Below are 230686 nucleotides of genomic sequence, written 5' to 3' on the forward strand. Positions count from 1 at the left end.
GAAGGCTCAGGAGGCGCTGTGCCGAAAACCTGGATGGACACGCTGTTCCTGCCGGCTCGCTGGCCGGGAACGTTCCCGTTCCCGCACCAGGCCGCATTCGTACTCGACAACCCGCTGCGACGGCGCATCGACAACCCTGCCGACACCGTCGACGCGCTCGAACTGACGGGCGCGGAACGTGTGCTGGAGGTGGGCCCGGGCTCGGGTTTCTTCAGTGTCGAGATCGCGCGGCGGCTTCACGCCGGACGCCTGGAGCTGTTCGACATCCAGCCCCAGATGCTGGAGAAGTCACGACGCAAACTCGACCGCGCCGGGTACGTCGACGTGGGCTTTCATACCGGCCAGGCCGGCGACGGACTTCCGTTCCCTCCCAGCAGCTTTGACGCCGCCTTCCTGGCCAGCGTGATCGGTGAGGTGCCGGACAAGTCGCAATGCGTGCGGTCGTTACACAGCGTGCTCAAACCCGGCGGCCTGCTGGTGTTCCGCGAAACCTTCGCCGATCCCGACCGCTTCGGCGCCGACCAACTGCGCGAGCTTGCCGAGCCGGCCGGATTCGAGTTCGTCGACACCGCGGGCTCGCCCTGGCGCGACATCATCCGGTTCCGCAAGCCGGACTGACCGAATCTGCTTGTTGCTAAGGCACTTTGGCGACCATGTTGGTCATCACGATCTCGGACACGGATTCGGTGAACCCGCAGAAGGTGACCTCCAGCAGTACCACCGACAGCACCCGGTAGTCACGACCGCAATTGCCCGGTCGCATCTGCAGCGACTCGGCGTCGGACTGCCAGTTCTCCACCAACAGCCAGCCCATCGAGCTGGTCGCGCACTGCCCGACCGTGTCCACCAACGCCCCGAAAGCGCGCCGCGCCGCCGCGTTGTCGAGGTAACTCGCCGCTCCTTCGGAGATCAGCCGACCGCCGGGCGGATCCTGGAAGGTGGTCTTGTGGAACGCCTTGACCTCGGGGCCGAAGGTCGCGGTTTCGGCGAAGACGAAGCGGCACTCCGACGGTGCGGTGGCCGCCAGGCTCCCGACATCCACCGGGTAGCTGCCGTCCATCGACGGGATGATGGTCAGATTCTCACCCGAGCCGGTGATCGCGCGCATCCGTGACTGGTCCAGCAGCACGGTGCCGGCGTCGAGCACGCCGACCGGGACGGCGCCGAACGGCAACGCCGCTTCGCCGTCCACCACCCGGGTGCAGGCCGCCGTCAGCAACACCGCCAGACACAGCAGCAGTCTTGCCATCGGCCACCTCTCCGGGTCGAACCTACCCGCGCAGAGCCGGGGTAAACACCCCTGGTGGGCGGTGCCCGATGTGATGTCGAATACGGTTGCCCGGTGAGTGTTTTCGCAACCGGCACCGGGGTCGGGTCGTGGCCCGGCACCGCGCCGCGACCCGCCGCCGAGGTGGTCGTCGGTGAGTTGGCCGACGCGATGGCCCATCTGGTCGAGTTGCCGGCCAGGGGAGTGGGCGCCGACCTGCTGGGACGGGCCGGTGCGTTGCTGGTCGACGTGGCCATCGATACGGTGCCGCGCGGCTACCGGATCGCCGCGCGGCCGGGCGCGGTGACGCGCCGGGCGGTCAGCCTGCTCGACGAGGACCTGGACGCGCTGGAAGAAGCCTGGGAGACGGCGGGCTTGCGCGGTAGTGGCCGGGTGATCAAGCTGCAGGCTCCCGGGCCGATCACGCTGGCCGCGGGGCTGGAATTGAGCAACGGCCACCGCGCGATCACCGACCCGGGCGCGCTGCGCGACCTGGCCGCCTCGCTGGCCGAGGGCGTCGCCGCCCAGCGGGCGACATTGGCGCGCCGCCTGGACACCCCGGTGGTGGTGCAGTTCGACGAGCCCACGCTGCCGGCCGCGTTGGGTGGTGGGCTGACCGGCGTGACGGCGCTGAGCCCGGTGCGCCCGCTGGACCAGGCGGTGGCAGCCGCAGTGCTGCAAACCTGTATCGAGACGGTGGACGCGCCCGTGCTGCTGCATTGCTGCGCCCCCGAAATTCCGTGGAATCTGTTGCAGCGCAGCGATATCAGCGCGATTTCGGTGGACGCCGCGACGCTGCGGGCCGACGACCTGGAACGTATCGCCGAATTCGTGGAATCGGACCGCGCCGTGGTATTGGGCGTGGTTCCCGCCGCCGCACCCGAGCGCCGGTTGTCGGCCGAGGAGGTAGCACTTTCGGTGGTCGCGGTGACCGACCGGCTCGGCTTCGCGCGCACCGCCCTGCGCGGGCGCGTGGGCGTCAGTCCGGCGTGCGGGCTGGCGGGGGCGACGCCGCAATGGGCCCGCACCGCGATCGGGTTGGCCCGTAAGGCCGCTGAAGCGTTCGCTTCGGATCCCGACGCCATCTGAATGCGGCGCGGTTCGGCGTTTCAGTCGAATGGAAGGCGCCAGCGAAGGCCCGGAAAGCGGGCGAAACCGCGGTCGGTGGTAACCCAGGTTGCGCCGTTCTCGATCGCCAACGCGGCGTGGTAGGCATCGGCGATCGTGTTGCCTCTCGCCCCGGTCGCGGCGCAGAGGGCATCGAAGATGTCCCAATGCCGCGGCCCCGGTCGCAGCACCACGGCGGACGGCGCGGACCGCAGCCGTCCGCACGCCTCAAGCGCCTGTCCGGTGGAACTGGGCTGCCGAAATATTCGATGGTTGGTGATCAACCGCATGACTCCCGACAGCACCAGCTCGCTGATCCCCACCGGTTCGTCGCCGTTCAACAGATCTTCCAGCGACCCGCGGTAGCGAGAGTGCTCGATGCTGTCTTCGCGGATCGCGTAGAGGCAGACGTTGACGTCAAGGAGCAGCATTGTCACCGAGGATGTCGGCGAGGGCGTCCTTGTCCTCGAGGCTGACGCCGGGACGCAAGCCGCCGGTTCCATGGGTCGCCAGCTGAAATGCTGCGCGCTGCGATGTGTCCGTGTCACGGCGCAGCATCGCGCGCAACGCATCCTCCACCACGGCGCTCAGGGATCGCGACGTTCGGGCGGCCAACACCTTTGCCTCGGCCAGCAGGCTGTCGTCGATATTGACCGTCGTCCGCATGGTGCACCATAACATCATGGGTCTGCATCATGATGCAGCCCTGTTACTGAGCCGCGGCAATCGCGCGGCTTCGTCGAAGACGGGGCTGTCGGCCACTTCGGATAGCCTGCCTGGGTGACTTCGCCCGACGTGTTGCGCGAGTGGCAAGACCTGGCCGAGGAAGTGCGCGAACACCAGTTCCGCTACTACGTGCGCGACGCCCCGATCATCACCGACGCAGAGTTCGACCAGTTACTGCGCCGGCTGGAGGCACTCGAGGCCGACCATCCCGAACTGCGCACGCCCGATTCGCCTACCCAGCTGGTCGGCGGCGCCGGGTTCGCGACCGAATTCGAGCCAGCCGACCATCTGGAACGGATGCTCAGCCTGGACAACGCGTTCAGCAGCGAGGAGCTGGCCGCCTGGGCAGCCCGCATCCACGCCGAGGTCGGCGACGCCGCCACCTATCTGTGCGAACTCAAGATCGACGGCGTCGCGCTGTCGCTGGTCTACCGCAACGGCCGGCTGAGCCGGGCGGCGACCCGTGGCGACGGACGCACCGGTGAGGACGTCACCAACAATGCCCGCACTATCGACGACATACCGGCGCGGCTCACCGGCACCGACGAGTATCCGGTGCCCGACGTCCTCGAGGTGCGCGGCGAGGTCTTCTTCCTATTGGCCGACTTCCAGGCGCTCAACGCCAGCCTGGTCGAAGAGGGCAAGGCGCCGTTCGCCAACCCGCGCAACAGCGCGGCGGGCTCACTGCGCCAAAAAGACCCGGCGGTGACCGCCCGGCGCAAGCTTCGGATGATCTGCCACGGCGTGGGCCACACCGAAGGTTTCCGCCCGGCCACCCAGCACGGCGCCTACCTCGCGCTGCAGGCCTGGGGGTTGCCGGTGTCCCAGCACACCACCGTGGTCGACAACCTGGACGGCGTGCAGGAGCGCATTGACTACTGGGGTGAACATCGCCACGAGGTGTCCCACGAAATCGACGGCGTGGTGGTCAAAGTCGACGAAGTGGCGCTGCAGCGCCGACTGGGCTCCACGTCGCGGGCCCCCCGCTGGGCCATCGCCTACAAGTACCCGCCCGAGGAAGCCCAGACCCGGCTGCTCGACATCCGCGTCAACGTCGGGCGCACCGGACGGGTCACCCCGTTCGCGTTCATGGAGCCGGTCAAGGTTGCCGGGTCCACGGTCGCGCAGGCCACCCTGCACAACGCATCGGAGGTCAAGCGCAAAGGTGTGCTCATCGGCGATACCGTGGTGATCCGCAAGGCCGGCGACGTGATACCGGAAGTGCTGGGGCCCGTCGTCGACCTGCGCGACGGTTCCGAACGCGAATTCGTCATGCCCACCAACGTGTCCCGAGTGCGGAACCTTGCTGGCGCCGGAGAAGGAGGGCGACGCCGACATTCGCTGCCCCAACAGCCAGCGCTGCCCGGCGCAGTTGCGGGAACGGATCTTTCACGTCGCCAGCCGCAACGCCCTGGACATCGAGGGCCTGGGTTACGAGGCCGGCGTGGCGTTGCTTGCGGCGCAGGTGGTCACCAGCGAGGGCGATCTGTTCGACCTCACCGAAGACGACCTGCTGCGCACCGACCTGTTCCGCACCAAGGCCGGCGGTCTGTCGGCCAACGGCAGACGGCTGCTGGCCAACCTCGACAAGGCCAAGGCCGCACCGCTGTGGCGGGTGCTGGTCGCGCTGTCCATCCGCCATGTCGGTCCCACGGCCGCCCGCGCGCTCGCCGCCGAGTTCGGCGACCTGCAGGCAATCCAGGACGCCTCCACCGAAGAACTGGCGGCGGTGGAGGGCGTCGGGCCCACCATCGCGGCCGCGGTCACCGAATGGTTCACCGTCGACTGGCACCGCGACATCGTCGACAAGTGGCGCGCGGCCGGCATGCGGATGGCCGACGAGCGTGACGACAGCGTGCCGCGCACCCTGGCCGGGCTGACGATCGTGGTCACCGGCTCACTGGGCGGCTTCTCCCGCGACGAGGCCAAGGAGGCCATCGTGGCGCGCGGCGGGAAAGCCGCCGGGTCGGTGTCGAAGAAGACCTCCTACGTGGTGGCCGGCGACTCCCCGGGATCGAAGTACGACAAGGCCGTCGAACTCGGGGTGCCGATCCTCGACGAGGACGGCTTCCGAAAGTTGTTGCAGGACGGCCCCGCTCAGGACGCCACCGCGGGCCCGTCGGATACCGGAGCCGACGAGTAGTCGCGAGCGCAGCGGAGTCAGCTCGGCCGCCGGGGCATTCGCCGGTGTGACGAACCGGCAAGAAGCCCTATGGTGGGCGCTATGACTCAGACCGTCGGCCCGCCCATGGCTGCGTCGCCGTGGTCGCCGCGCGAGGCGCAGCTGCTGGCGGTAACGATGGAACTGTTGCAGGAGCACGGCTACGACGGGTTGACGGTCGACGCCGTCGCCAGCGCCGCCCGCGCGAGCAAGGCCACGGTGTATCGACGCTGGCCGTCCAAAGCGGAGTTGGTGCTGGCCGCGTTCACCGAAGGAATTCGTCAAGTCGCCGTGCCGCCCAACACCGGTTCGCTGCGCAGCGATCTGATCAAGATCGGCGAGAGCTGCTGTGAGCACGCCTGCACCCAGGCCGGTGCGATGCGCGCGGTGCTGGCCGAAGTGTCCCGGCAGCCCGCGCTCAACGACGCCATGCAGCACCAATTCATCGATCAGCGGGAAGCTTTGATGAAGCACGTGCTGCGCGAGGCCGTCGAGCGGGGCGAGATCGCGGAGTCGGCAATCACCGCCGAACTCTGGGACCTGCTGCCCGGATATCTGATCTTCCGGTCCGTCGTCGAAGGCCGACCGCCCACCCGGCGAACCGTGCAGGCGCTGGTCGACGGTTTCATCCTGCCCGGCCTCACCCGATCCGCGGGGTAGCGTGCCGGGCTCGTCGCAAAAGAGTACGTCGGCGTCTATTGTGCAGTACTGCCCAGTACCGTAGGGTCTTAGCCAACGACCATCACGCGGCGGCGTCCCGGGCGGGTGGTTTCGCCCGATTCGTCGAAAGGTCAACGGGTGAAAGGCTTTTCACCATCAGGAGTCGTCAGGCGGGGGTGGATGGTAATCGTCGCCGTGATCGTTGCGGGCACCGCCGGGTTCGCCATCTACCGGTTGCACGGGATCTTCGGCGCGCACCACAACAAGGCAGCCGAGAACGGCATCTCCAGCCAGATCGTCCCGTTCAACCCCAAGACCGTCGTGCTCGAGGTGTTCGGTGCGCCCGGTGCGGTGGCCACCATCGGCTACCTCGACGTCAACGCCCAGCCGCAACAGGTCGCCAATGCGCCGCTGCCCTGGTCGTTCACCATCACCACCACCGAACCCGCGGTGCTGGGAAACGTTGTGGCACAGGGTAACGGCGCCTACCTGGGTTGCCGCATCACGGTGGACGGCAAGGTCAAGGACGAACGCACCGTACACACCCACGACGCCTACACTTTCTGCCTGGACAAATCCGGATGAGTGAGCAGATGAGTGAGCAGCAGCCCGGTTCGGGCGATCAGAAGCCGCCCCGCCTACCGCACACCATCCGCCGCCTGTCGGTGCCGATCCTGCTGCTGTGGATCGCGCTCGCCGCGGTCACCAACGCGGCGTTCCCGCAACTCGAAGAGGTCGGTAAGACCCACAACGTGGCGCTGAGCTCACCGGACATGGCGTCGTTTCAGGCCACCAGACGGATCGGCCAGGCGTTCAAGGAATTCGACACCGACAGCACCGCCATGGTCGTGCTGGAAGGCGACAAACCCCTGGGCGCCGAAGCCCACCACTACTACGACACGTTGATCCGCAAGATCGAACAGGACCGCAGGCACGTCCAACACGTCCAGGACTTCTGGGGCGACACCCTGACCGCGGCCGGATCGCAGAGCAGCGACGGCAAGGCCGCGTACGTGCAACTGAATCTGGCCGGCAACCAGGGCTCCGCGCTGGCCAACGAATCCGTCGGCGCAGTGCGCGACATCATCGAACACAACCCGCCGCCGGCCGGCATCAAGGCCTACGTCACCGGCGCGGCGCCGATCATCTCCGACCAATTCGACGTGGGCAGCAAGGGAACCGCCAAAGTCACCTCGATCACCGTCGGCGTGATCGCGCTGATGCTGCTGTTCGTCTACCGATCGTTTTTGACCATGCTGCTGGTGCTCGTCACGGTGCTGATCGAAATGGCCGCCGCCCGCGGCATCGTCGCAGTTCTCGGCAACGCCGGAATCATCGGGCTCTCGACCTACGCGACCAACCTGCTGACCCTGCTCGTGATCGCCGCGGGTACGGACTACGCAATCTTCGTCGTTGGCCGCTACCAGGAAGCCCGGACGGCCGGGGAAGACCGAGAAGCCGCCTACTACACCATGTTTCGGGGCACTGCGCATATCGTGCTGGGGTCCGGGCTGACCGTGGCCGGCGCGGTTTTCTGCCTGAGCTTCACCCGGCTTCCGTACTTCCAGAGCCTCGGCATCCCCGCCGCGATCGGTATCCTCGTCGCGCTGGCGGCCGCGCTCACCCTGTCGCCGGCGGTGCTCACGCTGGGCGCCGCCGCGGGCATGTTCGAACCGAAACGCGAGATGCGGACCCGCGGCTGGCGGCGCATCGGCACCGCAATCGTGCGCTGGCCCGGCCCCGTGCTGACCGTGGCCGGTGCGCTGGCCCTCGTCGGCCTGCTCACCCTGCCCGGCTACCGGACCAGCTACGACACCCGGCCCTACATGCCGGCCAGCGCACCGGCCAACGTCGGCTACGCCGCCGCCGAACGGCATTTCTCGCGGGCCCGGCTGGAGCCCGAGCTGCTGATGATGGAGACCGACCGCGACATGCGCAACCCGGCCGACATGCTGGTGCTGGACCGGGTGGCCAGGGCGGTGTTCCACCTGCCCGGTATCGCCCAGGTCCAGACCATCACCCGGCCGTTGGGCACCCCGCTCACCCACACCTCGCTGGCGTTTCAGATCAGCGCACAGAGTGCGAACCAGATCGAAAACCTGCAGTACCAACGGGATCGGGCCGACGACATGCTGCGGCAGGCCGGTGAGCTGTCCAGGGGGATCGACATCCTGCGCCGGCAGTTCACCCTGCAGCAGGAGTTGGCGACCATCACCCACAGCGAGGCGCAGAGCTTCCGCGACACGGTTGCCACCATGAACGACCTGCGCGACAAGATCGCGAATTTCGACGACTTCTTCCGGCCGCTGCGCAGCTACTTCTATTGGGAGAAGCACTGTTTCGACATCCCGGCCTGCGCTGCGATCCGATCGGTGCTCGACGCGCTGGACGGCATCGACCAGCTCACCTCGAAGTTCGAAGACCTCACCGCGACGCTGGGCAAACTCGATGCACTGCAACCCAAACTGGTGGCGTTGATACCCGAGCAGATCGCCAGCCAGCAGACCAACCACGACCTGACGATGACGAATTACGCCACCCTGTCCGGAATCTACGCGCAGACCGCCGCCGCCATCGAAAACGCGACAGCACTCGGCCGCGCGTTCGACGAATCCAAGAACGACGACACGTTCTACCTGCCGCCCGAAGTCTTCACCAACCCCGAGTTCAACCGCGGACTCAAGCTGTTCCTCTCACCCGACGGCAAAGCGGTCCGCATGATCGTCACCCACGACGGCGATCCGGCTACCCCGGAAGGCATTTCACACATCGAGCCGATCAGGAGAGCCGCCCACGAAGCGGTCAAAGGCACCCCGCTGGCCGACGCCCGGTTCTACCTGGGCGGCACCGCGTCCACCTACGCCGACGTGCAGGACGCCGCCAAATACGACCTGATGATCGCCGGAATCGCCGCCCTGAGCCTGATCCTGCTGATCATGATGCTGCTGACCCGTAGCCTGGTCGCGGCGCTGGTGATCGTCGGCACGGTGGGACTGTCACTGGGCGCGTCGTTCGGGTTGTCGGTGCTGGTGTGGCAGTACATGTTCGGCATCAAGCTGTACTGGGTGGTGCTCGCTCTGGCCATCATCCTGCTGCTGGCGGTGGGGTCGGACTACAACCTGCTGCTGATATCGCGGTTCCGGGAGGAGATCGGCGCCGGCCTGAAGACGGGGATCATCCGCGCGATGGCCGGCACCGGCTCGGTCGTCACGTCCGCCGGCCTGGTCTTCGCGATCACCATGTGCGCGTTTCTGTTCAGCGGGTTTCAGGTGCTCGGTCAGATCGGCACCACGATCGGGCTCGGGCTGCTGTTCGACACACTGATCGTGCGAGCGTTCATGACACCGTCGATCGCGACGTTGCTGGGGCGTTGGTTCTGGTGGCCGCAACGGGTGCGCCCGCGACCGGCGAGCTCCATGCTGCGACCCTACGGGCCGCGTCCGGCGGTGCGGCAGCTGCTGCTCTGGGAAGACGACGACCCGCTGATCACACCCCAATCACGTTCGCACGCTTAGATTTTGGTGCTGACCGAGCCGACGGTGAGCAGCCGCTGGGTAGCCGCCGCGGTGAGGGGGCGGGAGAACAGGAATCCCTGCGCCCGGAAGCATCCTTCGTCCAGCAGGGCTCGGGCCGCGCCCCGGGTTTCGACGCCTTCGGCGACCACGTTGAGATTCAGCGCTTCGGCCAACCCCACCACCGCCCGCACGATCGCCACGTCGTCACCGCTGGTCTGAAGGTCCCGGACGAAACCGCGATCGATCTTCAAGGTGTTCACCGGCAGCGTCCGCAACAGGCCCATCCCGCTGAAGCCGGTGCCGAAATCGTCGATGGCTATGTCGATTCCCATCTCGGTGAGCCCGTTCAGCACGGTCCTGGTGCTGACCAGGTCCCGGATCAGCATGCTCTCGGTGATCTCCAAGCCGATGGCCTTGGCGTCGAGACCGAACGCGTCCATCGCGCGGCTCACCGCGCCGAGCAGGTCGTGCGCGACCAACTGCGCGGGGGAGACATTGACGCGCAGCATGGTGCCGGCTCCCACCCCATGTGCCCGCCAGCGCGCCAGGTCCGCGCACGCCGCGTTGAGCACCCACTCGCCGAGTTGGCCGGCCAGATTCAGGGATTCGGCGACGGGTATGAACTTGTCCGGCAGCAGCAGCCCGCGACTCGGGTGCGGCCAGCGCACCAGCGCTTCGACGGCCAGCACGTTTCCGGTCACCATGTCGATCTCGGGCAGGTAGACCACGGTGAGGGCGCCGGTCTCGATCGCGTGCTGCAGATGCAACTCCAGTTCGGCGCGGAACTCACGGCGGCTGAGCATCTCGCCGGAGAAGACGCCGATCCGATCCGTCCCGGCCTCCTTGGCCGACAGCAATGCCTCGTCGGCGTGGCGCAGCACGTCGAGACAGGAGTCCACCCCCGGTACACCGGTGGCGACGCCGACGCTCACCGTGCGGTGGAGGACCTCACCGTCGATGTGCACATTGTCGGTGAGCCGTGCACTGAGGCTCTCCGCAAGAGCACGCGCCGCGGTGGCGTCCATCGCCGCCGCGGGTACCACCACGAACTCGTCGCCGCCGGTCCGCGCGATCAGGCCCCGACCGCCCAGCGCCGCCCGGGCGCCCGCCGCGAAATCCCGGATGAACTGGTCCCCGACGGCGTGGCCGAGGTAGTCGTTGATGGCCTTGAGCCGGTCGACGTTGAAGAACAGCACCGGCACCGGGCCCGGCTGTCCGGCGGCGAGGCGGGCGTCGAGATGTGCCAACAGGGTGCGCCGGTTGGGCAGCGCGGTCAGGTCATCGTGCGCGGCCTGGTAAGTCAGCCGGTTCTCGACGGTCATCCGCGCCTGGACCTGGGCGAACATGGTGGCGACGACCTGCAGCGCGTTGATCTCGTCGTCGGCCCACGCCCGGTCGCCGAACTTCACGAAACCGAGCAACCCGGTGGTGACGTCACCGGCGAGCAACGGCGTCGCAGCCATCGAGATTTCCGGCACGCCACCGGCCGCCCCGATGGTCTGCCGGTACTGCTCGGGTAGGGAGTCCGGACGCAGGATCACCGCAGCCCTTGCGTTTTCGGTCAGAGCAAACACGGGATCGGCGTCGGCGAAGTAAATCGTGTGCAACGGGTCGGGGTCGGGCACGTCCTGCCGGGGCGGCCATTCGGCCACCAACACCGTGGCGCCGATGTCGTGGTCGTTGTGTCGCAGGAAGCTGACGTCGACGTCGAGGAAATCCACCAGATCGGCAAGGACTTGGGTGCTGATCGCGGCCACGTTGGCGGTGGTGGCGCCCAGGAGTCTGGTGGCCACCAAGGTGACGATGGCGTTCAGATTCAGGGGAGTGGAGCTGTCCATCTAGCCGGTTCCTTGCCGATGTCCGGCGCAGCGAAAATCGGCGACAGCAAAGTGTCCTCCCGGCCCGGACGGGACCCTAAATATAGCCGAACTGTGGAGCCCGAATGACCAGCGGTCAGCGCAGCATCGTGGCAACGATGCCGGCCAGGTAACCCAGCCGGGCCACCTCCGAGGGCCGAAACTCCGGACCCGGACGGCCCAGCACCACCGCGGTGTGCGGGTCACCCAGCGGCGCGGCGGCCATGGTGGTGTCCATGGCCCGCCACGACGGCGGCACCCAGTCACCGCCGCCGTCGAGGGCCGCCGCGCGTTCCAGCGGCAGCCACGGCGCCGACACGGCGCGGCTTTCCGGCGCCCCGGCACTTCCGGCCAACCGCTCCAGCTCGTCGCCGGAGCTGCGCACCACCGTGCACCAGCTGACCCGCAGGATCTTGGGCGCCTGGTCGGCCAGCACCTGCAGTTTCGACGCGCGATCGCCGGCAGCGGCCACCAGATCGAGCAGCTCCAGCTCGCGGTGCGCTTCCAGCAGGCCGGTGTGCGGACGGACGCTGTCCACCCGGACCCCGGGCAGCGCCTCGGCCGCGGTGATCAGCGTGTCCGGCATGGCGCCGGGAGGCAACTCGATCACCAGGTCGTCGATCGCATACCCCGCGGCGCGCTCCACCACGTCCAGCGACAGGATGTCGGCGCCCACCGAGCCCAGCGCCACAGCGAGCGACCCCAGGCTGCCTGGCCGGTCGATCAGCTCGATGCGCAACAGGTATGAGGGCACGGCCAACACTTTTACACAGCGACGCGCGCGTGGCATATCGGCCGGACGCACCGGACGGTCGGGCGGTCCCAGCGTCAGCCGTCCCCCTCGGTCCCGACTAGGCTTTTCGCTCGTGTCCCAGATCTCCCGCGACGAGGTGGCCCACCTGGCCCGGCTGGCCCGGCTGGCGTTGACCGACAACGAGCTGGACAGCTTCGCCGGCCAACTCGACGCCATCATCAACCACGTCAGCCAGATCCAGGCCGTCGACGTCACCGGCGTCGAGGCCACCGACAACCCGCTCAAGGACGTCAACGTCACCCGGCCGGACCAGCCCCAGCCGTCCTTGACCCAGCCCGAGGCGCTTGCCGCCGCACCCGAAGCCGTCGACGGACGCTTCGCCGTCCCGCAGATCCTCGGGGAGAGCCAGTGACGGACATCATCCGGCTCGACGCGGCCACCCTGGCCGCCAAGATCGCGGCCAAAGAATTGTCGTCGACCGAGATCACCCAGGCCTGCCTGGACCAGATCGCCGCGACCGACGAACGCTACGGCGCGTTCCTGCACGTCGCCGCCGATGCCGCGCTGGCGGCCGCGGCCGCCGTCGACAAGCAGCTGGCCGCCGGCGAGCAGCTGCCCTCCGCGCTGGCCGGTGTGCCGCTGGCCCTCAAAGACGTGTTCACCACTGTCGACATGCCCACCACCTGTGCCTCCAAGATCCTGGAAGGCTGGCGCTCGCCGTACGACGCCACCCTGACCGCGCGGCTGCGGGCGGCCGGGATCCCGATCCTGGGCAAGACCAACATGGATGAGTTCGCGATGGGCTCGTCCACCGAGAACTCCGCCTACGGCGTGACCCGCAATCCCTGGGACCTCGACCGCGTCCCCGGCGGCTCCGGTGGCGGCAGCGCGGCGGCGCTGGCCGCGTTCCAGGCGCCGCTGGCCATCGGCTCGGACACCGGCGGTTCCATCCGCCAGCCGGCCGCGCTGACCGCGACCGTCGGCGTCAAACCCACCTACGGAACCGTGTCCCGGTACGGGCTGATCGCGTGCGCGTCGTCGCTGGACCAGGGCGGGCCGTGCGCGCGCACCGTCTTGGACACCGCGCTGCTGCACCAGGTGATCGCCGGACACGACCCGCGCGACTCCACTTCCATCGACGCGCCGGTGCCCGACGTCGTCGGCGCCGCCCGGGCCGGCGCAGGCGGTGACCTCAGCGGGGTGCGCGTCGGGGTGGTGCGTCAGTTGCACAGCGGCGAGGGCTACCAGCCCGGTGTGCTGGCCTCGTTCGAGGCCGCCGTCGAGCAGCTCACGGCGCTGGGCGCCGAAGTCAGCGAAGTCGACTGTCCGCACTTCGATTACGCGCTGCCCGCCTACTACCTGATCCTGCCCTCGGAGGTGTCGAGCAACCTGGCCCGCTTCGACGCGATGCGTTACGGGCTGCGGGTCGGCGACGACGGCACCCACAGCGCCGAGGAGGTCATGGCACTCACCCGGGCCGCCGGCTTCGGGCCAGAAGTCAAGCGCCGCATCATGATCGGCACCTACGCGCTGTCGGCGGGGTACTACGACGCCTACTACAACCAGGCCCAGAAGGTGCGCACCCTGATCGCCCGGGACCTCGACGAGGCGTACCGCTCCGTCGACGTACTGGTCTCACCGGCGACCCCGACCACCGCGTTCCGGCTCGGCGAGAAGGTCGACGACCCGCTGGCGATGTACCTGTTCGACCTGTGCACGCTGCCGCTGAACCTGGCTGGCCACTGCGGGATGTCGGTGCCTTCCGGCCTGTCCCCGGACGACGGCCTGCCGGTGGGGCTGCAGATCATGGCGCCCGCCCTGGCCGACGACCGGCTCTACCGGGTCGGCGCCGCCTACGAGGCCGCCCGCGGGGCACTGCCCACCGCTGTCTAGGTGGTGCGAGTGTCTAGGTGGCGCGAGCAGCCGTAAAAGCTCCCCAAACAGGCTCGCTATTTGGGATTTTGCGGCTGCTCGCGCCATAAACCGGGCTACGGGGCAAGATAATGGGCATGCGCATCGGAGTACTCACGGGCGGCGGCGACTGTCCCGGCCTCAACGCGGTCATACGGGCGGTTGTGCGCACCTGCGACGCGCGGTACGGCTCCTCGGTGGTCGGGTTCCAGGACGGTTGGCGCGGGCTGCTGGAAAACCGGCGCATGCAGCTGAAGAACGATGACCGCAACGACCGGCTGCTGGCCAAGGGCGGCACCATGCTGGGCACCGCCCGGGTGCACCCCGACAAGCTGCGGGCCGGCCTGGACCAGATCAAGGAAACCCTGGACGACAACGGCATCGACGTGCTCATCCCGATCGGCGGCGAAGGCACCCTGACCGCCGCGCACTGGCTGTCCCAGGAGAACGTCCCGGTAATCGGGGTGCCCAAGACCATCGACAACGACATCGATTGCACCGACGTCACTTTCGGCCACGACACCGCGTTGACGGTGGCCACCGACGCAATCGACCGGCTGCACAGCACCGCCGAATCCCACCAGCGGGTGATGCTGGTCGAGGTGATGGGCCGGCACGCCGGTTGGATCGCGCTCAACGCCGGCCTGGCGTCCGGCGCCCACATGACCCTGATACCCGAACAGCCCTTCGACGTCGAGGAGGTGTGCCGGCTGGTGAAACGGCGCTTCCAGCGCGGGGATTCACACTTCATCTGCGTGGTCGCCGAGGGCGCCAAACCGGTCGAAGGCTCAATTGCGTTGCGCGAGGGCGGACTTGACGAGTTCGGCCACGAGAAGTTCACCGGCGTCGCGGCGCAACTCGGGCTCGAGGTGGAGAAGCGGATCAACAAGGACGTGCGGGTGACGGTGCTGGGTCACGTGCAGCGCGGCGGCTCGCCGACAGCGTACGACCGGGTGCTGGCCACCCGCTTCGGGGTCAACGCCGCCGACGCGGCCCACGCGGGGGAGTACGGGCAGATGGTGTCGCTGCGCGGGCAGGACATCGGGCGGGTGGCGCTGGGCGACGCCGTCCGGCAACTCAAGCTGGTGCCCGAGAGCCGCTACGACGACGCCGCGGCCTTCTTCGGCTGACACCGGGCGGCACCCATTAGGATCGGTCTCCATGACCGTTGCTGGTGCCGAACTGCTGGATTACGACGAGGTCATCGAACGTTTCGACCCGGTGCTCGGGCTCGAGGTGCACGTCGAGCTGTCCACCGCCACCAAGATGTTCTGTGGCTGCGCCACGGCGTTCGGTGCCGAGCCCAACACCCAGGTGTGCCCGGTGTGCCTGGGCCTGCCGGGTTCGCTGCCGGTGCTCAACCAGGTCGCGGTGGAGTCGGCGATCCGGATCGGTCTGGCGCTGAACTGCGAGATCGTGCCGTGGTGCCGGTTCGCCCGGAAAAACTACTTCTACCCCGACATGCCGAAGAACTACCAGATCTCCCAGTACGACGAGCCGATCGCCATCAACGGCTACCTGGACGCGCCGCTGGAAGACGGCACCACCTGGCGGGTGGAGATCGAGCGGGCGCACATGGAGGAGGACACCGGCAAGCTTACCCACATCGGCAGCGAGACCGGTCGCATCCACGGCGCCACCACCTCGCTGATCGACTACAACCGCGCCGGGGTGCCGTTGATCGAGATCGTCACCAAACCCATCGTGGGGGCCGGGGATCGCGCGCCGCAGATCGCGCGGGCCTATGTGACGGCGTTGCGAGACCTGTTGCGCTCGCTGGAGGTATCCGACGTCCGGATGGATCAGGGCTCGATGCGGTGTGACTCCAACGTGTCACTGATGGCCAAGGGTGCGGCCGAGTTCGGCACCCGCACCGAGACGAAGAACGTCAACTCGCTCAAGAGTGTCGAGGTCGCCGTGCGCTACGAGATGCAGCGCCAGGCCGCCGTTCTGCTGGCCGGTGGCCAGATTGTCCAGGAGACCAGGCACTTTCACGAGGCCGGCTACACCAGCCCCGGCCGGGCCAAGGAGACCGCGCAGGACTACCGGTACTTCCCCGAGCCCGACCTCGAGCCCGTCGCGCCCAGCCGCGAACTGGTGGAGCAGTTGCGACAGACCATCCCGGAGCTACCGTGGTTGAGCCGCAAGCGAATTCAGGACGAGTGGGGCATCTCCGACGAGGTGATGCGCGACCTGGTCAACGCCGGTGCGGTGGAACTCGTCGCCGAGACCGTCAAGCACGGCGCGGCGAGCCGGGAGGCGCGGTCCTGGTGGGGAAACTTCCTGGTGCAGAAGGCCAACGAAGCCGGCATCGGGTTGGACGAATTGCCCATCACCCCAGCACAGGTGGCCGCGGTGATCGCGCTGGTCGATCAGGGCAAGCTGTCCAACAAGCTGGCCCGCGAGGTCGTCGAAGGGGTGCTCGCGGGGGAAGGTGAACCCGCGCAGGTGATGTCGGCGCGCGGCCTGGAGCTGGTGCGTGACGACTCGGTGACCCAGGCCGCGGTCGACGAGGCGTTGGCCGCCAATCCCGATGTGGCGGAGAAGATCCGGGGCGGCAAGGTGGCGGCGGCGGGTGCGATCGTGGGAGCGGTCATGAAGGCCACCCGCGGCCAGGCCGATGCGGCGCGGGTGCGCGAGCTGGTGCTGGCGGCCTGCGGGCAGGCTTAGCGAGCTCAGCGTAGCTGATGGTCTTGGGCGGCAACGGTTCTGGTCATCTTCCAGTAGTCCACGATGCGCCAGGGCAGTAGCACGTAGACGTTGCCGTCGGCGGCCTTGTACCAGGAGTGCTCGATACAGGGGGTGCCCCCACATCAGCGTGGCCATCTCCCGCTGCAGCGCTGTGGCGTAGCGCCGGTACGCGGCGGGCGTCGGTTCGATCGATGCGCGGCCGCCCTCGATCACCGCGCGCAGTGCCTCGCCGATGTAGCGCATCTGCAGTTCGGACATCAACATCACGCTGCCCGCGTGGGCCAGCCCGGTGCCCGGGCCCATCATGACGAAGAAATTGGGAAACCCGGGAATCGAAACACCGTTGTAAGCCACCGGTTTTCCGTCCCAAACGTCGTGCAGGGCGATCCCGTCGCGACCGATGACCTGCATCGGCCACAGCACCTCGCTGGCCCGGAAACCGGTGGCCAGCACGATGACGTCGGCTCGGTAGTGACCCCGGTCGGTGCGGATGGAGTTGGCGTCGATGTCGCGGATCGGTTCGCGCACCAACTCGACGTGATCTCGGGTCAGACAGCGCAGCCAACTGCCGTTGTCCTGCAACATCCGTTTGGCCATCGGCGGGTAGTTAGGGGTGACGGCGTCGATCAGTTCGGGATGATCGCTCAGCTGGCTCTCGATCCACTTGGTGAACACCTCGCGGCGCGCCGCGCTGGCTTGGTTTGCGGTACGCGGAAAGTCGGGCCAGTCGGGGTCGGCTCGCACCAGCTCCAGCAGTTGATCGCTGGATTGCCACATCAGCATGAACCGGTACCAGCGGGCGTAGCCGGGGAGATGCGCCATCGCCCACCGCTCACCGCCGGTGACCTTGCTGTGGTAGCGCGGATTGGGCGCCATCCACTGCGGCGTGCGCTGGAAGACCACCAATTGCCGCACGTCGTCGACGATGGCCGGACCGATCTGAAAGCCGCTGGCGCCGGCGCCGATCAGCGCGACCCGCTTGCCGGTCAGGTCGACGCTGTGATCCCAACGCGCGGAATGAAACACCGGCCCGGCGAAGCGGTCCAGGTTCGGCAGGTCAGGGACGAAGGGGCGGTTGAGGATTCCGACACCGGAGATCACCGCGTTGGCGGTGCGGGTCGATTCGGTGCCGTCGGCGGCGCGCAATGTCACGGTCCAGCGGGCTTCGGCGTCGTCCCATTAGGCCCTGATCACCTCGTGACGCCAGAGCACGTGCTCGCCGATTCCGTGTTCCGCCATGATTTTTCGGAAGTAGGCGTGCAGTTCGGGCTGGCGGGTGTAGTAGTCGCTGAACTGGTCGTTGCGCTCGAACGAGTACGAGTAGTAGTGGCTGGCGACGTCGACCCGGCACCCAGGATAGGTGTTCTCCAGCCAGGTGCCGCCCACGTCGTTGTTCTTGTCGACGATCTGGAAGGCGATCCCGGCCTCTTTCAACCGGATGCCGGCCAGCAACCCGGACTCGCCGCAGCCGATCACCAGGACCGAAAAGCTCTCCGGCGCAACGTTATCGGCTACCAGGTTGATTGCTCGTGGATTGACCGCGTCGAGGTCCATCTCCTCGATGTAGAGGGACGCGTAGTCGTCGGGCACCGGGGTGCAGGCGATCCAGTCCATGATCTCGCGGATGGTCGCGGTGTCGAGCGGCTGCGGCGGCGGGCATCCGGCGTCGCGCCAGGCGCAGATCACCTTGAGCGCGTCCCGGCGCAATTGGTCTTTTTCGTCCTCGTCGAGGCAGCCCTGGAATTCGTTGACGACGAACTGCCGGGGCCGGATCGGTCCGCGCAACAGCGACACGTCGCCGCCGAGGTGCACCGCTGATGCGATCAGCGCCGGGGTCGAGACCTGGGTCAGGGCGGCGGCGATCGCGGCGTCGTCGTCGGTGATCGGCGTGGTGACCAGGTGCCGGGCGGGCGGCGGCCGCAACCGCTCTCGTTCTGATGGCACGATTGAGTGTCTCGTGTGGCACTAATAAGTGTCAAGAGGGCATTGCGGGAGTATTGTCAGCCGATGGCCGCCGCCCCCGCTCCCCGCCCCGGATCGCTGGCCGACGCCAAACGACGGGCCGCCGTGGACCACATCCTGGCCGCGGCACGACGGCTGGTGCTCAGCAGGGGTCTGGACGTCACCATGGATGACCTGGCCGAAGTCAGCGGGGCCAGCCGGCGCACGCTGTTCCGGCACTTCGCCGGCCGCGACAAGCTGATCGCGGCGGCCTTCGACGCCGGCATCGTCGACTACCGCCACCAGCTGCCGCGGTACGACGGAGATCTGACCAGCTGGCTGCGCGCGACCTGCGAAAGTGCGCACCGAATGAACGCGACGATCGGCCCCGGATTCTTCGAGCTGGCGTCGCGCCAGGACCTGTCCCCGGAATTGGCCGCCGCCGAAGCCAAGCGCCTCGAGGAGTTTCGCGGCGCAATGACCGACATCTCCGTCACGCTGTGGCGCGCTGCCGGAGGCCAGGGCGACCCGCCGCCGTCGCTGTCCGCGACCGTGTGCGCCCACCTGAGTCCGCACTTCACCGCCGCGCTGCTGATCGACGCCGGACAGACCTGGTCTGCCGCGGCGGAATTGGCCTACCTCGCCATCGACGCCGCGGTGCGGCGCGCCGTTGATTCATGATGGTGTCGTGGCACACGAGGGACTGGACCGGCTGACCGAGCAGATGAACACCGCGATTCTCGTGGTGACCACCCAGGCCGACGGCCATCGTTCGGGCTGCGTCGTCGGTTTCTCCACCCAGGCCAGTATCAACCCGCCCCGATTGCTGGTGTGCTTGTCGCAGACCAATCACACCTTCGGCGTGGCCGCCCGATCCGACCACCTCGCGGTGCACCTGCTGGCGCACCAGGACAGGGCCCTGGCCGAACTCTTCGGCGGCGAAACCGACGACGAGATCGACAAATTCGACCACTGCGCGTGGCACTCGGGTCCGCAGCAGATGCCGATTCTCGACGACGCGATCGGCTGGCTGGTGGGCGAGACGCTCGAGCGCATCGACCTCGGTGACCACGTCGGCTACCTGCTCGCACCCGGGGCGTCCTGGTTCGCCGACACCGGGGATGATCCCCTGCGGTTGTCCGACGTCATGGACATCGATCCCGGCCACGATCCGTGACGCGCCCGCATCACGATTGCCGCCGAACAGCGCCGTAACCGGTCCTCGAGGACGCATCATGGTGTGGTGATCGCAGAACCGTTCGACGACCTGATGTCGATGCTGGACTCCCCGGTGTTCGTGGTTACCACCCAGGCCGACGGTCAGGCGTCGGGCTGCGTGGTTGCCTTCGGCACCCAGACCAGCGTGCAGCCGCCCAGCTTCATGATCGGTCTGCCATCGCAAAGCCCCACCCATCAGGTGGGATGCCGGTCCGACTTCCTGGCGGTGCACGTACTGCCGCGGCACAAGCAGGCGCTGGCCGAACTGTTCGCCCGCCAAGGTGAGGGCACCGACACGTTCGCGCACTGCTCGTGGCGCGGCGGACCCGCCGGCATGCCGATCCTGGATGACGCCGCGGCCTGGTTCGTGGCTCGGATCGTGAGCCGAAGCGAAGTCGGTGACCACGTGGCCTACCTGCTGGAGCCGGTCGCCGCCTGGGCTCCCGAGGGCGCCGAGGATCTGCTCTACCTGTCCGACCTCGACGAGGAGGACCTCGACCCCGGCCAGGAGGCTCCACAGCGGTTGTACGACGGCAAGCGCGCCGACGCGACCGGCCGGTACGGCATGCGCTTCACCCTCGACGTGCCCTGAGCTGCCGGCCGCTCAGGTCTTGTCGTCGTTGTTCCGCGGGAAGCCGCCACCCTGCGGGAACAACGGGAACACCACGTCGTCGAGCTTCTCGGCGTCACCGGCGGTGCGGTTCACCGTCGCGCCCCAGACGTTGCCGTCCGGTGACATCCGCAGCGCCCAGGCGTGCGCGTGGGTGTCTTTGCGGACGACGTCCGGTTCGCCGGTGACCGCGCCCGTCTTCGCCGCCAGGCGAACCGCCACCGTCAGCTTGGTGTTGATCAGGTTGACCAGCACTGTGCCGTCCATGGCCGCGCAGCCGGCCACCCCGGGCTTGTCCGGCCAGGTCCAGACCGTGGAGACCTCGGAGTTCTTGGTGATCCGCTGCAAGCGGTCGGCGCTGGGGGTGCGGTCGGCGACATACAGCGAGCCGTCGACGGGATCGATGCACAGTCCGCCGCCCGCGCCGATGCCCGACAGCGCCGTCGTCGGCGGCGCCTGGCCCAGGGTGGTCGGCTGCTCGATGCGTAACACCTTGCCCGCCAACGAATTCGGGTCGGCGGCCAGCGCCGGGTTGCCGGCGTCGCCGGTCATCACCACCAAGGTGGTCGGGCTGGTGAAGATCAGCGCCCCGGTGTTGCCGGTGGCGCCCTTGGGGATCCCGGTCAGGATGTCCTTGGGGACGTCGCCCTCGGCGATCCGGATGACCCGGTTGTCGGTGGGAGTGCTGATGTAGGCGTACATCAAGCGATCCTGCGAAAAGGTCGGCGACAGCACGATGTCCATCAGGCCGCCGTCGCCGGACGGATCGACCGGGATGACCATCTTCACCTTGGGCTCGGCGCTGACCGAGACCTCCTTGACCGCGCCGGTGGTGCGCTCGGCGACCAGCGCGGTCTTGCTGTCTACGCCCATGATCAAGCCGCTGGTGCTCTCCAGGCAGCCCTGCATCACCCCCGGTGCCGGGCAGGCCTTGGGGAACGGTGTGGCCGGCAGCGGCGGCGGCGGCGGCGGCGTCGAGCTGGGCTGCGGTTTGAGCTCGGGGACGGTGGTGAACGGCTGCGACTGGGCGTCGTTGAAGCGGGCGCAGCCGGTCGCCACCAGCACCGCCGCGCACAACGCGGCGAGCGCGCATCGAACCGACCGCCTTATCCGCATGACCGACAGGCTACCTGCCGGCTTTCCGGCGGCATGGCGCCAAGCGCCGGGCCCGGCGACACCGCGGCGGCTCCCACGGCGCACCCGACCCCTTGACTACTTACCTGAATTGCGGGTGGATTTTTATGTACTTGGGGCGTCGACCCAGCGAACTGCGGATTTAACACGTAGAAGCGCCGCTCAAATCCCAGATTCAGGCCGAAATGCCCTTACCCTGACACGCGTGACCAGTTCGAAAGAATCACCGTGGCAGCGGCCGGACGGTTCCGCCGGACCCATCCCGGGACGTCCCGCATCGGCAAGCCTGGTTGACCCCGAAGACGACCTGACGCCTGCCGGCTATGCGAGCAGCTTCGGCAACACCGGAACCACCACGATCATTCCGCCCATCGAGGCCGAGGCCGGCGGCGCCGGATACCACCTGCTCGACGCGCCGGAACCGCTGCCTTATGTGCAACCGCAGGTGACCGGACGTCAGGTCCCGGCGGCGCCCGCTGCCGTCGACATCGACGACGACGACGATCGGTTCCGGGCGGCGGGACGGCGCGGCACCCAGCATCTGGGGTTGCTGGTCCTGCGGGTCGGGCTGGGCGCGGTGCTGATCGCCCACGGTCTGCAGAAGCTTTTCGGCTGGTGGGGCGGCTCGGGTCTGCATAGCTTCCGCAACTCGCTGACCGACGTCGGGTTCCAGCATGCCGACATCCTCGCCTACGTCAGTGCCGGCGGTGAGCTGGTCGCGGGCGTCCTGCTGGTGCTGGGGCTGTTCACCCCGGTCGCCGGCGCGGGTGCGCTGGCCTTCTTGATCAACGGCCTGCTTGCGTCGGCGTCGGTGCGGCCACGCACGCACACCTTCACCTATTTTCTGCCCGACGGGCACGAGTACCAGATCAGCTTGATCGTCATGGCGGTGGCCGTGATCCTGGCCGGTCCGGGACGCTACGGGCTCGACGCGGGCCGGGGCTGGGCCAGCCGGCCCTTCATCGGCTCGTTTGTGGCGCTGCTCAGCGGTATCGCGGCCGGTATCGCGGTGTGGGTGCTGCTCAACGGCGTGAACCCGATGGCCTGATCCGCCGGCTTTCCCTCGCTTTCGGAGCAGGCCGGCATGGCTTAGCGTGAGAGCCGCCGGTGTTGTTCGACGATCGGGGACGCTATGAGCACACCTCGCGGCCACAATCAGCCTTGGCCGCCGAACCGTGAGCCGAACCTTTCGCAGGAGCCCACGCAGCATGCCGGGATCCCGTGGTATCAGCAGCCCGTGGTGCGCCCGACGCCGCCGCAAAGCCCGCCGCCACCGAGCCCGCCACGTCCGCCGCAGAGTCCGCCGCGTTCGCCGCAAAGCCCGCCGTACCCGGGTCAGCCATACCCCGGTCAATACGGGCCGCCGGGACAGTACCCGCCACCCGGCCCCCTCGGTGCGCCTCCGGCCCCGCCCGCGCTGCCGAAGAAGCCGCGCAGCTCGCGAACCCCGCTGCTGGTCGGCGCGGCCATTGTCGCCGTGCTGATCGTCGGCGTCGTCGCCGTGCTGCTGCTGTCCGGCGTCGTCAACGGCGACACCAAGAAAGTCGCGGTCAGCGGTGTGCAGACCGAGGTTCAACAGATCCTGCTGGACCGGACCAGTGGCTACTCCTCCGACGACATCAAAGACGTCAAGTGCAACAACGGGCAGGACCCGATCGTGAAGAAAGGCCAGAGCTTCTCCTGCGACGTCACCGTCCGGGGTAAACCGCACCAGTTGAAGGTGACCTTCGATGACGACAACGGCACTTACACCGTGGGTCTGCCCCAACTCGGCGGTGGCAAGTGAACCACGCGGGATTGGCCCGGGTGATGGCCCTGGTCGGATGTGCGGTGCTGGTGTTGGCGGGCTGCGGCGGCAAGAGCGGCACCACCAGCATGGTGAACGGCCGCGCGGTGTCGGTGCTCTACGATCCGGCCAGCGTGGCCGGGCTGCCGGTGACCGAGGGTCCCAGCGGGCCCCGCGGCGATGCGCCGAAACCGACTGGCACGGTGAAGAATACCGACAACGGAGATATCGACCATCTGTCGCTGTTGGCACTCAACGACATCGAAGAATTCTGGAAACAGAATTGGCCGGACGAGGCCAAAAAACCCTTCAAAGAAGTCAGCGCATTCGTGTCCTATGACTCCACCGATCCGTCGAGTCCGATTGTCTGCAGATCCCGGACGTACAAGGTGGTCAATGCCTCGTACAACTACGGCTGCAACATTGTCTCGTGGGACCGCGGTGAGTTGTTCCCGGCGGCAAAGAAATATTTCGGCGACATGTCGGTCGTCGGCATTCTGGCGCACGAATTCGGGCATTCGCTGCAGTTCAACGGGGGACTGGTCAATCCGAAGACGACCCCGACCCTGGTCGAGGAGCAACAGGCGGATTGTTTCGCCGGGGTGTATCTGCGCTGGGTTGCCGAGGGTCACTCGACGCGTTTCACCCTGAACACCGGTGACGCGCTGAGTCACGTGATCGCCGGCATGCTCAAGATCTCGGATCCGATCATGAGCGAGGAGGAATTCGAGCAGACGGAAGATTCGGCCCACGGCACCGGGCTCGACCGGATCAGCGCGTTCCAAATGGGCTTCAACAGCGGATCGGGGACGTGCGCCAAAATCGACATGGACGAAATCAAGAAACGGCGCGGCAACGAGCCCCTGGCCCTACAGGTGGATTCCTCGGGCGATACGACCAGCGGCGAGGTGGCCATTGACAACGACAGCGTCGCGACGTTGGTGGACATCCTGAACACGATCTTCTCGCCGAAGTCGCCGCCCACCCTGACGTTCGCCACCAGTACCTGTTCGGATGCGAAACCCACCCAGGGGGCCAGCTATTGCCCGTCGACCAACACCCTGATTGCCGATCTGCCCGCATTGCAGCAGATCGGCAAGCCGGGCGGGCGAAAAGGAATGACCGACCCGCAGATGCTGCAGGGCGACAACACCGCGATGTCCATCGTCGCATCGAGGTATGCGCTGGCGGTCCAGCACGAGCGGGGGCTGCCGCTGAACACGCCGGCGGCCGCGGTGCGGACGGCGTGTCTGACGGGGGCGTCCCAGCGCAATATGGCTCAGCCCGTCAGCATCCCGTCCGGCAAGCAGCTGGTGCTGACGGCCGGCGACCTCGACAAGGCCATCATCGGATTGCTGGTCAACGGCGTGGCAGCCAGCGACGTCAATGGTGAGAACATGCCGGCCGGCTACACCCGGGCCATCGCGTTCCGGGCCGGAGTCCTCGACGACGCCGACGAGTGCTTTCAGCGGGTCCCCTGACCGCTCAGCGGTAGGGGTTGGGCACCCGGCCTCTACTGATCTGGGTCAACTGCGGCAGCGTCGAGAACGTCACCGCGGGTAGGCGCACCTGTTCGCCGTTCTTGAGCTGCGCGCGCGCCCACGAGCCGCGGTGGAACCGCAGACCGTCGATGTCGTCCCAGGCCATGGTCCGCGCGCCCAGCAGGGTGCGCACCCGCACGCCCTGTTCGTCGGCGACCGTGCGCAACCGGATGATCAACGCCGACAACAACAGCGGAATGACCAGTACCGGTGCGCTCGGCGGCCAGGCGAGCACCGGCACCAGCAGGCCCAGGGTCAGGAATCCGACGGCCAGATGCGCCATCGGGGACACCTTGATCACGACGGGCGACTCAGTAACCACCCCCGCATCATCCCACCGTCGCTGCGAGGCACGCTGAACCGCGGGTTTTCATCGGCGGTTCCAGCTTCGCCTCGCCGCCGCGGGCCCGCCGGATTTGACCATTGAGCTGTGCGAAGGCTACCGTCGGACGCTATGAAGCCTGGACTGCTCGTAGTACTTAGTCGGCGCGTTGGTGCCTGACTAGCCATCGAGCACCAACGCGACCCTCGTACAGCAACTTGTGCTGACGGGGGTTTTTTGTTGCCCACCGAGACTTGAACGAGACTTTAAGAGGACACAAGTGAGCGCACCCGCCAAGCCGCACACCCCGCAGCGGCAGGACGCCCCCAACGGCGCCAAGCCTGCACAGCCGAAACGTATTGGGCCAGAACAACTTACCGGCGCACAAGCGGTCATCCGGTCGCTGGAGGCGCTCGACGTCGACGTCATCTTCGGTATCCCGGGCGGCGCCGTTCTGCCGGTATACGACCCGCTGTTCGACTCCCAGCAGCTGCGCCACGTGCTGGTGCGCCACGAGCAGGGCGCCGGGCATGCCGCCAGCGGCTACGCGCACGCCACCGGCCGGGTCGGTGTGTGTATGGCCACCTCGGGTCCCGGGGCCACCAACCTGGTGACGCCGCTGGCCGACGCCCAGATGGACTCGATCCCGGTGGTAGCCATCACCGGCCAGGTCGGACGGCAGTTGATCGGGACCGACGCCTTCCAGGAGGCCGACATCTCGGGCATCACGATGCCGATCACCAAGCACAACTTCCTGGTCCGCACCGGCGACGAGATCCCCCAGGTGATCGCCGAGGCCTTCCACATCGCGGCCAGCGGACGGCCCGGGGCTGTGCTGGTTGACATCCCCAAGGACGTGCTGCAGGGCCAGTGCACCTTCAGCTGGCCGCCGCGGATGGAGCTGCCCGGCTACAAGCCGAACACCAAACCGCACAACCGGCAGATCCGCGAGGCCGCGAAGCTGATCGCGGCGGCACGCAAGCCGGTGCTCTACGTCGGCGGCGGCGTCATCCGCGGCGAGGCGACCGCGGAGCTGCGCGAGTTGGCCGAGCTCACCGGCATCCCGGTGGTCACCACCTTGATGGCGCGCGGCGCGTTCCCCGACAGCCACCACCTGAACATGGGCATGCCCGGCATGCACGGCACCGTGGGCGCCGTTGCGGCCCTGCAGAAAAGCGACCTGCTGATCGCGCTGGGCACCCGGTTCGACGACCGGGTGACCGGCAAGCTCGACTCGTTCGCGCCGGAGGCCAAGGTCATTCACGCCGACATCGACCCTGCCGAGATCGGCAAGAACCGGCATGCCGACGTGCCGATCGTGGGGGACGTCAAGAACGTCATCACCGACCTGATCGCGATGCTGCGCCACCACGACACCCCCGGCAACATCGAGATGACGGACTGGTGGGCCTATCTGGACGGCGTCCGTAAGACCTACCCGTTGAGCTACGACCCGCAGAGCGACGGCAGCCTGGGGCCGGAATACGTGATCGAGAAGCTCGGCCAGATCGCCGGGCCCGACGCCATCTACGTGGCCGGTGTGGGTCAGCACCAGATGTGGGCGGCGCAGTTCATCAAGTACGAAAAGCCGCGCACCTGGCTGAATTCGGGTGGTTTGGGCACCATGGGTTTCGCCATCCCGGCGGCGATGGGCGCCAAGATCGCGCTGCCCGACACCGAGGTGTGGGCCATCGACGGCGACGGTTGCTTCCAGATGACCAACCAGGAATTGGCCACCTGCGCGATCGAGGGCATCCCGATCAAGGTGGCCCTGATCAACAACGGCAATTTGGGCATGGTGCGCCAATGGCAGACGCTGTTCTACGACGAGCGCTACTCGCAGACCGACCTTGCCACGCACTCGCACCGCATCCCGGACTTCGTGAAGCTGGCCGAGGCGTTGGGTTGCGTCGGAATGCGTTGCGAGCGTGAGGAAGACGTGGAGGAAATGATCAACCGGGCCCGGGAGATCAACGACCGCCCGGTGGTGATCGACTTCATCGTCGGCGCCGACGCGCAGGTCTGGCCGATGGTTGCCGCCGGCACCAGCAACGACGAGATCCAGCAGGCCCGCGGCATCCGCCCACTATTCGACGACATCACCGAGGGACACGCCTGATGAGTACCGGACCGACTGTGACACATACCCTTTCGGTGCTCGTCGAGGACAAGCCCGGTGTGCTCGCGCGCGTCGCGGCGCTGTTCTCGCGGCGCGGTTTCAACATCGAGTCGCTGGCGGTGGGCGCCACCGAGCAGAAAGACATGTCGCGGATGACAATCGTCGTCTCCGCCGAGGAGACGCCGCTCGAGCAGATCACCAAGCAGCTCAACAAATTGATCAACGTCATCAAGATCGTCGAGCAGGACGACCACAACTCGGTCTCCCGCGAGCTGGCGCTGATCAAGGTCCGCGCCGACGCCGGCACCCGCAGCCAGGTGATCGAAGCGGTGAACCTGTTCCGCGCCAAGGTGATCGACGTGTCGCCGGAGTCGCTGACCATCGAGGCCACCGGTGACCGGGGCAAGCTGGAAGCTTTCCTGCGGGTGCTCGAACCGTTCGGAATCCGTGAGATCGCGCAATCAGGAATGGTGTCGGTGTCCCGCGGTCCGCGCGGCATCGGCACCGTCAAATAACTTCAACGCCAACCGATTAAGGAGATATGTAGTGTCAGGGCAGACATTGGAGATGTTCTACGACGACGACGCCGACCTGTCGATCATCCAGGGCCGCAAGGTCGGTGTGATCGGATACGGCAGCCAGGGGCACGCGCACTCGCTGAGCCTGCGCGACTCCGGCGTGCAGGTGAAGGTCGGCCTCAAAGAGGGCTCGAAGTCGCGGGCCAAGGTCGAAGAGCAGGGCCTCGAGGTCGACACCCCCGCCGAGGTGGCCAAGTGGGCCGATGTCATCATGCTGCTGGCGCCCGACACTGCGCAGGCCGAGATTTTCAAGAACGACATCGAGCCGAATCTGGAGGATGGCAACGCGCTGTTCTTCGGGCACGGCCTCAACATCCACTTCGGCCTGATCAAGCCGCCGGCCAACGTGACCATCGGCATGGTCGCGCCGAAGGGCCCGGGTCACCTGGTGCGCCGCCAGTTCGTCGACGGCAAGGGTGTGCCGTGTCTGATCGCGATCGACCAGGATCCCAAGGGTGAGGGGCAGGCGCTGGCGCTGTCCTACGCCAAGGCCATCGGCGGCACCCGCGCCGGCGTCATCAAGACGACGTTCAAGGACGAGACCGAGACCGACCTGTTCGGCGAGCAGGCGGTGTTGTGTGGCGGCACCGAGGAATTGGTGAAGGCCGGTTTCGACGTGATGGTCGAGGCGGGTTATCCGCCGGAGATGGCGTACTTCGAGGTGCTGCACGAACTGAAGTTGATCGTCGACCTGATGTACGAGGGCGGCATCGCACGGATGAACTACTCGGTGTCCGACACCGCGGAGTTCGGCGGGTACCTGTCGGGTCCGCGTGTCATCGACGCCGACACCAAGGAGCGGATGCGCGGCATCCTGCGTGACATCCAGAACGGCGAGTTCGTCAAGAAGCTGGTCGCCAACGTCGAGGGCGGCAACAAGCAACTCGAGCAGCTGCGCAAGGAGAACGCCGAGCACCCGATCGAGGTCACCGGCAAGAAGCTGCGCGACCTGATGAGCTGGGTCGACCGGCCGATCACCGAGACGGCCTAGGGGACTGACGCCGAGAACTCAGGGCGGATTTCTGGCGTTTTTCCGTCCTGGATTCACGGTCGGTGAACTAATCTGACGCCCCGAGCCGGTCGGCGACGGACACCACCCGTCGGGCCAGGTGGTCCAGCGCGTCCGCGGTGGCCGAGTCGATGTCGTCGATGTTGTCGTGGGTGGCAACCAAACTTGCGCCGTAGGGATTGCCGTCGACGAACTTCACCGGATCGGTGTAGCCCGGCGCCACGATGATGCCGCCGAAGTGCATGAGGGTGACATACAGCGTCAACAGCGTGGTCTCTTGGCCGCCGTGCAGGGTGTTGGAGGAGGTGAACGCCGCGTACACCTTGTCGGCGAGCTTGCCTTGCGACCACAGACCGCCCAGGCTGTCCAGGAAGTCACGCAGTTGCGCGGCGACCGAACCGAACCGGGTGGGGGACCCGAAGATCACTGCATCCGCCCACACGATGTCGTCGCCGGTGGCCGCCGGAAGATCTTTGGTCGCTTCGTAATTCGCCGTCCAGGCCGGGTTCCGCGCGAACGACGCCGGGTCGCGGGTCTCAGCTACATGGCGCACCCGGACGTCGGCTCCAGCGGCCTCGGCCGCCGCGGCGACCCGCTTGGCCATCGAGGTGCCGTGCCCGGTGGCGGAATAGTAGATGATCGCGAGCTTGGTCATCGACCCAGCGTAGGCGCACCGGATGCCTGCCCGATCGCACCCCTCGAGTGAGCGCGCTAAAGCCTAGCCGCGCAACAAATTCAGCGCTGATCAATCAGGATCGTCGTCGTCTTCGTCTGGCGCGAGCAGTTTTTCAGGGTGGTGGTAGAGGTTGATACGGGGTTGGCCGTGGTCCAGGTGGGGCGGGCGCAGCCATTCGGTGTGGCCGCTGGCGGTGGTGCGGGTGGTGTAGGCGCCGTCTTCGACGAGTTGGTTGTCGGGAGTGCAGGCCAGGGCGAGGTCGGTGATGTCGGTGCGGCCGGTGTTCTTCCAGCCGCTGACGTGGTGGACTTCGCTGTGGTAAGCCGGTGCCGAACACCCCGGGCGGGTGCAGCCACGATCGCGCGCGTAGAGCATGATCCGTTGCGCGGGGGAGGCCAGCCGTTTGGTGTGATACAGCGCAAGCGGTTTGGCGCCGTCGAACAGGGCCAGGTAATGATGGGCGTGGCTGGCCATCCGGATCACATCGGACATGGGGGTTTTCGAGCCGCCGCCGGTGAGCCCCTTGCCGGTGGCGGCTTCGAGATCCTGCAGGGTGGCGGTGATGACGATCGAGACGGGCAGGCCGCGGTGCTGTCCGAGCTTGCCGGAGGCCAGTAGCGCCCGCAGGCCGGCGAGCATGCCGTCGTGGTTGCGTTGCTGCTGGTTTCGCGTGTCGCGGTCGACGGCGTCCTGATCGGGGGTGTTGTCGACGTGGGGAGTTTCGTCGTTGGGGTTGCACGCGCCGGGTGCGGCGAGTTTGGCCAGCACGGCTTCCAGGGTGGCGCGTAGCTCGGGGTTGATCAGGCCGCTGATCTTGCTCATGCCGTCGGTGTGTTGTTTGCCCAGTGTGATGCCGCGTTGGCGGGCGCGTTCCTCGTCGGAGAAGTCGCCGTCGGGGTGTAGCCAGTCCAGCAGCTGGGCGGCCAGGCCGGCCAATTCGTCGGGGCGGCGATCCACGGCCAGCTGGGCCAGTTGGGCTTCGGCCGCCTCGCGGACGCCCAGGTCCACGCTGGGCGGCAGGTCGTTGAGGAAGTCGCGGATGACTTTGAGGTGACCGTCGCCGATACGGCCGTCGCGGTGGGCGGCCGCGGTGTCCGCCGCCAGCGGACCCAGGGGTTCTCCGGTCAGCGCGCGGCGCGGCCCGAACAGTCTGGCGTCAGCTACACGGCGGCCGGCCTCGGATTTGGTGATGTGCAGCAGATCGGCTAACGCGCTAGCCAGGCTGCCGCCCAATTCCTGCTTGGTGGCCTGGGCCTCGAGCTGGTTGATCACCGCGTGCTGCACTGCTCGGGGCCGGCGGGCCTGACGTTCCAGACGTTGGGCCAGTGCTGTGTGCTCGGGCGTGGTCAACGCGTCGAATGTCAACGCGCTCAGCTTGTCTTGCAGCGCGTCGATCTCGTCGAGAATCTCGACGATCTCTTCGCGACTGCTTGCCGTCATACCCCGAATGTTACGAACCACCACCGACAAGCAGCCCGCGCGCTGAGCCCGAAAACCCAGCCATATCAACGATTTCACTCAGAGCGAAAAACATTGACGCAGCTGAACTTACAGATCGACCCCGCGTCGCAACACGTGCGTGCCGCGTAGTAACCGGACGTACCGTGCATACCCGCGTCGAATTTCGGGGACGGCATGAGTTTGAATAATCGGGTGCTGAATCCCGGGGAGATATTCGGTGGCTACACCATCATGAGGCCGCTGGGGGCGGGCGGTATGGGGGAGGCTTACGTCGCCCGGCGCCGAGGCTACCCCGGCACCCGGTCGGCACCCTGAGTTACGCCTCGCCCGAGCAACTTCTCGGCGGCGACACGGACAGCCGGTCGGAGCAGTATTCGCGTTGCCGCAACGGCCTTCGGGTGCTGACCGGCCAGCCGCCGTTCCGTGACGCGAACCCGGGCGCAGGTGATATCGGACCACCTGCGTGCGCCGGTGCCATCCGTGCGCCACTGGCGCCCCGAGTTGCCCGAGGCTGTCGATCAAGTGGTGAGTCGGGCGATGGCCAAGGACCGCGCGGGTACGACCATGACCAGCACGGCGGCCGCCCGTCGGCTTGCCCGCTTACCAGATAGCTGTCGGCTAGGAACCGGGGCGAATCGCAGATATCGTTCTGCGGAGCGCCCACGCAATTGAAACAGATTGGGAAAGCGGTAGGTGCCGAATCGACATGCGGTTCGTACATTTGAATAGCAATGGCCCAATTACTCGCGCACCGCACATATGTATTCAGGTCGTCGCCAGGCGGCGGGGCGGCTATTTCGGATAGCAACGTCTGCCCCGGCGCTGTGCTGGGCGGCAGGCAGCGGGCAATGCGGGCGGTTGGCGTGAAAGCTTCGACGGCAGTCCGTTTACCTGAGCGATCCGGAAGCGGTGAGACACGTTCTACAGCCGATTGGCAGGAAAACTTGCAGTTTATCCACAGGTAGTTTCTGCACGATTATCAATATGTTGTTGCCGGTAAGCCGTACGACAATATGAACGGTTTACTGGCTTATGTTAAATAGGATTCGACATGCAAAGGCCATTTGCGCGTGCCTGAGATGAAACGGTGGCGAGCCTGGCCACGGTCGCCCAGGTTCGCCGGCCGGTGTTGAGCGAGTAGAGCGTGCAGGGGGTGCTGTGGATTTCGCGGTGTTGCCGCCGGAAGTCAACTCGGCCCGGATGTATACCGGGCCAGGATCGGAGTCGATGGTTGCGGCCGCCCAAGCTTGGAACAGTGTGGCTTCCGAGCTGTCCAACGCCGCGAGCACGTACCGGTCGGTGATATCGGCGCTGACCGCTGGCCCATGGGTAGGGCCCGCCGCGGCGTCGATGACGACCGCGGCCACCTCCTATATCAGCTGGCTCAACGAGGCGGCGGCCGGCGCGGAGGACACCGCGGCCCGTGCCACCGCTGCAGCCACCGCCTACGCGCAGGCGTACGCGTCAACGGTCCCGCCCCAGCTGGTCGCGGCTAACCGTGCCATGCTCACCCGATTGCTGGCGACGAACCTGTTGGGGCAGAACGCATCTGCCATCGCGACCACCGAGGCTCAGTATGCCGAGATGTGGGCACAGGACGCCGCGGCCATGTACCGATACGCGACTTCGTCGGCGTCCGCCACGACGCTGAACCCTTTCAATTCGCCTGTGCAGAATACGAATTCCGCAGGGACGGCCACGCAATCAGCCGCGGTCGCTCAGGCGACGAGCACGTCCGCGGGCAACGCGCAGAGCGCCGTCGCCTCGGCGCAGCGGTCCTTCGCCGCGGTCCCCACCGCGCTGCAGAGCCTGGCCGCGCCCGCCCAGTCCACTTCGGCCAGTGACATCCTGGACACGCTGGCCGACCTGATCTCGATTTTCTTGGACTTGCCGGCCGATATCGCTGAGCTCACGGTCGACGTGCCGCTGAGCGTCCTCGGCCTGGTGTCTCTCCCGCTGGACATCGGAAGCTACGGCACCGGTGTGCACACCGACGACATCGTCAGCGGCTGGAACGGCGAAGAGTCGTGGCCGAGCACGGCGCCCGCACCGGTCAAAGAGTTCCCGGCCCCTCTCCTCAACCTGAGCCCGGGCACCGTCCCGCCGCCCCCCAGGGTGTGGGGCGCCATAGGCGAAGCGGACACGGTCGGAAACCTGTCCGTGCCCGGGACTTGGACCATCGCCACGCCGGCGGTACGCCCGATCTCGTGCGAATTCCCATTGGTTCCTGCCGCCCGCGGCGCCGTTCAACCGGAGACGACGACACCCGGGTCCGGTTCCACGTTCGGCCAGATGGCTTTGGCGGCGATGGCCGGGCGCGCGCTCGCCGGCACGGTGGGCACCGGCGTCGGCAAGCAGGGCAGCAACGCGTCTCGGGCCGAACGCCTTCAGGTCGCCGCCGCCGCAGCGATCGCGGCGGAGACAACCGCGGCGGCCGACGCGGGCGAAGCGTCGGGGAGCGAGCCCCGGGGTGTGGTCACCGGGGTAGCGGCCGAACTCCGCGAGTTCTCCAAGCTCCGCGACGAGGGCATCCTCACCGAGGAGGAGTACGTCGAACAGAAGAACCGGCTGCTCGGTCGGTGACCGCGTACTGCTCTTCGAATATGACGTAATCGTCTGGAAAAGGATTGCGCGTCAATGGATTTCGGGACCTATCCGCCGGAGATAAACTCCGCTCGGATATATGCCGGTCCCGGTGCGGGGCCGTTGCTGGCCGCTGGGCAGGCGTGGGCCGGATTGGCCGACGGGTTGTACACAGCGGCGGCCGCCTACCAGTCAGCGGTGTCCCAACTGACCTCAGGGCTGTGGACGGGTCCGTCCTCGGCTTCCATGACAGCCGCGGCCGCAACGTATTTGGACTGGCTGAGCACCGTTGCGGCGCAGGCCGAGGAGACGGCCGGCCAGGCGACGGCAGCAGTCGCCGCATACGAGGCGGCGTTTGCCATGACGGTACCGCCGCCTAGCGTCGCGGCCAACCGGAGCCTGCTGGCAGCGTTGGCGGCAACGAACTTTCTCGGCCAGAACACGCCGGCCATTGCAGCCACCGAGGCGCAGTACGCCGAGATGTGGGCGCAGGACGCACTGGCGATGTACAACTACGCGGCCTCCTCCGCGGCCGCGACTGTGCTTACGCCGTTTTCGTCTCCTGAGCAGAACACCCGCCCCGACGCCCCGTCCGCTCAGGCCGCCGCGGTCGGGCAGGCACTCGCCACGCCCGCCGGCAATGCCCAGCAGGCCGTATCCGGCTTTTCGCAGGTGCCGACCGCGCTGGACAGCCTTGCAGCACCTGCCCAATCGAGCGCTGCCGCAGACTCTCTCGACACGTTGAGCGACCTCATCACCATTTTTCTGGGCACGCCGGCCGCCCTCGCCGGCCTGGGAGCGAGCGTCCCCCTGGCAGTTGTGTTGGGGCCAGTCGATCTCCCGTTCGTCATCAACGGCTACCTCGTCGGTACGCACACCGACGACATCGTCAGCGGCTGGAACGGCGAGGAGTCCTGGCCGGGCACCGCGCCGGCGCCGGTCAAGGAGTTCCCGGCGACACTGTCCAATTTGCCCCGGGGCACGGTGCCGACGGCATCGGCCGGACTGGGTGCGGCCGACACCGTCGGTGGCCTGTCCGTGCCGTCCGCGTGGACGGTCTCGGCGCCCGAGATCCAAACCCGCGCGCTGGCGCTGCCGCTGTCCCAAGCCGGCCCCGCGACCGCCGCGGCAGAAGCCGCTTCCGGCAGTTCCGTCGGCGACTCAGCGCTGGCGACGATGACGGGCCGCGCGATGGCGGGCCAGCCCAATACGCAAGGCAGTCCTGTCCCGCAGGGCACCGAGCTACGTGTGCCCGCAAAGATCGTGGCCGCGACGGCAGCCGACGAGCCGGCCACCTCCACCCGCACCCCTCGGATCGTGGTAACCGGAGTCGCGGCCAAACTCCGTGATATCACCAAGCTTCGCGACGAGGGGCGGTTGACCCAGGAGGAATACCTCGAGCTGAAGAAGTGCCTGCTCGGTCGCTGAACGTCATCGAGTCCCGTCAGGGGGCGAGGGCCGGCAGCTCCCGGATCCCGAACTCACGCCGTAACAGGGTGCGCGCGGCATAGTAACCGGCCATGCCGTGCACACCGGCTCCCGGCGGCGTGGCCGCCGAGCACAGGTACACCTTGGGAATTGGTGTGCTCCAAGGGTTTACTCGCGGTGTGGGTCCGCCGACTGCGCGCAAAACCGAGGCCCCGCCCACGCCAATGTCCCCACCGACGTAATTGGCGTTGTGGGCGCTCAGCTGAGCTGCGGGCACGCTGCGCGCCGCCACCACCACGTCGCGAAAACCGGGCGCGAAGCGTTCCACGACGGCGGTCACGGTGGCGGTGGCATCGACGGTGGATCCCGCCGGCACGTGGGCGTAGGTCCAGAACGGACGGCGGCCGGTGGAGTCGATTCGACCGGGATCGGCAAGGTGGGGAACCGAAGCCAGCACCATCGGCCACTCGGCGTGCCGCCCGGCGGCGATATCGGCCTCCGCCGAGGCCATCTGTGCACGGGTGCCACCTAGGTGCAGCGTCGCCGCCTGCGCCAACCGCGGATCCGTCCAAGGGATGTCGCCGCTGAGCACGAAATCAACCTTCGCGACGCCCGATCCAAATGTGTAGCGGCGCAAAGCTTTAGCGTATCGGTGCGGGATGGACTCCCGGTAGACCTGCAACAGGGTGGTCGGTGCGGTGTCGAAAACGACCACCCCGCTGGGCGGTTCGGTGACTTCGGCCCCCGCCGTCAGTTGGCCGCCGTGCGCGCGTAGGTCGGCGATCAGGGCATCGGTGATTCGCTGGGTACCGCCGACCGGGATCGGCCAGCCGACCGAGTGGGCGAGGGTGGCCAGCATCAGCCCGGCGCCGGCGGACGCCAGCGACGGTAGCGGTGTAATCGCATGGGCGGCAACGCCGGTGAACAACGCCCGGGCATCCTCGCCGGGCAGCGCTCCCCAGGCCGCGGTGCCCTGGGCCAACATTCGCAGCCCGAGGTGGACGACGGTGGCCGGCGAACCTGGAACCGATCGTTTGTCGCCGAGCAGAAACCCCACGACGCCGTCGTCGTTGCCTACCAACGGGCCGAGGAAACGCCGCCACGACGCACCGTCGTCCAACTCCGCGCAGGTGCGTTCCAGGTCTCGATAGGCGATCGCCGCCCGGCCGGCCGGCAGCGGGTTGGCGTAGGAGATCTCCGGGACCGACAACTGCACACCCCGCGCGGGCAGGTTGAACGCCGCAAAGAACGGTGACGCCAGCGCCAGCGGGTGCACCGCCGAGCACACGTCGTGTGAGACTCCGGGGAATTCGATGTCGGCCTGGGTGCGGGCGCCGCCACCGAATGTCGGCTGCGCCTCGAAGACCTGAACTTTCAACCCCGCGCGGGCGCAGATCACGGCCGCGGCGAGTCCGTTGGGCCCGCTGCCGACGACGGAGACATCCATAACTCGATTAGAGCTGACTTGCGCGCTCAAAGCGAAGCGGTGCACACCACCTCATCGAGGCTGGCGGTGCGAAAGCCGGCGGCGGCCGCACGCCGGCCCAAATCTGCGGTCGGCTCGGTCTCCGGCGCAACGCCCACCCGATCCAGCCGTTCCGTGTGGTACATCGCGGGTCCGTAAGCCACCTGCTCGGTGAGAAAGTAGCTTCCGCCGCCGGGGGCTTGGCGCACTGGATTTTCCATGGTGCGCACACCTCCCGCCTGGGCCGCGTCGGCGTAGTTGATCGCCACCTGGAACACCTTTGTTTCGGCGTCGAACACCGCCCGCAACCGGGTGATGAGGTTCTCGCGCACAAAGAACTGCCAGCCTTGACCCAGGTGCAGCCAGAACGGTCCGGCGACCTCACCGCGCAGGTGCGCCAGCGGGGTCCCGACGGATTCCTCCGGGCCAGGGTGGCAGAACTCCAGGAATTCGTAGCGGTTCAAGAGCGTCGCGCGGTCCGCGGCGGACAGCCCGGCATCGACCGCCAGGAAGCGCCCGACCCGCGACACATCGGTGCAGCAATTCAGAAACGAGTTCAGTGTCAGCTCGGTGACGGCACGATCCGGTCCGGCGACGAGACTGACCACCACGTCGGCGTCGGGTGGGCCGCAGACCATACCCCGCACCAGCTCGGCGGGATACGAGGATGCCGCTTCGCGCAGCGCCGTCGCACAGATTTCGCGGTTCTCCGCAATCCGCTGCCGATCGTCGTCGGGCAGGTCGGGTTGGGCCAGCACGCGACGCCAGACCGCGAAGGCCTCCGCGTGCTTGTCGATCCACGAAGCGCACAGCGCCAGCTCGTCCAGCGCACCCCACTGGTAGACCTCCTGGCTGACATACAGCGTGTCCTGCTCCGGGTAGGGAATGGCGGCGGCACGTTCGGCGAACAGATAGCCGAGCCAGTACCGCTCGTCGAGCCGGTACCGATGCGCGATGTCATACAGCGGCTCCGCGCGCGACGGCCGGAACTCCCAGGCCCGCAGGTAGGCGTCTTGCACCTGCGGCCACGCCTCGCCTTGTGACCACATGGAACTCGCGACCCGGTACAGCGCGTAGTAGACCTCTTCGTCCCATCCGCCCATCTCGGAGCGTTGCAGATACCACTTTCGCGCGTTGTCGAAATCCGCCAGATCGAAATAGCTCTGCGCCAGATAGAACACGGATCGCGCGTCGTCCGGGTTGCGCTCGACCTCGGCCAGTAACAGGTCGCGATCGCTTTCATACTTCTTCTGCGGGTCGGAGTTCCGCGCGCCGAGGCGGCGGGAATCGATGTAGTAATCGCCATCGAGCCGATCGTGGGTGAAGTCCCCGTCCACCATCACGTACTCGTGCACGACACCCTCGTAGCGAACCGGCAACCCGTCGCGAAACAGATTGGGGCGCCAGAAGACGGCCGAACCGAGCCCGTAACGCAGCTGGTAGAGGTCCTCGCCGAGTTGGCCGAAATCGAGAGTGCCCTCGATGCTGTCGTCAGCGTCGAGCACCCAGATGTAGTCGCCGTGGCCCTGGGCGAGCGTCAACGCCTCGGAGCGGTTGTGCCCGAAGTTGCGCCAAGGCCGCTCGAAGAGGTCACCGGGGATGCCCAGGGCCGCCATCCGGTTGCGGATCAGGTCCTGGGTTCCGTCGTCTGAGCCGGTGTCCACGATCACCCACGACCTGATGTAGGGCGCGACCATGTCGAGGGTCGCCTCGATGATCGGTGCCTCGTTGCGGACGATCATGTTGAGGCAGATCGCCGGGCGGGTGGGGGAGGACACGGCCGGATCGTACCCAGCAGCGCCGCATGACGTTGCGTGATTTTCCCGAGTGATGTCTGGCCGCGCCGCGGGCCGCCGTTGCGTCCGACTACGCTGTCCGCGTGAACTTGCCTGTTGTGTTAATCGCCGACAAACTCGCCGAATCGACCGTCGCTGCCCTGGGTGACCAGGTTGAGGTGCGCTGGGTGGACGGGCCCGACCGCGAGAAGCTGCTGGCCGCGGTGCCCGACGCCGACGCGCTGCTGGTGCGATCGGCCACCACCGTGGATGCCGAGGTGCTGGCCGCCGCCCCCAAGCTGAAGATCGTCGCCCGCGCCGGCGTCGGCCTGGACAACGTCGACGTGGACGCGGCCACCGCCCGCGGGGTGCTGGTGGTCAATGCGCCGACGTCGAACATCCACAGTGCCGCCGAGCACGCAATCGCGTTGCTGCTGGCCGCGGCCCGCCAGATCCCGGCCGCCGACGCCACGTTGCGTGAGCACACCTGGAAGCGCTCCAAGTTCTCCGGTACCGAGGTCTTCGGCAAAACCGTCGGCGTGGTCGGCCTGGGCCGGATCGGCCAGCTGGTCGCGCAGCGGATTGCCGCGTTCGGTGCCCACATCGTCGCCTACGACCCCTACGTGTCCTCGGCCCGCGCCGCCCAGCTGGGCATCGAACTGCTCTCCCTGGACGACCTGCTGGCGCGCGCCGACTTCATCTCGGTGCACCTGCCCAAGACGCCGGAAACCAAAGGCCTGCTCAACAAGGAGGCACTGGCCAAGACCAAGCCGGGCGTGATCATCGTCAACGCGGCCCGCGGCGGCCTGGTCGACGAGGCGGCGCTGGCCGAGGCGATCACCAGCGGCCACGTGCGGGCCGCCGGCCTCGACGTGTTCGCCACCGAACCGTGCACGGACAGCCCGCTTTTCGAGCTGCCGCAGGTGGTCGTCACACCGCACCTGGGTGCGTCCACCGCAGAAGCTCAGGACCGGGCCGGCACCGATGTGGCCGAGAGCGTGCGGCTGGCCCTGGCCGGCGAGTTCGTGCCCGACGCGGTCAACGTCGGCGGCGGCGTGGTCAGCGAAGAGGTGGCGCCCTGGCTGGATCTGGCCCGCAAGCTCGGTCTGCTGGCCGCCGCGCTGGCCGACGAGGCGCCGGTGACGTTGTCGGTGCAGGTGCGCGGTGAGTTGGCCGCCGAAGATGTCGAGGTGCTGAAGCTCTCGGCGCTGCGCGGCTTGTTCTCGGCGGTCATCGACGAGCCGGTGACCTTCGTCAACGCGCCCGCCCTGGCCGCCGAACGCGGCGTCACCGCCGAGATCGGCAAGGCCACCGAAAGCCCCAATCACCGCAGCGTGGTCGAGGTGCGGGCGGTCGGCGCGGACGGCTCGGTGGTCAACGTGGCCGGGACGTTGTCCGGGCCGCAACTGGTCGAGAAGATCGTGCAGGTCAACGGCCGTCACTTCGATCTGCGCGCCCAGGGGATCAACCTGGTCATCAATTACGCCGACCAGCCCGGGGCACTGGGCAAGATCGGCACGCTGCTGGGCGCGGCCGGGGTGAACATTCACGCCGCGCACTGTCCCGAGGACGCTGAGGGCACGAACGCGACGATCCTGCTGCGGCTGGATCAGGACGTGCCCGACGACGTGCGCTCGGCAATCGCGCAGGCGGTGGGCGCCAACAAGCTCGAAGTGGTTGATCTTTCGTGACCAAACTCGCGGTGATCGCCGGCGACGGCATCGGACCGGAAGTCATCGACGAGGCACTCAAGGTGCTCGATGCCGTCAAGCCGGGCATCGAGAAGACTACCTACGACCTCGGCGCGCGGCGCTACCACGCCACCGGTGAGGTGCTGCCGGACTCGGTGGTACCCGAACTGCGCCAGCACGACGCCATCCTGCTCGGCGCGATCGGCGACCCGTCGGTGCCCAGCGGTGTCCTGGAGCGGGGTCTGCTGCTGCGGATGCGCTTCGAACTCGACCATCACGTCAATCTGCGGCCGGCCCGGCTGTACCCCGGGGTGCAAAGCCCGCTCGCCGGCAACCCCGACATCGACTTCGTCGTGGTCCGCGAAGGAACGGAAGGCCCCTACACCGGCAACGGCGGCGCGATCCGCGTCGGCACCCCGCACGAAGTCGCCACCGAGTTGAGCGTGAACACCGCATTCGGGGTGCGCCGGGTGGTGATCGACGCGTTCGAGCGGGCCCGCAAGCGGCGCAAACACCTGACCTTGGTGCACAAGACAAACGTGCTCACGTTCGCCGGGGGACTGTGGCTGCGGACCGTGCAGGACGTCGGCACGCAGTATCCCGACGTGGAGGTGGCCTACCAGCATGTCGACGCGGCCACCATCTTCCTGGCCACCGACCCGGGCCGGTTCGACGTGATCGTCACCGACAACCTGTTCGGGGACATCATCACGGATCTGGCCGCGGCGGTATGCGGCGGCATCGGGTTGGCTGCCAGCGGAAACATCGACGCGACCCGGACCAACCCGTCGATGTTCGAACCGGTGCACGGTAGTGCGCCCGACATTGCCGGTCAGGGCATCGCCGACCCGACCGCCGCGATCATGTCGGTGGCGCTGCTGCTGGCCCATCTTGGCGAGGACGAGGCCGCGGCAAAGGTGGATCGGGCCGTGGCGAGTTACCTGGCGACTCGCGGGGACGAACGGCCTGCCACCACCGATGTCGGCGAACGGATTGCAGCCGCGCTCTAGTCTCCAACCCTGGTGGCAGTAACTCGGCAGGCACCAGCGGCACCGCAGCCAGCGGGAACAGGCCGCACAGCGCCCACGCCAGCGGGTAGGCGGCCGCGGTGATCAGCGCACCGAACATCGGTGGACCGGCCGCGGCCATCAACCGCTGCATGGTGTTCTGCGTGCCCAGCGCGCGTCCGCTCCAATACGGCCCGGCGAACTCGGTGATGGCGGTGGCTTCCAGGCCGTTGTCCAGCACGGCAATCACCGAGACGAGGATCATCAGCAACACGTCGTAGCGGGAATCCGCGTGGTCGGCGAGGGCCAGCAGAAACAGCGTCAACGCCGACGCGGCGGCGATGATGCGGACCGGCCGCATCCGGGAGCCGATCCGATCCGACCAGCGGCCGACCAGGATCCGGCCGCCGGCGCCGATCAGCTGCGAGATGGTCACCAGTCCGCCGGCCGCCGCCACCGTCCAGTGGTGGTGGTTGATCAGCCAGACCAGCATGAACGTCACCGTCACCGTCTGCGGCATCATCAGCAGCGCGGAAACGGTGTGGATTCGCCACAGCACCCCCCGATCCCAGGTAGGGGCTGGACAGTTCCTCGTCGCTGGCCGCTGCGCGCGGTTTGCGCGGCGGGTTCACCACGCCGATCAGGCTGACCACCGCGGCGACGGCGCATACCACCGCGGGAAACATCAACCCGGCATGCGCGCCGCCTTCGGCCAGTTCGGGAATTGCCATGGCGCCCAACGCAATTCCGAATGGTTGCGCGGTTTGGCGGATGCCCATGGCCAGGCCGCGCTGTTGCGGCGGGAACCAGCCCGACACCAGTCGGCCGCCGGCGCTGTTGGCGCTGGCGGCGGCCATGCCGCCCAGGAACAGGAAGACGCCCATCGCGAGCAGCGAGTGCACGGACGCGGCGGCGTAGGAGGCGGCGGCGGTCAGGGCCGAGCCCAGCGCCAGCACGATCCGCTCGCCGATTCGGTCCAGCACGTAGCCCCACGCGATCAGCGTCACCACCATTCCCCAGCTTGGCATCGATGCCAGCAGGCCGGCCTGGGTCAGCGGGATTCCGCGCGCGGCCTCCAGTCGCGGGATCAGAAAGGCAACACCGTTGATAAATAGGAAAGAGCTTGCCGTGACGAACAGCGACAGGACCAAGATCGACCAGCGGGCGACCGCGCCGGCCGGCTCTTGAGACATCCACTCATGCTTGCACAGCACCGAGCCGATCGGCCTGACGAATGGCCGCCGGCAGCGTCGTGGTCACTCGCGTGTGTTCACTTCGTTCTCCGCGAGCCAGCCCGTCGACCGCCGGTCCACGAAACCGGGTACCTCCAACCCGGTCGGTACCACCGGGGCCGCTGCGAGCGGAAAGATCGCGCACAGCGCGAACGCCACCGGATAACCGAAGGCTCCGATGACCGCCCCGAACAGCGGCGGCCCGGCGAGCGTCATCAGCCGTTGGCCGGTGTTCTGCACACCCAGCGCACGACCGCTCCAGAACTGCCCGGCGTATTCGGTGATCGCGGTCGCCTCCAGGCCGTTGTCCATCACGGTGATGACCGACACGGCGACCATCAGCAGCACGGCCACGGGATGGTGCTCGTTGGTGAAGGCCAGCAGCATCATCGACACACTGGTGGCCAGCGCGATCAGGCGTATCGGCCGCATCCGCGAGCCGATTCGGTCCGACCACCGCCCGGCCGCCATCCGGCTGAGCGCGCCGAGCAGCGCGGTGACTGCCACCAATATCCCGGCGGACTGCCTCGACCATCCCTGATCCGCGCGCAGCCAGATCAGCATGAACGTGACGGTCATCGACTGCGGCATCACCATCAGCGCGGACAGCGCATGAATGCGCCACAGCACGGATGAACCTCGGTAGGGACTCGCCAACTCGTCCGGATGGGCTTGGGCGCGCGGCTTGTGTGGCGGGTCATGCGCGACGACGGCGGCGACCACGGCCGACACCGCGCATGCCAGTGCCGGGAACAGCAGTCCACCGTTGGGTGACCCGTGTTCGGCGAGGTCCGGAATTACCAAGGCGTCCATCGCGATCCCGAGCGGCTGGGCAGTTTGGCGGATACTCATCGCCAGGCCCCGCTGCTGCGGTGGGAACCATCCGGCGACCAGCCGGCCGCAGGCCGGGTTGCAGCTGGCCGCGGCCATCCCGCCCAGGAACAGGAAGACCCCCATCGCAACCAGCGAGTGGACGGTCGACGCGGCGTAGGCCGCAGCCGCCGTCAACGAGGAGCCGATGGTGAGCACGATGCGTTCGCCGACAAGGTCGGCGACGTAACCCCAGGTGATGAGTGTGACCACCATGCCCAGGCTCGGCATCGCCGCCAGCAACCCGCTTTGCGACAGCGGGGTGGCCCGGCTGGACTCCAGGGCTGGGATCAGGAAGGGCGTGGCATAGATGAAGCTGAACGCACTGGCTGTCAGCACGAGCGCGACGGCAACCATCGACCAGCGCGTGGTAGCGCCGATCGCGTCCGATGACATCAAGCCATGCTTCCATACTGACAGCAATTCAGCAGGTTGCGGTGAGGAAGAGTTCTTGCCGGACCGCCCGCGTACCGCAGTAGATTCAGCTCTATGCAGTCCCACGCCGCGACCGAGCAGGTTCGTGCTGCCATCACGAGCGCGTTGTCCGGGGCGCCCCGGGTGGTGATGGTCGAGGCGCCCAACGATGCCTGGTACGTCCAGGCCGTGTTCGCCGGACTGCGCCGAAACGTGCCGGTGTACGTGCGGGACGAGGAGATCACGGGCAGCGCCGTGGCCACCGGGCAGGGTGCGCCGCCTGTCGCATTCTTCAGATATCACCGGCTGGTGCACCCCGGTTACCCGTTCATCGCCATGTTGGTGACCAGTGGAATCGGTACGGTCCAGTCCACCGGTCTGGACGAAAACCTGTGTGCCTACTACTCGGAGAACGACACTGCGGACGACACCGCAGAGCGTGTTCAGCAGCTGATGAACCGCCTGACTTTCGCGGAGCCGCTGACCGTTGTGGACGAACGTCGTCTTGTCCCGGGTACGGGGGTGGTGGTCCCGCTGGTCGCGGGGCGGCCGCCGGTCGTCTATCGGCTCAACCCCGCCCCCGGGCCGCAGCACGGTTCGCATACTTTACCTGCGGTACCGGACATTCTTGATTCCGCGATCCGACGGTGAAGCGGTGAAAGCCTTGCGGCAGTTCGGATTTGCGCCCTGGCGCCCCGCAGGCTAGTTGAGCGGAACAGCGCCCGGCCCGAACTCGTGCTGCTCGGGTGGGTCGTGCCAGTCGATCCCGGGACGCCATGGGATGAAGCCGAGCCGCTCGAGATATCCAGAGCAATCGCCCTCGGGGCGCGGGACGATGAACTTCAGGAACAGCCCGCCGGGACCCGACTTGTCGGGTCGCACGTCGTGCACCACGGGCAACGCGAACTCGCGCTGCGGGATGATCATGCCGACACCCGGGCCGATCTGCCGTGGAGAGAGTGGAACCCGGCGCTGTTGGGAGAGCATGATCTCACTGACCAAACGTCTTGCGGTGTGGGCGGTTTCAGTGGGCAGGGGGTAGTGCGTGAAATAGTAGGCGGCCAGCCGGCGGTCGAGGACCGTCGACTGCACGGTCGCGTCGCCATCGAGGTTCAGCGTCGCCACGAACGGATAGTCCGGGTGCACCAAAGCCTGGTAGAGGTCGAAGTGCGGTCCCAGGCCGCAGCCTTCGCGCGTCTCGGGGCAGACGTAGACCGCCGTCGTAGACCCCACGCCGCGAAACAGGCTGTCGACGAACTGCTGCTCGTCGCGCGCGCTCACCAGCACGATGCGGGGCTCGCCGTGAAATGCCGCGATGATCTCCTGCCGAGCGGCCACCGAATCGACGGCCGGATACCGTAGTGCGGCCGGGGCATAGGTTTCCGTTGCGGGGCCGACGGGTTCGACGTGTTCGGCGGGCTCGGCGGGTTCGGCGGGTTCGGCGGGTTCGGCGGATTCGATGGGGCCGACGGGTTCGATGACGGTGACCGCGTATTCCGCCGTGCGGGGCCCGGTCACAGCGCGAGGCCGGGTTACCGTGCGGGGCCCGGTTACCGTGGGGGCCCCGGTTGCGTTGTGGGCGGCCAACGTCGCCAACTGCTCGCGGGCATAGTCCGACATCCGTGCCTGCACCACCCGGCCGCCGTCGGCCACCTCGACGGTGTCGTCCTGGGTGGCCAGGCGTTCCCACACGCTTCGACCGGCGGCGGCGTCGAGCCCGGTCAGCAGCGTGGCGGCGTACACCCGTCCGGCCGGGGTGGCGTCAGTCAGAAGTCCGAAAATGCGCCCCAGGTTCGCCGACCCCCCGGCACGAATCCGCTGGAACGCCTTGGCTGCCGGCTGGTCGGCATCGGCAGCCCCCGCGCCGCCCAAAGCCACCGCGCGGGCCCGTCTCAGTTCGTCGAAATCCGCGTCGATATCCGGGCCCGCAGGCCCTCCGGCAGACCCTTCGCCAGACCCTTCGGCAGACCAAGCCACCGAACCAGGATAGCGGTGACCACTCCGGTTGCCGCCAAGCCGATCTGCTTGAATGCCCTTGAATGCTGCAGTCGAGCCGGTGTCAGCCAGCCGGCAGTCATCGGCGTGCCCGCAGCGTGATCTGATGAGCTGTGGGCCGGACGTAGGAGAAAACGCATGCGCCTTGGTCGAATCGCCAGTCCGGACGGAGTCGCATTCGTCAGCATCGACGGCGAATTGGGCGACCCCGCCAACATGACGGTCCGCGAAATCGCCGAGCACCCGTTCGGCACGCCGACTTTCACCGGCCGCTCCTGGCCGCTGGCCGACGTGCGGCTGTTGGCGCCGATACTGGCCAGCAAGGTGGTCTGCATCGGCAAGAACTACGCCGACCATATCGCCGAGATGGGCGGCGTCACCGGCCCGGCGCCGGCCGACCCGGTGATATTCCTGAAGCCCAACACCGCGATCATCGGGCCCAACGTACCGATTCGATTGCCCGCCAACGCATCACCGGTGCATTTCGAAGGCGAGCTGGCGGTGGTGATCGGTCGGGCGTGCAAGGACGTCCCAGCAGCCCAGGCCGCCGAAAACATTCTCGGCTACACGATCGCCAACGACGTGTCGGCCCGCGACCAGCAGAAGGCCGACGGTCAGTGGACGCGCGCCAAGGGACACGACACCTTCTGCCCGGTCGGTCCCTGGATCGTGACCGATCTCACTCCGTTGGACCCGGCCGATCTGGAACTGCGCACCGAGGTCAACGGCGAGGTCAAACAGCAGTCCCGCACCTCGCTGATGATCCACGACGTCGGCGAAATCATCGAGTGGATCTCGGCGGTGATGACCTTGCTGCCAGGCGATCTCATTCTCACCGGAACGCCCGCCGGGGTGGGGCCCATCGAGGACGGCGACACCGTCTCGATCACCATCGAGGGCATCGGTACGCTCACCAACCCGGTAATGCGCAAAGGAAAGTCGTGACTGTTCGAGTTCGGTTCTGCCCGTCGCCCACCGGAACGCCGCACGTCGGGATGGTGCGCACCGCGCTGTTCAACTGGGCCTACGCCCGGCACACCGGCGGCACCTTCGTCTTTCGCATCGAGGACACCGACGCCCAGCGGGACAGCGAGGAGAGTTACGCGGCACTGCTCGACGCGTTGCGCTGGCTGGGCCTGGATTGGGACGAGGGCCCCGAGGTCGGCGGCCCTTACGCGCCGTACCGGCAGTCGCAGCGCGGCGACATCTACCGGGACGTGGTGGACCGGCTGTTGGCGGCGGGCGAGGCCTACCAAGCGTTCTCGACGCCGGATGAGGTGGAGGCGCGCCACATCGCTGCCGGGCGCAACCCGAAGCTGGGCTATGACAATTTCGACCGCGGGCTCACCGACGCCCAGCGCGCGGCGTACCTGGCCGAGGGACGCCAGCCGGTGGTGCGCCTGCGGATGCCGGAGGAGGACCTCAGCTCGGACGACCTGGTGCGCGGACCCACCACCTTCGCGGCCGGCTCGGTACCGGACTTCGCGCTCACCCGCGCCAACGGAGATCCGTTGTACACCTTGGTCAATCCGTGTGACGACGCGCTGATGCGGATCACGCATGTGCTGCGGGGCGACGACCTGCTGCCGTCGACGCCGCGGCAACTGGCGTTGTATCAGGCGCTGATCCGGATCGGGGTCGCCGAGCGAATCCCGCAATTCGCCCATCTGCCAACGGTTCTGGGGGAGGGCACCAAGAAGCTGTCCAAACGGGACCCGCAGTCGAACCTGTTCGCCCACCGCGATCGCGGTTTCATCCCCGAGGGGCTGCTGAATTACCTTGCGCTGCTCGGCTGGTCGATCGCCGACGACCACGACCTGTTCAGCCTGGACGAGATGGTCGCCGCGTTCGACGTTGTCGACGTCAACTCCAACCCGGCCCGATTCGACCAGAAGAAGGCCGACGCGCTGAACGCCGAGCACATCCGGAGGCTCACGGTCGACGACTTCACCGGCCGGTTGCGCGACTATCTCGACACCCATGGTCACCGACTCGGGCTGAGTGAGGCGCAGTTCGCCACCGCCGCCGAGTTGGTTCAGACCCGAATCGTCGTGCTCGGTGATGCCTGGGATCTGCTGAAGTTCCTCAACGACGACGAGTACGCGATCGAGGAGAAGGCCGCCGCCAAGGAGCTGGGCGCTGATTCGGGTCCGGTGCTGGATGCGTCCGTCGCGGCCCTGCAGGCCGTGGCCGGCTGGACGACCGCGCACATCGAGGAAGCCCTCAAGGCCGCCCTGATCGAGGGGGCTGGAGCTCAAACCGCGCAAGGCTTTCGGGCCGATCCGGGTCGCGGTCACCGGCACCACGATCAGCCCGCCGCTGTTCGAGTCGCTGGAGTTGCTGGGCCGCGATCGCAGCCTGCACCGGCTGCGGGCGGCGCGGCAGCAGGTTCTCGCGCCGTAGCGCCTAGGCATGCGGAGTGCGGTCTGAGTCTTTGATACTCTGCACTTCGGCTTTCGGAGGCTTTTGGGAAGCTTTCGGAGGCTTTCGCAGGCTTCCGGAGGCTTGCGGAAGGTCTACAACGGCTGGCCACAGTTGTCGCAAAAAGGCGGGTAACTTACCCGCAAAATCGGCAGTGACCAGCAGTTTTAGGCAGCCAATGGGGTATGGTGTAATTGGCAACACAGCTGATTCTGGTTCAGCCATTCTAGGTTCGAGTCCTGGTACCCCAGCAAGATCCCACCGCGCGTCAGACCGCTGCCAGCTAGCTGCCGAGTGATTAGGTGGGGTTTCCGGGGTGAGCTATGCTGACTCCTCGGATCATGTCCGGCCCCGTCGTCTAGCGGCCTAGGACGCCGCCCTCTCACGGCGGTAGCGTGGGTTCGAATCCCATCGGGGCTACTTCAGTTGTTCGGCGGGCTATCGCACCGTCGGCGCGGTCGAGCCGCCCACCGGCATCGGGGGCATGCCCAGTTTGCGGTGATCCCAGGACCGGGTGCGCCGGCTGACGATGCGCACGCCGACCCGCTTGTTCATCATCTGGTCGACGAACGGCTTCATCTCGTCGGTGTAGGGGCCGGTGTAGCGCTCCCACACGCTGATCCCGACCCGGTGCAGCACCTCGGGGTCGTCGACGATCTCGGCCACGCCCTCGAAGGAAACCCCGCGCAGGGTGTCGTAGGTGTCGCCGTCCTCGAGCAGGAAACTCACCCGCGGATCGCGCTTGAGGTTGACCGCCTTCTGCGATTTGGCTTTGGTCTCCAGCCAGATCTCGCCGTCGACGACGGCGTACCACATGGCCGTCAGGTGCGGTTGGCCGTCGGGGCCGATGGTGGCCAGCGTGCCGGTGCGGCTGTTGGTGACGAAGTCGGCGATCTCCTCGGGCGACATGACGATGCTCGCGCGCTGATTGGTTCCCATGGCGTCAGTGTGTCAGGTGGCTCCGTTGTCCCGCTGCCGGGTTCGCCTCGCGCACTCAGAGTCGACGGGTGAGTGCCTCGGCGGCGGCCAGCAGGTCCGCGGCCCACCGCGCCCCCGGGCGCCGGCCCATCCGGTCGATCGGGCCGGACACCGAAATCGCCGCAACCACAACGCCGCGGCTGTCGCGCACCGGTGCCGACACGCTGGCCACGCCGGGCTCGCGTTCGGCCACGCTCTGCGCCCATCCTCGGCGGCGCACCTCGGCCAGCACCCGGTCGGTGAATTTGGCATGGGGCAGCACCGCTTTTTGAGTGGCGGCATCGCTGTGGGCGAGCAGCACTTTGGCGCCCGATCCCGCCGTCATCGGCAGCCTGGTGCCGACCGGAACCGTATCGCGAAGACCCGCAGGCGGTTCCAGCGCGGCCACGCAGACTCTGGTGGTGCCTTCCCGCCGGTACAGCTGGACACTTTCGCCGGTGGTCTCCCGCAGTTGGGGCAGTACGGTCGCGCTGGCGCTCAGCAACGGATCGCTGACGTGGCCGGACAATTCGGTCACGGCCGGCCCGAGCCGCCAGCGGCCGTCGTCGTCGCGCGCCAGCAGGCGGTGTACCTCCAGTGCGGCCGCGAGCCGGTAGGTGGTGGCCCGGGGCAGGCTGGTGCGCTCGCACAGTTCGGTGAGCCCGCAGGGCGATTCGGCTACCGCGTGCAGGATGCCCACTGCCTTGTCCAGCACACCGATGCCACTCTGTTGTCTCACAAGTCAATACTAGCGTCTCAGAATTTGGGATGACACCGCTGCGGCCTGCTGAGACGTTGTCGGACTCTCGTCGATACCGGTATGCTGTCTCATGATAAGACATTCGCGTCTCACATATTGAGATCCCAGCCCAGTCGGATCGGTGCGGCGCGCGACCAACGAATCGAGGCAATTCGCGCATGAGTTCAGCCAGCGCCGGGCCGCGCACTCTGGCCGAGAAGGTATGGGACGACCACGTTGTGGTCTCGGGCGACGGGACGGCTCCCGACCTGATCTACATCGACCTGCACCTGGTGCACGAGGTCACCAGCCCGCAGGCTTTCGACGGTTTGCGACTGGCCGGCCGCCCGGTACGGCGGACCGACCTGACCATCGCCACCGAGGACCACAACGTGCCCACCCTCGACATCGACAAGCCGATCGCCGATCCGGTGTCGCGCACCCAGGTCGAGACACTGCGGCGCAACTGCGCGGAATTCGGTGTGCGGCTTTACCCGATGGGCGACATCGAGCAGGGCATCGTGCACGTCGTCGGCCCGCAACTCGGCCTCACCCAGCCGGGAATGACGATTGTCTGTGGCGATTCTCACACCTCGACGCACGGCGCATTCGGTGCGATCGCAATGGGTATCGGCACATCCGAGGTCGAGCATGTGCTCGCCACCCAGACGTTGCCGCTGCGTCCGTTCAAGACGATGGCGGTCAACGTCGACGGCGAATTGCCCGCCGGGGTGTCGGCCAAGGACATCATTCTTGCGGTGATTGCCAAGATCGGAACCGGCGGCGGGCAGGGCCATGTCATCGAATACCGGGGCAGCGCCATCGAATCGCTTTCCATGGAAGGCCGGATGACGATCTGCAACATGAGCATCGAAGCCGGTGCCCGCGCCGGCATGGTGGCCCCCGACGAGATCACCTACGAGTTCCTGCGCGGCCGCCCGCACGCTCCCACCGGCGCCGACTGGGATGCCGCACTGGCCTATTGGCGGGAACTGCGCAGCGATCCCGGCGCTGTCTTCGACACCGAGGTGTACCTCGACGCAGCTTCGCTGAGCCCGTTCGTGACCTGGGGGACCAACCCCGGTCAGGGGGTTCCGCTGGCCGCCGCGGTGCCCGATCCCGAACTGATGACCGACGACGCGCAGCGCCAGGCCGCCGAGAAAGCGTTGGCGTACATGGACCTTCGGCCTGGAATGGCGATGCGCGACATCGCGGTCGACGCCGTGTTCGTCGGCTCGTGCACCAACGGCCGCATCGAGGATCTGCGGGTGGTGGCCGACATCCTGCGGGGCCGCAAGGTGGCCCCGGGTGTGCGGATGCTGGTGGTCCCCGGTTCGATGCGGGTGCGCGCCCAGGCGGAAGCCGAAGGGCTGGGAGAGGTTTTCACCGCGGCCGGCGCCGAATGGCGGCAGGCGGGCTGCTCGATGTGCCTGGGAATGAACCCGGACCAACTCTCGCCCGGGGAGCGCTGCGCGGCGACGTCCAACCGCAATTTCGAAGGGCGACAGGGCAAGGGCGGCCGAACGCACCTGGTGTCACCGGCCGTTGCCGCGGCCACCGCGGTGCGCGGCACGCTCTCCGCGCCGGCCGACTTGAACTGACCAGACTTGAATTCAGACTGAGAAATAGGGGAATCATGGAAGCGTTTCACACCCACACCGGAATAGGGGTGCCGCTGCGGCGGTCCAATGTCGACACCGATCAGATCATTCCCGCGGTGTTCCTGAAACGGGTCACCCGAACCGGTTTCGAGGACGGCTTGTTCGCGAGCTGGCGCTCGGATCCGTCATTCGTGCTCAATCTCAGTCCCTTTGACCGGGGTTCAGTGTTGGTTGCTGGGCCGGATTTCGGCACCGGGTCCTCCCGCGAACATGCGGTGTGGGCGCTCATGGACTACGGATTCCGGGTCGTTATCTCGTCCCGGTTCGCCGACATTTTTCGCGGCAACGCGGGCAAGTCGGGTCTGTTGGCGGCCGAAGTCGACCAAGATGGTGTCGAACTTCTCTGGAAGCTGATCGAGCAGAGCCCGGGGCTGGAAATCACTGTCAATCTTCAAGATCGAAATATCACTGCGGGAACCACGGTGTTGCCGTTCAGGATTGACGATCACACTGCGTGGCGATTGCTCGAAGGACTCGACGATATCGGCCTTACGCTGCGGAAACTCGCCGAGATAGAGGCTTTTGAAGCCCACCGTCCGGCGTGGAAACCGCGCACTGTGCCAACCTCCTGACGCGTTGCGGCGGCGCCGAATTGCGACTCGGTTGCCACGCTGAACCAAGGCAATTCGCGGCGGCGCCACCGGCCTAGGGCGGCAATCGGATTGCGAATTTGTCGGCTATCGGGGCCTGAAATTGCGCGTGGCTCTTGGCAATTTGCCAGCTGAGGGTTTACCGTGTGCTCTAGTCGGTTCCAAAACGAGGACCACTGGCTTCGGAGGGTTGGATGAACAAAGCAGAGCTCATAGATGTGCTCACACAGAAATTGGGCTCAGACCGTCGGCAGGCGACCGCCGCTGTCGAGAATGTCGTCGACACGATTGTGCGTGCCGTGCACAAGGGCGAGAGCGTGACCATTACCGGCTTCGGTGTCTTCGAGCAACGGCGCCGCGCGGCTCGGGTGGCCCGCAACCCGCGTACCGGCGAGACGGTCAAGGTGAAGCCCACTTCGGTGCCGGCGTTCCGTCCCGGAGCCCAATTCAAAGCCGTTGTGGCTGGCGCACAAAAGCTGCCGGCTGAGGGCCCCGCGGTGAAGCGCGGTGTGGTCGCGGGTGCGGCCCGGAAGACGGCGGCCAAGAAGGCCCCCGCCAAGAAGGCAGCGACCAAGGCTCCGGCCAAGAAGGCTGCGACCAAGGCTCCGGCGAAGAAGGCTGCGACCAAGGCTCCGGCGAAGAAGGCTGCGACCAAGGCTCCGGCGAAGAAGGCCGCGACCAAGGCTCCGGCCAAGAAGGCCGCGACCAAGGCTCCGGCGAAGAAGGCCGCGACCAAGGCTCCGGCCAAGAAGGCCGCCACCAAGGCCCCGGTACGCAAGGCTGCGACCAAGGCCCCGGCCAAGAAGGCTCCGGCCAAGAAGGCCACCGCCACGCGGCGCGGCCGCAAGTAGTACTACACGCAATACCCTTCGGGTGACAGCGATGTCGCCCGAAGGGTATTCGTATGCGCGCGATTGGCGGCGTCAGGCCCGGACGTTGGCGGCAAGCGGGCCGCCGATGTGGTCTGCCGCGATGAGCTTGCCGTCAACGAGCGACAGCACCCAGGTGCTGCCTTTGAGATTGCGCGACTTGTCTGGCCGGATCCCGTCGCGGTCGCACCACCAGCCGATCAGATCCGGAATCACCTTGCCCTGCGTACAGATCACCGGCGTGCCCGCCCGTCCGGCGATCTGCAACACCCGCTGGCGTCCGCGCTTGGGATTCTTCGCGTACGCCTCCTCGGTCAGGTCGGGCTCGTTGTGAACTGCCACACCGAGTTCGGCGGCCAGCGGTTCCACCGTCTGGTGACAACGCACCCGGTCGGCCGCATACACGTGGGTTGCGCCGAACGCGGACAATTGGGAAACCAGCGCCTCGGCTTGGGCGCGCCCCTTCTTGTCCAACGGTCGTTTGGTGTCGTCGCCGCGGTAGCGCGCCTTGGAGCCCGCGGTGCCGTGCCGCACCACCAGCACGGTCTTGGTGTCCGCCGGTTGTTTGGCGAACCGTCGCAAGACCTTTCGGTCCGGTGCGTAGTCGAGGGCCTGCATGGCCTCGGTCACCGGTAGCCAGCGCAACTCGTCCACCTCGTCGCCGGGGGTGAATTCCCCGCCCAGGCTGCGGGCGGCCCAGTAGTGCACCTTCTTGATGCCCTGGTCGATCGGGTAGGTGATCGTGGTGAGGCACCTGCCGAGATGACTGTGCTGGCCGGTCTCTTCGAACACTTCGCGCACGGCGGCCACCGGTGCCGTCTCGCCCGGATCGACCTTTCCTTTGGGCAGCGACCAGTCGTCGTAGCGGGGGCGGTGGATCATCGCGATCTCGATCGACTCGCCCGAGTCCGCGACCGGTCGCCATAACACCGCACCCGCGGCGTACACGATCCGGGCCGGCCGGGCCGACGATTTCTGGGGCGACACTCAACTCCTGCAAGTCAATTCGAACATGTCGTGCGCGGCAGTGGATGTGTTCCGGAGCGGGGCCCGAGCTCAGGTGCTGCGATGCTTCTCCATCAGCGACACCTGGTGGTCGCGCACACTCTCGCCGTCCTGCGGGGAGGCGGTCCACACCCCGTCGGATCCTAGTTCCCAGCAACGGGTGGCGGGGTCGAGGGCCGATTCGAACAGTTCGTTGAGCTGTGCGGTCAGGCGCGGGTCTTTGACTTGAGCCATCACCTCGACCCGACGGTCGAGATTGCGATGCATCATGTCGGCGCTGCCGATCCAGAATTCGTTGATCGCGTTGAAATGCAGGATGCGCGAGTGTTCCAGGAAACGGCCGAGAATCGAACGCACGAAGATGTTCTCGGACAAGCCCTCCGTGCCCGGGCGCAGCGCGCAGATGCCGCGCACCACCACCTCCACCCGCACGCCCGCCTGCGACGCGCGGTACAACGCGTCGATGACCTGCTCGTCGACCAGGGCGTTCATCTTGAGCCGGATCCGCGCGTCCTTGCCCTGCCGGTGCGCCTCCACCTCGCGCTCGACCCGCTCGATGATGCCGGTGCGAATTCCATGCGGCGCCACCAGCAGATTGCGGTACTGCAGCTTGCGCGAGTATCCGGTGAGCGTGTTGAACAAGTCGGTGAGGTCGGCACCGATGTCGGGGTCGGCGGTGAGCAAGCCCACATCCTCGTACAGCCGTGCCGTCTTGCCGTTGTAGTTGCCCGTCCCGACATGGCAGTACCGCTTGATGTTCGGGCCTTCGCGGCGCACCACCAGGCAGGTCTTGCAGTGCGTCTTGAGTCCGACGAACCCGTACACCACGTGCACTCCCGCCTGCTCCAGCGTGCGGGCCCAGCGGATATTGGCTTGTTCGTCGAAGCGCGCCTTGATCTCCACCATTGCCACGACTTGTTTTCCGGCTTCGGCGGCGTCGATCAGCGCCCGCACGATCGGCGAGTCACCGGAGGTGCGGTACAGCGTCTGCTTGATCGCGAGCACCGCGGGATCGGCGGCGGCGGCTTCGATGAAGCGCTGCACGCTGGTGGAGAACGAGTCGTACGGGTGGTGCACCAGCACGTCACCTTCGCGCAGCGTGGCGAAAATGCCGCGGGTCGTCTCCAGATCGGCGAAGGCCGGGTGGGTGGCCGGGACGAACGCCCGGTCCTTGAGGTCGGGGCGGTCCACTCCATATATCTGCCACAACGACGACAGGTCCAGCAGCCCAGGCACTTCGATGACGTCACCGGGGTGCACGTCGAGTTCGCGGTGCAACAGCTCGAGCATGCTCTCGGTCATGTCGTCGGCGACTTCGAGGCGCACCGGGGAACCGAACCGGCGGCGCGCCAACTCCCGCTCGAGTGCCTGCAGCAGGTCTTCGTCGCGGTCCTCTTCCACTTCGAAGTCGGCGTTGCGGGTGATGCGGAAGGCATGGTGCTCCACGATTTCCATGCCGGGGAACAACACCGGCAGGAACGCGGCGATCAGTTCCTCCATCGGCAGGAATCGCACCACGGTGCCATCGGAGCTCTCGTCGCCGTCTTTGGCCTCGAGTTGGACGAACCGGTCGACGTTGTCGGGCACCTTGACCCGTGCGAAATGCTGGGTGCCGTCTTCGGGTTGCTTCACGGTGACCGCCAGGTTCAGGCTCAACCCGCTGACGAATGGGAACGGGTGCGCGGGGTCGACTGCTAGCGGCGTCAGGACCGGGAAGACCTGCTCGTTGAAATACGTCGACAGGTGGTCACGCTCATCCTCATCGAGGTCGGCCCACGTGACGATCGAGATGCCTTCTTCTTCCAGCGCGGGCAACACCGCTTCGAGGAACACCTTGGCGTGCCGGCTGGCGATCTGCTGGGTCTGCTCGCCGATGCGGCGCAGTTGCTCGCGCGGCGTCAGGCCGTCGGCGGAGCGCACCGACAGTCCCATCTCGTCGCGGCGTTTGAGGCCGGCGACCCGGACCATGTAGAACTCGTCGAGGTTGGAGGCGAAGATCGCCAAGAACTTGGCCCGCTCCAACAGCGGCAGCGAGTTGTCGGCGGCCAGCGCCAGGACGCGGGCGTTGAAGTCCAGCCAGCTCAGTTCGCGGTTGAGATAGCGCTCTTCGGGCAGCGTGTCGCTGATCGCGGCCGGAGTCGCCGCGGGCGGGGCGGCCGGGGCCGAGTCGCCCGGCTGCCATGCGTTCTCGTCGGGGCGTACCTGCGGGCTGGCTTCGATATCGGTCACCTTGCGATCATTGCCTACGCCTGGCGATGCTGCCAGCAGTCTGCCGACATCCAATCCGCCGTTGGCGTGTGATTCACCGGCTGGAAAGGTTGGCCGCGCGGCTCGGTGCGCTAGCGATGCCCGACGGCGCGCGCAGTCGCCGGGCCCACCCCAAGTTTGCGGGCGGCGGCCAGGTCGGCCGGCGTGTCGACGTCGCAACGCAGCCCGGGCCACGCGCCGGTGAGCTCGATGGCACCCGAACGGCGGTGTCGCGCGGAGGAATCCGGACCGAATTGCGGTTGCAGCGGTGTGCCGAACGCGCACAGCACCGACGTTCCCGTGCCGGCCCGGTCGGCCACGAAGCTGCGCGGGTAGGCGCGGGCGGCCGAGATCGCCTCGTCGAGTTCCTGAGTTTGCAGTGCAGGCAAATCCCCTTGCAGCACAACGAGATTGGTCACCGAGGTGGTTTTCGAACCGGTCATAGCGCGTTCGGCCGCGGCGATGGCGCTGTTGAGCGGGTCGGGGTCGTCGGCCGGCGTCGGGTCGGCCAGCACCTCGGCACCCAGTTCGGCGGCCGCGGCGCCGGCGGCCTCGTCGGGGGTGATGACCACGATCGAGTGCAACGAACGCACCCGCGACGCCGCCGTCAGCGTGTCCATCAACATGCCCAGCACCACGGCCTCCCGGGTGGGCGCCGAGAACACCGGCGCGAGCCTGGTTTTGGCGGCGGCCAGGCGCTTGACGGCGATGATCAGACCCACCTCGCCGTCGGTGCGTGTGCCGCTCATGAGTGTCATCCTGCCAGCGCCGGACTCCGGGGCTGCGGCGAGCCGGGCCGACGTCGCGTGACGGCGGCCCGTCGCTGCTCTAGGGTTGTCGGCTGCGGCGGCAACATATTAGGGGTGGCGGATGACCGGGACTGTCACGGTGATGGGCGCCGGTGCCTGGGGCACCGTGCTCGCCAAAGTGCTGGCTGACGCCGACAACCAGGTCATGTTGTGGGCGCGGCGCGCCGAGGTCGCCAAGCGGATCAACGCCACCCGGTCCAATCCGGACTATCTTCCCGACACGCAGTTGCCGGCGGGAATCCGCGCCACCGCCGACGCCGAGGAGGCGCTGTCCGGCCGCGACGACGGTGCTGCTCGGCGTCCCCGCGCAGACGATGCGGGCCAATCTCGAGCAGTGGAACGGCATGTGGGCCGACGGTGCGACGCTGGTCAGCCTGGCCAAGGGTATCGAGCTGGACACGCTGATGCGGATGAGCCAGGTGATCGTGTCGGTGACCGGCGTGGACTCCTCGCAGGTGGCGGTGATCTCGGGGCCCAACCTGGCCAGCGAGATCGCGCAAGGTCAGCCGGCCGCCACCGTGGTGGCGTGCAGCGACTCCGGGCGGGCGGTGGCGTTGCAGCGCTTCCTGAACAGCGGCTATTTCCGTCCGTACACCAACTCCGATGTGGTCGGCACCGAGATCGGCGGCGCCTGCAAGAACGTCATCGCCCTGGCCTGCGGGATGGCCGTCGGGGTGGGTCTGGGCGAGAACACCGCGGCGGCGATCATCACCCGTGGACTGGCCGAGATCATGCGGCTGGGGCTGGCGCTGGGCGCCAAGGGTGCGACGCTGGCGGGCCTGGCCGGGGTCGGCGACCTGGTGGCCACCTGCACCTCGCCGTACTCGCGCAACCGGTCGCTGGGGGAGCGGCTGGGCCGCGGCGACACCATGTATTCGGCGCTGCACGGCTCCCAGAACACCCGGGACGGGCACGTGGTCGAGGGCGTGACGTCCTGCGAGTCGGTGCTGGCGCTGGCGTCCAGCTACGACGTCGAGATGCCGCTCACCGATGCGGTGCACCGGGTCTGCCACAAGGGGCTGTCGGTGAACGAGGCGATAGCGCTGCTGCTGGGCCGCACCACCAAGCCGGAATAGCGCCGGCCGGACCACCTGAGCTGCGCAATCCCGCGCTGCGGCGCCGCACCCGGTAGCCTCTTTAGGTTGTGACCGCCTCGAACCGGGTTCGCGTCGCCGTCGTTTTCGGCGGGCGCAGCAACGAGCACGCCATCTCGTGCGTGTCGGCGGGCAGCATTCTGCGCAATCTCGACCCGCAGCGTTTCGACGTCGTCGCGGTCGGAATCACGCCGCAAGGCTCCTGGGTGCTCACCGACGGCGACCCCGACGCGCTGGCGATCAGCAACCGTCAACTGCCCGCGGTGCGCCCCGAGTCGGGCACCGAGCTGGCCCTGCCCGCCGACCCGCAGCGGGGCGGGCAACTGGTGTCGCTGGGACCGGGGTCTGCGGAGATCCTGGGTTTGGTGGACGTGGTCTTCCCGGTCCTGCACGGCCCCTACGGCGAGGACGGCACCATCCAGGGGCTGCTCGAACTCGCCGGGGTGCCTTACGTCGGTGCCGGGGTGCTGGCCAGCGCCGCGGGCATGGACAAGGAGTTCACCAAGAAGTTGCTGGTCGCCGAGGGCCTACCGGTCGGCGACTACACGGTGCTGCGGCCGTCGCAGTCGACGCTGCACCCCGAGCAACGCGAGCGACTTGGCCTGCCGGTGTTCGTCAAGCCTGCCCGCGGTGGCTCGTCGATCGGGGTCAGCCGGGTGGCGAGCTGGGACGAGTTGCCCGCCGCTGTGGAGTACGCCCGCCGTCACGACCCGAAGGTCATCGTGGAAGCGGCGATCAACGGCCGCGAACTCGAATGCGGTGTGCTCGAAATGCCGGACGGCACAATCGAAGCCAGCACGCTGGGGGGAGATCCGGGTGGCCGGGGTGCGGGGCCGTGAAGACTCCTTCTACGACTTCGAAACCAAGTACCTCGACGACGCGGCCGAATTGGACGTGCCGGCCAAGGTCGACGACGACGTGGCAATCGCCTTGCGGCAGTTGGCGATTCGTGCGTTTACAGCCATCGACTGCCAGGGCCTGGCCCGCGGGTGGACTTCTTCCTCACCGACGACGGCCCGGTGATCAACGAGATCAACACCATGCCGGGGTTCACCACGATCTCGATGTACCCGCGGATGTGGGCGGCCAGCGGCGTCGACTACCCGACGTTATTGGCCACCATGGTGGACACTGCCCTGGCGCGCGGCGTGGGGCTGCGTTAACGCACTGCGCTAACGCACCGGCGCCGCTAACGCACCGGCGCCGGATCGATCGGTGTCGCGGCGATGGCGCGGTCGATGATTGCCGAAAGATCCTGGATCGGTGTGGGTCCCGATTCGGCGGGCAGCGTGATGGCCACATAGACCGGACGATCCACCGTGTACCAGGTCGAGCTGCGGTCGTCCGACTGGCCGGACACCCGGAACCACTGCACCCGGTCGACGACCTGGATCGGTGAGCCGATCACGAAGTCGTCCGGGCGTTGCAGTCCGCACCGCACGATCACGGTGTCGGATCCGGCGCGCCAGGCGCTCGCCCCCTCCGGCGCCGGCTGCGCGACGGCGGCGCGCTGGAAATCCCCGAGCCGGGCCGGCAGGGCCGCCGACAGCGCCCGGCATTCGGCGTTGGCGGCTTGCGGGGCGGGCACCGAGGCGATCGCCACCGGCCGCTGCGGGTTGTCGCGGGTGGCCGCGAACACCAGAACGCCCGCGATCGTCACCAGGGCCACCGCCAGCGCGGCGATCAACACCGCGCGCGGTGGCCCACCGGGATCGGACTCGCCCGTCACCTGCCTGACCCCCTTCGACAATTCCACCCTTGACTACACTGACCTGCGCCCGAACGGGCCCGAGAATGAACTTACCGGCGGGGGAGGAGGCGGTCGTGCGCGACGAGTCCCCGACGCTTGCGGAACTGGGTGAGTTCGGCGTGATCGAACGCCTGGTGCGCGACCGCCGCCAGCCCGCCGCGGTGATCCTCGGACCCGGCGACGACGCCGCGGTGGTGTCGGCCGGCGCCGGCCGTACCGTGGTCTCCACCGATATGTTGGTGCAGGACAGGCACTTTCGGCTGGATTGGTCGACCCCGCACGAGGTCGGGCGCAAGGCGATCGCGCAGAACGCGGCGGACATCGAGGCGATGGGTGCGCGGCCGACGGCGTTCGTCGTCGGCTTCGGCGCCCCGGGCAGCACCGACTCCGGCCTGGTGACCGCGCTGGTCGACGGCATGTGGGATGAGGCGCAGCGGATCGGTGCCGGCATCGCCGGCGGCGACCTGGTCAGGTGCCCGCAGTGGGTGGTGTCGGTGACGGTGCTGGGCGAGCTCGACGGGCGCGCGCCGGTGCTGCGCTCGGGCGCGCGGGTGGGTTCGACGGTTGCCGTCCGCGGCGACCTGGGCCGCTCGGCGGCCGGATACGAGTTGTGGCGCAACGGGATCGAGGAGTTCGGCGAGCTGCGCTCCCGACACCTGGTACCGCGGCCGCCGTACGGCGCGGGCCCGGCGGCCGCGGCCGCCGGCGCCACCGCGATGATCGATATCTCCGACGGTCTGGTCGCCGATTTGCGGCATGTGGCCGAGGCGTCCGGGGTGGGAATCGACCTGTCCGCCGCGGCGCTGGCGCCGGACCGGGACGCGGTATCGGTCGCAGCTGCCGCCGTCGGCGCCGACCCCTGGGCGTGGGTACTCGGTGGCGGTGAGGACCACGCCCTGGTGGCGTGTTTCCCCGGTGCGGTTCCGGACGGGTGGCGTGTCATCGGCCGGGTGCTGGACGGGACGGCGCGGGTGTTGGTGGACGGTGAGGAATGGAGTGGGTATGCGGGCTGGCAGTCGTATTAGTTGCCGCGCCGGCAGTGCGGCCGGGGGAGCGCGATGACCGCGCGTCCGCTGAGCGAACTCGTCGAGGCGGGCTGGGCGAGGGCGCTGGCGCCGGTGGCCGATCAGGTGAGCCGGATGGGGCAGTTCCTGCGCGAGGAGATCGCGGCCGGGCGACGCTACCTGCCGGCCGGGCCGAACGTGTTGCGCGCCTTCACTTTCCCGTTCGACCAGGTGCGAGTGCTGATCGTCGGGCAGGACCCGTACCCCACTCCCGGACACGCGGTGGGGTTGAGCTTTTCGGTGGCACCCGACGTGCGTCCGTTGCCGCGCAGCCTGTCGAACATCTTCGACGAATACGGCAGCGACCTCGGTTTCCCGGCACCGTCCTGCGGTGACCTGACGCCGTGGGCGCAGCGCGGCGTGCTGCTGCTGAACAGGGTGCTCACCGTGCGCCCGAACAACCCGGCCTCGCACCGCGGCAAAGGCTGGGAAGCGGTGACGGAGTGCGCTATTCGCGCGCTGGTGGCGCGCGAGCAGCCGCTGGTCGCGATCCTGTGGGGTCGCGACGCCTCGACTCTGAAGCCGATGCTGGCCGAGGGGGATTGCACTGCCATCGAATCCCCGCACCCCTCGCCGCTGTCGGCGTCGCGCGGGTTCTTCGGGTCGCGGCCGTTCAGTCGCGCCAACGAACTGCTGACGGGCATGGGCGCCGAACCGATCGACTGGCGGCTGCCCTGACGGACCTGCGGACGGTCAGGCGCCCGGGAAATTGACGTCCTTGGTGACGGCTTTCCACTCCTCGATCGACGCCGACATGGCGGCGATCTTGTCGCGCATCGCCTTGAGCACGTCGCGGCCCAGCAGCAGCCGCAACGGCGGGTCGTCGAGTCCGGTGACCATCAGCACCGCCTCGGCCACCTTGCGCGGGTCGCCCGGCAGGTGATCGGCGAACTGCTTGATCAGGTCTTTTCGCGCGGCCACATCGGCATAGTCGGCGATCGGGTGTGCGGACTCCTTCATCGACCGCGACGCCCAGTCGGTCCGGAACGCGCCCGGTTCGATGGCGGTGACCTTGATGCCCAGCGGCCGCACCTCCTGGGCCAGCGCTTCGGTCACCGCCTCCAGCGCGAACTTGGTGGACGAGTAGTAGGCGTTGGGCGGGTTGGCCACCAGGCCGGTCATCGACGAGATGTTGACGATGTGCCCGCTTCCCCGGGCCCGCATCGCGGGCAGCACCGCCTTGATCATGTCCACTGCGCCGAAGTAGTTGACATCGAACAACTTTCGCACCTCGGCGTCCTCACCCTCCTCGACGGCCGACAGGTAACCGTGACCGGCGTTGTTGACCAGCACGTCGATTCCGCCGAAGGTGTCCTCGGCGGCCTTGACCGCGGCCGCGATCTGTTCGGCGTCGGTGACGTCGAGCGCCACCGCCAGCGCCCGTTCGCCGAATTCGTCGGCGAAGTCCTGCACCGCCTCGGCCCGTCGTGCGGTCACCACCACGCTGTGGCCGGCTTGCAGTGCCGCGCGGGCGATCTCGCGGCCGAAGCCGGTGGAACAGCCGGTGACCAGCCAGCGCGCCATCTCAGGCCGTCCCTTCCGGCAGCCGCCGCAGATATGCCGTGCGGCGTTCGGCGAGTTCGGTCTTGCGCATCTGCTCGGTCACCCGCGGCAGCTGCGGTACCTCGGCTTCGAGCAGGTCCCGTTTGACCACCCGGCCGTGCGCGCCCAGACCCGCACGCGGGCCGGTCTCACCGAACTCGGCCATCCGCAGGGTCAGGACGGCCTCACGGAGCCCGTCGGTGTCGATCCAGTTGGCCAGGCCGGGATCCTCGGGGGAGATCACATAGGTGTAGGTGCCGTCCTCGTTGGGCACCGACTGCGCCTTGTTGAGGCTGCCGGTGCGGTCGACGATGTCCAGCGTGGTGCCCCAGATGTTGCTCAGCGGCACCGTGAAGTATTCGGCGCCACCGGCGTTGAGGTCGACCACGAACACCTCGTCGGGGGCCAGGTCGATGCGGCCCATCACGTAGAACTGGTTGCGCATCGCGCCGTCCTTGTCCGCCGACCACGCCAGGTCGAAGTGGTTGGCCGGCATCTTGTAGACGCCGTGGCTGAGCCTGCCGGTGAAGTTGGCGAAGTAGGCCATCATCGCCGCGGTCGCCTCGGCCTGCTCGTCGAGCGTGCGGGCCGGCGTTTCGGGTGGGCCGCCGAGTCGTTGTATCTCAATATGATTCGGGTCGTCGCGGCCCCAGTCCAGCAGCACGTCCCGGATGTAGAACTCGTGCGCCTCGGGCGTGCTGCGCACGTGGTTGGGTCGCCCGTTGGCGGGCTCGGAGTCGATGGTGATGGTGTAGCTGCCGTCGGAGTCGACCGCCATGGTGCGTCCGTTGAGCACGTCGACGGTGCCCATGTCGGCGTCCCACAGGGTGAAGTAGTTCTCGGTCATCCGGTTCTTGCCCACCCGACCGTGGATTTCGTAACGTTCGTCCCCGGAGATCGGGATCACCCGGTACACGCTGTCGGGATTGTCGATGCCCCAACGTGATCCGGGGATGCGGCGGCCGTCGACGGGGTGGGCCAGCCGGGTGATGCAACTGACCTTGGGCCGCAACTTGTCCTGATTGGACGACCAGATCGCGGCCGAGAACATCACCTCGGCGAACGCGTCGTCGAAGCGTTCCCGCATCGCCTCGGATGCCTTGGCGCGGCCCAGCCAGGTTTGCGCAACGGTTTCGTAGGCGGCCCTGACGGTAGGGTGTTCGATCAGTTCGAGGGCGGCCAGTTCCTGCTCGTGCTGGGATGCCGTCGCGACCGGGTGGTCGAGCATCAATGGATCCTCTCGTCGATGAATTCTGCAAAACGCTTGTTGTACAGACTGAATCGCTCGTCGACCTGTTCGGGCCGCAGACCGTATTCGGCCAGCCCGTAGGCCGGACGCGCCGGCTCCCGGGGCCGCTCGCGCAGCCAGCGCCGCATCGCGTCCTCGGCCGGCGCGCTCAGCGGGAGACCGACGGCGTCGTAGACCCGGGCCACCTGCCCGATCGGATCGGCCACCGCGGCGTCGAACCCGACGTCGGTCACCCGTGCGGCATCGTCATCCCAGCCGTCCCGGGCAGCCACGGCCCGGTCGTTGGTCCAGCCCATCCGCTGCAGCCACTGCGCGCCCACCCGGGCGCGGTCCACGGTGTCGGCGTGCATGGCGTGCAGAGTGGCGTTGAGACCGGCGCCGGAGGCGATGGTGGTGCGCGGATTCCGGTGCATATGGACGAGGTGCAGATCCTCGAACTGCGCGCGCAACAAGTCCAGATAGCCAAGGTGGGCAGGCGATTTGAGCACCCAGCGGCGCGGCTGTTGGCCACGCTGTCGTTTCTGCCATTGCAGGAACTGCAGCATGCGGTGCAGGTAGTCGTAGGCCGGCGTGAAATCCTGTGCGTCGAGCCAGGATCGGTAGTGCGGCAGGTTCGCGCCGGATTCCGGAACGTGCGACAGGAACGCGTCGGCCAGGAAGACGATCTCCTCCTCGGCCTCGCGCGCGTACATCGGATGAATGGTGAACAACTCCGGCGCCAGTTCGCGCGACTTGGCTTCGCGCGCTTCGCTGATGGCGATGCGTGGGTCCGGGCCACCTTGGCCGTCGAACCGGTAGCCGAGCCGGGGCGCGACCTCGACCACCTCCCAGCCGTAGGCGCAGCTCAAGCGCGGGTCGGCGGCCAGGAGTCGTTGCAGCAGCGTGGTTCCGCTGCGCATCATGCCGACCACCACGATGGGTGCCTGCACCTGCTCGTCCAGTATCTCCGGGTGCCGCCGGACCCACTCCTGGGTGCGCAGCCGCATCCGCAGGCTGTGCACCAGGCCCGAGCGCAGGATGTGGGTGCCGATCGCGTTCAGTTCGGCCCGCGCGTAGTCGGCCAGCAACACCTGCAGCGGTTCCTCGAATTCGCCTGGGCCCCAATCCGTCAGCGATTCTTTGCGTTGCGCGTCGGCCATGATCGCCGCGCGGTCGAAGCCGGCTGAGTTGTCCACTGGTCAAAACTTCAGGTGACGGCTCAGATCGCCCACCTGGTCGATGAACATGGTGCGGCTGTCGAACCACCAGACGCCGTCGATCCGCTGGAAGGTGTCCTTGTAGTGCCCGGTCACGATCACCTGCAACGGCAGGTCCGGGGTGGCCTGGGTGACGCAGTAGTAGGAGGTGCTGCGCGCGGTGCCCGCGGCCTCGTCGATCTGCAGTTGCACATTGGTGGTGTTGTGGTGGGTCTTGGGGGTGCCGTCTTCGTAGAGCCGGGTGCTCATCTCGTACATGGCGCGCACGCCGGTGATGCCGGTGAAGACGGTCTCTGGTGGGCCGTCCTCCACCCCGCAGATGCGGCCGTGCCGGAAGAGCGCGGCAACACCGTCGAGATCGCCGCCGTCGAGCAGTTCGGCGTAGGTGTAGATCAAGTTCGTGATCGCTACGGCGCTGTCACTCACGTTCGATTCCGCTCCTGACTGTCTGTCGAGCAGGTGCCCAACCGAGCCCAGACCATGTTGGCAGAACCGCTGTGGCTTTCATAGAACCGCCCACTATTCTTGGCCGTTGTGACGTTACCCTGGACTCCCGCCCGGCTCGGCGATCTGAGCGGCAAGCGAGTCATCGTGACCGGAGCGACCAACGGCGTCGGCCTGGGAACCGCGCGCGCCCTGGCCAACGCCGGCGCACATGTCATCCTCGCGGTGCGCAACACCGAACTCGGTGAGCAGCGTGCCGCCCAGATCGCAGGCTCGACGTCGGTGGTCAAGCTCGACCTGGCCGACCTGTCCTCGGTGCGCGCCTTCCCCGATCTGATCGACGGAGACGTCGACATCCTGATCAACAACGCCGGAACCCTGACCGACCGGCGCAAGGACACCGTCGACGGCTTCGAGATGACGCTGGGCACCAACCTGCTCGGACCGTTCGCGCTGACGAACCTGCTGCTGCCGCGGGTGCGTTCGCAGATCGTCAATGTCGGCTCGGACGCGCACCGCTCGGCGACACTGCGACTCGACGATCTGCACCTGCGCCGCAACAAGTGGTCGCGGCTGGGGGCCTACGCGCAGTCGAAGCTCACGGTGATGTTGTGGGGCCTGGAGTTGGACCGCCGGCTGCGTGCGGCGGGCTCACCGGTCGTCAGCCAGCTCACGCACCCCGGTTGGGTCGCCTCGAACCTTTCGCATCTTTCCGACTCCGGGCTGATGTCGTTGGCGCACAAGGTAACTAAGAGTCTGGCCGATCGGCTGGGCAACGACATCGACCAGGGTGCTGCGCCCACCCTGTTCTGCATCAGCGAACCGGTGCCGCCGGGCAGCTACATCGGTGTCAGCGGTAGGGGAGGGCTGCGGGGCGATCCGGTGTTCATCGGACGTTCGGCCGTCGCCGGCGATTACGACACGGCGGCCCGGCTGGTGGCGTTCGCCGAAGCGGAGACCGGCACCACCGTGCCGCTTTGATGCCCGGCGAAACGGCCCGCGGCAATTTCTAGCGATTGCGGCGTTCGTCCGATTACCGCGCCGCAATCACCGCCATTAGTTCCTCGACGACGCGGGTGGTGGTTGGGGTTGGAAGGGTGTGTACCACCACCATTGGGCGTGTTCGCCGGTGGGGCCGGTGCAGGGTTTGACGTCGGGAGGTGCGGCGGTGGGGGGTCGGGCCAGTGATCCGGTGGCAGGGTCGGCCGCTGCTGTCATGACGGTGAGTTGGTCGGCGGGGCCGGTGAGGGTGATCAGGCCGCGGTGATGTGCGCGGTGGTAGGGGCAGACCAGGGCCAGATTGCTCGCAAGTTGAGAATCTACCCTCTTACTGGCGGTCTTCCGCCACGAAGGTTAGACCGCCGGGCTAGCCGGTGGTGTGGGTGCGGCGGTGGTAGTGGCGATGACGTGGGCCCGGTTGCCGCAGATGTTGGCGGTGCACCAGCCGCGGCGCGGATTGGTGGCCAGAAAGAGCATGGAGCAATCCGTTGGCGCAGCGTCGCAACTGGTCGCGGTAGCGGGGATCAGAGTACGGTTATGGCGTCGGTGGCGGTAGGTCATAGAGCGCGGGGTTTCCGCCGTATCCGACAGTGCCAAACGCACGCTGCGCTGCAGCTCGGTGGCGATTAGGTCCAACCGTGCGCTAATCGGTGCGCCGCGGCGGCGGCGTTGATGTCATCCAGCGACTCGGTTGGCGGCACGCGGTGCTCAAGGTAAGGCCGAACGCGTCGCGAACGGCGGCGTAGCCGGCGGGTGGCGGTGGGATCGGGGATAGCACCGGGAGGCAGTCGCACCCTGCAGCTGCCACCACCGGCGCAGCTGGTCGGGATCGGACAACAAGTCGGTGGCCGGTTGGGTGACCGTGACCAGTGTATCGGCGAGGTCGACCGATATCGACGGTTCGCCGCCCATCGGAAAGCCCGCCTGTTGCAGCGCCTCCAATGTCGGTCCCGTCTGGATCCTCACGTCGCCATTTTAAGCGTGTGGCGACGCGCAACCGTTGCTCTCTGATCATGCGGAATACCTGTTGAGAGCCCGATGACCACGGTTGCCTTCAATGACCTAATGCGCTACCCTTCGAGCTATGCATTAGCATGGTCTGCTGATCACCGACCGTTGAGGAGTCCTGTCATGACCGTCGACCCACCATTCGTTACCCGCGCTCGGGGGTGGACCTGGCCTGGCGTCGTGGCGGCCACGCTGGTCGCCGCGGTCGGCGATGCCGCGTTCGCGTTCATCGCGTACGTGCTGATCGCCCGCCGGTTCAACTTCGAGACACTGTTGCAGCAGCCATCGCCAGCGGCCTGCTCGGCGAGTCCGCATTCACCACCGGCCGCGCCGGGATCGGCGTCGCGGCGCTGGGGTTCGCCATCCACCTGGCGCTGGCGGCAGTGTTCACTTTCTTCTACGCGCTGGTCATCGCACCCCGGGTGCACACCCTGCCGATAGCCACCGCCATTGGAGCGGCCTACGGTGCAGCGATCTGGGTGTTCATGAACACCGTGGTCTTGCCGTTAGGCCACGCAGCCGGCGAAACGTTCTTAAGTGGCTACTACCTGGCCTTCCTCGTCGATCACGCGCTGCTGGTCGGATTGCCGATCGCCGTGATTCTGTTCGTCTTCGTCCGTCGCCGCGCCGCTGACCTCGCCCAGTTCCCATCCAATCTGCAACCAACGCTGGAGAGTATCGTTTTCTACGCCCATCCGTCACCACAGCCTGACCATCGACCATCTGCATGTCTTCGTCCGCGAAGCCGGCGACCGCGACCGGCCGACGCTGGTGCTGCTGCCCGGCTACCCGTCGAGTACCCGCGCCTACGTCCGCCTGATCGACCGACTCGCCGAGCAATGGCACACCGTGGCCATCGACTACCCCGGCTTCGGGCAGTCAGACCCGCTGCCCCAATCCCCCACGTTCGACCGGCTCGCCGAGGTCACCGGTAAGACGATCGACGCGCTCGCCATTAAGGACTACGCCATCTACATGTTCGACTTCGGCGCCCCGGTCGGCTTCCGCATCGCCCTCGAGCATGACCAGCGGGTGGCGGCGATCATCACCCAAAACGCCAACGCCTACACCGACGGCTTCGGACCCGGCGTCGCCGCGCTCGCCAACTGGTGGGAAGACCGCGACGCCGGCCAGCCCGCCGTCGACGAGTTCGTCAGCCTGCCCGGCACCCAGATGCAATGGCAGGCCGGTGCCCGCGATCCCGAGCACATCGACCCCGCACACGCCTTTGACGACCAGCGCGTGTTGGACCTGCCCGGGCGTGCCGACTACATTAGTGCGCCCAAGCGTGGGACTACCAGAACAACCCGCCCCGCTACCCCCACTGGCAGGCCTGGCTGCGGGAACGCCAACCCGCCTTGCTTGCGATCTGGGGCAAACGACCCGTTCTTCATCCTTCGCCGGCGCCCAGGCCTATAAAACGACGCCCGACGCGACCGTAGTGCTGCTCGACACCGGCTTTAATTTCGCCCTCGAAGAAGAAGCCGACACCATCACCGAGCATATTCACGAGCTAATGAGGAAGGCCTTCGTCGACCACCGCAGTACGGCACGGGCGGCTGAACTGACCAAGTCTGATTCGCCAGCCGCTCCGGCATCCAGACCCGAGGAGAAGCTGACGATGAGTAACACGTTGCAGGACAGGAAAATCGTGGTGGTAGCGCGGCCCCGCGCCGCCATCGCCGCCGTACGGCAATTGCACCGATTCACGGGCCGAACGCTCATCGCCTGGAGCGCGTCGGGCAACGTCATATTCCTCCGTCGGCACGCCCGCCGACTGCAAAAACGGCTCACCGGCGCGCGAGTCGAGCTGATCCCGCACACACGTGCATTCATCTCCGACGACCAACCCGAAGTTCTCGCCAAAGCCATCCACCGGTTGCTGGCACCCACGCCGGAACTGGAACACATCCTTGACACAGCATCATGACCGCCGAATTCCACGGGGCTGCGGCTACTGTCTATGAGCTCGCGTCTTACCCCATCAAAGGACTCTCCCCTCAAACCGTGGCATCAGTTGCGTTGAAGACCGGCCGCGGTTTTCCCTACGATCGCGAATGGGCGTTGGCCCGACCTGGCGGCGAATACCGTCCTGGCAATGGGAAAGCGATCCACAAGAGCAACTTTCTGTCCTGCTCAAAGAGGATCGACTTGCCGGGATCACAACCAATCTCGATGTTCACAGCCGGGTTTTGGAGGTCAAGGTACGCCAGCACGTCGTCTTACACGAAGACCTGGCGACGCGGGCGGGTGTACGAGCGGTCGAGCGCTTCTTCGCGCGAATACTCGATTGTCCAGATGAAGCAGAGCCGATCCTGGCGCGAGAACCCGGGCGTCGGTTCACCGACGCGGCAATCAAATCGGACACCTTGATGAACGCCGTGTCGATCATCAACCTCGATTCGATCCGCGACCTCTCACGCAGGAGCGAACGCGTGATCGACCACCGCCGATTTCGGGCAAACATCTATATCCAAGGCACACCACCCTTTGCTGAAGCAGAGCTAGTTGGTAAAGAGTTTTCTATCGGTGACGTCTTGCTACGCGGGCTAGCGGCCATTCCTCGGTGCGCAGCGACTGAAGTCAATCCATCGACCGCCGTTCGCGATCTGGCGGTGCCCAGGCTCCTCGTAGAACATTACGGTGATGCCAACCTTGGGATTTGGGCTGAGGTCATTAACGGCGCGACTATGCGGCAAGGTGACCCAGTCAAGTCAATCCCCTACGCTGGCAACGGTGAAGCTTAATGAATCAATCCGAGACCTCTGTGGTGATCGCGGCAAAGACGCGGTTGACAGAATCGATTTGGCGCGTTTCGAGCTCATACCAGAGGGACTGCAAGCTCTCCCACCTTTCACGGCGGGAGCACATATCACCGTTCGTACACCCAACGGTTCGGTACGCAGCTACCACCGACGGACCCCAGGTTGTCATAACTCGCTATGCCATCACGGTATATCGTGACACGACCGACGGGGAGGATCAGTCGATCTACGATCAGACCAAACGCGGTGACCGGCTGGTCATTTCGCCGCCTCGAAACACATTCCTTCCAATTGGCGCCCTCACGCGCCTAATTCTTCATCGCCGGAGGCATAGGTATCACGGCCATACGCTCCATGGCTTTAGAGGTTGCGAGGACAACCGACGCATCGGGGCTGCTTATCTATCTGACGAAGAGTCGAGCTAATTCGGCATATCTTGATGACATGCTTAAGCTGTCGCCCGGGATGGAAGTCCTGCTGCACCATAGCACCAGCGCGGGCCGACTCGACCTGTGGCCATATCTTTCCCAACCGGATGAAACCCACCTCTATTGCTGCGGACCAACGCCGTTGATGGACGAAGTCCGCGCCCTAACAATGCACTGGCGCCCCAGCCGCGTGCATTTTGAAAACTTCCAGGGAGTCAATGCCCTGGGCATGGCATGCTCACCGTTTTCAGTACGCTGGCAGTCAACCGATCAAACTATCGACGTGTCGCCCGCGCAGACGTTACTGGACGCTCTGCGGTCGGCCGGGATCTCTGTTGCATCATCATGTGAAAGCGGCACATGCGGCACGTGTAAGTTGCGTCTTGTCTCCGGCCGAGTCGACCACCGCGACGCCTACCTTGAGGATGCCGAACGCGACAGCTACCTCATGCCATGCGTTTCTCGAGCCGACAGTGAAACGCTTGTGGTAGCACCGCTCTGACCAACGCACCCCGTCGGTGGTGTTGCGGTCGGCGTCGTCGCGCAGTAGCGTCACTGACCCGACCGGTGAGTCGATGACGGCGTGGCGGATCGTAGGCGTCGAGGCTGCGCCGGATATCGGGACCTCCGACAGCCGTCGGAATTACTCACTACGCGGTGGACGTCTCGTCGGGTGGGTCGGGTGTATTTGGTCAGTCATGTTGAACCGACGATGAGCGCACAGGCCGGGTCAGGTGGCGCTATCACGCAGCCGTCGGACCGGTGGCCGCGGCGAGCAGTATCTCGGTGACGCTGTCGGGTTGGGTCACCATTGGCAGGTGGTCGGCATCGGTGACACGGATGGTGGCGTTCATCCGTGTGGCGACGAAGTGCTGGGTTTCCGCGGCGATCATGCGGTCGTTTTCGGCGATGAGGAACCAGCTTGTGCGATCTTTCCAGGCGGGCCGTGGGGCGGGTGCGGTGATGCACGTCGGTGAGAGGGGGCGCTGGACTGCGGCGAGCATGGCGTGTTGTTCGGAGGTTGCGTTTTGTGCGAATGCTGCTGCGAAAGCGCTGTGCGGCAGCCAAATTAAGCCGTGACGATCCGGTTCTAGGGCGGGTGCGAGACGATGCGCAGGGGCGCGGTGAAACAGACTGGCGACTGTTTCACCTTCGTCGTGTGCGATCGCGGCGACATAGACTAAAGCCGTCACCGAGTCGGTATTTGCCGCTCCGATGACCGCGCCGGCGTAAGCATGACCGCCGAGAACGACGCGTCCCTCGATACGCTCGAGAACTCGGTTCAGCGCTGCGGTGTCGTCGTCGAACGATGTCAGCGGTAGCGGTGCGGCGATGACGTTGTGGCCGCGCTGCTGTAGTCGATGGATGACAGGTGCCCAGCTGGAGCTGTCGGCCCACGCCGCGTGGACCAAGACAAAGGTTGGCTCGGTTGTCATCGGGATTCCGCTCCAAAGGTGGTGGTCATCAGTTTGTCGGTGCGCGTGGCGATTTCGTCGAGTTCTTCTTCCAGCTGGTCAAGCCGTCCCCGTGCACGGGCCGACCCTGAGTGCCCTGGTGTCTGTTCGGAACAGTTCGTCATCAAACTCTTGCATCAGCGGACTCTCGCAGTTGGGATGTCAAATTCACCAGAACATGGACCTGTGAGGAGGATTGGCATCATACGACGCAGGTTTGGGTCACCACCCTGTGTCCCCCGGCGGCCTCAGCCGAGATGGCGCGCTGGCTCAATCTTGCCCGTGTCGATGAATTGACGGTGTCGCACTATCTTGTGACCTCTCACTTCCCAGATGTGAGAGTAGTCGACCTCCACGTGCTTGCCGGTCGCGCGGTTCGTTCCGAACCGCCCCCCACCGATACGATTCCCCTTTTATCGCCGTCACAGATGAATTCGTGCGGCGTCAGCGTGTGTGGCTCCCACTCTTCCATTGCCGGCATCAGCATGCCCTCAAGGACTTTCTGCGGGCCACGGCCGGCGACCTTGTAGTCCATCATGGTGATCCACTCGATGTCGTCAGACATCAGGGCCAGCGCGCCGCTTGGATCGCCGGCGGTCAATTTTGCGTAGAGTTCTTTGACGATCTCCAAGGGCGCCCGGTAGGTCGCACTCGTTGCTTCGGATTCCGAGCCCGATGCCGCAACCGGTTCGGATCCGGCGTTCCCATCGACGTCGATCTTCTTGTGCTTAATGACACCCACGCAACCCTCGCTCTCAGTCCACCCGTGTAACTTCTGAAAAGATGTTTCAAAGGTTACACCCGCGCTTGCTAACCTGTCAACATGTAGTTGAGCGGTTACCAGTGCGGCGGTGATCCGCCCGGGAAGGTGAGGCCGATGCAGCCGCTCGATGTCATCGTCGGCCTCGCGGGAGACCCGGCCCTGGAACTACTGAACAGCCGGGCCACGCCTTCCCCAGGTTCAGAGCCAATCGAATTGATCGGAGACGGGGCGAATTATGTACGGTGGCTCGCACGCACGGGACTCATCGACGACGACGACCGCGCAGTGCTCGAAGATCTGTTCAGCGCTGGTCAACTCGACGGCGCCGCTGGGGATGCCCGTACTCTTCGGGAGAAGCTGCGGCCGATTCTTGTTGACTGGGCAGGCGAAAAGTCGGTGCCGTTCCCCGTTGATGTGATTGACGAGCTGAATGCGCTGCTGGCGCAGGATCGGCGCTACACCCAGCTCAACCCCGACCATGACACTCTCTTGCTGCATGAGCGGCGGCACTGGGAACAGCCCACACAGCTTCTGGTCCTATCCGCACAAGCCTGGGCGCACCTGCTCGTCGAGGGCGACCCGACCCTGATCCGGCAATGCCCTGGCTGCACTGTCATTTTCTTACGACCGCACCAAAGCCCACCGCCGACGCTGGTGTTCCATGGCAATCTGCGGCAACCGCGCCAAAGTACGGCGCCACCGAACGTCCGCAGCTGAGACGAACCGGCGAATCTGACCCGTCGTCGGCGGCCCGATCGCTGTTGGTGGATTGTCAGATGCTGGCCGCCATCGACTTTGAGCGTCACACTGGTCACAAAATGGTGTTCGTAAAGCAATATCCGGGGCGTCACCGCCCGTATGTTGACTGCGGCTGGGCCGGCCTGGTGATGGTGACGCCGGCGAACCGGCGCCGGCTCGGCGGGCGGGAGCCACGCGGGTGTTCCCGTCGTCACACACCGACATTCTCACGGGTAGAAAGCCTTGCACCCGTTAGAAGGCAGTGGTAGATTGCTAATGGAGAGAACTCATATTCATCCATTAGGTGATGGCGGAAAGAAAGAGACCCGCAATGGCTAACTTTGTTCCCGTCGAGCCCGAGGCCGCCACCGGCCGGGCTGCCGAGCTGCTCGCCCAAGTACACAAATCGCTGGGACTGACCCCCAACATGACCAAGGTGATGGCCAGCAGTCCTACTCTGCTGCAGGCTTACCTGGCGCTGTCGGGCGCGGTCGCCGGCGGCGTGTTGAGCCCAGCGGTGCGCGAGCGGCTCGCGATCGCCACCGCAGAACTGAACGGATGCGAGTACTGCCTGTCCGCGCACACCTACATCGGCGCCAACATCGCCAAGCTGGACTCCGACGAGCTAGCCAAGGCGCGAGAGGGTGACTCGAAGGACGCCCACGTGGCCGCGCTGCTCAAACTGTCCAACACCATCGCCGCCAACGCCGGCGACGTTGACGAAACCGAAGTCAAGGCTGCCCGCGAAGCCGGCGCTACCGAGGAAGAGATCGGCGAAGTCGTCGCCAACTTGGCGCTCAACATTTTGACCAACTACTTCAACGTCTTGGCTCATGTCGACAACGACTGGCCCGTCGTCGCCCTGAACCACCACCAGAACTAAGAGTCGTCGGTCCCGCCACGATCACGAACAACCACCAACGAGGATCAACGCCAACGTGCCTGAGCAACGACCCCCTTCCCCACCGTTCGACACCGTCACAGCACTGCAGAAAGTCCAGGCCGCCGAAGACGCCTGGAATACCCGCGACCCCCGCCACGTCAGCCTGGCCTACACCCCACACTCCGTATGGCGCAACCGCGACCAATTCCTATCCGGCCGCCCCGCAATCGTCGAGTTCCTCACCAGAAAATGGGAACACGAACTCGACTACGTGCTGCGCAAAAGCCTGTAATTCCGCGGGAACCGAATGCCGTGCTTCAATATGAATGGCGCGACGCCAGCCATCAGTGCGGTATTCGCGTTACGGCAACGAGTTATGGGAATTGACGACGACGGACTCATGCGCCGCCGAGAAGCGAGCATCAAAGACCTCCCCATTGCCGAAGCCGAACGCCGCTTCCATGGCCCCCGTTCCGCCAATGAACGCGGACAAGGACACGACATTCCCCTGCGGTGAAGATTTTCTGCCGTGCCGGCCCGTCACCGACCACGCGGGGCTTTATCGACGACCACACCGTAGATGATGTGACGATGATCGCAGCTCCATCTGTTCTCGTGTTCGATGTCAACGAGACTTTGATCGACATCGATTCCATCGCACCGTTTTTCGAGCGACCCTTCGGCGATCGACGAGGCTTGCGGGCGTGGTTCGGTCAGCTGGTCACCTACTCGATGACGGCGACGCTCTCGGACCACTACGTCGACTTCTTCACACTGGGCCAGGGGGTGCCGCAGATGCTCGCCTCCGTCCACGGCGTCAACATCGCCGAGGCGGACGAACGGACACTTGACCACGGGATGCTGACCATTCCTGCACATCCCGACGTCGCCGATGGATTGACAGTCCTACGTAACAACGGTTTTCGCCTCGTGACGCTGACAAACTCACCGCCCAATCCGGGCGGTGCCAGCCCGCTGGAACATGCCGGACTGGGGCACCGTTTCGAGCGCCAGCTCAGCGTCGCCTCACACCGAGTGTTCAAACCCGCGCCGACGTGTATCTGCGCGCTTGCGACGAACTTGGCGTGGCGCCGGCGGAATGCATGATGGTCGCCGCCCACGTCTGGGACACCACCGGCGCGCAATCGGTCGGGCTCGGCGGCGAGCTGATTACCCACGCCGGCAACGCCCCGCTGCCGATCTCCGGCCTGCCGCAGCCGGAGATCGTCGCCAGCGATCTACGGGAGTTGGCGGCAATCCTCCGAAGCCGCGCCGATGAGTCTTCTCCCGCGTAGTGAGTAGTTGCGCCAACTTCCGAAGGTCCCGATACCTGGCGCAGCCGCGACAACCACAACTGGCCACGCCGTCAAAGACTCTCCGGAAAAGTGGTTCCTCCGGAAATGGACGGCAGTCCTCGGGAGGGGGCCAGCGCCGAACGCGACCGGGATCGGACTCGCGAGAGCGGCGTAATGCCTTGGTAATTCATCATCATCCGGTTTCTCGACTTTTTCTTGCCTGGCGTCTACCGCACTGCCAGTGCGAGACCGAAGTCGCCGGCGTCGTCGGTCCACCACCGGGTGCGCTCCAGCCCGACCGCGGCGAGTTCGGCGACCACCGCTTCGGATCGGAACTTGCACGCAACTTCGGTGAGCATCTCCTCGCCGGCGGTGAACTCGACCGTCAGGTCCAAGGCGCCGACGTGTACCCGCTGGGGGCCGACAGCCCGCAGCCACATCTCCATGCGTTCGGCCCGGACATTCCACCGGGCGACATGCGCGTAGCCGCTGAGGTCGAAATTGGCGTCGAGCTCCCGATTGATCACCGCGAGCACATTGCGGTTGAACCGGGCGGTCACCCCGGCGGCATCGTCGTACGCTCGCACCAGCCGGCCTGGGTCTTTCACGAGGTCGGTGCCCAGCAGCAAGCTGTCACCCGATCGCATCGCGGCGGCCAGTGCCGCGAGGAATTCGGCGCGTGGCTCGGGGGCGAGATTGCCGATCGTGGAGCCCAGGAACACGAAGAGTCGCCGCCCTTTAACGGGGATCTCGCTTAGGTATTTCTCGAAATCACCACAGACCGCATGGATCTCGATGTTCGGATAGTCGTGGCGGATCTTAGCTACTGACGCCGAGAGCGTGCTCGCGTCGACGTCGAACGGCTCACGTACCGGCGTAGCGTGCCGGCATCGCGCAGCGCGTCGAGCAATAGCCGGGTTTTCGTCGAGGTACCACTCCCTAATTCGACCAGGAGTCCGCCGGCACTAGCGCCGGCAACCTCGGCGGAACGTGCCGACAGGATCTGTGTCTCCGCGCGAGCCGGATAGTACTCGGGCAGCCGGGTGATCCGATCAAACACCCGTTGCCTACGAATCGCAAACCACTTTGGGCGGCAGCTGGTGTCTTTTGTAGTCCACGGAAGACATCGCGACGCAGTGCCTCGTAGGCGGAGTCCACGGCCAGGTGGTTCGACAGGGTTACCGTCATAGCAGTCCTTTCCGGTACCAGACCGGCCGTGCCACGGGGCGCGGCGGTTGGAGAGTCACCATCCTTCGTGCGCCAGCTCAGCGACCGTGGCTGTGATGCCACGCTCCATCACCCGGTCGGTCAGGTCGTGGCCGGACAACGGTCGCGCTCGACGCCAGGATCAACCTGCTCACGCATCTTCGAGTTCAGCGCGGGTACTCGTTCGGCGGCAATGGCCACGCACCGCTCGGCGGCCGCGCGCGCAGCCGCTGGTCAGCCGATCTCGGGCGGCGGCTCTGTGCCCGCGGCGACCGGTTCGACGGCCTGGCCGCAGGCCTCGGCGGCAACCGTCGTCGAGCAGAGTCACCAGCGTGAACACCACGGCCGGCCAGAGCACGTCGAGAACGCTGTCGAGGTAGCGGATCTCGAGTCGGCCGCGGGGGCGCACCGGCGGAAACAGAGTGGTCAGGTGGTAGTCGAGGTCGGCGGTGTTGGGGCGACGCCCGCCCAGCAGCACCCGGCCGTCGGCCCAATCGGCGAAAGATACACGCCGCCGCACCGCGACGGCGTCGGGGCGCAGGCACCATCACCGCATTGAGCGTAGCGCGCCCAGGAGCTGGCCGGATCCTCGCAGTCGGCCTGCTGGATGGGTCCGCAACGTGCGGAGCCGAGGCGGCCCCACACCTGTTGCCGGGTCGACACCCAGCCGGAGAACTTCCCGCGCAATAACGGCGAGTTGGCGGTGATCGCGATCATCGTCGGACCCAACGTGCCAGCCGTAGTCGTGCCGCCCACCTGGCCTGCGGTCCCGCGTCGAGGTTGACGGATGGATGCCGTCGATGTCATCATCGCCGCACCAGCGGCAGCGGTATTGCCGGCGACGAAGAATCTGCCCGCGGCGCGGCGGTGGCGCGCCCGATTGACGCGCTCACCCGCGTAGCGGGTCGGTGCCCAACAACACCAGACCCAGCCCGGCATTGCCGAAAGCCGATCGAAGCACCGCCTGGTCGGTTGCCATCGCGCCTACGGCTGGAAGTACGCCCTCGGCGGGTGGCCCGGACAGCTCGACCGCGCCACCAGGTTCCACGCTGAACGCGCTGCCGCCCGGTAGCGGGGGAAGCGCGTCGAGAACGTCAGTGATCTCTTCCCAGCCCGGTCGGCGGGCGGGGGCACCCGGGTCGAAGCAGTGCGCCTCGACCTCCAGACCGACCCGCCCCGACCGGCCATCGGTGAAACACCCGCGAGTGATGTAGGTAGCGCGCCGCCGCCGCCGAATCGGCCAGCTCGGTAACGGGCAGGCGGTCCTGATCCAGCCGGGTGCAACAGAATGTGTCATAGCGGGCTTTCCTCGAGGTCCCAACCACCGTGCCACCGGCAGTGCGTCTGAGTTGCGCCGGCTGCACCCGGTTGCGGCTCACCAGGCTGCGAGAAAGTTCCGAGATATTCGACTCACCTGGCCCCCGGCGTTCGCCGTCATGGTTGACGTTGTCCGCAGGGAATGCCCGCGTGCTCGAAAGCGAGCCAGAATCGGATCGCGATCGCAACCAGCGTCATCATGACCGACGGTGACCAGCGCCACGGACAGCCTCGGCCCGCTGGGCCAGTTGGGCTGATCAACGGTGGACCAATGAGATAGCCGACCCAGCCGATGGCGGCGACCAAGGCAATTGCGGTTCCCGCGTCGCTCGGGGAGTATGCGGCCGTCATCGCAGCGGGCACCAGCAGCGCCACTCCCGCGCCTAAAGCCGCAAACCTCTGACAAAAAGTCGCCGTAAGATCGGCGGTCGCCACGAAAGCACTTCGGCGGCGAACAGCGCCAATGTCGGCAGCAGCCGGCGGATGGATATGCGCCTGTACAGCCGGCGGCCACCCAACCGCGTCACGGCCATCACCAAAGTGAATGGCACGTAGCTGAGCGCGGCCACGGCAGGCGCCGCGCCGACGACGCGGCCAAGATACTCGCCCGACCAGTCGGATGCGGATCCTTCACACAGAAAAGACGCGAACGCGACGGCCGACAAGATCATTACGGTCGGACTTCTCCAGATCCGCGGAGGCCGTCGGTCTTCGCTTACCGGCGAGGGTGCCGGGTCAGCAAGCGCCGCGGAAAGCGGCAGGACTCACATACGACCATGGCGCCGATGACGGTCAGCCGCAGCCAGGTCCACGTCCGCGCTCACGCAGGCCGCGCCGATCAAAGACCCCAGCAACACGGCGACGCTGCGCACCCCGTGGAAGCGACACATGATCGGGCTCGCAGCGAGACGCTCAACCGCAGCGGCTTGAACGTTCATCGCGACGTCCAGTCCGCCTAAAAAGAAACCCACACACGTCAGCGCCAGAAAAAGCTCCATCTCGGACCTGGCAAGACCCAGAAGGGGCCCGGACGCCGCGTAGCCGGCCACCGTGACCGGGACCAGACGGTGACTTCCCCAGCGTGGCAACACCCAGACGCACAGCGTCGTCGCCAGCAAAGCACCCAAAGGAGCACCCAGCAGAGCATCGCCCAGCTCGCCGTCGGAAGTCCCAAGTCGCCCTTTAACGTGAGAGATGTGGGCCACCCACGACGAAAACACCAGAGCATGAGCCGCGAATACGGCGAAGACACCAATTTGCGCGCGATTGGTCGAACCCGCGACTCCCAGCTGCCGCGACAACGTTGCCGGCAAGCCCTGCCTTTTCTGCGGTTCAGCGATCGGCGAAGCTCGCTGCTTGTCTGGCGTTTGCAGCTGCCCGTCGTCGCCTGCGTTGCGATACATCACCAGATGACCGACCGCCCAGTACGCGCACGAGGGATTTCGCTTGAAATGGGCTTCATCATGGACGCAGCAGCGATGAAAGTGGCTACCGCGGAGGCGAGTTCACGCTGTCCTCCTTGGAGGAAGTGTCCAGCCCCGGTTATCGTGACGGGTTCGTAGGCGTGCGCACCGGGAATCAACGAACGCAGCACCCCGTCGGCGCCACCGGTGATGGGATCTTGGTCGGAGAATGCGCACAGAAACGGCTTGTCGTAGCGTCCTGTGCGCGTCCCATGCTGCCTGACGCTGCGTGCAGCGCCGTCCGGCTGGTCGGCACCAGTATCGGGAATTGCCGGGCGCCGGCCTTGTAAAAATACTGTTCAAGCGTCGGTAGGCGGCGTGATCCTGCCGGTGGAGCGCCGCTCGAGCAGCCGCCACTGACGATCTTGCCGACGTCGAAGTTGGGTTCCCGACTGTATTTCTGCCAAGCAAGAAAGCCTGTCGAGACGTCGGTCTCCTGTAGGTAAGAACGTGTTGGCGGCAACGACGCGGGCAAAGCGATCGACTCCACCCACTAGGCGCAACCCGATCAGCCCACCCCAGTCTGGCAAACCAGGGTGATATCGGTGAGTCCGATCGCCTCGATGGCAGCGCGGTCCAGCCGACGTGAGCCTGGTAGGCGTAGTCGTCCCGACTGCCGGGTTTGATTGCTGTGGCCGAAGCCGACCAAGTCGATCGCCACTGCGCGCAACCGTGCCGGTAATCACCGAATCATCTTGCGGTAAAGGAATGACCACGACGCTCACCGTGCAGCAGCAGCAAGCCGGCGGCGCGTCGGCAGGTCCCTCGCCGACGTAGTGCACTTCCGCAGGATGGTGTTGCCATCGCCGCTGGCCACATCGATGTAGTGGGTGGAACGGATAGTCCGTGAAGGTCAGCGAAACACTGGTCAGGCGGTGGAAGAATCTGCAAAGCTGCTCCGTCCAGTATGGTGCTCGTGATGACGCGCATCATCACCATGCCCGAACGTTATTGTACTGTCGGAAAAACAGTTTGCTGCTGGGAATGCAGGCCGATACAGTGGCGGCTGTCGGCCGGAGTCGTCCGGCATGAACCGCGGTCACTTGGCGGCACGGTGCGACGGCGAATGTTGTCCACCGCCGCGTTCAAAGTGTCGCGCAGCGTCGTGAGGTCCCCGTTGATCCGTGCCAGTAACATGCCGCCCTGCAGGGCGGCGATTATGGGCGGTTGCCAGCCGGTCCGGGTTCTCCCGTCGGCCCACTCGCCGCGAGCACGCATCGTGCGTAGGCCCTCGGCGAGCGGTTGCTCCCACCGGCGGAACGCCGCGGTTGTGGGCTGGGCGAAACGCCGGGTCATTCTTCAACTCCGCAGCGGTCGAACCGAGGGGACAGGCGAACGGGCCACCGGGTTGCCGGCAGGCGAAGGACCACCTTCACGTGCCCAGCGCTCAATGCCCTTCATGGAGTCGACGTGAGCTAGGGGCCCGGCTGGGCTGCCAGCACTCGCTCCAGTTGGCGTTCGACCACCGCCGCGACCAATTCCGATTTGTCGCTGAAGTAGTGGTAGAGCTGCGATTTGCCGGTGCCCGACGCGGCCAGGATGTCGTCGACAGAGGTTCCGGAGACGCCGTTCTGGTACATGAGCGTGGCCGCCACGTCGATGATGGCTGCCCGGGTGCGTTGACCCCGCTCGGTGGTCGCCACCGTCGCGCGCGGCGGCGCGGGTTCGGGATCGGTGGCCATGACCTCTACGGTAAGCGAGCGACGAGCGGCGGCCGTTGCGCCACCCCGGTTTCGTATCGCGCCCGGCGCGGTCGCCTGCGCAGCATGTTCTCCGGGCCGCAGATCGAACTACACCGGCGGTCAGTCCGCAGTACGCGGCGCGCATCGGTTAACCAGCTCGTCCAGGCCGGCCTTGCCGGATCCAACGCATGTCAGCCACGTCAGCAGGCCCACCAGGAGCCACCTGGCATAAAACAAGTTGCTCAGGAAATCCCACCAACCCGGTGCTTGTGCGCGAGGTCCGGGCCGATGTCCGCATCAACGCAGCCGACCATGTCCCCGGCCAGCACCAGTGACACGACGCGGGTGCCGAGTGCTCCAACATCAATGCCGCACCGCCAACCAATTCCAACCACCGCGGTGTAGAGGGGGAGCGAGAAATCCCGCTGCGGGGATGCCCATGTTGGCGAACATCTGCGTGAACGTCGTGAGATCGCCGAGCTTGCCGATGGCACCGCTGAAGAACATGAAGCCGATGGTGAGTCGCAGCACCAGATTTCGGCAACCAGCCGAGGGTGTTCAGGCACGTCGGAGACACGACGGTACGCCGGCCGGAATCCGGCAGGCCGGAGACGCCATGGATCACGATATGCCTCATTGGCCTGTTCCTCCCTCGCGACGACTTCTGCGTCGATGCCTAGTGGTGTCGGCGGGTGGCGTAGGCGTTACAAGCAGCCGACGTGGTCATCGACACTCATTGGGCGCGCACAGATCGGTTCGCCAGACCGGATGTCGTCACGTTGTGCTCGAACGGGCTGTCAGCGCCAGTCTTTGAAGGCGTCGAGCAACTGCGCGCGGAACTCCGGCGCCAGCTCGACCTTACGGATCCGGCCGACCCTGCCGATGGTGACCCGAAACTGCTGCAGGTAGTTGTCGCACCCGTCGCAGTCGAGCAGGTGCTCGTCGAACCGAGCCCGCGTTTCGAGATCGAGTGACCCGTCGAGATAGGCGGTGATCATCTCGACGAGTTCGTTGCAGTCCAGTGGCTTCACGACGCTTCCCTCAGATAATCTTCGAGGGTCTGCCGAATCACCGCACGGCCGCGATGCAGCAGCACCTGCTGGTTGGCAGCGCTGATATCGAGAGGCGCACACCCCGTCGGAATCGAGCATTCATGTCGCGCAGCGTCACCACGATGCGCTGGCGTTTCAGGGCAGGGTATCGCGCTCACTCTGGAGCTACGCGTGAGTTCGGGCTGCCCAGAGCGAGCCTTCGGGAGTGTCCGGGAAAGGCGTCGGCGTTCTGTCGCCTTCCTGGTGCTCGGCCAACTCGGCCGCCGGCAGCACGGAATCGCTCGGGCCGACCGCAGCCGCCCGTGAATGCCTTGATCTGAGTGTCAACGTGCCTGCGCCGCTGAGACCCTGACTTGGCAATGTTAACCAGAACCGTGAAAAGCCAGGTACGCAAGGATGACCGTCCTCGAACTTTTCCAAGCCCTTGAGGAGCGCGATCCACGTCTCCTGCACGACGTCCTCGGCATGCTCTCGACTCGGCACGTACCCACGCGCCACCCGCAGCATTGCCGGTGTGTGCCAGTCGACCAGACGGGCGAAGGCGCCCTCGTCGCCCGCACGAAGCGCGGCGATCAAGGTGCCCCTCGTCCCGAAGCCGTCGTTGGTGATCATGGTCGCTTAACGACGGTACTCCACAGCCTGGGTTCGCGAAGTCGAATCGGCCTCGCCTCCCACCCGCGTCGGTCGTTGCCGTGGGCCGGCACGCCGCCCTCGTCGCGCAGCATTCGCGCGAAGTGCAGCAGATTCCATGTCATGAACGTCGTATTCCTGTTGGTGAAATCATTGTCCGGACCGCCGGAACCGGGGTCGAGGTATGAGGGTCCCGGTCCGGCTTCTCCGATCCATCCGGCGTCAGCCTGCGGTGGGATCGTGTAACCAATGTGCTGGAGGGTGTACAGAACGTTCTGCGCACAGTGCTTCACTCCGTCCTCATTGCCAGTGATGAGGCAACCGCCGACCCGGCCGTAGTACAGGATTGACCGGCGTCATTTGAGTAGGTGCGAACCGCCGTACAGACGTTCGTGAACCTTCTTCATGATAGAACTGTTGTCGCCCAGCCAGATTGGCCCTGCGAGCACGAGGATATGTGCGGCAAGCACCTTCTCGAAGATGCTCGGCCATTCATCTACCGACCACCCGAGGTCTCGCATGTCGGGCCAAACCCCAACTGCGATGTCGTGATCGATGGCCCGCACGACATCCACGGCCACACCATGTTTGGCCATGATGCCCGCCGATGCGTCGACGAGCCCCTGAGTGTTGCTGACCCCCGGCGTCCGCGTGAGAGTGCAGTTGATGAACAATGCCCGTAGTCCGATGAAGTCCAGCGTTGGGTCAGACACGGTCACGAACTTTCGCGCTGCTGAGTGCATCGCCCAGCGTCCACAACGCAATCCCCAGCAGAGCGACATCCTTGATCAAGAACTGACCGGTCATGCTCAACCACGGGAAGCCGCCTTCTGCGGACTCCATGGCTCCGGGGGTCGTGAACAGGAAGCTGATCGTGGCCGTAAAGAGGCCGATCGAAACGATGCTACCGACGGCGGAGACCTTCGGTAGCCAGGGCTTCACCACCAGTAGAACCGCGGCCGTGACCTCGACGACACCGAGTAACGATGAGAATGTCGTCACCGAGAAGAACTCGTACAACCAACTCATGAAGGGACTGTTGGCGACGAGCGGCTTCCGATCCCTGCTCGTAGGCGAATTTCAGAACGCCTATCCACCCGATCAACGAGCGCTTAGTCCAGAAGCGATGACCGCGCTTCCGATGCGGGTGAGGGTTGCGTCGAGTGACGTCCTATCGACGGTGTCATTGTTTGCGGGCATATTGCGCCCTCCTCAGCTGTTCGAGGGCCGACGGTGCGTCGACCAGTTACCGGAAGATGAGTGCCACGGGGCGAGCCGAGCGTTACAGCGTTATTGGGGGTGTGACTCGATACCAGTAAAGAAATTCCTCACGCGCGAGGTTGGGGACTGTGTTCGGCAGCGTGCGGCGGCGGGCCGACGCGGGTCAGGTGAAGGTGCTGGCCAGGAGCGATAGGCGCAAGCGTCGTTGGCCTGGTGGCAGCCGCACGAACGCTGCGGGTGTATTCACTGGCTGGTGGCACTGGTGCTCATGCGACGCAGGGCGCAGTGAGCGACCGGCGTGGGACGGGGAGCGCCAGCGGACGGAAAGCGAAGGGAGCGCAGCGCAGCCCGGAGGTAGCCGCCGAGTTGTCTGTTCTGCTGGTCAACGTGTGGTGAGCAGCCCGATCAGGGTGTCGGCGTTGCGGCCGAGGTGGGCGAGGACACTGCTGCCTTTGGCGACGCTGGCCTGGGATGGGGAGCCGATGACGCCGGTGGGCGTGTAGGCGTGGATGCCGAGGCTGGTCAGGTAGCGGCGGTCGTTGGCGGTGTGGTCGCTATCGCCATCCCTCGCGGTAGCTGGCGGGCGGCGAGCAGGATGGAGGTTTCCAGTTCGCCGGCGTGCATGTCGTCGTGGTTGCTGCTGTGGATTCCGGCGGCGGCGCGGGCTTCGGTTCAGCTCCGCGGCTGGGGTAGAGCCCAACCTGACGGTTCTTGGGGTGGTTGGCTTGTTGGACGACGTTGATCAGCACGGCGTTGCCGCCGTGGCCGTTGACGACGATCAGCCCGGCGATGTTCTGGCGTGCCAGCGATTCGATGATGTCAGCGACGATCGCGGCCAGGGTGGTGGCGCTGATGCTGATGGTGCCGGGGTAGGCCGCGTGTTCATGCGAGCAGCCGAATGTGACTGGTGGTAGCTGAAATACGCTGTGGTGCTGATTGATTGATGATGCGATGGCACTGGCGATGAGGGTGTCGGTGCCCAGCGGCAGGTAGGGGCCGTGCTGTTCGAATGAGCCGACCGGCAGCACCGCGACGGGGCGGGCGGTTGCGGGGTCTGTGCTGGTGCTGTCGGGAATGACTCGACGGCTCACGGGAGGACCCTTGGGTGGCGTTGATGCGGCCGGGCGAGCTGTTGCAGATCGAGTCTTTGTTTCGTCGCCGGCGCTCCCGCACGATGCCTGCCTGGGCCGAGATGCGATCTGGCCTGCTGGGAAGGCGCGGCCAGGTAGCCCGGGATCGCCAAAAGCCGGTCAGCGAGTGCTTTGGTATTTCCGCCGGCGATCCAGGCGTGCAGGAGTCGCATGTCGGCCACGGTCTGGTCGCGATGCTGTTGTGATGTCCAGGCGTGATGGTGCCCGGCGAGCAGCGCTACTGCTTTGTCACCGATGCGTAGGTAGCCGGAGGCGATTTCGCGACGAGGCTGTGGGCGTAGATCGCATGATCGTGCGGGTGGGGTTGCAGGTCACCGAGTTCGAGGGCTGCGGCAGTAGGTAGGTGAAAGGCCCGCTCATTCTTGTTGGCCAGCTCAGCGAGGGCCTGTTGGCGGGCGATGCTGGCGGCCAGACGGCCCACGTCGTGGCCGTCGATGAGTTCGGCGGCATCAGCGGCCAACGCGGCGGCCAGGTCGGGGTTGTGCGGGTGAGAATGTTGATCATGCATCAAGATCATGGCGTTGAATGCCGGGCCGGCCGTACGCAGGTGCAAGGCGGCGGTGTGGGTGAGTCGTTCCGCGGCGGCGTGATCTCCGACATCTTGGGCGATCCACCCGGCGACCTCGGCGGTAGTCCCGGCAGCATGCCGCATTTCCGCTTTGACCTGTGATGGCGCGTGGACGATCAAGCGATCTGATGGTGAGCAGATCAGGATTCCACCAGCGGCGTGCTGGGGGCCGAAGGTGCTCACTCGGATGTGGGGCATGTTGCTGGGCGGCGATGACGGCCACTACGTCACGGTCGACGGCACTTCTGCAGCAGCAGCGGGTGCGGCAGGTCGGTGGTGATCGGCACGCTGAAGATCTCGTCGGGTTCGACGCCGAACACCGCGGCGAGGTCTTCGCGCCACATCGGGCCGGAGCATCCAGTCCGCTCGATCTGGGCGATTTCTTCGCCGCAGGGACTCCTGGGTGGCGGCGTCGGCATCCCCGCAGTAGCGTGCGGACGTTTTCGACCTCGATCGCCAACTCGCGCAGGCTGTAGCCGTAGCGCTTGCGGGCCGCGCTGAGCCGCTGCGCGTTGAGTGCGCGGATCGGGTCGGCTGCGGCCATGACTTCGATCATGCCGCATATATCAGCGCAGGTCAGCAACCTGTGCGCGTTTGCGGTCATCACTGCTATCACTGCCTATCACTTCCTGGCGCATCGCGGGATGGCGCTTCCTTGTCTGGCGGGTGAACACACCCGCGGGAAAACAAACGAGGAAGGACAGCACCGGCATGAAACTGAGAATCGACACGAGCGGCGTGACGTTCTTGTGCACGCGGGTTCCTGAGCAGCGCACCAATTTCGACACCGGGGCACCACGCGTCGACAAGGCCACCGGGCAAGCGCTGTGGCAGGTGCAGTTGATCGCCCTTGACGCCACCGGCGGCGAAGTGCTGGCGGTCACCGTGGTCGGTGAACCGAAAGTCACTGTCGGCCAGCCGGTGGCGGTAGCGGGTCTGGTGGCGTTGCCGTGGTCGCAAGACGGCCGCTCGGGCATCGCGTATCGCGCCGAATCCATCACCGCCACCGACCCCGCCACGGCGACCGTCAAGACGGGCCAGCAGGCCCGGTAACCGGATGCCGGCCCGGCAGTTGCGCACACCAGCGCGTCGGGGCTGCCGGGCTGGCACCCTACCTCTTCCTTTTTCCGTCGTCAGTAGAAAGTAGGCCGTCATACCGAATAATTTAAACAATAAGCCCCACAACAACAATCCATCACCCGACGATGACTGACCGGTGAGCTGGATCGTGGCGGCAGTCAAAGCCGCCGGACAGCTACCGTGGTGGGCGATCCCCGTCCTGAGCGTCCCGGTCATCGTGGCGCTCTGGGTCACCGTCAGCCACGGGGCGCGGGCCGGCGTTGACCGCCATCGCGGAGATCGCGGCATATGTCGGCTGGTCGGTATGCGAGCCGTCATCGTTTAGCCGGTGGGTGACCAACCCGCCGCGGCAGCGGTTCTGGGCGTGGTGGCGGTATCACCGCAACTGGGGCATCGGTGTGCGCCCTGCAACGCTGACCGCCAAATCCGGTGAGCGCACGCCAGCTTCGCCGTGAGTCGGTGCGGATCGGCCGCCATGCCGACGTACTGTGCTTGCGCGGTGGTGACCGGCCAGTCGATTGCTGACTGGCAAAACGCGCCCCGCTGGCGGCGACCTGGGGTGCGCAGCGGTTGACGATCCGCGCCACGGCGCCGGGGCAGCTGCGGATCATCATCGGCCGCGGTGATGTGCTCGGCCAGCCGATCGCGGTACCGATGCCAACCCCGGCCACTGAGGTCGATCTGGGCGCGGTGCGGGTCGGGGTCACCGAATCACGGCGCTGGTGGACGTTGCCGGTGCTCGGGCAGCACCTGCTGGTTGCCGGTGCCACCGGAGCGGGCAAGGGTTCGGTGCTGTGGTCGCTGATCGCCGGGCTGGCACCCCATGTGAAAACCGGGCGGGTGCGGCTGTGGGTGATCGACCCCAAAGGCGGCATGGAACTCGGCGCCGGCGCACCGCTGTTCACCCGGTTCTGCTATCACATGGGGCAACCCACCGTGGAGCTGCTGCGGCAGCTGGTGGAGCTGATGCACGCACGCGCCGCCCGGCTGCGCGGGCACACCCGACTGCACAACCCCACTGTCGGCGAGCCGCTGTATGTGGTGATCATCGACGAGATTGCCGCGCTGACCGCCTATGTCAGCGACCGCAAACTGCGTGCCGAGATCGAACACCTACTCGGGCTGCTGTTATCGCAGGGGCGGGCGGTCGGGATTTCGGTGGTGGCCGCGGTGCAAGACCCGGCCAAAGACACCCTGCCGGTGCGCCAACTGTTCACCGTGCGCATCGGGCTGCGCATGACCGAAGCCACCCAGACCGCGATGGTGCTCGGACAAGGAGCCCGCGATGCCGGCGCCGAATGCGACCTGATCGCCGATGCCACCCCGGGGATCGGCTACGTGATGATCGACGGCACCGCCGACCCGGCACGGGTCCGGGCCTTTCACGTCACCGACCGCGACATCAGCGTTTTGGCCCGTACTTTTCGGGTACCGCGCCCCGGCGAACATGGAAATCGGTGAACAGCTTGACGACGCCGGGCCCGGTGATCGTGCTGCCGGGCCTGCCCACCACTATCGATGCGGATGCGGTGATCAGCCAGATGTGCCGCCGCGCCTCCTCACCCGGTTTCGGGTCGTGGTGGCGGCGGGTGGAATCGGTCGGCTACTGCGCCCACCCGATCCAGCTCGTCGGCGCCGACACGGCCGGGCGCCAACATGCGGTGTGGACGCGCTGCAACAACCGTCGCGCCACCGTCTGCCCGTCGTGTGCAGATTTGTATGCCCGCGACACCTGGCAGCTGGTACACGCCGGCGCCGCCGGCGGCCACCACGACGTACCCTGTGAGGTTGCCGATCGTCCGCAGGTGTTCGCCACGCTCACCGCACCCGGCTACGGGGCCGTGCACAACGCTACCGGAACCACCTGCCACGCACGCACACCACGCGTCACGACACAGCACTGCCGACACGGAAACCCGCTGCACTGCAACACGAGTCATGCCGTTGATGATCCCGTCGTGGGTCAGCCACTGTGCGCGGACTGCTATGACTATCTCGGGCATGTGCTGTTCACGTGGCATCTGCCCGAACTGTGGCGGCGCTTAACCATCGCACTACGACGCGCCATCACCGCGCATCGAGTTTGGCTTTCTACGGATTCGGTGCGGGTTAGTTTGTCATGGTGGAGTTGCAAGTGCGTGCCATCCCGCACATTCACGCACTGATCCGCCTCGACCCACCCGGTGATCGGCCCACCGCGTCAGGTGATCACATCAGTGACGGCCCCGCCGCCCCTCGGGGTGGTGGGGAGCCCCGTTCCAGAGTCGGCCAGGATGCGGGCTGGTCGTCACCGATCACCGCCACCGAGCTGACCGCTCTGATTCACCAAGCCGCCGATCGCGTCCGCATCGAGATACCCGCCGGCGGCGATGACCCCCGCCGGGACGGCGTGCGCACGCTGCGGTTCGGCACCCAAATCGACATTCAAGCATTGGCATCCGAAACAGGCACGGCTGCACACGATCCCACCGTACCGGGAACAGTAACAGGCGCATCGTCGCGGCTTTCACCGCGCCGGGTCGCCGCCTATTTAGCGAAATACGTCACCAAATCGTTGCACGACTTCGGGATCACCGCGCGACGCCTGTCCGCCGAAGCGATCACCGGCTTGGATGTCAGTGAGCATGTGCGGGCCATCTTGGCCACCATCGCCGAGCTGGCCGAACACGGTAGTGGCGCGGTGGCGGGGATCGGGCGCTGGCTGCACACCCTCGGGTATCGCGGGCACATCACCACCAAATCCCGGCACTTCTCCACCACCTTGGGCGCCCTGCGGACCGCCCGGGCGCCACCTGGACCCGCCAGCAAGTAACGAAAGACGCAACGCAACGAAACGGAACTCAAACGGCGGCGCGGTGACCGGGTCTCGACCAGCGGCCTTACGGCGCTCGACTGAGGTTCTGGGAGGCCTGACTACGCTGGACACGCCAGCGCCGGCGACCGGGTGCTGGTCGTCTCCGCAGCCCTGCGTCACATCGCTGCCCGCATCGTTGCGTCACCGAATCCCGCTGCGCCACTGATAATCCTGCCCATGCTGCCGGGTGCCGGATAATGACCAGTAACAATTCCGGTGACGCGCGACGGAGACGCCGCTAGCAGTAGTGACCCGGCGTGCTGCCCTTCATGAGCGGCCCGAGTTCATCGCGGTTGACCACGTGAACGCCACGACGTGCCGAAGTCACCGTGACCGACCCGACCGTCATCGCCACTGATCGCCACGCTCCTTGGGGCCGATCGCCCGCCGACGTCGTCGGGTCAGACCCGCCACACCGGGGCCACCCGGTCGATGTCCAGGCGGCGCGCACCCGGTGTGCCCGGTGCAATCACGGCGTGATCCAACACCGCTTTGACGATCGCCTGCTGGCGACCCAAATCCATTCCGTCCCAGTCGGTGCGCAACACCCCGCCGGTCCCGGCCAACTCGAACACCGCCGTCGTGTCAGTCGCCGCAGCAATATCTCGCGCCGTCGTGATGCGTTCCGGTGATCGGATCACGCGCCGCAATCCACCGCGCCGTGATCGCCCCATCGGCATACAAGCCGGCCAACTCATCAAGACGTTCCTGATCGGCATCGACCTGGGCGGCCAACGCGGAAACATCAGCATCAGCGGTGGCTTTGCCGGCCAACACGTCGGCCAACTGCGGTGAATCCAGCCGCGCCAGCACCGCCTCAGCCAGCAGTTCCTCGACCGGGGCGGCGACCACCGTCAACCGGCCACACCCACCATGATCCGGCCCCTTCAAACACACATAGCGGCGTATCCGATTCTGCGGATTGCTGTGCCGAGCTTGGGAATACAGTCGGTTGCCGCAGCGTCCGCAGCGCAACATCCCCGACAACAGGTAGGTGCGGGCGGTGCGGGTCTTGGTCACCGAGCGTGCCGCCATCCGCGCCAATACCCGATCCCGCTGCACTGGAGTGATGATCGCCGGCCACACCGCCTGACCGATCACTTCTCCGCGATGCTCGCGCAACCCGGCGATACGGCCCGAGGACAACACTTGGCGCACCGCGGTGGTCTGCCACGATGCCGCCACGCTCGGCGCGACCTGGGACTCGTTGAGCCAGATCGTCAACGACCGCAGCGATTGGCCCGCCAGATACCGGTCCACCATCTCACGGACCACTGCGGCCTCTGATTCGCGCACGGTGATCTTGTCGGCCTCATACCCGAACGGGCGTGCTGAACCGTGTGGCAACCCGGCCTGGGCGTTCTGCAACATTTTGCGGCGGATACGGGCCGACTTGCGGCCGGACTCCTTGGCGGCGAACGCCGGCAAAATGCGGGCCATGAACAGCCCGTCATCATTACCCATGTCGATGTCGGCGGTCACCGTCGCCACATCGCGCACACCGACCGACTCGCACAGCGTGACGAACTCCTCCAGCTCCACCGGACGCCGATGCAGCCGATCCAAGTTGTAGACGATCACCGCATCACGATCACCTGATGCCAGATCAGCCAGCATCCGGGCGTACTGGCGTCGCGGCTTGCCGGAAAACGCCGACACATCGTTGTCGACGTACTCGGCCCCGACCGGCCAACCCCGATCCGCGGCGAGCTTGCGGCAATCCTCCAACTGCCGCGCCACCCCCAACCCCGTGCCCTCCACATCCGAGGAAATCCGGGCATAAATCGCCGCCGACCCCACCCCAACACGCTGACCAGCAGATTTCACAGACATGAGGGTAGTTTAACAATCCTATGACCTGCAGTTCGGTGGGCCCGCCGTCCTCCCAGTGCTGCAGGTGGTGGGCGTGGCCGCGGGTGCCGCAGCCGGGCACCACGCAGCGGTCGCGGTGTTCTAGGGCGCGGCGCAGCCGGCGGCTGATCTGGCGGGTCTCGCGGCCGGCGCCGATGACCTGCCCGTCGCGCTCAAACCAGGCTTCCCAGGTGGCATCGCAGGTCAGGTACCGGCGTTCGGCCGCCGACAGGAGTGGCCCCAGGTGCAGGGCGGCGGCGGGTTTGTCGAGGTCGAGGTGCACGATCACGGTCGTGTTGCTGTGCAGCTGGCGCGCGCGACTTCGGTGTCCTGCCGGCGGGTCACCAGACTCAGGAACGCATCCACGGTGTCGGGCAGCGGGGGGCACTGGGATGCTGCGGCGGCGGCGTGGTCGCGTTTCCAGTCGGTCACCAGCGCATCCAGGTGCGCCTGCAGGGCGGTATCGAACAGGGCGGCTTCAGCATGGGGCAGGGTGATCCGCCAGGTGGTGGATTGCTCGTCGCCGGTCTTGGAGATCGAGCGCTGCGGACCCGGGCGTGGCTCGGGGCAGGGGTCCTCCGGTCGCGGCTCCAGCTTGATCGCGGTGCACAACTGGGAGACGGTGGCTACCGCGGCCAGCTCGGCGTAGTGCTCATCGGAGCCGTCGGCGGCGCGTCTGGCACGACCGACCTGATCCATGAGCCGGCCTCGCGCAGACCGGCCACGCAGCGCGGGAACTCCCGCGCGCGATGCGCCACCGCGGCGATGGTCTTGGCGTTGCGCGGGGACAGCCGGTACGCCAGGCCACCAACGCCGAGACCGACCGTGCGCCGGTGGACCCCCACAGTTCGTCGCGCTCGATCTCGGCGACGATCGCCACGATCCGACCATCGATCGCATTACGCTGACCGGTCAGCTCCGCCAACTCCTCAAACAGCACCTCAAGGCGCTCAGCGGGAGTTACCGCCACGGCAGGCGATGCGCTCGAAGACATGACCCCATCAAAGCAGCGGGGTCCGACAAGTCTCGGCTGTCCAACCTGAGCTGGAAGCGTGAACGCGTTATTTATGCAGCGGCACAGGCTGATTGGCCAAATTGGCGTAGTCGGCGCGCTAGCGCTGGGGCCTCAGCACCACAACGGGGACCGGTAGCGACGTGCGTGACTGGTCCCTAAACCGACAAGTCGCGCCGCAGCTTGGCGACGTGTCCGGTCGCCTTGACGTTGTACTGCGCGACCTCGATCTTGCCCTTCTCGTCGATCACGAACGTCGAGCGGATCACCCCGGTGACCTTCTTGCCGTACATCATCTTTTCGCCGAACGCGCCGTAGGCCGCCAGCACCTTCTTGTCCGGATCCGACAGCAGCGGAAAATTCAATCCTTCCGCATCGCGGAACTTCGCCAACTTCTCCGGCTTGTCGGGGGAGATGCCGACCACGTCGATACCGGCCTCGTTCAGCTCATTCAGACTGTCCCGGAAATCGCAGGCCTGCTTGGTGCAGCCGGGTGTCGAGGCCGCCGGATAGAAATACACGACGACGCGGCGTCCCTTGAAATCCGACAGCGAAACCTTGTTGCCGTCGGCATCGGGCAGGCTGAACGCGGGCGCTTTGTCGCCGGGCGCCAAGCGGGTGTTCTCGGTCAAGGTGCATCCCTTTCTCGTCACCGGAGCGTCGGCACTAGGGTAGTTCGTCAGTGCACCAGCCTGACTTGGAGGACAGACACGTGGCGGACCGCGATCCCGACACCATCAAGCAGGAGATCGACCAAGCCCGCAACCAGCTGGCGGCAACCGTCGACTCGCTTGCTGAGCGTGCGAATCCTCGCCGCCTAGCCGATGACGTCAAGGCCAAGGTGTTCGAGTTCCTGAACAAGCCCATCGTGACGGTATCGCTGACCGGGGTGAGCGTCGTCGCGGTCATCGTGGTGATCCACCGGATCCGCAACCGCTGACCCGGGCAGTCAGTGGCGCGCCACGAAATAGCCCGAGATCAGCGCTTTCATCCGCCGCGACGGTGACAGCGGCGCCGCCACCCGCATCACCTTGTTCCCCAGACCGGGCATCACAGTGACCTTGCCCGCCCGCATCGCCTCGTATCCGGCCTTGGCCACCGGCGCGGCGTCCATGATGAAGCGGTCCAGACGTGCCCAATCGCCCACCCCGGCAGTCCGCCCGAATTCGGTGCGGGTCGGGCCGGGGGCGAGGTGGGTGCAGGTGACCCCGGTGCCGTGCAGGTCGGAGGCCACCGCCTCAGAAAAGCTGCGGACATAGGCCTTGCTGGCCGAGTAACCGGCCTCTAGACCGTGTGGGATGACGTAGGCGGCGATCGAGCTGATATTGAGAATCGCGCCGTGGCCGGCCTTCACCATCCGCGCCGCATACAGCGTCGTCAGATCGGTCAGCGTCACCACGTTCAGCTGGACCATTCTCGACACCGCAGCCGGGTCGCACTCCTGGATCTTGAGCCCGAGGATCCCTACCCCGGCATTGTTGACCAGGTACTCGACGTCGACGCCGAGGTCGTCGACGCGGGACACCAGGTCGGCTCCGGCACCCGGTGCCGACAGGTCCATCGTGATCGGGTCGGCGCGCACCCCGTGGCCAGAACGCAGTTCGTCGGCCAGCGCGGCGAGCTCGGTGGCACTGCGCTCGCTGGAGACCACGACCAGATCGACGCCGTCGGCGGCGAACAAGGCCGCCAGTTCGCGGCCCAGCCCGGTGGAGGCGCCGGTGACCAATGCGCTGTTCATGCGTGCAATCCTGAGTCGCTGGTCACGTGGATCGGGATGTCGTCGGCCCACGGCTGCGCCTCGGCCATGTCGGCGACCTCGACGTAGCCGCGCTCGAACTCACCCGTCGCGGCGTCGACGAGGCGGTACTCCTGACGCTGAGTCTGAATCGGCTGGGAGTCGAGGATGATCACTCGTACCTCACCTGGCTCGAAGCCGCAACGCTGCTGCAGCGCCTCGATGAGGCACTCGTTGTGCAGGTGCCCGTCGCCGAAGTTCCACCCGAGCACCATCGAGCACAACACCTCGCCCTCGCACAGGTTGTAGTCGTCCTCGTCGTAACCGGCCAACGCCCGGTGCACCAGGGTGAACAGCGCGCGACCGTGGGTGTTCATGCCGCGGAACGCATACGCCAGATGGATGGGAATCAGGGCATCCTCTTTGCTCTTGTACAGCCGCTCCAGCTGCAGATGCTGCATGGGGCCGAGCGCCTTGGACCCGATCCGGATCTTCTCGTCCGCCGACGGCTTGACGCACCACACCGTGGTGTCCCAGTTGCCGGCGTAGTACCGCATCCCGGGCAGGAAGGAAACCTTGCGCGGGAACAGGTTTCCGATCACGACGGTCCCGGCCACCACCGCGAACAGCAGCACGACGGGCCACGGGTTGCCGGTGTCGGACAGCCCCACATGGGCGTGCGCCACGAACAGCCACAGCACGCCGAAGATCATGAACACGTTCCACTCCAACGGCACCCCCATCGGAAACGCCAACAGGATGTTGAGGTGGAACACGACCATCACGAACGCCGCGATGGCCGTCGGCCAGCCGCCGTGCGAGAACAACAGCACCAGCGGCACCAACCCCTCGACCGCGGTGGAGAAGTGCGCGATGAAACCCGATAATGCGCTGGGCCGCAGATCATCCGGGAAGCGCCTGAACAACGACCGCTTCAAGATCCCCGAGGGAATGAACGGATTGTTGGCCAGCATCGTCGAGATCACGAACGGGAAGTGCTTGTTCAGCTTCGACGTCGCCGCACCCAGCCAGATCACCATGAACACCACCTTGGCGCCGACGACGATGTCGGCCCCGGTGAACAGGAACGCCAGCGTCAGCGGCGCGTACACCTCGCCGCGGGCGGCCAGGAAGATGATCTTGTCGCGCAGGCCCAGCAGGGCCAGCACGCCCAAGACCGCGACCGGCTGCCACTTCGGGAGTACGCCAATGGTGGTGTCCAGAGCCGGAATCGGGCCGGTACCGCCGGAGAGCAGAGCGACGAAGAGCAGCATCAGCAGGGCGGCGTAGAGCACCACCTCCAGCAGGGTCCGGTTGCTGCCCTTGGTCAGCGGGATCCGGTCGGGCCACGGTGGCAGCCGGATGGTGTCGGGCCGCAGCCAGTACAGGATCGAGCCCATCGGCGGGAAGTAGCGCCCAGCCATCGGTCCGAAGCAGCAGCCGAGGCCGACGACCTCGAACAGCATTGTGTAGAGCACAACCTTCTGGAAGACGATCGGCTCGGTCCACCACGCGGTGACGTCGGTGAAGCCGCCGATGCCCGGCGTCGACCACGCGCACATCCAGGCGCCCAGAATGTAGAGCACGATCTTCACGCCGTACATCACCGGCATGATCAGCGGGGTGCCGAACCCGTTCTCGGCGATGTGCCGCTGCATCGGTATCACCCGCTCGGAGCGAGTGCCGTTGCTCCACTCGGGGATGTCGACGACGGGCAGATTGGGCTGGATGAATCCCATTGCGGCTCCTTCGACGGGTGCCAGGAAAAAGTACCTGCTGCGAGGCGGGCGCGACAGGTCCTTTGCCGACTCAGTGGGATAGTTTTCGGTGGGCGAGACCAGCCGGGAAAGACCATGTTGCGATCAGCGCGATCCCATTGGCCGGGCCGACCCGGCCGGAGTCGTCTGCGATCGATCGCCACCATGTGGAACGTTGCTCAAATACGTTGTGACACAGAGTCTTTAACCGGATTGTGCCGACGGGGGAGAGCCGCTCCGGCCGGCCAGGAGGCTGGGGTTCAGCGGGTCCGGCCGCGCCGGCGCGCGTGGACAAGCGCAGGCCCGCACTGGCACCGTGCAGCCTGTGCCGTGCCCGAGGACCGGGCCGCAGACCAGCCCGGGGACGGGCGTCGGAAAGGAATGTGACGTGGGAGCTGCCACGGTGCGAATCATCGGCGGCCACAAGCGCTTTGACGCCGGCAGCCTCGCACTGGCCGACGTCGACCTGGCCATCGACGAGGGCGAGTTCCTGGCGATCCTGGGGCGAAGCGGAAGCGGCAAGTCCACCCTGCTGCGGGTGATCGCCGGACTGGAGGAGCTGACGTCGGGAACGGTCGAGTGGTCGGACGCGCACGGCGTCACGCGGCCTCACACCGGGGTGGTGTTCCAGCAGGCGCTGCTGCTGCCTTGGCTGACCGCCGGCGAGAACGTGCTGCTCGCGGGGCGGTTCGCCGCGCAGAAGGCGTCGTTTGAGCGCGAGTACGCCGAAGAACTGCTGCGCCGGTTCGACCTCGAGCGCGTCGCCGACCGTTACCCCGATCAGCTCTCCGGTGGCCAGGCGCAGCGCGTCGCGATCATCCGTGCGGTCGCGACCCGGCCCCGGCTGCTGTTGCTCGACGAGCCGTTCAGCGCCCTGGACCCCGCCATCCGCGCCGACCTGCAGGCCTGGCTGGGTGCGCTGGCGGCCGAACTTGCCATCACCGTCGTCCTGGTCACCCACGATGTGGACGAGGCGCTGCTGCTGGCCAGCCGGGTGGTGCTGCTCGGCGCCGATGGACGGATCCGACGCGAGTGGCGACCTGGCAACGAGGCGCTGCGGCAAGAAATTCTCGACCAGTATCGCCTGGTCGAACAGTGACGAGTGCGCTTTCGCGGCGGTCGTTGTTGACCGGCGCGCTGGCCGCGGCCGGCGGGCTGGCCGGGATCGCCGACCTGGCCCACGCCGCCGCCGCCGACCGCACCAACACCACCGGGCAGCTCCGCATCGGCTATCTACCCATCACGGACGCGGCGCCGCTGCTGATCGCGCACGCTGCCGGGCTGTATCAGCCCGGCGTGGTCAGTGCGGCCAAACCGGTGTTGTTCCGCAGCTGGGCGTCGCTGGCCGAAGCGTTCGTCACCCGTCAGGTCGACGCGGTGCACATGCTGATGCCGACCGCGATCCAACTGCGCTTCCTGTTGCGTCGTCCGGTGAAGATGTTGAGCTGGAACCACACCAACGGGTCGGCGTTCACCGTCGCACCGCACATCACCGACCTCGGGCAGCTGGCCGGAACCCAAGTGGCGATACCGTTTTGGTGGTCGATCCACAACATCATCCTGCAGCAACTGCTGCGCGCCCACGACCTGGTGCCGGTGGTGCGCAGCAGCGCCTCGCGCAGCGCCCGCACCGTCGAGCTGATCGTGATGAGCCCGTCGGACATGGTGCCGGCGCTGGCGAACCGTTCCATCAGCGGCTACGTGGTAGCCGACCCGTTCAACGCGATGGCGCAGGTGCGCAAGATCGGCCGCATCCACACTTTCCTCGGCGACGTGTGGCGCGATCACGCCTGCTGTGTCGTGCTGGCCCACGACGACCTGATCGAGCATCGTCCGCAAGCGGCCGCCGCACTGGTCGACTCGATAGTCGTTGCACAGCAACGTATCAACACCGACCGGCCCGCCGCCGCGACGGCCTTGTCGACAGGGGCGTACCTGCCCCAACCGTTGCCCGCGATCAAGACCGCCCTGACCTACCGGCCCCAGGATTACCGAATCGTCCACCCCGAATGGCAACCACAGCGGTTGGGCTATCAGCCATTTCCGTTCCCGAGCTTTACCCGCCGGCTGGTGGAGGCCATGCACGACACCGTCGTCGACGGCGATCGTGGTTTCCTGGACCGACTTGACCCCGCGGCCGTGCATGCCGAACTGGTGGACGACACCTTCGTACGGGCTGCGCTGGCCACCCACGGCGGACCCGAATCCTTCGGTCTGCCTTCCGATTTGACCCGAAACGAACAGGTGCAGCCGCGATGACCCTGGATACTGCGACCGCCTCGGCCCATGCCTTCGCCGGTGCGATTGTGCGCCGCTGGTGGCCGCCCGCGCTGGCGATCGGGGCGGCGGTCGCATTGTGGTGGCTGGCGACCGCGGTCCTGGCCCCGGCGCAGTCCCTGCTTCGTGAGACCACTCCGGACCGGGTGATCCGATCGCTGGCCGATCTGTTCAACCGCGGTGTGCTGCTGCCAGACACCGGGGTCAGCCTGTGGCGGCTGCTGATCGGCTTGCTGGTCGGCGTGGTGCTCGGCGTTCCGGCCGGATTGCTGATCGGGCTCAACGATACCGCCGAGCGCGCCACCCGCCCCGTCGTGCAGTTTCTGCGGATGATCTCGCCGCTATCCTGGGCGCCGATATCGGTGGCGCTCTTTGGAATCGGCAACGAGCCGGTGATCTTCCTGATCGCCGCGGCATCGGTGTGGCCGATCCTGATCAACACCGCTGCCGGTGTGCACGCCGTCGAGCCGGGTTATCTGCAGGTGGCCCGCTCGCTCGGCGCCACCCGGGTCGAACAACTCCGGGTCGTGGTGTTGCCGGCCATCCGCGGGCACCTGCAGACCGGGCTGCGCGTCGCGCTGGGCATCGCCTGGGTGGTGCTGGTTCCCGCCGAAATGCTGGGCGTGCGTTCGGGTCTGGGCTACCAGATCCTCAATGCCCGAGACCAATTGGCGTACGGCCAGGTGGTCGCGGTGATCGTGGTCATCGGTGTGATCGGCTACGTGCTGGATCTGGCGGCGCGCCGGTTGTTGTCTGGGTCGCGCACCGACCGGCAGAGTTGAGCGCCCCATCCGCCGTCGCCTTTCGTAGCGCCCGGATGCCCGCCGCGTAACGGCATTCCGGCGGTACGCGTAGTCCACTACGCGGTTCATGACGGCCACTGCAGGCGAAGCTGAACGCACTGGAGGGTGGGACGCCAGCAACGACCGCCGGCCAGACAGCTGATTCGAATACCCAGGAGGCCCGAAATGACCGCAGCAGTTGAACCCGTGGCCGGCGGCGCACCCGAGACCGAAACCAGTGAGGTCGTGGCGTCGACGCCGGTGCTGATCACCGTGCAAGAGGTTGCCTTCAGCACCGCGACGGTGCTGTCGCCGGAGCCGACAACGGCGCGGCGGTGGTACGCGGCGCCCTCCGTGGTCGCGATGGCGGTGCGCAGGATGATGGTGTCGGCGACACCTGACAACCCCGCGCTCCCCGGCGGGTCTACCCGAAGCGCTATTCCTTCCTGGAATCCGCCTCCATGTCGCGCGAAATGGATCGGCTGTAGGAGTTTCGGCGCCGTGCCCAGGACTGGAGAGGGGGGCAGCCCTGGGCGCAAGGCGCGAAATTGTCCATGAATTGTCTCGTCTGGTGAGGAACGCACGGTTATAGTCGCCGTGTGATCAGCGGAGATCCGTTGACAGGGCGGGACAGCGAGCTGGCCGCCATCAACCGTGCGTTGGGCGGGGCGGGAAAATACTGCGGCGTGGTGATCGCCGGCGCCGCTGGTGTCGGCAAGACCGCCCTTGCCCGTGAAGTCCTTCGCCGAGCCGAGGCAAGCGGCCAGCGCACGAACTGGATTGTCGGCACAGAGTCAGCGCGCCCGCTGCCGCTCGGGGCGTTCATCGGGTCGCTCGGCGACGGGATCGGCGACCCCCTGACCAACGTGCGTCGTGTCACGAATTCGTTTGTCGCCCAACAGCGGCAGGGCCGCACGCTGGTGGGGGTCGACGACGCGCACCTGCTCGACGGGTTGTCCGCGCTCGTGGTGCACCAGCTGGCGCAGTCGCGTGGGACCCGCCTGGTGGTAACCGTGCGCACGGGAGGCGAGGAGCCCGACGCGGTCACCGCCCTATGGAAAGACGGTCTGTTGGCTCGACTGGAGCTTGCACCGCTGACCGATGAGTCGACGCGCGGCCTGATCGAGAACACGCTGGGCGGACCGGTCGATTCCCGCAGCGCCCATCGGCTTTGGAAACTCACCGCGGGAAACGCGTTGTTCTTGCGCCAGCTGCTGAGCGCCCAGGTCGCGGCCGGCCGGATTCGGCAGGCGGCCGGGGTGTGGATGTGGGATGACGACGTGGCGGTCTCGGCCAGCCTGCACGACGCGGTGGGTCGGCAGTTAAGTTGTCTTACAACGCAATTGGCGTTAGTTGTCGATACCCTGTCGCAGTGTGAGCCACTGCCGGTCGACGTGTTGTGTGGCCTGGTGGGTCGCGACGAACTGGAGACTGCCGAGCAGATGCAACTGGTGAGCATCGAGCGCACCGCCGACAGGCTGATGGCGCGGCTGGCACACCCGCTGTTCGGCGAACTCCGCCGCGCCACGGCGGGCGAGATGTACCTGTCCAGAATTCGGGGCCAGTTGGCCCGACGGCTGTCGAAGGATACTGACGCCGACATGCGCGCGACCGTGCGCCGGGCGCTGCTCACCCTCGAGTCCGATCTCGACCCCGACCCGAAGCTCTATCTGGAAGCGGCACGGCATGCGATGACGCTGCTCGACCTCACCTTGGCCGACCGTTTCGCGACCGCCGCCGCCGAAGCGGGGCTGGCCGATGCGGTCGGCGTTCGGGCGATGAACCTGGTATTGCTCGGTCGCGGCGAGCAGGCGGAGACGGCCTTACGCGAGATCGGCGCGGGCCACGAGGATGCTCATCACTGGGCGACGGTGCGGGCGGCCAACCTGGTCTGGATGCTGGGCGGCCCGAAGGACGCCGCGGCGATCCTCGATGGCCTGGCGCGGACACCGGAGACGCCGTCGCAACGGGCCGAGCGCATCGCGGTGCAGGCCTGCGTCGACGTGGTATCGGCGCGGTGCGCGGCAGCCGTCGAGAAGGCCAGGGCCGCACTGGGTTCTGCGGAACTGCCGGATTTTCACGCCATGATGGCATCGCTTGCGTTGATCATGGCGATGGGGGCGCTCGGCGACGTCGAGGACCTCGAAGCCGTTGCCGACGCGGCACTGCGTCGCGCCACCACCTCGTTTCAGGCATCGCATATGCGGTTCTGGTTCGGTGCCGTATACGGCCGGGCCTGCCGGTTGACCGGCCGCATCGATGAATTCATCAGCGCCGCAGAACAGCTCGCCGAGTCAGCCCGCGACGTTCCCGGCCTTGCCTATGCGAACCTGGCGTTCCTGTTGGGTCAGGCCGAACTGGTTCGCGGTGCCGCCGCCGACGCGGCCAGGCTCCTGCACGAGGCGCAGGCCGGGGTGCAGCGGCACGGCGTCACCACGGGACTGCATCCGGCCAGCTGTTTCGCGTTGGCAGAGGCGCACGCCAAGCTCGGCCAGCCCGCACCCGCCAATGATGCGGCGGCCCAAGCCCGGTCGTGTGTGCCGCCCGACTATTTGTTCATGCACACCGGGTTGGCGCTGGCATCGGGTTGGGCATCTGCGGCCGGCGGTTGCCTGACCGACGCCGTCGAGACCGCGCGTGCCGCGGCCGCGCAGGCGCGTGAGCGTGGCCAGCCGACCCACGAGCTGGCTTGTATCCAGGCGGCGGCCCAGTGGGGTGACGGCTGCGGTGCCGAACGCGCCCGCGAACTGGCCGAGGTGTTGTCGTTACCGATCGCCGATGTGGTTGCGCGGCATGCGGAATCGCTGCGCGCCAACGATGGCGACGGGTTACTGGCGGCGTCGAACGAATACCGGGCCATCGGTGATCGGGCTGCGGCCGCCGATGCCGCGGCGCAGGCCGCCGCGGTGTTCACCCGCGATGAACGAAGCAAACGTGGCCTGTACGCGGCGGCCCTGGCGCGGGAACTGGCCGACGAATGTGGCGGCCTGGACACGCCGGCGTTGCGCAGCCGGGTAGGTCTGCCGCTCTCCGGCCGCCAGCGTGACGTCATCGAGCTCGTGGTCGCCGGCCTGTCCAACCGCGAGATCGCCGAACGACTGGTGGTCTCAGTGCGCACCGTCGAGGGCCACGTCTATCACGCTTGTCAGCGGGTGGGAGCCCAGTCCCGCGAGGAGCTGACGGCCATCGTGAGCGCCGGCCGCGGCGCACGCTGAGCCGTAGGACCGCGGGTCGGCGCGGCTCAGCTCGCCGCGACGGCGCTGGTCCAGGCCAGCGGATTCAGTTCGCGGAATGGGTCTTTGGCGCGGAGGTCCAGCAGGTCGGCCAGGATGGCCTCCAGCGCCTGCCGGGTCTGCTCCCGTACCGAGGCCACCCAATATTCGTTCGACACGCCGTCGGGCGTGGTGGTGACGATGGGTTTGCCGAAGCGCAGATACATCCGCTGGGGGCGGGGAATGAAGGTGGGCCCGACACCGCGCATCAACGGCATCGCCATGTCGGCGTCGCCGGACATCCGGGCGCTGACGGCCCGGCTGATCCGGCCCAGCAGGCTGTCGCGGGTGACCATGCTCTTGTACACGTCGTCGCCGCCGACCAATCCGACCGGGACGATCGGGTAGTCGTTCTCCACCGCCAGGCGCGCGAACCCGGCGCGGGTGCCCCATCTGAGGGTGTATTCCTCGCCTTTGAACTTGGCGATCTCACGGCCGCCGCCGGGGAACACCAGGATGGTTTCGTTGTGCCGCATCAGTTCTCGCGCCGTTTCGGGATCACCGATGACGCCCCCGTAGGCCGTCATCACGTCGTGGCCGAACCCGGGTTGCTGGGCGAAGCGGCGGTCGGCAAGGGGCCGTACCCGGGCGCCGATGGCGCGCCGCACGAAGTGTGGGACCAGCAGCACCTCGCCGCCGATGAATTGAGTGTGGTTGCCCACCAACAGGAATCGGCCGTCGGCGGGCAGGGTGTCCAGTCCGTCGACGTAGGGACGGTAGAGGTCGATCAGCGGTGCGATGCCGCCCTGCAGCTTGTCCAGCGCGGTGCGTAACTTCGCTACCCGCGGTGGATGATTCATCACCGCGTCGATGTCTATGGGCCGGGTTTCGATGTCTTTGCGTCGTGGGGGCGGAAAAGGAGCCATGCCGCCCACTATACCGAACGAACTAGTTCGTCTGTTATGGTTGTGACGTGCGCAGCACCGATGAACTCCGCGGCACCATCCTGGATGCCGCGCGCTCTGAGTTCGCCCACTACGGGCTGGCTGGCGCCCGGATCGACCGCATCGCCCGGGCTGCGAACGCCAGTAAGGAGCGGCTCTACGCGCATTTCGGTGACAAAGAGTCGCTGTTTCGCAGTGTGGTGGCGGCCGACAGCGCCGAGTTCTTCGCGGCCGTCAGCCTGCGCCCGGACGCGGTGCCGGAATTCGTCGGCGACATCTACGACCTGGCCCGCCGGCGTCCGGAGCATCTGCGCATGATCACCTGGGCCAACTTGGAGGGCCTGGCTCTGGACCCGCCGCCGGCCGACGAGTGGGATTCGGTACCGGCTCGCGACGTTCACGCCATCGAAGCAGCGCAGGCCGCCGGGTATGTCGATCCGTGCTGGCAGCCGATGGAGTTATTGGTGCTGCTGTTCGGGGTCGGGCTGTCGTGGGCGCTGTCGCCGCATCCGGATGCGCGGACCAGCGATCCCGAGGTCGTTGCCCGGCGCCGCGCGGACGTGGTGGAGGCCGCCCGGCGGATCGTCGCTCCGACGGGCCGCTGACCCGCAGCCCCCCGCAGCCCGGTTACCTTCGCGCGCAGCCAGATTCAGTCGCGGCGAAAGCGGAAGATCGACCGGCGACGTGCGTCCGGCGGAAGGGTCTGCAACCGCTGCTGTGCCCGCAGGGCCCAGACGGGGTCGCCCGCCTCGACCGCGCGTTGGAAGGCCGCCCGCGCGGCGGCGATGTCGCCGTGCTCGGCCCGCAGGGTGCCGAGGCCGAAGGCTGCGGCCGAGGCCACCTCGCTATTTCGCGCGTCGACTGCCACCTGAAATGCGGACGCAGCGCGTGCGACCTCGCCCTGTCCGGCCCACAGGATCCCGAATCGCAGCGCGGCCGCGGGCGCGTGGTCGGCATGCCCCGAGTCGAGCGCGATCTGATAGGCGGCTGCGGCCCCGTCCGCGTCGCCCTGCCCGGCCCGTAACATCCCCAGCGCATTGGCCGCCTCCGGAGCATGCTCGGGATGGCCGGAGTCGATCGCGGCCTGATAGCAAGCGGCCGCCCCGGTGGCATCACCCTGTTTTTCGTGCAGTTTGGCCATGTTGATGGTGGCCACCGGTGTCGCGTCGACGTCCCCGGTGTCCATCGCCTGCTGATAGGCCGCCGCGGCGCCGGCGAAATCGCCGAGTTTCTCCCGCAGCAGCCCGAGGTTGACCGCCGCTTTGGGCATGTGCTCGGCATTGCCCGAGTCGATCGCGGCCTGGTAGCCCGCCGCCGCTTCATCGAGGTCGCCCTCCTTGTCCTGCAGGAGAGCCAGGTTGAACACGGCCATCGGCGCAAGCTGCGGGTGATCGGAGGCGACGACGATCTCGTACGCCTCAACCGCTCCGCCGGCATCGCCCAGCGCTTCTCGGGTCAACGCCAGGTTGAACGCCGCCGTCGGCAGCACGTCGGGATGCCCGGAAGCGACCGCGATCCGGTACGCGACCTCCGCTCCGGCGGCATCACCACGCCTGGCTCGTAGCCCGCCCAACTGCAGCAGCGCGATCCGAATCGACTCTTCATGGCCCGACTCGATGGCTACCCGGTAGGCGGCCACGGCGGCGTCGGTGTCGCCCTGCTCGTCGAGCAGATTGCCCAGGTTCAGCGCCGCCATCGGGGCGTGCTCGGCGTGCTCCGAGTCGATCGCCAGCCGATACGCCGCCGCCGCGCCGCCCGGATCACCCTGCTCGGCGTGTAGGAACCCGAGGCTGAAGGCGGCCGCCGAGGCCCAGTGTGGATGACCGGAATCGATGGCCTGCTGGTAGGCCGCCGCGGCCCCTTCGGTATCACCTTCGCCGGACAGCCGAAGCCCGAGTTGAAATGCTGCGGCCGCCACGCCGTCCGCCGAGCGCGTCGACTCGGGGTGGTCGCGGTCTGGGGTCACGTCAAAACAGTAGTCCCGCCGTCGAGCGGCGGACTGCCAAGCTGCGCCAACCGGGGCGCGGCCGCGCCGAACCTGCCGGCGACAATCTGGAAGTGCGAGCCGAACTGCGCCAACCGTCGCCCGGGGCAACACATTCGGGGCGGGCGGTGAGTCGGTGAGTCGGACTGCAGCGCATCATGCGTGCAGTACCGGCGTCGATGAACCCCGCTAGAGTGCGCCGTCAGGGTTTCGAACCCCGGACCCGCTGATTAAGAGTCAGCTGCTCTACCAACTGAGCTAACGGCGCGTGCTCGGCCTCAGACCGGCTTTCGACAATAACAGGCGGCACGGCGCAGAGGGAAATCCGCGCTCCGGCCCGAAATGGGTTGCGCAGAACCGCGCCGATCCAATACGGTCGCACGTCCACGGCTGGGGGTGGCGAGGCACTACAATAGCCGAAACAATCCAAGGTCAGCGGTGACCAGAATCAGCAACGGAATTTGGGAAGGTCACTTGATGGCGCCTTTGCGCAGACGTCGATCGTGGCTGGTTGTGGCCATGGTCCTGGTTGCTGTGTGTGGTGTTGCCTGCAGCAGTGCGCCCAGTGGCCCGGTTGCGGCCAAGGTCATCGAGAACAAGGGCACGCCGTTCGCCGATTTGCTGGTACCCAAGCTCACCGCCTCGGTCGCCGACGGCGCCGTGGGGGTCACCGTGGACACGCCGGTCACCGTCAGCGTCGCCGACGGCGTGCTGGCATCGGTCACCCTGGTCAACGACAACGGACGGCAGATCACGGGACAACTCAGCCCGGACGGGCTGCACTGGCAGACCGCCGAGCAGCTCGGCTACAACCGCCGGTACACGCTGAACGCGAAGGCGACCGGGCTCGGTGGCGCGGCGAACCGTCAGATGACGTTCCAGACCAGCTCCCCGGCGCACCTGACCATGCCCTACGTCGTACCGAGCGACGGTGAAGTGGTGGGCGTGGGTCAACCCGTAGCGATCCGGTTCGACGAGAACATCGCCGACCGAGTCGCCGCCGAGAAGGCCATCAAGATCACCACCAACCCGCCCGTCGAGGGCGCCTTCTACTGGCTCAACAGGCGCGAAGTGCGTTGGCGCCCAGAACATTTCTGGAAGCCCGGGACCACCGTCGACGTGGCCGTCAACACCTACGGCGTGAACCTGGGCGAAGGAATGTTCGGCGAGGACAACGTCAAAATGCACTTCACCATCGGCGACGAGCTGATCGCGACCGCCGACGACAGCACCAAAATGGTGACGGTGCGGATCAACGGCGAAGTCGTCAAGACCATGCCGACGTCGATGGGCAAGGACAGCACCCCGACCAACAACGGCATCTACACCGTCGGCGGACGCTTCAAGCACATCATCATGGACTCGTCGACCTACGGCGTACCGGTCAACTCGCCCAATGGATATCGCACCGATGTCGACTGGGCCACCCAGATCTCCTACAGCGGAATTTTCGTGCACTCGGCCCCGTGGTCGGTGGGCGCTCAAGGCCATTCCAACACCAGCCACGGCTGCCTGAACGTCAGCCCGAGCAACGCGCAATGGTTCTACGACCATGTCAAGCGCGGTGACATCGTCGAGGTGTTGAACACCGTCGGGGGCATCTTGCCGGGGACCGAAGGCCTCGGTGACTGGAACATCCCCTGGGATCAGTGGCGCGCCGGTAACGCCAACACCTGACCCGCGTTACACCCGCAGCACCGAACCCAGCGCCGACAACGGGACATGCGCTTCGACGGTGCCCCCGTCCATGTACCACTGCGGCATCCCCGGCGAGAAGTCGATCGGCTCGTCGTGTCCCACCGGGTAGTCGGGCATATAGATGATCAACTCGTCCGGGGTCAGCGCCCAAGCCCGGTAGCCGCCCGAGTAGACCTTGTCGGGTGTCCACCGGTCCGCCGAAAACGGATAGCTGCCCGGGTCGTGCGGTGGCGCGGCCTGATCGAGCGCAGTTTGGATGAACGGCTGAGCCGGTGCCGCGATTGCAGCCGTCGAGCCGTTCGTCAGGTCCGCGAGTTGGACTCGCCGGCCGCCCGCCATGTCGAAGGTGAAGGTGCGGTAGGCGTTGTTCGGCTTGGGCCCGTCGGCGTGGTAGTCCTCGTGGAAGACCGCGCTGAGCAGGTTGCCGTGCTGGAAGACCTGGTAGTTCTCCTCGCCGTAGCTGTCAGCGGCCATCAGCGAGTTGGCTTTTCGCCAGTTGCCGACCAGCGTTCGGAGGTAGTCGCGGATCACCGGACCCGTGGTGGGGTTGTCGATGAGGTCGACGGGTACCGCGACCTTGATGTCGCGCACGGCGTTGCGCTCCGAGGTGACCGCGGTGTGGCAGTATTGCCCGTCCCAACCGCCGCCGAGTTCGCCGCAGAACGAATCCGCCGACGCATGCACGGTCGCCAGGTGCGGGCCGCCCGAGAGTGCCGCGGCCGCCGCCAGCAGCGTTGTCGCGAGGATTCTGTTGATCACCGGTGGCTCCGATTCGTCTAGAGCAGCTGGACTTTGGCTGCCCGCCAGCGTCCGTCCACGTGCTCCATCGTCATCTTGATGCGGCTGCGGTCGATGCGTGGGTCAGGTACCGCCATGTTGGCCACGGTCTGGTCGACGAATACCAGGACCACCACTTTGTTGGCGCTCTCGGAGGCGATCGCCGAGTCCACCACCACCCCATGCGCGGTGGCTTTGTTGTCGATCAGCAACTGTCGCAGTTGCACGCTGGACTGGCTGTACATGTCCTTGAATTCGCCGGTAGCGCCGTCGAGCACCTGGCGGAAGTTTTCGTCGACGTTGTTGGAGTCGATGCTGGTCAGGACCTGGGCGTACTTGACGGCGGCTTGCTGGGCCTGCTGGCCCGCCAGCTGGATCTGGTGGCTCTGCCACTGCTTCCAGCCCAGGAAACCCGAAACCGCAAGGGAGGCAACGAGTAACACCGGCATGATGCTGCGCCGCAGGTAACTGCGCCACGGGCGTTTGGTGCGAGTCTTCTTGTCTTCCTTCTTCTTGGCGCGTTTGCCGAGCAACGGCTCGTCATCCTCGGCGGACCCATCCTCGGTGTCGTCGGCGGCTGCTTCCTGCGACTCGGCCGTCGCTTCGGTGTCCGACTCGGTCGGCGATTCGTCGTCGACCTGGTCTTCGCCATCGGCATCACCATCGGCATCGCCATCGACCGGGCCGGCTTCAGCTGCCTTGACGAGATCAACCTTTTCGGTTGTGGCGTCCGGCTTTTCGCTCTCGGTGTCGATGTCTTTCTCAGTTGTCGCGGTCATCATCATCTCCTTGGGCTGGGCTCAGTGCGGCGGTTCGATGGGCAGGGTCGGGCCGCCATAGGGCGTGGGGATTGTGTACCGGCCGCGTGGTGTCGGATCGGTCCGTTGACCCAGGTTTGCACCCGGCGGCGGGCCGGCGGTGTCGTCGCCGCCCGGACGCGGCGCGTTCTTGGCTCCGCGGATCCCCACTCCCGGGTCGTCGTCACGGCAGTAGGTGTACATGAACGGCTCGTAGTAGTCGGCAGCCGAAGGCGGGTGGCTCGGTGTCCCGTAATCGCAGGCATAGCGCGGATATAGCTCGGCTGTCGCCCATACGCCGTGGTCGTGGAAGGCGCTGGCCAGCGCGTCCAGCATCGATCCGCGGTAGTTGGGGAAGAGCGCGTTGAGCGCCGGCACTCGTACATACAGCATCGGGGAAGCGGTAGCCAGGCTGGCCAGCAGCTGGACCATCGTGTCGGAGTTGTCGGTGAACAGGCTGTCGACCATCGAAAGTGCTTGCGGTGAGCGCTCGGTCAGTCGTCGGTAGCCCCCCTGCATCCTGGCGACTCCGGCCAGCGTGCGGTTCAGGTCGACCGTGGCGGCGGCCAGTCCGGCGTTCTTGTCGGCGGCCAAGGTGAGCACCACCCGGCTGGTGCGCAGCACGCTGGTGGTCTCCGGCAGCACCGAATCAAGCGTGGACAGCAGAAAAGTCCCGCCGTCCACGATGGCGGTCAGCTTCGCGGGGCCCTCCTTGCTCATGCTGAGTTCTTTCTTGATCAGCTCGATCTTGTGCGGATCGACCTGGGCCAGCATGCCGTCGGCGTCACCGAGCAACTGCGCCAGGCTCACCGGGACCGTGGTGTGATCGAGCGCGATGAAGCTGCCGTCGTGCAGATAGGGGCCGGCATCGGTTTCGGCCTGGAAGTCGATGAACTGCTCGCCGGCCGGAGACAACCCCGACACGTGCGCGACGGCCGACGCCGGCACCTTCACCGTGGCGTCGATACTGGCGATAGCGTCGACACCCCGGTCGGTGATACTCAGCGAATCGACGCGCCCGATGCGCACGCCGCGCAACGATACGTCCTGATTCGGTAGCAGGCCACCGGATTCCGTCAAATGCACGATTACCCGATACGACGACGCGAACGGCTTGACCCGAAGTGCGCCCACCAGCAGGTAGGTGGTGGCGACAACCAGGGTGAGCACCAGTCCCGCCACCGACAGCCAGACCTGCCGGCGGTGGGCGGCCCGCACCAGTCGGACGATGGTGCCGGCAAGCGACTCGGTCATGGCGGTGGTCCCGGCGTCAGCAGGCCCGGCAGCTCCGGGGCCGGCGGGGGCGAGCCAGGGGCCGATCCGACGATCAGTCCGCCGGGGACGTTCGGGTCGGGCATCACCGGCACCTGCACCGAGTTGGGCCCCCGCCCGACCACCCGTTCCTGCAGGCGGAAGAGCATGTACTTCAGGGAGCCGACGAATTCGTTCCAGGTGAACCTGGTTGGTCCGTGCATGCCCCGGTCGCCGGGGAAACCGATGTCGGGAATCGCTCCCAGGATCAGTTGGTCGATGCTCGCGTGCACCGAAATCGAGTTCCCCGCAGTTGCTTTGATGATCAGAGGCAACATTCGGTTCAGGGTCAGCAGGCTGGTGTCGGGACTGACGGCGACGTCGTTGGCGGCTCCGGCGAGGGTGTTGAGGTCCTGGATCACGCTGCGGCCGCTGGTGTCGGTGCCGCCCAGCGACGGGAACCTCGACAGCATCCGGCTGGTGTCGCCGAATTGCAGGATCAGGTTGGAGATTTCGGTCGTGTTGGCGGCGATGGCACTGGTGCCGGGGTTGGCCGCCGCCATCAGATCGGTCAGATTCTGGTTCTTGGCGTCGATCTGTTGACTCAGCCGGGACAGTTCGGTCAGGCCCTGCGAGATCTGTCCCGAGCGGGCGTCCATGGTGTGCAGGAGTTGGTTGGATTTACTGATCAGTTGTCCGAACGCGTGGCCCTGGTCGCCGGTCGCCCGGCCGAAACCGTTGATGATGTTGGTGAAGTTGCGTACCGCGCCACCGTTCACCAGGATTGCGGCCGAACTGAGCACCGATTCGACGGTTGCGGCCGCGGCTGTCGATTCCAGGCCGATGGTGTCTCCGTTTTTCAGCATCGGTGTGTTGGCGTCGGTCTCGGACGGCGGCCGGACCGAGACGAATACGTCGCCCAGCGGAGTGGCGGTGCGCAACTCGGCGGTGCTGCCCCGCGGCAGCAGAACGCCGTCACGGATGCGAATGGTGGTGACCGCGGTGTAGTTTCGCGCCACCATCGACTCGACCTGACCCACATCGGCGCCGGCGAGCTTGACCTTGGCGTTCATCGGCAGGTTGAGCGCATTCGAGAACACCGCCGTCAGCGTGTACCCGCCCGAGCCCAGTCCCGGCGCCGGAAGGGGAAGGCTGGCAAGGCCGTTGGTGGCACATCCGGAACTGGCTATCGCGACTGCGGCGATGGCTGCGGCTGTCCTCCCGCGCTTATCCGTCATCTCTGACCCATTGCGGCCAGGCCGTCCAGCACGTAGGTCAACCCGAAGTCGGGTCCGAAGTCCTGGATGGTCCCGGTGCTGCAGCCGAGTTGCCGCAGCCCCATCAGGTTGCAGATCTCCTTGGTGAACTGGCTGTCGAAAACCAGTCGGTCGGTGAGGAAGTGCGCCCGCACGGCGCCGTTCTCCCGGTCGATTACGTTGTAGACGTTGTCGGCCAGCATTGGAGCGATGTCCAGCGTCTCGGCCAGGCCGCGACGTTCGTCGACCAGTGTCTTGGCCAGCGAGTTGCCGCCCAGCAGAGCTTGTTTGATGATGTCGCGGTTGGCGTCGAGCAGGTCGCCGGCGCGCTGCACCAGCTGGTCCAGTTTCTTTCCGGTGGTGCCGGTGCCGAAGTCCTCGTCGGCCAGTATCTGGCTGACCTGGTGGATGGTCGAGGCGAACTCGCGCAGCTTGGCGTCGTTGTTGGCGGCGGCATCGAACAACGAGCTCAGGTTTCTGACGATCGTGGTGATCTGCTGGCGGGTCTGGGCGCCGCCGTCGCTGCTGAGCCGCAAGGCGTTGGACAACTCGTTGAGGGCCTCTTTGATCTTGGCTCCGTTGCCGTTTACCACGTCGGCTCCGGCGTTGATCACGTCGCCGACGGGCCCACCGCCGTGGCCGTCGCCCTGCAGCGATTTGGTCACCTTGTTGAGCACCGCGAGGACGCGACTGAATTCGACCGGGGTCTTGGTGCGGGTCAGGCCGATGGTGTCGTGGTTCTGCAGGGTCGGCCCGCCGTGGTAGGCCGGAGTGAGTTCGATCTGACGATCGGTGAGGATGGAGGTGGACACGGTGACCGCTTGGACATCGGCCGGCACCTTCACCTTGCGGTCGACGGTGAATTGGACCTCCACGTAGCCGCCCTTCGGGGCGATCTTGACGACCTTGCCGACCGGCATGCCCAGTACCGCAACCACATTGTTCTCGTACAGGCCGGTGGCACTGTCGAACTGGGCGGTCACCGTCATCGGTTGGGAACGCGAGCTCAGATACCACCAGCCGAGGCCGATCGCAGCGGCCACGCAGGCCACGACGGCGGTCACCGCGATGATCTTGCCGCTGACCCGGGTCTTGAGGCGTCTCACTTGCAGTCCTTGAAGTAGGGGATCATGCCGAACTGTTTGGCGCGGCCGCTCAGCGCGCACATCCACGAATCGACGAGCAGGGCATTGGGCGCGTTGAAGCTGACCGCGTCGGCGTCGCCGGTGAGGTTGGCCGCTTGACGCGCGAAGACCGGGGTGACCTGTAGCAGGCTGCGCAGCAGATCGTCGTGTCTTGCCATCAGATCGGTGAACTCGTGCACGTCTTTGAGCAGCCCGTCCACCCCGGCCCGGTCGTTGACCACGATGTCGTTCATCGTCTCGACCAGAGTGGTGATCGACCGCATCAGGGAATGGAAGACGGCGCGCCGAGCGGCGAAGTGGCCCAACAGATCTTGGGATTGGTTGACCAGGTTGCCGATGCCGGCCTGCTGACGCCGCAGGGTGTTGCTCACCTGCTCGGTGCTCTTGAGTAACTGACCGAGTTGGTCGCGGCGCTGCGCGATGATCGACGACAACGAGTCGATGTTGGCTATGGCCTGCGGCACCACCTCGGGCAGTCCCTGCATCTGCTTGCCGAGCACGGTCAGCGACTGCGCGAACCGGTCGGAGTCGACCTGCTCGAAAGTGGTTGTGGCGTCCTGCAATGCGGCTTGCAGGTCGTAGGGAACGTCGGTATGCGACAGGTCGAACGTGTTGTTGGCCAGCGATCCGTTGCCGTCGGGGTACAAGGCAAGATAGCGGGATCCCAGAATGGTTGTCACCCTGATGGAGGCTTTCGAATCCTTGCCCAGTGCAACGTCATTCTTGATCTTCAGGCCGGCCTCGACGTGGTCGCCGACCAGCTCCATACTGGTGACCTCGCCCACCGGGATGCCGGCCACCGTGATGGGATTGCCCGGCCGCAGTGATGCGGCCTGCAGGAATTCGGCCGTGTAGTGCCGATAGCCGGCGCCGAATGCGTGGATCGCCAGCATGGTGCCGATCAGCACCGCGACCACCGCGACGGCGATCGATCCTAGCCACGTCTTGCTGTAGCTCTCCAGCGGCCGCTTGCGGATCCGCTGCCACCTGGTCAGGTCACTCATCGCCGACGTTCCTGCATCTCGGGGTGTGCCAGGCCCGGTTGCCGGGGGTGGCGGCGTTGACGATGATCGGGACGACGTCGTTGAGACCGGGGAAGAACCCGAAGATGTTGAGGTCGCATACGTAGGCGTTGCCGTAGGCGCCCTGGTTGCCAATGCGCGTCAGGCCCTTGAGTGCCAGCGGCAGGTTGTCACCCAAGAAGGCCACTTGAGGTTCGATGTCGAGCACATGCCGGGTCGTGCCCGGCTGCCGATCGATGAATTGCCGCAGCGCGGGGTAGTCGTCCCGGGCGGCTTTGGCCAGGTTGCCTGACATCCGTGCCAGCGCACCCATCGAGGCCTGCAACTCCGGGCGCCGCTGGTCGAGGGCCGCGACCACCTCACGGGTCTGCGTGATGACACCGTCGAGGTCGTCATTCTGCACGGCGAGGTTGCCGACCACCTTGTTGAGGTTGGTGATCACGTCACCAAGTGCTTGATCCCGTCCAGCGAAAGCTTCAGTGAGCGTTGACGTTTGAGTGATCAACGTGGTGATCGAGGCGGTGTCGCCCTGCAGCGACTCGAGGACCCCCTTGGTGAGGTTGTCCGCATCGCGCGGGTTGAGCAGGCTGAACAACGGTTCGTAGCCGTTGAGCAGCGCGGTCACGTCGAACGACGGGTCGGTGCGCTCCACCGGGATGGTGCTTCCCGGTGACAGCTGGGCCCGGTTACCTTCCTTGCCCAGCGACAGTCCCAGATACCGCTGACCGACGATGTTCTGATAGGTCACCGATGCCACGGTGTTGCCGAACAGGTGCTGCTCCTGCTGCACCACAAACGAAACCTTCGCGAATTTGCCAGTCAGTTCTATCTTTTCGACCCGGCCCACTCGTACGCCGGCCATCCGCACGTCGTCGCCCTCGCGGAGCCCGTACACGTCGCTGAACATCGCCGAATACGGTTGGGTGCGGCCGGCGACGTCGCGGCGCAGGCTCGAGTACACCAGCCACGTCAGCACCACGGCGACGACCATGAACAGGGAGAGTCCGATCAGGGAACCGCGGAATTTCACTTGGCCTCCCCGCTGGCCGGCGGATGAACCAGTGACACGGTAGTGCCGCGGGCGACGGGTCCGAGCAGCAGTTCGGTGGCGGCGGTGGCGGGTCGACCGGTGATCACGCCCAGGATCGTCCGCTCGTAGTCGCTACCGACCGGCCCGACGTTGCCGCCGAAGGACGACGGCGCAACCGATCCCGGCGCCGGCGGTCCCAACAGCGGCGGCGGCGCGACGGGTCCGTGCGCCGGCGGCGCCGGGTCGGGGTCGTCGGGATTGGCGCCGGTCCGAATCGGCGGCGAGGGGGGCGTGAACGGCGGCAGCGGCGGATTACGGTCTTCCAGACTGGGACTGGGGTTGGTCATCGGCGGGCCCACCACCACCAGATTGCCGTCGGGACCGACCACCGTCCCCGGCGGGGGAGCCAGACTCTTGGGCGGTTGATAGTTCTGCGGGAGAAGCGATTCCGGCAGATCGGGCTTGTTGGGCACCAGCGGCGCGGTGAAGCAACTGGGGCCCTTGAGCTCCCCGTAGCGGGGACAGTCGGCGCGGGAGTAGGCGAACGTCTGACTGAACGACAACCGGGCCCGCATGTTGCCCACCCCCAACTCCGAGTCCCAGACCTCCTCCTGGAATTTCTTGGCCAGGTTGTCCAGCTTGACCACCGCGGGCACCAGGTTGTTGGAGTGCATCGCCAGCACGCCCACCACCGGGGTGAGTTCGGAGGAGATCCTGATGAGTTGATCCATATGGTGATCGAAGGAGTCGTGCACGGTCCCGAGGGTGGATTGCGCGTCGGTGAGCAGCCCGGTGAGTTGGCCGCGCGTCTCGGCGAATGTCTGCATCGGCCCGACCGCCTCGTGCAGCGCGTCGAGCAGATCGGGCGCGGTCGCCTGCAACCCCCTCCGTCGCGTCGAGCAGCGCCGAGACCGTCGACGGGCCGGGGTCGGTGCTGACAATCGAATTCAGTTCGTCGATAGCACGAGTCAGCTGTTGTTTGCCGCTGCGCAGCAGGACGGGACGACGGTGGTCGGTAGCCGCTCCGAGTGCCGCGAGGATGCCCACCGACTTGTCCTCGCGGCCACGCCCGGTGGCGGCGAGCAAGTCGCGCAACTTGCTGATGGTGGTTTGGAACAGCACCGTCGGCAGGTTCCGGTCCTCCTGGATGTGGGCGCCGGGGCGGATCGCCGCTCCCGGACCGCCACCGATCAGCTGCACCGACGACACGGCGAACACGTTGCTGGGCACCACGCGTGCGGTCACCGCGGCCGGAATCGACTTGGCGTAACTGGTTTCAGGTTGATGTGGACGAAGTTGGGTTTGCCGCGTTCGGCCGGCACCACGTCGTCGACCGTGCCGACGAGCACGCCGTGGTATTTGACGTCGGATTTCTGCGGCAGGCCGTCGCCCACGTTGACCAGATCGGCGACCACCGGGACGTAGTCGTCGAGGCGACCGGTGGACTTGAACAGCAGCCCGGTGGTGAGCAGCGCGGCGACCAGGACCACCGCCAGGCCGCAGCCGAACAGCTGCCGATCCGTTGGTCCTCGTCCGTCGACGTCAAAAGAGTTGGCGTTCAAGCTAACCACCGAACCTGGCGCCGGAGTCGACTCCCCACAGCGCCATGGTGAGCAGCATGTTGACCATGATCATCACGGTGATGCTGGCCCGCATGCCGTGCCCGGCGGCCACGCCGACGCCCTCCGGGCCGCCACTGGCGTAGAAGCCGTAGTAGCACTGGATGGTCGAGGCGATCCAGACGAAGATGATCGCTTTGAACAACGAATAGACGATGTCCTGGCCGTCCAGCATCAACGCGAAGTAGTGCAGGTAGGAGCCGGTGGATCCGCCGCTGCTGATCTGCACCACGAGCTGGGTGGTCAGGTACCCGATCGCCAGACACGCGGCGTACAGCGGGATCATCGCGATCACCGAGGCGATCAACCGCGTGGTCACCAGGTACGGAATCGGCCGGATCGCAATCGATTCCATCGCGTCGATCTCTTCGGCGATACGCATGGAGCCCAGTTGCGCGGTGAATCGGCAACCGCCCTGCATCGCGAATGCCATCGCGGCCATCAGCGGGGCCAGCTCCCGGGTGTTGACCAACGACGAGATGAATCCGGTCGCCGGTCCCAAGCCCAGCAGGTCGAGAAAGTTGTAGCCTTCGATGCCGACCAGCGCGCCGACGGTCACACCGAGCACGACGGCCACCCCGGCGGTTCCGCCACCCACCACGATCGATCCGTTTCCCCAGGTGATGTTCGACAGCAACCGCAGGAACTCGCCGTTGTAGTGGCGCAGGGTGAGCGGAACCGCAGCCAGCGCCCGGATGAAGAAGACCAGCATGTGGCCCAACCGCTCGATCGGCTTGATCGACCTGCGGTAGAGCCGCAACAGCCTGGCGCTGACCGGTGCCAGGGGCAGATAGGGGGAAGCTGTCACCTCACAGCCCCGTCCGGGGCGACAACATGATGTAGAGCTGGCTGATCGCGACGTTGACGATCATCAGCAGCAGAATCGACTCGACGACGGCCGCGTTCACCGAGTTGGCGACACCCGTCGGGCCGCCCTTGGTGGACAGCCCTTTCTGCGCCGACACGATAGCCACGATGGCGCCGAAGATCACCGCCTTGAGCAGTGCCAGGATCATGTCGCCGGTGGTCGCGAACGCGGCGAAGGTGGCCACGAAACTGCCGGGTGCGCCGTTCTGGAAGTACACGTTGAACAGGTAGCTGGCGAAGAAGCCGACGAAGCAGACGACGCCGGTGAGCGCGACCCCGATCATGATGGCGGCGGCGAATCGGGGCACCACCAGGCGGCGGATCACCGATACGCCCATCACCTCCATGGCGTCGGTCTCTTCGCGCATCGTTCGGGAGCCCAGGTCGGCGGTGATGGCGGAGCCGACGGCCGCGGCCATCAGCACCGCCGCCACCAGGGAAGCGCCTTGGCGGATGACTGCCAGACCACTGGCCGCGCCGGCCAGCGAGGTGGCGCCGACCTGCCCGGCCAGCAAGGCGAACTGGATGGACAGCGTGACGCTGATGGGCAGCGACACCAGAATCGTCGGCAGCACCGCGGTGCCGGCCATGAACGCGCCTTGCCGGACGAACTCCTGCCATTGGAACCGGCGGCCGAACAGATCTCTGAAGAACCATTCGATGGTTCGCATCCCGAGCACGAATTGTTCGCCGACGGTGCGCAGCGAGGCGACGGGGTGCCGGTCGACGTAGCCGACTCCCCAGTCCTTGATGGCTTCGACGCCCTCGTCGCGAGGTTGGTCTCGGTGTTCCTCGCCCACGGCGGTCTCCGGGTGCACGGTCATATCAGCGGCATGTCAGTGCGACCGGCGTCCTATGGCCGGGACGGCGAGCGAGCAAACGCAAAATGTATTCATCGCAACCCGAAACCGATTCTCATCGACGCTCCCCCCACCATCGAATTCGATCAGTGCCGAGCAGAACGATTGATATCGCTGGCGGAACCACCATTTACATGACCGCCTACGAACCCGTAATTCTGCAGGTTAGTTGAGTTTCGCGGTATGACGCTAGCCTACTTGATAGCCACTTTCAATAGTGTAGAGTCACCCATCTGACGAGCATTCGGAGATCGCGAAGGCGTGCTCGCTATTAGACGCACGAAGGTGGCGGCATGCCCTCAGCAAATACTGAGTCATTGCGGGACCGGCGCCGCGCCGAGTTGCTCCTACAGATTCAGCACACCGCACACGAACTGTTCGCCGAGCGTGGTTTCGACGCGGTGACCACCGAGGACATCGCGGCTGCCGCCGGGATTTCGATCAGCACGTACTTTCGGCACGCACCGACAAAAGAAGGTCTGCTGATCGGTCCGGTCCGGGATGCCATCAGCGAGATCGTCACGTCTTACAGTTCCCGTCCGGCGGGACAGTCGGCGGTCGAAGCGCTGATCGACATCTTCGTCGAGCACGCCAAGATTGCCGACGAAATCAATCTGGACACCTGGCAGCGGGCGGTGGCGACGGCGCCGCATCTGCTGAAGAAGACCGCGCTGGTCAGTGAGGACGACTACCGCAAGTTCGTCGAGCACGTCGCCACCCGGATGGGGGTCGACGCGTCGGCCGATATCCGCCCGGCTCTGCTGGTCCACACGAGTTTGGCGACCATCCGGTTCGTCATCGATCGCTGGCTGAACCGGCACGATATCCCGACCTCGCCGATCCACATCGAGATGGAGATCGCGCTGCGCTTGACCCTGGCCGGGTTTCACTAGGTATTAGCTTGTCCCGCAAGCGGTTTGGGCGACCGCCCGGCGGTGTCGATCCACCGTTATGCGGTTTGATCGACCAGTGTCGCGGCGGGTGCGTTGGTGCGGACCGATTCGACGCCGTGCTGGGCCGCCGCCTTCGTTTTGTAGCCCTCGCTGGCGGCGATCACTTCTCCGTTGGCGGCCTTGAGCCGGAAGCGGAACTCGCCCTGCCTGTCTTGGTAGATCTCGAACTTGCCAGCCATCGCCATCTCCTTTGATTGACAGTGCCGACCCGTTTTCACGCTAGCCCCATTCGGCTTCCACGTACATCGTGTTGTTCCCGCACTGGCAATCCGGGCGGTGCCACGGTCATGGCAGGACTGCTGGAAATCTGACCGGCGACGGGTACAGCAGCGATTCGTCTCGACGAGACGCTCGGAGGATGTTGTGCCGCAACGTTGTTGGCGGTGTTCATGCCGGGATTTCCGTTACATGGCCCGACGTACCGGGATGACCCGGATGATGCCGGGAGTTGAATCGAACTCGTTCTCGGCCCGCTGCAGCACGTCGGCGCGACGAGCTCGCTCCTCGGCGGCCTGTGCGTTGTCCCACTGCCAGGTGTACGCCCGCGGCGAGTTCGGCCACCGTGACATCGGAAACAAAAAGGTCAGAGGGGGTGAAAACCCACCTCTGACCTGTGGGGTGAGTGACGGGACTCGAACCCGCGACATTCAGGATCACAACCTGACGCTCTACCAACTGAACTACACCCACCACGACCGCCAGCCGTCCCCGTGGGGACTAACAAGCGGCGACGTCGATATTAACCGCTCGGACGCTCTTGGGCCGAATCGTTTCTCTCCGGTGCGTCGCCCGCGCCCGCAAGATTGGCGACCGCCATCGCGATCTCGCTGGTAGAGGGCCCGGGCTGGGGTACGAAAGCGGTGCGACGGTAGTACTGCAATTCCCGGATGGATTCGTGGATATCGGCCAGTGCCCGGTGGGCCAACCCCTTGGGCGGCTGCCCGAAGTAGATCCGCGGGTACCAGCGCCGGCACAATTCCTTGATGGAGCTGACGTCGATCATCCGGTAGTGCAGGAACGAATCCAGGGTCGGCATGTCGCGGGCGATGAAGGAGCGGTCGGTGGCGATCGAGTTGCCGGCCAGCGGTGCGGTCTTGGGCTGCTTGACGTGCTCGTGGATGTAGTCGAGCACCATCGCCTCGGCGGTAGGGACGTCCACGGCCGAGGCCCTGACCTCGTCGGTAAGCCCGGATCGGGCGTGCATCTCCTTGACCACGTCGATCATCGAGGACAATGCCGCGTCCTCGGCATGGATCACCACGTCGATGCCCTCGCCCAGAATGTTCAGATCGGCGTCGGTGACCAGGGCGGCAATTTCGATCAACTTGTCCGAGCCCAGATCGAGCCCGGTCATCTCGCAGTCGATCCAGACCATTTCGTCGCGCACAGCGCACACACTAAGCCCACCTCACGCCCGCGCGCGCCCGACCCGTCCCGGTACCAGGCAAGTAGTGTGAGCCGCGTTGCTTTCGACGCTTTCAACGGCACGGGAAGGACGCGGCACGATGAGCACCGAATCGGCGGAGACCCCCGCCAAGAGAATCGCCGCAGGCTATGCCCTCCAAGGTCAGGCCCTGGAGTTGGGCACGGTCGTCGTCGACGGCCAAGCCGACCCGACCGCCCAGGTCCGCATCCCGCTGGCCACGGTCAACCGGCACGGCCTGGTGGCCGGGGCCACCGGAACCGGCAAGACGAAGACCCTGCAACTGATCGCCGAACAGCTCAGCGCGGCAGGCGTGCCGGTGTTCATGGCCGACGTGAAGGGCGACCTGTCCGGACTCTCGCGGCCCGGGGAGAGCAATGACAGGACTGCCGCGCGCGCCAAGGACACCGGCGACAATTGGGAGCCGACGGGGTACCCGGTCGAGTTCCTCTCCCTCGGGACCGAAGGGATCGGCGTGCCGGTGCGTGCCACCGTCGAAAGCTTCGGCCCGGTTTTGTTGTCAAAGGTGTTGGGGCTCAATGCGACCCAGGAATCGACCCTCGGGCTGATATTCCACTGGGCCAAAGACAAGCGGCCCTTGGTCACCCTGGGCCAGTTGCGCGACACCATCAGCTACCTGACCAGTGAGCAGGGCAAGGCCGACCTGAAGTCGCTGGGCGGGGTGTCGTCGACGACGGCGGGCGTCATCCTGCGGGCGTTGGTCAATCTGGAAGGCGAGGGCGGCGACACGTTCTTCGGCGAGCCCAAGCTCGATCCGCAAGATCTGCTGCGCACCGATAGTCAAGGCCACGGCATCATCTCGTTGCTCGAATTCAGCGGTCAGTCCGTGCGTCCGGTCATCTTCTCGACGTTCCTGATGTGGTTGCTTGCCGACCTGTTCACCCAGCTCGACGAGGTCGGAGACATCGACAAACCCAAACTGGTGTTCTTCTTCGACGAAGCGCATCTGTTGTTCTCCGACGCCTCGAAGGCTTTCCTCGAACAGGTCGAGCAGACCGTCAAGCTGATCCGTTCCAAGGGCGTCGGGGTGTTCTTCTGCACCCAGCTGCCCACCGACCTGCCCAACGACGTGCTGTCCCAGCTGGGCGCCCGCATCCAGCACGCGCTGCGGGCATTCACCCCCGATGACCAGAAGGCACTGAGCAAGACGGTGCGCACCTATCCGAAAACCGATGTCTACGACCTGGAGTCGGCGTTGACGTCGTTGGGGATCGGCGAGGCCGTCGTCACGGTGCTCTCGGAGAAGGGCGCCCCCACCCCGGTCGCGTGGACACGCATGCGGGTGCCCCGGTCGCTGATGGCCGCCATCGGCACCGACGCGGTCACCGCCGCGGCCAAGCAGAGTCCGCTGCAGGCTAAATACGGCCAGACGGTGGAGCAGCCTTCCGGGGCTCCCGCAATTGCGTCGGGTGCGCCACCACCTTCAGTTGCCGGCTCTGAGTTACCGCCGGTGCCAACGGATTACGAGCTGCCGCCGATGCCGCCCCCCGCCGAGCCCAAGGGGCCTGCCGTGTGGGAAGAGGTGCTGAAGAACCCGACGGTGAAGAGTGGCATCAACACCGCGATCCGCGAAGTGGTGAAGAACATCTTCGGCGGTGGTGGCCGCCGGAAGCGTTAGGGGCTCCGCGACTGTAATGGCAGTGTGAAAAGCGGCCGCGAATGGCGCGTCAGGTTTCACGCGCAAGCGGGAAGCGTAGGCGCTATCCGCCGCCCAGCTTCTTGTAGAAGGCCCCGACGATCGGCGCCACGATGGCACGGGGGGCGTAGCCGCTTGCCACCGACATCGCCTTGGACGTCAGGCCCGGAACAATCCGCATCTTGTTGCGCTCCAACGCGTCCAGGGATACCTGGGCGGTGTGCTCGGTGGAGATCCACAGGAAATCGGGCACCAGCTTCTCCACCAGTGAGCGTTCGTCGCCTTCGGGCAGGTCGGTACGCACCGGTCCGGGAGCCAGCAGCGTGACGTGCACGCCGTGCTTGCGGACTTCGCCGCGCAGCGACTCGCTGAAGGTGTTGGCGAACGCCTTGGTGGCGGCATAGGTCGCGTTGTAGGGGATCGGCGAATTCCCGGCCGCCGAACCGGAAATCAGGATGCCGCCGGCTTTGCGCTCGATCATGCCGGGCAGCACTGCGAGCGTAAGGTCATGCACCGCAACGGCATTCAATTGCACTTGCGCCTTCTCGCCGGCCGGGTCCAGCTGCGCGACCGGCCCGAAGGTCGCCGTACCGGCGTTGGCGCACAGGATCGAGATCGGCCGGGTGGCCAGCTCGTCGCACAGCTTCGCGCGTTCGGCCGGGTCGGCGAGGTCGGCCGGGCGCACCTCGACTGCGACACGGTACTTGTCCACCAGCCGGGCGGCCAGGGCGGTGAGCAGTTCTTCGCGCCGCGCGGTGATGATCAGGCTGTGGCCACGCGCGGCCAACTCGGTGGCCAGCGCTTCGCCGATGTTCTGCGACGCTCCGGTGACTACGGCGCGCGCGTCGGGACTGGGAGCGGGAATCGGCATGACGACGATGGTAGACAGTCCGCCGGGATGGCCAGGCGAGGCGGGTCGGTGCAGAAGTGAATAGGCTGCCGGGCATGGCAGACCCGGGGCTCGGTACTCCCACGCGCTCTCGGGTATGGGCCTGGGCGTTGTGGGACTGCGGCCAAACCGGCCTCAGCGCCATCACGGCTACCTTCGTGTTCTCGGTGTATCTGACCCACAGCGTGGGCGTCGGCACCCCGCTGGGCGCTACGCCGATCAGTGGCTTGGAGCGGGCCGCGGCCGCCGCCGGGGTGACGATCGCGATCCTGGCGCCCCTGGTCGGGGTATGGGTGCAATCACCGCATCGGCGGCGGGTGGCCTTGGCCCTGCTGACCAGTTTGGCGGTGGCGCTGACCTGCTCGATGTTCCTCATCCGCAACGAACCCGGCTATTTCTTCGCCGGTCTGGCATTGCTGGCGGCGACCGCGGCCTGTGGTGATCTGGCCAGCGTCCCGTACAACGCGATGCTGCGTCAGGTGTCGACGCCGGCAACGGCCGGCCGGATCTCGGGCTTCGGTTACGCGGCGGGATATATCGGCACCGTCGGGCTGCTGTTGGTCGTCTATCTGGGTTTCATGACGGGCAAGGGCGACGACAGGGGTCTGCTGCATCTTCCCACTGCGGGGGGAATGAACGTTCGCGTTGCAATGCTGCTGGCCGCCGCGTGGATGGCGGCCATGGCGCTGCCGCTGTTGCTGGTGGCCCACCACCTGCCCGATGCCGGTGCGGTGACGCACCCCACCACCACGTTGCTGGGCGGCTACCGCAAGCTGTGGGCCGACATCACCTCGGAATGGCGCCGTGACCGCAACCTGGTCTATTTCCTGGTGGGCAGTGCGCTCTTCCGGGACGCGCTGGCCACGATATTCGGTGTCGGCGCCGTGCTGGGTGTCAACGTGTACGGCCTCGCCGCCGACGACGTGCTGATATTCGGCGCGGCCGCGTGCGTCGTGGCGGCGATCGGCGCGGTACTGGGCGGCTTCGTCGACCATCGGGTGGGATCCAAACCCGTCATCGTCGCGTCGCTGACCGCTATTCTCGGCGCCGGGGTGGCCCTGTTGGTGCTGTCCGGCCCGCGGGCTTTCTGGGTGTGCGGGCTGACGCTGTGCCTGTTCATCGGACCGTCGCAGTCCTCGTCGCGCGCGTTGCTGCTGCGGATGGCGCAGCACGGCAAGGAGGGCGTGGCCTTCGGCCTGTACACGATGACGGGCCGGGCGGTGGCGTTCCTGGCGCCGTGGTTGTTCTCCGTCTTCGTCGACGTGTTCAAGGCGGACAGGGCCGGACTGGGCGGAGTCATCGTGGTGCTGCTGGCCGGATTGCTGGTGACCTTGGTCGTGCGGGTGCCGAGCACCGACTCAGAGCGGAGCGTCGCAGATGGTTAAGCCCTGGCCGGTGCGCTGACGCACCTGAATTCCGCCCACCGTGACCGAGCACGTGACGTTGTGGCCGATGTTGACGACGGTGACGCTGGCCGGATGAGTCGACGACGTCGACAAACTAACCTGCCTGGACCACGGCAGCGTCACGTTGAACTCGGTCTGAATCAGGTCGCCGGTGTCCAGATAGACCACGCTGATCGCACGGCCCTCCCCGGTGACGCTGTAGACCACCGACTGCATCGTGCCCGGCACCGTCGAGGTGTCCGGCGGCGTGGTGCTCGGCGGGGCGGTGGTGCGCGGCGGCCTACGGGTGGTGGAGGGCGGAGGTACCCGGGTCGTCGGAGGCGCGAAAGTGGTGGTGGGGCTGGACATCGGCGGCAGCGGCTCGAAGGCGGTCTGCTGTCGGCCCGATTGGTTGGCGATGACCAGGGCGATCACCAGCCCGATGACGAACAGGACCAACGCGCCTGCGGTGAGCCACAGCCATCGCGGCGACCGCGGGGGTGGGGAGTCCTCCGGCGGCTTCTCCTCCGGCGGTGGTCCGTCTTGTTGCCAGTACTGTGGCGGCAACTGTTGGGTTGGGGGTGGCTGGTAGCTGCCCGAGGCCCACGGGGAGGTACCCCCGCCGTAGGAATACGGCATGTCGTCGGCGTAGGCCGGGTAGTCGACAACGGAATCCTGCGGGTCCTGCGGCCATGCCGAACGAGACCCCTGTTGCGGGGGACCGAAATTCTGGGGTCTGCGTGGATCGTTCATGTCCACTTCGCAGGGTACCTGTGCGCGTTGCGGGGGCGCCGAAGGCGGATCGCGCCGGGCGCTGGGCTATTGATCCGAGGCCGTCAGCGCGGCGATGGTCATCGCCTTCATGACAGCGCGGGACCGGGCCGCCCGCGCCGGTTTGGTGTCTGCCGATTTCATGCTGTGCGGCGTGGAGTTCAGCAGGCCGAACACGGCGTGCGCCATCAGCCGCGCGTCGGCTTCGGCCAGATCGGGGTTCAGTCGGCGCAGTACTGCCACCCAGATCTCCACGTATTGGCGCTGCGCCTTGCGCACCTGTCGTTCGGCGGTCGCGGGCAAGTGGGCAAGGTCACGATCCTGGATACGGATGAGGTTCGGCTCGCCGAGTGCGAAGTCGAGGTGGAAGTCGATCAGCCCGTCCAGCGTGGCGGCCGCGTCGTCGCCGCGGTCGGCCACGGCCCGGGCTCCGGCGAGCAGCCGCGCGCTGATCCCCACCAGCAACTCGACGAGCATCGACTCCTTGTTCGGGAAGTGGCGGTAGATCGCCGGACCGCTGACGCCGGCCGCGGCACCGATGTCATCGAGACGCACCGCGAGGAAACCGCGTTCGGCGATCAACCGTTCGGCGGCCGAGAGTAGCTGCAGCCGACGGTCGGACTTCAGCTGGCTGCGGCGATTCGGCGATTCCGGCTGCCCGGGCTCCTCGTCCGGGACGGACGCTGGCATGACGGCCTCCTGGACATGTCGGTTAATCGTCACTAACGTAGCACTCAACCGCCCGTCGGAGGAACCGTGGCAACTCCGCTCTCCTACGAACGCGGCCCCGATACGCCTCGGCTGCTCGAGGTCACCATCGGCGCCAACTTCGCCCACACCGCAACCACATTCGCGAATCGCGACGCACTCGTCGACGTCGTCGCGGGCCGGCGGTGGACATACGCCGAACTCCTGACCGATGTGCGACGGTTGGCGACGGGGCTGCTGCGGGCGGGCATCGGCAAGGGCGACCGGGTCGGCATCTGGGCGCCCAACCGCTGGGAGTGGGTGCTGGTCCAATACGCATCCGCCGAGATCGGCGCGATCCTGGTGAGCATCAATCCCTCCTACCGTTCCCGCGAATTAAGTTATGCGCTAAGGCAATCCGGCGTGACGATGGTGGTAGCGGCGCCCGGATTCAAGGATGCGGACTACCCGGCGATGCTGGCCGAGGTGGCGCCCGAGTGTCCGCAACTACGCGATGTGGTGATCATGGGCGGGCAGCGCTGGGCCGCGCTGGCCGGCACCGATACCGACCCCGCCGCTTTGCGCACCAGGGCCGCATCCCTGGCACCGGCCGACCCGGTCAACATCCAATACACCTCCGGCACAACGGGATACCCGAAGGGCGTCACGCTCACCCACCGCAACATCCTCAACAACGGCTATCTGGTCGGCGAGCTGCTCGAGTACACCGAAAGCGATCGGATCTGCATTCCGGTGCCGTTCTACCACTGCTTCGGCTTGGTAATGGCCAACCTGGCGGCCACCAGCCACGGCGCCTGCATGGTCATCCCCGCGCCGGGTTTCGATCCGGGCGCCACCCTGCGTGCGGTCCAGGTCGAACGCTGCACCAGCCTTTACGGTGTGCCGACGATGTTCATCGCCGAACTGGGCCTGGCTGACTTCGCCACCTATCGACTGGACAGTCTGCGTACCGGGATCATGGCCGGCTCGGCGTGTCCGGTCGAGGTGATGCGCAAGGTGATCGAACGCATGCACATGCCCGGGGTGTCCATCTGTTACGGCATGACCGAGACATCTCCGGTGTCCACCCAAACCCGCACCGGCGACTCGCTGGAGCAGCGGGTGGGAACTGTCGGCCGGGTGGGTCCGCACCTGGAGATCAAGGTGGTGGATCCGGCGGGAGCGACGGTGCCTCGAGGTGTGGCCGGCGAGTTCTGCACCCGCGGGTACTCGGTGATGTCGGGCTACTGGAACGAGCCGGACAAGACCGCCGAGGTGATTGACGCGCAGGGCTGGATGCACACCGGCGACCTGGCGTCGATGGATGCGGACGGTTACGTGCGCATCACCGGCCGGATCAAGGACATCGTCGTGCGTGGTGGAGAGAACATCTCGCCGCGCGAGGTCGAGGAGTTCCTGCACACCCACCCCGACATCGTCGACGGCCACGTCATCGGCGTGCCCGACGAACGCTACGGAGAGGAACTCATGGCGGTGGTCAAGCTGCGCGACGGGGCGGCCGAGCTGACCGTGCAGATGTTGCGCGAATACTGTGTCGGCCGCATCGCGGGGTTCAAGATCCCGCGGTATCTCTGGATCGTCGACGAGTTTCCGATGACGGTCACCGGCAAGGTGCGCAAGGTGGAGATGCGGGCGCGCGCGATCGAGTACCTGACCGGTGGGCAATAGGTTCGCCGGGGCGATCCTGGACCGGTTGTTGTGGAAATGGTATTCTCACTGTCCAGTTAATGATTATTAACTGAAATCGGAGGCGCTGCGGCAATGGACAAAGTGGTGGCGACCGCGGCGGAAGCAGTCGCGGACATTACCGACGGGTCGTCACTGGCCGTCGGGGGATTCGGGCTGTGCGGCATCCCCGAGGCGTTGATTGCGGCCGTGGCCGACAGCGGGGTGACCGACCTGGAGACGGTGTCCAACAACTGTGGCGTCGACGGGATCGGACTAGGAGTACTTCTGGCGCACAAGCGGATTCGGCGGACCGTGTCGTCGTATGTGGGGGAGAACAAGGAATTCGCCCGGCAATTCCTGTCCGGCGAACTCGAGGTCGAGCTGACCCCGCAGGGCACGCTGGCCGAACGTCTGCGGGCCGGCGGGATGGGCATTCCCGGCTTCTACACCCCGGCCGGGGTAGGCACCCAGATCGCCGACGGCGGGCTGCCGTGGCGGTACGACGCCTCCGGCGAGGTAGCCGTGGTATCGCCGCCCAAGGAGACGCGCGAGTTCGATGGCGTCACTTACGTTCTGGAGCGGGGAATCCGCACCGACTTCGCGCTGGTGCACGCGTGGAAGGGGGACCGGCACGGCAACCTCGTGTACCGCTACGCCGCCGGCAATTTCAACCCCGAGTGCGCGCCGGCCGGCCGGATCACCATCGCCGAGGTCGAGGAGTTGGTCGAGCCCGGCGAGATCGACCCGGCCACGGTGCACACACCGGGTGTTTTCGTGCAGCGCGTCGTGCATGTGCCGAACCCGCAGAAGCGAATTGAGAAGGAGACGGTTCGATGAGCAAGCGTCACGCGAGTCCTCTTCGCGCCGAGCGTCACGCCAGCGTGACGTCGGGCGCCGAGCGTCACGCCAGTCCTCTTCGCGCCGAGCGTCACGCCAGCGTGACGTCGGGCGCCGAGCGTCACGCGAGTCCTCTTCGCGCCGAGCGTCACGCCAGCGTGACGTCGGGCGCCGAGCGTCACGCCAGCGTGACTCTCGGTGTGGTGACTGAAGGGAGTGCCGCTGATGACCTGGTCTAGAGACGGGATGGCTGCCCGGGTGGCGTCAGAGTTCGAGGACGGCCAGTACGTCAACCTCGGCATCGGCATGCCCACCCTGATCCCCAACCATCTTCCCGAGGGCATTCAGGTGGTCCTGCACTCCGAGAACGGCATACTGGGCGTCGGTCCGTACCCGCGTCGCGAAGACGTCGACGCCGACCTGATCAACGCCGGCAAGGAGACGGTCACCACGCTACCGGGTGCGTCGTTCTTCGGGTCCTCGACCTCGTTCGGCATCATCCGCGGAGGCCATCTCGACGTGGCAGTCCTTGGCGCCATGCAGGTTTCGGTCACCGGCGATCTCGCCAACTGGATGATCCCGGGCAAGATGGTCAAAGGCATGGGCGGTGCGATGGACCTGGTGCATGGTGCGCGTAAAGTGATCGTGATGATGGAGCACGCGGCCAAGGACGGCAGCCCGAAGATCCTCGAGCGGTGCACGCTGCCGCTGACCGGGGTGGGTTGCGTCAACCGGATCGTGACCGAGTTGGCGGTAATGGACGTCCGCGACGACGGACTGCATTTGATCGAGACCGCCCCCGACGTATCGGTGGAAGAGGTGCTGGCGAAAACCCAGCCACCACTGAATCTTTCGAACCTGGTGACCCGGTGACCGCAACGATCGCCGCGTCGTTCGCCGACGAGCACCGCCGGCTGGTCGCCGAACTCAACGACAAGCTGGCCACCGCCGCACTCGGCGGCAACGCTAAAGCCCGCGAGCGCCACATCAGCCGCGGCAAGTTGCTGCCCCGTGAGCGCGTCGACCGGCTGCTCGATCCGGGTAGCCCGTTTCTGGAATTGTCGGCGTTGGCCGCGGATGGAATGTACGACGACGAATCTCCCGGCGCGGGGATCATCACCGGGATCGGGCGCGTCTCGGGGCGCGAATGCGTGATCGTCGCCAACGACGCAACGGTCAAGGGCGGCACCTACTACCCGGTCACGGTGAAGAAGCATCTGCGCGCGCAGGAGATTGCGCTGCAAAACCTGCTGCCCTGCATCTATCTGGTCGACTCCGGCGGTGCTTTTCTGCCGAAGCAGGACGAAGTGTTCCCGGACCGCGAACACTTCGGACGGATCTTCTACAACCAGGCGACCATGAGCGCCAAGGGAATTCCGCAAGTGGCGGCGGTGCTCGGGTCATGCACGGCCGGCGGCGCTTACGTGCCGGCGATGAGTGACGAAGCCGTCATCGTCCGCGAGCAGGGCACGATTTTCCTGGGCGGGCCGCCACTGGTGAAGGCGGCCACCGGTGAAGTCGTCACGGCCGAAGAACTCGGCGGTGGTGACCTGCATTCCCGGGTGTCCGGTGTCACCGACCATCTGGCCGAGGACGACGAGGACGCGCTGCTGATCGTGCGCAAGATCGCTGCCACCTTCGGGCCCCGTGCACCGGCGCAGTGGGACATCGGCCCTTACGCAGAGCCGCCCTACGCCCAGAGCGAGCTGTATGACGTGGTGCCCCCGGATCCGCGGGTGCCCTACGACGTGCACGAGGTGATCGTGCGGCTGGTCGACGGCGGTGAATTCAGCGAGTTCAAAACCAATTACGGCAAGTCGCTGGTGACCGCCTTTGCCCGGATCCACGGTCATCCGGTGGGAATCATCGCCAACAACGGCGTGCTGTTCAGCGAATCCGCGCTCAAGGGAGCGCATTTCATCGAATTGTGCGACAAGCGCAAGATCCCGCTGCTGTTCCTGCAGAACATCGCCGGCTTCATGGTCGGCCGCGACTACGAGGCGGGCGGCATTGCCAAGAACGGCGCCAAGATGGTCACCGCCGTCGCCTGCGCGCGCGTGCCGAAGCTGACCGTGGTGATCGGCGGATCGTATGGGGCGGGTAACTATTCGATGTGCGGGCGCGCGTACTCACCGCGCTTCCTGTGGATGTGGCCCAACGCCAGAATCTCGGTGATGGGTGGTGAGCAGGCGGCCTCGGTGCTGGCCACCGTACGTGGCGAGCAACTGTCCGCGTCCGGCAAGCCGTGGTCGCCCGAGGACGAGGAGACCTTCAAGGCGCCGATCCGCGCGCAGTACGAGAACCAGGGCAACCCCTACTATTCCACCGCCCGGTTGTGGGACGACGGGATCATCGACCCTGCTGATACCAGAACCGTTGTGGGACTAGCACTTTCAGTGTGCGCGCATGCCCCGCTGGAAATCGGTTTCCTACGGCGTGTTCCGGATGTGACTGATGTTTGACACCGTCTTAGTGGCCAACCGCGGTGAGATCGCGGTACGGGTGATCCGGACTCTGCGTCGGCTGGGTATCCGGTCGGTCGCCGTGTACAGCGACGCCGACGCCGGCGCCCGGCACTTCGCCGAAGCCGACACCGCCGTGCGGTTGGGTCCCGCACCGGCCCGGGAAAGTTATCTCGACATCGCCAAGGTGATCGGGGCCGCGCAGCGCACCGGTGCGCAGGCGATCCATCCCGGATACGGGTTCCTCTCCGAGAACGCTGAATTCGCCGCGGCGTGCGACCGAGCCGGGGTGGTGTTTCTGGGCCCGCCCGCCCGCGCCATCGAAGTGATGGGCGACAAGATCGCCGCCAAGAACGCGGTCGCCGCCTTCGACGTGCCGGTGGTCCCGGGCGTCGCGCGGCCCGGGTTGACCGATGACGACCTCGTCGAGGCTGCCGACGAGGTGGGTTACCCGGTGCTGGTCAAGCCGTCGGCCGGCGGAGGCGGTAAGGGCATGCGGATGGTGGACGATCCGGCGCGCCTGCGCGATGCGCTGGTCAGTGCCCGCCGCGAAGCCGGATCCGCCTTCGGCGACGACACGCTGTTCCTGGAGCGTTTCGTGTTGCGGCCCAGGCACATCGAGGTGCAGATCATCGCCGACAAGCACGGCGGCGTCGTGCATCTCGGCGAGCGCGAATGCAGCCTGCAACGCCGTCATCAGAAGGTGATCGAAGAGGCGCCCTCGCCGCTGTTGGACGCCGCAACCCGAACCCGCATCGGCGCCGCGGCCTGCGACACCGCCCGCAGCGTCGACTACGTCGGTGCCGGCACGGTCGAGTTCATCGTTTCCGGCGACCGCCCGGACGAGTTCTTCTTTATGGAGATGAACACGCGGCTTCAGGTGGAGCACCCGGTCACCGAAGCGGTTACGGGTCTGGACCTCGTCGAGTGGCAGTTACGGGTGGCGGCCCGGGAGAAGTTGGCCTTCGCCCAGGGCGACATCGAATTGAGTGGTCATGCGATCGAGGCACGGGTGTACGCGGAGGATCCCGCCCGTGGATTCCTGCCGACCGGTGGCCGGGTGCTGCAGGTGATCGAACCGTCCGGACCCGGTGTGCGGGTTGACTCTTCGCTGCAGTCGGGCACGGTGGTCGGCAGCGATTACGACCCGATGCTGAGCAAGGTGATCGCCCACGGCGCCGACCGTGCCCAGGCGCTGGCCCGTCTGGACCAGGCGCTGTCGCACACCGCGGTGCTGGGTGTTCAGACCAACGTCGAGTTCCTGCGTTTCCTGCTGGCCGACGAGCGGGTGCAGGCGGGTGACCTCGATACCGCGCTGCTGGACGAACGACTGGCCGATTTCGCGCCGCTGCCCGCATCCGACGATGTGTTCGCTGCGGCTGGGCTCTATGTCCAAGCGGTGCTTGCGCGGCGGGCCGGCGCGGATCTGTGGGCAGCGCCGAGCGGTTGGCGGGTCGGTGGGGCCACGGCTCCGGTACGTACCGCGATGCAGACCGCATTGCGAACTGAGACCGTGTCCGTGCGCGGCCTGCCCTCCGCGGCCACGGTGCAGGTGGGCGACGGCGAAACCATCAGTGCCAGTGTGCAACTCAAGCCCGATGAACTCACCGTGACGCTGGACGGCGTGCGACGCGATTATCGCTGGGCCGAGGCCGACCGGCACCTGTGGATCGCCGACGAACGCGGCACCTGGCACATCCGGGAGGCCGAGGAGCAAAAGATCCATCGCGCGGCGGCGGAGCGACCGGCAGAGGTGGTCAGCCCGATGCCGGGCAGCGTCATCGCGGTGCAGGCCGAATCCGGTGCCCGGGTGTCCGAAGGTGACGTGGTGGTGGTCGTCGAGGCGATGAAGATGGAACACTCGCTGGCCGCACCGATTTCGGGCCGCGTGGAGGTGCTGGTCGGTGTCGGCGATCAGGTCAAGGTCGAGCAGGTGCTGGCGCGACTGATACCGGAGACGGAACAAGAAGAGGGCAAGGGTTAAAGGATCATGACGACGATTACCGGACCTGCTGGGGGAACCTTACCCAAGGAGTACGAGGACCTACGCGACACCGTCGCAGATTTCGCGCGCTCCGTGGTCGCGCCGGTGTCAGCCAAACACGATGAGGAACACAGCTTCCCGTATGAGGTTGTCGCCAAGATGGGCGAGATGGGCCTCTTCGGCCTGCCATTCCCGGAGGAATTTGGCGGCATGGGTGGCGACTACTTCGCGCTGGCGCTCGCGCTCGAGGAGTTGGGCAAGGTCGACCAGTCGGTGGCGATCACGCTGGAAGCCGGTGTGGGACTAGGGGCGATGCCGATCTACCGGTTCGGCACCGAGGAGCAGAAGAACAAGTGGCTGCCCGATCTGGTGGCCGGGCGCGCGCTGGCCGGCTTCGGGCTCACCGAGCCGGGGGCGGGATCGGACGCCGGTGGCACCCGTACCACCGCCCGGCTGGAGAACGGCGAGTGGATCGTCAACGGCAGCAAGCAGTTCATCACCAATTCGGGTACCGACATCACCACACTGGTCACCGTCACCGCCGTCACCGGCAACATCGCCGACGGTAAGAAGGAAATCTCGACGATCGTCGTTCCCAACGGCACACCGGGATTCATTGTGGAGCCGGTCTACAACAAGGTCGGCTGGAATGCTTCCGACACCCATCCGCTGACCTTCGATGACGCACGCGTGCCGGAAGAGAACCTGCTCGGGGTCCGCGGCAAAGGCTACGCGAACTTCCTGTCCATCCTCGACGAAGGCCGCATTGCAATCGCCGCGCTGGCCACCGGGGTGGCGCAGGGCTGCGTCGACGAAAGCGTGAAATACGCCAAGGAGCGGCAGTCGTTCGGCCAGCCGATCGGGTCGTATCAGGCGATCAGCTTCAAGATCGCGCGGATGGAGGCTCGGGCCCACGTGGCGCGCACCGCGTACTACGAGGCGGCGGCAAAGATGTTGGCGGGCAGGCCGTTCAAGAAAGAGGCGGCGATCGCGAAGATGGTGTCCTCGGAGGCCGCGATGGACAACGCCCGTGACGCCACCCAGATCCACGGCGGATACGGCTTCATGAACGAGTACCCGGTGGCGCGCCACTACCGGGACAGTAAGATCCTCGAGATCGGTGAGGGCACAACGGAGGTGCAGTTGATGTTGATCGCGCGATCGCTGGGGCTGTCATGAGCCACCCCGCTGCTGCCGCCACCCCTGCTGACCCCGCGGGGAGTGAATCCGGCGACGGGAAACCGGCGAGTCGCGCCGCAGGGTTCACTCCCGGCGAGGGGAGCGGCGAAGGCAAGCGGGTTCTCCAGCGTGGGCTGTGGTTCGAGGAATACCAGGTCGGCACCACCTACCTGCACCGGCCCGGCCGCACCGTCACCGAGGCCGACAACGTCCTGTTCACCACACTGACGATGAATACCCAGTCGCTGCACCTGGATGCGGCGTGGGCCGCTGAGCAGCCGGGCTTTCGTGGTGAGCGGCTGGTGAATTCGATGTTCACCCTCTCGACTCTGGTAGGGCTGTCGGTGGCCCAGCTGACGCTGGGGACCATCGTCGCCAACCTCGGCTTCTCCGAGGTGTCGTTTCCAAAGCCGATGTTCCACGGCGACACTCTTTACGCCGAGACGGTGTGCACCGACAAGCGGGAGTCGAAAAGCCGCCCCGGCGAAGGCATTGTGACGCTGGAGCACACCGGACGCAACCAGCACGGTGATGTCGTCGCGCGGGCGGTGCGCAAGACGTTGGTGCTGAAACGGCCGGCGGGGGCGTCGTCGTGAGCCTGCGGGAGGCCGGGCCGGGCTGGCTGTTCTGCCCGGCGGATCGGCCGGAGCGCTTCGCCAAGGCCGCCGCTGCCGCCGACGTGGTGATCCTGGACCTCGAGGACGGGGTAGCCGAGTCGGATAAGCCTGCCGCTCGTACCGCGTTGCGGGACAACCCACTTGACCCGGCGCGAACGGTGGTGCGCATCAACGCCGCAGGCACCGGCGAGTATGCCCGCGATCTGGAGATCCTGGCCGAGACTTCGTACACGACGGTGATGCTGCCCAAGACCGAGTCGGCTGCTCAGGTGGCCGCGCTCGCACCGCTCGACGTGATTGCGTTGGTGGAGAGCGCACGCGGTGTGGTGTTCGCCACCGAGATCGCCGCCGCGGATGGTGTGGTCGGCATGATGTGGGGTGCTGAGGATCTCACAGTCTCGCTCGGCGGCAGCTCCAGCCGGCGTCCCGACGGCCGTTATCGCGACGTGGACCGGCATGTGCGCTCGACCATCCTGCTCGCGGCGTCCGCGTTCGGCCGTCTCGCCCTCGACGCGGTCCACCTGGATATCCGTGACGTCGACGGCCTGCGGGAAGAGGCCGTCGACGCCGTGACGGTCGGCTTCGATGCGACCGTGTCGATTCATCCCAGCCAGGTGCCGGTGGTGCGCAACGCATATCGGCCCAGCGACGACAAGCTGGACTGGGCGCGTCGGGTCCTGGCCGCCGCGAAGACCGAGCGCGGGGTGTTCGCGTTCGAGGGGCAGATGGTGGACTCGCCGGTGCTGCGGCATGCGGAAGTGATGTTGCGCCGGGCGGGGGAATCGGTCCCCGAGTGACGTGAACGCGGCATGGGTCTGGGCAATCGCGGCCCTGGTCGAGTTCGGCGGCCTGATCGCCGTGGGGGTTCTGCTCATCGTGTCGCGCCGGCAGCTGAGCGGAGCGCGGGCCGCACTGCAGCGGCTCCGAGAGCCACGGCCGCGGCGTCGTTCCAGGCCACCGGGAGTGGCGCCGCTGGCCATCAAAACCGTGTGGCGGACCGCGGATTCGTTGATCAACAAGGGACTCGGCGCCACCGTGCGCAACTCGGTGGAGGACCTCGCGGGATGGGCCAGGGTGGAGCGCCCCGATCTGGCCAGGATGACGGCCGACGGCAATGTGGTGATCGCCTTTTCCGACATCGAGGGTTCGACCGAGCTCAACGAGGAACTCGGCGACAGGGGCTGGGTGAAACTGCTCGAACGGCACAACAAGCTGATCAGCAAACAGGTCGAGGAGCACGGCGGCCACGTCGTGAAGACGCAGGGCGACGGCTTCATGATCGCATTCCCGGATCCGGTGCAGGCGGTGCGTTGCGCTATCGCCGTGCAGCGCGCGCTGCAGTCAGATCCGGTGCGCTGGGACCAGATTCGGGTGCGCATCGGCTTGCACATGGGCAGCTCGGTGCGGCGCGGAGACGACCTGTTCGGGCGCAACGTCGCGATGGCCGCGCGGGTGGCCGGTCAGGCCGATGGCGGGGAGATTTTGGTCAGCGAGTCGGTGTGCGACGCAGTATCCGGATCCCCTGATATCGAGTTGGGCACGCCACGCGCAGTCGAGCTCAAGGGCTTTCGCGGCAGCCACCAGCTGTATCCGGTGGTCGTGGCGGCCCCGGACTAGGGGAGTTGCCGGATCGGGCACGCTCTCGGCGAGGTGAGAACGCCTACTTGCCGCGCCAGCGCAGCACGTCCAAAGCGACGGCCACCTTGACGCTGCATTCTGAAAGCGGACAGGGTAGCAATTCGTCGGCGCGGGCCAGCCGTCGCAGCAACGTGTTGCGATGCGTGTAGAGCCGCGCCGCCGCGCGTGAGACGTTGCACTGTTCGTCGACGAAAACCCGCACGGAGTCTTGTAATTCGCTGCCTGCGGTTTCGAGTCCGCCAAGTGTGTGTTGGACGAATTCGGTGGCTCGATCGGGGTCGGCGGTGAGCAACGCGACCAGTTCGACGTCGGCGAATTGCGCCACGCGTTGCGGTGATCGCAGCCGAGCCATCATCTGCTGGGTGGTGATGGCGTCGAAATGGCTGCGGCGGAATCCGTCGATGCCTTCCCCGCACGGGCCGATCGCGACCCGGACATCAGGCGTGTTCTCGATCGAATTACGCAGTGTCGCAGTATCTATCGATCTGCTCGGTATCCACACCCAGCGGGTCGCCGTGCTGGCCAGAATGGTCAGTGGCCGTGCCGCTGCGGCCTGCCCGAGCGCCTCGGCGGCGGCGTCGAGGCGGGCCATGTCGGCGGCCGGGTCGTCACTCCAGATGACCGCCGCAATGTGCGGCCCGGTCAGGGCGTGTCCGAGGCGGGCCTCGGCCCGGGTGCGGGCGATGGGAGCGCCGTCCAGGATCAGCGCGACCGTCTCGCGTCGTTCGGCGTGGGTGCCACGGGTCAGATCGTCACGCTCCGACTCGATCCGCGACGCGATGTCGGCCAGCGTCGCGTCGATGAATGCGCTGATCGAGCGCGAGCACACGTCGAGCATCTCCTGCAGCTCGGCGGGATCCGACGTCAACTCGAACGCGATCTGCATCAGCCGGCGCCACGCCACGCCCTGCCCGATGCGGTACGCATCCAGCGTGTAGGGCGTCAGGCCGCGGCGGGCCACCTCGCGCGAGATGTTGATGGGTTCGGGCCCGGTGTTCGGTGGCACCGGCGCACCCGGATCACGCACGTTGGCCGCACCCCAGAAGTACATGTTGGCCCGGTTGCTGCGCCCGACCGCGGCCGCCAGCTCGGGATCCCCCGCAATGACGGGACTGGCCGCCAGGACTTCCGCGTCGAGTTCGTCGAGCCATTCCGCACGCGGATTCAGGCTGATCTGTGCGCACTGCCGAATCAGCTCTCTGACCGGCTCAGACGGACGTTTCCAAGACATTTAGCCACAATAATATATTGGTGCAGTTTGCACCATGATAAGCACCTAAATGGGCATATATGCCCTTGGTTAGCGGCTGGCGGCTGGCGAGTATTGAACCCATCAAACGCCATCCGCGTCAGGAGCTACCCATGTCCCGCACATCAGCACCCGCAGCCACCGCCGTCGAGCACGTCGACGTGTTGATCGTCGGGGCCGGAATCTCCGGCATCGGCGCCGCCTACTACCTGCAGCGCGAACACCCCGGCCGCAGCTACGCCATCCTCGAGGCGCGCGGAGCCACCGGCGGCACCTGGGATCTGTTCCGCTACCCCGGCATTCGTTCGGACTCCGATCTGCACACCTTCGGTTACGAATTCAAGCCGTGGCGTGACGAGGACGCCATCGCCACCGCCGACAAGATCCTGACCTACCTGCGCGAGACGGCGTCGGAGAACGGCATCGACGCCAAGGTGCGCTTCCACCACAAGGTGCACGGCGCGGCCTGGTCGAGCAGCCAAGCACGCTGGGTCGTCGACATCGAGCGGACCGATATCGGAGCACGGACCCAGATCAGCGCCAACTGGCTGTTCTGCGCGGGCGGCTATTACCGCTACGACGAGGGCTACACGCCGCACTTCGAGGGCCGGGAGCGCTTCACCGGGCAGATCGTGCACCCCCAGCACTGGCCCGAGGACCTGGACTACACCGGCAAGAAGGTGGTCATCATCGGCAGCGGCGCCACCGCGGTGACCCTGCTACCGGCGATGGCCGGGCGTGCCGCCCACGTGACCATGCTGCAACGGTCGCCGACCTACATCATGCCGGTGCCGTCCAAGGACGCCTTCGCCAACACGGCGCAGAAACTGCTGGGCGCCAAGCGCGGATACGCGTTGGCGCGGCGCAAGAACATCGCCCAGCAGCGCGCGGTGTACCAGTTCTGCCAGAAGTATCCGGCCCTGGCCAAGCGGATCATCCGAAACGTCAACGCCAAGAGGCTGCCCAAGGATTACCCTGTCGACGAGCACTTCAGCCCCACCTACAACCCGTGGGATCAGCGGTTGTGCGCGGTGCCCGATTCCGATCTGTTCAAAGCGATCCGCAATGGCAGCGCCTCGGTGGTGACCGACCGCATCGCCACCTTCACCGAGACCGGCATCCTGCTGGAGTCCGGTCGCGAGTTGGACGCCGACATCATCATCACCGCAACGGGTTTGAACCTGCAGGCGTTCGGCGGTATGTCGCTCTCGGTGGACGGCGAGGCGGTCCGCCTGCCCGACCGGGTCGCCTACAAGGGGATGATGCTGTCCGGTGTGCCGAACTTCGCGTACGCGATCGGCTACACCAACTCGTCGTGGACGCTGAAAGTCGGCCTGCTGTGTGAACACTTCTGCCGGCTGCTCTCCCACATGGACGCCCACGGCTACGACACCGCGTGCCCGGTCTTCGACGATCCCGGCATGGAAACCCGCCCGCTGCTTGACTTCTCGGCCGGTTACGTGCAGCGCGCGGTGGACCAGCTGCCGCGGCAGGGGGCGGGGCGGCCCTGGCTGACGTCGATGAGCTACCACGCCGATGTGAAGCTGCTGCGTAACGACGCCGTTGTCGATCCGGCACTGCGGCTGACGAACTCCGCCAGCGTTCGTGACGCCGAGTTGGTGTCAGCCTGAACCGCGCCGGGGGACGAACCTGACGAAGTGCCGTCGCTGACCGACCGGTTGGAAGTCGGTGCCGGAACCCTCGCTTCAGAAATTCATGCCCGAGTACATGACCCGGCCCGGATCGTACTTCTGCCGCACCGTGCTGAGCCGGGACAGGTTCGCGCCGAAGTACCGTGCGGGCGGCTGGCCGGCTTCGATGTAGTTCACGTAGCCACCGGCCGAATATCGTTGCACCGCTTGGTGTGCGGTGGTGAGCCAGCCGGTGGCGGCCGACGGAGAACCGGAGGTCTCGACGTACCACTGCACCATCGCAGCGTGCCGCCGGTAGGGGAACGCGGTGGCATTGGGCGCCACGGTGGCCAACGCGCCGTCCATCGCATGCATGATCACCAGTCCACGGCCGGCCGCACGCGGGAACGCATCCAGCGCCGCGGCGATGGCTTTGGCAGCGCCCGCGTCGAGCGTCGGGAACACGTCGGACCCGCCCACGTAACCCAGCGGCGACGGGTTGAGGTTTTCCACCGCCAGGTACTTGACCAGGTCGAGGTAGTTGAACGTGTGGTGGTCGGTGCTGGTCGGTTGCACGCCGACGGCGGAAGTGATGGCGCCCGCGACGTTGTTGCCCGATCCGGCCGGGGAGGTCGCCATGATGCGGCACTGGGTGCCCATCGAATCGACGGTCGCATCGGCCAGCGCCCAGAATCTCTTGTCGACGGTGCGCAGCCAGTTCTGCCAACCGACGAGAACCTGGGCGAACTGCTGCGGCGGGAAGAAGAGGTTGACGACGTCGACGTCTTCGGTCGGGAAGGTGGCGTACGTCAGTGACGTCGTCACTCCGAAATTGCCGCCACCACCGCCGCGCAACGCCCAGAACAAGTCGGGGTTGCTGCTGTTGGAGGCGGTGACGGCCTGGCCGTTCGGCAGCACCACGTTCGCCGACGTCAGCTGGTCACAAAGTAGACCCGCGTGCCGGGAATGGGCGCCGATACCGCCGCCCAACGTGTGGCCGCCGGCCCCGACCGACGGGCAGGTGCCCGTTGGCACCCCCCGCCCGTTGGCGGCCAGCGCCTCATGCATGGCCAACAGGTGCGTCGCCGGCGTCACCGTGACCTGCCCACTGGCGGCGTCGTACTTGATGTCCCCGGGCAGCCCACGAAGGTCGAGCACCAATGCGCCGTCGGCCGTGGACGCGCCCGTGTAGGAGTGCCCGCCGCTGCGCGCGGCCACCTTGAGGTTACGGGCGGCGGCGAACGCCATCGCTTTCTGCACGTCGGGCACCGAGGTCACGGTGACGACGGCCGCCGGAGTCGAACCGTTGTAGTTGGTGTTGAAAACCTGCTTGGCCGAGCCGAATTGACCGCTGTCCGGTCCGATCACCTGCCCACCTATGGAGCCCGACAAGGTGTTCCAGTCGGTGGCGGTCGGGGCTGCGCTGACCCGGCCGGTCCCGAACAACGCGCCCGCCGCCACAGCGCCGACAGCGCCCCGCAGGAATGCCTGCCGCGTGAGCTCGCGCCGTGGTGGTCCGGGTACCGTCATGCCCGCAGTGTGTGTTAAGCAGCGGGAAAATCCGGTCGGCTGCCTGCCGTGTCGCAGTATTGGTGACGAATTGTGACCCGCCGCCTAGGTTCACCGACCGCTGAGCTGGACGGCCTTCACGATCAACAACAGCGCCCCGATCACCAGATACGAACGCAGCGCGACCATCCCGAGTCGGGTGCCGGGGGACCAGGTCACCGGTTCCAGCAGCGTCAGCGGCGGCATGCGCCAAGTGGCCCGGTCGACGGGACGCACCGGCGCCGGCGACGGCGTGGGAGCGGGATGACGGCGACCCATCCAGCGCAGCGTCGGGACCGCGACGGCGGCGAGCACGAGCAGTGCCACGGTCAGATAGCCGGTGACCGCGACGACGTCGAGGTCGCGGAACATGGTGGTGGCCATCAGGATCCCCGACAGCAGCAGCAGTGTGCCGACGATCAGACCAGCCACCCAGTTGAGCCAGGGCCGATTCACCCATGGCCCCAGCACTTGGCGGTCGTTGCACAACAACAGCAGGAAGACGCTGGCGCTGGGCAGCAACAGGCCGGCAAGGGCCTGCACGGCGGTGGTGATCAACCCGAGCGGAGCGTTCGGAATGAGCACGATCGCCGCGGCCAGCACCACCATCGCGGTGTAGGACAGGTAGAACTGTTTGGCGTCGGCGAATCCGCGGTGCAGCGAATGCTTCAGTCCGAACACGTCACCGAAGGCGTAGCTGGTGGCCAGGGTCACCGCGGCGGCACCGATGATCGAGGCGTCCATCAGCACGATGGCGAAGAACGAGCCGAGCAACTCGCTGTGCTGGCCGAGCAGGTGCGCGATGGCACCGGCGTCGGTGAAATTGCCGACCGTGCCGGTAGAGCGCGCTGCCCAGTCGCCGGTCATCACCAAAGCCGCGGCCCCGACGATGACGACGAACGCTCCCAGCACGGTGTCGGCGCGCTCGTAGGCCATGAACCTGGGGGTGATCCGTTTGTCGACGACATTGGACTGCTGGAAGAACAGCTGCCACGGCGCCACCGTGGTTCCCACCATGGCGATGATCAGCAACACCGCGTCCGAGCTTGCGCCACCCGAAATGCTCGGCACCACAAAAGATTTGGCAGCATGTGCCCACTGCGGGTGGGACATCAACAGCATCGGTATCTGCAGCAGGGTGATCGCTATGAAGACGAACATGGCTCGCTCCCAGCGCCGGAAGCTGCCGGTGGCCATGATGACGACCAACAGCACGGCCGATATCGGCACCGCAACGTATTTGGAGACACCGATGTAGTCGGCGGCCAGGCTGATGCCGATGAACTCGGTGACGATCGTCAGGAAGTTCAGCAGGAACAGGTCGCCGACCGAAAACCAGCCCCAGCCACGGCCGAAGCGTTCGTTGATCAACCGGGCGTGGCCCACCCCGGTGACCGCACCGAGTCGGACCACCATCTCCTGGTTGACGATCAGCACCGGAATGAGCAGCAGCAGCACCCACAGCAGCGAATAGCCATAGTTCTGACCCGCCTGCGCGTAGGTGGCCACTCCGCCGGCGTCGTTGTCGCCGACCATCACGATGATGCCGGGGCCGACGATTGCCAGCAGCGTCAGCAACCGTGTTTTCCAGGTTCGGGGCAGGTTGGCGTCACTGAGGCTGATACGCCCGAAGGCGCCCTCGATATCGCCCAGATGTGCTGAGTCCAACACCGCGCTGCGCGAGACGTCTTCGACCTGACCGGCAGGCGTCTCGGCGCTTGCGATCTTGTCGGGCATCGAGGTCACAGGTCACCTCCCCGGACTGTCGCGTCGTCGGTGCTGTCGCGCACCGGACGGGGGGCGGGTTCACGTCGGCGCCAATCTTCGGGGATGGTCGCCTCCAGCACGTCGTCCACGGTGACCACTCCGAGCACGCGGTCCTGCTCGTCGACGACCGGGATGGAGTAGAGGTTGAAGTCGGCCATCAACAGCGCGATATCGGTCAGGTCGGCTTCGGCGCTGACGCATACTGGATCCGAATCCATCAGTGCGCCAACGCTTTCACTGGCCTCGCTCTGCAGCAGAGTGATCACCGACACCACACCGATCAGCCGGCCGTCCTCGTCGAGGACGTGGACCTTGACCAGTGCCTCCGGCTGGATGGTGCGCGCGGTCGCGATCAGCGCCAGCGCCGAGCCTGCGGTTGCGGTGGCAACGCACGAGACGAAGTCGACGTTCATCAACCCGCCGGCGCTGTCGGGATTGAACCCCATCAAAGTGATGACCTTGGTGCGCTGCGGGCCGGGCATCAGGTCCAGCACGCGCCGGCGCCGGGACTGGCGCAGGTCGGCGATCGCGTCGGCGGCGTCGTCGGCGCGCATCCGGCCCAGCAGGGCGGCCACCTCGTCGTCCCGCATGTCGTTGAGCAGCCGGCTTGCCTTCTCGGGGTCCAGCTCCTCGAACACGTCGGCTTCCAGTTCCGGGTCGCTGCGGACCCGGTCGAGAATTTCGCCGCCCTCGGCCTTGTCGGCGTCCTCGAGCAGGTCGGCGATCTCCGCCGGCTTGAAGCCCCCGACCCGCCCCCAATGACGGCGTATCGCATCCGTGCGGACGTGGCCGATCAGCGGTTCGAATGCCTTCCAATCCCGGGCCGCGTGGCCGCCGGTGCTCTTGATCAATCCGAACAGCCTCGGCGGGCGCCGGGTGTCCAGCCGGGTCAGCACCCAATCTCCGCCGGCATCCTCCAGAGACGCGTCGTATGCGTGTACCAGTTCCACCGCGGCCACGTCGATCAACCGATGACCCAGCACGTCGGCGCGCAGCAGCACCTCGCCGTCGCGGCGCTCGAAACGGCGAAGGTCGACCTTGTTCTTGGCCAACACCACCTGGCCCGGAGCGAACTCGTGAATGGCCTTGCGGCCGATGAACACCGACCGGCCGCCGACCCCGGCCACGATGCCGGTCACCAGCGGATAATCGTCGGCGCCGCGGAGCCGCACGATGACGTCCTCTACTCGGCCCACCACCTCGCCGGAGCGGGCCAGGACGGGTCCGCGCAGCAGCTCCGAGAGGTGAATGCTGGGGCGCCCGCTGCCAGGCGCGGGTGTGGTGTCCGGTGTGCTCACTGTTGTCTCCTGAATAGTGCTGCGGGGGTTGGCTTTTAGGCGTGTCTCAGCCGGCGGCCGGGGGGCGGCCCAGGATGCGGGGGCGGAAACCGTAGCTGGGCATGCTGGCGAATTCTTCGTCCGCCGCGTCCCCGATCCCGCCCAACGGCATACCGGGTAAGCCCATCGGCCCCGTGTCCTCCAGCACCATCGGGGTGGCGCCCAGACTTCGGTAGGCGCCGGCCCCCATCTGGGTGGTCGCCAGCGGGACGGGGTTGACCGTCGCTCCGGATGCGGCCCAGGCTTGGGGTACCGACATCGCCCCGACCAGATTTGCGCCCCCCAGCTAGGCTGTTGCCGTTGGCAATTCGGCACCGGCTGTCTGTGCCATCGCGGTTCCAGCCGCCTCCGCGGCGGTTCCGGCGCCGAGGCCGGGCGGGTTGGTCAGATAGCTGAAGGCGGTGACGCTGTCGATCATGGATGTCGGATTCGTCAGCCCGCTGGTGGTGAATCCATTCGAGATGTTGGCCACCGAGGCGTTGTTGAGGAAGCTTCCCACCAGCGACCCGTCGCTTCCGTCCAGGAAGTTGAGCACCCCGGCGAGACCGGTGGTGGACGTGTTGGTGTTGGGAGCCAGTCCGAGCCACTCGGCCAGGCCGGACACCGTGTCGGCCGACGTGCTCGACGCGGTCGAGCTACTGGTTGCCTGCGCAACCGCGTTCGTCTGGCTGGTGAGGCCATCGGTGGTCGTGGTGGACTGCGGCGAGGTGAACGGTGTCAGTTGTGTCGCCGCATTCGCCGCAGCTGCGTAGCCGTTCATCGCCGCGGCGTCTTGGGCCCACATCTCGGCGTACTGGGCCTCGGTGGTCGCGATCGCCGCGGTGTTCTGCCCGAAAAGGTTCGTAGCCATGAGGTTTGACAATTGGGCACGGTTGGCTGTGATCGCAGCCAGCGGTACCGTCATAGCAAACGCCGTCTCGTAGGCGGCCGCGGCGGCAGTAGCCTGGCTACCTGCCTGTTCGGCCTGAACGGCGGTGGTGCTCAGCCACTCGATGAAGGGCCCTACCGCGGCCGCCATCAGCGTCGAGGACGGGCCGATCCAGCCATCATCGGTCAGGGTCGCGATCACCGAGCCGTATGAGGCTGCAGCGGAGCGCATTTCAGCGGCCATTGTGTTCCACGACGAACTCGCGCCCAGCATCGATGCCGACCCGGGACCCGCGTACATGCGTGCTGAATTGATTTCCGGCGGTAGTGCCGCAAAGTCGATCATGACGGTCTCCTGACGTCTCGTTATCCGGCGGCCGGTGGACGTGGCATCACGACCGGTCGGAAACCGTATTTGGGTATGGCGCGACGAGCCCGCCGGCCGGCGCCCACCAGCGGCCCGGGATAGGCTCCCGGTCCGCCCGCGCCGCCTGCACTCGACCCGATGTCGCCGAGACCGGTTGCCGGCAAAGCGGTTCCGGCAGGTGAGACGTTGGCCGCCGACGTCCAGCCGGACGGCACCGACAGGTTGCCCACCAAGCGGGCGTGGCCCATGCCGGCGGCGGCACCCATGCCCAGTTCCGGCGAGACGAGCGTCGCCGACTTCAACTCCGCCAGGTGCGGAGCCACTTCGGCAATTCCGGAGTCGACGCAAGCCTGCGGGTAGAACCCCGCGATGGTTTGCAGCAGGAACTCCGGGTTGAACGGTCCGCCCGCGATCGCACCGTTGAGGAGGCCGGTACTGGCGAAGTTCCCGCCCAGGAAGGTGCCCACTGCCGAGTTGTCCGAGCCGTTCAGCAGGCCGGTGAGATACGACGCGACTGATCCGACGGACGTTGCCTGACCCGTACTCGACGTGGCCGAGGAAACCACTGACTGTGCCGTGCCCGCCGGCGTCTGGGCTGCTTGGGCGACGGCGTCGGCTTGCTGCGACGTACCGTCGGGCGTGCTGGTGGACTGCGGCGCGGTGAACGGCGCTAACAACGACGCGACATCGGATGCGGTGGCGTAACCGTTCATGGTGGCGGCGTCTTGAGCCCACATCTCCGCGTACTGTGCTTCGGCGGCAGCGATGGCCGGCGTGTTCTGTCCGAAGACGTTGGTAGCCACCAGCATCGCGAGCTCGGTGCGGTTGGCCGCGACGGCCACCGGCGGCACAGTGGTGGCGAATGCGGTCTCGTAAGCGGTCGCTGCCGCGGCGGCTTGGCTACCGGCCTGCTCGGCCTGGGTCGCCGTGGTGCTGAGCCAGTCTACGTACGGCAGGGCCGCCGCCAGCATCGACACCGACGTGGGACCGAACCAACCGACGCTGGTGAGCTCGTCGACCACCGAGCCGTAGGAGGCCGCCGCGGAACGCATTTCAGCGGCGATAGTGCTCCATGCCGAGGCTGCGGCCAGCATCGGCCCGGACCCGGGGCCGGAATAGATTCTGGCCGAATTGATTTCCGGCGGCAACGCCGCGAAGTCGTACATTTGTCCCCCTCATATGCTTCAGCGAGCCGCTGCCGCGTTGGCCGATTCGGTGGCTGCATACGATCCGGCGCTGGTCTGCAACGTGGACACGAACAGCTGATGCATCGCTGCGGCCTGCGCGCTCATCGACTGAAAAGTCTGCGCGTGGGTGGCGAATTTGGCTGCCGTCAACAGCGACACCTCATCGGCTGCGGCGGGTACCACCCCGGTCATCGGGGTCGCCGTGGCGGCGTGCTGGGCTTCCAGCGCCGAGCCGATCTGCTGCAGACGACTGGCGGCGGCGGCCAACGACTCCGGCCGTGCAGTGACAAAGGCCATTGGATTTCTCCTAACGAAATTTAGTGCAATAGAACAGATCTGAAGTGCTTCGGGGTCGATCAATCCAGGTGTGTAACGAATGCAACTCCACTCAAAGTGAGCGGCGCGCGTAGCCGGCGCGTCAGATTGCCAAAGGGCAGGCGACATCGAGCTTTTCCGCGCACGCCGACACAGTCCGTCGACGCACCGGCGTGCGGAAGAATCCCTCGGGGCCAGCCGATTACGAGTGTGGGAAGAACCGAGATGGGCGAAGGAAGGTGGTCGCCGGTCTCGGATACGGACTATCGTCGGGACTCATTCCGCCTCACCTCCTCACGGCCGCGGCATGCGGGGATGCCATATCTTGCACGACGGGGAGATGCTCCCAGGCCCGAAAAGCCCAGGTGCGGCACCCCTCTCGTCAGAGCTTTGGCACCACACGGCGTATCCGACTGGTCGAGCCGGAAGCCACTTGGGCTCAACCCTTAAGCCGGGAAGAGCTGTCCTGACCCGGGGCGTCTTTCGACGTTCGAGGTCAGTGGCCTGTGTCCGTGCAGACGCCTCACCTAGCGAGGTGCTTGCGTAGGCCATGGTGGCACTGTCCGGTTGGCGAGTCAAGCGAGCGGCATCGAAGGCCGCCAGAGTTCACCGGGTGGACACCTTCGCGGATCGAGGGCTTCGGCGGCGGTCTGAGGCTTTCCGATTGTGGCGCTTCGGGATTGACTTCGGTGTCTCGATGCGGCGGGTCGGCGCCGGCTGCCTTTGTTGCGGAAAGAGTGCCAAACTGCTGTGAATGTTCTGGCAGTCAGCTGCCTGTCATGCTCGGCTTCCGGACCTTGCTCCCAACCCGGGGCCGTTTCGGTCGTAAAGCCCGGTAACGCAGAAACTTTCGGGACGACGGGGGGAAGCTGCAGCCGCATGATCCGCAACGTGCCACCGATCAGGATCGTCGCCAGCGGCAGCTCACCCAGCGTGGCAGCAAGCACCGCGATCAGCCGGTCGGTGTCCTCGGCGGTCATGACGTCGAACCAGGCGTCGCAGATCAGCAGAACCCCGGTGGTGAACGCGAAAAGTGTCAGTAGCTGATGGCGGATGAAGCCGGTCACGGCGGTTGCGACCATGAAGGCCAGCAGCAGGATGTCGAAGCCCACCCACGTCGTCCCCCAGTTACGGGCCGCGTAGTTCTGCGGCAGGGTGAATGCGAGATAGGTGATCCACGGGATCAGCGCCGCGGCCGCGCTGACCGCCAGCCAGGAGCGGATCCGCCGAATTTTGATCGACCGCCACGACCTGATCATCTGAGACACCCCCAGCGTTCACTGTCGTGCTACCTCGACCACCAGTCGCATGCTGAATCTAGCTGATACACAGGGTATTTACGCTGTGGGATGTCTGACAGGTCGGCGTGAATCCGGGTTGGCGGGCTGGTGCCGGCTCGGGATACCCGGCGGGCAGGGGATTGTTCACGGATCGACCGGAGACAGCAAGAGGCACGTCGCGTTGGGCGACGCTTCCAGGCACATTGCGCGACGAACAGCTCGGCCCCGATAGGGTCAAGTGGTGTTGCGGGTCGGGTGTGCATACTCGGTTGACTCGAGGAGAATGGCCCGGTGGACGATCGGTCGGCAAACCAGGGGCCGCCTCAGGAGGCTTATGGCCGGGTCACCAATGCAGAGCGTTACCGGGTTCTGCACGACATCGCGCGGGCCCTGCTGGATGACCTGGAGCGGCGTTTCGAGGTGGCCCGCGAGGTGAGCACGGAGGCCGATCAGCACAGCGCTTCAGCAGTGCCCGTCGTTCGACTGGTGCCGGCCGATGCGGCAGCGTCACCGTTGACCGTCGTGTTCGACGATTTTCCGGGGCTGCTCGTTCGGATGGGCGATGACTGCAGCGTGGGTCTGCCAGCGTGTGGATGTGACGCTTGCGACGAGGCAGTCGAGCGATGCGCGGAACAGCTTCATGACTACGCCGAGGTGTGCGCTGCCGGCGACTTCGGCGAGCGAATCGTGCAGGCGCAAGGATGGTGGCACGAGCGTTGGTACGCGTTTCCCACCGGCACGAGTTGGAACCCCACGCCGGTCGACGTGCCGCAGCGCGACGCGCTGCGGCGGGCATTCGGCGGGGACGAGAGACGCTGGTCGCCATGGCCGCAGCGTGTCGGCGCCGACTGATCTACCCGGACTTCTTATTATCAGTTAATTATCTAAGTGATGATACTCTGCTCGGGTGTCATCACATCCCGCTACGACCGCCGTTGCGTACGAGACCTTGACATGGGGCATGCCAACCGAGGCCGGATACGGGCGTCAGAATGTGCGGGCAGCGCAACGGCAGTCCGGTGATTACCAGGCAGCGATTCCTGCAGAGGTCGAAAATCTGGGGGTCTCCCTTCCCTCCCGCATCCTTGCCGATGCAGAGGAGGCCAGCCAGGAGATCGCCCGCTTCGACGCGGAACTCGGTGACGAGATTGCACCCTTTGCCTCGGTGCTGCTCCGGTCGGAATCGGCGGCCAGCTCCAAGATAGAGAACCTGACCGCTTCAGCGCGCGCCATCGCCGAGGCCGAGACTCTCGGACATTCCAGCCGCCGCAACGCCTCGGTGATCGTCGCCAACACCGAGGCCATGCAAGCCGCCGTCGCACTAGCTGATCGCATCGACGGTGCCGCCATCCTTGCGATGCACGCTGCGCTGATGAACGCCAGCAATCCGGACATCGCCGGCAGGTGGCGAACCGAGCAGGTGTGGATTGGTGGCGGCGATTTCGGTCCCCGTGGCGCAGACTTCATCGCACCGCAGCACAGTCGGGTCCCGGGCGCCATCGACGACTTGATCCGGTTCGCCGGACGCGACGACATCCCCGTTCTTCCCCAGATCGCTATTGCGCATGCGCAGTTCGAGACAATTCACCCGTTTCCGGACGGAAATGGCCGCACCGGCAGAGCGCTGATCCAGGCGATGTTGCGCAACAAGCGACTGACTCGCCAGGTCACCGTCCCCGTCTCGGCGGGGTTGCTCACTGACACCGATTCCTACTTCCAGGCGCTGACCGCATACCGCGAGGGTGACCCCAGCCCGATCGTCGAAAGGCTCTCTGCCGCATCGATCCTCGCAGTCGACAACGGCCGCCACCTCGTGAGCGACTTACGAACCATCAGGGAATCCTGGGCATCGAAGATCACCGCTCGCCGGGATTCCGCCGTCCACCGTATTCCCGACCTGCTGATCAAACGTCCTGTCATCAACGCGAAACTAGTGACCCGTGAACTGAACATCCCGATGAGCAACGTCTACCGCTATCTGGACCCGTTGATCAAGGCAGGGATCATCGTCGAATTCACGGACCAGTCACGAAATCGCGCGTGGCGCGCAACCGAGGTGCTTGCTGCGCTTGATGCTTTCGCCGAACGCGCCGGCCGACGAGGCTGAGCAAGCCCCCTTGCCGCCGCCATCGGGCGGCCCGGCTGTCACGCGAGATTCGGCTCACTGCCCGGTGGCGGTAACAAGGTGCGGGACGCCGACGCAATTCGAGCAATGCAAGAAGCCGTCGCGTCCGCGCTTACCGCCGGCTGGCCTGGGCGATGGACCGTCACCCAGCTCAGGTCCGCTGTAAACGTCGACTGCGGTTATTCAGTATGACTAGACACCACACCTGGCGAGCGCCCCCGGCACGACTCGAACGTGCGACCTAGGGATTAGAAGCACTTTTCGGCGTTTGCTGGCGAGCTCCTAGCAACCGCTGCAATGCCTGCCGCTCGCGTTGCAGAGGCTGTATTGGCCTGCGTTTCTAGGCTGCTGTAATGCCAGCAAACCGGTGCTGAAGAGCTATCCGCAAAACACCAGGTGGCGGGAAACCCCAGCAACTTTGCGGGCCGTGTGGACGCGGTGTGTCCACGGCGGGTTTGCTGGTGTCTCGGAAAGCTAGCGGTGCGCCCGGTACAGGGCCGCAAATGGCGACGGCGGGCCATTGACACGCCACAACGGCCTGCACGATTCTTGGGGGCCAGTGCAGCAGACGGGAACGGGATATGAGCAAGAAGCTGATCATTGGAGCCGTGGTGAGTGCTGGTATGGCCGTGGGGCTCGCGCCAACGGCACACGCTGACATTAACGCCGAAGTCTGCGAAGCCGTGATGGCTTACAGCATCAATCCCTATGATCCGAGCGACCACTACGCCCTCAACATGCTTCAGCGGTATCCGAACATGACATACAACCAGGCCAATGACCTGGTGAAAAAGGCGTTCGGCTCTGTCCGGTATCACGATAACCCCATGTGCAACGGCTTCTCCCTTCCGGAGAACTACTGAGGGCTGCGTGCTGGGAGTCTTCTGGCGCTTGCGGCGTTTCCCTCCAAAGAGTGTCGTACCTGCGGGCTAGGGTGCGTCTCGACACCGGAGGTCCCCATGAGCAACCCACCTATCTGGCTATCGATCGCACAAGCCGTTGGCGCAATTTCGACTACGGTCGGTGTGCTGATCGCGTTGTACGTGGCAGTTCGTCGAGAACCGAAAAAGGCCGCTGAAGAGCGTAAGCGGCATGAAGCGCAGATGGATGCGCTTAATCGGGCAGAGACAGAACGCGTTGCAGCGCAGGCGCGCAAAATTGTCCCTGGTTGTGTACGAACGCCGATGTTTGGCAACACCTGGTGGACGGTCAAGATCGAAAACGTTAGCAACGCTGCAGCAACCATCTTGTCCGTTGACGTAGATGCTGTGGATAACAACGGCGATGTCGTGCCGAATGCCTGTCAGCAATCCAACAACACCCTGCCAGCCGACCAAGCTTTCGAAAAGGCGATTCGCGGTGCGATGTCTGGATCACTGCAGGGCGCTTTCCAGCAGTCCGGCATCGGCCGCATAATTCCGCAGGGTGCCGCTCAACAACTAACGAACCAGCTTGCGCCCGCTGTGAAACAGGCGATGCAAGAAGCCATGGTCGGTCATTTCGTTACGGAGTGGCAACGGACACTTGGGCCGAACCAGAGCGCTCTAATGGCCTACACGACCACCGACCCAATGTTCAAGTTACGCATAACGATTGAATATGAAGATGAGGCCGGCTATCAGTGGCGACGTACCGACACTAGCCAACCGGTGCGGACCGATAAGGTTCCGGCGTGACTGCCGCACCGAATTGGGCCGCAGTAGCTGCTGTAAACCAATTTGCAACAGTTGTCGTGGCGAGTTGGGCATTGATCTACGCCCGTGGCCAGCTACAACAAGCTCGTCTAACCCGCGAACGCATTGCACAACCGGATGTCGTTGTGTACGTCGACCGCCACGAAGTACGGCGCTATATGGATTTGGTAATCAAGAACTTTGGACAGACGACGGCCTACAACATCCGGTTGAAAATCCCGCCGTTACAGGTGGCGCCATACACTAACCTGCACACCGGTGAGGAGGTGAAAAACCTTTACGTACCGGAAAGCATTGCGGTGCTCGCTCCTGGCCAAGAATGGCGGACAGTGTGGGATTCCGCCGAGCGGAGAGCAAAGCATAAGGGAACGCTGCAAGATCAGTTTGTCGGTCACGTGGAATTCGACGACAAGATGAGTCCGGACAAACCTAGCTTCCGCAATCCAATCTCGTTGGACATCAAAATGTTCTGGAACACAACGTGGATCACGGAGAACAAGGGCAAAACGGTCGAGAAGGCATTGTATGAGATCGCGGGCACGCTCCAGAGCTACAGCCGCGACGACAAAGGTGTTTGGGTATATACGGCCACTGGCGATGACGAGCGTCGCCGACGGGAACAGGAATACCGTGAGGCGGTACAGGAAAACGAAGAGTTCATGAGGGATCTAGGGGTCATTCAAGATGATCCTGACCCAGACGACTGAGACCTCTACTGTGCTTTCCGCTGTAGCGGCACTACGTTGTCCGCTGGCAGCGGCACCGGCCGGGTAGTGGGGCTAGATTTTCCGCCGGTCTCGGTCTTGAGCACCGCCGCGTAGATGTCCATGGTCGTGCTGATCTTGGCGTGACCCAACCATCGGCTCACGTCCCGAACGTGCTCTGTGGCCAATGTGGACACGGCTGCGCTATGCCGCAGATCGTGCCACCGGGAGTGCGGAAACCCTAGGGCGTCTAGGGCGGGCAGCCAGAACCGCCTGTACACGTTCTGCTCGTCTATCGGCCGGGTCCAATCGAACCGGTCGGCGCTGTCACCGGTATTGCGGCCAGCCGTAGATGCAGCGGCCTTTGCGAAGCGGCCAGGGAACAGGGGAGCGCGCGGGTTATCGGCGTCCTGGTGTACCTTCGCCAGATAGTCCCGCATATCGTCGGCTAACCACGGGTCCAGCGGCACTGTCCGATAGGCGTTCTCGGTCTTCAGCGGCTCCGCTGTCCAGGCAGGTGCCCGTTTCTTGCGAGCCACCGTCGCGGTTCCGCAGGTGCCGGGGAGGGTGCTCAAGACCAGGTCGCCAACCTCCAGGCCTTGCAATTCGCTGGCGCGCACTCCTGTAGCAACGCTAAACAGCACGGCCAGCGCGTACACCGGGTTGGCGGGCTTGATCGCCACGAACTTGCGGCCGTTTTTGGCGAACGCCGGTGGTGCGGTGCTCGGTAGCGATCCACTGGGCAACGGTTGCTACCTGTTCCACCGTGAGGCGGGTGTAACGCTTGCCCTCGGTGAAGTCACGGTGCCGCCGCAGACTAGGAAGCCGCACAGCGGCCGGATTAGTGGCGATGGCTTCGTTCTCCACTGCGGTGTCCAGGATCATCCGCAGCACCGAAACTGCGTGCTTGATCGTTCCGGCGCTCAAGGGCCGCTTGGTCCTGGCGGACGTAGTAGAGGCCAGTTCGGAACGCAGCTTCTTGACGTCTGCCACCCGAATGGAGGCAACCGGGCGGGGACCCAGAGTCGGCGCTACGTACAGCAGATAGTTCGCGCGGTACTTGGCCACGGTGTCGGCGTCGATAGTTCCGGCAAGGCCGTCGAAGAACTGGCTCGCGTACTGTCCCAGCGGCTTAGCGGCCAGGTCTCGCGCTTCACCGGGGTCCAGCCGCATCTCGGCTAGAGCCTGATCGACTTTGGCCTTTCGGGCATTGGCCTGTTCCTCAGTGGGGAAGGCTTCGCCACGGTGACGGTGCTTGCCTGTCGGAACGCCGAATTGGTCTCGTACCGGTTCGCGCCACCGGACTTGATACGTCAGTAGGGGGTTGCCACGCTTGTCCAGCTTGCCGGTTTCGCGCTTACGGATCGTCGCGGCCATTACCGAGTCCCCTCTTCTGATGACGAGTCCTCGTCTGTAAGGGCTTCCAGCAGTTCATCGGGTATGTCCGCCATGCCCCAGCACGTCGGCTCTGGCTGTTGGCGTTCCGGGTCTTCCTGGCCGTCCTGCCGACGTTTGCGCTTCATGCCGACACCGCCGTTGATGCCGTGGCGCTGGCGTAGATGCGCCGCACAGTAGACGGTTGCCACACCGGATTGCCTAGTGGTGATAGGACTTTCTCAGCGGTGAGCGCGGAAGCGATAGCGTCATAAGTCCAGCCGGCGTTGCGGTCCTGCACTATTCGCCGCACCACCGAAGCCGATGCAGCTCTAGGCCTTCCGATTCGTTCGCCTCTGCGCTTCTTGGCGGCAAGAGCGGATTTCGTTCGTTCCGATATCAACTCGCGTTCGTACTGGGCGAAGTTGACCAGGTTCATGGCCATCATCCGGCCTGCTGCTGTGGTCAGGTCCACGCCCAGATCCAGAATCACCAGCGACCACCCTTGTGCCTGTGCTGCTTCGATGATGTTGGCGGCGTTGACGATTGATCGGCTAAGCCGGTCCAGCTTGGCAACCACCAGACCGTCTCCCTGCCCAGAAGCCAACAGCTGCAACACTTCCGCGAGCTTCGGGCCGATTGCCTTTCCGGATACCCCCCTCGTCGGCGAAGTGCTCTACGTTCCAGCCGCGTCGAGTGGCCTCAGCACCGATGGTTTCGGCCTGTGCCTCTAATCCGTTACGCCTGTCGGCTTGCTCGTCGGTGCTCACCCGTGTGTAGCCAAACATTAACGGCTGCATCGGTTCTGGTGTTCCTGCCTTCGTCGGCATGTTGCCTGTCCCTTCCTGATGTGGGGCGTAACCGAGCGGTTGCGCCTTACGCCTTAAGTTTTAGCCGACTGGTACAACCGTGGCTACAATGTCCGACCTGGGCAAACTCGTCACTACCGGCGTGGCCGGGCCGACTCTCCCCCACGGCAGGCCGTGGCTTTCTGCCATCGCGGCGTTTGCCCAGTTGGCGGCGCGGATGGCAGCCTCGCCGGTGATGTGCCGCTCGGCCCGCTGGTTGCGCCTGTCGCGGTCGCTGGAGCGCGGCCTGCCCTGTTGTTGCGGCCCGGTGTCAGAAGACGGCTGCGCGTGCTCGTCAGCTTCGTAACCGGCCGAACCGTATCCCGTAGTGGCGTCTGGGGATACACCTGCCCCGGCACCTGCCTGACTGCTGTCGGCGTATGGGTCGTAGGCAGGGGCTGGGGAGGCATCGACGCCGGCTGAACTGCCTTCTGGCACTGCGGCACTAGGGTATCCGGCCGTCTGGGGATCACCGCCGATAGAGTCGAATACTGTCTCATAGGGTTTGGTTTCGCCCTGGGACAGCACGACTTCGGCAGGTGCCTTCAGGCCAGCGCGGTCCAGGGCGTCGCGGATGGCGGCCAGCTTGACGGACTCGTTGTCGGCGGTGAGAGCGATACCGAGAAGCTCGCGGGCCATCAGATCGGCAGCGTTCTCGATACGTGCTCTGGCAGCAGCTTTGACGTGTTTGGCAGCACCGCCGTGATAGCGGCAGACGGTACCGCCTTTGATAGCGGCGTTCTTGCATCTGTCGCCGTTCTTCCGATGCGCTCCGCAGCGTCTTTCCGGAGAGGGGCCCTGCGGCCAATCTCGCTGTTCCCGTATTGGTTCATCGCTTCGATAGGTCCGTACCGGCGTCTCTATGACTGCCGGGAGGTTTCTGTCCTCTGGAAGCTCTTCCGCCTCTACATCGATGATTTCGGGTTGATCGTTATTACGCATGCCCTTTGCTCCTTGCAGGCCGTTTCTCTAGTGCTTCACGGGGACACGGGGGAAATTTTTCCCCGTCACGGCTTAGCTCTGAAAAGGGAGAGGGCAGGCAGGGCGGCGTCAGAGTTAAAGTGTCACGGGGAAAATTTTCCCCCGTTTGCCCGTGTAGCAGCATCTGGTTGCGCGTCGGTCGCATTAGCCGTTCTCCTTGCCGTCCGTACCGGTTTCGGCTGCTGCTGGCGGGATGATGAACCACCGTGTCACCTTGCTTTCGTTCTGTGCGCCATCGTCTTCCACGGTCCAGCCCGCAGCACGCAGTCCCGGGGCGTTGCGTTTCAGCAGCGCCGTGACGCTTTTGGGTGACCGTGGCCACTCGCTGGGCCGAGGGTTGATCGGGTACCGGCTGTCCAGTTGTTTGCGGATCTCACTGGAGGTGGCACCGCTGTTCGGTGTGGTGTAGCGCTTGTCGACCAGGAAGGCGATAAACGGGTTATCGCCGATGGTGTCGCTCAGCGCTCGGCTGACCCTGGCGCGGTACAGCGTCAGGCAGTTGCTGTTCTTGAGCTTGTCCAGGCACGCCAGGACACGGGCAAAGTCAGCCATACGCGGAAGGGGCTGCGGCTCAAGGTGCGGCAAAGCTTGTTGCACTTCGGCCGCGATATCCAGTACCGCGCCCAAGATTGCCGGTGCATCTGTCGGCCAGCGCTCGGCGATTTCTTCTTCGGACAGGCGCTGTTCTTCCGGGATGACTTGCAACTCAAACGACACTAGGCGGTCGGCGAAGTCGCCGCGGACTTTGTCCAGCGCTATGCCATTCATGACAATGGCGCGGCGGAACACCAGGATGGACAGATCATCGTCGGTATACAGCGAGCGCTTGGACAGGCCGCTGCCGGTTGCGGTGCGACACATCGCGTCCGACAACCAATCCGGCACGGCAGAGATGTTGTCTAACGCCACCACCCAGCTCGCGGATGCGGTAGTGGCCCAGGTGATTAGGTCTTTGGGTGGGCCGTGGTGTGGCAGCACTGTCGGGTCGATCAGGGAGGCGAAACATGTGGTGCTGCCGGACTTGGCGGTGCCGTGCTCCCCGCAAAAGTGGGTGATGGGCTTGGCGGTATTGGGGTTGATTAAGGCGTCAACCAGAAGGCCTAGCACCAGCTTTCGGTCTTCCTTGGCTACGTGCAGATACCGGAACAATGTCCCCACCTTGCCGCCGCGCTGCGGTTCCTCCATAGCGCCGGTGTTCTGGGTGCGACGGAAGGTGTAGGGACACTCGGTGACAACCTCCCACCGCCCACCGCTGACTTTGATCACCCGGTTGTGCTTGTCGGCCATGTCGATATAGACGGCCTTGCGGTCACCGGCCACCCGCACGTATAGCTGAGTCGGCTTCTCGTTAAACGCCTTGCCTTCCATGACGTTCATCGCCGCCGCCAACGATGCCTGCGCGGCCGCAACGCCGAACTTGTCGTAGTACTCGGCCGACAACCGTTGACGCAGACCCAGCTGGTTGCCTTTGAGGTTCAGCGCAACGTGCTGCGCGTCCAAGCTGTAGGCGAAGGGTTTACCGTCCGGCGTCACACCGAATCCGTACTTGTCCTCTGCCATCTGGACGAGCAACGTTGCCTGATTAGGCTTTCCACCACCTAGGTGCGGACCTTGATCGTCGTCGTCGCCGTCTTCGTCGATACCGGCCTCGGGCCAAACTTCCGTATTAGTAGGCTGCCCAGCGCCGTCATCGGCGGCGACACTGGCGGTCGGGTCTGGCATAATCGCTTCTACCTTCGATTCGGTGTGCCCCGTTCTCTTCCAGCAAGATTGGAGCGGGGCACACTATTGCGTTAAGTACGAACGTCTTTCATTTCCTCGCCTTCCTCGGCGTAAAATTTCAAGCAACATGCGGATGGGTTTCATCGGCCACTAGCTGTGAGCGCGCCTCCGTTGGTCGGGCAATGCGACGAACTTCCAATAGCACTGGGAATCAGCACTTACCGTGCATCCGGCGACTCTGTAGACACCGTGAGCTTGCATGTCCGTGAGTAGCGCTTGGAGATCTTCGGCAGATCCAGATCCGCTGTGCACCTCGTCATTCAGTGCGTTCAGGTGTGCGAATGCTTCGGTGAATTGGTGTTCAACCTGTAACCGTAAGTCTTCGCACGACGTTCCACCGTCCACCTCAACGGTTTTGGCGTAGCCTTCGCTGCCGGGACAGCCCGAACTGTCCGGAAGACCATGCCATTCGTCACGACAGAGTAGACACTGCAACGCATACGGGGCGTGATAATCGTCTTGGTCGTGCGTCAATTGGTTGTCAACCAACTGATCGATGGCGTCGATTAGGCCGTCGATGTCCCTTGGCATGGCAGTCAGTCCACGATCCGGTCACCAGCTAGCCACGCCTCAACATCGTTGTGGGCGTAGTAGATCCGGCCGTTGACCTTGGTACGCTTGAGTGGCTTGCGCCCTTCGTAGGCGGCCGTAATGACGGACTTCTCAGTGATGTGCTTGAGGCCGCGCGCGTGTGCAATGGCGACTACTTCCGCGCGGTCATAGAACTGCTGTGCTGGCGCAGACATTACTACTCTCCAATGACTTACCGGGCCGGGCCGGTTGCCCAGGAACCCCGTGGTAAATCAGACGTTAGCCGACGAACGCGCAGGAAGCAGCAGTTTCTCGCCGTAAGCTATTGTGCTCCAACGCTTTACGGTGCCTCTATTGCGAATTATCGCTGTTACAGCATCTGCAATCACTCGGATGGCCCCAGATTCCTGTGACACAGCCCGGCCATCACAGCACCTGTGAACAGCCAGACGGTCGCTAGAGCAGCCGCTTGTTAGGCATACTCTCGGGAGTCGGTGCCGGAGCACCGGTCACTTTTCAGCTGTAGACGGTCGGCGTTGCTGCTTTCTGCCACTCCAATGGCCCAGTGGACTAAGCGGGTGAATTCTTGCCGGTCGCGGTCCCAGTGCTCCCGCAGCGTGCGGATCACGGTTCTGGCGGGTACATAGCCAATGCGCGCTTCCGACAGCCCCACCTTGAGCGCTTCCCGCATAGCGTCGTGGGGACTTCTGCCGCGCCGCAGCAACACGGCGTGCAGCTTCACCAGGGCGGCAATCTTGTGGGGTCTGGCGTTGCCGGTGTAGCGGGTGCAGAACTGGCCCACGGTGGTCCTGGTGTCGCCACCCACCACCCCAGCCCCTGCCTGAACCGTATGTGCTGCTAGGTAATCGGTCAGCTGGTCAGGCACAGCCGGCGGTTCACCAACACGAACAATGCGGCGGTTGCCATAGGGAGGCAGTACAACACCGCCGCCCAAGCAGCGGACCTCTCCGAACGGCAGCGTTGGGTTGCCTAGGTGCAGGCCGGGCGGCAGACGAAACCAATAGTGTCCCCGGTTCGGACTCTCATCCGGCCGGGTGTTGACATACACAGCAGCGGCCAGATGTCCACGCAGGTGCCGGGGAGTGGAGTGCGGCCGGTCAACGTCGATCACCACACAGCCGAACTGGCCAGGAGAGGTGGCAAGAGCTTTGAAGGGGCCGAACTGTTCTCGCCACCGCAGCAGCCGGGCTGCGTCGGTAGTGATGTCGCGGTAGCCGACCAGGTTCCAGCACGATTTGCCCTTGCCTTTGGCCGGGTCAAACGGTGCCACCGGGATACCGTGGGCAGCGTACTCCACGGCGGCGTCAAACACGTCCAGGCCGGTGGTATCCGGAAACGACAGCGACACTTCATCACCTCAGTACTGAGTCGGCTTCGGCGAGCAGCCGTAAAGCTTTCGCGCGCTTACTTTCGGCCTTGGCGCGCCGTGCTGCTCGAACGGCATCGGGCTTCATGGCCGCAATTGCCACAAGTGCCGCGTGCTTAGCAACCACGGCCCGCACCAAATCGCTCGACACGTCCAGGCGCAGGCTGATGTACCCGGTGCAGTAGCCCCGATTGTGTAGGTGCACGATTCGTTCCTTCTCGAACACTAGACAAGCCAGGGGTCTTCACGCGGCTCCCCTTTGCGGTTGTCGACCCACTTGTGCAGCGGACCCGCGTAGTCGGGATGAGTGAAGCTCACCCAGCTCAAGGCATCTAGGCACTCATCGCAGATCTTCCACGCGTACACATATTCGCCGCGCTTGTATACCAGCGTCTTTACGGCTTCGGTGACCTGGTGGTCGTAGCAGCGGTGCAGCAGATGGACATTGCATTTGGTGACTTTGCCGAGCTCTTGACGCAGGTAACCCGGCCAGTCGTAAGGGATCTCCAGTGCCACAGCGTGGTTGCTGCGAGTGGTGAGCACATACAGGCGGTTCGCGGTGAGTGGATCGGTTTCGACGTAGCCGGGTGCTCGGCGCGTATCGAGGAGTCGTTCGCCCGTTTCTTCGCAGTCTTCCAGGTATTGGCGGAACCGCTCAGAGGCCAACATCTGCGGGATCTGGTCACCCTGGGGCACAAGCTTGCCGGTGTCGGGATTTCTAGTGTCGCAGGTGTCGTATGCCGACAGGTCGTCGTAATCGCCGTTGGCGTCCAGAATGCCGCAGATGTGGATTGCTGCCACAGCCGCCATGGCCGCACCGTAGGCGTTTGCTTCGCGTTTCTGGACGTCGGTAAACGGCTGCCAGGGTATGCCGGAAGCCCTCACACCGGCCCGCAGCGCGGCGTCCACGCGATTCTGCAAATCAGCGTCGAACTCGTCGTCGTCAAGCATTGTGTTCCTTTACATTCGGTCCAGGTCGGTACCCGGTGATCACAGCGCCTCGATTAGGGCGTCCAGGGCTTCTCGGCTCCAATAGGCCTTGCGACCAACGATCTTCGGCCGCGACAGTTTGCCGGTGTAGTAGGCGTGGTACTTCACGGTCTCCACCGTGGCCGCTGCGAACCCCAGCGAATTGAGGTAACGCGCGGCCTCTTGCAGGTTGAGGAACTTGGGAAACGACGCGGTTCTTGTCATGGCTGTAATGCGCTCTCTGACTCTGCTTTACGAAATCGGCCGTGACACATGGCCACTGGGGCAAATTCTAACCGACTCTAGCCCGCGCGTGCGCACCCTCAGATGGGGGCCGCGGCCCGAAACGCGATGGGGTATAACGAGTTAACGGGCATTGGACACACGCGCCGCGCAAGTCCCCAGGCATCTGGCCGGCTCCCTTACAGGAGAGCTAGCGCAGTCAGCTAGGCCGCCGTCGCGAAGACGCGAGTGGTCCCTTCAGCGCTTGCGTCTTCGTTCCACGGTTCCCCACCGAACTTGTACGGAGACAACAATGACCACTCTCACCACCGCACGAACCAATCTGACTGACTTGCAGTCGCTTCGCCTTCCGCCGTTTGGCGGTGAGGGCGGTTACGGCACTGAAGGCGATGTGTTGGTCAATGTGACCGCCGATGGTGTTGACCTCAATGTCATCTGGGCCGAAGTAGCCGCAGTCATCAAGGCGTGGAACGCCGAACGGTCAGCCTTGACTAGCCTTATGGCCTTCAACACCACCGATGCTGCATCGGCCATTCCGCAGAGCCGGTCCAGCGACAGCTTCGAGGAAGCGTCGGAATTTGGTGAGCCAGAGGGCATCCGGCCGCCTAGCAACTACCACCTCATGGGGTAAACCTTCAAGGACTTCGACCTGGCGACCCGCTGGACGTGGAAGTTTTTGCGAGACAGCACCGCTGAACAGGTCCGCGCGGTTGCCAACTACGCGTTGGATGCCGACAACAAGCTCACCACCGGCACCATTCTTGAGCGTCTATTTGACCCAACGCAGCGCGAAAACAACTGGGGCCATCCAGTCTTCGGGCTCTTTAACGGCGACGGCCTGCAACCTCCGGCCTACTTGGGGAAGGAATTTGCGGTACCACACCAGCACTACCTCGTCAGTGAGAGCGCGGTAATCGACTCTGCAGACCTTGAGACAGCCGTTCGCAAGGTCACCGAACACGGCTACGGAGTGGAGTCCAACTCCAAGCTGCTGGCGCTGATGAACCCGGCCGAAGCAGAAGTGGTGTCTACATTCAAAGCTGGCGTAGAAAACGCGACCGGCATTTTCGCCAAGCATGATTACATTCCGTCCCAGGGAGCACCGGCCTACTTCTCTCCCGACGAGATCGTGGGCCAGGTGGCGCCGGAGTCCTACAACGGTCTGAAGGTTCAAGGCTCCTACGGCCCGGTGTGGGTGATCCAGTCTGACTTCATCCCGGCCGGGTACTTCGCGGTGGTTGCCACTTACGGAGCCAATAGCCCCAACAACGTGATCGGTTTCCGCGAGCACGTTCAGCGTCAGTATCAAGGCCTGCGTACGATTCCCGGACTGCAGCCTGGATATCCCCTGGCCGGGGCTTACTTCCAACGTAGCTTCGGTGTTGGTGTGCGCCGTCGCGGCCAGGCCTGCGTCACCCAGATCGCAGTCGCTGGTGAATACACCGTTCCGGTGATCCCGAAGTGACCCCGTCAGAGTGGCTGAGCAGCAACCTGGCTCATGTCCTGGTTGCCGTGGCACAGGCCGGTGCAGCGCTTGCCGGCTCAACTTCCGAACCTGTTGCAGCACAGACGAATGCTCACCCGCCAGCAGGTTCGCAAGATGTCTAGCACCGGTTCCCGCATCTCCGGTTGCGGCAGCGACGACATTCGCCGTCCGCTGGACATGGACGAGCTTGACGCTGAGGCTAGCGAATTCTCCTGGGGACCGGGTCTGGTGCCGAGAGGCTTCGAGTCGGCACCGGTGTCAGAGGGCGGCATGTACTCGGGTCTGACCCCCGACTGCACGCCACAAGTCCGCGTGGAACGGCGGTAGGAGGCATCAATGGCTACCAAGAAACAGGCGGCAGCTCGCCTCAGGTTCACCCGCCAGGCTAAGGCCAAGGGCAGCAGCAAGATCGGCCGCCGCGCTAAAAGTTCCGCAAGGCAACGCAAGAAGTCCTAACAGACCGGCTGCGCGCGGTTCTGCCTGTAACCCGACGCGCGCCGCACTTGGCCGCCTGGGTTCCTCCATTCCGCCTGGGCGGCCAAGTGGTATCTCGGCGTAGGCAGGGGCCGGGGTGGTGTGATCCTGCCGCTATGTAGTTATCAATGTTCGTGACCGTTGTGCGGGTCAGCAGTGCCAGTCGCGGAGTCGAACCGCGATTCGGGCAGCAAGATGCGCGACGACCGTCCCGGCGGTGTGCGGCCAGAGCTTTCTACCGCCGCGCAAGGGGAGGAAGCTTCTGGCGCTCTTCGTCCAGGATTTCCTCGGCGCTCCACTTCGCCTCGATGTACTCCAGCCACCTAATCAACGGCAATAGCCGAACCATCTGGTCTTGATCAACCGTTAGCTCGATATCGCCGAATTCAGCCTGCTCGAACAGGTAACCCATGTGAGGCAGCAAGTTGCCCGCCTCGACAAGTAACGCGGTCGGTATCTCGGTGTAGGACACAGCTATTCCTCTCGGATGGAAACACGGCATCCTCACCGATTGTGAAGATGGACCACGTTGTTACGGGCCGTCGTAACGGTAAGCACCAGAGAGTTAGCTGTGCAAGGGCTTCACGTAAGAGCCTGGAGCCGTGAACTGCGTTTCTCTACGGAATGTGGTTACCACAGCTATTAGCTGTTCTGTTGCATCATTCGCAGCAGCGGCGGAACCGGCAATCGGCGGTAAGTAGCGGCTATATTGAGCGGGCAACGCGATTACGGCCCGCTTTGCGCCATGGTCGAGCGGGCGGTCCAAGGGTGGTGTGTGATGCATATCACACCTGTTGTGGGTGGACGGTTTACCACACGGCTAGCTGCTGGCGAGGTGCTGTGCCGCCGACAAACCAGGCCAAGAGTCGCGGCGGGGAGGGCGACTGTTCGTCCTAGGCCGCCCGCCCGGCCCGAAAAGTTGCGGGCCGAACCTCCCGCGCACCGCTGTAGACATCACCGGAGCCAACCGGTGCGCCACCCACGTGCAGTCTCGGCATGCCGGTGTGAGTGTGCCCGTCGCGGCTTCCGTGTCGGCCACGGCACCACCTACGCCCAAGTGAACCTATCCGCGCAAAGTGTGGACAAAGTGTGGACGTAACGACCGGCGGACGGCGCAAGTGCGTCTGTTAGCTCGGCTAGTTACCCACTCTGATCTGGCGCTTTTGTTGCGCCCCCGGCACGACTCGAACGTGCGACCTAGGGATTAGAAGGCCCTTGCTCTATCCACCTGAGCTACGGGGGCAATGCGCAGGTCAGTCTATCCAACCGCGAAAAATGAAGCGGCACAGACGACACAACCGAACGGATATGTGTTTAGCCAGGCTTTAGATCGGCTATGGTGTGAGCCTCGACACACGTACAACATCGGCCGGTCATCGGCCGTCAACCGCAACGAGGCGTGTGCCTGACGTCGAGGGGTGGACTTCGTTATGTGCTTGTCCAGTGTGACTTCGCGGTGCTCGCGGGTCGGTGCTGAGGCGCTACGACAGGGTGCTCATCTGGCTGCGGACGCCAAGGACACCTACCGGGCTGGTGCTTTGTTGCTGCGTGGATCGCCTTTCGCGGTGGGTTGGGTGGCCGGCTGGCTGGCCACCGAATTTCCGCCGCACGTGGTGACCGGGCACGCGCTGACCCGGATCGCTCCGCCCTCGATCAACCGGGTGGGCGCCAACTGGGCCGCGCAGCGCGCCGGCGAGGCGCTCAACGCTGCGCTCGAGCACGCGTTCGGTCCTGATTTCCGCGACCTGGTGTACCACCCGACCACCAACCGGTCGGTCTTGCCGCGGCGCGGCTTGCTGCCCAAGCCCAAGCCCGGCCCGCATCGCCGCTACGCGGCCAAAACCTCCAACATCTCCTACGGTCCGGGCGGCAACGAGCATCTGCTGGACATCTGGCGCCGTCCCGACCTGGCGCCCGGGCATCGGGCGCCGGTGCTGATCCAGGTGCCCGGCGGCGCGTGGAGCGTCAACGGCAAGCGTCCGCAGGCCTACACGCTGATGAGCCGGATGGTCGAACTCGGCTGGATCTGCGTGTCGATCAACTACAGCAAGAGCCCGCGGGCCAAGTTTCCGGCCCACATCGTCGATGTCAAGCGGGCCATCGCCTGGGTTCGCGAGAACATCGGCGACTACGGCGGCGACTCCGACTTCATCGCCATCACCGGCGGCTCAGCGGGTGGACACCTTGCCTCGCTGGCCGCGCTCACCCCTAACGACCCGACGTTCCAGCCGGGCTTCGAGCGCGCCGACACCACGGTCCAGGCTGTTGCGCCCTACTACGGCGTCTACGACTTCACCGACTTCGACAATATGCACGAAATGATGCTGCCGTTCCTGGAGCAGTTCGTGCTGAAGGCCCGTTTCGACAAGCATCCGGACCGCTTCGTCGCCGCCTCGCCGATTTCCTACGTGCACAGCGAGGCGCCGCCGTTCTTCGTGCTGCACGGTGAGCGCGACGAACTGGTGCCCAGCGGCCAGGCCAGAGCTTTCTGCGCGGCGCTGCGCGGCGCCGGGGCCGCCACGGTGTCCTACGCCGAACTGGCCAACGCGCATCACGCATTCGACATCACCCCGACCGTGCGGTCCAGGCTGGCCGCCGACGCCGTCGCCGACTTCCTCGGCGTCGTCTATGGACGTCGGGAGAGCGCAGAACTCAGTTCGTTCGCGTTGTCGGCCTCGCCGGCCAGCTGACCCGGGTCGCGTCGCACGGCCGGTCCGGTCCGGTCCGCCGATCCTCACTTTCACCACCGCATGAACCGGACTAGCGTTGGGTGGGCATTATGGTCGCTGGGCTGAGAGCAGGAGGGTCGATCAGCGGTGAGGTGTCGAGGTATCCGGTCCGCTGGGGGTTGTGAGCATGGCTGAGTCCGGCGGTGCGCTCGGGTCGTCCGACGAACTCGGACCTGTGGACTATCTGTTGCACCGGGGCGAGGCGCATCCACGGACGCGTTCGGGAATCATGGCGCTGGAGCTGCTGGACACCACCCCAGACTGGAACCGCTTCCGCACCCGCTTCGAGCACGCATCCCGAAAAGTGTTGCGGCTGCGGCAAAAGGTGGTGGTGCCCACCCTCCCGACGGCCGCGCCGCGGTGGGTGGTCGACCCCGATTTCAACCTCGACTTCCACGTGCGTCGGGTACGGGTGGCCGAACCCGGCACGTTGCGCGAAGTGTTCGATCTGGCCGAGGTGATGCTGCAGTCGCCAATGGACATCTCACGCCCGCTGTGGACGGCCACCCTGGTCGAGGGCCTGCCCGACGGTAAGGCGGCCACGCTGCTGCACCTGAGCCATGCGGTCACCGATGGGGTGGGCAGCGTCGAGATGTTCGCCGAGATCTACGACGGGGAGCGAGAACCGCCGGCGCGTCCGGTGCCGCCGCAACCCATCCCGGAGGATCTGACCCCTAACGACCTGATGCGCGAGGGCATCAACCACCTGCCTCTCGCGATCGTCGGGGGTGCCCTGGGCGTGCTGACCGGTGCGGTGTCGGCGGCCGGGCGCGCAGTGCTGGATCCGGTGTCCACCGTCTCGGGAATCGTCGGCTACGCCACTTCTGGTGCCCGCGTGCTCAACCGGGCCGCCGAGCCGTCACCGCTGCTGCGCCGGCGCAGCCTGACAAGTCGCACCGAGGCGATCGACATCCGGCTGTCCGATCTGCACAAGGCGGCCAAGGCCGCCGGCGGCTCCATCAACGACGCCTACCTGGCTGGTCTGTGCGGGGCGCTGCGTCGCTACCACGAGGCGCTCGGGGTGCCGATCAGGACCCTGCCGATGGCGGTGCCGGTGAATCTGCGGGCCGAAGGCGATGCGGGCGGCGGCAACAATTTCACCGGAGTCAATCTGGCCGCACCGGTCGGCACCGTCGACCCGGTGGCCCGGATCAAGAAGATCCGCGCGCAGATGACCCAACGCCGGGACGAGCCGGCGATGAACATCATCGGGTCTATTGCGCCGGTGCTGAGCGTGCTGCCGACGGCGGTGCTCGAGGGCATCACCGGCTCGGTCGTCGGCTCCGACGTACAGGCAAGCAACATCCCGGTCTACCCGGGCGACACCTACATCGCTGGCGCAAAGGTGTTGCGGCAGTACGGTATCGGACCGCTGCCCGGTGTCGCCATGATGGTCGTGTTGATCTCCCGCGGTGGGTGGTGCACCATCACCGCGCGCTATGACCGGGCGTCGGTGCGAAAGGACGACTTGTTCGCGCAGTGCCTACTGGATGGGTTCGACGAGATCCTCGCGCTTGCCGGTGATCCGCCGGCGCGTGCGGTGCCCGCGTCCTTCGAGGCCAAGGCCGCGGCCGAGGCTTCTCGATCGGTATCGGGCTCATGAGCAGCGCTGACGAGCCGGACGCGGGTTCACAGCCCAAAGATCTGCGGCTGCCGGGTTCGGTGGCCGAGATCATGGCCAGCCCGCCGGGCCCGAAGGTCGGTGCGTTCTTCGACCTGGACGGCACGCTGGTAGCCGGCTTCACCGCGGTCATCCTCACCCAGGAGCGGCTGCGCCGCCGCGACATGGGGGTGGGCGAACTTCTCAGCATGGTGCAGGGCGCCCTGAACCACTCCCTGGGCCGCATCGAGTTCGAGGACCTGATCAGCAAGGCGTCGATGGCCTTGGCGGGTCGGTTGCTGAGTGACCTGGACGAGATCGGCGAGCGGTTGTTCAATCAGCGCATCGAGTCCCGGATCTACCCGGAGATGCGGGAACTGGTGCGCGCGCACGTGGCTCGGGGCCACACCGTGGTGCTCAGCTCGTCGGCGTTGACCATCCAGGTCAACCCCGTAGCCCGATTCCTCGGCATCACCAACACGCTGACCAACAAGTTCGAGACCACCGAAGACGGAATCCTCACCGGAGGCGTTCTGAAGCCGATCCTGTGGGGACCCGGCAAAGCCGCTGCGGTGCAACGGTTTGCCGCCGAGCACGACATCGACCTGAAAGAGAGCTACTTCTACGCCGACGGCGACGAGGACGTGGCCCTGATGTATCTGGTGGGCAATCCACGGCCAACCAACCCTGAGGGCAAGATGGCCGCCGTCGCCAAGAAGCGCGGCTGGCCGATCCTGAAATTCGACAGCCGCGGCGGGGTGGGGCTGCGACGGCAGATTCGCACCCTGGCCGGATTCAGTTCGATGGTGCCGGTCGCCGCCGGCGCGGTGGGGTTGGGGCTGCTGACCCGCAACCGCCGGCGCGGCGTCAACTTCTTCACCTCGAACTTCTCGCAGCTGTTGTTGACGACCTGCGGCGTCCGCCTGAACGTGCTGGGCAGAGAGAATCTGACCGCGCAGCGTCCGGCCGTCTTCATCTTCAACCACCGCAACCAGGTCGACCCGATCATCTCCGGTGCGCTGGTGAAGGACAACTGGGTCGGCGTGGGCAAGAAGGAACTGGAGCGCGACCCGGTCATGGGCCCCCTGGGCAAGCTGCTCGACGGGGTGTTCATCGACCGCGACGACGTGAACTCCGCGGTGGAGACGCTGCACACCGTCGAAGACCGTGCCCGCAACGGCCTGTCCATCGTGATCGCACCCGAGGGCACCCGGTTGGACACCAACGAAGTCGGGCCCTTCAAGAAGGGGCCGTTCCGGATTGCGATGTCGGTGGGAATCCCCATAGTTCCCATCGTGATTCGCAACGCCGAGATCATCGCGTCGCGCAACTCGACAACGCTGAACCCGGGCACGGTCGACGTGGCGGTGTTCCCGCCGATCCCGGTCGACGACTGGACGCTGGACACGCTGCCCGACCGCATCGCCGAGATACGCCAGCTCTACCTCGACACGCTGGCCGACTGGCCGGTCGGTGAGCTGCCCGAGGCTGAGTTGTACACGAGGGAGAAGCCGGCCAAGAAGGCTCCCGCGAAAAAGGCTGCGGCCAAGAAGGCTCCGGCGAAAAAGGCTGCGGCCAAGAAGGCTCCCGCGAAAAAGGCTGCGGCGAAGAAAGCTCCGGCCAAGAGGGTTCCAGCCAAGAAGGCTGAAGCCAGGGCCACACCGGACGCTACTCCGCACGAGTCCACCGTCACGCCGAAAAGTGCTGAGCCACAACAGCACAACGCAGAACAGCAGCCGGCCGCCGACGCGTCGGGTACTAGGCCCTGAGGGCGGCCGTGACCAAGCCGGCCGCCGACACCAGCGCAGTCCTGACCGATGAGGACACTCTGGTCCTGGCCTCCATGGACACTCCGGTCGAGATGGAGCTGGTCATGGAGTGGCTGGACCAGCAACGCGTCCGCTGCCCGGGGACCACATTCGACGTCTTGAAGCTGCCGGCCGGCAGCGCGTCACCGGGGGCGCTGACCGCTCTGGTGGAAAAGCTCGAAACCGGTGCGCGACAAAACGAAGACCGCGAGATCGTGCCGGTACGGGTGTTCTGGCTGCCGGCCGCCAACCGCGGCAAGCTGGCCAAGGTGGCCGCCCTGCTGCCGGGCCAAGATCCCTACCGGCCCAGCCCTCGTCAGCAGCGCCACATCATGCGTACCGAACCGTGGCGGGCGCGGGTGGTGGCCGGCGAGTCGGCCAAGATGTCCGAACTGCGCCGGCAATGGCACGAAACCACGACGGCCGAGAGTGCCCAGGAATTCGCCCATTTCGTCACCCGCCGGGCGCTGCTGGCCCTGGCCCGGGCCGAATACCGGATCCTCGGCCCGCAATACAGATCTCCTCGTCTGGTCAAGCCGGAAATGTTGGCGTCTGCCCGCTTTCGTGCCGGGCTCAAAGCGATCCCCGGCGCCACCGTCGAGGAAGCCGGCAAGATGCTCGACGAGTTGGCGACGGGGTGGAGCCAGGCATCGGTGGACGTCATCTCGGTGCTGGGCAAAATGCTCAGCCGCGGATTCGACCCCGAGTTCGACTACGACGAGTATCAGGTCGCAGCCATGCGCTCCGCGCTGGAAGCCCACCCCGCGGTGTTGCTGTTCTCGCATCGCTCCTACATCGACGGCGCGGTGGTGCCGGTAGCGATGCAGGACAACCGACTACCGCCGGTGCACATGTTCGGTGGCATCAATCTCTCGTTCGGGGTGATGGGTCCGCTGATGCGGCGCTCGGGCACGATCTTCATCAGGCGCAACATCGGGGACAACAAGCTGTACAAGTACGTCCTCAAGGAATACGTCGGCTACCTCGTCGAGAAACGATTCAATCTCAGCTGGTCCATCGAGGGCACCCGCTCGCGTACCGGAAAGATGTTGCCGCCCAAGCTCGGTCTGATGAGTTATGTGGCCGACGCCTACCTCGACGGGCGCAGCGAGGACATTCTGCTGCAAGGTGTTTCGATCTGTTTCGACCAGTTGCACGAGATCGCCGAGTATGCGGCCTACGCCCAGGGCGCCGAGAAGACCCCCGAGGGTTTCAGCTGGCTCTACAACTTCATCAAAGCCCAGGGCGAGCGGAACTACGGCAAGATCTACGTCCGTTTTCCCGAGGCGGTCTCCATGCGGCAGTACCTCGGCGAGCCGAACGGCCCGCTGGCCCATGACGAGGCCGCTAAACGTCTTGCGCTGCAGAAGATGTCGTTCGAGGTCGCTTGGCGCATCCTGCAGTCCACCCCGGTGACGGCGACCGGGCTGGTGTCGGCGCTGCTGCTGACCGCCCGCGGAACGGCGTTGACCCTGGATCAGCTGCACCGTACCTTGCAGGACTCGCTGGACTACCTCGATCGCAAGCACACACCCGTGTCCACCAGTGCGTTGCGGTTGCGCTCGCGCGACGGTGTGCGCGCGGCGGTGGACGCACTGTCCAACCGGCATCCGGTGACCAGAGTCGACAGCGGCCGAGAACCGGTGTGGTACATCGCACCTGAGGACGAACACGCCGCGGCCTTCTATCGCAACTCGGTGATTCACGCGTTCCTGGAAACCTCGATCGTCGAACTGGCCCTGGCGCACGCCCGGCACACCGACGGGGATCGGGTGGAGGCGTTCTGGGCGCAAGTGATGCGGCTACGCGATCTGCTGAAGTTCGACTTTTACTTCGCCGACTCGGCCGCCTTCCGGGCCAATATCGCCGAAGAAATGGCGTGGCATCAGGATTGGGAATCCCAGGTCGCGGCCGGTGGCGACGAGATCGAGAAGATCCTCTACGCCAAGCGGCCGTTGATCTCCGATTCGATGCTGCGGGTGTTCTTCGAGGCCTACGAGATCGTCGCCGACGTCCTGCGTGACGCGCCGCCGGACATCGGCCAGAAGGAGTTGACCGACCTCGCGCTCGGGGTGGGTCGACAACTGGTGGCGCAGGGCCGCGTGCGCAGCAGCGAATCGGTGTCCACGCTGCTGTTCGCGACCGCGCGGCAGGTCGTCGCCGACCAGGACCTGATCGCGCCCGGGCCGGGCCTCGCGGCGCGCCGGGAAGCGTTCCGGCGCGAGTTGCGCAACATCCTGCGCGACTTCAACCACGTCGGTCAGATTGCCCGCAACCGGTTCATCGAGCGGGAGATCGAGGCGCGCCGACAGCGTCTTGGTTCGCGAACGTAGCTGGCCCGCGTCGTTCGGCGCGAAGTTTCGCAGTGGCTTTACTCTCGCGGCTCCCGCAGATCGGCCCTGCTTGTCCACAGTCGCCGATTGCTGCACAGATTGCCCGCCCCGGCGCGTGTCCGGCACCGGATTGTCAGGGCCGGCGAGCTGAATGGGCTTCAGTGAAAGCGCCGCCGGGAACACCGCCCGGCGAACTGGGAAGGAATTGAGCAATGTTCGAAACGCCGTTGACCGTCGTGGGTCACATCGTCAACGATCTGCAGCGCCGCAAGGTCGGCGACCAAGAGCTGATCAAATTCCGGGTGGCCAGCAATTCGCGCCGCCGGACCAATGAGGGCGCGGTGGGAGCCGGGCAACTCCTTGTTCATCACCGTCAACTGCTGGGGCCGGCTGGTCACCGGGGTGGGTGCCACGCTGGGCAAAGGTTCGCCGGTGATCGTGGTGGGCCATGTCTACACCAGCGAATACGACGACAAGGACGGCAATCGGCGTTCCTCGGTGGAGATGCGGGCCACGTCGGTGGGGCCGGACCTGTCGCGGCTGCGTATCGAGACGCCGGGCCGGACCGGGGTGGACGCCGCCAAGCCCGCGACCACCGAGGCAGGCGCAATCGACAGCGACCTCGTCGGCGCGGACGCGGCCGGGTTCGAGGTGCCCGCCGATGCCGAAGCGGGGAGCCCGCTGCCACTGTCGGCCTAGCGTTGCGCGGCCGTGCATAGGATGGTCCGCGGATATCTCCAAAGACCAGAAAGGCAACACCGCGGCATGGCTGAGTTCATCTACACGATGAAGAAGGTCCGCAAGGCGCACGGCGACAAGGTGATCCTCGACGACGTCACGTTGAGCTTCTACCCGGGCGCCAAGATCGGCGTCGTCGGCCCCAACGGGGCCGGAAAGTCGAGCGTCTTGCGGATCATGGCCGGATTGGACAAGCCGAACAACGGTGACGCCTTTCTGGCCAACAACGCGACGGTGGGCATCCTGCTGCAGGAGCCGCCGCTCAACGAGGAGAAGACCGTCCGGGGCAACGTCGAGGAGGGGTTGGGCGAGATCAAAGTCAAGCTCGACCGTTTCAATGAAGTCGCCGAGCTGATGGCAACCGACTACTCCGACGAACTGATGGAGGAGATGGGCAGGCTGCAGGAGGACCTCGACCACGCCGACGCGTGGGATCTGGATTCTCAGCTGGAGCAGGCCATGGACGCGCTGCGCTGCCCACCGCCGGACGAACCGGTCACCAACCTGTCCGGCGGTGAGCGACGCCGCGTCGCGCTGTGCAAGCTGCTGCTGTCCAAACCCGACCTGCTGCTGCTCGACGAACCGACCAACCATCTGGACGCCGAGAGCGTGCAGTGGCTCGAGCAACACCTGGCCAGCTACGCCGGCGCCATCCTGGCCGTCACTCACGACCGCTATTTCCTGGACAACGTCGCCGAGTGGATCTTGGAGCTCGACCGCGGCCGCGCCTACCCGTACGAGGGCAACTACTCCACCTACCTGGAGAAGAAGGCCGAGCGGATCGCGGTGCAGGGCCGCAAGGACGCCAAGCTGCAGAAACGTCTCCAGGAGGAGCTGGCCTGGGTGCGGTCGGGTGCCAAGGCGCGCCAAGCCAAGAGCAAGGCGCGGCTGCAGCGCTACGAGGAGATGGCTGCCGAGGCGGAGAAGACACGCAAGCTCGACTTCGAGGAGATCCAGATCCCGGTCGGACCGCGGCTGGGCTCGCTGGTTGTCGAGGTCGAGCACCTCGACAAGGGCTTCGAAGGCCGCACCCTGATCAAGGACCTGTCGTTCACACTGCCGCGAAACGGCATCGTCGGCGTCATCGGTCCCAACGGTGTCGGCAAGACCACGCTGTTCAAGACCATCGTCGGACTCGAGCAGCCCGACAGCGGCACGGTCAAGGTCGGCGAAACCGTCAAGCTCAGCTACGTCGACCAGACCCGCTCCGGCATCGACCCGAAGAAAACCGTATGGCAGGTCGTCTCCGACGGGCTGGACTACATCGAGGTCGGCCAGACCGAGGTGCCGTCGCGGGCTTACGTGTCGGCATTCGGGTTCAAGGGCCCCGACCAGCAGAAGCCGGCGGGCGTGCTGTCCGGGGGCGAGCGCAACCGGCTCAATCTGGCCCTGACCCTCAAGCAGGGCGGCAACCTGATCCTGCTCGACGAGCCGACCAACGACCTGGACGTCGAAACGTTGAGCTCGCTGGAAAACGCGCTGGTCAACTTCCCGGGCTGTGCGGTGGTGATCTCCCACGACCGCTGGTTCCTGGACCGGACCTGCACGCACATCCTGGCCTGGGAAGGCGACGCCGACAACGAGGCCAAATGGTTCTGGTTCGAGGGCAACTTCGGCGCATACGAGGAGAACAAGGTGGAGCGCCTCGGCGCCGAAGCGGCGCGGCCGCACCGGGTCACTCACCGCAAGCTGACACGGGACTAGTGTCAGCTCTGCCAACCGCAAGGTATCCGTCGCGAGTGGGGAGCAATCGGCATGACGATCGATCCCGAAGCCAGAGAGCAGGTCGCGCCGTGGACCACTTTCCCGCAGGCCGGCGATGTTCCGGACTGGATATTCAAGGCTTACGCCGATAGCTACCGGTCCTCGCAGGAGGACGGATCCCAACCCACCCCCGCACCCGCCTCGGCGGTGACACCGGCCCTGCTGGCCGCCCAGTACCGCCTCGGCGAGCACCGCCCACCCGGCGAGAGCCGCGTCGCGGTGTACCCGGTGGACGACCCGGGCGGGTTCGGGCCGGCGCTGCAAGTGGTTACCGAGCACGGCAGCATGCTGATGGATTCGGTGACGGTGCTGCTGCACCGATTGGGCGTCTACTACGCAGCGATCATGACTCCGGTGTTCGAGGTGCAGCGCAGCCCGACGGGCGAGCTGCTCAGCATTGCGCCGAAGTCGCCGGACAAATCGCCCTACCACGGCGAAGCGTGGATCCACGTCCAGCTCTCGCCCACCGTCGACCGCAAGGCGCTCGCGGAGGTCGAGCGGCTGCTGCCCAAGGTGCTCGCCGACGTCCAGCGCGTGGCCACCGATGCGACAGCCATGATCGCCACGCTCGGCGAACTGGCCGCGGTGGTCGACGAAGACCCCGAAGGTCACTATGCGGCGCCCGACCGTCACGAGGTCGCCGAACTGCTGCGCTGGTTGGACGACGGCAACTTCCTGCTACTTGGCTATCAACCCTGCCGAGTGCAGAACGGCCTGGTCATCGGCGACGGATCCAGCGGCCTGGGCGTGCTGCGCGCCCGCAGCGGCACCAGACCCCGCCTCACCGACGACGACAAGTTGATCGTGCTGGCGCAGGCCGCCGTCGGCAGCTACCTGCGCTACGGCGCCTACCCGTATGCGATCGCGGTCCGCGAGAACGTCGACGACGGCGTGATCGAGCACCGCTTCGTCGGGCTGTTCACCGTCGCCGCCATGAACGCCGACGTGCTGGAAATCCCGATGATTTCGCACCGCGTCCGTGACGCCCTCACCCTGGCCGGCAGCGACCCCAGCCACCCCGGCCAGCTGCTGCTCGACGTCATCCAAACCGTTCCGCGCCCAGAGCTTTTCACGCTCAGTGCGCATCGCTTGCTGAGCATGGCCAAGGCCGTGGTCGACATGGGCTCACAGCGCCGTGCCCTACTGTTCCTACGCGCCGACCGGCTCCAATTCTTCGTCTCGTGCCTGGTGTACGTGCCGCGCGACCGCTACACCACACCGGTGCGGCTGCAGATCGAGGACATCCTGGTCCGTGAATTCGGTGGGACCCGGCTGGAATTCACGGCGCGAGTCAGCGAATCACCATGGGCACTCATGCATTTCATGGTGCGGCTGCCCCAAGAAAGTCCCGACGGCCCGGAGGGCATGGCGGGGGAGCCCGGCACCCAGTTGGCTCCGGTCGACGTCTCCGAAGCCAACCGGGTCCGCATCCAGGCGCTGCTCAGCGAGGCCGCGCGCACCTGGTCGGACCGGTTGATCGCGGCGGCCGCCAACCTTGCCCAGAGCACCGTCACAGCAACCGACGCCGAGCACTATGCCAACGCGTTCTCCGAGGCCTACAAACAGGCCGTCAGCCCGGACCAGGCCATCGACGACATCGCCGTCATCAACGAATTGGCCGACGACACCGTCAAATTGGTGTTCGCCGAGGACGACGAACAGGGCCTGGCCCAGCTGACCTGGTTCTTGGGCGGGCGCAGCGCATCGTTGAGCCAGCTACTGCCGATGCTGCAGAGCATGGGCGTTGTGGTGCTCGAGGAGCGGCCGTTCACCGTCACCCGCCCCGACGGGCTGCCGGTGTGGATCTACCAGTTCAAGATGTCGCCGCATCCCACCATCGCGCCGGCGCTGAGCCAGGCCGAGCGGGACGCCACCGCGCAGCGCTTCGCCGACGCGGTCACCGCGATCTGGCACGGCCGCGTCGAGATCGACCGGTTCAACGAGCTGGTCATGCGCGCCGGGCTGAGCTGGCAGCAGGTCGCGCTGCTGCGCGCCTACGCAAAATATCTGCGGCAGGCCAACTTTCCCTACAGCCAGTCCTACATCGAATCGGTGCTCAACGAACACGCTTCTACCGCAAAGTCGTTGGTGGCATTGTTCGAGGCGCTGTTCAACCCCGCGCACGGGTCGCCCTCCGGGCGTGAGGCGCAAGCCGCCGCCGCGGCCGTAGCCGCCGACATCGACGCGCTGGTGAGCCTGGACACCGACCGGATCCTGCGCGCATTCGCCTCCCTGGTGCAGGCCACCCTGCGCACCAATTACTTCGTCACGCGCGAGGGTTCGGCCCGGTCCCGAAATGTGCTGGCGCTCAAGCTCAATGCTCAGCTCATCGACGAGCTGCCGCTGCCGCGCCCCAAGTACGAGATCTTCGTCTACTCGCCGCGAGTGGAAGGAGTGCACCTGCGGTTCGGCCCGGTGGCGCGCGGCGGGTTGCGCTGGTCGGACCGCCGCGACGACTTCCGGACCGAAATCCTGGGCCTGGTCAAGGCGCAGGCGGTGAAGAACGCCGTCATCGTGCCGGTGGGGGCCAAAGGCGGGTTCGTGCTGAAACGGCCGCCGCTGCCCACCGGGGACGCCGCCGCAGATCGCGACGCCACCCGAGTCGAAGGCGTCGCTTGCTACCAGTTGTTCATCTCCGGGCTGCTCGACGTCACCGACAACGTCGACCAGCGCACCGGCGCGGTGAACCCACCACCGGGGGTGGTGCGCCGCGACGGCGACGACGCCTACCTGGTAGTCGCCGCCGACAAAGGCACCGCCACCTTCTCCGACATCGCCAACGACGTCGCCAAGTCCTACGGCTTCTGGCTGGGCGACGCCTTCGCCTCCGGCGGCTCGGTCGGCTACGACCACAAGGCGATGGGCATCACCGCCAAAGGCGCCTGGGAGGCCGTCAAACGCCACTTCCGCGAGATCGGCGTCGACACCCAGTCCGAGGACTTCACCGTCGTCGGCGTCGGCGACATGAGCGGCGACGTGTTCGGCAACGGCATGCTGCTGTCCAAACACATCCGGCTGATCGCGGCGTTCGACCACCGGCACGTGTTCCTCGACCCGGAACCCGACGCCGCGACGTCCTGGGCCGAGCGCCGCCGCTTGTTCGAACTGCCCCGGTCCAGTTGGGACGACTACGACAAGACGCTGATCAGCGAGGGCGGCGGCGTGTACAGCCGCGACCAGAAGACGATCCCGGTCAGCCCTCAGGTCCGCGTCGCCCTCGGAATTGAGGGTGAAGTCTCAGAGATGGCCCCGCCCAACCTGGTTCGCGCGATTCTGCAAGCCCCGGTCGACCTGTTGTTCAACGGCGGGATCGGCACCTACATCAAGGCCGAGAACGAATCCGACGCCGACGTCGGCGACCGCGCCAATGATCCGGTACGGGTCAACGGAAACCAGGTGCGCGCCAAGGTGATCGGTGAAGGCGGCAACCTTGGCGTGACGGCATTGGGCCGCGTCGAGTTCGACCTGTCCGGCGGCCGGATCAACACCGACGCGCTGGACAACTCCGCCGGCGTCGACTGCTCCGACCACGAGGTCAACATCAAGATCCTGATCGACTCGCTGGTCACCGCGGGCAAGGTCCGCGCCGAGGAGCGGACCGCGCTGCTGGAGTCGATGACCGACGAGGTCGCCCAGCTGGTGCTCACCGACAACGAGGACCAGAACGACCTGATGGGCACCAGCCGCGCCAACGCGCCCAGCCTGCTGCCGGTGCACGCCGACCAGATCAAGTATCTGGTCGCCGAGCGCGGCCTCAACCGTGAACTGGAAGCGCTGCCGTCCGAAAAGGAGATCGTGCGCCGCTCGGAGATAGGCATCGGCCTCACCTCGCCCGAGCTGGCGACGCTGATGGCGCACGTCAAGCTGGACCTCAAAGAACAGATGCTGACCACCGAGCTGCCCGACCAGGATGTGTTCGCCTCCCGGCTGCCGCAGTACTTCCCCAGACCGCTGCGCGACCGGTTCACCCCGGAAATCCGCAACCACCAGCTGCGCCGCGAGATCGTCACCACCATGCTGATCAACGATCTGGTGGACACGGCCGGCATCAGCTACGCCTTCCGGATCACCGAGGACGTCGGCGTGAGTCACCTCGACGCGGTGCGCACCTATGCGGCCACCGACGCGATTTTCGGGGTGGGACACATCTGGCGCCGCATCCGTGCTGCCAACCTGCCGGTTGCGCTGTCCGACCGGTTGACCCTGGACAACCGCCGGCTGATCGACCGGGCCGGGCGCTGGTTGCTCAACTACCGTCCGCAGCCGCTGGCCGTGGGCGCCGAGATCAACCGCTTCGCCGCGAAGGTCAAGGCGCTGACACCGCGCATGTCGGAATGGCTGCGCGGAGACGACAAAGCCATCGTGGAGAAGGAGGCCGCCGAGTTCACCGCGCTGGGCGCCCCGCCCGATCTGGCCTACCGGGTCGCGGTCGGCCTGTACCGCTACAGCCTGCTCGACATCATCGACATCGCCGACATCACCGAAATCGAGACCGCGGAGGTGGCCGACACCTACTTCGCGCTGATGGACCACCTCGGCACCGACTCGCTGCTGACGGCGGTGTCCGAGCTGGAGCGCAACGATCGCTGGCATTCATTGGCGCGCTTGGCGATTCGCGATGACATCTACGCTTCGCTGCGCTCGCTGTGCTTCGACGTATTGGCGGTGGGGGAGCCTGACGAGAGCGGCGAGCAGAAGATCGCCGAGTGGGAGCACATCAGCGCATCGCGGGTGGAACGGGCGCATCGGACGCTCAACGAGATCCGCGACAGCGGCGCGAAGGATCTCGCGACGCTGTCGGTGGCGGCCCGACAGATCCGCCGCATGACACGCACCAGCGGACGGGGATCTTCGGGGTGAGTATCGGTTTCGTCGCAGCCGTACCGGTGCGCTGGTCGGATATCGACATGTACCAGCACGTCAATCACGCCACCATGGTCACGATTCTCGAAGAGTCGCGGGTCCCTTTTCTCAAAGAGCCGTTCGGTGCCGACATCACCACCATCGGTCTGTTGATCGCCGACGTCCGGGTCACCTACAAGGATCAACTGCGCCTTGTCGATTCGCCGCTGCAAGTGACCATCTGGACCAAGCGGTTGCGGGCGGTGGACTTCACGCTGGGTTACGAGGTGCGTTCGGTCAACGCAGATCCGCAGTCGCGACCGGCGGTGATCGCCGAGTCGCAGCTGGCTGCGGTGCACATCGAAGAGCAGCGACTGGTACGGCTGACACCTACGCACCGGGAGTATCTGCAGCGGTGGCTCCGGGAGTGAACGCCGAACGTGGACTGTGGCTGGGTCCAGAAGGCGCGGCGGCACATCGCGCGGACCTGACCACCTTCGTCGAGCATGCACTGCGCCTCGACGACGCCGCGGTCATCCGCATTCGCGCCCGCTCCGAAGGGCTGCTGACGGCTTGGGCAGCAACGGGTTTCGATGTCTTGGCTAGTCGCGTGGTAGTCGGTAGAGTGCGACCCGACGACATGTCGGTCGGGGCGGACGCGTTGCTGCGTGGTCTGGCGGCCATGACCGAATCCGGCTACGTGGAGCCGGGATTCGCGATGGACTCGGCGTGGCGGGGCGGATTGCCCCCGGAGTCCGGATTCACCCACCTTGACGACATACCGGCGCGCGTCCTGCAAGAACTCTCCCAGCAGGGCGCCGCATTGGCCAGGGAGCACGGCTCGGCGCACGGTCCGCCCACCTCGTTGCTGGACCAGGAGGTCATCGAAGTCAGCGCGGGTGGGGAGATGGTGGGCTTGCCGATGCGGTGCGTGTTCGCGTTGACCGCAATGGGTTTCCTACCTCAACCGGCCGGCTCCGGCGACGACGAGATCGTACGAGTCCGGATCACGCCGGCCTGGTTACGTGTCGACGCCCGGTTCGGCTCGGTGTATCGGCGCCGGGCGCATGCCGCGCTGCTGGTGCACTGAGCGGTCGCTTCGCCGGGATTGCGATCGCAATGAGTCCAACACGTTTCACAAGCACCCTTCAGGTGCCGTAGACCATCCACAACGGTAGTACCGCGCTGAGGTAGTCCATGAATTTCTTGAGTCCCACCCGGTACTGACCGTATCCGTAAGGATCCTCCGCATATTCGGGAAACGCGATGCCCAGCCCGAACAGGCCCGGCGCGATGATCCCGTTCTGCGGGTTGTAATCCAGCGGCCCCCACTGTGGCGTCGCGGGCAGCAGCGCGCGTCGCTGGAATCCGACGGTATAAACCACCCGATCGCACTCGCTGAGCTTCTCTTCGAACTCTGGGGCCGAAACCAAGCACCGCTCAAGTTTTTTCCGGATACACCCCGTCAATATTTTCCCGCGCCCATTGCGCCGCTCGGCCTTTCAAGCCGGTATCGTCGAACAGAATCCAATCATCTAGGTAGACAGCATATTTGAGTGGGCTGCGATAAAAATTGATTACCCTGGCGACCGGATGCCGCAGCAGATGCGGCAACGCGATCATCGACGAGTGCGACGAGCCGAACACGGCGACGGTCGCACCGTCCAGCGGCAGTTCCCGCAGCTGTTCGGGATCAAGTACGACTTCGACCGGAATCTCTTGCAGCTGAGGGTAATCAAGCTTCCTGGGTACCGCACCAACGGCCATCACCACATTGGACGAGACGATGGTCCCGTCTTCCGTTTCGATGAGCCATTTGCGCCGCTCCAAACGCAGGGCGGTGGCCGTTGTCTGGAAAGCCGCGACCCGCTCCCGCAGCTGCCCGGTGACCCACAACAGCGGATCCGCAACCAGCGCAAGGGCGCACGTCTCGTCCGGGTCGACCTCCTTCAGCGGCATCGGGGGAGACGCCGCGAACCGAAAAGACGACGCGCCGGCGAGGTATTCCAAGAAAGTCCCGGCGATGGTGTTGCTCGACACCGGCCGCCATTTCGCGCCGAGATCGCCGGCGCAGAAAGCGGGGTCGACCCAGGCGATCTCCTTCGGCGGAACACCCTGATCGATCAGTCTGCCCACCGCCGCGATTCCGGCCGGACCGGCTCCGATCACTGTCCACGCGTAGGACGCCATGCACCACATATAGAGCAGCGCGCCGGGAAACGCGAAACGCGGGTCAGGCCAACCATGCCGCGGCGCCCGGCGCCAGCAACCCATCCCGAAGCGGCGCGCTCGACAGGATCAGCTCACCCGGCGGCAACTCCAGCGGCACATCCCCGGCGTTGAGCGCACACAGCAGCCCGCCGCGCCGGAACGCCACCGCGTCACCCGACAGGGGCACCCAATCCAACGGGTTACCGTCGAATTCCGCACGATCACGGCGCAATTCGATCATCCGCCGGAAGAACCACAACGTCGAATCGGGGTCAGCCGACTGCTTTTCGACGGTCAGCGCCGCCCAGTCCGTCGGCATCGGCAACCAGGTGTCGGGATTGGTCGAGAACCCGAACGGGGGAGCCTCGCCCGACCACGGCATCGGCACCCGGCACCGGTCCCGGCCGCGTTCGGTGCGCCCGGAACGTTCCCAGGTCGGGTCCTGCAGCACCTCGTCGGGTAGATCCACGTCAGGCAGGCCCAGTTCTTCGCCGTTGTAGACGAACACCGCGCCGGGCAGCGCGAGCATCAACATCGCCATCGACTTCGCCCGCAGCAGCCCCACTTCGCCGCCGCCGTAGCGGGTGACCTCGCGGCCGACGTCGTGATTGGACAGCGTCCAGGTGGGGGTGGCGTTCTCCAGCGCAGCCGCGTCCAACGAGTTCTGCACGGCTTCGCGGATCTCGCCGGCGTCGAACTCGGTGCGGGTCAGCCGGAAGTTGAAACCCAGGTGCAACTCGTCGGCGCGGACGTACTGCGCCCACTGAGAGTTGTCCTGCACCCAGACCTCGCCGACGGTGACCGCGTCGGGATAGTCGTCCATGACGGCGCGGATATCGCGATGGATGGCGTGCACGTTGGGTCGGTTGAACCGCGGATCGTCGTCGGTGTGCCGTAGCACCTCGGAGGTGTCCGGCGAATCGGGCAGACCCTCCGGCTTGGCCATGCCGTGCGCGACGTCGATGCGGAACCCGTCCACCCCGCGCTCCAGCCAGAATCGCAGCGTCTTCTCGAAATCGTCGAAGATCTCCGGGTTGTCCCAGTTGAGGTCCGGCTGCTCGGTGTCGAACAGGTGCAGATACCACTGGCCGGGGTTGCCGTCGGGCTCGACGACGCGTGTCCAGGCCGGTCCGCCGAAGACCGACTCCCAGTTGTTGGGTGGCAACACACCGTCGGGTCCCCGGCCGTCGCGGAAGAAGTAGCGATCGCGCGCCTCGGTGCCCGGGCCGGCTGCCAACGCCGCCTGAAACCACGGATGCTGAGAGCTGGAATGATTGGGCACCACGTCCATCGTGACCTTGATGCCGCGGGCGTGTGCCGCGTCGATCAGCCGCTCGAACGCGGCCATCCCGCCGAACAACGGGTCGATGTCACGCGGGTCGGACACGTCGTAGCCGTGGTCGGCCATCGGTGACACGGTGACCGGGTTGATCCAAATCCCGTCTACACCAAGCTGTTTGAGATAGTCCAACCGGTCGGCCAAACCGTCGAGATCACCGACGCCGTCACCGTTGCTGTCGGCGAACGAGCGCGGATAGATCTGATAGAACACCGCGGACTGCCACCACCGATCGCCGGCCATCAGAACGCCGAGTTCACCAGCGAGTGGGCGGCCATTTCCAGATACTGCAACAGCTGCCGCCGATGATCGTCGTCCAGCGTTTGCGCGTCGATCGAGGCGACGGCGGTATGCATGCACCGCAACCAGGCGTCGCGCTCGATCGGGGTGATCCGGAACGGCACGTGACGCATCCGCAGCCGCGGATGCCCGCGCTGATCGGAGTAGGTGCGCGGACCGCCCCAATATTGCTCAAGGAACATCCGTAACCGTTCCTCGGCGCCGGTGAGGTCCTCTTCGGGATACAGCGGGCGCAGTATCTCGTCCTCGGCGACCTGCTCGTAGAAGCGCCCGACGATCGCCTCGAAGGTTTTCCCGCCACCGACGGCGTCGTAGAAAGACTCAGTTGTTTGATCCATCGCCCACCATTGTGGGCCACCGTCGGCCCACGGCGCCCAGAGCGCCCGTTGTTCACCGGATCGACACGGCGCGGCTCAGACAAATGGCGTGCGATTGGCAGCAAATCGTGGTGGACTGTCCGCGGAGGATTTATGGCGCAGCGCAATAAACGCCGTGGCCACCGCAGCACGGGTGTCGCGGCAAAAAGGAACCGGGCCAGCAACCGCCCCATGCCTGCACAGTGTCGCTGAAACCCATCCCCCCCAACCGCACCGACAGCGCCTCGATCTGGAACCGCCGCCGGGTGCTGCTGCTGAACTCCACCTACGAGCCGTTGACCGCACTGCCGATGCGACGCGCCATCGTGATGCTGATCTGCGGAAAAGCTGACGTCGTGCACCACGACCCGGCCGGTCCGGTCATCCACTCGGCCACCCATTCGATTGCGGTGCCCTCGGTGATCCAGTTGCGCACCTATGTCCGGGTGCCGTACCGGGCGCGGGTCCCGATGACCCGCGCGGCGTTGATGCACCGCGACCGGTTCTGTTGCGCGTACTGCGGCGCGAAGGCCGACACCGTCGACCACGTGGTGCCCCGCAGTCGCGGCGGCGAACATTCCTGGGAGAACTGTGTCGCGTGCTGCGCGACCTGCAACCACCGCAAGGGCGACAAGCTGCTCACCGAACTCGGCTGGTCGTTGCGGCGTGCGCCGCTGCCGCCGACCGGCCAGCACTGGCGGCTGCTGTCGACGGTCAAGGAGCTCGACCCGTCCTGGGTGCGGTATCTGGGTGAGGGCGCGGCCTGACATTCCTGCGTCCTGAGTGCACCGCTTCGCGCGGTCGTGGGATACGGTTTGCCTCGTGAACACGATGGCATTACACGGGATGTTTCTCGGAATACCACTGTTGCTGGTCGGTCTCCTCTTGCTGGTGTTCATGAGCCGCAAGAGCCCGCACCCGGCGACCTACGATCTGTCGCAAGAGTGGACCCACCCGTCGATCCTGTGGGCGGCCACCGACGAGAACGTCGGCGGTCACCACGGCGGGCACGGCTCGGAGTTCACGGTGGGAGGTGGCGCAAGTGGCACATGGTGAAGTCGCGACCATCGATCCCGCCGACCTGCCCCGCGGCTCGGTGATCACCAGCAGTGGACGGGTTTCCGGCGTTACCGAACCGGGCGAGCTCTCCTCGCACTACCCCTTCCCGATCAAGGACCTCGTCGCCGTCGACGACGCCCTGAAGTACGCCTCGCGCGCGTCCAAGGCGCGGTTCGCCGTCTACCTGGGTGACCTGGGCGGCGACACCGCGGCCCGGGCCCGGGAGATCCTGGCCAAGGTGCCGACCCCCAACAACGCGGTGCTGCTGGCGGTGTCGCCGAACCAGAGCGCCATCGAAGTGGTGTACGGCTCGGAGGTGCGCGGTCGCGGCGCCGAGTCCGCGGCGCCGCTCGGGGTGGCCGCCGCGTCGTCGGCGTTCGAGCAGGGCAACCTGATCGACGGACTGGTCAGCGCCATCCGGGTACTCAGCTCGGGGATCTCGCCGGCCTAGCCGCCCGCAGTTGCCGGGTCACCACCACGAGCGGGCGCTGCGCGAGGCGGGCCTGCTCACCGGCCCGCGCCGCACCGGCTACCCCGCGACATGGCTGGCGAATGCCGCGCGCCGCGCAGTAACCCCCGAAACGATTCTCGAGATCGCCCGGAGCTCGGGCATCGACGGGGATGAACTGCACCTGCTCGGCGACTACGAAGAGGTCAACGACCCGCGCGGTAAGTCGTTCTTTCTGCTCCCGCCGGGTATCAGCGGGGACGACGCGCGCCGGGCGGTGTTGCTGACCTACATCCTCAACGCGGGCACCGACTATGGCGCGGCGGGTCGCGGCGTCGTCCACGACTTCGCCGCGACGCCGTACTCGGTGGCCGAGGTGCGGCGCATCATGGACCGGCAGCGCGCCAACGGCTGGAGTTACGGCCGCGACGTCCGATTCGTCGACCGAAACGGCGGCCGGCTGGCGACCACCCCGAACGGCATCCTGATGGGTGCGGGCGGCAGCTGGGTCCAGCGGCTGTACAGCCAACGCGGCGGGACCACCTGGGGAGACATCTTCATGGTCAACACCACCGCCGGAGTCGAGCCCGCCCGAGTGCTGCGCGACATCATCGCGTCGCGGCGGATCTGGCGCGCCGAACCCGACGGCGAGGTCGTGGTCGGCGGCCTGGATCTGGACCGCCTGTTGCATCACGAGGAACGACACAGTGCTCAGTGGGCCGCGCTCGGCTATTCCGGCATGCTGCGAGCCTATGGCTGGGAGTTGGTGCGCGAGTTGATCTTTCGCAAGACCAATCGACTCGAGCAGGACGCCGGCCTGCACGACGGCGGCTATCTGTAGGCCGGCCGTCCGGTCAGTTCGGGTCCTCGGCGTCGAACTTGCGCGCCCGCAGCGACCGCTTCACCCCGGCTTGGCCCTCGAGCACCAGTCGGCGCAACGCCGGCGGCACGTCGGGATCGCTCAGGAACTCGTCGGCGGTAGCGATGGCCTCCTCGCTGATGTCCCAGTACGGGTACAGGCCGATCACCACCGACTGCGCGACCTCGCTGGACCGCCGCGCCCACACCCCCGGAATCGCTTTGAAGTAGCGTGCGGTGAACGGTTTGAGCAGCTCACCCTGCCCCGGCGCGCCGATACCCGCGATGATGGCCCGGCTGAGGGCATTGGCCAGCGTGTCGTCCTCGACCACTGAGGTGAACGCGGCCTCCTTGACCTCGAGCTGGGGGCGCGCCGCCGCCGCCTGAGCGCCGTGCCGCTTGCCCGCGGCAGTGGGGTCTTTGTTGACCTCGGCGTCGATGCGTGGCGTGTCCGGGCCCTCGGCGTCGATCGCGCCGGCAGCGGCCAGCGCGATCACCACCCGCCAACGCAGATCGGCGTCGACGTCCAGGCCGGCCAGCCCCTGCTCGGCGGGGTCACCGTCGAGCAACGCGCTCAACACCTCCACGTGCCGCGGTGAGAGCACCGACGAACACAGCGCGTTGACGAAGGCGAGCTGGTGGTCGGATCCGGGTTCGGCGCCGCGCGCCAACTCCAGCAGCCGGTCGGCCAGCTGCGGCCCGCCCTGCTCGCGTGCCCACCCCGGTTCGGCATACGAACCGACCGCCGTCTGCGCCTGCAGCAGCAACCGCTGCAACACCGTCACCTCGGTCTCGGCCTGAACGCCTCCGGACACCAGTGCCACGAAGTCGCGGGCCCGCAGCTCGGCCTCCCGCGTCATCTCCCAGGCGGCCGACCAGGCCAGCGACCGGGGCAGCGGCTCGGCGATGTCGGCGATGCGCTTCAGCGCGGTCTGCAGCGACTCCGGGTCCAGCCGTAGCGAGCAGTAGGTCAGGTCGTCGTCGTTGACCAGAACCAGCTTGCCCCGCGAAACACCTACCAGCGCAGGCACTTCCGTGCTGGAACCGTCGACGTCGATTTCCTCGCGATGCACCCGCACCAATTTGCCCGACGCCGGATCGTCGTCGTAGATGCCGATCGCGATCCGGTGCACCCGGGTCTCACCCGCGCCGGGCGCCGCCCCGCTCTGCGTCACCGCGAACCGGGTGAAGTTGCCGTCACCGTCGATGTCGAAGTCCGGGCGTAACGTGTTGAGCCCGGTCGTTTTCAGCCACTGCTGCCCCCAGTTCGACAGGTCTCGTCCCGAGGCCTTCTCCAGCGCGCCGAGCAGATCGCTGAAGGTGGCGTTGCCGAATGCGTGGGCAGCGAAATAGTCCCGCAACCCGGCCAGGAAATGCTCCAGCCCCACATAGGCGACCAGCTGCTTGAGCACCGAGGCGCCCTTGGCGTAGGTGATTCCGTCGAAGTTGACCTCGACCGCGTGCAGGTCGGGGATGTCCGCGGCGATCGGGTGTGTGGAGGGCATCTGGTCCTGGCGGTACGCCCACGACTTCTCCACTGTCGCAAAGGTTGTCCACGCCTGGGTGTACTCGGTCGACTCGGCCTGGCACAGCACCGACGCAAAGGTGGCGAAGGATTCGTTGAGCCACAGATCATCCCACCACGTCATGGTGACCAGGTCGCCGAACCACATGTGCGCCATCTCGTGCAGAACCGTCTCGGCGCGCCGCTCGTAGGAGGCCCGGGTGACCTTGCTGCGGAAGACGTAGTCTTCCAGGAACGTCACCGCGCCCGCGTTTTCCATTGCGCCGGCATTGAATTCGGGAACGAACAGCTGGTCGTACTTGCCGAAAGCGTAGGGCGAGCCGAAGTTGGCGTGGTAGAAACCGAAGCCCTGCTTGGTCTCGGTGAACAACCGGTCGGCGTCCATGAACGGCGCCAGCGACGCCCGGCAGTAGATGCCCAGCGGGATCTCGCCGTGCTCGTCGCGGTAGGTGTCGTTCCACACCGCATACGGGCCGGCGATCAGCGCCACCAGATAGGTGCTCATCCGCGGGGTGGTCGCGAACGTGTGCACTTTGGCCTGGCCGGCGACTGCGACCTCGGCGGTCGCGCCGTTGGATACGACCTGCCAGTGTGCGGGCGCGGTCACCTGGATGTCGAAAGTGGCCTTGAGGTCGGGCTGGTCGAAACAGGCGAACATCCGCTTGGCATCGGCGGTTTCGAATTGCGAGTACAGGTAGACCTCGTCGTCGACCGGGTCGACAAAGCGGTGCAGGCCCTCACCGGTGTTCGAGTAGCGGCAGTCCGCGTCGACCACGACGACGTTGCGGTCGGCGAGCCCGCGCAGCGGGATCCCGGTTGATTCGTCGTAACCGGAGACGTCGATGGGCTGGCCGTTGAGGGTGGCGCTGCGCACAGTGCCGGCGGCGATGTCGAGGACGGTGTCGGCTCCGGCGAGCGCGTCGAACACCACGGTGGTGACGGAGTGGAATGTTCCGGAGCCCGGCGCGCCGGAGCCGTCGGTGAGGTCGAGGGCGATCTGGTAACTGTGCACGGTGACCAGCGCCGCGCGTTCGATTGCCTGGTCGCGGGTGAGGTTGGGGAGAGCCACGGGCTCCAACATATCGGCTGGCGTCGCAGCGCGGTTGAGCACGTCCCTCCCCCAAAAGGATGAAAAAAACCCGAAACAGCGCGGGCCTCTACCTCGGCAGGTATGACTCGTACTTCAGGGCGGGTCGGCGCATCCTCCGAACTCGCATGTGCGGCAGGAGGTTACGCGCGATGTCCGCTTGATTGTGGCGCCGGAGTTGGTGGTGACGGCCGCTTCGGAACTGGCCGTTCTGAGAGAAAGCGTGGGCGCGGCCAGCGCCGCCGCGGCGGCATCGACCACCACGCTGCTGGCCGCCGGGGCGGACGAGGTGTCGACGGCGATCGCCGAGATCTTCGCGGCGCACGGTCAGGCGTATCGGGCCCTCAGCGCGCAAGCCGCCGACTTCCACGCCCAGTTCGTCCGTGCGCTGCAGGGCGCCGGCAGCTCTTACGCGACCGCGGAGGCGGCCAACGCGTCCCCGATGCAGCAGGCACTGAACGCGGTCAACGCGCCCGCCCAAGCCCTGCTGGGACGCCCACTGGTCGGCAACGGCACCAACGGTGCACCCGGTCAGGCCGGTGGTGACGGCGGGTTGCTGTGGGGCAACGGCGGCAACGGCGGCGCCGGGGGTGGCTCCGGCCACGACGGCGATCCGGGGCTGCCCGGCTGACCGCGACGGGGAACAGTTGCACCGCGGCTACGGTTGTCTGTGAGCGGATGATTCTGAGCACCGAGGAGAGGGTCGCAGCATGGCTGGTAAAGACGTCGCAGATTTCTGGTTCGACCCGCTGTGCCCGTGGTGCTGGATCACCTCGCGCTGGATTCTCGAGGTCGAGAAGGTCCGCGATATCGAGGTGAACTTCCACGTGATGAGCCTTGCGGTGCTCAACGAGAACCGGGAAGGTCTGCCCGAGCAGTACCGGGAGATGATGGCCAAGGCGTGGGGGCCGGTGCGGGTGGCGATCGCCGCCGAGCAGGCCCACGGCGCCAAGGTGCTGGACCCGCTCTACACCGCGATGGGCACCCGAATCCACAATGAGGGCAACAAGGATCTGCCCGAGGTGATCAAGCTGGCGTTGGCCGATGCCGGCCTGCCCGCCGACCTGGCCGGGGCGGCCACCAGCGACACCTACGACGAAGCGCTGCGCAAGAGCCATCACGCCGGCATGGACGCCGTCGGCGACGACGTCGGCACCCCGACCATCCACGTCAACGGCGTGGCGTTCTTCGGTCCGGTGCTGTCCCGGATCCCGCGCGGCGAAGAGGCCGGCAAGCTGTGGGATGCCTCGGTGACCTTTGCGGCGTATCCACACTTCTTCGAGCTCAAGCGAACTCGCACCGAGCCGCCGCAGTTCGACTGAGAGTCGAACGTCGCGCCGAGTGTGTACGACACGACGCGACACGACACGCGGGCGATCCGTCGCGGATCTCACTCTCGCCGAGTGGCGGGCGAGGCGTGGTGCACAATGTCGGGCATGCGCGTCTACCTGGGGTCCGACCATGCCGGTTTCGAGCTCAAGCAGCAGATCATCGAGCATCTGAAGCAGACCGGCCACGAGCCGGTCGACTGCGGGGCCTTCAGCTACGACGCCGAGGACGACTACCCGGCGTTCTGCATCGCCGCGGCGACCCGCACGGTGGCCGACCCGGGCAGCCTGGGCATCGTGCTGGGCGGCTCCGGCAACGGTGAACAGATTGCCGCCAACAAGGTTCCCGGGGCCCGGTGCGCACTTGCGTGGAGCGTCGAGACGGCGGCCCTGGCTCGCGAACACAACAACGCCCAGCTGATCGGTATCGGCGGACGCATGCACACCGCCGACGAGGCGCTGGCCATCGTCGACGCATTCGTGTCCACACCGTGGTCGAAAGCCCAACGCCACCAACGCCGTATCGACATCCTGGCCGAGTACGAGCGCACCCACCAGGCACCGCCGGTAGCCGGGGCGGGGGACTGAGACGGCGTGCCCGAAGGGCATACCCTGCACCGGCTGGCCCGGCTGCACCAGCGTCGCTTCGCCGGTGCTCCGGTGGCGGTGTCGAGCCCTCAGGGCCGCTTCGACGACGCGGCCGCAGTTGTCAACGGAAAGGTGCTGCGCCGCGCCAGCGCCTGGGGTAAACACCTTTTCCACCACTACGCCGGCGGACCGGTGGTGCACGTCCACCTCGGCCTCTACGGCACCTTCACCGAGTGGGAGCGACCAGCCGACGGGACGGTTCCGGAACCGGTAGGTCAGGTGCGGATGCGGATGATCGGCGCGGCATACGGCACGGACTTGCGTGGTCCCACGGTCTGCGAACTCCTCGACATCAGCCAGGTTGACGACGTGGTGGCCCGGCTGGGTCCCGACCCACTGCGCGCCGATGCCGACCCGGCCTGGCCGTGGCAGCGAATCAGCAAGTCGCGCAGGCCGATCGGTGCGCTGCTGATGGACCAGAGCGTGATCGCCGGGGTGGGCAACGTCTACCGCAATGAGTTGTTGTTCCGGCACCGCATCGACCCGTACCGGCCCGGCCAGCAGATCTCCGAGCAGGAATTCGGCGCCGCATGGACCGACCTGGTCGCTCTGATGAAGGTGGGCCTGCGCCGCGGCAAGATCATCGTGGTGCGCCCCGAACACGACCACGGCGCCCCCTCGTACGGCCCTGGACGACCCCGTACCTACGTCTACCGCCGCGCCGGCGATCCGTGCCGGGTGTGCGGCGACACCGTGCGTACCGCGGTGTTGGACGGCCGAAATCTGTTCTGGTGCCCGACCTGCCAGACATGACATCGATCACAAGGTGTGTGACGGATTCGATCAAGCTTTAGACGAAACCTCAGGTCGCCGTGGTTGACAGGGAACTGGCAGAAAATTGGCCCGCGCGCTTCAGGTTGGCTACAGGTTTGCCTAGTAGGTCTAAAGATTATGAAAACTTCATCATCACGCTTGGTTGCAACAGGTTTCGCGCTCGCCATCGGCTTGGGGGTCGCCGGTCTTGGCACCGCGGCAGACGCCGCGGCGGCGCCGACATCGTTCCCGCAATGGTGCCCGGGTGACTTCTGGGACCCCGGTTGGGGCGACAACTGGGACGCATGGCACTGCCATGACAACGCGCGCTTCGACCACCCGGGAGGGCCCGGGGGACCCGGCGGGCCCGGCGAATTCCACGGCCCGGACGGCCCCGGCGGACCCGGCGGGCCCGGTGGCCCGGGTGGTCCCGGCGGACCTGGCGGTCCCGGACCGGGCGGACCAGGTGGGCCTGGCGGGCCAGGTGGTCCCCGCTAGCAGCGTCCGATCAACCAGGCGCACCCTGTCGGCATCGTCCGGCAGGGTGCGTTTTCAGTCGTCGCCCGGAATGACCCCGAGCGCGCGGTACACCTCGTTGCTCAGGGCGACGCTGCGCGGGTCGGCGTTGGCTTTGCTGGCGTCGAACCGGTTGGACACGTACCCATAGCCGATCCGATGTTCCAGGTCGACGAACGCGAACGAACCACCCAGCCCGCCATGCCCGAACATCTTCGGGTTGGGGCCATTGATGCAGCGCTGATTGAGCATGTAGCCCAGGCCCCAGCCGTGATCGGCCACCCGGGGACCCAGCACCAGATCGGGTTCGAAGCCGCCCTGGCACTCGCGGACCAGATCCATGTGCTCGCGGCTGAGCAGCTTCTCCTGGGCCAGGGCGTTGTAGAACGTCGCCATTCCCAGCGCGGACACCTGGCCGTTGGTACCGGGGAACTCGAGCTGACGCCACAGCTGCAGATTCTCGGTGTCCAGGTCGTCGTCGGCGAGGAAACCCATCGAGATCGCCATGCCCGCCTTGGGATGCTCGTCAAGGCTGGTCGGGTAACCCGGTGCCTGCAGTTCGGCCAGCAGCTGGCGACCGGTCGGCTTATTCACCCGCTCGGCGCAGCGTCGCTGTTCGGCGGGTGAGAGGCCGATGTGAACTTCGGCGCCGATCGGCTCGGCGATCTCGGTGCGCAGATACTGGCCGATGGTGCGGCCGGTGATGCGACGAAACACTTCGCCGACAATGAAGCCGAACGTGGTCATGTGGTAGCCCTGTGCGGTGCCGGGTTCCCACCACGGTTCGGCGACGGCCAGCTGCTCGCAGACGAAATCCCAGTCCAGCAGTTGCTCGGTGGTCAGCCGGGTACGCGGGCCGATGACGCCGGAGCGGTGGCTCATCACCATGGCCAGCGTGATGTCTGCTTTGCCCGCCTGGCCGAACTCGGGCCAGTAGCGGGCGACCGGGGCATGCAGGTCCAGCTCGCCGCGGTCGGCGAGCTGGTGCACACAGGTGGAGGACAGCCCTTTGGTGCCGGAGAGCACCGTGGTCAGGGTGTCTTCCCGCCAGGGCCGGGTGCCGGCGGCGTCGGCTGAGCCACCCCACAGGTTGACGACGAGATCGCCGTCGACCCAGACTGCGACCGCGGCGCCGACCTCGTGGCGCAGCGTGAAATTGCGCTCGAACGCGTCACGCACACCGGCGAATCGCGGCGCGCATGAGCCCTGGATGCTGACGCTTTGAACGTCGCTCATGGCGCCTCTCTGTCGAGCAAATGGTCGCCCAGAGCGGGCGACGGGAATCGAACCCGCGTAGCTAGTTTGGAAGACTAGGGCTCTACCATTGAGCTACGCCCGCATGTATTAGTCGAGCGAGACTGTACGTGGTGCTGCAGATCAAATCTAATCGACGCTGATGCGTGACCGCTCTGTGAGGTTGCGGACAGCCTGGAGGTCGATGCGGGTCCGGTGTGGCCGGGCCGTAGGATCGCGAGGTCACCGCGGGGTGTAGCGCAGCTTGGTAGCGCATCCGCTTTGGGAGCGGAAGGCCGCAGGTTCAAATCCTGTCACCCCGACCCGCCCGACAAGCGCACCGCCGCGCGCCGGAACTACACATCGAGGAGCATGCCGTGAAAAGCACCGTCAAGCAGTTGAGCCCCACCCGGGTTCGCATCAACGTGGAGGTGCCGTTCACCGAACTCGAACCCGACTTCCAGCGGGCCTACAAGGAGCTGGCCAAGCAGGTCAGGCTGCCCGGTTTCCGGCCCGGCAAGGCCCCGGCGCGGTTGCTCGAGGCGCGCTTCGGCCGTGAAGCGCTGCTCGACCAGGTCGTCGAGGATGCCGTACCCAGCCGTTACGGTCAGGCGCTCACCGAGTCCGACGTGCAGCCGATCGGTCGCCCCAACATCCAGGTGACCAAGAAGGAGTACGGCGAGGAACTGCAGTTCTTCGCCGAGGTCGACGTTCGTCCCAAGCTGGAGATTCCCGACCTGGACGCGTTGACGGTCTCCGTCGACCCGATCGAGGTCACCGACGAAGAGGTCGACGCCGAACTGGAGTCCCTGCGCGCCCGGTTCGGCACCCTGACCGGGGTGGACCGGCCCGTGCAAACCGGCGACTTCGTCTCGATCGACCTGTCGGCCACCGTTGACGGCGAAGAGGTGCCCAACGCCGCCGCCGAGGGGCTGTCCCATGAGGTCGGCTCCGGTCGGCTGATCGCCGGTCTGGACGACGCGCTGGTCGGTCTGGCCGTGGACGAGTCGAAGGTTTTCACGGCGCAGCTGGCGAGCGGTGAGCACGCCGGCAAGGATGCTGAGGTCACCGTCACGGTCAAGTCGATCAAAGAACGCGAACTGCCCGATCCCGACGACGAATTCGCCCAGCTCGCCAGCGAGTTCGACACCATCGAGGAGCTCCGCACCAGCCTGCGCGAGCAGGTGCGCAACGTCAAGAAGGCCAAGCAGGCCGATCAGATCCGCAATGCCGCGCTCGACGCCCTGCTCGAGCAGGTCGAGGTGCCGGTGCCGGACGCCGTGGTGCGGTCGCAGATCGAAGAGACCCTGCAGGCGGCGATGGGCGGCTTGAACAACGACGAGAGCAAGTTCAACGAACTGCTCGAACAGCAAGGCAGTTCGCGGTCGGAGTTCGACGCCGAGACCCGCGCCGCCGCGGAGAAGAACGTCAAGCGGCAATTGCTGCTCGACGCCATCGCCGACGAACTCGACGTGCAGGTGGGTCAGGAGGACCTGACCGAACGGCTGGTGTTGACGTCGCGGCAGTACGGCATCGAGCCGCAGCAGCTGTTCGCCTATCTGCAGGAGAACAATCAGCTGGCCGCCATGTTCGCCGACGTGCGGCGGGGCCTGGCGGTTGCGGCGGTGGTGGAGAAGGCGACGGTCACCGACAGCGACGGCAACGCGATCGACACCGGCGAGTTGTTCGGCAGGCGCCACACGGACCACGAGCACGACCATGACCACGAGCACGACCATGACCATGACCATGACCATGACCATGACAGCGTCGTCGACTCGGACGAGGATGCCGACGACGCGGCCGACGACGTGGCCGATGACGAAGCCGACGCACCCACCGCATGACGCTGTGAGCGAACGCGCCCGTCTCAGGTGGTCAAAGGACGGGTCTGGTTGGTTAGTGTCGGTGAAACAAGCAACGCGAAGAAAGCAGGTGTCCCCGCTGTGAGCAAAGCGTCTGATATGCGTTCCAACTCGATGGGTCTGAACCTCACGGACTCCGTCTATGAGCGCTTGCTCTCCGAGCGCATCATCTTCTTGGGTTCGGAGGTGAACGATGAGGTCGCCAACCGGTTGTGCGCACAGATCCTGCTGCTCGCCGCCGAGGACGCCGACAAAGACATCAACCTCTACATCAACTCACCGGGCGGATCGATCAGCGCCGGAATGGCGATCTACGACACCATGGTGCTGGCTCCGTGCGACATCGCCACCTACGCGATGGGCATGGCAGCGTCGATGGGTGAGTTCCTGCTCGCCGCGGGCACCAAGGGCAAGCGTTACGCGCTGCCGCACGCCCGCATCCTGATGCACCAGCCGCTTGGTGGCGTGACAGGTAGCGCTGCCGACATCGCCATTCAGGCCGAGCAGTTCGCGGTCATCAAGAAGGAAATGTTCCGCCTCAACGCGGAATTCACCGGGCAGTCGATCGAGCGCATCGAGGCGGATTCGGACCGCGACCGCTGGTTCACCGCACCGGAGGCCCTGGAATACGGGTTCGTCGACCACATCATCACCCGCGCCGCCCACATCACCAACGGAGAAGCCCAGTGAACCCTCAGATCCAGCCTCAGGCGCGCTACATCCTGCCGTCGTTCATCGAGCACTCCAGCTTCGGTGTCAAAGAGTCCAACCCGTACAACAAGCTGTTCGAGGAACGCATCATCTTCCTCGGCGTCCAGGTGGACGACGCTTCGGCCAACGACATCATGGCGCAGCTGTTGGTGCTCGAGTCGCTGGATCCCGACCGCGACATCACCATGTACATCAACTCGCCGGGCGGTGGTTTCACTTCGCTGATGGCGATCTACGACACCATGCAGTACGTGCGTGCCGACATCCAGACCGTGTGCCTGGGTCAGGCCGCGTCCGCGGCCGCGGTGCTGCTGGCCGCCGGAACTCCGGGTAAGCGGATGGCGCTGCCCAACGCGCGGGTGCTGATCCACCAGCCGTCGCTGTCGGGTGTGATCCAGGGACAGTTCTCCGACCTGGAGATCCAGGCCGCCGAGATCGAGCGGATGCGGACCCTGATGGAGACCACGCTGGCCCGCCATACCAATAAGGACCCCGAGGTGATCCGCAAGGACACCGACCGGGACAAGATCCTGACCGCCGAGGACGCCAAGGAGTACGGGATCATCGACACCGTTCTCGAATACCGGAAGCTGTCCGCCCAGAACGCCTGAGATTTCGGCGGGCGCTGAGAAGGTGCAGTCGACTCCGTAACATCGATGAGCGTGGCGAGCACTGAACAGTCTCGGTCGATCCGACGACGGATGTCAGCCGCCGACGGCGGCCGGTCCGCCTCCTGCCGGTCGACTTGGCCGCTAGACACGCAGCGTCCGCTAGCCTCGATGGCATCACGACCGCGACACGCCAGAGACACGTATTGCGCGTCCCGACAAGTGACCGACGTGGTCTGGCGATATGTTCTTTCTGCACGCGGTAGAAGTACCGACCAAGTGATTACAGCGAATACCAAGGAAGCTATTCGGCGTTAACGGTCGCGAGGGGCCGGAGCTAACGGGTAGCGTCGTGGGATACACGCGGCAGGCAAGACGATACGGCGATAACAGGAAGTAGGCCCTGAAGCATCATGGCGCGCATCGGAGACGGCGGTGACTTGCTGAAGTGCTCGTTCTGCGGGAAGAGTCAAAAGCAGGTCAAGAAACTCATCGCGGGTCCCGGGGTGTACATCTGCGATGAATGCATCGACCTGTGCAACGAGATCATCGAAGAAGAACTCGCCGACGCCGACGATGTGAAGCTGGACGAGCTGCCCAAGCCCATCGAGATCCGGGACTTCCTGGAGGGTTACGTCATCGGGCAGGACACGGCCAAGCGGACCTTGGCGGTGGCCGTCTACAACCACTACAAGCGCATCCAGGCCGGCGAGAAGGGCCGCGACTCGCGCTACGAACCGGTCGAGCTGACCAAGTCCAACATCCTGATGTTGGGGCCCACCGGCTGTGGCAAAACCTACCTGGCCCAGACGCTGGCCAAGATGCTCAACGTTCCGTTCGCCATCGCCGACGCCACCGCGCTGACCGAGGCCGGGTACGTCGGTGAAGACGTCGAGAACATCCTGCTCAAACTCATCCAGGCCGCGGACTACGACGTCAAGCGCGCCGAGACCGGCATCATCTACATCGACGAGGTGGACAAGATCGCCCGCAAGAGCGAGAACCCGTCGATCACCCGCGACGTCTCGGGCGAGGGCGTTCAGCAGGCGCTGCTGAAGATCCTGGAAGGCACCCAGGCGTCGGTTCCGCCGCAGGGCGGTCGCAAGCATCCGCACCAGGAGTTCATCCAGATCGACACCACCAACGTGCTGTTCATCGTTGCGGGCGCGTTCGCGGGTCTGGAAAAGATCATTTACGAGCGGGTCGGCAAGCGCGGGCTGGGCTTCGGCGCCGAGGTGCGCTCCAAGGCCGAGATCGACACCACCGACCACTTCGCCGAAGTGATGCCCGAGGACTTGATCAAGTTCGGCCTGATCCCGGAGTTCATCGGCCGGCTTCCGGTGGTCGCCTCGGTCACCAACCTGGACAAGGAGTCGTTGGTCAAGATCCTGTCCGAACCCAAGAACGCGTTGGTCAAGCAGTACACCCGTTTGTTCGAGATGGACAACGTGGAGCTGGAGTTCACCGACGACGCGCTCGAGGCGATCGCCGACCAGGCGATCCACCGTGGCACCGGCGCCCGCGGGCTGCGCGCGATCATGGAAGAAGTGCTGCTGCCGGTGATGTACGACATCCCGAGCCGGGACGACGTCGCCAAGGTGGTGGTCACGAAGGAAACCGTGCAGGACAACGTGCTCCCGACGATCGTGCCGCGCAAGCAGTCGCGTAGCGAGCGACGCGACAAGTCCGCCTAGCCTGCGAGCTGCGGCGCCGTGTGCGCGCCGGCAGGTAGAAACGCGTTGCGCGAAGGTCCACGAAGGCGCGGCAAAACGGTGCTGCGACCGTGCATTTGTGCGCGCTCGCCGCGATCTAGACCTGCGCGTTGGCGACAGGGCCAGGCACCGCAGCTCGCCCGCGCGCCCGCTGACGCGGCCGCCGCTTGATCCGACGGACCGCAAATTCGGTGCAAAATTCCACCGAAAGTGACGAAAACCACAGTTTTGTCTGTGCTGCCCGCCGCCGCCACCCTGACATGTGCTTTTGCCCGCATACTCGCCGGTAACGGCGACGTGGAGTTGACCAGCAATCCTTAGAGAAGTGTCATAATTGGTACTTGCAGTGACACCAAAAACGTGATGGCGGTAAGGCACTTCGGCGCGCGTAATCTACAAGCTGCCGCGGAGTGCATATCCGGTGGCTAATGGAAGGCGGAGACGTGAATCCGAACGGCAACGGTGCCGGGACTGAGTCTCATAACGGATCCAGCAGGCAACGGCTGGAGAACGTCGTTATCCGGTTCGCCGGAGACTCCGGCGACGGCATGCAGCTCACCGGCGACCGATTCACCTCGGAGGCTGCACTTTTCGGCAATGACCTGGCTACCCAGCCGAACTACCCGGCCGAGATCCGCGCACCCGCGGGGACCCTACCCGGCGTCTCGTCCTTCCAGATCCAGATCGCCGACTACGACATCCTGACCGCCGGTGACCGGCCCGACGTGCTGGTGGCGATGAACCCGGCGGCACTGAAAGCCAATCTCGGCGACCTGCCGCGCGGCGGAATGGTGATCGCGAATTCCGACGAATTCACCAAACGCAACTTGACGAAGGTCGGTTACATCACCAATCCGCTGGAGAGCGACGAACTCGAGGAATACGTCGTCCATGCCGTCCCCATGACGACGCTCACCCTGGGCGCAGTCGAGGCGATCGGCGCGACGAAGAAGGATGGCCAGCGCGCCAAGAACATGTTCGCGCTGGGCCTGCTGTCGTGGATGTACGGGCGGCCGATCCAGACCAGTGAGAACTTCATCCGGGAAAAGTTCGTCCGCAAACCCGACGTCGCCGAGGCCAACGTGTTGGCGCTCAAAGCGGGGTGGAACTACGGCGAAACCACCGAAGCTTTCGGCACCACCTATGAGGTGTCCAAGGCTTCCCTACCGGCCGGCGAGTACCGCCAGATCTCAGGCAACACCGCGATGGCGTACGGCATCGTCACCGCCGGCCGATTGGCCGACAAGCAGGTCATGCTCGGCAGCTACCCGATCACCCCGGCGTCGGACATCCTGCACGAGCTGTCCAAGCACAAGAACTTCAACGTGATCACCTTCCAGGCCGAGGACGAGATCGGCGGCATCTGCTCGGCCATCGGCGCGTCCTACGGCGGCGCGCTGGGTGTCACCAGCACGTCGGGCCCCGGCGTCTCGCTCAAGTCGGAAGCCATGGGCCTGGCCGTGATGACCGAGCTGCCGTTGATCGTCATCGACGTTCAGCGCGGCGGCCCGTCGACGGGTCTGCCCACCAAGACCGAGCAGGCCGACCTGCTGCAGGCGCTGTTCGGGCGCAACGGCGAGTCGCCGGTCGCGGTGGTGGCTCCCCGGTCGCCGTCGGACTGCTTCGAGACCGCCATCGAGGCGGTGCGGATCGCGGTGTCCTACCACACTCCGGTGATCGTGCTGTCCGACGGAGCGATCGCCAACGGCTCGGAGCCGTGGCGCATTCCGGACATCAGCTCGCTCCCGCCGATCATCCATAAGTTCGCCAAGCCGGGCGAGCCGTTCCAACCGTATGCCCGCGACCCGGAGACCCTGGCCCGGCAGTTCGCCGTCCCCGGGACACCCGGTTTGGAACACCGCATCGGTGGTCTGGAGGCCGCCAACGGCTCGGGTGCCATCTCCTACGAGCCGGTCAACCACGATCTGATGGTCCGTATCCGCCAAGCGAAGATCGACGGCATCAGCGTTCCGGATCTCGAGGTCGACGACCCCACCAACGATGCCGAGTTGCTGTTGATCGGCTGGGGCAGTTCCTACGGGCCGATCGGGGAAGCCTGCCGACGCGCGCGGCGCAAGGGCATCAAGGTCGCCCACGCCCACCTGCGCTACCTCAACCCGTTCCCGGCCAACCTCGGTTCGGTGCTGAGGCGCTACCCGCAGGTGGTGTGTCCGGAGATGAACCTGGGTCAGTTGGCGATGCTGTTGCGGGCGAAATATCTGGTCGACGTGCAGTCGGTCAGCAAGGTGCATGGTCTGTCGTTCCTGGCCGACGAGGTGGGCCGGATCATCCGTGCCGCGCTGGGCGGGACGCTGGCCGAGATCGAACAGGACAAGGCGATGGTCGCCCGCTTGTCGGCGGCCACGGTCGGAGCGGGTGCGGACGCATGACTCGTTCGGAGCGAAGCAATAAGGAGGAGCGGCGCTCGTGACAAACGTGATGAGCAATTTGGCCGGCACTGATCTCGGTCTGACCGAGGCGGCACCCCACCATCGGCCGGCCAAGCACGATGGCGTGCCCGTCACGGACCAGCCGCAGAAGGGCAAGGACTTCACCAGCGACCAGGAGGTGCGCTGGTGCCCGGGTTGCGGCGACTACGTCATCCTCAACACCATCCGCAACTTCCTGCCGGAACTGGGGCTGCGTCGCGAGAACATCGTGTTCATCAGCGGCATCGGGTGTTCGAGCCGGTTCCCCTACTACCTGGAGACCTACGGCTTCCACTCGATCCACGGCCGGGCGCCGGCCATCGCCACCGGGTTGGCACTGGCCCGGGAAGATCTGTCGGTGTGGGTGGTCACCGGCGACGGCGACGCCCTGTCGATCGGCGGTAACCACCTGATCCACGCGCTGCGCCGCAACGTGAACATCACCATTTTGTTGTTCAACAACCGGATCTACGGCCTGACCAAGGGGGCAGTATTCGCCTACCTCGGAAGTCGGCAAGATCACCAAGTCGACTCCGATGGGTTCGCTGGACCACCCCTTCAACCCGGTCTCGCTGGCTTTGGGCGCCGAGGCGACGTTCGTCGGCCGCGCGCTGGACTCCGACCGTGCCGGATTGACCGAGGTGCTGCGCGCCGCGGCCCAGCACCGTGGCGCGGCGCTGGTCGAGATCATGCAGGACTGCCCGATCTTCAACGACGGTTCCTTCGACGCACTGCGCAAGGAGGGCTCCGAAGAGCGATTGATCAAGGTGAGCCACGGCGAACCGATCGTCTTCGGCGCCGACGGCGAATACTGCGTGGTGAAGTCGGGATTCGGCCTCGACGTGGCCAAGACGGCGGACGTGTCGGCCGACGAGATCGTCGTGCACGACGCGTACGACGACGACTCGGCCTACGCGTTCGCGTTGTCGCGACTGTCGGATCAGAACCTCGATCACATGGTGATGGGCATTTTCCGGGACGTTAGTCGGCCCACCTACGACGACGCGGCTCGCTCCCAGGTCCGGGCCGCGCAGGAGGCCAGCGCGTCCGACCAGGCAGCGCTGCAGTCGTTGCTGCGGGGACGCGACACCTGGACCGTGGACTGAGGTGAGTACGCAGGTGCCTGAGGACACTGCCCAGACCGGCGCACTGGCCGGTATCGTGCTCGCCGGCGGTGAATCCCGACGCATGGGTCGAGACAAGGCCACCCTGCCCGTGCCGGGCGGGACGGGCACGCTGGTCGAGCACGTCGTGGGCGTGGTGAGCCAGCGTTGTTCGCCGGTCTACGTGATGGCTGCGCCGGGGCAACCGCTGCCGGCGTTGTCGGCTGCGATTCTGCGTGACGAGGTGCGGGGGCTGGGGCCGCTGCCGGCGGCCGGGCGTGGGCTACGGGCCGCTGCCGCGGCGGGGGCTCAGCTGGCGTTTGTCGCTGCCGTCGACATGCCTTCTCTCACACCCGATTTGATCGACGATCTGATGCGCTTGGCGGTCGAGACCGGCGCCGAGGTGGTGATGCCGTGGGACGGCCGCAGCCACTACCTGGCCGCGGTGTACCGCACGGATCTGGCTGACCGGATCGAGGAGCTGGTCGCTGCCGGGAAGCGCAGTATGCGTGACCTGATCGACGCGTCGGATTCCCAGCAGATCGTGCTGGCCTCCTCAGGAGTGTTGACCAACGTCAACACCGAGGATGACTTGCTCGCACCGGCGCGCTCGGGTCGCTGACGCCAAACGTCAACTGCGACAGGCGTTTTGGGGTAGCCCACCGTTGGTCAGCCATCGGGCTACCGTTTGAAAAATTTTTTCTCACAACAACATTCACTTGATCTATGGCTAAATACTAGGTTTGGTAAGGGTTTTCGGGGTTTCGTGCATTGCCGGGTGTTACGGCTTTTCGAATGTCCCGAGGTGCCAATGGGACTCGTGTGATCCACCGCAGGATTGCAATAGGTACCGACGACATTTGACGAAGTTCTTTGTGGGGCAGGTCACTTCGACTAACCTGCGGCCGTTGATTTGATCGTGTGTCGGATAACGAAATTCGGTGGTGCAGCTCACAATTTATGCGTGATTCGGCTCACCAAACGGGTTCTGCGACAACGGATCGTCTTTACGCCGAAACGAGTATCTGACCTGCGGGAACCATCGGTTGGCCGCGCTGTGATCCGCCCGTTATCGAACCGACACTTCTTTGCGGCCGAGATGACGAATCCAAATCGTTATCGTACGGTCCCTGTAGCCCGAAAGCGGGTCGTAATAAACCAAAACTGAATCCACGGATACGCGTGTGAGCGGAGCTGGGATGGCGCCCGAAAATTTGGGGTCGCCCCGCGGGTGATGGCGTCCAGCCACCCCGGTAGATCTAGCCCTCCGCTGTTGTGCCGAAAAGAGACGGCACACCTCGAAGCGATCAGCGTCCTGTTGACGCACCAAGCACAACCCAACCCACAGCTGTGGGCTGGCTTCGGCGCGCGCGCAACGAAAGGAACAATCCTTGAAGAACGTCCGCAAGACGCTCATCGTCGCCGCGATTACCGGAACACTCGTGACCGTGCCGACCGCCGGCATCGCTCATGCGGATGTCCCCGGCGTCGACCCCAACGTCGCCCCGGGTTTCGACCCCGGCGCCCCGGCGCCCGACGCGCCGGCGGCCACGGAGAACGCGGGCTTCGACCCGAGCCAGCCGGCTCCGGACGCGCCGCCTGCCCCGGACGCTCTGCCGGCGCCCGACGCGCCCCTGCGCCCGACGCGCCGCCCGCCCCGGACGCGCCACCGGCCCCGGAGAACGCCGGGTTCGACCCGAGCCAGCCGGCTCCGGACGCGCCGCCGGTCGGCGAGGTCCCCGCGCCCGCCCCGGTCCGGGCCTACAGCGTGAACTGGGACGCGATCGCGCAGTGCGAGTCCGGTGGTAACTGGGGGATCAGTACCGGCAACGGCTACGCCGGTGGCCTGCAGTTCACCTCCAGCACCTGGCATGCCAACGGCGGCGCGGGCTCTCCGGCCGGCGCCAGCCGCGAGGAGCAGATCCGGGTGGCCGAGAACGTGCTGCATTCGCAGGGGATCGGCGCATGGCCGGTCTGCGGCCGCCGCGGCTGACCTGAGTAGCGACAGACGCAAAAAGCACCCGCACGCTTCGGCGTGTCGGGTGCTTTTGCGTCCGTTCGTCGGTCCGGGCCACGCTCAGAACCGCGGCACCCCGCGAGTAGCGTCGGGCGGGTGACTGAAACACCACGCGAATTCGACATCATCCTCTACGGCGCAACGAGCTTCGTGGGGAAGCTGACCGCTGAATACCTTGCCCGGGCCGGCGGCGACGCGCGCATCGCGTTGGCCGGCAGGTCCAGCGACAAGCTCAAAGCGGTGCGCGAGAATTTGGGGGGGAGCCCGCCCAGTCCTGGCCGCTGGTGTGCGCGGACGCCACGAGACCGGCCACCCTCGAGGAGATGGCAGCCCGCACCCGGGTCGTCATCACCACCGTCGGGCCGTACACCCGCTACGGGCCGCCGCTGGTGGCCGCGTGTGCTGCGGCGGGCACCGACTATGCCGACTTGACCGGCGAGGCGATGTTCGTCCGCGAGAGCATCGACCTCTACCACAAGCAGGCCGCCGACACCGGTGCCCGCATCGTGCATGCCTGCGGCTTCGACTCGATCCCGTCCGACCTCTCCGTGTTCGCGCTGTATCGTGCCGCCCAGCGCGACGGCACCGGTGAGCTGGACGACACCAACCTGGTGGTGCGCTCGATGCGAGGCGGCGCCTCTGGGGGCACCATCGCGTCCGTGCTGGAGGTGCTGCGTACCGCATCAGAGGATCCCGAAGCGCGCCGCCAGATGACCGACCCCTACACCCTGAGCACCGACCGCAGCGCGGAACCCGAGCTGGGTTCGCAGCCCGACCTGCCGCTGCGCCGGGGTCGTCACATCGCTCCGGAACTGGACGGTGTATGGACGGCGGGTTTCTTGATGGCGCCCTACAACACTCGAATTGTGCGGCGTAGCAACGCATTGCTGGATTGGGCGTACGGGCGACGGTTCCGCTACAGCGAGACCATGAGCGTGGGATCCTCGCCGGTGGCGCCGTTGGCCTCGGCGGTGGTGACCGGACTGGGCAATGTGATGATGGGTCTGGGCAGCCGCTACTTCCGGCTGCTGCCGCCGCGACTGGTGGAACGGGTGGTCCCGAAGCCGGGCACCGGGCCCAGCGCCGAGAGTCGGCAGCGCGGTTACTACAAGATCGACACCTACACCACGACCAGCACCGGTGCGCGTTATGTGGCGCGGATGGAGCAGCGCGGCGACCCCGGCTACCAGGCGACCTCGGTTCTGCTGGGCGAGTGCGGGCTCGCGCTGGCTAAAGACCGCGACAAGCTCTCCGACCTGCACGGCGTGCTGACCCCCGCGGCCGCGATGGGCGATGCGCTGCTGGCGCGTTTCCCAAGCGCGGGTGTATCCCTGCGGACCGAGCGGTTAAATTGACGCACGGGTTGGAATTGGGCTGCGTCTAGGGGTGTCGAACCAGATCGCGCGAGTCTAGTGTCGTAAGTGACGCGCCTTTACCCAACCGCAACGAAGGTGGATAGCCAATGGCCGGGCTCGATGACCTGTACGCGCAAATCTCCACCTCGGACATCGCGTCCAAGCTGGGTGCCGATCAAGGCGAGGTGGAAAAAGCGGTACATACGCTGGTGCCGGTGCTACTGAGCGGATTGCAGCACACCTCGCAGGACCCCGAGAATGCCAGCAAGATCGAGTCTGCGGCCAGCGGTCAAGCCGCCCGCGGCCTGCTCGACGCCGGCGGCGGTGTGGCCCAGGTCGACGAAGCAGCCGGGCATCAGGCCGTCGCGACCCTGTTCGGCGGCAAGGACACCGACCAGGTCGCAGCGGCATTGGCCAGTGGCGGAGCCGGCAACAGCGACCTGCTCAAGCAGCTGTTGCCGGTCATCCTGCCAATTGTGTTGGCCTACATAGGAAAACAGCTCGGTTCCGGCGGGGCGCCGGAGACCAGCGCCGCGCAGCAGCGCACCTCCGGCGGTGGGCTCGGTGACATCCTGGGCAGCATCCTCGGGGGCGGCAACGACAAGTCTCTCGGCGGCATCCTCGGCAGTGTGCTGGGCGCCAAGGGGGGCGGTCTGGGCGACATCCTGGGCGGCCTGCTGGGCGGCAAGAAATAGCCAGCGCGACAACAGGATTGCGTTGATCGGAATCAGGTCTGGGCCGTCTTGAGGTCAGTAGTTCGAATTCAGGGGTGTAGGTAGCACGGTCGACGTCTGTCGACCGGCCAAACGAGATTGAGAGGGAAAGTCATGTCAGACACACTCACCGAGGGACAGAAACTGGTGCGGGGGGAGTCGCTGGTCTCCAACAACGGGGCGTACACGCTGACCCTGCAGGACGACGGCAACCTGGTCCTCGCCGTGTGGGGCAAGCCGCTGTGGTCTACCTCGACCAACGGTCAGGATGTGGTGCGTGCCGAGGTGCAGCGCGACGGCAACTTCGTGCTCTACACCGCCGACAAGCCGGTGTGGCACACCGACACCAAGGGCAAGAAGAACGTCCGACTGGTTCTGCAGGACGACCGCAACCTGGTGCTCTACTCCGGTGACGGTCCGGCGTGGTCCACCAAGACCGAGACCGACGCGCCGCCGCCGGCCAACCCGAATGCCGAAGCCGCCGGTGCCGACGACAAGAGCGCCGACGACAGCGCGCCGGCCGAAGAAGTGGTGTCCGAGGCGGTTGCCGAAGAGCCGGCCGAGCCCGCTCCGCCCGCCGCGCGGACCTACACCGTGGAGTCCGGTGACACCCTGTGGGCCATCGCCGAGCGTTTCTACGGAGACGGCAGCAAGTACCAGGTGATCGCGGATGCCAGCGGCATCCCGAACCCCGACCTGATCCACCCCGGCCAGGAGCTCACCATCCCGTAATCGGGCGTTTGCGCTGCGGTTTCAGGCCCATAAGCGGTGGCGTGGCTGGCGGTTCCTAGAATTGACCGGTGACCGCCAGCCCCCGCCCCGCCGACGACCAGCTGCCCAAGTCGTGGGATCCGGCCGCGATGGAGGGCACGATCTATCAGAAGTGGCTCGACGGCGGCTACTTCACCGCCGACCCGAATAGCACCAAACCGGCGTACTCGATCGTCCTGCCGCCACCCAACGTGACCGGCACCCTGCACATGGGCCACGCGCTCGAGCACACCATGATGGACGCCCTGACCAGGCGCAAGCGCATGCAGGGCTACGAGGTGCTGTGGCAACCGGGCATGGATCACGCCGGCATCGCCACCCAGAGCGTGGTGGAAAAGCAGCTTGCCGTCGACGGGAAGACGAAGGAAGACTTCGGCCGCGAGCTGTTCGTCGAGAAGGTGTGGGACTGGAAGCGTGAGTCCGGCGGTGCGATCGGTGGCCAGATGCGCCGGCTCGGCGACGGGGTCGACTGGAGCCGCGACCGGTTCACCATGGACGAAGGTCTGTCGCGGGCGGTGCGGACGATCTTCAAGCGCCTCTACGACGCCGGACTGATCTATCAGGCCGAGCGCCTGGTCAACTGGTCGCCGGTGCTGCAGACCGCGATCTCCGACCTCGAGGTCAACTACCAGGACGTCGAAGGCGAGCTGGTGTCGTTCCGGTACGGCTCACTGGACGACTCCCAACCGCACATCGTGGTCGCGACCACGCGGGTGGAGACCATGCTGGGCGACACCGCGATCGCGGTGCACCCCGACGACGAGCGCTACCGGCACCTGGTGGGCACCAGGCTGCCGCACCCCTTCGTGGACCGGGACATGATCGTCGTCGCCGACGAACACGTCGACCCCGAATTCGGCACTGGCGCAGTCAAAGTCACCCCGGCTCACGACCCGAACGACTTCGAGATCGGGTTGCGTCACCAGTTGCCGATGCCCTCGATCATGGACACCAGGGGTCGAATCGCTTACACCGGGACGCAATTCGACGGCATGGACCGGTTCGAGGCGCGGGTCGCGGTGCGCGAGGCGCTGGCCGCGCAAGGCCGGGTGGTCGAGGAGAAACGCCCCTATCTGCACAGTGTCGGACACTCCGAGCGCAGCGGCGAGCCGATCGAGCCGCGGCTGTCGCTGCAGTGGTGGGTTCGGGTGGAGTCGATGGCCAAGGCGGCCGGCGACGCGGTTCGCAACGGCGACACGGTGATTCACCCCGCAAGTTTGGAACCGCGCTGGTTCGCCTGGGTCGACGACATGCACGACTGGTGCATTTCGCGCCAGTTGTGGTGGGGCCATCGCATCCCGATCTGGTACGGGCCCAACGGCGAGATGGTGTGCGTGGGTCCCGATGACACGCCGCCGGACGGCTGGAAACAGGACCCCGACGTGCTGGACACCTGGTTCTCCTCGGCGCTGTGGCCGTTCTCCACCCTGGGCTGGCCGTCGAAGACCCGGGAACTGGAAAAGTTCTATCCCACCAGCGTTCTGGTCACCGGATACGACATTCTGTTCTTCTGGGTGGCCAGGATGATGATGTTCGGTACCTACGTCGGCGGTGACGACGCGATCACCCTGGACGGTGCGCGCGGTCCGCAGGTGCCGTTCACCGACGTGTTCCTGCACGGCCTGATCCGCGACGAGTTCGGCCGCAAGATGAGCAAGTCCAAGGGCAACGTCATCGACCCGTTGGACTGGATGGACAAATACGGCGCCGACGCGTTGCGGTTCACCTTGGCCCGCGGTGCCAACCCCGGTGGCGACCTGGCCATCGGCGAGGACGCCGTGCGGGCCTCGCGCAACTTCGGCACCAAGTTGTTCAACGCCACCCGTTATGCACTGATGAACGGTGCCGCTTTGGCTCCGCTGCCGCCGCCGGAGCAGTTGACCGACGCCGACCGGTGGATTCTGGGCCGGTTGGAACAGGTTCGGGCCGAGGTGGATTCGGCTTTCGACAGCTACGAGTTCAGCCGGGCGTGTGAGTCGCTGTATCATTTCGCCTGGGACGAGTTCTGCGACTGGTACGTCGAGCTGGCCAAAACCCAACTCGCCCAAGGTCTTACCCACACCACCGCAGTGCTGGCCGCCGGCCTGGACGCGCTGCTGCGGCTGCTGCATCCGGTGATTCCGTTCATCACCGAAGCGCTCTGGCAGGCCCTCACCGGGCAGGAGTCGTTGGTGGTCGCCGACTGGCCCAGGCCCTCCGGTATCTCCCTGGATCCTGTTGCGGCGCAACGGATCACCGACATGCAGCGGCTGGTGACAGAGATCCGCCGGTTCCGCAGCGACCAGGGCCTGGCCGACCGGCAGAAGGTGCCGGCGCGGCTGACCGGCGTGGACGACGCCGACCTGACCGGACAGGTACCCGCGGTGACGTCGCTGGCCTGGCTCACCGCTGCGGGCGACGACTTCGGTGCGTCGGTGTCGCTGGAAGTGCGACTGAGCACCGCAACGGTGGTGGTCGAGCTCGACACCTCCGGCACCATCGACGTGGCCGCCGAACGCCGGCGTCTGGAAAAGGATTTGGCCGCAGCGCAAAAGGAGCTGGCCTCGACCGCGGCCAAACTGGCCAACGCGGACTTTCTGGCGAAGGCGCCCGAAGCGGTCGTCGGCAAGATCCGCGGGCGTCAGCAGCTCGCGCAAGAGGAATTTGACCGCATCACCGCCAGACTGGCTGCGCTGCAGTGAATCCCGAGCCTGACTGGTCCGAACAGGTCACCGACGCCGCGCCCACGCCGGACGAGATCGCCGCACTGCTGCAGGTCGAGCATCTGCTGGACCAGCGGTGGCCGGAAACCAAGATCGAGCCGAGCCTGACCCGGATCAGCGCGCTGCTGGACCTGCTGGGCTCGCCACAGTTGAGTTACCCGTCGATCCACATCGCGGGCACCAACGGCAAGACTTCGGTGGCCCGGATGGTCGACGCGTTGCTCACCGCCCTGCAGATGCGTACCGGACGTACCACCAGCCCGCACCTGCAGGCCGCGGTCGAGCGGATTTCGATCGACGGCAAGCCGATCAGTCCGGCCCGGTATGTGGCGACCTACCGGGAGATCGAGCCGTTCGTGCAGATGATCGACGAACAGGCAATTGCTGGCGGGGCCCCGGCGATGAGCAAGTTCGAGGTGCTGACCGCGATGGCGTTCGCGGCGTTCGCGGACGCACCGGTGGACGTCGCCGTCGTCGAGGTGGGGATGGGCGGACGCTGGGACGCCACCAACGTGATCAATGCACCGGTGGCCGTCATCACCCCGATCGGAGTCGACCACGTGGAGTATCTCGGTCACGACATCGGTGGGATCGCGGGCGAGAAGGCGGGCATCATCACCCGGGCGCCCGACGGCTCGCCGGACACCGTCGCGGTGATCGGCCGGCAGCAGCCGGAGGCGATGGAGGTGCTGCTGAGCCAGACGGTGCGCGCCGATGCCGCGGTGGCCCGCGAGGATTCGGAGTTCGCGGTGCTGGGGCGCCAGGTCGCGATCGGGGGTCAGGTGCTCGAGCTGCAGGGCCTGGGTGGGGTGTACACCGACATCTATCTGCCGTTGCACGGGGAACATCAGGCGCACAACGCGGCGGTGGCGTTGGCCGCGGTCGAGGCCTTCTTCGGCGCAGGGGCCCAGCGCCAACTCGACGTGGACGCGGTGCGGGCCGGCTTCGCCGCCGTCGCCAGCCCCGGACGGATGGAGCGGATGCGCAGCGCCCCAACGGTTTTCATCGACGCCGCGCACAATCCGGCCGGGGCGGCCGCGCTGGCCCGGACGCTGACCGACGAGTTCGACTTCGCGACCTTGGTCGGCGTGCTCAGCGTGATGGCCGACAAAGACGTCGACGGAATCCTGGCCGCGCTGGAACCGGTGTTCGACTCGATCGTGGTGACCCACAACGGATCGCCGCGAGCTCTCGACGTCGAGGGGTTGGCGCTGGCGGCCCAGCAGCGGTTCGGACCCGACCGGGTGGTCACCGCCGAGAACATGCGCGACGCCATCGACGCCGCGACCGCCCTGGTGGACGCGGCCCAAGCAGAGGACCTGTCTTCCGGCGCCGGAATCGTCATCACCGGATCGGTCGTCACCGCCGGCGCAGCCCGCACCTTGTTCGGACGTGATCCGGCATGACCGGGCAGTCGCCGCCTACCAACGCCGCGCCGGACCCGTGGAAAAGCTTCGCCGGGGTGATGGCGGGCACGCTCATCCTCGAGGCGATCGTGGTGCTGCTGGCGATACCGGTGGTGGGTGTGGTCGGGGGCGGCCTGGGTGCGGGTTCGCTGAGCTACCTGATCGGGCTGGCCGTGGTGTTGGTGGCACTGTCCGGTGTCCAGCGCAAACCCTGGGCGATCTGGGTCAATCTGGCCGCACAGCTGCCGCTGGTCGCGGGCTTCCTGGTGTACCCGGCGGTGGGGTTCATCGGGGTGTTGTTCGCCGCGGTGTGGGCGCTGATCGCCTATCTGCGGGCCGAGGTCCGGCGCCGCCAGGAAGGGCCGCCGGCAGCGTAGCGGTTTGGGTGCAGCCCGTCGGACCTTTAGTCTTAGCCACCGTGACCGAACGGACCCTGGTACTGATCAAGCCCGACGGCGTGCAACGCCGGTTGACCGGGGAGATTCTCAGCCGCATCGAGCGCACAAGGGGCTCACCCTGGCGGCCCTGCAGCTGCGGACCGTCGACGACGCGCTGGCCCGCCAGCACTACGCCGAACACGACGGCAAGCCGTTCTTCGGGTCGCTGCTGGAGTTCATCACTTCGGGGCCGGTGGTGGCCGCTGTAGTGGAGGGACCGCGGGCGATCGCGGCATTCCGGCAACTGGCCGGCGGGACCGACCCGGTGGACAAGGCCACGCCCGGAACCATCCGGGGCGATTTCGGCCTGGAAACGCAGTACAACCTGGTGCACGGGTCCGATTCGGCCGAGTCGGCCCAGCGCGAGATCGGGCTCTGGTTTCCCGGCCTCTGACCTCGGCGCGCCGGTAGTGCGGTGCGGGCCTCCGGCTCAGGGGTGACCAACTCGCTTTCTGGGTGTGGGATACTGACTCTCGGGTGAACGTCGTCGAACTGGCGTCGGTCACCCGAATGAAGACTTCGACAAGCGCGACCATCGCCAGTCCGCGGTGCGGCGCAGCAGGTCGGGCCGTCATTCAGTACGGCGCCGAGTGGGTTCGATCTGGGCCGCTCGGGGCGAGACCATCACAAGTCCGGGAGAAGTGACCCGGACTCATAGCGAAGCCCTCGCGTGGCCGCGTCGACTAGGACGACGCGCCCGGGGGCTTGAGGAGAATACGTGGTAGACGGTGCCCCACCTTCAGACACAGCAAACGAGCCGACACCGCACGAGGAACTGCCGGACCGCTTGAGAGTCCATTCGCTCGCGCGCACCCTGGGGACCACCAGCAGGCGGGTCCTGGATGCGCTGGCCGCGCTGGACGGGCGGGTCCGCAGCGCGCACTCCAGCGTCGATCAGGTCGACGCGGTGCGGGTGCGCGACCTGATCGCGGCGCAACCCGACACCCAGCCCGAGGCCGCCGCCGAGGCCGCTGAGGCGCAGCCCGCCGAGCCCGAGTCGCGGCTGCTGCTCGAGACGCCGGAGACGCCGGAGACGCCCGGGCCCGCCCCCGAGCGGCCGCCGTACATGCCGCTGTTCGTCGCACCGCAGCCGCTGCCCGAGCGCACCGAACCTACGGCTGCTGCCCCCGCCGTCGAGGAGGTAGACGAGGACGCCGAGGACGAGGTCGCCGACATCGCCGATGACGACGAGGACGATCAGGCCGACCGCCCGGCCAACAAGCGACGTCGGCGGGGTCGCCGGGGACGTGGCCGCGGTCGCGGGGAACAGGGCGGTCCGGACGGGCCCGGGGAGAACCAGAGCCAAACCGGCGAGGACGGCACCGATTCCGATCAGGACCAAGAATCCGACGACGGCGACGGCGACGACGCCGACGGCAGCGACAACGGCGACGACGACAACGGTTCGGGTGACGGCGCCAGTCGCCGTCGCCGGCGGCGCCGGCGGCGCAAGTCGGGTGCCAGTGAAGACGGTGACGACAGCCCGTCGCCGGACGACCCGCCCAACACCGTCGTACACGAGCGCGCACCGCGCGGCGGGAAGTCGGGTTCGGACAACGGCGACTCGTCCGGTTCCGGTGAGATCAAGGGCATCGACGGTTCGACGCGGCTGGAAGCCAAGCGTCAGCGCCGCCGGGACGGACGCGACGCCGGCCGGCGCCGGCCGCCGGTACTGAGCGAGGCGGAATTCCTGGCCCGCCGCGAAGCCGTGGAACGGGTGATGGTGGTCCGGGACCGGGTGCGCACCGAACCTCCGCACCCAGGTGCCCGATACACCCAGATCGCGGTGCTCGAAGACGGCATCGTCGTGGAGCACTTTGTGACGTCGGCCGCCTCGGCATCGCTGGTCGGCAACATTTACCTGGGCATTGTGCAGAATGTGTTGCCCTCGATGGAGGCCGCGTTCGTCGACATCGGCCGCGGCCGCAACGGCGTGCTCTACGCGGGTGAGGTGAACTGGGAGGCCGCCGGCCTGGGCGGGGCAGACCGCAGGATCGAGCAGGCGCTCAAGCCGGGCGACTACGTGGTGGTGCAGGTCAGCAAGGACCCGGTCGGTCACAAGGGCGCGCGGTTGACCACGCAGGTTTCCCTGGCCGGGCGCTATCTGGTGTACGTGCCGGGCGCATCGTCGACCGGGATCAGCCGCAAGCTGCCCGACACCGAGCGGCAACGGCTCAAGGAGATCCTGCGCGAGGTCGTTCCGTCTAATGCGGGCGTCATCATCCGCACCGCATCCGAGGGCGTCAAAGAGGAGGACATCCGCGGCGATGTCACCCGGTTGCAGGAACGCTGGAACCAGATCGATGCCAAGGCCGCCGAGACCAAGCAGAAGGCCGCGGGCGCCGCGGTGGCGCTCTACGAAGAGCCCGACGTGTTGGTCAAGGTCATCCGGGACCTATTCAACGAAGACTTCTCCGGGCTGATCGTGTCCGGCGACGAAGCCTGGACGACTATCAACGACTACGTGAATTCCGTTGCTCCCGACCTGGTTTCAAAGCTCACCAAGTATGAGCCCGCCAGTGAGAACGCTCCGGACGTGTTCGCGGTGCACCGCATCGACGAGCAGCTCGCCAAGGCGATGGACCGCAAGGTGTGGCTGCCGTCCGGCGGCACCCTGGTGATCGATCGGACCGAAGCCATGACGGTGATCGACGTCAACACCGGCAAGTTCACCGGCTCCGGGGGCAACCTGGAACAGACCGTCACCAAGAACAACATCGAGGCCGCCGAGGAGATCGTGCGCCAACTGCGGTTGCGCGACATCGGCGGCATCATCGTGATCGACTTCATCGACATGGTGCTGGAGTCCAACCGGGACCTGGTGCTGCGCCGATTGACCGAGGCGCTGGCCCGCGACCGCACCCGTCACCAGGTGTCGGAGGTGACGTCGCTGGGCCTGGTGCAGTTGACCCGCAAGCGGCTGGGTACCGGCCTGATCGAGGCGTTTTCGAGTTCCTGTCCGCAGTGCGCGGGCCGGGGGATTCTGCTGCACGCCGACCCGGTCGACTCGGCACCGGCGACCGGCCGCAAGTCCGAGTCCACCAGCCGGCGCAATCGGCGGTCCAAGAAGAACCGCTCCGACGAGAACGGTGAAAAGGCCGTGGTGGCCAAGGTGCGGGTGCACGCCCCGGGTGAGCACCCGATGTTCAAGGCGATGGCCGCGTCCGCCCGTGACGACGACGAATCCGATGAGTCGGAAGAGGATTCGGCAGGTGCGGGCGAAGAGCTACTGCCCGCCGACCTGGTTGCCGCGGACGACGCCGACGATGCGGACTTCGAGGACTCCGACGACTCCGATGACGAGGACACCGACGAGGAGGACTCCGATGACGAGGAGGACTCCGATGACGAGGATGACCTCGACGACGAGGACCTGGCGGATGACGACCTCGAGGACGAGGACGAAGACGAAGACGTCGAGGACGACGAGTCCGACGAGATCGCCGACACCGAGGACGAGGACGAGGACGACGAGGATTCCGACGAGGACGACGACTCCGACGAGGACGAGGACGACGAGGACTCCGACGACGACGAGGACGAGGGCGACGAGGACGACACCACCGACACCAGAGCATCTGTCGTGGTGGTCGAGCAGGTCTCCGTTATCGGCCCACGCCGCCGGCGCGCGGCCGGCCGGCCGGCCGGGCCGCCGATCCACGCTGACTAGGTGAAGAGGGATAACAGCAGCACACGCTGGGCCGCATGCCCGGTTTGACCCTGTAGCCGCTGGTCACGTACCCTTGGACAGTTGTCGTCAGGCCGGGCAGATGCTGGCCGGTGACAGTGGGGCACAGATCTCGCACTGAACCCGCACAAGACCACCCACCGCGCACCGTCGCTAGCACGCGCGCGAAGCACGAGGACGAAGAGGCAGGAGAACCGATGGCGACCTACGCAATCGTCAAGACCGGCGGTAAGCAGTACAAGGTCGCCGTCGGCGACGTCGTCAAGGTCGAGAAGCTGGAGTCGGAGCCGGGCGCCAGCGTGTCGCTGCCGGTCGCCCTGGTCGTCGACGGCGCCGACGTCACCACCGACGCCAAGGCCCTGGAAAAGGTCGCCGTCACCGGTGAAGTGCTCGAGCACACCAAGGGGCCCAAGATCCGCATCCACAAGTTCAAGAACAAGACCGGCTACCACAAGCGGCAGGGACACCGTCAGCAGCTGACGGTGCTCAAGGTCACCGGCATCAAGTAGCGACTAGGGGCGACAGACATGGCACACAAGAAGGGCGCTTCCAGCTCACGCAATGGTCGGGACTCGGCAGCTCAGCGACTTGGCGTCAAGCGGTTCGGCGGTCAGGTAGTCAAGGCCGGTGAGATCCTGGTCCGCCAGCGCGGCACCAAGTTCCACCCCGGAGTCAACGTGGGCCGCGGCGGCGACGACACCCTGTTCGCCAAGGCGGCCGGGGCGGTCCAGTTCGGCGTCAAGGGCGGCCGCAAGACCGTGAGCATCGTCGGGCCCAGCTCGGACTAGTCCGGGCCTGAGCGCCGCGGGTGCGCCCGCGACCAATTAAGGGGATAGCCCGATGCCTCGATTCGTCGATCGGGTCGTCATACATGCGCGGGCGGGTTCCGGCGGCAACGGCTGCGCATCGGTTCACCGCGAGAAGTTCAAGCCGCTGGGCGGCCCCGACGGGGGCAACGGCGGCCGCGGCGGCAGCATCGTCTTCGTCGTCGACCCGCAGGTCCACACGCTGCTGGACTTCCATTTCCGCCCGCACGTGACCGCGCCGTCGGGCAAGCAGGGGATGGGCAACAACCGTGACGGTGCGGCCGGCGCGGACCTGGAGGTCAAGGTTCCCGACGGCACCGTCGTGCTGGACGAGAACGGCCGGCTGCTGGCCGACCTGGTCGGCGCGGGCACCCGATTCGAGGCGGCCGCCGGCGGTCGCGGCGGCCTGGGTAATGCCGCGCTGGCTTCCCGAGCCCGCAAGGCCCCGGGTTTCGCACTGCTGGGCGAGCCCGGGCAGGCCCGCGACCTCACCCTGGAGCTCAAGACGGTCGCCGACGTCGGGCTGGTCGGCTTCCCGTCGGCGGGCAAGTCCTCGCTGGTGTCGGTCATCTCGGCGGCCAAGCCCAAGATCGCCGACTATCCCTTCACCACGCTGGTTCCCAACCTGGGTGTGGTCTCGGCCGGCGAGAATTCCTTCACGGTGGCCGACGTGCCGGGTCTGATTCCGGGTGCGTCGGAAGGCCGCGGTCTGGGCCTGGATTTCCTGCGGCACATCGAGCGGTGCGCGGTGCTGGTGCACGTGGTGGACTGCGCCACTGCCGAGCCCGGTCGCGACCCCATCTCCGATATCGATGCTCTGGAAGCCGAACTCGCCGCCTACACGCCCACACTGCAGGGCGACGCGGTGCTGGGCGACCTGGCCGAGCGGCCACGGGCGGTGGTGCTCAACAAGATCGACGTGCCCGAGGCCCGTGAGTTGGCCGAGTTCGTCCGCGACGAGATCGCGCAGCGCGGCTGGCCGGTGTTCCTGGTGTCGACGGTGACCCGAGAAGGGTTGCAGCCGTTGATCTTCGGGCTGTGGCAGATGGTATCGGAGTACCACGCGGCGCGTCCTGCGGTGGTGCCGCGGCGACCGGTGATCCGCCCGGTTCCGGTGGACGACAGTGGTTTCACCGTGGAACCGGATGGGCAGGGCGGTTTCGTGGTGACCGGCGCCCGGCCCGAGCGCTGGATCGGCCAGACCAACTTCGACAACGACGAGGCCGTCGGATACCTGGCCGACCGGTTGGCCCGTCTCGGCGTGGAGGATGAACTGCTGCGCCTGGGCGCGCAACCCGGTTGCGCGGTGACCATCGGTGACATGACTTTCGACTGGGAGCCGCAAACCCCTGCGGGAATTGATGTTCCGTTGACCGGGCGGGGCACCGACGCGCGGTTGGAGCGCACCGACCGGATGGGTGCTTCGGAGCGCAAGGCGGCCCGGCGGCAGCGCCGCGAACGCGATGCGCAACCTGGCGAACCCGGATGAGAAGCCCGCATCGCGACGCCATCCGTACCGCGCGCAGTCTGGTCGTCAAAGTCGGCACCACGGCGCTGACCACCGAGTCGGGCATGTTCGACGCCGGTCGGCTGGCCGATCTGGCCGATGCCATCGAGGCGCGGATGAAAGCGGGCACCGACGTCGTCATCGTGTCCTCGGGGGCCATCGCCGCCGGTATCGAGCCACTCGGGTTGGCGCGTCGGCCAAAGGATTTGGCGACCAAGCAGGCGGCGGCCAGCGTTGGGCAGGTCGCGTTGGTGAACTCGTGGAGTGCGGCGTTCGCCCGGTACGGCCGAACCGTGGGGCAGGTACTGCTGACCGCGCACGACATCTCCATGCGGGTCCAGCACACCAACGCCCAGCGCACCCTGGACCGGCTGCGCGCGCTGCACGCGGTGGCGATCGTCAACGAGAACGACACGGTGGCTACCAACGAGATCCGGTTCGGCGACAACGACCGGCTCTCCGCGCTGGTCGCGCACCTGGTGGGCGCCGAGGCGCTGGTGCTGCTCTCCGACATCGACGGCCTCTACGATGCGGATCCGCGAAAAGTCAAGGGCGCCAAGTTCATTCCCGAGGTGACCGGCCCGCAGGACTTGGACGGGGTGATCGCCGGCCAGGGCAGCCACCTGGGCACCGGCGGGATGGCGTCGAAGATGTCCTCGGCGCTGCTGGCCGCCGACGCCGGGGTGCCGGTGCTGCTGGCCCCGGCGAACGATGCCGCGTCCGCACTCACCGATGCCTCGGTGGGCACCGTGTTCGCGCCGCGGGCCGAGCGGATGTCGGCGCGCCGGTTCTGGGTGCGTTATGCGGCCGAGTCGGCCGGGTCGCTAGCGCTGGACGCCGGCGCGGTGCGCGCCGTCGTCTCCCAGCGTCGCTCGCTGTTGCCCGCGGGCATCACCGCGGTGTCGGGCAAGTTCTTCGGCGGCGACGTCGTCGAATTGTGCGGGCCCGACGGAACGGTGGTGGCGCGCGGCGTGGTGGCCTACGACGCTGCCGAACTGGCCACCATGATGGGCCGGTCCACCTCGGCGCTACCCGATGAACTGCGGCGGCCCGCCGTGCACGCCGACGACCTGGTGGCCGTCTGAGCTGGCGGGTGCGGACCTACTTGGCCGGCTCCAGATACAGTGCACCCCAGATGATTTCGACCAACGTCGCGGCGAGTTCGATGTCATATTCGCGGGGCTGGGCAGGAAGGTTCTGCTGGCAGGCCCGTTCCACCATCCAGGTCAGGGCCGAAGCGGTGGTGACCGCGGGCAGCGTACTGCGGATGGAGCCGTCGGCCTGGCCTTCCTCGATGACCTGGGTTACCTGCTCGATGACGGCGCCCAACAGTTCCCGGTAGGCGTGGGCGGTGGTGGGGTCGTAGCCGGAAACCTCGTTGAGGGCGATCAGCACCGGCTGGTGGCGACGGTAGCTGGCGATAATGCCGGAGATCGCGGCGCGGACGTCGTCGGGATTGCGCCGCGAGGCCACATCCCACCAGCGGCGCCCGTTGCTGGCCAGATCGTGGAACACCTGACCGGCCAGCCGGCGCAGCAGGTGGCCCTTGTCCTCGAAATAGATGTAGAAGCTGGCGCGGGAGATGCCTGCCTCGGTCGCCAACCGGTCGACGCTGAGCTCGGTGAAGCTGGTGCCGTCGCGCATCAGCCGTTCGGTGGCTTCCAGCAGCCGGGCTTCCATCTGCTCTTGTCGTTGCCGGCGGCCCTGTTCGCGATTGCCCGGGGATTTGCGGGTCACGGTCGGCATCGTCCGAGCATAACGGATGCTCTGACGTGTTGACTAGACGTTATGTCTAGGCATATCGTCAGGAAAAGCCCGTTGTGACCGACGCCATAGTCGACGTGAGGATCGCCCCGATGACCAGCTCTGCGAGCACTTCGTCCCCGACCGATGCCACCACCCGTCCCTACGACGCGATCGACCTCTCGTCGAAAGCGTTCTGGACCTCGACGGCCGCCGAACGAGAGCGATCGTTCGCTGCGCTGCGTGCCGAACGCCCGGTGAGCTGGCAGCCGCCCGTCGAAGGCGACCTGATCGAGAACCCCGCCGACCCCGGTTACTGGGCCGTCACCCGGCGCGCCGACATCGTCACCGTCAGCCGCAACAACGAGGTGTTCCTGTCCGGCAAGGGGGTGATGTTCGCCGACATCCCCGAAGAACTCCTGGAAGCCTCGCAGTCCTTCCTCGCCATGGATCCGCCGCGACACACCAAGTTGCGCAAGCTGGTCAGCGCCGCGTTCACCCCGCGTCAGGTCCGCCGCATCGAGGAATCCATCCAGCGCAACGCCCGCACCATCGTCGAGGAGTTGCGGGCGGCCGGCAGCGGCGCCGACTTCGTCGACCTGTGTGCCAAAGAACTGCCCATCCGCACCCTGTCCGAAATCGCCGGCATTCCGGCGTCCGAGGAGCACCAGGTGGCCAGCGCCGCCGATGCGGTGGTGTCCTGGGCGGACCCCGAATACCTCGCCGGGCGTAACCCGCTCGAGCTGCTGGTCCAGAATCAGATGTATCTGCACCAGGTGGCCGGGGTGCTGGCCGCACAGCGCCGCGAGGAGCCCGGCGACGACCTGTTCAGCGAGTTGGTGAACGCCGAGGTGGACGGCGACCGGCTCACCGACGCCGATGTGGCCGCCTTCTTCGTGCTGCTCGCGGTGGCCGGTAACGACACCACTCGCCAGACCGCGAGCCACGCGCTGAAAGCGCTGACCGACTTTCCCGACCAGAAGGCTTGGTTGCAAGAGGATTTCGACAACCGGATCGGCACGGCCGTCGAGGAGTTCATCCGATACGCCACTCCGGTGATGACGTTCCGCCGCACCGCCGCAACGGATTGCGAGCTGGGCGGCCAGCAGATCCGCGCCGGTGAGAAGGTGGCGATGTTCTACGCCTCCGGCAACTGGGACCGCGATGCGTTCGACCATCCAGAACGCCTGGACCTGGCCCGAAATCCCAACCCGCACCTGGGATTCGGTGGCGGCGGCGTGCACTTCTGCCTGGGCGCGCACGTGGCCAGGGCGCAACTGCGGGCCCTGTTCGGCGAGTTGCTCCGCCAGGTTCCCGAAATCCAGGCCGGCGAACCGTCGTACGTCGTCGGCAACTTCATCCACGCGATCCGCAGCATGCCCTGCACCTTCTGAGATTTCGGCGGTACTGTCGCGACCGCGCGACTGTCTTGAAGTGACCGCGTGCGCGGTCGCTTCAAGAAATCGTCAAGAAATCGTTGAGGATCCACCTAGTCGTCTCCGAAAAACTCGTCGTATCAGCGAACCCGGCCGGGTCGCTACGACAGAGATTCGGAGAGATCATGTGGGCTTTGACAACTTCCAACGGACTGCGGGTCGACAACATCCGGTTCGAGCGCGACGCCAGAATGGCCGTGCACAACCTGGGTTACCCGCGAGCCATCGGCCCGTACTCCTGGCAGGTCGTGGACAACCAGGGACGGCAGTTCGTCGCCGAGGTCAGAAAGGCGCGCTGACAACCAGTTCCGCGGTCAGCAGCGTCAGAATTTCCGAACAACCGCCGTCGACCTTGACGGTGGACAGGTCGTCGCCGCGGGTCGCGCCCCGGTTGACGATCGCTACCGGGATACCGTGGGCCGCTGCGTGTCGGACGAACCGGTAGCCGGAGAACACCGTCAGCGACGAGCCGGCGACCAGCAGCGCCTCCGCCTGGTCCACCAATGAATATGCTTCGGCTACAACCCCTTTGGGGACACTCTCGCCGAAGTAGACGATGTCGGGTTTGAGCATGCCCCCGCAGTGCGGGCAGTCGAGATAGCGGAACGACTCGGTTTCGGCGACGACGGCGTCCGCATCCGGCGCCACCGCCAGCCCGCCGACGGACTCGGCGCGCTCGACGAACCCGGGGTTGAGCGCCTCCAGTTGCTCGGCGAGGGCGGCGCGGCTCATGGCGTGACCACAGCCCAGGCAGGCGACCTGCGCGTAGGTGCCGTGCAGATTCACCACGTTGGCGCTGCCGGCCTTGGTGTGCAGCAGGTCGACGTTCTGCGTGATCACCCCGCAGACCACTCCCGCCTGTTCCAGGGCAGCCAGCGCGTAATGGCCCGCATTGGGCCGGGTGTCGTCCATGTGCCGCCAGCCGAGATGATTGCGGGCCCAGTACCGCTGCCGGAACACCGGATCTGAGGTGAACTGGCGGATCGTCATCGGATTGCTGGGCGGCGAGTCGGGTCCCCGATAATCGGGTATGCCGGAGTCCGTGGAAATGCCTGCACCGGTGAGCACCGCAATTCGCCGGCCGGACAGCATCGCGACGAGCTCGGGAGATTCCATGCATTCGAGAGTAGGCACCTTTGCGGGACGGGCTTCGGGCGTCACGGGCGCCGCACGCCACAATGGTGGGCGATGAACTTCTATTCGGCCTACCAGCACGGGTTCCTGCGCGTCGCCGCATGCACGCACCACACCACCATCGCCGACCCGGCGGCCAACGCCGCGTCGGTGCTGCAGGTGGCCCGCGAATGTCACGACGAGGGTGTCGGATTGGCGGTGTTCCCCGAACTGACACTGTCCGGCTACTCGATCGAGGACATTCTGCTCGCCGACGCCCTGCTCGACGCGGTCGAGGATGCGCTGGCTGACCTGGTCGCCGAATCGGCCGGCCTGCTGCCGGTCCTGGTGGTGGGTGCGCCGCTGCGGCATCGGCACCGCGTCTACAACACCGCGCTGGTGGTGCACCGTGGTGCGGTGCTCGGGGTGATCCCCAAGTCCTACCTGCCGAACTATCGGGAGTTCTACGAGCGACGCCAAATGGCCGCCGGGGACGACGAGCGCGGCACCATTCGGGTGGCGGGCCGGGACGCGCCGTTCGGGCCGGACCTGTTGTTCGCCGCGGCCGACCTGCCCGGTTTCGTGCTGCACGTGGAGATCTGCGAGGACATGTTCGTTCCGGTGCCGCCCAGCGCCGAGGCCGCCCTGGCTGGTGCGACGGTGCTGGCCAACCTGTCCGGCAGCCCGATCACGGTGGGCCGCGCCGAGGACCGGTCACTGCTGGCGCGGTCGGCGTCGGCGCGCTGCCTGGCCGCGTACATATACGCGGCTGCGGGGGAGGGCGAGTCGACGACCGATCTGGCCTGGGACGGCCAGACGATGATCTGGGAGAACGGTGCGCTGCTGGCACAATCCGAACGCTTCCCGAAAGGCGGGCGCCGCTCGGTGGCCGACGTCGACACCGAGCTGCTGCGCTCGGAACGGTTGCGGATGGGCACCTTCGACGACAACCGGCGTCACCACGCCGCCGTGACGGACGCGTTCCGGCGCATCGAGTTTCGGCTCGACCCGCCCGACGGCGACATCGGTCTGCTGCGCACTGTGGAGCGCTTCCCCTTCGTGCCCGCCGATCCGCAACGGCTGCAGCAGGATTGCTATGAGGCGTACAACATCCAGGTGTCGGGTCTCGAGCAGCGGTTGCGGGCATTGGACTACCCGAAGGTGGTCATCGGTGTTTCCGGCGGGCTGGATTCGACGCACGCGTTGATCGTCGCCGCTCGGGCGATGGACCGGGAAGGCCGGCCGCGCAGCGACATCCTGGCCTTCACACTGCCGGGGTTCGCCACCGGCGATCGCACCAAGGCCAACGCGGTCAAGTTGTCCCGTGCGCTGGGAGTCAACTTCGAGGAAATCGACATCCGGGACACGGCCAAGGGGATGCTCGCCGAGATGGGCCATCCGTTCGCGCGGGGCGAGAAGGTCTACGACGTCACGTTCGAGAATGTGCAGGCCGGCCTGCGCACCGACTACCTCTTCCGGTTGGCCAACCAGCGCGGCGGCATCGTGCTGGGCACCGGCGACCTCTCCGAACTGGGGCTGGGCTGGTCGACCTACGGTGTCGGCGACCAGATGTCGCACTACAACGTCAACGGCGGCGTGCCGAAAACGTTGATCCAGCACCTGATTCGCTGGGTCATCTCCGCCGACGAGTTCGACGAGCAGGTCGGCGAGATCCTGCAGTCGGTGCTGGACACCGAGATCACCCCCGAGCTGGTTCCCTCCGGCGAAGAGGAGGAATTGCAGAGCAGCGAGGCCAAGGTCGGACCCTATGCCCTGCAGGACTTTTCACTGTTCTACGTGCTGCGCTACGGCTTCCGCCCGTCCAAGATCGCCTTTCTGGCCCGGCATGCCTGGAGCGATGCCGAGCGCGGCAGCTCGCCGCCCGGTTTCCCCGAAGACAAGCGACCGGTCTACTCGCTGGCCGAGATCCGGCACTGGCTGAAGGTCTTCGCGCAGCGGTTCTACTCGTTCAGCCAGTTCAAACGTTCGGCACTGCCCAACGGTCCCAAGGTTTCCCATGGCGGTGCGCTGTCGCCGCGCGGGGATTGGCGGGCCCCCTCGGACATGTCCGCGCGGATCTGGCTGGACGAGATCGAACGTCACGTGCCCGAGGACTGAATTCTTCGTCGAGCTCAGTCGAGCATGGCCGCGTAGATCGCCGCCGCGGTGGGCGCACAGTCACCCGCTCCGGGAGTCAACGTGGCCAGGGCGCCGGCCGCGCAGGCACGCCGAATCGCACTTCGCCGCTGGGCGGCAGAGCCCGGTGCGCGCGGCCAGTTCGCGGCGAGCACCCCGGCGAACACGTCACCGGCGCCGGTGGTGTCGACCGCCGTAACCGTCGGCGCGGCCACCTCGAACTCGCCGTCGACGCCGGCGTAGCGCGCGCCGCGTGCTCCCAGAGTCGTCACGAAGTGCGCGGTCGGCCAATGCCATTGGGCGGCCTCACCCTCATTGGCGATCACCACGTCGGTGACGGATGCCAATGCGGCCAGTGATTCCCGATGCGCCGGTGCGGCGTTGACCATCACGACCGCCCCCGCAGATTGCGCCCGTCGCGCCGCGGACACCACCGTCGGCACCGGAATCTCTAACTGGGTCAACAACACATCGCAGTCGAAGGTGACGGCGGGGCCAAGCGACACCTGTGCGTTGGCGCCCGGTACGACCACGATCAGATTCTCGGCGCCGGCATCGACGACGACGATCGCCGTTCCACTGGGGCCGGACACTGCGACCAGGTGATCCAACCCGACACCGTTGCCGCGCAGGTGCTCCCGCAACTGCTCGGCCGCCGGGTCGTCTCCGACGGCGCCGACGAACTGTACGCGCGCACCCGCACGCGCCGCTGCGATCGCCTGATTGGCGCCCTTGCCTCCGGGCGCATACGACAGCGACGATGCCAGCACCGTCTGGCCCGGCGCCGGCAGCGAGGTGACCTGTAACGTCAGGTCGAGATTCACGCTGCCGACGACCGTCACTCGCTTCGCCATAGCGTCGAGGCTAACGACACCGGCGGGCGGGCATCACCTTTCGGTGAAAGCGAGGACACAGCCAGGTGTCACTTTCCGGCAAAGCCCGACAAGCCGTACTGAGCGGGCTAATGTGCAGCGTGATCGGGGACCCGTTACAAACCGGTGGCAGAAGGGAAGCCGATTGACATCGGGTGAGCCAACAAAGCCGGCGCCGGAGAGCGACAACAGTACGTCTCCGGTCGCACAGCGCGCCCGGCGCCGGTTTCCGGGGATACGCTTCCGGGTCAGCATCCAATCCAAGATCCTGGTGGCACTGCTGCTTTCGAGCATCTTGTCGGTCGCCGTCGTCGGCCTGATCGGAGCGCTTTCGGGGCGCAGCGCGATGCGCGAAGTCGAGTCCGAGCGGCTGATCGAGCTGCGCCAGTCCCAGAAGCGACAGATCGAGGCGCTGTTCCGGGAGGTGACCAATTCGCTGGACGTTTACAGCGGAGGGTTCAGCGTCGACCAAGCGGTGACCGCAATGGCCGCCGGGATGAGCGAGTTGGCCAACGCCAACATCAGCGGCGCCCAGCAGCAGGCGATCGTCGACTACTACAAGAACCAGATGATCAAGCCCATCAAACAGGCGACCGGCGACGACATCGATCTCAATGCGGTGCTGCCGAACTCCAACGCCCAGAAGTACCTGCAGGCGTACTACACGGCCTCGACAAAGACCGATGCATTACCGGTCACCGACGCCGGCGACGGCAGCGCATGGTCGGCCGCCAACGCCCGGTACGACTTCTACATGCGTGACATCGTCACCCGCTTCGACTACCAGGACGCGCTGCTGTTCGATCTGGACGGCAATGTCGTCTACTCGGTGAAGAAAGGGCCGGACCTCGGCACCAATATCCTCACCGGACCGTACCGAGAGTCGAATCTGCGCGAGGCTTACCAAAAAGCGTTGCGCTCCAACGATATCGATTTCATCTGGATCACCGATTTCGAGCCCTACCAGCCCCACCTCGCCGCCCCCACGGCCTGGGTGGTGTCGCCGATCGGCGTGAACAAAATCGACGGGGTGATGGCCCTGCCGGTGCCGATCGCCAAGATCAACAGCATCATGACCGCCGACAAGAACTGGAAGGGCGCCGGAATGGGTGCGGCGACCGAGACCTTTCTGGCCGGTCCAGACGATCTGATGCGCTCTGATTCAAGGCTTTTCCTGGAAGATCCGCAGGAATATCGGCGCCAGGCTATTGCGGCCGGCACCGCGCCCAGCGTCGCGGACCGGGCTATCCGGTTGGGTGGCACCACACTGGTGCAACCGGTGCGCAGCGCGGGTCTGCGCGCGGCGCAACGCGGGGAGACCGGCGTCGTCGCCGGCACCGACTACACGGGTAACCGGGAACTGGAAGCCTATGCCCCGCTGAATATCCCCAACTCGGACCTGCACTGGTCGATCCTGGCGACTCGGGATGACTCCGACGCGTTCGCCAGGCTAGGCAGATTCAGCAAGACCCTGGCGATCGCGGTCACGGGGATGATCTTTGCCGTCTGCGTGGTCTCGATGCTTGTCGCGCAGGCGGCGGTGCGCCCGGTCCGGCGTCTGGAAAAGGGCACCCAGCAGATCAGCTCCGGTGACTACGAGGTCAACATACCGGTCACCTCACGCGACGAAATCGGCGATCTCACAGTCGCTTTCAACGAAATGAGCCGAAATCTGGCGATCAAGGAAGAACTCCTCAATGAGCAGCGCAGGGAGAACGACCGAATGCTGCTGGCGCTGATGCCCGAGTCGGTCGTCCAGCGTTACCGCGAAGGCGAGCCCACCATTGCGCAGAAGCATCAAGACGTCGCGATCATCTTCGCCGACATCATCGGGCTGGACGAGATCTCCAACGATCTGCCCGGCAACGAGCTGGTCGGGATTGTCGACGAGTTGTTCGGCCAGTTCGACTCGGCAGCGGAAGCCCTTGGCGTGGAGAACATCCGCACGTTCCACAACGGATATCTGGCCAGTTGCGGAGTCATCACACCACGACTGGACAGCATCCATCGCAGCCTGGAGTTCGCCCTGGAGATGCGTCGCATCATCGAACGCTTCAACAGCCGCAGTCCACACGACCTGGGTCTTCGGGTGGGTATCAACACCGGCAACGTGACCAGCGGCCTGGTGGGCCAATCCGGGCTGGTCTTCGACATGTGGGGTGCCGCGGTCAGCTTGGCCTACCAAATGCACAGCGGCACACCGCAAGCCGGAATCTATGTGTCGGCGCAGGTATACGAGGCGATGCGGGATTCGCGGCAGTTCACGCCCGCCGGGACGATTTCGGTTGGCGGCGAAGAGCAGGCCATCTACCGGTTGTCGGAGCGGTGATGAGCGCATTCCACATGTCGTGGTTTCACTGGGCCGTCGGCATCGCGACCGGATTTCCGGTCGGCCTACTCCTACTGACCGAGTTGCAGCACGCCCTGCTCCGCAGAAACAACCGGTTGGCCCGCCAGGTCGGTGTATTGCGAAACTGGCTGCTGCCGCTCGGCGCGTTGTTGCTGCTGTTGGTCAAGGCGTCGGAGATCTCGGCCAGCGATGTCCCGGTGCGCATTCTGACCACCCTGTTCGGCTTCCTGGTGCTGGTGCTGTTGCTGTCCGGGCTGAGCACCACGGTGTTCGAGGGAGCCCCGGAGGACAGTTGGCGCAAACGATTCCCGGCGATCTTCCTCGACGTCGGCCGCATCGCGTTGATCGGCGTCGGTCTGGCGGTGATCCTGTCCTTCGTCTGGGGCGTTCGGGTTGGCGGGGTGTTCACCGCATTGGGAATCACCTCGGTGGTCATCGGGCTGATGCTGCAGAACTCCGTCGGTCAGATCGTCTCCGGCCTGTTCATGCTGTTCGAGCAGCCTTTCCGGATCAACGACTGGCTGGATACGCAGACGGCGCGCGGGCGGGTCGTCGAGGTGAACTGGCGCGCCGTGCACATCCAGACCGGCAGTGGGCTGCGGATCATGCCGAACTCGATGCTGGCCACCACCGCGTTCACCAATCTGAGCCGCCCCGCCGGGCCGCACAAGTGCTCGATCACCACCAGGTTCGCCACCTCTGACCCGCCCGACAAGGTCTGCGCGATGCTGAACCTGGTAGCCGGTGGGCTGCCCTTGATCAAGCCGGGTACCGCGCCGAGTTCGGTGGCTTTGGGCGGCGGTGAGTACAAGACCACCATCAGGGTCAACTCGCCCGCCGACGAGGGGGCGACGCAGTCGACCTTCGCGCGCTGGGTCTGGTACGCAGCGCGCCGCGAAGAACTGCATCTGGACGGCGACGACGACGACTTCTCGACGCCCGAACGGGTCAGCAAGGCGCTGCGCACGGTGGTCGCCCCGGAACTGCGGCTGACCCTCGCCGATCAACAGTTGCTGGCCCCGTACGCCAGGGTTGTGCGGTACGGCGCCGACGAGATCGTCCAGTACGCCGGGGAGGTTCCCGCGGTGATGACGTTTCTGGTCGCCGGCAGCGTCCGGCTGACCGTGATCGACGAGGTCGGCGACGTCGTACCCGTCACCACGCTGCACCAGGGCTCGTTCCTCGGGATCACCGCGCTGACCCGCCAGCCCAATCTCGCCGGCGCCTACGCTCTCGACGAGGTGACCGCGGTCGAGATTGAACGTGAGCACCTGGAGAAGATCGTTATGAACAAACCGATGTTGCTGCAGGACCTGGGCCGGATCATCGACGAGCGGCAGAGCACGGCCCGGCGGGTGACGCGCCGCGAGCGAGTCGGCTGAGTCGCGGCAGGGTGCCGCCGCGGCAACGGGCGGCCGCGCCCCATCGGAGCAGGCCGGATACCCTGTGGTAATGAGTCTGCAAGCGCCGGCGCTGCCCGACCTGCGTCAAGAGGTGCACGACGCCGCCCGGCGCGCCCGGGTGGCCGCCCGGATTCTGGCCACCACACCCACCGCCGTCAAAGACCGTGCGCTGCACGCCGCCGCCGACGAGATCCTGGCCAGTGCCCCGGCGATCTTGGCCGCCAATGCCGAAGACCTGGAGGCTGCGCGGGCGGCCGACACCCCGGCCGCGCTGCTCGACCGGCTGGCGCTCAACCCGCAGCGCGTCGACGGCATCGCCGCCGGACTGCGCCAGGTCGCCGGACTGCCCGACCCGGTCGGCCAGGTGCTGCGCGGCTCCACCCTGCCCAACGGGCTGCAACTGCGTCAGCAGCGGGTTCCGCTCGGCGTGGTCGGAATGATCTACGAGGGCCGCCCCAACGTCACCGTCGACGCCTTCGGCCTGACCCTCAAGTCCGGCAACGCGGCCCTGCTGCGCGGCAGTTCCTCCGCCGCCAAGTCCAACGAGGCACTGGTCACGGTGCTGCGCAGAGCCCTGGTCGCCCAGGAGTTACCCGCCGACGCCGTGCAGCTGCTCTCGGCGGCCGACCGGGCCACCGTCACCCACCTCATCCAGGCTCGCGGCTTGTTGGACGTCGCGATTCCGCGCGGGGGAGCCGGTCTGATCGAGGCGGTGGTGCGCGACGCGCAGATACCGACTATCGAGACCGGGGTCGGCAACTGCCATGTCTATGTGCACGAAGCCGCCGACCTCGATATCGCCGAACGCATCCTGCTGAACTCCAAGACCCGCCGGCCCAGTGTCTGCAATGCCGCCGAAACCCTGCTGGTCGACTCCGCGATCGCCGCCGAGGCGATGCCCAGGCTGCTCGATGCGTTGCAGAACGCTGGTGTCACAGTGCATCTCGACGCGGGAGAGGACGACCTGCGCCGCGAATACCTGGCGATGGACATCGCGGTGGCGGTGGTCGACGGCGTGGACGGCGCTATCGCACACATCAACGAGTACGGCACCGGCCACACCGAAGCCATCGTCACCACCAATCTTGCTGCGGCCCAACGGTTCACCGAGCAAGTCGACGCCGCCGCGGTGATGGTCAACGCGTCCACCGCGTTCACCGACGGCGAGCAGTTCGGCTTCGGCGCCGAGATCGGCATCTCCACCCAGAAGCTGCACGCCCGCGGTCCGATGGGCTTGCCGGAACTGACCTCGACCAAGTGGATCGTCTGGGGGGACGGCCACACCCGACCGGCCTGACCCGCCCTCCCTAGGAGAATCCCGCTATGAGCGTGCCCGCGCGGCCCGTGCCGCTGTTCGCCGACATCGCCGACGTCTCGCGACGCCTGGCCGAAACCGGCTACCTGCCCGACACCCCCACCGCGACAGCGGTTTTCCTGGCCGACCGGCTCGGTAAGCCGCTGCTGGTGGAGGGTCCGGCCGGCGTCGGCAAGACCGAACTGGCCCGCGCGATCGCCCAGGCCACCGGCTCGGAGTTGGTGCGTTTGCAGTGCTACGAGGGCGTCGACGAGGCCCGCGCCCTCTACGAGTGGAACCACGCCAAGCAGATTCTGCGCATCCAGGCCGGCTCCGGCGACTGGCAGGCCACCAAGGACGACGTGTTCAGCGAGGAGTTCCTGCTGCAGCGTCCGCTGCTGACCGCGATCCGGCGCACCGACCCGACCGTGCTGCTGATCGACGAAACCGACAAGGCCGACATCGAGATCGAGGGCCTGCTGCTGGAGGTGTTGTCCGACTTCGCGGTGACCGTTCCCGAACTCGGCACCATCACCGCCACCCGCACCCCGCTGGTGGTGCTGACATCAAATGCCACCCGAGAGCTGTCCGAGGCGCTCAAACGTCGTTGCCTGTTCCTGCACATCGACTTCCCCACACCGGAGCTGGAGCGGCGCATCCTGTTGTCGCGGGTTCCCGAACTGCCCCAGCACCTTGCCGAGGAACTGGTGCGCATCATCGGTGTGCTGCGCGGGATGCAGCTGAAGAAGGTGCCGTCCATCGCCGAAACCATCGACTGGGGCCGCACCCTGCTGGCCCTGGGGATGGACACCATCGACGACTCCGTCGTCGCCGCCACACTGGGTGTCGTGCTCAAGCATCAGTCCGATCAGCAACGCGCCACCGGCGAGTTACGGCTGAACTGATGGCCGCCCGACGCCTGCGCCCCAGCCGCCCGCTCGCCCCGCACGGGCTGCCCGGGCACCTGGTCGGATTCGTGGAAGCGCTTCGGGCGAGCGGCATTTCGGTGGGCCCCTCGGAGACGGTGGACGCCGGGCGGGTGATGGCCACGTTGGGCCTGGGTGACCGGGAGGTGCTGCGGGCCGGCCTGGCGTGTGCGGTGCTGCGCCGGCCCGATCATCGCGAGACCTACGACGCGATGTTCGACCTGTGGTTCCCCGCCGCCCTGGGGGCCCGCGCCGTGGTCCTCGACGAGGAAGACGGCGGTGACCCCGACGGTTCGTTGCCGCCCGACGACGTCGAGGCAATGCGGCAGATGTTGCTCGATCTGCTCAATGACAACCCCGATCTGGCCGACATGGACGAGCGACTGGTGCAGATGATCGCGCGGATCGTGGAGGCCTACGGCAAATACAACTCCAGCCGCGGCCCGTCGTTCTCCTCGTACCAGGCGCTCAAGGCGATGGCGCTGGACGAGCTGGAAGGCAAACTGCTGGCCGGCCTACTCGCGCCGTATGGCGACGAGCCCACGCCCAGCCAGGAGCAGATCGCCAAAGCCCTTGCCGCGCAACGAATAACACAACTTCGCAAGATGGTCGACGCCGAGACCAAGCGGCGCACCGCCGAACAGCTGGGCCGCGAGCACGTCCAGATGTACGGTATCCCACAGCTTTCGGAGAACGTCGAATTCCTGCGCGCCTCGGGCGATCAGCTCCGGCAGATGCGCCGCGTGGTGGCGCCGCTGGCGCGCACCCTGGCGACTCGGCTGGCCGCGCGCCGCCGCCGCGCCCGAGCCGGAACCATCGACTTGCGCAAGACCCTGCGCAAGTCGATGTCCACCGGGGGTGTGCCGATCGACGTGGTGCTCAAGAAGCCGCGTCCCGCGCGCCCGGAGCTGGTGGTGTTGTGCGACGTGTCCGGTTCGGTCGCCGGCTTCAGCCACTTCACCCTGCTGCTGGTTCACGCTCTGCGCCAACAGTTCTCCCGGGTCCGGGTGTTCGCCTTCATCGACACCACCGACGAGGTGACGCACATGTTCGGCCCCGAGGCCGACCTGGCCGTGGCGATTCAGCGGATCACCCGCGAAGCGGGCGTGTATGCCCGTGACGGCCACTCCGACTACGGCAACGCCTTCGTCACGTTCCAGCAGGCCAACCCCAATGTGCTGTCGCCGCGCAGCTCGCTGCTGATCCTGGGCGACGGGCGCACCAACTACCGCAACCCGGCCGTGGACGTGCTGGAGGACATGGTGAAGGCCGCGCGGCACGCGCACTGGCTCAACCCGGAGCCCAGACACCTCTGGGGCAGCGGCGATTCGGCGGTGCCCCGGTACGAGGAAGTCATCACCATGCACGAATGCCGGTCAGCCAAGCAGCTGGCTGGCGTGATCGACCAGTTGCTGCCGGTCTGAGCTTCCTAGGCGCCTCAGTCCTGCCGCGCCTCGAGTCTTGCCACGCCTCGAGTCTTGCCGCGCCTCGAGTCTTGCCGCGCCTCGAGTCTTGGCGTCGAGCGTTGCGCTGGCGTGACGCTCGACGTTGATGGTTGCGCTGGCGTGACGTTCGGCGCCGAGGGGATGTGGCGGGGGACGAACGGGCAGTGACGAGCGGGCAAGGGCAAGCGATGCGCGACCGTCAGCGGGTCTTGCGGAACACCAGCCAGCGCATCTCGATCGGGCTCTGCTCCCGCTCGACCGGAAACACGTCCAAACCACTGACCCACGCCGCGTACCAACTGGTCTGCGGCCACGCGCCCGGCGGCAGATGGGTCTGCTCGTAGTCGAACACCGACTCATCGGAGATCAGCTCCAGCGGCAGTCCCGCCGAAGCGTCCGAGAGCTCCTCGCGCGAGAACATGCCCGTGTAGGCCTGCTGCCCGAATTCGCGTGCGGCGTCGTCGATCTCGTAGCCGAACCGGGGCAGGAACGTGTTGAACACCAGCCGGCCGCCGGGGGCCAGGCAATGGGCGGCCAGCTCGAACAGCCCACGCAACTGCTGGGTGGTGCGGAAATCGGGCACCACCTCCGAGAGCACGATCAGCTGATAGTCCTGACGCAGGTCCTCGGTGGTCTCGAAGACGTTGCGCACGATCACCCGCACGTCCAAGCCGTCGCGCTGTGCCTCCGACCGGATGATCTCGGCGAACTTCGGGGTCAGCTCCACCACGTCGACGGGGTGCCCGCGTCGTGCCAGCGGAAGGGCGTTGCGT

At 66.2% G+C, this 230686-nt stretch carries 190 protein-coding genes, 7 tRNA genes, 31 pseudogenes and 1 riboswitch (1 of these 229 cut by a window edge); of the genes and pseudogenes, 124 read left to right on the forward strand and 104 right to left on the reverse strand.

All coding sequences use genetic code 11. The features are described from left to right. The first annotated feature begins 33 nt into the window (after positions 1-33). Positions 34-618, forward strand: a complete 585-nt coding sequence (locus tag L6444_RS08760) for a class I SAM-dependent methyltransferase (protein WP_309297859.1) — start codon at positions 34-36, stop codon at positions 616-618. A gap of 16 nt (positions 619-634) precedes the next feature. Here L6444_RS08760 and L6444_RS08765 read toward each other — a convergent pair whose 3' ends face one another. Beyond that, entirely contained in the window at positions 635-1249 is a 615-nt protein-coding gene (locus L6444_RS08765) for a sensor domain-containing protein (protein ID WP_236981737.1), read from the reverse strand. A 93-nt stretch (positions 1250-1342) separates the two neighbouring features. Here L6444_RS08765 and L6444_RS08770 point away from each other — a divergent pair, with 93 nt between their 5' ends. Next, positions 1343-2356, forward strand: a complete 1014-nt coding sequence (locus L6444_RS08770) for a uroporphyrinogen decarboxylase/cobalamine-independent methonine synthase family protein (RefSeq protein WP_236981738.1) — start codon at positions 1343-1345, stop codon at positions 2354-2356. A gap of 20 nt (positions 2357-2376) precedes the next feature. Here the strand turns inward: L6444_RS08770 and L6444_RS08775 are convergent, their stop codons facing one another. Together L6444_RS08775 and L6444_RS08780 are read right to left on the reverse strand one after the other, a co-directional pair. After that, positions 2377-2805: a type II toxin-antitoxin system VapC family toxin gene (locus L6444_RS08775; protein ID WP_236981739.1), complete on the reverse strand. Its 429-nt coding sequence runs from the start codon at positions 2803-2805 to the stop codon at positions 2377-2379. After that, a complete protein-coding gene (locus L6444_RS08780; protein WP_236981740.1) occupies positions 2792-3058 on the reverse strand; it encodes a type II toxin-antitoxin system VapB family antitoxin in 267 nt (88 codons plus the stop codon). Before L6444_RS08780 ends, L6444_RS08775 begins: the two co-directional genes overlap by 14 nt. Before the next feature lie 96 nt (positions 3059-3154). Here L6444_RS08780 and ligA point away from each other — a divergent pair. The 4 genes and pseudogenes from ligA to L6444_RS08800 all read left to right on the forward strand — a co-directional run bounded on the left by ligA (position 3155) and on the right by L6444_RS08800 (position 9436). Then, positions 3155-5243 (forward strand): annotated as a pseudogene (gene ligA / locus L6444_RS08785) (NAD-dependent DNA ligase LigA). Between the two features lie 69 nt (positions 5244-5312). Continuing rightward, complete coding sequence (locus L6444_RS08790; RefSeq protein WP_236981741.1) at positions 5313-5921, forward strand: TetR/AcrR family transcriptional regulator; 609 nt, start codon at positions 5313-5315, stop codon at positions 5919-5921. Positions 5922-6101: 180 nt separating this feature from the next. After that, positions 6102-6506: an MmpS family transport accessory protein gene (locus L6444_RS08795; protein WP_236981742.1), complete on the forward strand. Its 405-nt coding sequence runs from the start codon at positions 6102-6104 to the stop codon at positions 6504-6506. 8 nt (positions 6507-6514) lie between these two features. Further along, positions 6515-9436 carry an MMPL/RND family transporter gene (locus L6444_RS08800; RefSeq protein ID WP_236981743.1) on the forward strand — a complete coding sequence of 974 codons (2922 nt, stop codon included), beginning with the start codon at positions 6515-6517 and terminating at the stop codon, positions 9434-9436. Here the strand turns inward: L6444_RS08800 and L6444_RS08805 are convergent. Then, a complete protein-coding gene (locus L6444_RS08805; protein ID WP_236981744.1) occupies positions 9433-11274 on the reverse strand; it encodes a putative bifunctional diguanylate cyclase/phosphodiesterase in 1842 nt (613 codons plus the stop codon). The two genes, L6444_RS08800 and L6444_RS08805, sit on opposite strands and share 4 nt — an antisense overlap. A 115-nt stretch (positions 11275-11389) precedes the next feature. Then, positions 11390-12046 (reverse strand): ACT domain-containing protein, encoded by a 657-nt coding sequence (locus L6444_RS08810; protein WP_236981745.1) that lies wholly within the window; start codon positions 12044-12046, stop codon positions 11390-11392. A gap of 112 nt (positions 12047-12158) precedes the next feature. Between L6444_RS08810 and gatC the strand changes: the two genes are divergently transcribed. From gatC to gatB, 4 genes are all read left to right on the forward strand, one after another. Beyond that, positions 12159-12458: an Asp-tRNA(Asn)/Glu-tRNA(Gln) amidotransferase subunit GatC gene (gene gatC, locus L6444_RS08815; RefSeq protein ID WP_236981746.1), complete on the forward strand. Its 300-nt coding sequence runs from the start codon at positions 12159-12161 to the stop codon at positions 12456-12458. After that, positions 12455-13939 (forward strand): Asp-tRNA(Asn)/Glu-tRNA(Gln) amidotransferase subunit GatA, encoded by a 1485-nt coding sequence (gene gatA, locus L6444_RS08820; protein WP_236981747.1) that lies wholly within the window; start codon positions 12455-12457, stop codon positions 13937-13939. The genes gatC and gatA overlap by 4 nt, the downstream gene beginning before the upstream one ends. Positions 13940-14055: 116 nt before the next feature. Continuing rightward, on the forward strand, positions 14056-15087 hold the full coding sequence (locus L6444_RS08825) for an ATP-dependent 6-phosphofructokinase (RefSeq protein WP_236981748.1): 1032 nt from the start codon (positions 14056-14058) through the stop codon (positions 15085-15087). A gap of 31 nt (positions 15088-15118) precedes the next feature. Beyond that, complete coding sequence (gene gatB, locus L6444_RS08830; protein ID WP_236981749.1) at positions 15119-16627, forward strand: Asp-tRNA(Asn)/Glu-tRNA(Gln) amidotransferase subunit GatB; 1509 nt, start codon at positions 15119-15121, stop codon at positions 16625-16627. 954 nt (positions 16628-17581) lie between these two features. Here gatB and L6444_RS30485 read toward each other — a convergent pair. Together L6444_RS30485 and L6444_RS30490 are read right to left on the reverse strand one after the other, a co-directional pair. After that, positions 17582-17800: pseudogene (locus tag L6444_RS30485) on the reverse strand (SidA/IucD/PvdA family monooxygenase); the annotation flags it as partial. 27 nt (positions 17801-17827) lie between these two features. Continuing rightward, the gene (locus tag L6444_RS30490) at positions 17828-18592 is read right to left on the reverse strand and encodes an NAD(P)-binding protein (RefSeq protein WP_459551913.1); all 765 of its coding nucleotides are present in this window, start codon (positions 18590-18592) and stop codon (positions 17828-17830) included. A gap of 63 nt (positions 18593-18655) precedes the next feature. On the opposite strand from L6444_RS30490, the gene L6444_RS08840 reads away from it, so the two are divergent. The 3 genes from L6444_RS08840 to L6444_RS08850 all read left to right on the forward strand — a co-directional run bounded on the left by L6444_RS08840 (position 18656) and on the right by L6444_RS08850 (position 20399). Continuing rightward, positions 18656-19270: a TetR/AcrR family transcriptional regulator gene (locus tag L6444_RS08840; protein ID WP_236981750.1), complete on the forward strand. Its 615-nt coding sequence runs from the start codon at positions 18656-18658 to the stop codon at positions 19268-19270. A 7-nt stretch (positions 19271-19277) separates the two neighbouring features. Further along, complete coding sequence (locus L6444_RS08845; RefSeq protein ID WP_236981751.1) at positions 19278-19766, forward strand: flavin reductase family protein; 489 nt, start codon at positions 19278-19280, stop codon at positions 19764-19766. A 93-nt stretch (positions 19767-19859) separates the two neighbouring features. Beyond that, positions 19860-20399, forward strand: coding sequence for a flavin reductase family protein (locus L6444_RS08850; RefSeq protein ID WP_236983947.1), 540 nt, complete (start codon positions 19860-19862; stop codon positions 20397-20399). A gap of 12 nt (positions 20400-20411) precedes the next feature. On the opposite strand, the gene L6444_RS08855 is transcribed toward L6444_RS08850, so the two are convergent. Then, positions 20412-21533, reverse strand: coding sequence for a PQQ-dependent sugar dehydrogenase (locus L6444_RS08855; protein ID WP_236981752.1), 1122 nt, complete (start codon positions 21531-21533; stop codon positions 20412-20414). 223 nt (positions 21534-21756) lie between these two features. Here L6444_RS08855 and L6444_RS08860 point away from each other — a divergent pair, with 223 nt between their 5' ends. The 3 genes from L6444_RS08860 to L6444_RS08870 all read left to right on the forward strand — a co-directional run bounded on the left by L6444_RS08860 (position 21757) and on the right by L6444_RS08870 (position 24818). Further along, positions 21757-22599, forward strand: a complete 843-nt coding sequence (locus L6444_RS08860; RefSeq protein ID WP_236981753.1) for a DoxX family protein — start codon at positions 21757-21759, stop codon at positions 22597-22599. 84 nt (positions 22600-22683) lie between these two features. Continuing rightward, on the forward strand, positions 22684-23337 hold the full coding sequence (locus L6444_RS08865; protein ID WP_236981754.1) for a DUF4333 domain-containing protein: 654 nt from the start codon (positions 22684-22686) through the stop codon (positions 23335-23337). Between the two features lie 23 nt (positions 23338-23360). After that, positions 23361-24818, forward strand: coding sequence for a neutral zinc metallopeptidase (locus L6444_RS08870; RefSeq protein ID WP_370653159.1), 1458 nt, complete (start codon positions 23361-23363; stop codon positions 24816-24818). Between the two features lie 4 nt (positions 24819-24822). Here L6444_RS08870 and L6444_RS08875 read toward each other — a convergent pair whose 3' ends face one another. Further along, positions 24823-25161, reverse strand: a complete 339-nt coding sequence (locus tag L6444_RS08875; RefSeq protein WP_370653160.1) for a PH domain-containing protein — start codon at positions 25159-25161, stop codon at positions 24823-24825. Between the two features lie 319 nt (positions 25162-25480). Here L6444_RS08875 and L6444_RS08880 point away from each other — a divergent pair, with 319 nt between their 5' ends. Genes L6444_RS08880 through ilvC form a run of 3 tightly spaced genes read left to right on the forward strand, consistent with a single transcriptional unit; the run spans position 25481 to position 28888 of the window. Beyond that, a complete protein-coding gene (locus L6444_RS08880; protein WP_309297866.1) occupies positions 25481-27319 on the forward strand; it encodes an acetolactate synthase large subunit in 1839 nt (612 codons plus the stop codon). Further along, positions 27319-27834 (forward strand): acetolactate synthase small subunit, encoded by a 516-nt coding sequence (ilvN, locus tag L6444_RS08885; RefSeq protein WP_236981757.1) that lies wholly within the window; start codon positions 27319-27321, stop codon positions 27832-27834. The genes L6444_RS08880 and ilvN overlap by 1 nt, the downstream gene beginning before the upstream one ends. Before the next feature lie 52 nt (positions 27835-27886). Further along, positions 27887-28888, forward strand: a complete 1002-nt coding sequence (gene ilvC, locus L6444_RS08890) for a ketol-acid reductoisomerase (RefSeq protein WP_236983949.1) — start codon at positions 27887-27889, stop codon at positions 28886-28888. A 67-nt stretch (positions 28889-28955) separates the two neighbouring features. Here ilvC and wrbA read toward each other — a convergent pair whose 3' ends face one another. Further along, a complete protein-coding gene (gene wrbA, locus L6444_RS08895) occupies positions 28956-29561 on the reverse strand; it encodes an NAD(P)H:quinone oxidoreductase (RefSeq protein WP_236981758.1) in 606 nt (201 codons plus the stop codon). A gap of 90 nt (positions 29562-29651) precedes the next feature. Further along, positions 29652-31022 (reverse strand): HNH endonuclease signature motif containing protein, encoded by a 1371-nt coding sequence (locus L6444_RS08900; RefSeq protein WP_236981759.1) that lies wholly within the window; start codon positions 31020-31022, stop codon positions 29652-29654. Positions 31023-31217: 195 nt separating this feature from the next. Here L6444_RS08900 and L6444_RS08905 point away from each other — a divergent pair, with 195 nt between their 5' ends. The 3 genes from L6444_RS08905 (at position 31218) to L6444_RS08915 (ending at position 35054) form a co-directional block, all read left to right on the forward strand. Next, positions 31218-31358 (forward strand): hypothetical protein, encoded by a 141-nt coding sequence (locus L6444_RS08905; protein ID WP_236981760.1) that lies wholly within the window; start codon positions 31218-31220, stop codon positions 31356-31358. Between the two features lie 843 nt (positions 31359-32201). Further along, positions 32202-33626, forward strand: coding sequence for a PPE family protein, SVP subgroup (locus L6444_RS08910; RefSeq protein WP_236981761.1), 1425 nt, complete (start codon positions 32202-32204; stop codon positions 33624-33626). Between the two features lie 54 nt (positions 33627-33680). Then, complete coding sequence (locus tag L6444_RS08915; RefSeq protein ID WP_236981762.1) at positions 33681-35054, forward strand: PPE family protein; 1374 nt, start codon at positions 33681-33683, stop codon at positions 35052-35054. 16 nt (positions 35055-35070) lie between these two features. Here L6444_RS08915 and L6444_RS08920 read toward each other — a convergent pair whose 3' ends face one another. Together L6444_RS08920 and L6444_RS08925 are read right to left on the reverse strand one after the other, a co-directional pair. Continuing rightward, positions 35071-36501 (reverse strand): phytoene desaturase family protein, encoded by a 1431-nt coding sequence (locus L6444_RS08920; RefSeq protein ID WP_236981763.1) that lies wholly within the window; start codon positions 36499-36501, stop codon positions 35071-35073. Positions 36502-36527: 26 nt separating this feature from the next. Then, a complete protein-coding gene (locus L6444_RS08925; RefSeq protein WP_236981764.1) occupies positions 36528-38297 on the reverse strand; it encodes a tetratricopeptide repeat-containing glycosyltransferase in 1770 nt (589 codons plus the stop codon). 101 nt (positions 38298-38398) lie between these two features. Here L6444_RS08925 and serA point away from each other — a divergent pair, with 101 nt between their 5' ends. Both serA and L6444_RS08935 read left to right on the forward strand, forming a co-directional pair. Next, positions 38399-39985, forward strand: a complete 1587-nt coding sequence (gene serA, locus L6444_RS08930) for a phosphoglycerate dehydrogenase (RefSeq protein ID WP_236981765.1) — start codon at positions 38399-38401, stop codon at positions 39983-39985. Then, complete coding sequence (locus L6444_RS08935) at positions 39982-40995, forward strand: 3-isopropylmalate dehydrogenase (protein WP_236981766.1); 1014 nt, start codon at positions 39982-39984, stop codon at positions 40993-40995. Before serA ends, L6444_RS08935 begins: the two co-directional genes overlap by 4 nt. A gap of 181 nt (positions 40996-41176) precedes the next feature. Here L6444_RS08935 and L6444_RS31020 read toward each other — a convergent pair. The 3 genes and pseudogenes from L6444_RS31020 to L6444_RS08945 form a co-directional block, all read right to left on the reverse strand. After that, a pseudogene (locus L6444_RS31020) lies at positions 41177-41515 on the reverse strand (MFS transporter); the annotation flags it as partial. A 124-nt stretch (positions 41516-41639) separates the two neighbouring features. After that, positions 41640-42185, reverse strand: a pseudogene (locus tag L6444_RS31025) (MFS transporter); the annotation flags it as partial. A 63-nt stretch (positions 42186-42248) separates the two neighbouring features. Further along, a complete protein-coding gene (locus L6444_RS08945) occupies positions 42249-43490 on the reverse strand; it encodes an MFS transporter (RefSeq protein ID WP_236981767.1) in 1242 nt (413 codons plus the stop codon). Positions 43491-43583: 93 nt separating this feature from the next. Between L6444_RS08945 and L6444_RS08950 the strand changes: the two genes are divergently transcribed. Beyond that, the gene (locus L6444_RS08950) at positions 43584-44159 is read left to right on the forward strand and encodes a hypothetical protein (protein WP_236981768.1); all 576 of its coding nucleotides are present in this window, start codon (positions 43584-43586) and stop codon (positions 44157-44159) included. Positions 44160-44210: 51 nt separating this feature from the next. Here the strand turns inward: L6444_RS08950 and L6444_RS08955 are convergent, their stop codons facing one another. Further along, entirely contained in the window at positions 44211-45485 is a 1275-nt protein-coding gene (locus L6444_RS08955; RefSeq protein ID WP_236981769.1) for a hypothetical protein, read from the reverse strand. Positions 45486-45641: 156 nt separating this feature from the next. On the opposite strand from L6444_RS08955, the gene L6444_RS08960 reads away from it, so the two are divergent. From L6444_RS08960 to L6444_RS08975, 4 genes and pseudogenes are all read left to right on the forward strand, one after another. Beyond that, positions 45642-46448 carry a fumarylacetoacetate hydrolase family protein gene (locus tag L6444_RS08960; RefSeq protein ID WP_236981770.1) on the forward strand — a complete coding sequence of 269 codons (807 nt, stop codon included), beginning with the start codon at positions 45642-45644 and terminating at the stop codon, positions 46446-46448. A 50-nt stretch (positions 46449-46498) separates the two neighbouring features. Further along, positions 46499-47906: pseudogene (gene gltX / locus L6444_RS08965) on the forward strand (glutamate--tRNA ligase). A gap of 197 nt (positions 47907-48103) precedes the next feature. Continuing rightward, a tRNA-Gln gene (locus L6444_RS08970) sits at positions 48104-48175 on the forward strand. A 96-nt stretch (positions 48176-48271) separates the two neighbouring features. Further along, positions 48272-48344, forward strand: a tRNA-Glu gene (locus L6444_RS08975). Positions 48345-48362: 18 nt separating this feature from the next. Here the strand turns inward: L6444_RS08975 and L6444_RS08980 are convergent. Both L6444_RS08980 and L6444_RS08985 read right to left on the reverse strand, forming a co-directional pair. Continuing rightward, positions 48363-48863 (reverse strand): PPOX class F420-dependent oxidoreductase, encoded by a 501-nt coding sequence (locus tag L6444_RS08980; protein WP_236981771.1) that lies wholly within the window; start codon positions 48861-48863, stop codon positions 48363-48365. A gap of 55 nt (positions 48864-48918) precedes the next feature. After that, positions 48919-49620, reverse strand: a complete 702-nt coding sequence (locus L6444_RS08985) for an IclR family transcriptional regulator (RefSeq protein ID WP_236981772.1) — start codon at positions 49618-49620, stop codon at positions 48919-48921. Positions 49621-49799: 179 nt separating this feature from the next. Between L6444_RS08985 and leuC the strand changes: the two genes are divergently transcribed. The 3 genes from leuC to L6444_RS09000 all read left to right on the forward strand — a co-directional run bounded on the left by leuC (position 49800) and on the right by L6444_RS09000 (position 52722). After that, the gene (leuC, locus tag L6444_RS08990; RefSeq protein WP_236981773.1) at positions 49800-51221 is read left to right on the forward strand and encodes a 3-isopropylmalate dehydratase large subunit; all 1422 of its coding nucleotides are present in this window, start codon (positions 49800-49802) and stop codon (positions 51219-51221) included. A 35-nt stretch (positions 51222-51256) separates the two neighbouring features. Continuing rightward, the gene (leuD, locus tag L6444_RS08995) at positions 51257-51853 is read left to right on the forward strand and encodes a 3-isopropylmalate dehydratase small subunit (RefSeq protein ID WP_236981774.1); all 597 of its coding nucleotides are present in this window, start codon (positions 51257-51259) and stop codon (positions 51851-51853) included. A gap of 212 nt (positions 51854-52065) precedes the next feature. After that, positions 52066-52722 carry an HU family DNA-binding protein gene (locus tag L6444_RS09000; RefSeq protein WP_236981775.1) on the forward strand — a complete coding sequence of 219 codons (657 nt, stop codon included), beginning with the start codon at positions 52066-52068 and terminating at the stop codon, positions 52720-52722. 72 nt (positions 52723-52794) lie between these two features. Here the strand turns inward: L6444_RS09000 and mutT1 are convergent, their stop codons facing one another. The 3 genes from mutT1 to cofC all read right to left on the reverse strand — a co-directional run bounded on the left by mutT1 (position 52795) and on the right by cofC (position 56741). Then, positions 52795-53727, reverse strand: a complete 933-nt coding sequence (gene mutT1 / locus L6444_RS09005; protein WP_236981776.1) for an 8-oxo-(d)GTP phosphatase MutT1 — start codon at positions 53725-53727, stop codon at positions 52795-52797. A gap of 69 nt (positions 53728-53796) precedes the next feature. Beyond that, a complete protein-coding gene (locus L6444_RS09010; protein WP_236983951.1) occupies positions 53797-56010 on the reverse strand; it encodes an RNA degradosome polyphosphate kinase in 2214 nt (737 codons plus the stop codon). 74 nt (positions 56011-56084) lie between these two features. Continuing rightward, entirely contained in the window at positions 56085-56741 is a 657-nt protein-coding gene (gene cofC / locus L6444_RS09015; protein WP_236981777.1) for a 2-phospho-L-lactate guanylyltransferase, read from the reverse strand. Positions 56742-56862: 121 nt separating this feature from the next. Here cofC and L6444_RS09020 point away from each other — a divergent pair. Together L6444_RS09020 and L6444_RS09025 are read left to right on the forward strand one after the other, a co-directional pair. After that, positions 56863-57877 (forward strand): annotated as a pseudogene (locus tag L6444_RS09020) (NAD(P)H-dependent glycerol-3-phosphate dehydrogenase). A 68-nt stretch (positions 57878-57945) separates the two neighbouring features. Next, positions 57946-59058: pseudogene (locus tag L6444_RS09025) on the forward strand (D-alanine--D-alanine ligase family protein). A gap of 26 nt (positions 59059-59084) precedes the next feature. On the opposite strand, the gene L6444_RS09030 reads toward L6444_RS09025, so the two are convergent. Beyond that, positions 59085-59624, reverse strand: a complete 540-nt coding sequence (locus tag L6444_RS09030) for a DUF3515 domain-containing protein (protein ID WP_236981778.1) — start codon at positions 59622-59624, stop codon at positions 59085-59087. 65 nt (positions 59625-59689) lie between these two features. Here L6444_RS09030 and L6444_RS09035 point away from each other — a divergent pair, with 65 nt between their 5' ends. Together L6444_RS09035 and L6444_RS09040 are read left to right on the forward strand one after the other, a co-directional pair. Then, entirely contained in the window at positions 59690-60670 is a 981-nt protein-coding gene (locus tag L6444_RS09035; RefSeq protein WP_236981779.1) for a thiamine-phosphate kinase, read from the forward strand. A 33-nt stretch (positions 60671-60703) separates the two neighbouring features. After that, entirely contained in the window at positions 60704-61387 is a 684-nt protein-coding gene (locus tag L6444_RS09040; RefSeq protein WP_236981780.1) for a uracil-DNA glycosylase, read from the forward strand. Positions 61388-61402: 15 nt separating this feature from the next. Here L6444_RS09040 and L6444_RS09045 read toward each other — a convergent pair whose 3' ends face one another. The 4 genes from L6444_RS09045 to L6444_RS09060 are packed head-to-tail and all read right to left on the reverse strand — an operon-like array spanning position 61403 to position 65122. After that, positions 61403-62233 (reverse strand): oxidoreductase, encoded by an 831-nt coding sequence (locus tag L6444_RS09045; RefSeq protein WP_236981781.1) that lies wholly within the window; start codon positions 62231-62233, stop codon positions 61403-61405. 1 nt (position 62234) lies between these two features. Next, entirely contained in the window at positions 62235-63479 is a 1245-nt protein-coding gene (locus L6444_RS09050; protein ID WP_236981782.1) for a DUF1214 domain-containing protein, read from the reverse strand. Next, entirely contained in the window at positions 63479-64639 is a 1161-nt protein-coding gene (locus L6444_RS09055) for a sulfotransferase family protein (RefSeq protein WP_370653161.1), read from the reverse strand. The genes L6444_RS09050 and L6444_RS09055 overlap by 1 nt, the downstream gene beginning before the upstream one ends. Positions 64640-64678: 39 nt before the next feature. After that, a complete protein-coding gene (locus tag L6444_RS09060) occupies positions 64679-65122 on the reverse strand; it encodes a nuclear transport factor 2 family protein (protein ID WP_236981784.1) in 444 nt (147 codons plus the stop codon). Positions 65123-65230: 108 nt separating this feature from the next. Between L6444_RS09060 and L6444_RS09065 the strand changes: the two genes are divergently transcribed. Continuing rightward, on the forward strand, positions 65231-66121 hold the full coding sequence (locus L6444_RS09065; RefSeq protein ID WP_236981785.1) for an SDR family NAD(P)-dependent oxidoreductase: 891 nt from the start codon (positions 65231-65233) through the stop codon (positions 66119-66121). Between the two features lie 75 nt (positions 66122-66196). Here L6444_RS09065 and L6444_RS09070 read toward each other — a convergent pair. The 4 genes and pseudogenes from L6444_RS09070 to L6444_RS09085 form a co-directional block, all read right to left on the reverse strand. Further along, positions 66197-66445, reverse strand: a pseudogene (locus L6444_RS09070) (hypothetical protein); the annotation flags it as partial. A gap of 48 nt (positions 66446-66493) precedes the next feature. Then, positions 66494-66700, reverse strand: coding sequence for a CGNR zinc finger domain-containing protein (locus L6444_RS30065; protein ID WP_255731151.1), 207 nt, complete (start codon positions 66698-66700; stop codon positions 66494-66496). Positions 66701-66847: 147 nt separating this feature from the next. Continuing rightward, on the reverse strand, positions 66848-67105 hold the full coding sequence (locus L6444_RS09080) for a hypothetical protein (RefSeq protein ID WP_236981787.1): 258 nt from the start codon (positions 67103-67105) through the stop codon (positions 66848-66850). A gap of 575 nt (positions 67106-67680) precedes the next feature. Then, the gene (locus L6444_RS09085) at positions 67681-67842 is read right to left on the reverse strand and encodes a hypothetical protein (RefSeq protein ID WP_236981788.1); all 162 of its coding nucleotides are present in this window, start codon (positions 67840-67842) and stop codon (positions 67681-67683) included. Between the two features lie 76 nt (positions 67843-67918). On the opposite strand from L6444_RS09085, the gene L6444_RS09090 reads away from it, so the two are divergent. The 4 genes from L6444_RS09090 (at position 67919) to L6444_RS09105 (ending at position 70842) form a co-directional block, all read left to right on the forward strand. Beyond that, positions 67919-68566 carry an alpha/beta fold hydrolase gene (locus L6444_RS09090; RefSeq protein WP_236981789.1) on the forward strand — a complete coding sequence of 216 codons (648 nt, stop codon included), beginning with the start codon at positions 67919-67921 and terminating at the stop codon, positions 68564-68566. Positions 68567-68588: 22 nt separating this feature from the next. Continuing rightward, positions 68589-69077, forward strand: a complete 489-nt coding sequence (locus L6444_RS09095; protein WP_236981790.1) for an alpha/beta fold hydrolase — start codon at positions 68589-68591, stop codon at positions 69075-69077. A gap of 127 nt (positions 69078-69204) precedes the next feature. Further along, entirely contained in the window at positions 69205-69894 is a 690-nt protein-coding gene (locus L6444_RS09100; protein WP_236981792.1) for an MOSC domain-containing protein, read from the forward strand. A 462-nt stretch (positions 69895-70356) separates the two neighbouring features. Beyond that, on the forward strand, positions 70357-70842 hold the full coding sequence (locus tag L6444_RS09105) for an iron-sulfur cluster-binding domain-containing protein (protein WP_236981794.1): 486 nt from the start codon (positions 70357-70359) through the stop codon (positions 70840-70842). Positions 70843-71083: 241 nt separating this feature from the next. On the opposite strand, the gene L6444_RS09110 is transcribed toward L6444_RS09105, so the two are convergent. Together L6444_RS09110 and L6444_RS09115 are read right to left on the reverse strand one after the other, a co-directional pair. Next, complete coding sequence (locus tag L6444_RS09110) at positions 71084-71752, reverse strand: alpha/beta hydrolase (RefSeq protein ID WP_236981796.1); 669 nt, start codon at positions 71750-71752, stop codon at positions 71084-71086. A 364-nt stretch (positions 71753-72116) separates the two neighbouring features. Continuing rightward, the gene (locus L6444_RS09115) at positions 72117-72536 is read right to left on the reverse strand and encodes a nuclear transport factor 2 family protein (protein ID WP_236981798.1); all 420 of its coding nucleotides are present in this window, start codon (positions 72534-72536) and stop codon (positions 72117-72119) included. A gap of 135 nt (positions 72537-72671) precedes the next feature. Here L6444_RS09115 and L6444_RS09120 point away from each other — a divergent pair. The 5 genes and pseudogenes from L6444_RS09120 to L6444_RS09140 form a co-directional block, all read left to right on the forward strand. After that, positions 72672-73118: pseudogene (locus L6444_RS09120) on the forward strand (ABATE domain-containing protein); the annotation flags it as partial. A 100-nt stretch (positions 73119-73218) separates the two neighbouring features. Beyond that, positions 73219-73293, forward strand: a complete 75-nt coding sequence (locus L6444_RS09125) for a hypothetical protein (protein ID WP_236983953.1) — start codon at positions 73219-73221, stop codon at positions 73291-73293. Positions 73294-73626: 333 nt separating this feature from the next. Further along, a complete protein-coding gene (locus tag L6444_RS09130) occupies positions 73627-74178 on the forward strand; it encodes a carboxymuconolactone decarboxylase family protein (protein WP_044544033.1) in 552 nt (183 codons plus the stop codon). Between the two features lie 55 nt (positions 74179-74233). Beyond that, positions 74234-74695 (forward strand): annotated as a pseudogene (locus tag L6444_RS09135) (DUF1348 family protein). Positions 74696-74772: 77 nt separating this feature from the next. Further along, positions 74773-75473 (forward strand): annotated as a pseudogene (locus tag L6444_RS09140) (haloacid dehalogenase type II). Positions 75474-75700: 227 nt separating this feature from the next. Here L6444_RS09140 and egtD read toward each other — a convergent pair. The 13 genes and pseudogenes from egtD to L6444_RS09195 form a co-directional block, all read right to left on the reverse strand. Next, positions 75701-76661: pseudogene (egtD, locus tag L6444_RS09145) on the reverse strand (L-histidine N(alpha)-methyltransferase). A gap of 169 nt (positions 76662-76830) precedes the next feature. Further along, on the reverse strand, positions 76831-77199 hold the full coding sequence (locus L6444_RS30495) for a glutamate-cysteine ligase family protein (RefSeq protein WP_459551914.1): 369 nt from the start codon (positions 77197-77199) through the stop codon (positions 76831-76833). Further along, positions 77106-77618, reverse strand: a complete 513-nt coding sequence (locus L6444_RS30500; RefSeq protein WP_459551915.1) for a glutamate-cysteine ligase family protein — start codon at positions 77616-77618, stop codon at positions 77106-77108. The genes L6444_RS30495 and L6444_RS30500 overlap by 94 nt, the downstream gene beginning before the upstream one ends. Then, on the reverse strand, positions 77569-77976 hold the full coding sequence (locus tag L6444_RS30505; protein WP_459551916.1) for a glutamate-cysteine ligase family protein: 408 nt from the start codon (positions 77974-77976) through the stop codon (positions 77569-77571). The genes L6444_RS30500 and L6444_RS30505 overlap by 50 nt, the downstream gene beginning before the upstream one ends. Before the next feature lie 403 nt (positions 77977-78379). Next, positions 78380-78661 (reverse strand): hypothetical protein, encoded by a 282-nt coding sequence (locus L6444_RS09155; protein ID WP_236981800.1) that lies wholly within the window; start codon positions 78659-78661, stop codon positions 78380-78382. A 99-nt stretch (positions 78662-78760) separates the two neighbouring features. Continuing rightward, entirely contained in the window at positions 78761-79399 is a 639-nt protein-coding gene (locus L6444_RS09160) for an MFS transporter (RefSeq protein ID WP_236981802.1), read from the reverse strand. 1475 nt (positions 79400-80874) lie between these two features. Continuing rightward, positions 80875-81141: a TetR/AcrR family transcriptional regulator gene (locus tag L6444_RS09165; protein WP_236981804.1), complete on the reverse strand. Its 267-nt coding sequence runs from the start codon at positions 81139-81141 to the stop codon at positions 80875-80877. A 363-nt stretch (positions 81142-81504) separates the two neighbouring features. Continuing rightward, positions 81505-81672 carry a DoxX family membrane protein gene (locus L6444_RS09170; RefSeq protein ID WP_459551917.1) on the reverse strand — a complete coding sequence of 56 codons (168 nt, stop codon included), beginning with the start codon at positions 81670-81672 and terminating at the stop codon, positions 81505-81507. 266 nt (positions 81673-81938) lie between these two features. Then, positions 81939-82172: a zf-HC2 domain-containing protein gene (locus L6444_RS09175; protein WP_236981809.1), complete on the reverse strand. Its 234-nt coding sequence runs from the start codon at positions 82170-82172 to the stop codon at positions 81939-81941. A 186-nt stretch (positions 82173-82358) separates the two neighbouring features. Further along, the gene (locus L6444_RS09180) at positions 82359-82805 is read right to left on the reverse strand and encodes a sigma-70 family RNA polymerase sigma factor (RefSeq protein WP_236981811.1); all 447 of its coding nucleotides are present in this window, start codon (positions 82803-82805) and stop codon (positions 82359-82361) included. A 28-nt stretch (positions 82806-82833) separates the two neighbouring features. Beyond that, positions 82834-83566, reverse strand: a pseudogene (locus tag L6444_RS09185) (flavodoxin family protein); the annotation flags it as partial. Continuing rightward, positions 83529-83928, reverse strand: a pseudogene (locus L6444_RS09190) (YkgB family protein). The pseudogenes L6444_RS09190 and L6444_RS09185, both read right to left, overlap by 38 nt. Positions 83929-84426: 498 nt before the next feature. Beyond that, a pseudogene (locus L6444_RS09195) lies at positions 84427-85135 on the reverse strand (creatininase family protein). A gap of 14 nt (positions 85136-85149) precedes the next feature. Between L6444_RS09195 and L6444_RS09200 the strand changes: the two are divergent. Then, a complete protein-coding gene (locus L6444_RS09200) occupies positions 85150-85380 on the forward strand; it encodes a hypothetical protein (protein ID WP_236981815.1) in 231 nt (76 codons plus the stop codon). Between the two features lie 32 nt (positions 85381-85412). Here the strand turns inward: L6444_RS09200 and L6444_RS09205 are convergent, their stop codons facing one another. Both L6444_RS09205 and L6444_RS09210 read right to left on the reverse strand, forming a co-directional pair. Beyond that, positions 85413-85946, reverse strand: coding sequence for a hypothetical protein (locus L6444_RS09205; RefSeq protein WP_236981817.1), 534 nt, complete (start codon positions 85944-85946; stop codon positions 85413-85415). A 383-nt stretch (positions 85947-86329) separates the two neighbouring features. Then, complete coding sequence (locus L6444_RS09210; protein ID WP_162484155.1) at positions 86330-86518, reverse strand: hypothetical protein; 189 nt, start codon at positions 86516-86518, stop codon at positions 86330-86332. Here L6444_RS09210 and L6444_RS09215 point away from each other — a divergent pair. From L6444_RS09215 to L6444_RS31030, 3 genes and pseudogenes are all read left to right on the forward strand, one after another. Further along, a complete protein-coding gene (locus tag L6444_RS09215) occupies positions 86475-86816 on the forward strand; it encodes an SCO3933 family regulatory protein (protein WP_044544024.1) in 342 nt (113 codons plus the stop codon). The genes L6444_RS09210 and L6444_RS09215 overlap by 44 nt on opposite strands. A gap of 163 nt (positions 86817-86979) precedes the next feature. Next, positions 86980-88304 (forward strand): annotated as a pseudogene (locus tag L6444_RS09220) (FtsK/SpoIIIE domain-containing protein). Next, positions 88301-89895: pseudogene (locus tag L6444_RS31030) on the forward strand (replication initiator). Before L6444_RS09220 ends, L6444_RS31030 begins: the two co-directional pseudogenes overlap by 4 nt. Positions 89896-90098: 203 nt before the next feature. Here L6444_RS31030 and L6444_RS09235 read toward each other — a convergent pair. The 3 genes and pseudogenes from L6444_RS09235 to bcp all read right to left on the reverse strand — a co-directional run bounded on the left by L6444_RS09235 (position 90099) and on the right by bcp (position 93192). Next, positions 90099-91530: pseudogene (locus L6444_RS09235) on the reverse strand (recombinase family protein). Between the two features lie 28 nt (positions 91531-91558). Beyond that, positions 91559-92542, reverse strand: a pseudogene (locus tag L6444_RS09240) (HNH endonuclease signature motif containing protein); the annotation flags it as partial. A gap of 176 nt (positions 92543-92718) precedes the next feature. Further along, entirely contained in the window at positions 92719-93192 is a 474-nt protein-coding gene (gene bcp, locus L6444_RS09245; RefSeq protein WP_236981824.1) for a thioredoxin-dependent thiol peroxidase, read from the reverse strand. An 80-nt stretch (positions 93193-93272) separates the two neighbouring features. Here bcp and L6444_RS09250 point away from each other — a divergent pair, with 80 nt between their 5' ends. After that, entirely contained in the window at positions 93273-93500 is a 228-nt protein-coding gene (locus L6444_RS09250) for a DUF3618 domain-containing protein (protein ID WP_236981826.1), read from the forward strand. Between the two features lie 9 nt (positions 93501-93509). Here the strand turns inward: L6444_RS09250 and L6444_RS09255 are convergent, their stop codons facing one another. Next, a complete protein-coding gene (locus tag L6444_RS09255) occupies positions 93510-94298 on the reverse strand; it encodes an SDR family NAD(P)-dependent oxidoreductase (RefSeq protein ID WP_236981835.1) in 789 nt (262 codons plus the stop codon). Then, the gene (locus L6444_RS09260; RefSeq protein WP_236981836.1) at positions 94295-96034 is read right to left on the reverse strand and encodes a DUF3556 domain-containing protein; all 1740 of its coding nucleotides are present in this window, start codon (positions 96032-96034) and stop codon (positions 94295-94297) included. The genes L6444_RS09255 and L6444_RS09260 overlap by 4 nt, the downstream gene beginning before the upstream one ends. A gap of 406 nt (positions 96035-96440) precedes the next feature. Between L6444_RS09260 and L6444_RS09265 the strand changes: the two genes are divergently transcribed. The 4 genes from L6444_RS09265 to L6444_RS09280 all read left to right on the forward strand — a co-directional run bounded on the left by L6444_RS09265 (position 96441) and on the right by L6444_RS09280 (position 102326). Further along, the gene (locus L6444_RS09265) at positions 96441-97151 is read left to right on the forward strand and encodes an ABC transporter ATP-binding protein (RefSeq protein WP_236981845.1); all 711 of its coding nucleotides are present in this window, start codon (positions 96441-96443) and stop codon (positions 97149-97151) included. Further along, positions 97148-98311 carry an ABC transporter substrate-binding protein gene (locus L6444_RS09270; RefSeq protein WP_236981848.1) on the forward strand — a complete coding sequence of 388 codons (1164 nt, stop codon included), beginning with the start codon at positions 97148-97150 and terminating at the stop codon, positions 98309-98311. Before L6444_RS09265 ends, L6444_RS09270 begins: the two co-directional genes overlap by 4 nt. Then, a complete protein-coding gene (locus L6444_RS09275; RefSeq protein WP_236981849.1) occupies positions 98308-99111 on the forward strand; it encodes an ABC transporter permease in 804 nt (267 codons plus the stop codon). The genes L6444_RS09270 and L6444_RS09275 overlap by 4 nt, the downstream gene beginning before the upstream one ends. A gap of 599 nt (positions 99112-99710) precedes the next feature. Next, positions 99711-102326 carry a helix-turn-helix transcriptional regulator gene (locus L6444_RS09280; RefSeq protein WP_236981850.1) on the forward strand — a complete coding sequence of 872 codons (2616 nt, stop codon included), beginning with the start codon at positions 99711-99713 and terminating at the stop codon, positions 102324-102326. Positions 102327-102352: 26 nt separating this feature from the next. Here the strand turns inward: L6444_RS09280 and L6444_RS09285 are convergent, their stop codons facing one another. Next, positions 102353-103249 carry a lysophospholipid acyltransferase family protein gene (locus tag L6444_RS09285; RefSeq protein WP_370652912.1) on the reverse strand — a complete coding sequence of 299 codons (897 nt, stop codon included), beginning with the start codon at positions 103247-103249 and terminating at the stop codon, positions 102353-102355. A gap of 47 nt (positions 103250-103296) precedes the next feature. On the opposite strand from L6444_RS09285, the gene L6444_RS09290 reads away from it, so the two are divergent. After that, positions 103297-103872: a TetR family transcriptional regulator gene (locus L6444_RS09290; RefSeq protein WP_236981852.1), complete on the forward strand. Its 576-nt coding sequence runs from the start codon at positions 103297-103299 to the stop codon at positions 103870-103872. Between the two features lie 44 nt (positions 103873-103916). Here L6444_RS09290 and L6444_RS09295 read toward each other — a convergent pair whose 3' ends face one another. Then, a complete protein-coding gene (locus tag L6444_RS09295) occupies positions 103917-105233 on the reverse strand; it encodes a tetratricopeptide repeat protein (RefSeq protein ID WP_236981854.1) in 1317 nt (438 codons plus the stop codon). A 213-nt stretch (positions 105234-105446) separates the two neighbouring features. After that, positions 105447-105519: transfer RNA gene (locus L6444_RS09300), tRNA-Lys, on the reverse strand. A gap of 209 nt (positions 105520-105728) precedes the next feature. Here L6444_RS09300 and L6444_RS09305 point away from each other — a divergent pair. Next, on the forward strand, positions 105729-106928 hold the full coding sequence (locus L6444_RS09305) for a L,D-transpeptidase (protein ID WP_236981856.1): 1200 nt from the start codon (positions 105729-105731) through the stop codon (positions 106926-106928). Positions 106929-106934: 6 nt separating this feature from the next. Here the strand turns inward: L6444_RS09305 and L6444_RS09310 are convergent, their stop codons facing one another. From L6444_RS09310 to L6444_RS09355, 10 genes and pseudogenes are all read right to left on the reverse strand, one after another. Next, on the reverse strand, positions 106935-107708 hold the full coding sequence (locus L6444_RS09310) for a mannan-binding family protein (protein WP_236981857.1): 774 nt from the start codon (positions 107706-107708) through the stop codon (positions 106935-106937). 17 nt (positions 107709-107725) lie between these two features. Next, entirely contained in the window at positions 107726-108511 is a 786-nt protein-coding gene (locus L6444_RS09315) for a tetratricopeptide repeat protein (RefSeq protein ID WP_370652910.1), read from the reverse strand. Positions 108512-108526: 15 nt separating this feature from the next. After that, positions 108527-109777: an MlaD family protein gene (locus tag L6444_RS09320; RefSeq protein ID WP_236981868.1), complete on the reverse strand. Its 1251-nt coding sequence runs from the start codon at positions 109775-109777 to the stop codon at positions 108527-108529. Continuing rightward, positions 109774-111012 carry an MlaD family protein gene (locus L6444_RS09325; RefSeq protein ID WP_236981876.1) on the reverse strand — a complete coding sequence of 413 codons (1239 nt, stop codon included), beginning with the start codon at positions 111010-111012 and terminating at the stop codon, positions 109774-109776. Before L6444_RS09325 ends, L6444_RS09320 begins: the two co-directional genes overlap by 4 nt. Then, entirely contained in the window at positions 111009-112136 is a 1128-nt protein-coding gene (locus L6444_RS09330) for an MCE family protein (RefSeq protein WP_236981878.1), read from the reverse strand. Before L6444_RS09330 ends, L6444_RS09325 begins: the two co-directional genes overlap by 4 nt. Beyond that, positions 112133-113179, reverse strand: a complete 1047-nt coding sequence (locus L6444_RS09335; protein WP_236981880.1) for an MlaD family protein — start codon at positions 113177-113179, stop codon at positions 112133-112135. The genes L6444_RS09330 and L6444_RS09335 overlap by 4 nt, the downstream gene beginning before the upstream one ends. Next, positions 113172-114227 (reverse strand): MCE family protein, encoded by a 1056-nt coding sequence (locus L6444_RS09340; RefSeq protein WP_236981882.1) that lies wholly within the window; start codon positions 114225-114227, stop codon positions 113172-113174. The genes L6444_RS09335 and L6444_RS09340 overlap by 8 nt, the downstream gene beginning before the upstream one ends. Next, a pseudogene (locus tag L6444_RS09345) lies at positions 114224-115789 on the reverse strand (MlaD family protein). The gene L6444_RS09340 and the pseudogene L6444_RS09345 overlap by 4 nt, the downstream one beginning before the upstream one ends. A gap of 1 nt (position 115790) precedes the next feature. Then, positions 115791-116654: an MlaE family ABC transporter permease gene (locus L6444_RS09350; RefSeq protein WP_236981884.1), complete on the reverse strand. Its 864-nt coding sequence runs from the start codon at positions 116652-116654 to the stop codon at positions 115791-115793. Position 116655: 1 nt separating this feature from the next. Then, entirely contained in the window at positions 116656-117537 is an 882-nt protein-coding gene (locus L6444_RS09355; protein ID WP_236981886.1) for an MlaE family ABC transporter permease, read from the reverse strand. Positions 117538-117866: 329 nt separating this feature from the next. Between L6444_RS09355 and L6444_RS09360 the strand changes: the two genes are divergently transcribed. Next, positions 117867-118466 (forward strand): TetR/AcrR family transcriptional regulator, encoded by a 600-nt coding sequence (locus tag L6444_RS09360; RefSeq protein ID WP_236981888.1) that lies wholly within the window; start codon positions 117867-117869, stop codon positions 118464-118466. Between the two features lie 56 nt (positions 118467-118522). Here the strand turns inward: L6444_RS09360 and L6444_RS09365 are convergent, their stop codons facing one another. The 4 genes from L6444_RS09365 to orn all read right to left on the reverse strand — a co-directional run bounded on the left by L6444_RS09365 (position 118523) and on the right by orn (position 119913). Then, positions 118523-118705, reverse strand: coding sequence for a YegP family protein (locus tag L6444_RS09365; protein WP_236981890.1), 183 nt, complete (start codon positions 118703-118705; stop codon positions 118523-118525). 225 nt (positions 118706-118930) lie between these two features. Continuing rightward, positions 118931-119095, reverse strand: a complete 165-nt coding sequence (locus L6444_RS09370) for a hypothetical protein (RefSeq protein ID WP_236981892.1) — start codon at positions 119093-119095, stop codon at positions 118931-118933. Between the two features lie 45 nt (positions 119096-119140). Further along, a tRNA-His gene (locus tag L6444_RS09375) sits at positions 119141-119216 on the reverse strand. Positions 119217-119265: 49 nt separating this feature from the next. Beyond that, on the reverse strand, positions 119266-119913 hold the full coding sequence (orn, locus tag L6444_RS09380; RefSeq protein ID WP_236981893.1) for an oligoribonuclease: 648 nt from the start codon (positions 119911-119913) through the stop codon (positions 119266-119268). Positions 119914-120031: 118 nt separating this feature from the next. Between orn and L6444_RS09385 the strand changes: the two genes are divergently transcribed. Next, positions 120032-121588, forward strand: a complete 1557-nt coding sequence (locus tag L6444_RS09385; protein WP_236981895.1) for a helicase HerA-like domain-containing protein — start codon at positions 120032-120034, stop codon at positions 121586-121588. Between the two features lie 82 nt (positions 121589-121670). Here L6444_RS09385 and cmrA read toward each other — a convergent pair whose 3' ends face one another. Further along, positions 121671-122477, reverse strand: a complete 807-nt coding sequence (cmrA, locus tag L6444_RS09390) for a mycolate reductase (protein ID WP_236981897.1) — start codon at positions 122475-122477, stop codon at positions 121671-121673. A 74-nt stretch (positions 122478-122551) separates the two neighbouring features. Between cmrA and L6444_RS09395 the strand changes: the two genes are divergently transcribed. Next, on the forward strand, positions 122552-123880 hold the full coding sequence (locus tag L6444_RS09395) for an MFS transporter (RefSeq protein ID WP_236981899.1): 1329 nt from the start codon (positions 122552-122554) through the stop codon (positions 123878-123880). Here the strand turns inward: L6444_RS09395 and L6444_RS09400 are convergent. Then, the gene (locus L6444_RS09400; RefSeq protein WP_236981901.1) at positions 123854-124633 is read right to left on the reverse strand and encodes an MmpS family transport accessory protein; all 780 of its coding nucleotides are present in this window, start codon (positions 124631-124633) and stop codon (positions 123854-123856) included. The genes L6444_RS09395 and L6444_RS09400 overlap by 27 nt on opposite strands. 66 nt (positions 124634-124699) lie before the next feature. After that, the gene (locus L6444_RS09405) at positions 124700-125341 is read right to left on the reverse strand and encodes an SACE_7040 family transcriptional regulator (protein ID WP_236981903.1); all 642 of its coding nucleotides are present in this window, start codon (positions 125339-125341) and stop codon (positions 124700-124702) included. A 66-nt stretch (positions 125342-125407) separates the two neighbouring features. Here L6444_RS09405 and L6444_RS09410 point away from each other — a divergent pair, with 66 nt between their 5' ends. The 10 genes and pseudogenes from L6444_RS09410 to L6444_RS09455 all read left to right on the forward strand — a co-directional run bounded on the left by L6444_RS09410 (position 125408) and on the right by L6444_RS09455 (position 135723). After that, the gene (locus L6444_RS09410) at positions 125408-127027 is read left to right on the forward strand and encodes an AMP-binding protein (protein ID WP_236981905.1); all 1620 of its coding nucleotides are present in this window, start codon (positions 125408-125410) and stop codon (positions 127025-127027) included. Between the two features lie 93 nt (positions 127028-127120). Further along, positions 127121-127864, forward strand: a complete 744-nt coding sequence (locus tag L6444_RS09415) for a CoA transferase subunit A (protein ID WP_236981907.1) — start codon at positions 127121-127123, stop codon at positions 127862-127864. Further along, positions 127861-128103 (forward strand): hypothetical protein, encoded by a 243-nt coding sequence (locus tag L6444_RS09420; RefSeq protein ID WP_236981909.1) that lies wholly within the window; start codon positions 127861-127863, stop codon positions 128101-128103. Before L6444_RS09415 ends, L6444_RS09420 begins: the two co-directional genes overlap by 4 nt. Beyond that, positions 128090-128737 (forward strand): CoA transferase subunit B, encoded by a 648-nt coding sequence (locus L6444_RS09425; protein WP_236981911.1) that lies wholly within the window; start codon positions 128090-128092, stop codon positions 128735-128737. The genes L6444_RS09420 and L6444_RS09425 overlap by 14 nt, the downstream gene beginning before the upstream one ends. Continuing rightward, positions 128734-130315 (forward strand): annotated as a pseudogene (locus L6444_RS09430) (carboxyl transferase domain-containing protein). The gene L6444_RS09425 and the pseudogene L6444_RS09430 overlap by 4 nt, the downstream one beginning before the upstream one ends. 3 nt (positions 130316-130318) lie before the next feature. After that, positions 130319-132310 (forward strand): acetyl-CoA carboxylase biotin carboxylase subunit, encoded by a 1992-nt coding sequence (locus tag L6444_RS09435; RefSeq protein WP_236981913.1) that lies wholly within the window; start codon positions 130319-130321, stop codon positions 132308-132310. Between the two features lie 3 nt (positions 132311-132313). Beyond that, positions 132314-133489: an acyl-CoA dehydrogenase family protein gene (locus L6444_RS09440; RefSeq protein WP_236983957.1), complete on the forward strand. Its 1176-nt coding sequence runs from the start codon at positions 132314-132316 to the stop codon at positions 133487-133489. After that, entirely contained in the window at positions 133486-134085 is a 600-nt protein-coding gene (locus L6444_RS09445) for a MaoC family dehydratase (RefSeq protein WP_236981915.1), read from the forward strand. The genes L6444_RS09440 and L6444_RS09445 overlap by 4 nt, the downstream gene beginning before the upstream one ends. Then, positions 134082-134903 (forward strand): HpcH/HpaI aldolase/citrate lyase family protein, encoded by an 822-nt coding sequence (locus tag L6444_RS09450; RefSeq protein ID WP_236981917.1) that lies wholly within the window; start codon positions 134082-134084, stop codon positions 134901-134903. The genes L6444_RS09445 and L6444_RS09450 overlap by 4 nt, the downstream gene beginning before the upstream one ends. Position 134904: 1 nt before the next feature. Next, positions 134905-135723: an adenylate/guanylate cyclase domain-containing protein gene (locus L6444_RS09455; RefSeq protein WP_236981919.1), complete on the forward strand. Its 819-nt coding sequence runs from the start codon at positions 134905-134907 to the stop codon at positions 135721-135723. Between the two features lie 43 nt (positions 135724-135766). Here L6444_RS09455 and L6444_RS09460 read toward each other — a convergent pair whose 3' ends face one another. Beyond that, positions 135767-136975, reverse strand: coding sequence for a PucR family transcriptional regulator (locus tag L6444_RS09460; protein WP_236981921.1), 1209 nt, complete (start codon positions 136973-136975; stop codon positions 135767-135769). A gap of 131 nt (positions 136976-137106) precedes the next feature. On the opposite strand from L6444_RS09460, the gene L6444_RS09465 reads away from it, so the two are divergent. Further along, on the forward strand, positions 137107-138624 hold the full coding sequence (locus L6444_RS09465; protein WP_236981923.1) for a flavin-containing monooxygenase: 1518 nt from the start codon (positions 137107-137109) through the stop codon (positions 138622-138624). Between the two features lie 75 nt (positions 138625-138699). Here the strand turns inward: L6444_RS09465 and L6444_RS09470 are convergent, their stop codons facing one another. From L6444_RS09470 to L6444_RS09505, 7 genes and pseudogenes are all read right to left on the reverse strand, one after another. Next, a complete protein-coding gene (locus tag L6444_RS09470; RefSeq protein ID WP_236981924.1) occupies positions 138700-140154 on the reverse strand; it encodes an FAD-dependent oxidoreductase in 1455 nt (484 codons plus the stop codon). Between the two features lie 90 nt (positions 140155-140244). Then, entirely contained in the window at positions 140245-141909 is a 1665-nt protein-coding gene (locus tag L6444_RS09475; protein WP_236981926.1) for an NRAMP family divalent metal transporter, read from the reverse strand. Positions 141910-141914: 5 nt separating this feature from the next. Beyond that, positions 141915-143237 carry a magnesium transporter MgtE N-terminal domain-containing protein gene (locus tag L6444_RS09480; RefSeq protein WP_370652908.1) on the reverse strand — a complete coding sequence of 441 codons (1323 nt, stop codon included), beginning with the start codon at positions 143235-143237 and terminating at the stop codon, positions 141915-141917. A gap of 46 nt (positions 143238-143283) precedes the next feature. Further along, positions 143284-144489, reverse strand: a pseudogene (locus L6444_RS30510) (PPE family protein). Positions 144490-144509: 20 nt separating this feature from the next. Next, positions 144510-145676, reverse strand: a complete 1167-nt coding sequence (locus L6444_RS09495) for a PPE family protein (RefSeq protein WP_236981930.1) — start codon at positions 145674-145676, stop codon at positions 144510-144512. Between the two features lie 18 nt (positions 145677-145694). After that, entirely contained in the window at positions 145695-145994 is a 300-nt protein-coding gene (locus L6444_RS09500) for a PE family protein (protein ID WP_236981932.1), read from the reverse strand. Between the two features lie 385 nt (positions 145995-146379). Further along, positions 146380-146554: riboswitch (M-box (ykoK) riboswitch) on the reverse strand. Positions 146555-146587: 33 nt separating this feature from the next. Next, a complete protein-coding gene (locus L6444_RS09505) occupies positions 146588-147124 on the reverse strand; it encodes a hypothetical protein (RefSeq protein WP_236981934.1) in 537 nt (178 codons plus the stop codon). Positions 147125-147583: 459 nt separating this feature from the next. Here L6444_RS09505 and L6444_RS09510 point away from each other — a divergent pair, with 459 nt between their 5' ends. The 5 genes from L6444_RS09510 to L6444_RS09530 all read left to right on the forward strand — a co-directional run bounded on the left by L6444_RS09510 (position 147584) and on the right by L6444_RS09530 (position 151818). Continuing rightward, on the forward strand, positions 147584-148144 hold the full coding sequence (locus L6444_RS09510; protein ID WP_236981936.1) for a DUF6226 family protein: 561 nt from the start codon (positions 147584-147586) through the stop codon (positions 148142-148144). A gap of 109 nt (positions 148145-148253) precedes the next feature. After that, entirely contained in the window at positions 148254-149399 is a 1146-nt protein-coding gene (locus L6444_RS09515) for a Fic family protein (protein ID WP_236981938.1), read from the forward strand. A 599-nt stretch (positions 149400-149998) separates the two neighbouring features. After that, positions 149999-150280, forward strand: coding sequence for a hypothetical protein (locus L6444_RS09520; protein ID WP_236981940.1), 282 nt, complete (start codon positions 149999-150001; stop codon positions 150278-150280). Between the two features lie 96 nt (positions 150281-150376). After that, the gene (locus L6444_RS09525) at positions 150377-151093 is read left to right on the forward strand and encodes a hypothetical protein (protein ID WP_236981942.1); all 717 of its coding nucleotides are present in this window, start codon (positions 150377-150379) and stop codon (positions 151091-151093) included. Further along, entirely contained in the window at positions 151090-151818 is a 729-nt protein-coding gene (locus L6444_RS09530) for a hypothetical protein (RefSeq protein ID WP_236981944.1), read from the forward strand. The genes L6444_RS09525 and L6444_RS09530 overlap by 4 nt, the downstream gene beginning before the upstream one ends. A 5-nt stretch (positions 151819-151823) precedes the next feature. Here the strand turns inward: L6444_RS09530 and L6444_RS09535 are convergent, their stop codons facing one another. From L6444_RS09535 to L6444_RS09580, 11 genes are all read right to left on the reverse strand, one after another. Then, a complete protein-coding gene (locus L6444_RS09535; RefSeq protein WP_236981946.1) occupies positions 151824-152498 on the reverse strand; it encodes a tyrosine-type recombinase/integrase in 675 nt (224 codons plus the stop codon). Next, positions 152449-153192 (reverse strand): hypothetical protein, encoded by a 744-nt coding sequence (locus L6444_RS09540; protein ID WP_236981947.1) that lies wholly within the window; start codon positions 153190-153192, stop codon positions 152449-152451. Before L6444_RS09540 ends, L6444_RS09535 begins: the two co-directional genes overlap by 50 nt. 142 nt (positions 153193-153334) lie before the next feature. Beyond that, the gene (locus L6444_RS09545) at positions 153335-153808 is read right to left on the reverse strand and encodes a recombinase family protein (RefSeq protein WP_459551918.1); all 474 of its coding nucleotides are present in this window, start codon (positions 153806-153808) and stop codon (positions 153335-153337) included. Beyond that, positions 153744-154019, reverse strand: a complete 276-nt coding sequence (locus L6444_RS30515) for a recombinase family protein (RefSeq protein WP_459551919.1) — start codon at positions 154017-154019, stop codon at positions 153744-153746. Before L6444_RS30515 ends, L6444_RS09545 begins: the two co-directional genes overlap by 65 nt. Before the next feature lie 60 nt (positions 154020-154079). Beyond that, positions 154080-154979, reverse strand: a complete 900-nt coding sequence (locus tag L6444_RS09550; RefSeq protein ID WP_236981949.1) for a hypothetical protein — start codon at positions 154977-154979, stop codon at positions 154080-154082. A gap of 183 nt (positions 154980-155162) precedes the next feature. Beyond that, the gene (locus tag L6444_RS09555) at positions 155163-156740 is read right to left on the reverse strand and encodes a hypothetical protein (protein ID WP_236981951.1); all 1578 of its coding nucleotides are present in this window, start codon (positions 156738-156740) and stop codon (positions 155163-155165) included. A 596-nt stretch (positions 156741-157336) separates the two neighbouring features. Next, on the reverse strand, positions 157337-157546 hold the full coding sequence (locus L6444_RS09560; RefSeq protein WP_236981953.1) for a DNA-binding protein: 210 nt from the start codon (positions 157544-157546) through the stop codon (positions 157337-157339). 257 nt (positions 157547-157803) lie between these two features. Further along, a complete protein-coding gene (locus L6444_RS09565; RefSeq protein ID WP_236981955.1) occupies positions 157804-158700 on the reverse strand; it encodes a bifunctional DNA primase/polymerase in 897 nt (298 codons plus the stop codon). 4 nt (positions 158701-158704) lie between these two features. Further along, positions 158705-158944, reverse strand: coding sequence for a hypothetical protein (locus L6444_RS09570; RefSeq protein WP_236981957.1), 240 nt, complete (start codon positions 158942-158944; stop codon positions 158705-158707). Beyond that, entirely contained in the window at positions 158944-159669 is a 726-nt protein-coding gene (locus L6444_RS09575; protein WP_236981959.1) for a hypothetical protein, read from the reverse strand. Before L6444_RS09575 ends, L6444_RS09570 begins: the two co-directional genes overlap by 1 nt. A gap of 39 nt (positions 159670-159708) precedes the next feature. Beyond that, on the reverse strand, positions 159709-159912 hold the full coding sequence (locus tag L6444_RS09580; protein ID WP_236981961.1) for a DNA-binding protein: 204 nt from the start codon (positions 159910-159912) through the stop codon (positions 159709-159711). A 310-nt stretch (positions 159913-160222) separates the two neighbouring features. Between L6444_RS09580 and L6444_RS09585 the strand changes: the two are divergent. Beyond that, a pseudogene (locus L6444_RS09585) lies at positions 160223-161395 on the forward strand (hypothetical protein). A gap of 135 nt (positions 161396-161530) precedes the next feature. Continuing rightward, a complete protein-coding gene (locus tag L6444_RS09590; RefSeq protein ID WP_236981963.1) occupies positions 161531-161743 on the forward strand; it encodes a hypothetical protein in 213 nt (70 codons plus the stop codon). A gap of 382 nt (positions 161744-162125) precedes the next feature. Here the strand turns inward: L6444_RS09590 and L6444_RS09595 are convergent, their stop codons facing one another. Then, positions 162126-162362 (reverse strand): hypothetical protein, encoded by a 237-nt coding sequence (locus L6444_RS09595; protein WP_236981964.1) that lies wholly within the window; start codon positions 162360-162362, stop codon positions 162126-162128. Between the two features lie 697 nt (positions 162363-163059). After that, a tRNA-Arg gene (locus L6444_RS09600) sits at positions 163060-163133 on the reverse strand. 187 nt (positions 163134-163320) lie between these two features. On the opposite strand from L6444_RS09600, the gene lipQ reads away from it, so the two are divergent. The 9 genes and pseudogenes from lipQ to L6444_RS09645 all read left to right on the forward strand — a co-directional run bounded on the left by lipQ (position 163321) and on the right by L6444_RS09645 (position 178794). Further along, on the forward strand, positions 163321-164580 hold the full coding sequence (gene lipQ, locus L6444_RS09605; RefSeq protein WP_236983961.1) for an esterase LipQ: 1260 nt from the start codon (positions 163321-163323) through the stop codon (positions 164578-164580). Positions 164581-164746: 166 nt separating this feature from the next. Then, entirely contained in the window at positions 164747-166222 is a 1476-nt protein-coding gene (locus L6444_RS09610) for a WS/DGAT/MGAT family O-acyltransferase (protein ID WP_236981966.1), read from the forward strand. Continuing rightward, complete coding sequence (locus tag L6444_RS09615) at positions 166219-167988, forward strand: HAD-IB family hydrolase/lysophospholipid acyltransferase family protein (RefSeq protein WP_236981968.1); 1770 nt, start codon at positions 166219-166221, stop codon at positions 167986-167988. The genes L6444_RS09610 and L6444_RS09615 overlap by 4 nt, the downstream gene beginning before the upstream one ends. 8 nt (positions 167989-167996) lie before the next feature. Beyond that, on the forward strand, positions 167997-170360 hold the full coding sequence (locus tag L6444_RS09620; RefSeq protein WP_236981970.1) for a glycerol-3-phosphate 1-O-acyltransferase: 2364 nt from the start codon (positions 167997-167999) through the stop codon (positions 170358-170360). 212 nt (positions 170361-170572) lie between these two features. Further along, positions 170573-171059: pseudogene (locus L6444_RS09625) on the forward strand (single-stranded DNA-binding protein). 66 nt (positions 171060-171125) lie between these two features. Then, positions 171126-172802, forward strand: a complete 1677-nt coding sequence (gene ettA, locus L6444_RS09630) for an energy-dependent translational throttle protein EttA (RefSeq protein WP_236981972.1) — start codon at positions 171126-171128, stop codon at positions 172800-172802. 51 nt (positions 172803-172853) lie between these two features. After that, positions 172854-177722, forward strand: a complete 4869-nt coding sequence (locus L6444_RS09635) for an NAD-glutamate dehydrogenase (protein WP_236981974.1) — start codon at positions 172854-172856, stop codon at positions 177720-177722. Beyond that, positions 177719-178135, forward strand: a complete 417-nt coding sequence (locus L6444_RS09640) for an acyl-CoA thioesterase (RefSeq protein ID WP_236981976.1) — start codon at positions 177719-177721, stop codon at positions 178133-178135. Before L6444_RS09635 ends, L6444_RS09640 begins: the two co-directional genes overlap by 4 nt. Beyond that, the gene (locus L6444_RS09645) at positions 178120-178794 is read left to right on the forward strand and encodes a hypothetical protein (protein WP_236981978.1); all 675 of its coding nucleotides are present in this window, start codon (positions 178120-178122) and stop codon (positions 178792-178794) included. Before L6444_RS09640 ends, L6444_RS09645 begins: the two co-directional genes overlap by 16 nt. Before the next feature lie 58 nt (positions 178795-178852). Here the strand turns inward: L6444_RS09645 and L6444_RS09650 are convergent. The 3 genes and pseudogenes from L6444_RS09650 to L6444_RS09660 all read right to left on the reverse strand — a co-directional run bounded on the left by L6444_RS09650 (position 178853) and on the right by L6444_RS09660 (position 181892). After that, a pseudogene (locus L6444_RS09650) lies at positions 178853-179894 on the reverse strand (NAD(P)/FAD-dependent oxidoreductase). Positions 179895-179937: 43 nt separating this feature from the next. Further along, positions 179938-181497, reverse strand: coding sequence for a glycoside hydrolase family 13 protein (locus L6444_RS09655; RefSeq protein WP_236981980.1), 1560 nt, complete (start codon positions 181495-181497; stop codon positions 179938-179940). Then, positions 181497-181892, reverse strand: a complete 396-nt coding sequence (locus L6444_RS09660; protein ID WP_236981982.1) for a globin — start codon at positions 181890-181892, stop codon at positions 181497-181499. The genes L6444_RS09655 and L6444_RS09660 overlap by 1 nt, the downstream gene beginning before the upstream one ends. Positions 181893-182024: 132 nt before the next feature. On the opposite strand from L6444_RS09660, the pseudogene L6444_RS09665 reads away from it, so the two are divergent. The 4 genes and pseudogenes from L6444_RS09665 (at position 182025) to L6444_RS09680 (ending at position 184258) form a co-directional block, all read left to right on the forward strand. Beyond that, positions 182025-182677 (forward strand): annotated as a pseudogene (locus tag L6444_RS09665) (HNH endonuclease). Positions 182678-182741: 64 nt separating this feature from the next. After that, positions 182742-182966 (forward strand): aa3-type cytochrome oxidase subunit CtaJ, encoded by a 225-nt coding sequence (gene ctaJ / locus L6444_RS09670; RefSeq protein ID WP_236983963.1) that lies wholly within the window; start codon positions 182742-182744, stop codon positions 182964-182966. Beyond that, a complete protein-coding gene (locus L6444_RS09675; protein WP_236981984.1) occupies positions 182953-183420 on the forward strand; it encodes a DUF5130 domain-containing protein in 468 nt (155 codons plus the stop codon). Before ctaJ ends, L6444_RS09675 begins: the two co-directional genes overlap by 14 nt. Before the next feature lie 52 nt (positions 183421-183472). Continuing rightward, positions 183473-184258: a hypothetical protein gene (locus tag L6444_RS09680; RefSeq protein ID WP_309297856.1), complete on the forward strand. Its 786-nt coding sequence runs from the start codon at positions 183473-183475 to the stop codon at positions 184256-184258. A gap of 13 nt (positions 184259-184271) precedes the next feature. Here L6444_RS09680 and pepN read toward each other — a convergent pair whose 3' ends face one another. Then, on the reverse strand, positions 184272-186869 hold the full coding sequence (gene pepN, locus L6444_RS09685) for an aminopeptidase N (RefSeq protein ID WP_236981988.1): 2598 nt from the start codon (positions 186867-186869) through the stop codon (positions 184272-184274). 178 nt (positions 186870-187047) lie between these two features. Here pepN and L6444_RS09690 point away from each other — a divergent pair. The 4 genes and pseudogenes from L6444_RS09690 to L6444_RS09705 form a co-directional block, all read left to right on the forward strand. Beyond that, positions 187048-187515, forward strand: a pseudogene (locus L6444_RS09690) (PE family protein); the annotation flags it as partial. 82 nt (positions 187516-187597) lie between these two features. Further along, the gene (locus L6444_RS09695; RefSeq protein ID WP_236982001.1) at positions 187598-188209 is read left to right on the forward strand and encodes an Rv2466c family mycothiol-dependent reductase; all 612 of its coding nucleotides are present in this window, start codon (positions 187598-187600) and stop codon (positions 188207-188209) included. 114 nt (positions 188210-188323) lie between these two features. Then, the gene (locus L6444_RS09700; protein WP_236982003.1) at positions 188324-188803 is read left to right on the forward strand and encodes a ribose-5-phosphate isomerase; all 480 of its coding nucleotides are present in this window, start codon (positions 188324-188326) and stop codon (positions 188801-188803) included. A 6-nt stretch (positions 188804-188809) separates the two neighbouring features. Then, positions 188810-189616: an Fpg/Nei family DNA glycosylase gene (locus L6444_RS09705; protein WP_236982005.1), complete on the forward strand. Its 807-nt coding sequence runs from the start codon at positions 188810-188812 to the stop codon at positions 189614-189616. Positions 189617-190168: 552 nt separating this feature from the next. On the opposite strand, the gene L6444_RS09715 is transcribed toward L6444_RS09705, so the two are convergent. After that, positions 190169-191368 (reverse strand): serine hydrolase domain-containing protein, encoded by a 1200-nt coding sequence (locus tag L6444_RS09715; protein WP_236982009.1) that lies wholly within the window; start codon positions 191366-191368, stop codon positions 190169-190171. Positions 191369-191400: 32 nt separating this feature from the next. Then, positions 191401-191471: transfer RNA gene (locus L6444_RS09720), tRNA-Gly, on the reverse strand. A gap of 143 nt (positions 191472-191614) precedes the next feature. Between L6444_RS09720 and L6444_RS09725 the strand changes: the two genes are divergently transcribed. From L6444_RS09725 to proB, 21 genes and pseudogenes are all read left to right on the forward strand, one after another. Next, positions 191615-191688, forward strand: a tRNA-Pro gene (locus L6444_RS09725). Positions 191689-191742: 54 nt separating this feature from the next. After that, the gene (gene tig / locus L6444_RS09730; RefSeq protein WP_236982018.1) at positions 191743-193212 is read left to right on the forward strand and encodes a trigger factor; all 1470 of its coding nucleotides are present in this window, start codon (positions 191743-191745) and stop codon (positions 193210-193212) included. 99 nt (positions 193213-193311) lie between these two features. Next, positions 193312-193920, forward strand: a complete 609-nt coding sequence (locus tag L6444_RS09735; RefSeq protein WP_236982020.1) for an ATP-dependent Clp protease proteolytic subunit — start codon at positions 193312-193314, stop codon at positions 193918-193920. Continuing rightward, entirely contained in the window at positions 193917-194552 is a 636-nt protein-coding gene (gene clpP2 / locus L6444_RS09740) for an ATP-dependent CLP protease proteolytic subunit ClpP2 (protein ID WP_236982022.1), read from the forward strand. Before L6444_RS09735 ends, clpP2 begins: the two co-directional genes overlap by 4 nt. A 410-nt stretch (positions 194553-194962) precedes the next feature. Next, complete coding sequence (gene clpX / locus L6444_RS09745) at positions 194963-196243, forward strand: ATP-dependent Clp protease ATP-binding subunit ClpX (protein ID WP_236982024.1); 1281 nt, start codon at positions 194963-194965, stop codon at positions 196241-196243. A gap of 461 nt (positions 196244-196704) precedes the next feature. Next, complete coding sequence (locus tag L6444_RS09750; protein ID WP_236982026.1) at positions 196705-198651, forward strand: 2-oxoacid:acceptor oxidoreductase subunit alpha; 1947 nt, start codon at positions 196705-196707, stop codon at positions 198649-198651. A gap of 49 nt (positions 198652-198700) precedes the next feature. Next, positions 198701-199796 (forward strand): annotated as a pseudogene (locus L6444_RS09755) (2-oxoacid:ferredoxin oxidoreductase subunit beta). Between the two features lie 13 nt (positions 199797-199809). Continuing rightward, a complete protein-coding gene (mobA, locus tag L6444_RS09760; RefSeq protein ID WP_255731154.1) occupies positions 199810-200415 on the forward strand; it encodes a molybdenum cofactor guanylyltransferase in 606 nt (201 codons plus the stop codon). A gap of 769 nt (positions 200416-201184) precedes the next feature. Further along, positions 201185-201786: pseudogene (locus tag L6444_RS31035) on the forward strand (transglycosylase family protein). Between the two features lie 120 nt (positions 201787-201906). Then, positions 201907-203165, forward strand: a pseudogene (locus tag L6444_RS09775) (saccharopine dehydrogenase family protein). A gap of 107 nt (positions 203166-203272) precedes the next feature. Beyond that, a complete protein-coding gene (locus L6444_RS09780; protein ID WP_236982028.1) occupies positions 203273-203860 on the forward strand; it encodes a DUF937 domain-containing protein in 588 nt (195 codons plus the stop codon). 132 nt (positions 203861-203992) lie between these two features. Next, a complete protein-coding gene (locus L6444_RS09785) occupies positions 203993-204610 on the forward strand; it encodes a LysM peptidoglycan-binding domain-containing protein (RefSeq protein WP_236982030.1) in 618 nt (205 codons plus the stop codon). Positions 204611-204678: 68 nt separating this feature from the next. Then, the gene (locus L6444_RS09790) at positions 204679-207330 is read left to right on the forward strand and encodes a valine--tRNA ligase (protein ID WP_236982039.1); all 2652 of its coding nucleotides are present in this window, start codon (positions 204679-204681) and stop codon (positions 207328-207330) included. Next, positions 207327-208757 carry a bifunctional tetrahydrofolate synthase/dihydrofolate synthase gene (gene folC / locus L6444_RS09795; RefSeq protein WP_236982041.1) on the forward strand — a complete coding sequence of 477 codons (1431 nt, stop codon included), beginning with the start codon at positions 207327-207329 and terminating at the stop codon, positions 208755-208757. The genes L6444_RS09790 and folC overlap by 4 nt, the downstream gene beginning before the upstream one ends. Beyond that, positions 208754-209134: a DUF4233 domain-containing protein gene (locus L6444_RS09800; protein ID WP_236982043.1), complete on the forward strand. Its 381-nt coding sequence runs from the start codon at positions 208754-208756 to the stop codon at positions 209132-209134. Before folC ends, L6444_RS09800 begins: the two co-directional genes overlap by 4 nt. Positions 209135-209175: 41 nt before the next feature. Further along, a pseudogene (gene ndk / locus L6444_RS09805) lies at positions 209176-209588 on the forward strand (nucleoside-diphosphate kinase). Between the two features lie 324 nt (positions 209589-209912). After that, complete coding sequence (gene rne / locus L6444_RS09810) at positions 209913-212864, forward strand: ribonuclease E (RefSeq protein ID WP_236982045.1); 2952 nt, start codon at positions 209913-209915, stop codon at positions 212862-212864. A 215-nt stretch (positions 212865-213079) separates the two neighbouring features. Beyond that, positions 213080-213391 (forward strand): 50S ribosomal protein L21, encoded by a 312-nt coding sequence (rplU, locus tag L6444_RS09815; RefSeq protein WP_180914469.1) that lies wholly within the window; start codon positions 213080-213082, stop codon positions 213389-213391. An 18-nt stretch (positions 213392-213409) separates the two neighbouring features. Further along, positions 213410-213670, forward strand: a complete 261-nt coding sequence (rpmA, locus tag L6444_RS09820; protein ID WP_236982047.1) for a 50S ribosomal protein L27 — start codon at positions 213410-213412, stop codon at positions 213668-213670. Between the two features lie 52 nt (positions 213671-213722). Beyond that, entirely contained in the window at positions 213723-215177 is a 1455-nt protein-coding gene (obgE, locus tag L6444_RS09825) for a GTPase ObgE (protein WP_236982049.1), read from the forward strand. Beyond that, a complete protein-coding gene (gene proB / locus L6444_RS09830; RefSeq protein WP_236982051.1) occupies positions 215174-216280 on the forward strand; it encodes a glutamate 5-kinase in 1107 nt (368 codons plus the stop codon). Before obgE ends, proB begins: the two co-directional genes overlap by 4 nt. 16 nt (positions 216281-216296) lie before the next feature. On the opposite strand, the gene L6444_RS09835 is transcribed toward proB, so the two are convergent. Further along, positions 216297-216941 carry a TetR/AcrR family transcriptional regulator gene (locus tag L6444_RS09835; protein ID WP_236982053.1) on the reverse strand — a complete coding sequence of 215 codons (645 nt, stop codon included), beginning with the start codon at positions 216939-216941 and terminating at the stop codon, positions 216297-216299. A 110-nt stretch (positions 216942-217051) separates the two neighbouring features. Between L6444_RS09835 and L6444_RS09840 the strand changes: the two genes are divergently transcribed. Next, positions 217052-218332 carry a cytochrome P450 gene (locus L6444_RS09840; protein WP_236982063.1) on the forward strand — a complete coding sequence of 427 codons (1281 nt, stop codon included), beginning with the start codon at positions 217052-217054 and terminating at the stop codon, positions 218330-218332. Positions 218333-218508: 176 nt separating this feature from the next. Continuing rightward, positions 218509-218673, forward strand: a complete 165-nt coding sequence (locus L6444_RS09845; RefSeq protein ID WP_236982071.1) for a hypothetical protein — start codon at positions 218509-218511, stop codon at positions 218671-218673. On the opposite strand, the gene L6444_RS09850 is transcribed toward L6444_RS09845, so the two are convergent. Continuing rightward, a complete protein-coding gene (locus tag L6444_RS09850; protein ID WP_236982073.1) occupies positions 218657-219490 on the reverse strand; it encodes an NAD-dependent protein deacetylase in 834 nt (277 codons plus the stop codon). The two genes, L6444_RS09845 and L6444_RS09850, sit on opposite strands and share 17 nt — an antisense overlap. A gap of 72 nt (positions 219491-219562) precedes the next feature. Here L6444_RS09850 and L6444_RS09855 point away from each other — a divergent pair, with 72 nt between their 5' ends. Beyond that, positions 219563-221605 (forward strand): NAD(+) synthase, encoded by a 2043-nt coding sequence (locus tag L6444_RS09855; RefSeq protein ID WP_236982075.1) that lies wholly within the window; start codon positions 219563-219565, stop codon positions 221603-221605. A gap of 14 nt (positions 221606-221619) precedes the next feature. Here L6444_RS09855 and L6444_RS09860 read toward each other — a convergent pair whose 3' ends face one another. Beyond that, positions 221620-222477 (reverse strand): ribokinase, encoded by an 858-nt coding sequence (locus tag L6444_RS09860; protein WP_236982077.1) that lies wholly within the window; start codon positions 222475-222477, stop codon positions 221620-221622. Between the two features lie 163 nt (positions 222478-222640). Between L6444_RS09860 and L6444_RS09865 the strand changes: the two genes are divergently transcribed. The 5 genes from L6444_RS09865 (at position 222641) to L6444_RS09885 (ending at position 229892) form a co-directional block, all read left to right on the forward strand. Further along, positions 222641-224824 (forward strand): adenylate/guanylate cyclase domain-containing protein, encoded by a 2184-nt coding sequence (locus L6444_RS09865; RefSeq protein WP_370652903.1) that lies wholly within the window; start codon positions 222641-222643, stop codon positions 224822-224824. After that, positions 224824-226227 carry a mechanosensitive ion channel family protein gene (locus tag L6444_RS09870; protein WP_236982079.1) on the forward strand — a complete coding sequence of 468 codons (1404 nt, stop codon included), beginning with the start codon at positions 224824-224826 and terminating at the stop codon, positions 226225-226227. The genes L6444_RS09865 and L6444_RS09870 overlap by 1 nt, the downstream gene beginning before the upstream one ends. 70 nt (positions 226228-226297) lie before the next feature. Next, on the forward strand, positions 226298-227545 hold the full coding sequence (locus tag L6444_RS09875; protein ID WP_236982081.1) for a glutamate-5-semialdehyde dehydrogenase: 1248 nt from the start codon (positions 226298-226300) through the stop codon (positions 227543-227545). Between the two features lie 26 nt (positions 227546-227571). Further along, a complete protein-coding gene (locus L6444_RS09880; RefSeq protein ID WP_236982083.1) occupies positions 227572-228447 on the forward strand; it encodes an AAA family ATPase in 876 nt (291 codons plus the stop codon). Then, positions 228447-229892: a vWA domain-containing protein gene (locus tag L6444_RS09885; RefSeq protein ID WP_236982085.1), complete on the forward strand. Its 1446-nt coding sequence runs from the start codon at positions 228447-228449 to the stop codon at positions 229890-229892. The genes L6444_RS09880 and L6444_RS09885 overlap by 1 nt, the downstream gene beginning before the upstream one ends. Before the next feature lie 220 nt (positions 229893-230112). Here the strand turns inward: L6444_RS09885 and L6444_RS09890 are convergent, their stop codons facing one another. Continuing rightward, on the reverse strand, positions 230113-230686 hold the 3' portion of the coding sequence (locus L6444_RS09890) for a class I SAM-dependent methyltransferase (protein WP_236983969.1). 419 nt of this gene lie beyond the right edge of the window; the window shows 574 of its 993 coding nt (coding positions 420-993); its start codon lies beyond the right edge, outside the window; the stop codon is at positions 230113-230115.

This window comes from Mycobacterium kiyosense (assembly GCA_021654635.1).
GTDB lineage: Bacteria > Actinomycetota > Actinomycetes > Mycobacteriales > Mycobacteriaceae > Mycobacterium > Mycobacterium kiyosense.

What these genes read in the sequence shown, in the direction of transcription:
- L6444_RS08760 (WP_309297859.1), top strand. Translation starts at nt 34, where the DNA reads ATGGACACGCTGTTCCTGCCGGCTCGCTGGCCGGGAACGTTCCCGTTC.
- L6444_RS08765 (WP_236981737.1), bottom strand. Translation starts at nt 1,249, where the DNA reads ATGGCAAGACTGCTGCTGTGTCTGGCGGTGTTGCTGACGGCGGCCTGC.
- L6444_RS08775 (WP_236981739.1), bottom strand. Translation starts at nt 2,805, where the DNA reads ATGCTGCTCCTTGACGTCAACGTCTGCCTCTACGCGATCCGCGAAGAC.
- L6444_RS08780 (WP_236981740.1), bottom strand. Translation starts at nt 3,058, where the DNA reads ATGATGTTATGGTGCACCATGCGGACGACGGTCAATATCGACGACAGC.
- L6444_RS08790 (WP_236981741.1), top strand. Translation starts at nt 5,313, where the DNA reads ATGGTGGGCGCTATGACTCAGACCGTCGGCCCGCCCATGGCTGCGTCG.
- L6444_RS08795 (WP_236981742.1), top strand. Translation starts at nt 6,102, where the DNA reads ATGGTAATCGTCGCCGTGATCGTTGCGGGCACCGCCGGGTTCGCCATC.
- L6444_RS08800 (WP_236981743.1), top strand. Translation starts at nt 6,515, where the DNA reads ATGAGTGAGCAGCAGCCCGGTTCGGGCGATCAGAAGCCGCCCCGCCTA.
- L6444_RS08805 (WP_236981744.1), bottom strand. Translation starts at nt 11,274, where the DNA reads ATGGACAGCTCCACTCCCCTGAATCTGAACGCCATCGTCACCTTGGTG.
- L6444_RS08825 (WP_236981748.1), top strand. Translation starts at nt 14,056, where the DNA reads ATGCGCATCGGAGTACTCACGGGCGGCGGCGACTGTCCCGGCCTCAAC.
- gatB (WP_236981749.1), top strand. Translation starts at nt 15,119, where the DNA reads ATGACCGTTGCTGGTGCCGAACTGCTGGATTACGACGAGGTCATCGAA.
- L6444_RS08840 (WP_236981750.1), top strand. Translation starts at nt 18,656, where the DNA reads ATGGCCGCCGCCCCCGCTCCCCGCCCCGGATCGCTGGCCGACGCCAAA.
- L6444_RS08850 (WP_236983947.1), top strand. Translation starts at nt 19,860, where the DNA reads ATGTCGATGCTGGACTCCCCGGTGTTCGTGGTTACCACCCAGGCCGAC.
- L6444_RS08855 (WP_236981752.1), bottom strand. Translation starts at nt 21,533, where the DNA reads ATGCGGATAAGGCGGTCGGTTCGATGCGCGCTCGCCGCGTTGTGCGCG.
- L6444_RS08865 (WP_236981754.1), top strand. Translation starts at nt 22,684, where the DNA reads ATGAGCACACCTCGCGGCCACAATCAGCCTTGGCCGCCGAACCGTGAG.
- L6444_RS08870 (WP_370653159.1), top strand. Translation starts at nt 23,361, where the DNA reads ATGGCCCTGGTCGGATGTGCGGTGCTGGTGTTGGCGGGCTGCGGCGGC.
- L6444_RS08875 (WP_370653160.1), bottom strand. Translation starts at nt 25,161, where the DNA reads ATGGCGCATCTGGCCGTCGGATTCCTGACCCTGGGCCTGCTGGTGCCG.
- ilvN (WP_236981757.1), top strand. Translation starts at nt 27,319, where the DNA reads ATGAGTACCGGACCGACTGTGACACATACCCTTTCGGTGCTCGTCGAG.
- ilvC (WP_236983949.1), top strand. Translation starts at nt 27,887, where the DNA reads ATGTTCTACGACGACGACGCCGACCTGTCGATCATCCAGGGCCGCAAG.
- wrbA (WP_236981758.1), bottom strand. Translation starts at nt 29,561, where the DNA reads ATGACCAAGCTCGCGATCATCTACTATTCCGCCACCGGGCACGGCACC.
- L6444_RS08900 (WP_236981759.1), bottom strand. Translation starts at nt 31,022, where the DNA reads ATGACGGCAAGCAGTCGCGAAGAGATCGTCGAGATTCTCGACGAGATC.
- L6444_RS08905 (WP_236981760.1), top strand. Translation starts at nt 31,218, where the DNA reads ATGAGTTTGAATAATCGGGTGCTGAATCCCGGGGAGATATTCGGTGGC.
- L6444_RS08915 (WP_236981762.1), top strand. Translation starts at nt 33,681, where the DNA reads ATGGATTTCGGGACCTATCCGCCGGAGATAAACTCCGCTCGGATATAT.
- L6444_RS08920 (WP_236981763.1), bottom strand. Translation starts at nt 36,501, where the DNA reads ATGGATGTCTCCGTCGTCGGCAGCGGGCCCAACGGACTCGCCGCGGCC.
- L6444_RS08945 (WP_236981767.1), bottom strand. Translation starts at nt 43,490, where the DNA reads ATGTCATCGGACGCGATCGGCGCTACCACGCGCTGGTCGATGGTTGCC.
- L6444_RS08950 (WP_236981768.1), top strand. Translation starts at nt 43,584, where the DNA reads ATGCAGTCCCACGCCGCGACCGAGCAGGTTCGTGCTGCCATCACGAGC.
- L6444_RS08960 (WP_236981770.1), top strand. Translation starts at nt 45,642, where the DNA reads ATGCGCCTTGGTCGAATCGCCAGTCCGGACGGAGTCGCATTCGTCAGC.
- L6444_RS08980 (WP_236981771.1), bottom strand. Translation starts at nt 48,863, where the DNA reads ATGGGAACCAATCAGCGCGCGAGCATCGTCATGTCGCCCGAGGAGATC.
- leuC (WP_236981773.1), top strand. Translation starts at nt 49,800, where the DNA reads ATGAGTTCAGCCAGCGCCGGGCCGCGCACTCTGGCCGAGAAGGTATGG.
- leuD (WP_236981774.1), top strand. Translation starts at nt 51,257, where the DNA reads ATGGAAGCGTTTCACACCCACACCGGAATAGGGGTGCCGCTGCGGCGG.
- L6444_RS09000 (WP_236981775.1), top strand. Translation starts at nt 52,066, where the DNA reads ATGAACAAAGCAGAGCTCATAGATGTGCTCACACAGAAATTGGGCTCA.
- cofC (WP_236981777.1), bottom strand. Translation starts at nt 56,741, where the DNA reads ATGAGCGGCACACGCACCGACGGCGAGGTGGGTCTGATCATCGCCGTC.
- L6444_RS09035 (WP_236981779.1), top strand. Translation starts at nt 59,690, where the DNA reads ATGAACTTACCGGCGGGGGAGGAGGCGGTCGTGCGCGACGAGTCCCCG.
- L6444_RS09040 (WP_236981780.1), top strand. Translation starts at nt 60,704, where the DNA reads ATGACCGCGCGTCCGCTGAGCGAACTCGTCGAGGCGGGCTGGGCGAGG.
- L6444_RS09045 (WP_236981781.1), bottom strand. Translation starts at nt 62,233, where the DNA reads ATGGCGCGCTGGCTGGTCACCGGCTGTTCCACCGGCTTCGGCCGCGAG.
- L6444_RS09050 (WP_236981782.1), bottom strand. Translation starts at nt 63,479, where the DNA reads ATGCTCGACCACCCGGTCGCGACGGCATCCCAGCACGAGCAGGAACTG.
- L6444_RS09055 (WP_370653161.1), bottom strand. Translation starts at nt 64,639, where the DNA reads ATGGCCGACGCGCAACGCAAAGAATCGCTGACGGATTGGGGCCCAGGC.
- L6444_RS30065 (WP_255731151.1), bottom strand. Translation starts at nt 66,700, where the DNA reads ATGACCTACCGCCACCGACGCCATAACCGTACTCTGATCCCCGCTACC.
- L6444_RS09085 (WP_236981788.1), bottom strand. Translation starts at nt 67,842, where the DNA reads ATGGGCGTAGAAAACGATACTCTCCAGCGTTGGTTGCAGATTGGATGG.
- L6444_RS09100 (WP_236981792.1), top strand. Translation starts at nt 69,205, where the DNA reads ATGGGCGTTGGCCCGACCTGGCGGCGAATACCGTCCTGGCAATGGGAA.
- L6444_RS09105 (WP_236981794.1), top strand. Translation starts at nt 70,357, where the DNA reads ATGCTTAAGCTGTCGCCCGGGATGGAAGTCCTGCTGCACCATAGCACC.
- L6444_RS09130 (WP_044544033.1), top strand. Translation starts at nt 73,627, where the DNA reads ATGGCTAACTTTGTTCCCGTCGAGCCCGAGGCCGCCACCGGCCGGGCT.
- L6444_RS30500 (WP_459551915.1), bottom strand. Translation starts at nt 77,618, where the DNA reads ATGCCGGGCTGGGTCTGGTGTTGTTGGGCACCGACCCGCTACGCGGGT.
- L6444_RS30505 (WP_459551916.1), bottom strand. Translation starts at nt 77,976, where the DNA reads ATGACACATTCTGTTGCACCCGGCTGGATCAGGACCGCCTGCCCGTTA.
- L6444_RS09160 (WP_236981802.1), bottom strand. Translation starts at nt 79,399, where the DNA reads ATGTATCGCAACGCAGGCGACGACGGGCAGCTGCAAACGCCAGACAAG.
- L6444_RS09165 (WP_236981804.1), bottom strand. Translation starts at nt 81,141, where the DNA reads ATGGCCACCGATCCCGAACCCGCGCCGCCGCGCGCGACGGTGGCGACC.
- L6444_RS09180 (WP_236981811.1), bottom strand. Translation starts at nt 82,805, where the DNA reads ATGATCACCAACGACGGCTTCGGGACGAGGGGCACCTTGATCGCCGCG.
- L6444_RS09215 (WP_044544024.1), top strand. Translation starts at nt 86,475, where the DNA reads ATGAAACTGAGAATCGACACGAGCGGCGTGACGTTCTTGTGCACGCGG.
- L6444_RS09255 (WP_236981835.1), bottom strand. Translation starts at nt 94,298, where the DNA reads ATGAACAGCGCATTGGTCACCGGCGCCTCCACCGGGCTGGGCCGCGAA.
- L6444_RS09260 (WP_236981836.1), bottom strand. Translation starts at nt 96,034, where the DNA reads ATGGGATTCATCCAGCCCAATCTGCCCGTCGTCGACATCCCCGAGTGG.
- L6444_RS09275 (WP_236981849.1), top strand. Translation starts at nt 98,308, where the DNA reads ATGACCCTGGATACTGCGACCGCCTCGGCCCATGCCTTCGCCGGTGCG.
- L6444_RS09285 (WP_370652912.1), bottom strand. Translation starts at nt 103,249, where the DNA reads ATGGCTCCTTTTCCGCCCCCACGACGCAAAGACATCGAAACCCGGCCC.
- L6444_RS09305 (WP_236981856.1), top strand. Translation starts at nt 105,729, where the DNA reads ATGGCGCCTTTGCGCAGACGTCGATCGTGGCTGGTTGTGGCCATGGTC.
- L6444_RS09315 (WP_370652910.1), bottom strand. Translation starts at nt 108,511, where the DNA reads ATGATGATGACCGCGACAACTGAGAAAGACATCGACACCGAGAGCGAA.
- L6444_RS09320 (WP_236981868.1), bottom strand. Translation starts at nt 109,777, where the DNA reads ATGACCGAGTCGCTTGCCGGCACCATCGTCCGACTGGTGCGGGCCGCC.
- L6444_RS09325 (WP_236981876.1), bottom strand. Translation starts at nt 111,012, where the DNA reads ATGACGGATAAGCGCGGGAGGACAGCCGCAGCCATCGCCGCAGTCGCG.
- L6444_RS09335 (WP_236981880.1), bottom strand. Translation starts at nt 113,179, where the DNA reads ATGAGTGACCTGACCAGGTGGCAGCGGATCCGCAAGCGGCCGCTGGAG.
- L6444_RS09355 (WP_236981886.1), bottom strand. Translation starts at nt 117,537, where the DNA reads ATGACCGTGCACCCGGAGACCGCCGTGGGCGAGGAACACCGAGACCAA.
- L6444_RS09360 (WP_236981888.1), top strand. Translation starts at nt 117,867, where the DNA reads ATGCCCTCAGCAAATACTGAGTCATTGCGGGACCGGCGCCGCGCCGAG.
- L6444_RS09365 (WP_236981890.1), bottom strand. Translation starts at nt 118,705, where the DNA reads ATGGCTGGCAAGTTCGAGATCTACCAAGACAGGCAGGGCGAGTTCCGC.
- L6444_RS09370 (WP_236981892.1), bottom strand. Translation starts at nt 119,095, where the DNA reads ATGTCACGGTGGCCGAACTCGCCGCGGGCGTACACCTGGCAGTGGGAC.
- L6444_RS09385 (WP_236981895.1), top strand. Translation starts at nt 120,032, where the DNA reads ATGAGCACCGAATCGGCGGAGACCCCCGCCAAGAGAATCGCCGCAGGC.
- cmrA (WP_236981897.1), bottom strand. Translation starts at nt 122,477, where the DNA reads ATGCCGATTCCCGCTCCCAGTCCCGACGCGCGCGCCGTAGTCACCGGA.
- L6444_RS09395 (WP_236981899.1), top strand. Translation starts at nt 122,552, where the DNA reads ATGGCAGACCCGGGGCTCGGTACTCCCACGCGCTCTCGGGTATGGGCC.
- L6444_RS09400 (WP_236981901.1), bottom strand. Translation starts at nt 124,633, where the DNA reads ATGAACGATCCACGCAGACCCCAGAATTTCGGTCCCCCGCAACAGGGG.
- L6444_RS09405 (WP_236981903.1), bottom strand. Translation starts at nt 125,341, where the DNA reads ATGCCAGCGTCCGTCCCGGACGAGGAGCCCGGGCAGCCGGAATCGCCG.
- L6444_RS09415 (WP_236981907.1), top strand. Translation starts at nt 127,121, where the DNA reads ATGGACAAAGTGGTGGCGACCGCGGCGGAAGCAGTCGCGGACATTACC.
- L6444_RS09420 (WP_236981909.1), top strand. Translation starts at nt 127,861, where the DNA reads ATGAGCAAGCGTCACGCGAGTCCTCTTCGCGCCGAGCGTCACGCCAGC.
- L6444_RS09425 (WP_236981911.1), top strand. Translation starts at nt 128,090, where the DNA reads ATGACCTGGTCTAGAGACGGGATGGCTGCCCGGGTGGCGTCAGAGTTC.
- L6444_RS09435 (WP_236981913.1), top strand. Translation starts at nt 130,319, where the DNA reads ATGTTTGACACCGTCTTAGTGGCCAACCGCGGTGAGATCGCGGTACGG.
- L6444_RS09445 (WP_236981915.1), top strand. Translation starts at nt 133,486, where the DNA reads ATGAGCCACCCCGCTGCTGCCGCCACCCCTGCTGACCCCGCGGGGAGT.
- L6444_RS09460 (WP_236981921.1), bottom strand. Translation starts at nt 136,975, where the DNA reads ATGTCTTGGAAACGTCCGTCTGAGCCGGTCAGAGAGCTGATTCGGCAG.
- L6444_RS09465 (WP_236981923.1), top strand. Translation starts at nt 137,107, where the DNA reads ATGTCCCGCACATCAGCACCCGCAGCCACCGCCGTCGAGCACGTCGAC.
- L6444_RS09470 (WP_236981924.1), bottom strand. Translation starts at nt 140,154, where the DNA reads ATGACGGTACCCGGACCACCACGGCGCGAGCTCACGCGGCAGGCATTC.
- L6444_RS09475 (WP_236981926.1), bottom strand. Translation starts at nt 141,909, where the DNA reads ATGCCCGACAAGATCGCAAGCGCCGAGACGCCTGCCGGTCAGGTCGAA.
- L6444_RS09495 (WP_236981930.1), bottom strand. Translation starts at nt 145,676, where the DNA reads ATGTACGACTTCGCGGCGTTGCCGCCGGAAATCAATTCGGCCAGAATC.
- L6444_RS09500 (WP_236981932.1), bottom strand. Translation starts at nt 145,994, where the DNA reads ATGGCCTTTGTCACTGCACGGCCGGAGTCGTTGGCCGCCGCCGCCAGT.
- L6444_RS09515 (WP_236981938.1), top strand. Translation starts at nt 148,254, where the DNA reads ATGCCAACCGAGGCCGGATACGGGCGTCAGAATGTGCGGGCAGCGCAA.
- L6444_RS09520 (WP_236981940.1), top strand. Translation starts at nt 149,999, where the DNA reads ATGAGCAAGAAGCTGATCATTGGAGCCGTGGTGAGTGCTGGTATGGCC.
- L6444_RS09525 (WP_236981942.1), top strand. Translation starts at nt 150,377, where the DNA reads ATGAGCAACCCACCTATCTGGCTATCGATCGCACAAGCCGTTGGCGCA.
- L6444_RS09540 (WP_236981947.1), bottom strand. Translation starts at nt 153,192, where the DNA reads ATGGCCGCGACGATCCGTAAGCGCGAAACCGGCAAGCTGGACAAGCGT.
- L6444_RS30515 (WP_459551919.1), bottom strand. Translation starts at nt 154,019, where the DNA reads ATGCCGACGAAGGCAGGAACACCAGAACCGATGCAGCCGTTAATGTTT.
- L6444_RS09550 (WP_236981949.1), bottom strand. Translation starts at nt 154,979, where the DNA reads ATGCGTAATAACGATCAACCCGAAATCATCGATGTAGAGGCGGAAGAG.
- L6444_RS09555 (WP_236981951.1), bottom strand. Translation starts at nt 156,740, where the DNA reads ATGCCAGACCCGACCGCCAGTGTCGCCGCCGATGACGGCGCTGGGCAG.
- L6444_RS09560 (WP_236981953.1), bottom strand. Translation starts at nt 157,546, where the DNA reads ATGTCTGCGCCAGCACAGCAGTTCTATGACCGCGCGGAAGTAGTCGCC.
- L6444_RS09575 (WP_236981959.1), bottom strand. Translation starts at nt 159,669, where the DNA reads ATGCTTGACGACGACGAGTTCGACGCTGATTTGCAGAATCGCGTGGAC.
- L6444_RS09580 (WP_236981961.1), bottom strand. Translation starts at nt 159,912, where the DNA reads ATGACAAGAACCGCGTCGTTTCCCAAGTTCCTCAACCTGCAAGAGGCC.
- L6444_RS09590 (WP_236981963.1), top strand. Translation starts at nt 161,531, where the DNA reads ATGTCTAGCACCGGTTCCCGCATCTCCGGTTGCGGCAGCGACGACATT.
- lipQ (WP_236983961.1), top strand. Translation starts at nt 163,321, where the DNA reads ATGTGCTTGTCCAGTGTGACTTCGCGGTGCTCGCGGGTCGGTGCTGAG.
- L6444_RS09610 (WP_236981966.1), top strand. Translation starts at nt 164,747, where the DNA reads ATGGCTGAGTCCGGCGGTGCGCTCGGGTCGTCCGACGAACTCGGACCT.
- L6444_RS09615 (WP_236981968.1), top strand. Translation starts at nt 166,219, where the DNA reads ATGAGCAGCGCTGACGAGCCGGACGCGGGTTCACAGCCCAAAGATCTG.
- ettA (WP_236981972.1), top strand. Translation starts at nt 171,126, where the DNA reads ATGGCTGAGTTCATCTACACGATGAAGAAGGTCCGCAAGGCGCACGGC.
- L6444_RS09635 (WP_236981974.1), top strand. Translation starts at nt 172,854, where the DNA reads ATGACGATCGATCCCGAAGCCAGAGAGCAGGTCGCGCCGTGGACCACT.
- L6444_RS09655 (WP_236981980.1), bottom strand. Translation starts at nt 181,497, where the DNA reads ATGGCCGGCGATCGGTGGTGGCAGTCCGCGGTGTTCTATCAGATCTAT.
- L6444_RS09660 (WP_236981982.1), bottom strand. Translation starts at nt 181,892, where the DNA reads ATGGATCAAACAACTGAGTCTTTCTACGACGCCGTCGGTGGCGGGAAA.
- ctaJ (WP_236983963.1), top strand. Translation starts at nt 182,742, where the DNA reads ATGGCATTACACGGGATGTTTCTCGGAATACCACTGTTGCTGGTCGGT.
- L6444_RS09695 (WP_236982001.1), top strand. Translation starts at nt 187,598, where the DNA reads ATGGCTGGTAAAGACGTCGCAGATTTCTGGTTCGACCCGCTGTGCCCG.
- L6444_RS09700 (WP_236982003.1), top strand. Translation starts at nt 188,324, where the DNA reads ATGCGCGTCTACCTGGGGTCCGACCATGCCGGTTTCGAGCTCAAGCAG.
- L6444_RS09715 (WP_236982009.1), bottom strand. Translation starts at nt 191,368, where the DNA reads ATGAGCGACGTTCAAAGCGTCAGCATCCAGGGCTCATGCGCGCCGCGA.
- clpX (WP_236982024.1), top strand. Translation starts at nt 194,963, where the DNA reads ATGGCGCGCATCGGAGACGGCGGTGACTTGCTGAAGTGCTCGTTCTGC.
- L6444_RS09780 (WP_236982028.1), top strand. Translation starts at nt 203,273, where the DNA reads ATGGCCGGGCTCGATGACCTGTACGCGCAAATCTCCACCTCGGACATC.
- L6444_RS09785 (WP_236982030.1), top strand. Translation starts at nt 203,993, where the DNA reads ATGTCAGACACACTCACCGAGGGACAGAAACTGGTGCGGGGGGAGTCG.
- L6444_RS09800 (WP_236982043.1), top strand. Translation starts at nt 208,754, where the DNA reads ATGACCGGGCAGTCGCCGCCTACCAACGCCGCGCCGGACCCGTGGAAA.
- rplU (WP_180914469.1), top strand. Translation starts at nt 213,080, where the DNA reads ATGGCGACCTACGCAATCGTCAAGACCGGCGGTAAGCAGTACAAGGTC.
- rpmA (WP_236982047.1), top strand. Translation starts at nt 213,410, where the DNA reads ATGGCACACAAGAAGGGCGCTTCCAGCTCACGCAATGGTCGGGACTCG.
- obgE (WP_236982049.1), top strand. Translation starts at nt 213,723, where the DNA reads ATGCCTCGATTCGTCGATCGGGTCGTCATACATGCGCGGGCGGGTTCC.
- proB (WP_236982051.1), top strand. Translation starts at nt 215,174, where the DNA reads ATGAGAAGCCCGCATCGCGACGCCATCCGTACCGCGCGCAGTCTGGTC.
- L6444_RS09835 (WP_236982053.1), bottom strand. Translation starts at nt 216,941, where the DNA reads ATGCCGACCGTGACCCGCAAATCCCCGGGCAATCGCGAACAGGGCCGC.
- L6444_RS09840 (WP_236982063.1), top strand. Translation starts at nt 217,052, where the DNA reads ATGACCAGCTCTGCGAGCACTTCGTCCCCGACCGATGCCACCACCCGT.
- L6444_RS09850 (WP_236982073.1), bottom strand. Translation starts at nt 219,490, where the DNA reads ATGGAATCTCCCGAGCTCGTCGCGATGCTGTCCGGCCGGCGAATTGCG.
- L6444_RS09855 (WP_236982075.1), top strand. Translation starts at nt 219,563, where the DNA reads ATGAACTTCTATTCGGCCTACCAGCACGGGTTCCTGCGCGTCGCCGCA.
- L6444_RS09860 (WP_236982077.1), bottom strand. Translation starts at nt 222,477, where the DNA reads ATGGCGAAGCGAGTGACGGTCGTCGGCAGCGTGAATCTCGACCTGACG.
- L6444_RS09870 (WP_236982079.1), top strand. Translation starts at nt 224,824, where the DNA reads ATGAGCGCATTCCACATGTCGTGGTTTCACTGGGCCGTCGGCATCGCG.
- L6444_RS09875 (WP_236982081.1), top strand. Translation starts at nt 226,298, where the DNA reads ATGAGTCTGCAAGCGCCGGCGCTGCCCGACCTGCGTCAAGAGGTGCAC.
- L6444_RS09880 (WP_236982083.1), top strand. Translation starts at nt 227,572, where the DNA reads ATGAGCGTGCCCGCGCGGCCCGTGCCGCTGTTCGCCGACATCGCCGAC.
- L6444_RS09885 (WP_236982085.1), top strand. Translation starts at nt 228,447, where the DNA reads ATGGCCGCCCGACGCCTGCGCCCCAGCCGCCCGCTCGCCCCGCACGGG.